Below are 170,806 nucleotides of genomic sequence, written 5' to 3' on the forward strand. Positions count from 1 at the left end.
ACAGGTGCAACGCTTTGCCTTACCCGGTTACACCGATGTGCAGGTAGGGCTGGTTAGGCCCGCTACGCTGCGCCGTTTTTGGCGTAAGCATCGACCAAACATCATCTACGTCGCCACCCAAGGTCCTCTCGGTTGGGCGGCCCGCCAAGCGGCGCGGCAGCTCAATATTCCCTTGGTAGCGGGCTGGCACACCAACTTCGACCACTACTGTGAAGATTACGGCGTCAACTGGCTGGCCTCGACCACACGCCGCTACCTACGCTACTTCCATAACGGCTGCGACCTGACCTTAGTGCCTACCCACCAGCAAGCAAAAGCGCTGCAGCGTCAGGGGATACGCGATGTCCATGTGCTGTCACGGGGGTTGGATGGTGAGCGCTTTTCACCTGCCCACCGTGATCCTGCATTACGCGAACGCTGGGGGGTGAGCGAGCATCAGCCGGTGGCGCTTTACGTTGGCCGATTAGCCGCGGAAAAAAACCTCACCCTGCTACATGAAAGCCTTCAAGCCATGCGCGAGGTACGCCCCGATATCGCCCAGATCATCGTCGGCGATGGCCCCGCACGGGCACAGCTGGAAAAGGCGCTGCCCGATGCACACTTCACCGGTTTCGTGGGGCAGGAATCGCTTGCTCGCCACTATGCCAGCGCCGATATGTTTATTTTCCCCTCGCTTTCCGAAACCTGGGGGAATGTGGTGGCTGAAGCCATGGCCAGCGGCTTGGCCGTGGTGGCTTATGATCATGCGGCCAGCGCCGAACTCATTAACAGCGGCCACAACGGAGTCACCGTACCCGCTGGCGATAGCGCCGCGTTTCAACAGGCTGCCGTGGAGCTGTGCCAGCACCCCGCCGACTACGCTCGCTTAGGTCGAGTGGCGCGCTTACGCGCACTTGAGCAGAGCTGGACGGGTATTGCCGAGCAATTTTTGCGTTATCTACACCAAGCCCAGGAGGCTCATCATGCGCCCGCGTCCGCTTGTCGTATTCGACCGTCTTGACCTGATTGAGTGGCAGTTCTGCCAGCGCATATCGCGGCTATCGATCTACCGCCCCTGGCGCATCACACTTCAGGCCGCCAGCCGCTTAGGTGATTGGCCGGTGTGGGTGCTGCTGATTCTCGCCCAGCCCTGGCTCCAGCCTAATGGCGCCTGGCGTGTCTTGCAGTACAGCGTCATCGCTCTGTTTGCCGTGGCCGTTTATCGGCTGGTGAAAACCCGCTTATGCCGTGAGCGTCCCTTTATCACTTACGGTGAAGGCATCGAGTGCTGCGAACCGGCCCGCGACCGTTACAGCTTTCCCAGTGGTCACACCATGCACGCGGTGATGTTTAGCGTATTAGTCGCCGCCCACACGCCCTGGCTACTGCCGGTGGTATTGCCGTTAACACTGCTGATAGCGATCTCACGGGTAGGGTTAGGGCTGCACTATGTAAGCGATGTACTGGCAGGGGCCGCAATGGGCTACGCTTTTGCCTTGGCCAGCCTGTATTGGATGGGGTAAACGCGCTTCGGCGGCGGACAGACGACGCAGCAGCGCCCGCGTAAGCGGGCGCTGTTTTTTTATAAAATTTAATAAAAAACAGTTTATTAAACATCTGGCGGCATATCATCACGCTCATCCATTCTAGCCATGAATGATGTCTTAAACATCATATACACGCCCACGCCTGAAAACCCTAAGAACAAAACAAACATGCATAACATCAATGCCATCGCCATAATCTTGTCCCTGGTAGTGCGCGGTCGTTACGTTGACGTTTTCTAACCGCTGCCTTTTGATTTCACCGAAGGATAGACCAAAACAACGCATTAATCTGTGGGGTTGCGACCCATGCAAATAGACGAACCAACAAACTATAAAAAAATCAACCACTTAAATAATTTCGCCCACGCGAAAAAACCACCTCATTTTCATGAGATGGTCGTTTCGCATCAGTCCACTCCTTTGTTTGATGAACAGCGCCTCCCTACGCTGCAACCAGTGAGTGGGCTGATTGTCCTTTAACGTCCTGTTAACTTATTGGCTCCCTGCCTTCCTTCTGCCCGTCAGCCCACTCACTCAGTTTTTGCTGACACTTAATCTGTACGTTTAACTCTTAACAACTGCAATACTAAACAACTGAATAGTTAATACATTTCTATGTAGCTACTCAGTACTTGCAGACGTTGCGCCAACTCATGCCAATAGCCACATAAACCATTTAAAAACAATTACTTAAAAATAAAACCGTGTGCCAAAAAGTACTCTACAGGCAACCTCTTTCATGTATAGAACTGGCACATGCGACATAAGCACACCGGTTTGGGACACAAAGCGTAGCGAATCGTCATCGCAGGGGTTATTTTGCTATCTATCCACTCACTTCTAGCCGGATGCTTTCAAGGGGACCACTATGAAACGTACTATCGCGCTTGGCATCGTCATGATGGTGACACTGCTGCTGATCAGTGGCTGTAATACCATTCGCGGTGCGGGTGAAGACCTTCAACAGGGTGGCGAAGCCATCCAGCGCGCAGCGAGCTAAACGTTATGATGACTGTGTATCTATCCCATGGCCTTGAGAGCGGCCCGGGAGCGCTAAAAACCCAGGCGCTGAAAGGCGTTGCGGAAAAGCTGGATGACTGTGAGCCGGTGGTCATGGACTACCGAGGCATTGCAGCGCCAAAGCTGCGCCTTAAGCACCTATTGGGGGTGTTAGCCGAGCGCGGTGACGACCCTGCCCGGTGTGTACTGGCAGGCTCAAGTTTGGGGGGCTGGCTAAGCGCAGCGGTTAGCGCTCAACAGCCGGTGTTGGGCTGCTTTTTGCTGGCACCCGCGCTGGGGTTAGCCGACTATCCAGAAACGTCACCGACTATCCAGGCCCGGTACACCCATATCATTCACGGCTGGCGGGACGATGTCATTGCCCCGGAACCGGTGATTGAACGTGCCCGCCTACAGCGCTTATCGCTGCGGATGGTAGACGACGATCATCGTTTGCATGCCAGCCTGGAGACTATTTTGTTCGATTTTGAGCGCTTTTTACGTCAGTGCGGCGCACCTACTCAATACGCTTAGCCAGCCTAGCTAAAACAAACATTCGACAAGAGCCTTCTAAACCTATACAAATAGTGTACACAAGCACATTGATAGCACGGAGATTGCTCATGTTAGGTATGTTTAAGCGCGACCCCAAAAAGAAGCTACAGCAAGAGTATGAACGCAAACTTCAAGCCGCAATGGAGGCTTCACGCAATGGCGATATGCGCGCCAATGCCACGCTTACCGAAGAAGCAGAAGCGCTACTTGCCGAGATCAGACGTATTGAATCGACACAATAACCGCAATAGACAACGCTTTGAACTACTCGCGGCTTTAGCGCTGGCTAGCCTGCTGCCCAACGTAGCTCTGGCGGTTTGCCCAAGCCCAGGGCAGTGGTGGCAGGAAGGACAGCCATTCACCAGTAGTGAGCTGCTGCCGACTGCAGCCCAGCAACAAGTGGTATTGCTGGGTGAACAGCACGATGAAATAGCTCACCACCGCTGGCAGCTGCATACCTTAGCGGGTCTGCATGCGCTACGTGACGATATGGTGATTGGCCTGGAGATGCTGCCGCGCAGCGTTCAGCCTGCCCTGAATGCCTGGGTGGCTGATGAGTTAGATGTGGCCACACTGCTTGAGCAAATTCAGTGGGACGAGACTTGGGGATTTGATTCAGCGCTTTATATGCCGATTTTAGAGTTTGCCCGGATGGCACAAATCCCGCTAATCGCGCTTAATATCACCCCCGACCTACGCCAGCGGCTGGTCAATGATGGCTGGAGCAGCGTACCCGCTGAAGAGCGTCATACAATTTCGCCCCCCAAGCCCGCCAGTGCCGCCTATCGCTTACGGCTCACCAAGGTGTTCAATCAGCACGCCATGGGCGATGCTCCCGATGCACTTGAGCATTTTATTCAGGCACAGCTCACCTGGGATACCGCCATGGCCCAGCGCCTGGCCGAGGCCACGGAGGGCGGCGCCCTGGCAGTGGGCTTAATGGGTCTTGGCCACGTCACGTATAACGAGGGAGTGGCCTACCAGCTAAACGCCTTGGGCGTTAACGACACCGTTAGCCTGCTGCCCTGGCAAATGAGCGACTGCACTCTGCCCGACCCTACGCTAGCTGATGCGGTGTATATACTCGCTGATGACTAACGATTACTCGTCAGCGAGTGCCGGTAACAATGTTTTCAATTTACGCGTGAGCGTATTGCGCCCCCAGCCCAGCAGCTCAGCAGCTTCACCTTTGCGCCCGCCGGTATGTTTTAGCGCGGTTTCAATCAGAATCCGCTCAAAATCGGGCACCGCTTCCTCAAGCAGATGAGTATGGCCTTCGGCCAAGGCATGATCCGCCCAATCGCGAAACGCCGTGCGCCAATCGCCGTGTGCGCTACTTTCGGAAGCACTGGTGGAACGCAGCTCCGGCGGTAAATCTTCAACCAGAATTTCACGCCCCGACGCCATCACGGTCAGCCAGCGGCAGATATTCTCTAACTGGCGCACGTTGCCGGGCCACGGCAAGCGTGTCAGATGAGCCTCCGCTTCGCTGGTCAGCACCTTGATATCGGTGGTCAGCTCTTTCGCCGCCTCGGCTAAAAAGTGCCGCGTTAAGCGGGGGATATCTTCACGCCGCTCGGCAAGCTTGGGCAGATGGATGCGGATCACGTTCAAACGGTGAAACAAATCCTCCCGGAAGCGGCCGTCGTCCACCAACACTTCTAGGTTTTGGTGGGTGGCGGCGATGATACGCACGTCTACTTTGACCGGCGTGTGCCCGCCAACGCGATAAAACTCACCATCGGCCAATACACGCAGTAAGCGCGTTTGGGTTTCAGACGGCATATCGCCTATTTCATCTAAAAACAGCGTGCCGCCATTGGCCTGTTCAAAGCGCCCTTGGCGCTGCTGGGCTGCCCCGGTAAAAGCGCCCTTCTCGTGGCCAAACAGCTCAGACTCAATTAAATCGCGGGGAATGGCCGCCATATTGAGGGCGATAAACGGCTTACCTTCCCGCGGGCTATGCTGGTGAAGCGCCTGGGCAACGCGCTCTTTACCAGTACCCGACTCGCCGTTAATCAACACCGTGATATGAGAGTGGGAAAGGCGACCAATGGCGCGAAACACTTCCTGCATGGCAGGTGCTTCGCCGATAATTTCGGCGTTCAAGCCTTCCGGCACGGTGACCGGACGCTGGCGTTCACGGGCGTGGGCCACGGCGCGGCGCACCAGCGCCAGCGCCTCGTCAACGTCGAACGGCTTGGGCAGATACTCAAATGCCCCACCCTGATAAGAGGCCACGGCGCTGTCCAGATCGGAGTGCGCGGTCATCACGATCACCGGCAGGTCGGGATGCGCCTCACGTACCCGGGACATTAGATCCAGCCCGTCAATACCCGGCATACGAATATCGGTGACCAGCACGTCGGGTGGGTTTTCCAGCAAACGGGGCAGGGCAACGTCGGCGCGCTCAATACACTCAACGTCCAGGTCGGGTTGCGCTAAGGCGCGCTCCAGCACCCAGCGGATAGCGCGGTCATCATCGACAATGACCACCCGCGCAACATCATTACGTGCAGCCTCAGTCATGACGCTTCTCCGGTGAAATTAATAACCATGGGAATCAGTAAACGAAATTCGGTGTGTCCAGGGCGTGAGTCGCATTCGATCAAGCCTTGATGTTGGTGCAAAATCGACTGGGCGATAGACAGCCCAAGACCGCTGCCTTCCGCGCGCCCCGATACCATGGGGTAAAACAGCGTTTCCTGCAGCGCAGCGGGAATACCTGGACCGTTATCGATCACGGCGACTTCACTAACCAGCCGGTGGCGTTCAGCACCCAGGGTGAACTGGCGACGGGCGCGGGTACGCAGTATTAAAGAGGGTTCCGGTGTTTGCGCATCGCTCATGGCCTGCACCGCATTGCGGGCCACGTTGAGCACCGCCTGAATCATTTGCGATTCATCGCCGGAGAGATCAGGCAAGCTGGGGTCGTAATCACGACTAATCGGCACGCAAGGGTGCTCGGCAATCAGCAGCGCCCGCACCCGTTCGAGCACTTTATGAATATTGACCGGCTCGTGCCTAAGAATACGGTTTGGGCCGAGCATGGAGTCGACTAAATCGCGCAGCCTATCCACCTCTTCCACAATGATATGGGTATATTCGCGCAGCGCCGGGTCGTCTAGATCCCGTTCTAATAGCTGCGCCGCACCGCGAATGCCGCCCAGAGGATTTTTGACCTCATGGGCAAGCCCGCGGGCGAGCACCTTGATGGTCTCCTGGCGGGTGGTTAGCGCCTCTTCACGGGAGATCTGCATCAACCGATCCCGCGGCTCCACTTCCAGCAACAGCTCATCGTCAGATAACGGCGAAACCGTGTAGTCAACCGTCAGCGGTTCACTATTCAGCGGGGTAATGCGCGCTTCACGCTGGGTATAAGGGTGAAAGGCATCCCGTGCCTTGGCCAATACATCGTCAATGCTTTCATCCCCACCGAGTAGTGTGTCCAGACTAATCCCATGAACACGGCTAAGACTGACCGCTAACAGCGCTTCAGCGGCAGGGTTCATCCAGCGCACACGCAGCTCGCCGTCTAGCAGCAATACCGCTGTGGTGAGATGTTCAAGCAAACGCTGATGCATGGAGGTGTCCTGAAAAATAGCGTCTTCCATCGCCGATACAGACCTACAGGTGGATGATCAATGAGTGAACTGCAAAAAGCGCGCCAATTACGCACTTATGCCCATTTGCACGGCTTACGGGCATCGCAAGGGGCGAGAACGAATCGTTTTAGCGCACCCATGGCAGTAAACGCCCCTAATTGCGCACCACTTTAGTGCATCCAGTTAAAGGCAGGGAATTTTCATGCCGGGTTTTGCGCATAATCCGTGTTTAAGGAACTGACTTTAAGGAACCATAATCGTCACGGCTGCCGTACGGTGTTGCAAACGCTGGCTGCTATCCAGTAGCTCTGCTTGCAGCTCATGCCGTCCTGAAGTTAGTCCCGTTAGCCAAAACACATCGCTGTGCAGCGCAGTCTGGCTAATGTTGCCATCCACCAACAAGCGGACCTGGTGGTCGTCGCGCAACGATGGCGCAATAGCCACCTCCACCGCGGTCATTCCATCTTGCACCTGTGCGCCTTGCTGGGGCAGAGCGATCGAGAAGTGGTCATAGGGCATAAAGGGCTGCCCCGGCTTGCCCCGCGGCCGCTGCGATGGGGTCGTGTTAGCGCCAGGCTTGGCGAGTGCGGCGCTCAACGCAGGCGGCAGGCTTGGCAACGGCGTCAATTCTAGGGCCTCACCACCGCGACCAGGGTTATCGGTAAAGGTAACGTTGCCGTGCTCATCGGTAACCCGATAAACCGTCTGCCCGAACGCTGAAGCGCCGACTCCCCCTAAGCTTAGAGCAGCAACCAGTACACTACTGATCGCAACTGTATGGATCTTGCTCATAGCTGCGCTCCTCAACTCCCAAGCAAAAAACCCCGCCGAAGCGGGGTTCTATTAATAATCACCGTTACCACCGCCTGACCGATAGTAACAGCCAGGGGCAAGTAACGCGGATTAGCAGCTGTACTTAACAGCTATAGTACATATCAAACTCGATGGGGTGCGTAGTCATACGAATACGCTCCACTTCTTCCATCTTGAGCTCGATGTAGGCATCGATCATTTCGTCGCTGAACACGCCGCCTTCGGTTAGGAATGCACGGTCAGTGTCGAGGGCTTCCAGGGCTTGATCCAGGCTGTGCGCCACCGTCGGGACCATTTTGCCTTCTTCTGGCGGCAGGTCGTACAGGTTTTTATCCATGGCATCGCCAGGATGGATCTTGTTCTTGATACCGTCGATACCTGCCATCAACATGGCAGAGAAGGCCAAGTAGGGGTTGGCAGTCGGATCAGGGAAACGCGCCTCAACACGCTTGCCTTTCGGGCTAGCGGTGTAAGGAATACGGATTGAAGCAGAGCGGTTGCGGGCACTGTAAGCCAGCATAACCGGCGCTTCAAAGCCCGGCACCAAACGCTTGTACGAGTTGGTAGACGCGTTAGTAAAGGCGTTCAGGGCGCGGGCATGCTTGATGATGCCGCCGATGTAGAACAGCGCCATTTCAGACAGGCCCGCATACTCGTCACCGGCGAACTGGTTGTTGCCATCTTTCCAGAACGACTGGTGCACGTGCATACCCGAACCGTTGTCACCGACCAGCGGCTTCGGCATAAAGGTGGCGGTTTTGCCATACGCATGAGCCACGTTGTGGATCACGTACTTCATTTCCTGCACTTCGTCAGCTTTCTTCACCAGCGTGTTGAATTTCACGCCGATTTCGTTCTGACCTGCGTTGGAAACTTCGTGGTGGTGAACTTCCACGGTCTGACCAATCGCTTCCAGGGTGTTACACATGGCACCACGAATATCGTGGAAGCTATCCACCGGGGGAACCGGGAAGTAGCCGCCTTTAACGCGCGGACGGTGCCCCAGATTGCCGCCTTCTACCTGGCTATCGGTCGCCCAAGCGCCTTCGTCAGAAGTGATCTTGTACATGGAACCTTGAATATCAGACTTCCAGTGCACCTCGTCAAAGATGAAGAATTCAGGCTCAGGACCAAAGAAAGCGGTGTCGCCCAGGCCGGTTGACTGCAGGTAAGCCTCGGCACGCTTGGCAATGGAACGCGGGTCACGGTCGTAGCCCTGCATGGTGGCCGGCTCGATGATATCGCAACGCAGCACCAGCGTGGCATCTTCGGTGAAGGGGTCAAGGTAACCCGTACCATCTTCCGGGCGCAGAATCATGTCGGATTCGTTGATGCCCTTCCAACCTTCAATAGAAGAGCCATCGAACATTTGGCCATTCTCGAAGAATTCTTCGTCTACATCGCGGGCAGGCACGGTCACGTGCTGCTCTTTACCGCGAGTATCGGTAAAACGAAGGTCTACCCATTTAACATCGTGTTCTTCAATTAGCGCGAGGGTCTTGGCTGACATAGTGTCCTCCGGTATGAGCGTGGCTTAAAGCTAACGACAGTAAGCTACCGATAAAAGTGTTGTTCGACAAACTGTTCGACAAACTACGTGCTAAGTAGCACGTTTGTCATTCTTGTTCGCTCAGCGTTTGCCTGGCATTTTTTTGCCTGACATCAATTAACAAATCGCTCAGCGAACATTTCAGACCGGCTATCGTTTTAGCATGCCGCAGGGCTTATGCCTACGGCCCACTAGCCGCTTCAAAACTTACTAATCAGTCAAAGCACTTTTCATGCCAACACTGCACCAATATGGCGTAAAAAAACAATAAACGATTGTTTTTCATATATTAAAAAATAAAGCTAAATGCCTCTTGATGACGCATAACAGCTAAACAAGGTGCCTCAAGTCAGCTAAAAGCTCTTCTTTGCACCAAAATAGAACAAAAATAGTGCTCAATGCGCCATTAAGGTGCGCTAAATCTACTGAACTCTCTTTTTTAGCTCGCAAGCTTTTTTACTTGCTACCTAAATAAACCAGATACTACAATAAATTACAAACTGATAGATTTACTCACACGTGGAGTCGGCAAATGGGATCGGTCTGCTTTATTGTTGATGCCATGGTGACGGGTGAGACGTTGCCACGCCATTTAAAATCCATACGTGAGTCCGGTGTTGCCGACCACTTGCTGCCCATTTTGGTGACGGCCACTCAAGCGCAAACGCGCATGAGTGTTATCGAGAAACGCTACCACACTCACTCGTTGATTACGCCAGCGCGGCCGCTAGGGGCTCGCCTAAATAAAGCCGCGTTTGCCAGTCAAGCAGAGTGGCTCATCATTGCGCTGCAGAAAAAACCTTTGCCTGCTGCACTTTGGGGCGCGCTCTATCCACAGCTCAACACTTACACCCTTGACGCCTTAATTATCGGCCTCACTCGGCCATCGCTGTCGGAACGCATTCTGCGGCGCCTGTTGGCAAGCGCGTTAATCTTGCCGCCCTACATCGCCGTTAGGCGCGTTTGGCTTGAACGCTTGGGTGGGTTTGACCCTGAACTTGATGATGACAGCGCGATAGTCGATTTTTTGCAGCGCTTACACGCCTGCCCCACTCGCTTGAAAACCTACAGCGGGCACCTGCTGAGCCAAATGGATGAACCAGACGATTCTTCGCTGTCTACCCCACCCGGTGCGGCCTGCACATCGCACTTTTAACGCGCGCTCCATCGTTACCCTCTACCGCTACCCTCACTGCTCTTTGGGCGCTTGCTAGCTGACCTTCAGCCGCTTACCAAATAGCATGGCTCCCAGTGTAGTGGTATTGGCCAGCTTATTTAGGCCCACAGACCCAGCTGCGCCCACTACCATGAGCACCAGCGCATACACCCAAACCGGTAACGACAAAGGCTCAATCGCCAAATCGGCGAGCACAAAGAACATAGGGTGAGCCAAGTAGATACCAAATGAATACGCGTTGATGTGGCGCGCCCATAAAGGCGCCGGGCGCCCAGCCAAGTAGCGCATGGCGCACAGCGTAAACAGCACGAAGAAAGGAACCACCCACACCTCTTTGGAAGAGAACGCCAGCCAGCCAGCAAAGGTCGCAGCAATAATCAGCGCCACCCACAGCACCAACCAATCAGGGCGTGCCATCTGCTGCATCCAAGCAGGCCGCGCCAGCAATACGCTCTCAGGGGCTAGCGGATAGTAACGCACCAGCACCAGCGCCAGGAAAAATACATAAATCCACCCCAGCGGGGCTATCCACAGCAGGTATCCGGGCAGGTCAACGTCAAACCAGTATGCCAGCCCCCAATACGCCATGCTGATCACACAGGCGCCCCACAGCCACGGCACCGGGTTCAAGCGCCACAGCTGCCAATGGGTAAACGACCAATAAGCCACATAAAACTGCATCGCGATGATCAAAAAATAGCCATGCCAGCCCGCGTACACATAATACTCAATGGCATTGGCCACGAACCCCACCGGCTCACCGGAAGCCCGTAACCTTGCCCATTCCGCCGTCGAATAAATAAAGCCATACACAAAGTAGGGAACCATCACATACTTCACGCGCTGGGCAAGAAAACCTTCCGGCACGGATTTATCGTAGCGAACGGCAAACACAAAGACAGCAATAAACAGGAAGATCGGCGTACCCAACACCAGCGGTATGCGCATCAAATCGGTGGCAACGTTATTGAGGCGTTGATTGACGTGATCTAATAAATGAAACAAAAAAACGGCCATACAGCCGTAAGCACGTAACCAATAGATCTCTTCAATTTTCCGCATTGGGCCTCCCGCCGCGACCTACTCCTACCCTGGCATTTTGAATGGCGATTATGAATGACTATGCTAACTGACTGTCTTATATGGCTATGATGAACAATGAGGGCCTTCACGCTGTCCGACCCTATTGAACAGTTTTAATTCCCGGAGGAAACGTGTTCATCACTAAGCTTCCGTTACTCTCGTACCGATGTAACGCCCTACTCACCGCGTTTATTGGCTGGCTAACGTTTAGCGGCCATAGCTTAGCCAGCGAGGTCGAACACCATCAGTTTTTCTCGCCCACGCTCGGTTACGACTACCCCTATAGCATTTATTTACCCGACAGTTATGACACCCAAGCGACAGACGCGTACCCGGTCGTTTATATGCTGCACGGCTCTTTCGGCACCGACCGCGACTGGGTTTCTCGCGGCAACTTGCAGCAGGTAGCGGATAGGTTAATCGCCGCCGGGCATATTCCTCCGGCGGTGTTCATTATGCCCGGCAGCCGCAGTTGGTGGGTGGATGGGCACAACGAACCTGCCCGCAGCGCCTTTTTTAACGACCTAATGCCCCACATAGAAGCGACCTACCGTGTGGGACAAGAGCGCCACCTGCGAGGCGTAGCGGGCCTCTCCGCTGGCGGCTACGGCGCGCTCAACTTTGCCCTGGAACGGCCGGAGCTGTTTGCCGCAGTGGCCGCGTTAAGCCCCGCAAGCTACGCCCCCCTTCCACCGCGCAACTCCTCCGCCTGGCGCCACCCAGCCTTTCGCAATGACCAGGGGCAATTTGATCGCGAGCTATGGAAATCCCTCAACTACATTGAGCATTTGGAAGAGTATCGCCTGCGCGTGACACCCCGCGGCACTGAAGAAGAGGGCGACCTCTCCCCCGTGCCGCTGTATATCAGCGCCGGGCGTAGCGACGTTTACGACGCTGAATTTCACGCCCGCCTCCTGCGCCAAGCCATGGAGCGCATTCAGCCCAACGATGTGCGCCTTGACCTCTACCCCGGCGGACACACATGGCAGGTATGGCGCGCCAGCCTACCGGCAGCGCTCAACTTTCTATTTCAGTACGTGGGGCAGGAAAACAGCCTAGCGTCGGTGGAGGAACAAAACACATAACGCCGCTTAAAGCACTACACTAAAGCAATACTCAGCACGGCACTTTTTAAGACACTCTTATTTCAACAAGGAAGACAGCAATGCATCAGCATATCGAATGGGACGAACCCGGCAGCGCCAGCGTAGCGGAATACTTTAAAAACGACCCTGATCACAACGCCCCCGACCCTGGCGACATTATCTCCGCCCGCTACCAAGGCGCCATGGTGCGCGTCAAAGTAGAAGCCTACCGAGAAGACGACGCCGTCAGCATCGGCGAAGTCGCCGCCATCATCGACACCAAAGGCGGCCGCCACCAAAGCCATCACAAACTCGAAGTCGGCCACATCGTCCGAGTACCCGACGATAAACGCGCCATGGAAACACCGCCGAAAGAAGATTAAAGCTTCGCGTTTTCTAAACTCACCAGACAAGCCACCAACACGGTGGCTTTTTCGCGCAAAGTTAAACAACCAAGCAGCACATTGAGTAGCGTTAGCGCACCCGCGAAAGCACCGCACAGCGGTGCCACGGGCACACACCTTAAAGCCAGCTTTAAAAATTGCCTCGGCTGAAACGCACTGCGGATGGGGAGACTCGAACTCCCACACCTTTCCTAAGCTGCCTGAGCGGAAATGCCAATTTTGCCACGTATTACGAGTCATGCACATTCCGAGTAGCGCGGCGTAAGCGTCAGCGCACCCGCGAAAGCACCGCGCAGCGGTGCCAAGTGCACATATCTTAAATCTAACCACGACTGCCTGGGCGGCAGCGAACAGTAGCGAGTTGAAAGAGCACTTTCAAAGAACTTTCTAAGCTGCCTGGGCGGCATCACATAATGCCTGTCATGTTCCCCAGCAGCGCAGTTTCAAGCTTCCTAGACGGCAATGTAAAATTGATCATCACAACACAAAGCGACAGGCAAACTATCCCAGCACTCCGCTTTAGCACCAGTAAACAGAAGATATCCCGTAAACTTATATTCACTTCAATATTGTCGCCTGCTGTCGTCGAACGTTTACACTAAACAGATACAAAGCGGTTTTAGAGGAGCATCACTATGGCCGTACATTATGAACACGATGCCTACGCCTGGGCGCTTGAACAAGCAGGGCTTCTGCGGGCGGGAAAACTGGAACAACTTGATCTTGAGCACCTCGCCGAGGAGATTGAGAGCATGGGCAAAAGCGAACGGCGCGCGCTGGTCAGCCAACTGGCCCGCCTATTAATGCACCTGCTTAAATGGGATCACCAGCCAGAACGACGCTCACGCAGTTGGCGGTTGACGATCATCGATGCCCAAGCCAAAACAACCCGCCTGCTGAACGACAATCCCAGCTTGAGAGCATCGCTACCTGAACTGATGAACGAAGCGTATGAGGATGCACGCCGCGCAGCAGCGATTGAGACCGATAGCGAGTTGCATGATTTTCCAGAGGAATGTATGTACGGTTTCGATGAAGCGGTAACGTTTCAACCTGACGAGCACTAAGCTGTATCACCCCAAACAAACCACCTTACTCGCCCAGTGCACGTTACGGGTAGCGCGTGGCAAGCCTCAGGCGCACCCGCGAAAGCACCGCACAGCGTTGCCAAGGGCACATATCTTAAATCTAACCACAACTGCCTGGGCGGCAGCGAACATCAAAGGGGCTCATCCTTGGCGGCTCCGATTTTTCTGAGCTGCCTGGGCGGCAGCGCACGTAGTTCCTTGTCGCCGATAAAGACGCATGTATTTCTGAGCTGCCTGGGCGGCAGCGCACCAGTACACCGTAGAGCGCAAGGTGATTCTGCTTTTCTGAGCTGCCTGGGCGGCAGCGCACCTGCGCTAACCGTGTCGTGCCCGGATTGTGATTTTCTGAGCTGCCTGGGCGGCAGCGCACAATACGCGTAGTCCTGCGACGGTTGAGGCGTATTTCTGAGCTGCCTGGGCGGCAGCGCACTGTGCCCCCCAAAGAGCGGGCAAGCTTGGCCTTTTCTGAGCTGCCTGGGCGGCAGCGCACACTTCCACCGCAAACACCCGCGAGCCTGAAAATTTCTGAGCTGCCTGGGCGGCAGCGCACCTGTGTTCGAGGGTCGTAGCCTTGCTCTAGCTTTTCTGAGCTGCCTGGGCGGCAGCGCACACGCCTATGTGCGGCGCTGGCGGCCTACCTTTTTTCTGAGCTGCCTGGGCGGCAGCGCACATCGCTGCGCGAAGTGCCGCAACGCCTGCATTTTTCTGAGCTGCCTGGGCGGCAGCGCACTCTCTACATAATTTATAGCGCATGCGCCTGTCTTTCTGAGCTGCCTGGGCGGCAGCGCACGAATCTTATCTGCGGCCATCGAGATGCTCTTATTTCTGAGCTGCCTGGGCGGCAGCGCACTTTGCCACCAGTTTTGAGCATAGGCTTCTGGCGTTTCTGAGCTGCCTGGGCGGCAGCGCACTCGGCAAGCTGCAAGCTGCGCGTGACGTTCTATTTCTGAGCTGCCTGGGCGGCAGCGCACGAAAAGATCTCTGATGACCCAAGCGCTTTATTTTTCTGAGCTGCCTGGGCGGCAGCGCACAAGCGCTATTGCCCCAGGGGTCGGATCACATGTTTCTGAGCTGCCTGGGCGGCAGCGCACGATGAATCGCTGCGTGAGGCTGAGCGCATCCTTTTCTGAGCTGCCTGGGCGGCAGCGCACGCCTCTCTGTTGGCTGCTGTGTTTTTCGTAGTTTTCTGAGCTGCCTGGGCGGCAGCGCACGGGTCGCCAGTGAGTCAGCGAGCAGTGCGGCAGTTTCTGAGCTGCCTGGGCGGCAGCGCACAATGCGACGATCAATATCCCAAACGGCATCAATTTCTGAGCTGCCTGGGCGGCAGCGCACTTTTCTGGCAGTAGAGCCTGCACCGTCTAAACTTTCTGAGCTGCCTGGGCGGCAGCGCACTGTCGTCGCTCATCTCGAACGCGGTAGTAATCTTTCTGAGCTGCCTGGGCGGCAGCGCACCGACAGCAACACCTCGTCAGTTTCTTCGCGCTTTTCTGAGCTGCCTGGGCGGCAGCGCACGCCAACAACGCAATGTAATGCGCTTTCATCATTTTCTGAGCTGCCTGGGCGGCAGCGCACTCATTTACTATTTGGCCGCGTTGAGCGGGTGATTTCTGAGCTGCCTGGGCGGCAGCGCACCATATCGTCATAGGACTAGGGCAGTCGTTGATTTTCTGAGCTGCCTGGGCGGCAGCGCACCTAAGAGGCGAGTATGAAAGCCTGACCATTGATTTCTGAGCTGCCTGGGCGGCAGCGCACCAGACCCCGCTAGAGTCATTTGGCACCGAATTTTTCTGAGCTGCCTGGGCGGCAGCGCACAAACCCGCTCAAAGGGCGGGTTAAGTGGGGTTTTTCTGAGCTGCCTGGGCGGCAGCGCACTCAGATACTGCCCCGCAACCACGCGGTTACGCTTTCTGAGCTGCCTGGGCGGCAGCGCACTGGCTAGTATAGACGTAAACCAGCCACGTCTATTTCTGAGCTGCCTGGGCGGCAGCGCACAGTACAGATTTCTTTATCGGCGTCACTGACGTTTTCTGAGCTGCCTGGGCGGCAGCGCACTTAAGAAAACGGCGGCCAAGAATGTCGCGATATTTCTGAGCTGCCTGGGCGGCAGCGCACGTCAAGCCGAATGCCGTATTGCCTGCCCGATTTTTCTGAGCTGCCTGGGCGGCAGCGCACCTGGGAGGTGCTAACTCGGAAGCGGAAGAGTTTTTCTGAGCTGCCTGGGCGGCAGCGCACTTTGCTACGGCGGGTGGATCTGATTATGGAGGTTTCTGAGCTGCCTGGGCGGCAGCGCACTTCTTATGCGGCGATCCCGTATTTATTCATTATTTCTGAGCTGCCTGGGCGGCAGCGCACTGGTCGACGAAAGGGCAGATCGGTGTCGTTGATTTCTGAGCTGCCTGGGCGGCAGCGCACCAATCAGCGATCAACCAGAGACGCGGCGAACATTTCTGAGCTGCCTGGGCGGCAGCGCACAAGACCCGCGATATGGGCATGTCATGGCTAACTTTCTGAGCTGCCTGGGCGGCAGCGCACGGCGGGCTACTCATCCCGTCACCACGCCGAGATTTCTGAGCTGCCTGGGCGGCAGCGCACGATGCCTCCTTAATTTAATCGGACGTTATCGCTTTCTGAGCTGCCTGGGCGGCAGCGCACTTCTTATGAGCATCGATTGAAGCCTGCACCCATTTCTGAGCTGCCTGGGCGGCAGCGCACCCATCTGCACCGGCCGAACCTGATACATTTCATTTCTGAGCTGCCTGGGCGGCAGCGCACGAGTGAGGCTATGAAAGATTTCGACAAGAAGTTTTCTGAGCTGCCTGGGCGGCAGCGCACCAGAGCGCGACATCATGGGTCTGGACAATAAATTTCTGAGCTGCCTGGGCGGCAGCGCACGAAAGACGCGCTCAATGCCGCGCTGAGGGCGGTTTCTGAGCTGCCTGGGCGGCAGCGCACGGCCTAGCTGCTCGCCAGCACCTTCAGTGCTTTTTCTGAGCTGCCTGGGCGGCAGCGCACATCGAGAGCGGATGGTCAGGGCAAGCGCCGCATTTCTGAGCTGCCTGGGCGGCAGCGCACGTCGTATGTCGAGGGGGTGGGTAGCAAGTCGTTTTCTGAGCTGCCTGGGCGGCAGCGCACGCTCTATAGATGTAGAGCTAACCTGGCGCGATTTTCTGAGCTGCCTGGGCGGCAGCGCACAGTTTTCATGGACGCGGTACGTTTTCGGGTTTTTTCTGAGCTGCCTGGGCGGCAGCGCACGTCATGGTGCGCTCCACAATTGAAGGTGAGCATTTCTGAGCTGCCTGGGCGGCAGCGCACACGGCATGTCACGCACTATTGTAAGCGCCCTATTTCTGAGCTGCCTGGGCGGCAGCGCACTTGAGCGAAATGACAGTATTGTCTTAGCACGTTTTCTGAGCTGCCTGGGCGGCAGCGCACTTAGCCAGTGATGCTAACGTTGTTAATTCTCTTTTCTGAGCTGCCTGGGCGGCAGCGCACGGCAAACACTCGAAACAGCAAAAGCGACTGACTTTCTGAGCTGCCTGGGCGGCAGCGCACTCACGCCTGTTATTAAAACAATGGCGGCTGTTTTTCTGAGCTGCCTGGGCGGCAGCGCACTAGAGCATATCAAAATTAATCTACTGATTGTTAAAGAGCTTCAGCCAAAAAAAGCGGTATCACCCTTTTTCGAGCGATACCGCTAAGTGATTGATTATTAGTCGCCTATTTTCATGCTAGAAAAAAGGGTTAAAACCAGGGCACTGTGGCGCTGGGGCTTAAACCATAGTGGCTAAACGAACCCGACACCGGCTTTTCCTGCGGCTTGCCATGTTCAATAAACAGGCTAAAGCGCTGCTGGGTTGAATGGCTGTTTATTTGCACAAAGGGAAGCTCAATACGTCGCGCCGCGACTTTGGCGTAAATTTTCCGCGCCTCTTCGTCTGAAATGTTATGCCGCTTGGCATAACGTTTAGCACGGCTTTCGCTCCCTGTATTAAACTGCTTACGCGCCACATTGATATGCTGAACATCAGCAGGCACCGCAAGCACTTCGCTCACCTGGGTATGGTCACGCATGCCCGTTAGCCAGTCAGCACTCATTAGTTGCTGCAAACGCGCTTGTGTACCGTGCAGGCGCAGGCGGTCGCCCAGCGTGCGAGCGCGGACACCATGTTTATGCTTTGGAAAACTGACTCCCACGTCTGCGGCTTCTAGATCAAACAACGCACGGTGCAACTTGTTGTAAAGCGCGCCCATGAGCATTGATTCTGGAAAATCCGGATCGGGCCTTAAGCGGATATCGATATAGTGATCCATGGTTTACCCCGCTTCGCCGAATACACCGCCGCGAATCAGGGTCGCCATAACAAAGTGCTGGTCTTCCTTCGTAGGCACTTGATCCTTGATCATCCAGTTATCCAGGAGTGAATAGAAATCCGCTTTCTGCTTGGGCTGGCGGTACGCTTTACCTTGGGTGGTCACTGAGCCATACGGCTCAACGGCAATAGGCCCAAGGTCTTCATCGTTCTCATTGGGGTACCAGGTGTCGATGGTACGAATGGCGTTGCCCAGTTTCTGAGAGTGAATACCGGCGATCTTGCTAACGTGATAAAGCGTTTTGCTCTTATCACCCCGGCCCCGGTCAAGAATCAGCTCTTGCGAAGGGAACACTTCTTGGCCACTGCCCACGCGCACATAAGCCACTACCTCTAGCAGTAAGTGCTGCTCACCGGCCAGTGCGGAGGCAATAACTCCGGCGAGCTCTTGAAGCTCGGCAGTGTCCTCGAAGGCCCGCAACGAGAGCGACAGTGCATCAAACGTCCACTCTTTGGTGGTTTTACCCTGGGCCAATTGTCGAACGCTTACCTCAACTTGCTCTGCGCCCATGCGGTTACGCCACAGAAAGCGGCCATTAGCGAGGTTATTGGCATAGCGATGCGCCAGCTCGCCGAAGCCTTGTGCTTGCTTATACTCGGCAACTGCCTGTTCCAGTTTGGCTTGGTACTCGGCGTTATTACAGGCCGAAGGCGTTCCGGCACCCGCCAATACACGCAGCGTAAATCGAGCAACTAAGGTGTCTGCATCGTGGGGCAGCGTGGCGACATCGACAGTTTGCAGGTTGGGATTTTCAATCGCCGCGTCTAGCTTAGCTGGGTCTTGGTCTTTGGCTTTCAGGCGGTTGGAAATGGTGCCGCGCACCGACTTTTCACGCACTTCTACCGGCTGCCACTGCTGATTATCTTGTCGCTTTTCCCAGCTGCTGGCGTAAAGCAGGGCATCGGAAGGATCAAGCTTGCGTTCAAAGGCGAGGACGGAAGCGGTTTTAAGGGTATCGTTTTTAGCCATGATAAAGCTCCTGGTTTACTGTGCAGTGGCGCGAAGGTGGTAATCGTTATTGAGTCGGTAAAGTCCCGCTTCTTCGTCGTTATCAACGTACCAAAGCAGGTCTTCCGGTTGCTTCATGCGGTGAGGGCTGACCCATTCGCCAATGGAGTAGAGGCTTTCAACAAAGCGAAACTGAGTCTTGGCATCACGGGCATTGGCCACTTCTCCGGGTGGGAAAAGATCAGAAATAGCGCCGTAACCTACGGGGATAGGCACCAGCCAGCCACGATAGGGGCGCTGCACCTGCCAAACGGGCTTCTCGTTGGATTCACCTTCATTTTCCAGGGTGCAATAGTGATTGAGCCGTGAAAGGTCTAGCCACGTATCCAGCAAACTGGCTTCCGGGTTTTGCTGTTGCAGCGTTTGGTGATGTTCGGTGAGGTAGTCGTCGCGCAGGGTTAGCGCAAAGCCCGGCAGCCAGCGGCGCTTTAGGCGGGCGAACTGCTTTTGCCGTTTTTCTTCATCGTCATCAAGCGTGACCCATTGTGGGCGTTGCTTGTGGCTTGGCACGGCGCGGTTAGGAATGATGCTGCCACCGGCAATACGCATACCCGCAACGATCTCACCGATTTGATGGGCAATATCTTCATGCTCACTTTCTGTAGCAGCACTATCCATTGAGAAGATCAGAGTGATATCAAGATGGACGCGCCCTTCCTCCACAATCGCTGCTGTACCACCCGATTTATCCACCGGGTTACGGGTGAGATGAAAGCCCCGAATGTAACCGCCATCAGTGGCTTGGGCTTCAAAGTCGTGGCAAATAACCCCAACACGGCCTAATGAAACGGGAAGACTCGCATCTGCTAATTTCCGCTCTAGAGCATGCATCAAGCCCACAAAAGCACTCATGGCAGGAAAGCCCCAGGTCATTGGGCTAGAAATTGCGTTGGCGTTTTGCACCCGCAGGCGCGGCAGGACTAGGAGGTTTTTCACTTCACTCATCGTCATCACCTCCTGGCAGGTTAGTTAAGTCTTCCATTAGGTTTTCCATCCAGCGACGGTCACGATCCAGCATGGCTTGATGGGCCGTATCTTTCGCTAATTCGCTTCGCCAGTAGCGATACTCCATATCGCCAAAGGGCAGCTTTCCACCTAAGGCGTCATTGAGCCATTTAGCAAAGCTGTGGCGAACGTCATCTGCCCAGTTGTTACTGTTCCTTGCTTCACGAAAGCCAATATCTTCTTCGGCGCGACCAGGGTCTAGCCAAAAAATCTCATTCTGCACTAAACGGCAATGTTCATCCTTGCTCCACCCAGCAGGTAAGCTATGCATTTGCATGGCAAAAAGCATCAGCTCGTCCATCAGCATTGCAGTGAAGTCATCGCGCAGGTCGCGAGTGTGCATAGTGGTAGAAGGGTTAGTTTCTAGGAACTGTTTTAGGTCATAGACCAACGTCCAAACTTCTCTACGGCGACCAAAGATCCCAGGATGCGTAAAAACTGAATCCACCTTCAGCGGCGGTCGGATGTCGCGCACATTCCAGCTCGGTGGCATTGAGGCCAGCAAATAGTTATTCCCGCCTCGCTCGCTATTCAGCTGCGAGATATTTTGTGGCTTAGTGCCTCCCATTTTCTGTACGGCTAAGTCAGGATAGTTGTGCACGGTTTGCTCGGCGTATTTGTCCTCCCGCTTGGCCTTGCGTGCTTCTTTGGCCTCTTCGCTAAAACGGTCATGGTTAATAGTTTGAAATACGCGGTGGGCCAGCGAGGTGGCATAGAGTGGAGCTAGCAGATGGAAGTTATCGGCGTCATTTTCTAGGTCTGCGGCATCATCACCCACCAGCCAGTAGAGCTGTTTACCCCGGGTATGCGAGGCGTGCTCACCACGCGGCTCGGTAATCGCCGCAAAGGCGCTGATCCACGCCTGAGCTTGTTCGGGGTTATCGCTTAACGCTTTTGCTAGCTCAGTGTCATTTTCCAGCGCCCGCTCAAGTAGCGATTTCCCCTCAAATTGCAGCTTTAAGAACTTATAAACATCCAAGGCTGCGGCGTTCCCCACGACATCGCCCGCAAAATCAGCGGGTAGCGTGTGGCTGCCGACAAGACAATGATTGTTTAGCGATTCAGGAGGGGCGTAAAGATTGGAGCCTTTGGCATCGGGGTGGATAGGCTTGAGAGAGTGGGTAACGACTTGCAGTTGTCCAACGCGCCTTGCCGCATCGTTGATCCAGGTATCGAATTGGAACTGCTCGACCAGGGCATGGTATTTCGGATCATCGGGAGCTAGCTTTTCCGCCTTGGTATCGAAGCGCTCTTTTAGAAAGTGCTGGATGACTAAATTGAGTTTTTGCCCCCCGTTGTCGGTTCTTTCCCGCATAACTCTACTCCCTAATCATGTTTTATACTGTAGCCTTGAACGATCTTGCGACTACCCCACTAAGGAAACGCCTGATGCTCAGCCAAAAGCCTTATGCCCATAAATTCATCCTACTAACCCACACTTATAAAATCAAAATCCTTGACTACATTCTCAGACACTCCTAACATTCATTCCTGACTACCGAGTAGGTAGCTCAGCAATACTATCGCACGCCTTATATCTTCATTTGGCAATGTTCTGCCGAACAGGCAGCAGACTCATCATTGCAGCGTGACATCCAATCAATACAGTACTATTATTAGTACTACTATTTGAGAGCGCTTATGGCAAAGCTTGATAAGCTTCTGGATAAAGCACGTCGACAGCCCAAAAGCATGAGCTTCGACGAATTGGCCTATTTATGCGATCACTACTTTGGCCCTCCTCGCCAGCAAAAAACTAGCCATCGGGTGTATAAAACACCCTGGCCCCGCGACCCTCGCGTTAATATTCAGCGGGGGAAAAATGGAGAAGCCAAGGCTTATCAGGTACGCCAAGCGCTCGCTGCCATTGATAAATTGTCGTCATCTGCATGACGATGGGAGTAGGACCATGGTGAACCATACACATTACACCTACCGTATTCGCTGGTCAGAAGAAGATAACGAATTCGTTGGTTTATGCACCGAACTACCCAGCCTCTCTTGGCTTGCAGATACCCACCAAGAAGCGTTGGAAGGTATTCTTTCTCTAGTTTCCGACGTAGTGGCCGACATGGAAGCTGAAGGTGAAACACCCCCGCTCCCACTTTCTGAACGCCACTACTCTGGCCGTTTTAATGTGCGTATTCCCCCAGAGAAACACCGCGAGCTTGCGATTAAGGCAGCAGAGGAAAATATCAGCCTCAACCGCTTAGTCAGTGATCGGCTCGCAAACGTATAGCTAGCGGCTCCGCCAAAACCCCAACACCGGATGATACCCCCACCGCTGATTTCTAGCCGAAGCTGTTACCGTGCCGAAGGTACGGGCGGCGCGATCAAGAGAGATATCCAAGTCTTCCGCCAAGTCGGCGAGCGCTGTTAAATAATCGCTGGCACCCCAGGGTTGAATCCGCTCGCCCTGCTCTTTTGCTAGATCTACCCGCACCAGCAGGCTTTCCTCCACCGGAACGTAGAGCTTTTCACCTCGCCTTGCGCCGTCGTCTACGCGGTGCAGCGTCCAGGTTTCGCCACCCTCATCGGGCAGCAGTGCTAGCGTTATTTCAGGCTCGAGCTGCTTACGAAATGGATCACGTTGAATCAATACACCGGTTAAATGCAGTTGCGGCATCACATGCCAGCTATAGGCTCCTAAGGGCGGAGGCTTGGGCGTTTTGCCGATTCGTAGCTCTTTTTTGGTTAACGGTTCGGCGGGCTGCTCAATCATCAGTTGGTGCAGCCGCTCATGCTCCAGATCGACAAGGCTGTCTTTGGCGTGCAGCGTTTCCCGCGCCAGCACGCGGGGGCGGGCATCGATCACCTGGTACTCATCCGGCGTTAACAAGGTGTTAAGTGAGTGGTTTTTGAGACGCCAGGTAGCGTTTGTTTCAAAACCTGGCTTATAAAAAGCAGGTTCGCCCGGCCGTTCAAGGTCTTTTAGATTGGTCTCTAAAAGCAAAATATTCGCCACCTCACAGGCCTGCTCGCGGTGGCGGCGTACTCGGCCCGCTAGCTGGATAATCGAGCGCATGGAAGAAGGCTCGACTATCGCCCAGCCGTAATCGTGGTCGCGGCCGACTTCCGTTACCGGCGAGCCTAGAACGATAAACAGATGGTCGTCTTCTTCACTGCTATCCAGCAGGCGGCGGATATCGGGCTGCTGAAACACGCGCTCGGGTTCGGCCCGTTGCAGTGTTTTATCTAACCGGCGCTCAATCTCCGAGCGCATCACCAGCGGATGACGGGAGTGGTAAACGCAGAGATGAATGCGCGCACCTTCCGGCGCACCCTGCTGAAACAGCGCCCTGGCCACATCCACCAAGGGGTCGATATTGGCCATTCGAATCAAGCCAAAGCTGACGCGTTTGCTGGTGTGAGGGTCAACGGAATGGTGCTGTTGGTGTAACGCCAGCGCATGCTCGCGTAGCAGCTCTGCAACCGCGGGCCTGATCTCTTCCGGGCGTTTGCCCAGCGGTGGCAGTGCTAAAATCTCGCCACGGCGGCGTACCGGACTTTTGGCTAGGCGCTCCAACCGCCGCTTGGCAAAGTTATGATGTGCGGCTTTGAAGGTCTCGCTGCTGGCGCAGTTTTCATGCTGGCGGTCGTGCTCGTCGAACCAGGCGCAGCAGATATCCACCGCCAAGCCTGGCTCGCCACGATGACGCTGAAAGGCTTCGCGGCCGCTGCGGTAGGCTTCATACAACCCTTCGACCAATGCAGGCGGCAAGGTAGCCGATGAAAGCAGCACCCGCGAGCCCAACAGTCCCGCCCAATTCACTAATCGAGTAAGCGCGGGCAGGTCGTTGATATCGAAATCGTCGATTTCATCGAGCACCAAGTCACTGCTCATCAGGCGCAGCATGGGCACAATCTGTCGACCGCCGCGGGTGCTCTCCGTGGCGGGCACCAGATGGTCAACGGTACATACCAAAATAGGCGCGGCGATGAGGGCGCGAGTGCCCGGCTCATCGCTCAAGCGACGCAGCACCGGGTGATTATCGAAATTGCCGTCAAACACCACATGGGCGTCTTCTTCGATCAACGCCTGTTGAGACGCCGAACCGCTGGCTTCGGCCTCTTGCTCATAGTGCTCAAACAGCGTTTTATTGGCGCTACCACCCACCCGCACGGCAAGTTCATCCTCACCCAGATGCAAGCGCTCGCGAAGAGCCTGACCGGTTTGCAGTGTTAACGTGCGCAGCCCAAGGGCGATGCTAAAACGCGCGCCCTGCTGAGGATCGGCCAGTGCATACATAATGCGCCCATTGGCCAGGGTTTTACCGCAGCCGGTGGAGGCCATATTGATGCCAAAAAAGCCCTGTCGTTGGCTGCGCTCCCTCAGCGATTGGGCCAGATCAAAGGCTTTATCCTGCCAGCGAAAACGCGGGTGGCTGCTGCGTTTACGAAAGCCTTTATGGCGCGCTAAGCGGGGCAGGTGGCTGTCGACGCTGGGCAGGGCACGGGCGACCGCGGCGGCATGTTTCTCAACACCCAAAATATGCTCATCCAACGGTTGATTGGGCTTGCCGGTTTTACGCACGGTATTGGCGATCAACGGATAATTGGGTTCGCCGCGTACGCGATGCTGGAGATCTTCCAGGCTTGAGTAGTGATGGTCGGCGAGCATTAGACTTAGCCGCGCCAAGTGCATGACGTAAGGACTATCCAGCCAATGGCGTTCATTCTCTAGCCGCAACTGTAACCGCGTGGCAAGTTTGGCAGCACGTTCACGCCAGCGGGAGGTACTCAACGGCAGTCCACCGCTGAATTTCCAGTACGGGGCAATACGTTTAGGGTCTTGGGTCTCAGGAATCTCGTTCCACTCGGCATTAATAGAGGCAAACAGCCCGCCTAGCTGCTCCGCCTGTAGTGGCGCCTTTCCTCTGCCCCAGCGCCTTTCAGTATTGCCATCCTGTTCCGGCGGTTTTAACGGCAGGCGGTGATGACTAAGCACCAGCCAACCCAGCGCGGCAGCCAGCGGCGGCAATTGACTAAACACTGTAGAGCTAGGAGCGTCTATTCCGTCACGCTCCAAACCTTCCAGCCAGTCTTGTTCTTGATAGTCGCCTTCGGCTAAGCGCGCCAGCCAGGTGGCGTCGTCATCACTTCCGACAAACGCTTGGAACAGGCGAAGCGATATCCACTCATGGCGGTATAAGTTGCGCCCTTCCAGTTTGCCTTTAAGCCGTTGCTGAAAGGCGTCGCAGGCTTTGCCCAGGTCGTGCAGTAACGCAGCAAAGGCGGTGAGAAGAAGAATATCCTCGCCGTTGTGCCAGTCGTTTTCATCGCGGCGGCGCAGAATATCTCGAGCGGTGGTATTGGTCGGCACCGCGCCATTGATATTAAACCGCGAGGCATCCCCCACCACCCACATCAGCTCACTATGGTCGTGGCCACGAATCCAATGGCAAGCGACAGCGGTATTCTTGCGCGCTTTCTTACGCAGCAGTTTGCGCAGTGTATCCAACCCGGCCTGGGTTATCGGTGTTTGCCAGGTACGGTCGCCGCGGCGTTCGGCAAACTGATCAAGAATGCGCCGGGTCTCCTTGAGCGCGTTCTTGTTGCACTGGGAAATCAGCAACACATTCATGCGTCACCGCTCCCTATTTCTTGCCCCAGCTCCTGGGCGACTTCCTTGAGCGTATCAATCATAAAGTCGAGGGATTCGGTGCGGGTCAGGCGCTCAATGCAGGCTTGGCGAAACTCCTGCTCTTCGTCGCCGCGCATGGCGGAAATAAACGCCTGGGGCAGAATCACCGCGTCTTTGACTAAATCCGCCACATCAAACACTAAGCCACCCCGGCGGGTTTTGCCGTGGAGTACCGCGAGCCCATGGGGTATTCCCAGCACCCAGGTGGCCGTCGCCGCCAGGCCGTAGGCTAAATAGTTGCCGTGATCGAGAAAGCGGTTGGCGGGGTCGGTTCCCGTACCCCGTTTGGCGCGGCTAAAGTCGCCGTAGTCAACGGCGTTCACCGCCAGCTTGAACAGCGTCTTGGTTAACCGCGCTTCCAGGGTGAGCAGATCAACGGTGCTGGGAGCTTTTTTGATCGCTTCGCGATGGTGGTTTAGTGCGCTGTGCAGGTGATCGGTGGAAATAGTAAAACCTGCATCTTTCATTACGCGGCTTGTCCACAGCGCTTCGATACGGGCAAGGCGGGCTTGCTGAAATGCGCGGGCAGCATCGAGGCGTTTGGCATCGTCAAACCAAAAGCGCACCCAGTATTGGAGATACTCCGTTGGCCGATATTCACTCTGCGGGGTCAACCAGGCAACATCCACATCGACTTCATTGGCAGCAAATAGCGGCGTGCCGCCACCACCGCAAAACCCGACGAGTACACCTGCTTTAGCAAGCTCGCGCATGGCCGCTTGGGTAATTGAGGTGCCAGTTCCTAGTAGTATCGAGGTGGTGTTGGCAATGGGGATATTCCAGTAGCGGGATTTGCTGCCCTCATCGGTGACGTACTCCACTCGCCCACCGTTCACTAGCACCCGGCAGTGCTGCAGGTAATAGAGGTTAGCGCGCTTGGAGTGAAGAATGGTTTTTAGGTCATTGGGCGAAAAGTCATCCATGCGGCGCTCCTAATGGTCGTTTCCTCCATCTAACCATCCTTTACCCCACCACGCCATTGGCCTTAGTCATACTTCGCTAACCCTGAATCCCCCTCGTCTGATTTGTTTTGCGTGCTACGCTTAGCGCTACCGCTCCCTGATATAGGCACTACTTCATGCATGCTTTTCGTCTTTTTGCCGCGCTGGTAACCACCCTGGTGGTCGTTCTGCCTGCCTCTCTACAGGCGCAAGCCCAGGCACCAACCGGTGGGCAGTGGAGTGAATACGATGAGGTATTTGAGAACGGCGCCAGCCACGCCAACGTTTGGCAGTGGGGCTGGACAGGCGTTTACGGCACCAGCCTGGCGGTGAATGCGTACCAGTCGAGTGAGGCAAGCGACCCGGATGACCGCTTTGATGCCCGGGTGGGCGTGGTCAAATCCGCCCTGGCCGTGGCCGGCATGCTGACGGATCGCCAGCCGCACCCGGCGGCACTGGCCGAGTATGAGCGTTTGAAAGCCAGCGGTGATTTAAGCGGCGTGCAGGCGCTCGGCTTGCAGCTCGCTCAAGCTGAGCGCGAGCGGCGTGGCTGGGGTGCCCGGGTGAGCTCGTTGGTGGTGAATGGCGTGGCGGGTGCGGTGATTGCCGCCGATGGCCGGGAAAGCGACGGCGCTATTAACTTTGCCACCGGCATGCTGGTTAACGAGCTGCAAATTTGGTCGCAGCCCAATCAGGCGTCTTCGGCGATTAATCGCTTCCAGCCCGCTAACCTCTCGCTAGGGCCAATCACGATTCCCGGTGAATATGCGTTCAACGTGGGGCCACAGCAGTTAGGTGCTACCTGGCGCTACTGATTCTCCCGGCTTATTACTCCTCTAAAGCGCTGGCGGCGATTTGCTTCCAGCGCTTTATTATTGCCAGCGCGGTATGGAGGAGTAAAATACCCAGCAATTTTTTGGCTTTGCCAAACGTTATGTTATAACCTATTCGTCATTACACGAGGCCACTTGATGAGTGAGCATACGCACCGCCATAACAAGGAGGGCCCCTGCCATTTCTCCTTGATGTCGCTATCGGCTGTTAAACGGCTGCTGTTCGTGGCCGTGCCGCTGTTGGCACTTTGGGCGCTGGTGGTTTGGGCTGGCGGGTGGTTGGGATGAGTCAGCGCTCGTTATCACGCCTACAGTTGCACAACCTGCACCTGGCCCAGGCGCGCCGCACGGTGCTGGAACACATCGAAGGCGACTTTAAGCCGGGCGCCATTACCGCGCTGATCGGCGCTAACGGCGCCGGTAAAAGCACGCTGATTCAGGCGATTATGGGTGAACTACGGCCTATTAGCGGCGAAGTGGTGTGCACCGTCGCCAAAGAGCGCCGGGCGTGGCTGCCCCAGCAGCTGGCGTTAGACCTGACCTTCCCGATGAGTGTGGAAGAGCTGGTGATGACCGGCAGCTGGCCCAGCCATGGCGCGTTAACCGGCTACTGCGCCGCGCACTACCGCAAGGGCCGCGAGATTATGGCGCGGCTGGGTATTTCCCACCTGGCCCACCGCCCGCTGGGCGAGCTTTCCGGCGGCCAGCGCCAGCGCGCACTGATTGGCCGTACGTTGATGCAGGAAGCCGAGCTGTTACTGCTTGATGAGCCGTTTGCCAATGTGGATAGCGAAACCGTGGATATTTTGATCCGCATTCTGCGCCAGATGGCGGACGATGGCGCGACGATTATTGTCGTGCTCCACGATATGGATCACCTGCGCCGCCTGGCCGATGAAGTGCTGATGCTAAACGGCGGCCATGGCCGTTGGGTGGCGCCCAGCGCGCTCAATCATCAGCATGCACCTACTCAGGTAGTGCCGCTTACTCTGCTGGGAGGACGCCATGCTGGATCTGCTTAACGCCTGGTTTGTCAGCCCGTTTGATTACGGCTTTATGCGCCGCGCGGTGGTGGGCGGCTTGGCCCTTTCCCTGGCCGCACCGCCGTTGGGGGTATTTTTGGTACTGCGCGGGATGAGCTTGATTGGCGACGCCATGGCTCACGCAATACTGCCCGGCGTGGCACTTGGCTTTTTGCTGGCAGGGTTTTCGCTGCCGATTATGAGCATTGGTGGGGTGCTGTTTGGCTTGATGGTGGCGCTGCTGGCGGGGGCGGTCTCGAAAATGGGCGGCCAGCGGGAAGATGCCGCCATGGCGAGCTTTTTTATTATCTCGCTGGCCGCTGGTGTGATGCTGATTTCGCTGGGCGGTAGCAGTGTTGATCTTACCCACGTGCTATTTGGCTCGATCTTGGCGATCAACTCGACCGCGCTGCTGCTGATCGCAGGTATCAGCACGCTGATTGTATTGACCCTGGCGGTGGTGTTCCGCGCCCTGGTGGTGGAGTGCTTGGACCCGCTGTTTTTACGCGGCCAGAGCCGCCGCAGCGGTTGGGTACACAGCGTGTTTTTGGGCCTACTGGTGCTGAATTTAACCGCTGGCTTTCAAACGTTGGGCACACTCATGGCGGTGGGCTTGATGATGCTGCCCGCCACCTCGGCGCGGTTTTGGAGTAAGCGTTTAGAGGGGCTAATCGGCATTGCGATTGCGCTGGCCATGGTGTCGAGCACTGGTGGCCTGCTGCTCTCGTTTCATCTGGATATTCCATCCGGCCCGAGCATTATTCTGCTGGCTGGCGTGGGGTATCTGTTTTCGGCCCTGTTTGGTCGTTACCACAGCTTGGCAGCCAAGCTTCGGCGTAAAACAACGCCGCTGGCTGTTGAGCACGGCTCTTAATTGTCCGTTTCATGCTTAACCGTAAGGAGTGTTGTATGTCGCTTGGCTATTTATCACCTTGGTCGTCGCGCTGGTTAGTGGGCGTTTCCGCTATGCTGGCGCTGCCTGCTGCCATGGCGAATGAGCGCGTTCAAGTGGTCACCAGTTTCTCTATCCTGGCGGATATGGTGGAAAATGTGGGCGGCGAGCATGTCGACGTGACCTCCCTGGTGGCTGCTGATGGCGACGCCCACGTTTACTCCCCCAGCCCTGGCGATGCCCGCTCTCTGGCCAACGCTGATTTAGTGGTCTTCAACGGCCTGCTGTTTGAAGGCTGGATGGAGCGCTTGATTAGCGCCAGCGACTACGCCGGCCCGTTGGTCACCGCGACCGATGGCATCGAGCCGCTCTCTTATGCTGGGCATGACGAGCATGCAGAACATGATGATCACGGACATGATGACCATGCCCATGAAGAACACGACCATGCAGAACACGAGCATGAAGAACACGAGCATGAAGAACACGATCACGCAGAACATGCGGGTGAGCACGCCGGTCATGACCATGGCAATCAAGACCCCCATGCTTGGCAGGATATGCACCAGGCCGAGGTGTATGTTGCCAACATTCGTGATGGGTTAATCGCCGCAGATGCCGACAACGCCGATGCCTACCGTGCCAATGCAGAGCAGTACTTACAGGATATGGCCAAGGTAGACGCTGAGATCCGTGCGCTGATTGACGAGATCCCTGCCTCCACCAGCGTGATTACCGGCCACGACTCTTTTGGCTACTTCTCAAGCGCCTATGGCGTGACCTTCCTCTCGCCGGTGGGACTTTCTACGGAAGCTGACCCCAGTGGCGCCAGCATGGCAGCACTGGTAGATGTGATTGAGCAGGAGAACGTGAAGGCACTGTTCCATGAGAACATGACCAATCAGTCGATCATCACCCAGCTCGCCGAAGAGACCGGCCTGCCGATTGCGGGCACGCTTTACGCCGATGCGTTAGCCTCGGAAGGCGAAGCCAGCACCTATCTGGGGATGATGCGCCACAATGCCCATGTGCTGCACGATGCGTTGGCCCAGCCTGGTGGTCATGACGATCATGAGCACAGTCACGAGCACGATGACCATGACCATGACCATGACCATGACGAGCATAGCCACTAAGCGGGCCGGATAACCAAGCGATGCTCAGACGTTAATCGCGGTGAGCAGCCACTCCCGGAAAGAGGCCATGGCGCGGGTTTCCGGGCGTGTCTGCAGGCGAGTCAACCAGTAACCTCCCAGGCTGACAGCGGTGTCGAAAGGCTGTACCAGCGCGCCGCTGCTCAGTTGGCGGGGGAACATCAGCGGTGGCGCCAGCGCCACGCCTGCCCCTTGTATCGCGGCTTCCACCATGGCGATGGAAGAGTCGAACACAATGCTGTTAGTCATCGCAAAGCTGCGCGGCAGCCCCGCCGCTAATAGCCACTCTGTCCACTCATCGGCACGGTAAGAGCGCAGCCAGGTCTCGCCTAATAGATCGGCTGGCGTGTTAAGCCGGGCAGCAATGGTCGGCGTGCACATGACCGAAAGTGACGCCGGTAGCAGAGGCTGCGCCGCGGTAGCGTGCCAGGCCCCGGTGCCAAAGCGGATAGCAAAATCGAGCCCTTCACCGGCAATATCCGCGCGGTTGTTATGGGTGGAAAGGCGCAAATCGACAAACGGGTATTGGTCCTTAAAATCCGCCAGCCTTGGCAGCAGCCAGCCGACGGCAAAGGTCCCGACCACTCCAACATTTAACACTTCCCGGTAGCTGCTCTCGCCCACCCGTTCCAGGGTGTGGGAGATCTGATCAAATGAGCTCTTCAATACCGGCAGCAGCAGCTCACCCTCCTGAGTCAGCATTAGCCCTCTAGGCAAGCGCTTGAACAGCGGCACCTTCAACTGCGTTTCGAGCAGCTTCACCTGATGGCTAACCGCGGCCTGGGTGACGTGAAGCTCTTCAGATGCTCGGGTAAAGCTTAAATGCCTGGCCGACGCTTCAAAGGCGCGCAGTGCTTTTAACGGTAGGTAGGGACGCACCACCTTGACCCCCAAATTTTTCTAATGGCTCGGGCAAAATATCGCTGTTTGTTAATCGACACAGCACGCCGTAAATTAGCCACTGTCACGCTCTTTACGGCGGGTGAGACCACCCAGCTTTCACTCAATGCTAATCACAACAGGATACTGGTATGGGTAAGATGTTAGCAGCAAACTCCGGGCTTATCATGACGGGTTCTCTTTTCATCGGCAGCTTTGCCTGGGCATCTGATGCGCCTGAAAACGCAGACATCGAGGCGCTGGTAAACGACACTATTGCGCCTTTGATGGCGGAGCACCGTATTCCAGGCATGGCGGTCGCTGTGAGTATCGGTGGCCAACAGCATTACTTTAATTATGGAGAAGCCGACCAAGAAGCGGGTACTCCGGTCACCGATGAGACACTGTTCGAACTCGGCTCGATCAGCAAGATCTTCACGGCGGCGTTAACGGGCTATGCCCAGTCCAGCGGTGCGCTTTCGCTATCCGACCCGGCCAGCCAGTACCTGCCCACCCTTGAAGGCAGTGCCTTCGATGAGATCACGCTGCTGGAACTGGGCACCTATACGGCAGGTGAGCTTCCGCTGCAGTTCCCCGATGCGGTACAAAACGAAGAGCAAATGCTCGACTACTATCGCCAGTGGCAACCTGAATCTCCCCCCGGCAGCCATCGACTCTACTCCAACCCGAGCATAGGCCTGATGGGCTATTTAACTGCCCAACGCCTTGATAAACCGTTCGAGATGCTGATGGAAGAAGCGCTGTTCGCCCCGCTGGGGCTTGAGCATAGCTATTACCAGGTACCGGAATCGCAGCAGGATCACTACGCCTACGGTTACTCAAAAGAGGATAAGCCTATACGGGTCAACCCAGGCATGCTGGATGCCCAAGCTTACGGTTTAAAATCCACAGCCGCCGACGTGCTGACGTTTGTGGAGGCGCATATGGAGGCGCCTGGGCTCGACGACGAGCCACTCCGCCAAGCCTTGGCAGCCACGCGCACAGGCTACTTTGAGTTCGGCGATATGACCCAAGGGCTGGGCTGGGAAAGCTACGCCTACCCGGTGACGCTTGAGCAGTTACTGGCGGGCAACTCCCTTGAGATGATTTTGGAGCCCAACGCCGCCAACCGCTTAACCCCGCCGCTAGCCCCCAGGCAGGAGGCGTTCTACAACAAAACCGGCGCCACCAACGGTTTTGGCGGCTACGTAGCCTTTGTGCCCAGCGAGCAGATCGGCATTGTGCTGCTGGCCAACCGCAACTATCCCAATCAGGCCCGCATTGAGGCGGCTCACCATATCCTTTCCGAGCTCACTGAAGCGCCCTAAGTAAGCGTCCAGACAACGTGACGCCGCCTTCGGGCGGCTTTTTGGTTGCATTTTTCGCTGTCGATAAGGAGACTAACACCCCTCCCCGTTACTAACCTTCACTGCGAAGAGCCCTTTCCCATGCGTTTAAACGCCGATTTTAGCCACTTTGCCTGTGTTACCCCAGAAGAGTATCAGTGGGTCGACTCCCCCAGTGCGGGGGTAGAGCGCATGATGTTTGACCGCATTGGCGATGAAGTTGCCCGCGCCACCAGCCTTGTCCGCTACGCACCCAATACGCAGTTTGAGCGGCATACCCACGGCGGTGGCGAAGAGATTCTGGTGCTGGAAGGCGTGTTCGCCGATGAACATGGGCGCTACGCGGCGGGCAGCTACCTCAGAAACCCCATCGGCACCGGCCATACGCCAAATATTGGCGAGGAAGGAGCGCTGATTTTCGTCAAACTGCATCAGTTTGACCCCAACGACACGCTCCAACTGGCGGTGCCCGCCCACCGACTGCCCTGGCAGCCAGACCGGCGCCCGCGCATCGCCTACAAAATGCTGCACACTTACAAGCAGGAACGTACCAGCCTGGAACGCTGGTCGGCGGGCACTTCCATTGCCTACCCCACGCTGCTGGGCGGTCTGGAGTTTTTGGTTCTGGAAGGCACGCTGAGCGATGGAGAGCAAAGCTACACGGCGGGCACCTGGTGCCGCTACCCTAGTGGCGCAGCCCCTGCTCTCACCGCTGGTGAAGATGGGGTCATGATGTACCTTAAACGCGGTCATCTGCCGCCTGCTTAGGCTTAGGTTCCGTTTCAGGTTTGCGACAAGCCCAAAAACGGCAAAAGTGTGAGGGCGACAATCAGCGTCACCGCTAATAGCACCAGCACCACCTGCAGCGGGTGGGCCGCTAGGCGTTTCCATAGCGTCATTTGCTCACCCCGCTCAACCGCTGCCTGATGCTCCCGTTGGACACGCTCCAGGCGCTCCGCCTGATAGGCTTCTAGCGCGGCGATGGCCGCGTCGTGTTGGTGCGGGTTGCGCAACCAAATAGCATCGACGCCCAGGCGGAAAAACCCCGCCTGGGTTTCATAGGTATCAAAGCCATGGGCGGCGAGCAGGTCACGCACTTCCATGGCTTCTTCGTCGGTAACGTGGCGCAGCCGGAACAGTAGTTCAGCCATTGGCGTGCCTCAAGCGTCGCTCTTCCCCACCATCAGGTCTGCCTGAATCACTTCGATCCAGTAGCCGTCCGGGTCTTTAACGAAGATAACATCTTTCATCTTGCCCTGATCGGCACGTTTCACAAAGGTGACATCATGCTGGTCAAACCACGCTTGAGCCGCCGCTAAATCCGGCACGTTAAAGCAGATATGCCCGAAGCCTTGGGGTTCGGCGTTACCATCGTGGTAGGCAAAGTCGTCCTTGTCTTCGGTGCCCCAATTGTGGGTCAGCTCCAGCAGCCCTCTCTGGCTAAACGTCCAGGCGGTACGCGCTTGCGCATCTTCCGGCACGCTGTCGCTGGGCTCCAAGTTAGCCAGGAAATACAGCGAGAACTGCATCTCTTCAAAATCCAGCCGCCGCATCACCTGCATGCCAAACACCTTTGAGTAGAACGCCAGCGCACGCTCAGGATCCTTCACCCGCAGCATGGTGTGATTTAAACGAAACCCTTGAGTTTGGGGTGGTGTAGCAACGACGCCAGGGTGCTGTTCGCCTTGAAAACTCATTCCGCTCTCCTGCTGCTGATATTAACCATGGAGGCTATTGCGCCTCATATACCGCTTACCATGGGGGCTTTAGGGCCATAATACCAGCCCTTACAAGCACATAGACAGCGTCGCATCACGCTACCCATAAGCGCACTGGCAATCATGAACAAAACCCCTACACTTATTATTCACAAGCTTTACAAAAAAGCAGTTCCTGCCACATGAGCGACGCTTCACATTGACGGCGTCGTCCAGGAGTTTTCCATGAGTTCGATTGATATGACGCTGGGTGACCAGCTGACGCTAAAGCAACTTTCCAATGCTCTGCACAACGGTTTTTCGCCGATTGTGGAGGTTGAATCCATGGATGGCATCTACAAAGTGCGTTTTCATCACGCCAACGGCGTGTCTGACCTGAGCGACAACAAGGGCCATGTCAGCACTTTTTTGGGCACGGGCGAGATACGCGACACCCTAGGTCAACTGGGCCTGACCCACGGCGTACTGACCTTCGCTGACCAGTGCGGCGACGAGATGATCGGGGTAGAGGGGAAAGCCATAACGCCTGATGAAATGCTTACCTACGGTACACGTATTTCGTTTCGCTAGCGGGCCATCGTCCGCATTCGGGGCTTTACAGGGCTACTCCAGGCAAGGATAGTAATCATTCGACAGGGGCGCCCTCCGTTACCAGTGGGCTGAGAAGCACCCTTTGAACCTGAACCGGATAACACCGGCGTAGGGAGTCGTGGTAACGCTTACCACCTCCCTGCCGGGAGGATGCTATGACCCTACGCCCGCTTGGCGATTACCTAGAGACGCTGCGCGCAGTGACACCTCTGGTTCACTGCATAACCAACTATGTGGCCATGAACAGCACTGCCAACCTGCTGCTAGCCACCGGCGCGTCGCCCGCCATGCTGCATGCGCCTGAAGAGGTGGCGGAGTTCACGGCTATTTCCGCGGGGCTTTCGATTAACATCGGCACGATCTCCTCCCACTGGGCCGATGCGATGCTGACCGCCACAGCGACTGCCGATCAACACGCGATTCCCTGGGTACTGGATCCCGTCGCCGTTGGCGCTACGCGCTATCGCCAAACGCTGTGCGCGAAACTGCTGGCCAATAAACCCAGCGTGATTCGTGGCAATGCGTCGGAGATTCTTGCCCTTAACGGCTTAGCCAGCCAGGGCCGCGGGGTGGACTCGACGGCCGCTACGGAGCAAGCCGTGGATGCAGCCATCGCCCTGGCGCAAAAAAATGGCTGTATCGTCGCGATGACCGGGGAAAGCGACTGGGTGACAGACGGCACACAGCACTACCGTATTAACGGTGGCCACCCCTTAATGCCCCGGGTGACAACATTAGGCTGCGGGCTAAGCGCGCTGGTGGCAGGCTTTGTGGCTGCCAACCGTGAAGCGCCGCTGGGCGCGACCGCCGCCGCCCTGGCCTGCTTTGCGGTCGCCGGTGAACGGGCAGGCAGCAACGCCCAGGGGCCTGGCAGCTTTCAAGTGGCGCTGCTGGATACGCTGTACCAACTCACCCCTGACGACCTCACCACCCATGCCCAGTTGGAGGCTATCGATGCCGTTTGATCTATCGCTTTATTTAGTCACCGATGCTGCGCTGTGCGACGCCATTGGCTTGGAGCAGACGGTTGAGGCAGCGGTACGAGGCGGCGTCACCATCGTGCAGCTGCGTGATAAGCACGCCAGCGACGAACAGATGTTGACCCAAGCCAAGCGGCTCAAAGCGGTGCTGGCGGGCACCGGTGTGCCACTGATCATTAACGACCGTTTGCAGGTGGCGCTTGAGAGCCAGGCAGATGGTCTGCACGTCGGCCAGAGCGACGCTGCCGTTCAAGAGGCGCGTAGAGTGTTAGGTGAGCAGGCGATTATTGGCCTGTCGATCAACACCCTCGCCCAGCTAGAAGCTGCACCGGTGGAGTTACTCGATTATGTGGGGATTGGCCCGGTGTTTGCCACGGTGAGCAAGCAGGATCATGCCCAGCCCATCGGCTTTGGCGGCCTGGCGTCGTTGGTCAAGGCGTGCCCGCTGCCCAGCGTGGCCATTGGCGGGCTGAAAGCCAACCATGCGATTAGCGTGCAGCGCGCGGGAGCGAACGGTTTAGCGGTGATATCGGCTATTTGTGGTCAGCCTGACCCCTACCAGGCGGCACGGACATTTCAGGTTTTCCAAGCTGTTTCGGCGTCATGAACCAGTTGGAGCACATCGTCGCTTTTGTGCGGGTAGCCGAGCTGGGTAGCTATACCCGGGCTGCCGAAGCGCTGGATATTTCGCGCACCCGCGTATCCCGCCAGGTCATGGCGCTGGAAGAGGCACTGGGGGCGCGACTCATACAGCGCACTACGCGACGACTGCATCTCACGGAAGCCGGGGAGCGCTATTTAGCCCGCGCCCAAGGCGTGCTGCAAGCGCTCGATGAAGCCGCCGCCGAAGTAGGCCAAGGCACCAGTGATGTGCGTGGACGGCTACGCGTGAATGGGCCAATGAGTTTCGGCACCCGCTACCTGGCGCCTCTCGTTGCTCAATTTATGCAGGCCCATCCAGCGCTTGAAGTTCGATTGGATCTGAACGACCGCCGCGTTGATCTGCTGGAAGAGGGGTATGATGTCGCCATTCGTATCGGCAGCCTTCCAGACTCAAGTTTAGTGGCACGCCGCCTAACCCGCTGCCGCCTGCTGTTTTGCGCATCACCAGAGTACCTTGCCACCCACGGCGAACCCAGTAGCATTAAAGCCCTTGCTGAGCACCGCTGCCTTCGCTACCGCAGCGGCCAGCACAGCGCTGACTGGCAGATTGCCACACAGTCGTTGACGGTCAATGGCCCGCTGGAAAGCAATAACGGCGATGTACTCACTCACGCCGCAGAAGCGGGCCTGGGCATCGCTCAACAGCCCAGCTTTCTGGTCACGGAGAGTATCGCCAGCGGGCGTTTAGTGCCCATTTTGACCCATGAGCCAACGGTGCGGCTCGATGTTCACGCGCTCTACCCCGCCCGGCGCTACCTGCCTGCCAAGGTGGAGCGCTTTATTGACCTGCTCACCGAGGCGTGGGGCGATCCACCGGTTTGGGAGCAGAACATCGGATTGTCGCCAATTACGCAATAGTGATGTGCAAAATATGCTGATTATCTCGATATAATCCGGCGGTAAAGTAGCGCCATCAACCATTCGATGGAAGCTACTCTTATGACAACCCTTACTCACTCCACTCCTTCTCTACAGCCCCATGCCATCTCGCTACTACGTATTGCACTAGGAGTAATGGCCCTCGCTCACGGTTTGCTCAAGGTGTTTGTGTTTACCCTGCCGGGCACCGTCGGCTATTTTGAATCACTGGGTTTACCTGGATTTCTGGCCTACTTGACCATTGCTGCCGAAATCGGCGGCGGCATCGCCCTGCTGCTTGGCGTATATACCCGCTGGGTGAGCCTGGCGCTGGTGCCCGTGCTGCTTGGCGCTGCCTGGGTGCATCTTGGCAACGGCTGGATGTTTTCAAATGCCGGCGGCGGTTGGGAATTCCCGGTGTTCTGGACGCTGGCGTTAATCGTGCAAGCGGGCCTGGGCAGCGGCCGCTGGGTGTTAAGCAATCGATTCGCCTAACCCCTAACCCACAATCCTATCGCCAGCGCTCGCCTCACCGTCAGCGCTGGCAATGCTGCTATGGAGATTCCCCCATGTTACCTAGCCTGTTTATTTCCCATGGTTCGCCCATGCTGGCGCTTAATAAAACCCCGGCTCACGCCTTTCTACGCGAACTGGGCAAACGGCTTTCACCCAAGGCGGTGGTCGTGGTGTCGGCACACTGGGAGAGCCTAGCGCTCAAGGTCAGTACCAGCGCCAAGCCAGAGACCATACACGATTTTGGCGGCTTTCCACGGGCGCTGTTCGAGTGCCAGTATCCCGCCCCCGGCGAGCCTGAACTGGCTGAACGGCTAGCCGAGTTACTAGGCGCCGAGCGGGTAGAGCGCGGCCTGGATCACGGCGCTTGGGTACCCCTCTCATTAATGTTTCCTGACGCCAAGGTGCCGGTTGTTTCGCTGTCGCTTCCGGTGCGTTGGAGCAATCAAGAACTAGTCGCGCTGGGTGAGCACCTGTCGGCACTGCGGGGAGAAGGCATTCTCATTATCGGCTCGGGTAGCCTGACCCATAATCTTTATGAAATTATGCCCCTGGAGAGCCCAATGCCTGCCTGGGTCGATGAGTTTGCCACTTGGGTCAGCGAACGCCTGATCGCCAATGATCGCGACGCACTGCTTAGCTGGGAGCGCGCGCCCAACGCCGAGAAGAACCATCCAACCCCTGAGCATTTTCAACCATTGCTGGTGGCCATGGGAGCCGGAGGCGAGGCGGCCCAGCTGCACCACAGCGTCGAGCACGGGGTGCTTGCCATGGACGTTTATCAGTTTGCTTAAGTATATTGCTAGGCAGTTGGGCGGCGTTTAAGGGTGGTTCTACGGTCGTGATACGCCACCGCTAAACCGCTGCCCATTATCAAGGCGCTGCCTACCCAGACCCAAAGATCCGGCATTTCGCCCCAGAACCACCAGCCCAACAGCACCGCCCACAGCATGGCGGTGTAATCAAATGGCGCGGCGATGGCCGCAGGGGCAAACCGAAAGGCCAAAGTGATAAAAGCGGTGGCGGCGACACCGAGCACGCCAGACGCGAAAAACCCGACCCAGTGCCACGGCTGGGGTGTTTGCCACACCCACGGCAGCGTTAATCCAGTGACGATTAATGGCACAAAGGTCATGTAAAACAGCATTGCCCATAAGTGCTCGCGGGCGCCGTAGCGGCGCGCGGTAATCATCATCAGCGCATAAAATAGCGCGGCGGCCACCAGCACTAATGCGCCCACCTGAAAGGCATCGCCGTTGGGGCGAACCACAATCAGTACCCCCGCAAACCCCACTAACGATGCGATGAGTACCGGCGGATCAATTCGCTCACCCAACAAGGGCACCGACAGTAGCGTTACGAACAGCGGTGCCACAAAAGCGATTGCCGTGGCTTCCGCCAGGGGTAACAGCGTTAAGCCCCATACGAAACAGACCATGGTGGCGGTATAGATCAATCCGCGCAGAAAATGCACGCCAGGCCGCTTAGTCCTTAGCTTACGCAAGCCACCGGCAAAATGGGCCAGCAGCGCAATCATCGGTAGCGAGACTAACGCACGGAAGAAAATAATCTGCAGCGGCGAATGCACTTCGCCTAACCATTTGGAAACGGCGTCGCCTAGGGCTAAAAACAGCACGCCCAGACACATACAGAGTATGCCTTTGAGTGACGTTGTCACCGCAACCTCCTTTTTTATTAGCCGTTAAAAAGCAAAAACCCCGCCAACTTGCCATTGGCGGGGTAATGGCCATACACCACCTTATAGGCTGGCGTTAACCACCATGCAGTCCATACCCTGGGAGTGCAGTTCACGGCACGCTTGGCGGGCACGCTGTTCATCCAATGCCATTAGCCGGGCGCGATAAACCGGATTCTGTCCTTCTACAGTGTCCACAGCAACGCGTCCGCCTAAATTCTGGGCGATGCGTTGAGCCGCCTGCTGAGCCAACTGGCGCGCTTGGGCTTCGCGACTAAAAGCGCCCACTTGCACCCCCCAGCCGCCGCCCGTTTCATTAGCGGCGGCCATCTGACGTTCACGTTCAATGAACGCTTGTAGAGGATCAGTCTGCGGCGCTTCGCTGGGGGGTGGGGGGCGCTGAATGGTAGCAATACCGGCCAACTGCTCTTCAAGATCAACAACTGGCGTGGCAGGTGTGGCGTGGGCCGATGGCGACAGTGTTGTGGTTTCGACCACCGCCAAGAGGGGCTGCTGTGGCGCAACCGGCTGGGCAGGCGGCGCAAAGGCCATGAATTCACGCGAGAAATCGGTGTCGCCCATCCAGTTTTGCTGGTCGCGCAGCGAGGCACGTAGGAAGCTGCGATCTAGCAGGTTGGCCATATGGGTATCCCGGGACTGGGAAGAAAAACCGCCCATCACAACACCCACCAAACGCCGATTACCGCGCATCGCGGTGGTCGCTACGTTAAACCCAGAAGCGCGAATAAAGCCGGTTTTTAAGCCGTCGGCCCCCGGGTAATCGCGCACCAACCGATTGTGACTGGTATGCCGGGTCCCACGGTAGGTGAACTCCTGCAGACCAAAATAGTGGTAGTACTGGGGGAAGTCCTGCATCACTCTGACCGAGAGCGTTAGCATATCCCGTGCGGTGGTAATTTGTCGCTCATCCGGCAAGCCGGAGGCATTGCGAAAGGTGGTGGCGTGCATGCCCAACTCGCGCGCCTTGGTGGTCATCATTTGCGCAAAGTGCGCTTCACTGCCACCCAGCGCTTCGGCGACCACGGCAGCAACATCATTTGCAGAACGCACCGCGAGCGCACGAATAGCGGTATCCACCGGGATAGAGCTGCCTGCAGCCAACCACAGTTTGACGGCAGGCTTGGCGGCCGCATAAGGGGAAACAGGCAGGGGCTGATCTAAACGTAGCGCCCCCTCTTCTAACGCTTCAAACGTCAGATAGAGCGTCATCATCTTAGTAAGCGACGCAGGGTAGCGCTGATCGTCAATATTCTCGGCGTAGAGCACTTCGCCATTATCCAAGTCGACAACAATACCCGCATAGCGTGGATTGTCGGCATGCGCGCTGGTCGTCATCGCCAGTACAAGCAGCACTAGCATACTCAATATCGTGGCCGCTCCTGCCGCAGCGCTGTTTAACCTTGCATACATACCTGCCCCTTGCTTGTTATCAATGCGCTAGACGATCAACGACTTAACTACCATGCCACACTCTGGGTGCAACGCAAGGCTTCCTATCGGCTCACCACAGGCCAACGCTGAATAGTTATGATGATAAGTAGAGTATATACACAGTTAAGCTTAGAAAAGAGAAGATAAATGCGCATATAAAAAAACCGACCCACTGGGGGTCGGTTTTCATTCGCTACCAAAGAGGCCTAGCGCAGAGGATTACTCTTCTGCCGCTGCTTCTTCAACAACCGGACGGTCAACTAGCTCAACGAACGCCATAGGCGCGTTGTCGCCGGTGCGGAAGCCGCACTTAAGGATACGGACGTAACCGCCCGGACGCTCGGCATAACGCGGACCTAGTTCGTTGAACAGTTTGCCGACGGCTTCTTTAGAGCGCGTGCGGGCAAACGCCAAACGACGGTTTGCAACGCTATCCTGCTTAGACAAGGTGATCAGCGGCTCGATAACGCGACGCAGCTCCTTGGCTTTCGGCAGGGTTGTCTTAATGACTTCATGTTCGACCAGCGAGACAGACATGTTCTTGAACATGGCCTGACGATGCGAGCTGGTGCGATTCAGATGACGACCACTCTTACGATGACGCATGGTTGTAATTCCTTACCAAACTGGGACTCAAGTCGACGCTCACGCGGAGGCTTTGTCGTCCTTCAGGCTTGCCGGTGGCCAATTTTCCAACCGCATGCCAAGGGACAAGCCGCGAGCCGCCAATACGTCTTTAATTTCATTCAAAGACTTTTTACCGAGGTTCGGTGTCTTCAACAGCTCAACTTCTGTGCGCTGAATCAGATCACCGATGTAGTAAATATTCTCGGCTTTTAGGCAGTTCGCGCTGCGAACGGTCAACTCAAGATCGTCTACGGGGCGCAATAGAATTGGATCGACATGATCCTCTTCCTCTTCGACTTCCTGTTCTTTATCAGCTTCCAGGTCGACGAAGGCGGCCAGCTGCTCTTGCAGGATGGTCGCACTGCGACGGATAGCCTCTTCCGGATCCAGGGTACCGTCGGTTTCCAAGTCGATAATTAGCTTATCGAGATCGGTGCGCTGCTCGACACGAGCGGCTTCAACCGAGTAGGAAACACGGCGGACAGGGCTGAAGGTGGCATCCAGCTGCAGGCGGCCAATAGCACGCGTCTCTTCATCAGAGCCACGCGCGTCAGCCGGCTCGTAGCCACGACCCAGCGCTACCTTAAGCTGAATCTTCAGCTCGGCACCTTCATTGACGTGTGCAATGATGTGGTCCGGGTTGACGATTTCGACGCTATGATCAAGCGCAATGTCGCCAGCGGTGACGACGGCTGGGCCCTGCTTGTTCAGCGTGAGCACCGCCTCATCGCGGCTGTGCATTTTGATCGCAACATCTTTCAAGTTCAGGAGGATCTCAATGACATCTTCCTGCACCCCTTCGAGCGCACTGTACTCATGCTCGACGCCGGCGATTTCAGCCTCTACCACGGCACAGCCGGGCATAGACGAAAGCAGAATGCGACGAAGTGCATTCCCCAGGGTGTGACCAAAGCCACGCTCGAACGGTTCGAGCACGATTCTGGCGTGATGTGCGCTGATTTCTTCGACCTTGATGTCGCGAGGACGGAGAAACTCTGTCACTGAACGCTGCATATGAACACCTTTCAGGCTGCCAAACGGATACTTGATACTCGGTACGACCTGGCGCTGGCGTTTTAAACCGGCACCAGATCGACAAGAAACAGAAAACTGCTTACTTGGAGTACAGCTCGACGATCAGGTTTTCGTTGATGTCGGCAGACAGGTCACCGCGTTCAGGCAGAGCCTTGAAAGTGCCTTCCATCTTCTTGGCGTCGATTTCGATCCAAGCGATATCGCCACGGTTGGCCGCAATGGACAACGCGCTTTGAATACGTGCTTGGTTTTTCGCCTTTTCGCGAATGGAAACAACGTCACCCGGCTTCACTTGGTAGGAAGCAACGTTAACGGTGCGGCCATTCACGGAAATCGCTTTGTGGCTGACCAGCTGACGCGCTTCAGAGCGAGTCGAGCCGAAGCCCATGCGGTAGACGACATTATCCAGTCGGGATTCTAGCAACTGCAACAATACTTCACCGGTCGCGCCTTTCAGGCGAGCGGCTTCTTTGTAGTAGTTACGGAACTGTTTTTCGAGTACGCCATACATGCGACGTACTTTTTGCTTCTCACGAAGCTGCAAGCCGTAGTCTGAAAGACGTTGACGACGCTGGCCGTGTACACCCGGGATCTGCTCGGATTTACACTTTTTCTCGAAGGGAGTCACACCACTCTTCAAAAAGAGGTCGGTGCCTTCACGACGAGACAGTTTGCACTTCGGTCCAATATAACGAGCCATGAATCTGTCTCCTTAAACGCGGCGTTTCTTCGGCGGACGGCAGCCATTATGGGGAATGGGCGTCGCGTCTACGATGCTTTGCACGCGGAAGCCGGCGGCATTCAGTGCGCGCACGGCGGATTCACGACCGGGACCTGGGCCTTTAACCAGTACGTCTACGTTTTTCACACCATACTCGGCTGCAGCAGTTGCTGCACGTTCGCTTGCCACTTGAGCAGCGAACGGGGTGCTCTTGCGAGAACCACGAAAACCCGAACCACCGGCAGTTGCCCAAGAAAGAGCATTGCCCTGGCGGTCTGTGATCGTCACGATCGTGTTGTTAAAAGAGGCATGGATATGTGCAATCGCATCCACTACCTGCTTTTTAACCTTTTTACGGTTACTACGCGGGTTAGCCATGTTGATGTCTATTCCTGTCTTTACGCCAGAACGTGCGTGTTATTTGCGGATCGGCTTACGCGGGCCCTTACGGGTGCGCGCGTTAGTCTTAGTCCGCTGACCACGCAGCGGAAGACTACGACGATGACGCAGACCACGGTAGCAGCCTAAGTCCATGAGACGCTTAATGTTAAGCGTAACATCACGACGAAGGTCGCCTTCTACGGTGTACTTGCCAACTTCAGAACGCAGGGTGTCGACTTCTTCAGAAGACAGGTCCTGGATCTTGGCATTCATGGCAATACCAGCTGCTGCACAGATGTGCTCAGCACGGGTACGGCCAATCCCGAAGATATAGGTCAGCGAGATCGCCGCATGCTTGTTGTCCGGGATATTGACGCCTGCAATACGGGCCATCAGCTTACTCCGAAATTTGAGCGGCTTGCTCGTTTATTCATCTACAAAAGGCGCAACAGCATACCCCATCAATTGCCCTAAGGCAAGGGGTATGCTGGCACCCGCTTAATACAACCCAGGCTATTAACCCTGGCGTTGTTTGTGCCGTGGTTCGCTGCAGATGACGCGGACAGCGCCATTGCGACGAATGATCTTACAGTTACGGCACATTTTCTTTACGGAAGCTCGAACTTTCATCGATCTTTCTCCAAAAACCGGCTCGCGGCGCGCCCCGCTAACTTAATAGGGTGGGCGGCGCCTCAGCGCATGATACCGCCGCTACCGTAGCCTTTCAGGTTGGACTTCTTCATCACTGAGTCATACTGATGCGACATGAGATGCGACTGCACCTGGGCCATGAAGTCCATGATGACCACGACTACGATTAACAACGAGGTACCGCCGAAGAAAAACGGCACGTTCCACGCCACAATCAAGAACTGGGGCATCAAGGAAACCGCAGTGATATACAAGGCACCGAACAGGGTCAGACGTGTCATGACCTTGTCGATATAGCGAGCGGTCTGCTCGCCGGGGCGAATGCCCGGCAGGAAAGCGCCTGACTTTTTAAGATTGTCAGCCACATCCTTGGGGTTGAAGACCAGCGCTGTGTAAAAGAAGCAGAAGAATACCACTGCCGCCGCGAAAAGCAAGATGTAAAGCGGTTGACCTGGACCTAATGCCTGAGATGCACGCTGCAACCACTCCATACCTTCACCGGCACCTACCCACTGGCCAATAGAGGCCGGGAAGAGCAGGATACTGGAGGCAAAAATCGCCGGGATAACGCCGGCCATATTAACCTTCAAAGGCAGGTAGCTACTTTGCCCTGCATACATCTTATTGCCCACTTGTCGCCGTGGATAATTAACCTTGAGGCGGCGTTGGCCACGCTCAATGAAAACCACAAAGGCAACTGTCGCAACACCTAACACTGACAGCGCTAACAGTGGCAGAACATTCCAGGCCCCTTCATTACGGGCAAGCTCGAACGCTTGGCCCACGGCACTGGGTAGTCCAGCAACAATACCGGCAAAAATCAGCAGCGAAATACCGTTGCCGATGCCTTTCTCGGTAATCTGCTCACCTAGCCACATCATAAACACCGCACCCGACACAAACGTAATCACGGCGGTGAAAAAGAAGCTAAAGTCTGCAGTGTACGCGATGCCTTGGCTAGCCAGACCGACGGACATGCCGACTGCCTGGACAAATGCCAGTATCACCGTGCCGTAGCGGGTGTACTGGCTAATCTTGCGGCGGCCAGCCTCACCCTCTTTCTTGAGCTGCTCAAGATGAGGGGAGACCGCAGTCATGAGCTGCATGATAATCGACGCCGAAATATAGGGCATTATACCCAGGGCGAGAACACTCATGCGCTCCAGGGCGCCACCCGAGAACATGTTAAACATGCCCAGGATGGTACCCTGTTGCTCCCTAAACAAGGCAGCAAGCTGGTCAGGATTGATACCGGGAACGGGAATGTGGGCACCAATACGGTACACCACGATGGCGAGGAGCACGAAGCGCAAACGCGCCCACAGTTCACTCAGACCGCTGCCCATCGCCGGCATGTTTCCTGACTTGGCCATTTAGTCCTCTACCTTGCCGCCAGCAGCTTCGATCGCTTCACGGGCACCTTTGGTGACCTTGATGCCGCGAACGGTAACCGCTGTTTTCAGTTCGCCAGAAAGGATAATCTTCGCGTGTAGCGTAGAATCCTTCAGCACATTGGCTTCTTTCAAAGACGCCAGGGTAACTTCACCACCGGCAACCTTGGCCAGCTCAGCCAAGCGGACTTCTTCAGAGACCAGCGACTTTGCAGACGTAAAGCCGAATTTCGGCAAACGACGCTGCAAAGGCATCTGACCGCCTTCGAAACCGGGCTTAACACTGCCGCCACTACGTGCTTTCTGACCTTTGTGACCACGGCCACCGGTCTTACCAAGACCGGAACCGATGCCACGACCAACGCGCTTTGCAGCGTGTTTGGAGCCCGGAGCCGGGCTTAGGGTATTAAGCTTCATGGATTACTCTCCCTCAACGCGCACAAGGTAAGTTACCTTGTGGATCATGCCGCGTACGGCAGGGGTGTCTTCCAGTTCAACCGTATGACCGATGCGACGCAGGCCCAAGCCTTTCATAGTAGCCTTGTGCTTGGGCATGATGCCGATGGTGCTGCGGATCTGGGTAACCTTGATCGTTGCTGCCATGGTGTCTTACCCCGTGATCGCTTCGACAGACAGACCGCGCTTGGCGGCAATGTCTTCCGGTGCTTGCATGGAGGAGAGACCTTTAACAGTCGCTCGTACCACGTTAACCGGGTTGGTGGAACCGTAGCACTTGGCCAGTACATCGTGGACACCGGCGAGCTCTAGTACAGAGCGCATGGCGCCACCGGCGATAATACCGGTACCTTCTGAAGCCGGCTGCATGTACACCTTGGAAGCACCGTGACGGGCTTTAATGGGGTACTGCAGCGTATGGCCAGCAAGGTTCACCTTGACCATGTTGCGACGAGCTTGATCCATCGCTTTCTGGATTGCGACAGGCACTTCACGCGCCTTGCCACGTCCGAAACCGACACGACCTTTACCATCACCAACGACGGTCAGTGCGGTGAAGCCGAAAATACGACCACCCTTGACCACCTTGGCGACGCGGTTAACCTGCACTAACTTCTCTTGCAGATCACCGCTTTGCTGTTCGTTCTTCGCCATCGTAAAACCCTTTAGAATTCCAGGCCGCCTTCACGTGCGGCGTCGGCCAGCGCCTTGACGCGGCCGTGATACTTAAAGCCAGCACGGTCGAAGGCCACCTGGGTGATGCCTGCTTCTTTAGCGCGTTCAGCAATCAGAGCACCTACTTTAGAGGCCGCATCTGAGTTGCCGGTCGCACCCTCGCGCAGTGCTTTGTCCAGCGTAGAAGCACTGGCTAGCACTTTGCCACCATCCGGCGAGATAATCTGCGCATAGATGTGACGCGGGGTACGGTTGACGCACAGGCGATACACGCCCAGCTCGCGGATCTTGGCGCGAGCGCGGCGGGCACGACGGAGACGAGATTCTTTCTTCGCGTTCATAACCCTGCCTTACTTCTTCTTGGCTTCTTTGCGACGCACCTGCTCGTCGGCGTACCGAACACCCTTGCCTTTATACGGCTCAGGGGGACGGAAGGCGCGGATTTCCGCGGCGCACTGACCGAGCTGCTGCTTATCCGCGCTTTTCAGCACGATAACGGTGTTCTTCGGCGTTTCCGCTGAGACACCTTTAGGCAGTTCGTAGTCGACCGGGTGCGAGAAGCCCAGTGAAAGATTGAGCGTCTGGCCCTTAGCTTGGGCACGATAACCGACGCCAACAATTTCGAGAGTTCTTGTGAAACCCTCGGATACGCCCGTTACCAGGTTCTGAACGAGGGCGCGGGTAGTACCGGCCATTGCCCAGCTCTTGGCAGATTCGCTCGGGGCGAAGGTCAGCTGGCCATCTTCTTGACCGACCACTACATCAGAGTGGATGGTCATAGATAGCGTGCCCTGGCCGCCTTTGGCGGTCAGCTGGTCGGCATCAATTTTGATCTCAACGCCGGCAGGCACTTTAACCGGATATTTCGCTATGCGGGACATTCCAGCCTCCTAGAATACGGTGCAGATGACTTCGCCACCGACACCCGCTTGGCGCGCGGCACGATCGGTCATGACACCATTTGACGTGGTGACAATCGCGATACCCAGGCCATCGGCAACCTTAGGCAAGTTGTCCTTGCCCATGTAGCGGCGCAGAGACGGCTTGGAAACCCGCTGAATGTGCTCAATGACCGGCTTACCCTCAAAGTACTTGAGAGTTACGGTTAGCTCAGGCTTAGCGCCCTCCGCTACCGCAAAGTCGGCAATGTAGCCTTCTTCCTTTAGCACTCGGGCCACTTGCACTTTCAGCTTGGAGGACGGCATGGTTGCCGTCTCCTTGGTGGCCATCTGCGCATTGCGGATACGAGTAAACATATCCGCCAGAGTGTCTTGCATGCTCATTTAATGTGCGCTCCTGATAATTCTACGTGGCGTTACCAACTGGACTTTTTGAGTCCTGGAACGTCGCCACGCATGGCGGCTTCACGCAGCTTGTTACGGCCGAGGCCGAACTTGTTGTAAAAACCGTGCGGACGACCGGTAATACGGCAGCGGTTACGCTGACGCACCGGGCTTGAGTCGCGCGGCAGTTGCTGCAGCTTCAGCGTCGCCTCGAAGCGGTCTTCCTCAGACGTGTTCACGTCTGAGATGATCTTCTTGAGTTCAGCGCGCTTGGTCGCATACTTCGCGACCAGCTGAGTACGCTTAAGCTCACGCTCTACCATACTTTTCTTAGCCATGATCTCGCCCCTATTTCTTGAACGGGAAGTTCAGCGCGGTTAATAGCGCGCGACCTTCCTCGTCGGTGTTGGCGGTCGTCGTGATGGTGACATCCAACCCCCGGATGCGATCGATCTTATCATACTCGATCTCCGGGAAGATGATCTGCTCACGCACACCCATGGAGTAATTACCACGACCGTCGAAAGACTTCGGGTTGAGACCACGGAAGTCACGCACGCGGGGAATCGCGATGTACACCAAACGGTCCAAGAAGTCCCACATGCGCTCAGCGCGCAGTGTTACCTTGATGCCGATTGGCCAACCTTCGCGCACCTTAAAGCCCGCGATGGACTTACGTGCTTTGGTCACCAACGGTTTTTGACCCGAGAGCTTCTCTAGGTCGCCGATGGCATTGTCAATCAACTTTTTATCGTTGACTGCTTCGCCGATACCCATGTTCAGAGTCACTTTCGTGATCCGGGGTACCTGCATAACGTTGGCATAGCTGAACTCTTCTTTGAGTTGAGCTGCTACCTCGTTTTGATAACGTTCTTTCAAGTTCGCCATTTTGCTACCCGACTCGCGTTAGGCGTCGATCTGCGTCTGCGTCGACTTGTAGATACGTACCTTGGTACCGTCTTCCTTCACTTGGAAGCCGACGCGATCCGCCTTACCGGTCTCCGAATTGAAGATGGCTACGTTGGACGCGTGAATCGGAGCCTCACGCTCGACGATACCGCCCTGATTACCCGCCATGGGATTTGGCTTGGTGTGACGTTTAATCATGTTCACACCGGACACCAAAAAGCGGTTTTCTAATACCCGCTTAACGGTGCCACGCTTGCCTTTATCCTTCCCGGCGATGACGATGACTTCATCGTCACGTTTGATCTTTTGCATATCCGCCTCGCTCCTTACAGCACTTCAGGCGCTAAGGAAATGATCTTCATGAACTTTTCATTACGAAGTTCACGAGTCACCGGCCCAAAAATACGGGTACCGATGGGCTGTTCGTTGGTGTTATTCAACAAAACTGCCGCATTTCCATCGAAACGGATGAGCGAACCGTCGGGACGACGGACGCCACTACGGGTCCGGACCACGACCGCTTTTAGCACCTGGCCTTTTTTGACCTTGCCACGCGGAATCGCTTCCTTAACCGTGACCTTGATGATATCACCAACGCGAGCGTAACGACGGTGTGAACCGCCTAACACCTTGATGCACTGCACCCGGCGCGCTCCGCTGTTGTCGGCGACATCCAGCATTGTCTGAGTCTGAATCATCGGTTTTCTCCAAACCTAATCTGACTGCACTGATTGACAAGCCAGGGATTAACCCTTGGCGTGTTCAACCACCTCGACCAGCGTCCAAGCTTTTTTCTTGGAAAGCGGACGGCACTCTTGAATAGAGACCGTATCGCCTGCCTTAGCCTGGTTCGCCTCATCATGGGCGTGCAGCTTGGTGGAGCGCTTAACGTATTTTCCGTAGATCGGGTGACGCTCGCGCCGCTCGATCATAACGACGATGGACTTATCCATCTTATCGCTCACCACTTTACCAGTGAGCGTACGCTTTGTGTTTTCTTCGGCCATCTCAATCACCTGCCTTCTCGTTGAGCAAAGTCTTAACACGGGCGATATCCCGGCGGACCTGCTTGAGCAGATGAGTCTGGCTCAGTTGGCCAGTGGCCTTCTGCATGCGCAGGTTAAACTGCTCGCGGAGGAGTTCGAGGAGTTGCTCCTGGAGCTCTCCTGCGGACTTTTCACGAATTTCCTGGGCTTTCATCACATCACCGTCCGTTTCGCAAAGGTGGTGGATAAGGGCATTTTCTGTGCGGCAAGCTCAAACGCTTCGCGAGCGAGCTCTTCCGACACGCCTTCAATTTCATACAGGACCCGACCCGGTTGGATCTGGGCAACCCAGTACTCAACAGAACCTTTACCTTTACCCATACGAACTTCGAGCGGCTTCTTGGAGATCGGCTTATCAGGGAAGACGCGGATCCAGATTTTACCGCCACGCTTAACGTGACGTGTGATCGCACGACGGCCTGCTTCGATCTGACGCGCAGTGATGCGGCCGCGACCGGTAGCTTTTAGGCCGTATTCCCCGAAGCTGATCTTGCTTCCGCGATGCGCCAGGCCACGGTTGCGGCCTTTCATCATCTTGCGGAATTTCATACGCTTGGGCTGTAACATCGACTCGCTCTCCCCTTACCTGGAACCTTTCTTCTTGGGCGCGTTGCCGGCAGGCTGTTGTTTAGCCTTGGCACGTACTTCCTCGATACCGCCGAGGATTTCACCCTTGAAGATCCACACTTTGACGCCGATAACGCCATAGGTGGTGTGAGCTTCGTAAGTGGCGTAGTCGATATCCGCACGCAACGTGTGCAGCGGAACGCGACCCTCGCGGTACCATTCGGTACGTGCGATTTCAGCGCCACCAAGACGACCTGACAGCTGAATCTTGATGCCACCAGCGCCAAGACGCATTGCGTTCTGTACCGCGCGCTTCATAGCACGACGGAACATGACGCGACGCTCAAGCTGACCCGCTACGTTAGCAGCGACTAGCTTGGCATCCAGCTCCGGCTTGCGAACTTCTTCGATGTTCACATGCACGGGAACACCCATCATCTGGGTAAGATCGCGACGCAAACGGTCGACATCTTCACCTTTTTTACCAATCACGATACCCGGACGGGCAGTGTGAATGGTGATGCGGGCGTTGTTCGCCGGACGCTCGATGTGGATGCGGCTAACAGAGGCGCTTTTAAGACGCTCTTCCAGGAAGCTACGCACTTCGAGATCGTTATTGAGCTTATCGGCGTAAGCGCCGCGCTCAGCATACCAGACAGAAGCATGGTCTTTGACGATGCCCAGTCGAATGCCTGTTGGATTGACTTTCTGACCCATCGGTCGACTCCTACTTCTCGGCTACCTTGACGGTGATGTGGCACGTGCGCTTCAAGATACGATCCGCACGCCCCTTGGCACGCGGCTTGATACGCTTGAGCGTCATGCCCTCATCGACGCAGATGGTCGAGACACGCAGCTCGTCAATATCCATGCCGTTATTTTCTTCCGCATTCGCAATCGCGGATTGCAGCACCTTCTTAACCAGCTTGGCAGCCTTCTTCGGTGAGAAGGTCAGCAGGTCGAGTGCCTCGGCGACAGGTTTACCGCGCACCTGGTCAGCCACCAAACGGGCCTTCTGGGCGGATAAACGAGCGCCAAGCAGCTTAGCTGTGACTTCCATCTCTCAATCCTCTCTGGCTTACCGTTTGGCTTTTTTATCCGCCGCATGCCCACGATAAGTGCGGGTAGCAGCGAATTCGCCCAATTTGTGGCCAACCATTTCCTCGGATACGTGCACCGGGACGTGTTGGCGACCATTATGGACCGCGATAGTGAGGCCTACCATATTGGGCAGGATCATAGAACGACGCGACCAGGTCTTGATCGGTTTACGGTCGTTCTTCTCCACTGCAGCCTCTACCTTCTTCAAAAGATGAAGGTCAATGAAGGGACCTTTCTTTAGTGAACGTGGCACAGCCGTTACCTCTTAATGTCTTGGCAATTTAGATCAACGCGTCTTATTACGACGACGAATGATCAGCTTGTCGGTGCGCTTGTTCTTACGCGTCTTGTGACCCTTAGTCGGCACACCCCATGGGGATACCGGGTGACGACCACCACTGGTGCGGCCTTCGCCACCACCGTGTGGGTGATCGACTGGGTTCATCGCGACACCGCGAACAGTCGGACGCACACCTCTCCAGCGCTTCGCACCGGCCTTGCCAAGTTGACGCAGGCTGTGCTCGGAGTTGCTCACTTCACCCAAGGTCGCGCGGCACTCGGCTAACACTTTACGCATTTCGCCAGAGCGAAGGCGCAGGGTGGCATAGTTACCTTCACGAGCAACCAACTGGGCGCTTGTACCGGCACTGCGAGCAATCTGCGCGCCTTTACCCGGCTTGAGTTCGATGCAGTGCACCGTAGAACCCAACGGGATGTTGCGCAGCGGCAAGGCATTGCCTTTTTTGATTGACGCGTTAACACCTGATTCCAGCACGGCACCCGCGCTGACACCTTTCGGTGCAATGATGTAACGACGCTCACCATCGGCATACTTCAGCAGCGCAATGTGTGCACTGCGATTGGGATCGTGCTCCAAACGCTCAACGGTGGCAGGAATGCCATCTTTGGTGCGCTTGAAATCGATCAACCGGTAGTGGTGACGATGACCACCGCCCACGTGGCGGGTGGTGATACGACCGTAGTTATTACGGCCGCCGGACTTGGACTGTTTTTCTAACAGCGGTGCATAGGCACGGCCTTTAAACAGTTCCTCGCCAACGATCTTGACGACGTGGCGACGACCGGCGGAAGTGGGTTTGGTCTTGACGATTGCCATTATCCGTACTCCTGCCCTTATTCGGCGCCTGTGAAGTCTTCGAGCGTTTCACCCGCAGCCAGAGTTACATACGCCTTGCGGTAACCCTTACGTAGGCCAATGCCGTTCGCAGTACGCTTTGTTTTACCCTTCATGTTCAGCACTTGAACACTACCGACCTTTTTGCCGAAAAGTGCTTCAACGGCTTTTTTGATCTCGGGCTTGGTAGCATCAGATGCCACCTTGAAAACGTACTGGTTGCGCTCGGCTGCCATCGCGGCTTTTTCGGTCACGTGTGGTCCAAGCAGAACCTTGAATACGCGTTCCTGGTTCATGCCAGCTTCTCCTCGAATTTACGCAGGGCGGAGACGGTAATCAGGACCTTATCAAAGGCTACCAGGCTTACCGGGTCAGCTGCCGCGACATCCACCACGTCAACGTGGGGAAGGTTGCGTGCGGCTAAATAGAGCTTCTCATCAATTTCTTCAGTGACGATCAACACTTTTTCAAGGTTGAGCTCTTTCAGCTTGGCAGCTACCTGCTTGGTCTTGGGCGCATCGACGACGAACTCTTCAATCGCGACTAGGCGCTCTTGACGTACCAGCTCTGACAAGATGGAGCGCATCGCTGCACGGTACATCTTGCGGTTAACCTTCTGGGTGTAGTCTTGCGGACGCGCCGCGAAGGTTACGCCGCCGCTACGCCATAGCGGAGAGCGGATGGTACCGGCACGTGCACGACCGGTGCCTTTCTGACGCCACGGCTTTTTACCACCGCCACGAACGTCGGAACGACTCTTTTGTGCGCGAGTTCCCTGACGACCAGCCGCCAAATAGGCAGTGACCACTTGGTGAACGAGCGCTTCGTTGAATTCTTTGCCAAAAGTGGCGTCGGCTACTTCAACGGTACCCGCGCCTGCAGCAAGATTCAGATTCATTGGTAATTATCCCCTTCAGCCTGCTTTCACGGCGCTGCGAACGATAACGTCACTACCGGGAGCACCCGGTACGGCGCCTTTAATCAGCAGCAGGTTACGCTCGGCGTCGACACGGACGATCTCAAGGCTCTGCACGGTGCAACGGGCGTTACCCATTTGACCGGCCATCTTTTTGCCTTTGAAAACGCGACCCGGAGTCTGACACATGCCGATAGAACCCGGCGCGCGATGCGACAGAGAGTTACCGTGAGTCATATCTTGGGTACGGAAATTCCAGCGCTTAACAGCACCCTGGAAGCCTTTACCCTTAGAGGTGCCAGTCACGTCAACCATTTGACCAGCTTCGAAGAGGGATACGGTGATTGCGCCGCCCACTTCAGGAATCTCTTCGCCTTCTGCAAGACGAAATTCCATCAGTGCACGACCAGCTTCAACACCCGCCTTGGCAAACTGACCAGCCTGCGCTTTGGTGAGGTGCTTAGCTTTACGAGAGCCAGATGTGACCTGAATCGCTGCGTAACCGTCAGATTCGACAGATTTAACGCGAGTAACACGATTAGGATCAACTTCAATAACGGTTACGGGCACAGACGCGCCGTCTTCGGTAAAGACACGGGTCATCCCGGCCTTTTTACCGACTAAACCGATAGTCATACTCAGTCTCCTATAGTGTACGGGGCTATCACCCGCTATGGCTGCCCTTTCCAGAGCATTCCACTAGCACATTGTATGGCGCCTCACGGCGCGGCGGCTGCTGCTCATGCTAGCTTGTTAGTACTTACAATTTACAACGAGCGATGAGCGCTGGGCCGCAAAGTGACTAGTGTAATTAGTTGAGTTTGATTTGCACGTCAACGCCTGCGGCGAGATCAAGCTTCATCAAAGCATCAACAGTTTTTTCGGTCGGCTCAACAATGTCGAGCACACGCTTGTGCGTACGAATCTCATACTGATCACGCGCGTCCTTGTTGACGTGTGGCGAGATCAGAATGGTGTAACGCTCGCGGTTGGTCGGCAGCGGAATCGGTCCACGAACCTGAGCACCAGTACGCTTAGCGGTTTCAACAATCTCCGCTGTAGACTGGTCGATCAGGCGATGGTCGAAAGCTTTCAACCGAATGCGAATCTTTTGGTTCTGCATTTGCCCTAAACTCCAATGGATGTCGACGGCGCGAGCCGTCTACCCACGCATTCAAAGGATGCGCATTATAGGCACGCCAAAAGCCCATGTCAAACATTTGCTGTTGGTGCGCAGAAAAGGGGGCTCATCAGAGCCCCCTTCATCATTCAAGCATGTTGCTTACTTGACGATCTTGGCCACAACGCCAGCACCGACAGTACGGCCGCCTTCACGAATAGCGAAGCGCAAGCCTTCGTCCATTGCGATCGGAGCGATCAAGGTAACAACCATTTGCACGTTGTCACCCGGCATGACCATTTCAACGCCTTCCGGCAGTTCACAAGTACCGGTTACGTCGGTGGTACGGAAGTAGAACTGCGGACGGTAGCCCTTGAAGAAAGGCGTGTGACGACCACCCTCTTCTTTGGACAGTACGTAAACTTCTGCTTCGAAGGTAGTGTGCGGGTTGATGGTGCCCGGCTTGGCCAGTACTTGGCCACGCTCGACGTCATCACGCTTAGTACCACGCAGCAGGGCGCCAACGTTCTCACCAGCACGACCTTCGTCGAGCAGTTTACGGAACATTTCAACACCGGTAACGATCGTTTTGGTGGTGTCGCGGATACCCACGATTTCCACTTCTTCGCCCGCTTTAACGATGCCGCGCTCTACACGACCAGTCACAACAGTACCGCGACCAGAGATAGAGAACACGTCTTCGATCGGCATCAGGAACGGCTGATCAATAGCACGCTCCGGCTCAGGAATGTAAGCATCCAGAGCTTTGATCAGATTAGCAACGGCGGTAGTACCCATGCCGTTCTCATCTTCACCGTTCAACGCCATCAGCGCAGAGCCAGTGATGATCGGCGTGTCGTCACCCGGGAAGTCGTACTGGTCGAGAAGTTCGCGAACTTCCATTTCTACCAGTTCAAGCAGCTCTTCGTCATCGACCATGTCCGCTTTGTTCAGGAACACAACGATGAACGGTACGCCAACCTGACGAGACAGCAGGATGTGCTCGCGCGTTTGCGGCATCGGGCCATCTGCGGCAGAACATACCAGGATCGCGCCATCCATCTGCGCAGCACCGGTGATCATGTTCTTGACGTAGTCAGCGTGCCCTGGGCAGTCAACGTGCGCGTAGTGACGATCTTCAGACTGATATTCAACGTGTGAAGTAGCGATCGTGATACCGCGCTCGCGCTCTTCAGGAGCGTTATCGATGGTATCAAACTCACGCCAGTCGCCGCCGAAAACCTCAGCAGACACGCGGGTTAGGGCCGCAGTCAGAGTCGTTTTACCGTGGTCGACGTGACCAATGGTGCCGACGTTGACGTGCGGTTTGGAACGTTCAAATTTTTCCTTAGCCACTGCTATAACCTCTTTACGTTAGCTAACGGTTAACCGTTTTGATTGATGACGGCTTCAACGACGCTGGAGGGCGCCTCGTCGTACTTCGAGAACTCCATAGAGTAGCTCGCACGGCCCTGGGTTTGTGAGCGCAGATCGGTTGCATAACCGAACATCTCGCCCAGTGGCACCGTCGCACGAATGACTTTACCAGAAGAGGAGTCATCCATACCCTGCACCAGGCCGCGACGACGGCTCAGGTCACCCATGACGTCACCCATAAATTCTTCGGGGGTCACGATTTCGACCTTCATCACCGGCTCCAGCAGCACGGCCTTGGCCTTCCTGGCACCTTCTTTTACTGCCATAGAAGAAGCAATCTTAAACGCAGTCTCGTTGGAGTCTACGTCGTGGAAGGAGCCGTCGAACAGCGACACTTTAACGTCAATCATCGGGTAACCCGCGATGACACCGTTTTTGAGCTGCTCGTAAGCACCCTTCTCAACCGCAGGGACGTATTCCTTAGGAACCGCGCCACCTACGATTTCAGAGGTAAATTTGAAGAAGATCTCTTCGTCGCCTTCACCCTTCTCTTCAGCTGTCAGCGGCTCGATACGCAGCCAAACGTGACCGTACTGACCACGACCGCCAGACTGACGTACGAACTTGCCTTCCTGCTCAATGCTGCCGCGAATCGTTTCGCGGTAGGCAACCTGAGGCTTACCGATATTGGCTTCAACTTTAAACTCGCGACGCATACGGTCAACGAGGATATCCAGGTGAAGCTCACCCATACCAGAAATAATCGTCTGGCCGGTTTCTTCGTCGGTTTTAACCTGGAAGGAAGGGTCTTCTTGAGCAAGCTTGCCCAATGCAACACCCATCTTCTCTTGGTCGGCCTTAGACTTAGGCTCTACGGCAACCGAGATAACCGGATCCGGGAACTCCATGCGCTCGAGAACAATTTTGTTATCGATATCGCACAGGGTATCACCGGTGGTGACGTCTTTCAGACCGATACAAGCAGCGATGTCGCCTGCCAGAACCTCTTTAATCTCTTCACGAGAGTTGGCGTGCATCTGAACGATACGGCCAACACGCTCTTTCTTCTGCTTAACGGAGTTATAGACGCCGTCGCCAGATTTCAGAACGCCCGAGTAGACGCGGATAAAGGTCAGCGTGCCTACGAAGGGGTCGGTAGCGATTTTAAACGCCAAGGCCGCGAACGGCTGATTGTCGTCTGCTTCACGGGTATCGATGGTGCCGTCTTTATCATCCAGCTCACCTTCGATCGCCTTAACTTCCGTCGGCGACGGCATGTACTCGATAACGCAATCAAGTACCGCTTGAACGCCCTTGTTCTTAAAGGCAGAACCGCAGGTCACCAGAACGATATCATTAGCCAAGGTGCGGGCGCGCAGGCCAGCCTTGATCTCTTCAATCGTTAGCTCAACGCCTTCAAGGTACTTTTCCATTAGCTCGTCAGAGCCTTCGGCAGCCGCTTCGACCATCTCTTCGCGGTATTTCTCGGCGGTTTCTTGTAACTCGGCCGGAATATCCACGAGGTCATAATTCATACCCAGGCTTTCCTCATCCCACAGGATAGCCTTCATCTGAATCAGGTCGATAACGCCCTTAAAGTCTTCTTCCGTACCCCAGTTAATCTGAATCGGCACGGCCTTGGCACCCAGGCGCTCTTTCAACTGCTCGACGACCATGAAGAAGTCAGCGCCGGTACGGTCCATCTTGTTGACGAAAACCATACGCGGAACTTCGTACTTGTTGGCTTGACGCCATACTGTTTCGGTCTGCGGCTGAACGCCGGAAGAGCCACACAGTACAACCACCGCACCATCGAGTACGCGCAAAGAACGCTCAACTTCGATGGTGAAGTCAACGTGCCCTGGTGTGTCGATAATATTAATGCGGTGCTCAGGAAACTGCTTGCTCATGCCCTGCCAGAAACAGGTGGTTGCAGCTGAGGTGATGGTAATACCACGCTCCTGCTCCTGCTCCATCCAGTCCATGGTCGCAGCGCCGTCGTGCACTTCGCCCACTTTGTGGGAAAGGCCGGTGTAGAACAATACACGCTCAGTCGTCGTGGTTTTACCCGCGTCGACGTGAGCGACGATACCGATATTACGGTAGCGATTTAGTGGAGTCTTGCGTGCCACGGTGAAACTCCCGTTTGTTGGCGATGCTCGTTAATTTAGCGGCGTATGCAAGCGAGGCTTATGCGGCCGCTACCACTGCATGTGCATGGTAGCGGCGGAGTGTTGCAACTATTGAATTGCAACAACGCGACTCAGCAAACACTTCACCATGCTGAACAACGTGCATATATAAACCATAAAGCCGTACTCAGAAACGCCGATCTTTGGAACGCCGATCTTAAAAACGCTGCCCTTAGAAACGCCGATCTTAAAAACGGTAGTGCGAGAAGGCCTTGTTGGCTTCTGCCATACGATGCACGTCTTCGCGCTTCTTAACGGCAGAACCTTTACCTTCAGCGGCATCCAGCATTTCGCCAGCCAGACGCTGCACCATGGTTTTCTCACCGCGACGACGCGCCGCGTCTACCAGCCAACGCATGGCTAGCGCTTGGCGGCGAGACGGACGTACTTCAACCGGCACCTGATAGGTCGCACCACCCACGCGGCGCGACTTCACTTCGACCATCGGCTGGATGGCTTCCAGCGCTTTGTCGAAGATCTCCAGCGGATCTTCTTTACTACGCTCGGCAACCTTGTCCAACGCACCGTAGACGATACGCTCAGCTATGGACTTCTTGCCGCTGACCATCAGGTGGTTCATGAACTTCGCCAGACGCTCACTTCCGAACTTGGGATCCGGCAGGATTTCGCGTTTAGCTACTACTCTTCTTCTAGGCATGATAAGCCCTCAATTAAGGATCTTTCAGGTAAACCCGGAACTCATGCGACCTGTGTACACTATTCAAGTACAACAAGCGCCGCCCGACCTTACTCTTATCAGACCGTCAAATTCGTGATAATCGTTACTCAACAAGCCCATTTAACAGGGCAGTGCTGCACAGCAATCCAATCCCTTAGGACTTAGCCCTTAGGACTTAGGACGCTTAGTACCGTATTTAGAACGACCCTGACGACGATTCTGAACGCCGGAGGTGTCAAGGGCGCCACGTACGGTGTGATAACGCACACCTGGCAAATCCTTTACACGGCCGCCGCGAATCAAAACGACAGAGTGTTCTTGAAGGTTGTGACCTTCACCACCGATGTAAGAAGACACTTCAAAGCCGTTGGTAAGGCGCACACGGCAAACCTTACGCAGGGCCGAGTTAGGCTTCTTCGGGGTGGTGGTGTAAACGCGCGTACATACGCCACGTTTTTGCGGACAGGCCTGCAGCGCTGGCACATCACTTTTGGTGACGGGGCGCTTGCGCGGCTTGCGCACTAGCTGATTAATCGTTGCCATGGTGTTTAGCTGACTCCAATGGTTGCCTTGCCTTTCAACAAGTACGGGCAGCGGATGCGGGCGCACCCACCCCACTGTTAAAGGCTGCGCATTCTAAAGGCTGACCCTAGGTCACGTCAAGCCTCGCCGGCGGTTTTACCGGCAAGACGACGCTTTTCAGGTCAGCTACTCATTTTACGTACCGCTTACTGTCGTGCCATGGGCCCGTTTACAGCTCATCGTCAGAATCGAGAGCGGTCAACTGAGCACCCAGCTCCTGCTCAACTTCGGTCGCCGAAGGATTGAACAGTTGCTCAACGTCTTCGCGCTTGCGACGACGTTCCGCGTGGTGAGTCAGACCGGTACCTGCCGGAATCAAACGACCCACTACGACGTTCTCTTTCAGGCCGCGCAGATAATCGCGCTTGCCGGTCACCGCCGCTTCGGTCAGTACCCGTGTGGTCTCCTGGAAGGAGGCCGCGGAAATGAACGATTCGGTGGCCAGACTGGCCTTGGTAATACCCAGCAACATACGCTGATACTTGGCCGGGAATTTCTTCTCTTTTTCCAGACGTTCGTTCTGTTCCAGCACGCGGACCAATTCTGCCTGATCGCCGGTGATGAAGTCAGAATCGCCCGAGTCACTAATCTCTACCTTGCGTAGCATCTGACGCACAATCACTTCGATGTGCTTGTCGTTGATGCCTACACCCTGCAGACGATAAACGTCCTGTACTTCGGCAGTGATGTACTTGGCGAGCTCCTCAACACCCAGCAACCGCAGGATATCGTGCGGATTGCTCGGGCCATCGGAGATGACTTCGCCCTTCTCGACGGTTTCGCCTTCGAAGACGGCGATTTGACGCCATTTCGGAATCAGCGCCTCAAACGGGTCACCAGATTCCGGAGTAATCGTCAGACGACGCTTACCTTTGGTCTCTTTACCGAAGCTGATCACACCGCTGATTTCCGCCAGGATAGACGACTCTTTCGGCTTACGCGCTTCGAACAAGTCAGCAACCCGCGGCAGACCACCGGTGATATCTTTGTTTGCCGACGCTTCTACCGGGATACGGGCAACCACTTCACCCACACCGATGGTGACACCATCATCGACCGAAATAATCGAGTTGCCTGGCAGCAGGTACTGAACCGGCGTGTTAGAACCCGAGACAGAGACGTACTCACCAGCGTTGTCCTGCAGCATGACCATCGGGCGCTTGTCGCGGCCGGCCATGGGACGTGCTGCTGACTCGATAACCTCAATAGAGGAGAGGCCGGTCATCTCATCGACGCTGCGGTGCATGGTGACACCTTCGTCGAGGTCGATGAACTGCGCCTTACCTTCTACTTCGGCAACGATCGGGTGAGTGTGCGGGTCCCATTTGGCAACCGTCGCACCGGCGTCGACCACGTCGCCGTCACGTACAGACAGCTCTGCACCGTAGGGCAGTTTGTAGTACTCACGCTCACGACCGTGGTCATCGGCAACAGCCAGGGCGCTTGAGCGCGAGACCACGACCAGCTTGCCATCGGCACGCTCAACGTGCTTGATATTGTGCAGACGAACCTTACCGCCGTGCTTAACCTGTACACTATCGGTCGCAGAAGAGCGCGATGCCGCACCACCGATGTGGAAGGTACGCATGGTCAGCTGGGTACCCGGCTCACCAATCGACTGAGCCGCGATAACACCAACGGCTTCACCGATGTTGACTTGATGACCACGGGCCAAGTCACGTCCGTAACAGGAGGCACACACGCCGTGTGCGGTCTCACAGGTGATCGTGGAGCGCACGATAATCTCGTCGACACCCATGGTGTCGAGCTCGGCACACCACTTCTCGTCGAGCAAGGTACCTTTCGCGATCAAGACGTCACCGCTACCAGGGTGAACTACATCCTGAGCGACAACACGACCCAGCACGCGCTGGGAGAGCGGTACGATAATGTCGCCGCCTTCGATAATCGGGTGCAGAGTCAAGCCATTTTCGGTGCCACAGTCAACTTCGGTGATGACCAGGTCTTGCGCTACGTCTACCAAGCGACGTGTCAGGTAACCGGAGTTGGCGGTTTTCAACGCCGTATCCGCTAGACCTTTACGTGCACCGTGGGTCGAGATGAAGTACTGCAGTACGTTCAGACCTTCACGGAAGTTGGCGACGATCGGTGTTTCGATGATCGAGCCATCCGGCTTGGCCATAAGGCCACGCATACCGGCCAACTGGCGGATCTGGGCAGCACTACCACGCGCACCGGAGTCGGCCATGATGAAGACGCTGTTGAACGAATCCTGCTCAACCTCGTTGCCATCACGATCGATAACGGTCTCTTTAGAGATACCGACCATCATCGCCTTGGCGACTTTGTCGTTGGCCTTAGACCAGATATCGATAACCTTGTTGTACTTCTCACCCGCTGTCACCAGGCCAGAAGAGAACTGGTCTTCGATCTCTTTTACTTCGGCTTCCGCGGCGTCAACGATCTCGGTTTTGGCTTCGGGAATAACGAAGTCATTGACACCGATAGAGGCGCCTGACCAGGTCGCCAGACGGAAGCCGGTATACATCAGTTGGTCAGCGAAGATAACGGCCGGCTTCAGACCAGCGCGACGATAGACTTCGTTGATCAGGCTGGAGATCGCCTTCTTCTTCATCGGCTGATCGATCAGCTCGAATGGCACCCCTTCCGGCAGAATGCGGAACAGCAGCGCACGGCCGACGGTGGTGTCGTAAATACGCCGGTGGAAGCTACGCTCGCCGGTCTCTTCTTCTACGTCGATCTCGTCTAAACGAACTTTAACCCGTGCGTGTAGCGCTACCGACTGCGTACCAAACGCGCGCTCTACCTCGTTGAGGTCAGAGAACACCATGCCTTCGCCTTTGGCGTTGATCTTTTCCCGGGTCATGTAGTAAAGACCCAGAACAACGTCTTGCGACGGTACGATGATCGGCTCGCCGTTAGCGGGCGACAGCACGTTATTGGTCGCCATCATCAGCGCACGGGCTTCAAGCTGCGCTTCCAGGGTCAGCGGTACGTGGACCGCCATCTGGTCACCGTCAAAGTCGGCGTTATAGGCAGCACATACCAGCGGGTGCAGCTGGATCGCTTTACCTTCGATCAGCAGCGGCTCGAACGCCTGGATACCCAGACGGTGAAGCGTGGGTGCGCGGTTAAGCAGTACCGGGTGCTCGCGGATAACATCGGCCAGGATGTCCCACACTTCCGGCAGCTCGCGCTCGACCATCTTCTTGGCGGCTTTGATCGTTGAGGCGTAGCCCAGCGACTGCAGCTTGGAGTAGATAAACGGCTTGAACAGCTCAAGGGCCATTTTCTTGGGCAGGCCACACTGATGCAGGCGCAGCGTCGGACCCACGGTAATCACCGAACGACCTGAATAGTCGACGCGCTTACCCAGCAAGTTTTGACGGAAACGACCCTGCTTACCTTTGATCATGTCGGCGAGCGATTTCAGCGGGCGCTTGTTAGAGCCTGTGATCGCACGACCGCGACGGCCGTTATCCAGCAGTGCATCGACCGCTTCCTGAAGCATACGCTTCTCGTTGCGCACGATAATGTCAGGCGCATTGAGGTCAAGCAGACGCTTCAGGCGATTGTTACGGTTGATCACACGACGGTAAAGGTCGTTGAGATCCGAGGTCGCGAAGCGGCCACCGTCCAGCGGTACCAGCGGACGCAGATCCGGCGGCAGCACGGGCAGCACTTCCATGACCATCCACGCCGGCGCGTTGCCGGAGTGGTAGAAGGCTTCAAGCAGCTTGAGGCGCTTGGAGAGCTTCTTGATCTTGGTTTCGGAGTTAGTCTGCGGAATCTCTTCGCGCAGGTGGTTAATCTCTTCTTCCAGATCGATATCTTTAAGCAGTTCTTGCACAGCTTCGGCACCCATGCGGGCATCGAAGTCGTCGCCGAACTCTTCCAGCGCTTCAAAGTACTGCTCGTCGTTCATCAGCTGACCACGCTCCAGCGTGGTCATGCCTGGGTCGATCACGACAAAGCTTTCGAAATAGAGCACGCGCTCGATATCACGCAGGGTCATATCGAGGAACATGCCGATCCGCGACGGCAGTGACTTCAGAAACCAGATGTGCGCTACCGGCGAGGCGAGCTCAATGTGCCCCATGCGCTCACGGCGCACGGCGGCTTTGGTCACTTCTACGCCACACTTTTCGCAGATGATACCGCGGTGCTTCATGCGCTTATACTTGCCGCACAGGCACTCGTAGTCTTTAACCGGGCCAAAGATCTTGGCGCAGAACAGGCCGTCCCGCTCCGGTTTAAAGGTACGGTAGTTGATGGTCTCAGGCTTCTTCACCTCGCCAAACGACCAGGAGCGAATCATGTCCGGCGACGCCAGGGTAATCTTGATCGCGTCAAACTCTTCGGACTGAGACTGCGATTTGAGTACTTTCACCAAATCTTTCATGGGACGGCTCCTAGCTCTCTAACTCGATATCGATGCCCAGCGAGCGGATTTCCTTCACGAGTACGTTGAAGGATTCCGGCATGCCTGCCTGCATGGTGTGGTCGCCATCCACGATGTTTTTATACATCTTGGTGCGGCCTTCGACGTCGTCCGACTTGACGGTGAGCATCTCTTGTAGCGTGTATGCAGCGCCGTAAGCTTCCAGCGCCCACACTTCCATCTCACCGAAGCGCTGACCACCGAATTGCGCCTTACCACCCAAGGGCTGCTGGGTAACCAGCGAGTAAGAACCGGTAGAACGCGCATGCATCTTGTCGTCTACCAAGTGGTTGAGCTTCAGCATGTACATGTAGCCAACGGTGACCGGACGATCAAAAGCATCACCGGTACGGCCATCGAACAGGGCCATCTGACCCGATTCGGGAATGTCCGCCAGTTTCAACAGATGCTTGATTTCGTGCTCTTTGGCACCGTCAAACACCGGCGTCGCCATCGGTACACCGCCTTTGAGGTTCTTCGCCAGGGCGATGATTTCATCGTCGGTCAGGGAGTCTAGATCTTCAACGCGAGTACCCTGCGTGTTGTAAATCTGCCCCAGGAAGTCACGAATTTCAGCGACTTGCTGACCGCGTGCATCGCGCAACATAGCTTCGATCTTAACGCCCAAGCCACGTGCCGCCATACCCAAGTGCGTCTCAAGGATCTGACCAACGTTCATCCGTGACGGTACGCCCAGCGGGTTAAGCACCACGTCAACCGACTCGCCCTTCTCGTCAAATGGCATGTCTTCGATGGGCATAATCGCCGAGATAACGCCTTTGTTACCGTGACGACCGGCCATCTTGTCGCCCGGCTGGATGCGACGCTTCACGGCCATGTAGACCTTGACGATCTTCAGTACGCCCGGTGCGAGGTCATCGCCCTGGGTCAACTTGCGCTTCTTATCTTCAAAGCGCTCATCCATCTCTTTACGGCGAATTTCCAGCTGTTCGTCAGCCTGAGCCAGCAGCTCGTTAAACGACTCGTCCTGCAGGCGCAGCTTGAACCACTGCTGACGCGGCAGTTCGTCGAGGTAATCCGCGTCCAGCACATCGCCTTTCTTGAGGTTCGGGCCGCCGTTAACGGCCTGACCGTCAAGGGTGCGCTTGAGACGCTCAAAGGTGGCATCTTCGGCGATACGGTAAGTCTCTTGAAGATCCTTACGTACCTCATCAAGCTGGGTGCGCTCGATCGACAGGGCGCGGGAGTCTTTCTCAACGCCGTCACGGGTAAACACCTGAACGTCGATAACCGTGCCTTTCATGCCCGTCGGAGCACGCAGCGAGGTATCTTTAACGTCAGACGCTTTCTCGCCGAAGATAGCACGTAGCAGCTTCTCTTCAGGCGTCAGCTGGGTTTCACCCTTCGGTGTCACTTTACCGACCAGAATATCGCCGGGGCCAACTTCAGCACCGATATAAACCACGCCCGCCTCATCCAGCTTGGAGAGTGCAGACTCGCCCACGTTCGGAATATCAGAAGTGATTTCTTCTGAGCCCAACTTGGTGTCGCGAGACACACAGGTCAGTTCCTGAATGTGAATCGTAGTGAAACGGTCTTCTTGAACAACCCGCTCAGAAAGCAGGATCGAGTCCTCGAAGTTGTAGCCGTTCCAGGGCATAAAGGCGATGCGCATGTTCTGGCCAAGCGCGAGATCACCCATGTCGACAGACGGGCCGTCAGCGAGAATATCGCCACGCGCCACATTGTCGCCAGGCCGCACGATGGGGCGCTGGTTCATACAGGTGTTCTGGTTCGAGCGGGTGTACTTGGTCAGGTTGTAGATATCAACCCCGGCTTCACCGCCGATAATTTCATCTTCATTAACCCGTACCACCACGCGACGTGCATCAACAGAGTCAATCACGCCACCACGATTCGCTACCGCACAGACACCGGAGTCACGTGCCACAAAGCGCTCCATGCCGGTACCTACTAGCGGCTTATCGGCACGCAGAGTGGGAACCGCCTGACGCTGCATGTTCGAGCCCATCAAGGCGCGGTTGGCGTCATCGTGCTCCAGGAACGGAATCAGTGCCGCTGCGACCGAGACGACCTGACGGGGTGATACGTCCATCAGCGTCACTTGCTCAGGACGCATAAAGGTCGTTTCACCGCGGTGACGAACCTGAACCAGGTCATCGCTTAGCTTGTTGGACTCATCTACCGCCGCTGACGCCTGGGCGATAACGAAATCGCCCTCTTCAATCGCCGAGAGGTGGACGATGTCGTCGGTCAGCTGACGATCAACCACTTTACGGTACGGCGTTTCAAGGAAACCGTAGCTGTTGGTGTGGCTGTAGGTCGCCAGCGAGTTGATCAGACCGATGTTCGGGCCTTCCGGCGTTTCGATGGGGCATAGACGCCCATAGTGCGTGGCGTGAACGTCACGTACTTCGAAGCCAGCGCGCTCACGGGTCAAACCACCGGGGCCGAGTGCAGACACACGACGCTTGTGGGTAACCTCAGAGAGCGGGTTGTTCTGATCCATAAACTGGGAAAGCTGGCTGGAACCGAAGAACTCTTTCACCGCCGCCGCAACCGGCTTGGCGTTGATCAAGTCTTGCGGCATCAGGCCTTCGCTCTCTGCCATGGAGAGACGCTCTTTGACGGCGCGCTCTACACGCACCAAGCCAACGCGGAACTGGTTTTCGGCCATTTCGCCAACACAGCGAATACGGCGGTTACCCAGGTGATCGATATCGTCAACGTCACCGAAGCCGTTACGAATATTGATCAGCTCGCGCAGCACATCCAGGATGTCTTTGCGATCCAGCACACCGGAGCCTGTGTCGGTATCACGACGTAGGCGACGGTTGAACTTCATGCGGCCAACGCCCGACAGGTCGTAGCGATCTTCAGAGAAGAACAGATTGTTAAACAGCGTCTCGGCAGACTCTTTGGTAGGCGGCTCGCCGGGGCGCATCATGCGGTAGATTTCCACCAAGGCCTCGAGCGCGGAGTTAGTCGCGTCCAGCTTCAAGGTGTCGGAAATGAATGAACCGCAGTCAAGATCGTTAGTGTAGAGCGTTTCCACCAGGGTGATGCCACCCTGAGCCATACGCTCAAGCACTTCAGGCGTGATTTCGGTATTACACGGGCAGATCAGCTCGCCGGTTTTGGAATCGATTTGATCTTTGGCCAGCGTTTTGCCGAACAGGTACTCCATCGGTACATCCAGACGCTCAAGGCCGGCTTTTTCAAGCAGACGGATGTGCTTCTGGGTAATCCGACGTCCCTCTTCAACGATCACATTGCCTTCGCCATCCTTGATATCGAAGGTGGCGGTCTCACCGCGCAGGCGCGACGGCACCAGTTCCACATAGAAACCGGATTTCTCAATGTGGAAGACGCTGGTTTCAAAGAACTCGGCGAGGATCTCTTCGGTGTTCATCCCCAGCGCACGCATGAGAACCGAGGCCGGTAGCTTGCGGCGACGGTCAATACGTACAAAGACGTTGTCTTTGGGGTCAAACTCGAAGTCTAACCAAGAACCACGATAAGGAATTACGCGAGCTGAATAGAGCAGCTTACCGGAAGAGTGGCTCTTACCTTTATCGTGATCGAAGAACACACCGGGCGAGCGGTGGAGCTGGGATACGATAACCCGCTCAGTACCGTTGATCACAAAGGTACCGTTCTCCGTCATCAAGGGGATTTCCCCCATGTAGACTTCTTGCTCTTTAATATCTTTAATGGCTTTGTTCGAGGAGTCGCGATCATAAATGATCAAGCGAACCTTGACGCGCAGCGGGGCGGAGTAAGTCACACCGCGCAGCTGGCACTCCTTAACATCGAACGCCGGCGTACCAAAACGGTAGCTGACATACTCAAGCGCTGCATTGCCGGAGAAGCTCTCAATCGGAAACACGGACTTAAATGCCGCGTGCAGACCGATCTCGTGACGCTCGTCGGGCGAACGATCTTGCTGGAGGAAGTCGTAATAGGAATCAAGCTGGATCGCCAGCAAGTAAGGCACATCCATTACTTGGGGCAGTTTGCCGAAATCCTTGCGGATGCGTTTTTTCTCAGTATATGAGTAAGCCATCTGTATTCCCCAGCTTGTTCACCATGGGTGACCGATGCGTGGTCATCTGCCCTGCGGGCGTGTCAGACGCAGACAGCAAGCCCCTAAAATCGGTAGCTCGCCGTCGAAAATCTAGTTCGATAACTCAGTCGTCGATAACACTGTCGTCGTTTACACTATCTTCAATAGCATCTTCAATAGCATCTTCAATAGCGCTTCAGTAACGCTGTTACGCTTCTGCCACTCTGCTATTTACCAACAGCGATGCTGCTATTAAACACCAGTTGCAACAGAAAAAGGCCGGCAGCGGGATATCCCGCCGCCAGCCGTGGAAGCTTACGCAGCGCGTAAAGCCGTCCGCACAAGGCTTACTTGAGCTCGACGGTTGCGCCCGCTTCTTCCAGCTTAGCTTTAGCTGCTTCAGCGTCGTCTTTAGACAGACCTTCTTTGATGGTCGCCGGAGCGCCGTCAACAGCACCTTTAGCTTCTTTCAAGCCAAGGCCAGTGATCTCACGAACTGCTTTGATCACGTTAACTTTCTTGTCGCCAGCAGCGGTCAGAACGACGTCAAATTCAGTCTGTTCTTCAGCTACTTCGCCGCCAGCAGCCGGACCAGCCATTACGGCAGCCGCTGCAGAAACGCCGAATTTCTCTTCCATTGCTTCGATTAGCTCGACAACTTCCATCACGGTCATGTCGGCTACAGCATTGATGATATCGTCTTTAGACAGTGCCATTGTTTCATTCCTAACTTTGCGGGAGTCTCGGTCAGCCGATGACTCAGGATTCATTGCTCGGTTCAGACGACATGCTGCTTATGGCTTATGGCGTCATAGCTTCACGTCGCCTGCAAGAAACGCTGCTTAGGCAGCTTCTGCTTCTTGCTTCTGGTCGCGCAGCGCGGCCAGAGTACGAACCAGCTTGCCAGCGGAGGCTTCTTTCATTACCGACATCAACTTGGCAATTGCTTCGTCGTGGGTCGGCAGGGTTGCCAGACGGTCTATGTCAGCAGCCGGAATCAGCTCACCTTCGTAGGCCAACGCTTTTACTTCGAAGTCCTTGTTCGTTTTAGCAAACTCTTTGAACAAACGAGCGGCAGCGCCCGGATGGTCAGTAGAGAAGGCCAACAACGTAGGACCCACAAAGCTATCGTTCAGACACTCCCACTGAGTGCCCTCGAGAGCGCGGCGAGCCAGCGTATTACGTACAACACGCAGCTCTACACCATTCTCACGCGCCTGCTTGCGCAGATCGGTCATTTTACCAACCGTAACGCCGCGAGAATCAGCAACTACGACGGAGAGTGCGCCCTTGGCCGCTTCACTGACCTCGGCAACAATCGCTTTCTTGCCTTCAAGTGCTAGTGGCACAGTGATCACTCCTTCGTGCCGGAACCCAGAAAGGTTCCGGTGGTTACCATCTCTCCCCGCTCTACTTGCAAAAGCGTTGCAAAGCGGGAAGCCTTGGGGATGGTGCTCACCAGAAAGCCGTTAAGCTAAACCAACTGGCGGCCACACCATCTGCGCAGGCGCTTATGGGGCAATTAAGCCGCCCTTGTCAGTACAAACAACGTACCTATCAAGAGCGGCACCTGCGGTCTTTGACGGTGCCCCGGCCAGTGATAGCCACCAAACGGGGGACCGCAAAGTTCTTGCTCAGTTCTTACTGCAAATCTAACGATCAACTGCTTTAAACGAAAGCAGAGTGATCGATGGTCAAACCCGGGCCCATGGTAGTGGACAGAGTCATCTTCTTAAAGTAAATACCTTTAGACGCACTCGGCTTGAGGCGCTTCAGGTCAGCAACCAGGGCTTCCAGGTTGCCGTTAAGTGCCGCTGCGTCAAAGTCCACTTTACCCAGGGTAGTGTGGATAATGCCGTTTTTGTCGGTGCGGAAACGTACCTGACCTGCTTTGGCATTCTTAACCGCAGTCGCCACATCAGGCGTTACGGTGCCAACTTTCGGGTTGGGCATCAGGCCACGGGGACCTAGAATCTGGCCCAGCTGGCCAACAACGCGCATGGCGTCTGGCGAAGCGATAACGACGTCAAAATCCATCACGCCTTTTTTCACTTGCTCAGCCAAGTCATCCATACCCACGATGTCGGCACCGGCTTCTTTAGCGGCATCGGCATTAGCGCCCTGGGTGAAGACCGCAACACGCACATCTTTACCGGTACCGTTAGGCATGACGGTAGCGCCACGCACAACTTGGTCAGATTTACGCGGGTCAACGCCCAGGTTGATAGCGACATCAACGGACTCTTTGAATTTAACAGTCGACAGCTCAGCAAGCAGCGCTACCGCTTCTTCAATAGAGTAGGCTTTGGTGGTGTCTACTTTTTCGCGAATGATTTTCGCACGCTTAGACAGTTTAGCCATGATCAGAGACCCTCCACGTTTAGGCCCATGCTGCGAGCACTGCCAGCAATGGTGCGTACAGCGGCATCAAGATTCGCAGCCGTCAAATCAGGCTCTTTGGCTTTAGCGATATCTTCAAGCTGCTCACGTGTCACGGTGCCGACCTTCTTCTTGTTCGGCTCACCAGAGCCGGACTTGATACCGGCAGCTTTTTTCAGCAGCACGGCAGCAGGCGGCGTCTTGGTGACGAACGTGAAGCTACGGTCAGAGTAGACAGTGATCACGACTGGCGTCGGCAGACCCGGCTCAATTTCTTGAGTCGCGGCGTTGAACGCCTTACAGAATTCCATGATATTCACGCCGTGCTGACCCAGTGCTGGGCCTACCGGCGGACTTGGATTGGCTTTACCTGCAGCAACCTGCAGTTTGATATAAGCCTGTACTTTCTTGGCCATCGTTTATGCTCCAATTGGGTAGTAGCGCCCGAAGGCTCCCCGGTACCAGTGAAACAGCTGAACCAGCCATTTTCACACGAATTAAAACTTACTGCTTGTAACTATTCACTGCTAACTATTTACTACTCACCCGTTACTCTTTCTCAACCTGAGAAAATTCTAACTCAACAGGTGTAGAGCGCCCAAAGATCAGCACGCTGACGTGCAGGCGACTCTTTTCATAATTAACTTCTTCGACGACACCGTTAAAATCGGCAAACGGCCCATCAACAACACGCACCGACTGGCCCGGCTCAAACATCGTTTTGGGCCGTGGCTTATCGGTACCGTCTTTAACGCGCAGCAGAATTGCATCTGCTTCGCGTGATGTAATCGGCGCGGGCTTCTCTTTTGTGCCACCGATGAAGCCCATAACACGCGGCGTCTCATTGACGAGGTGCCATGTTTCGTCGGCCATTTCCATCTCGACCAACACATAGCCAGGATAGAATTTGCGCTCACTCTTGCGTCGCTTGCCGTCGCGCATTTCGACGACTTCTTCAGTCGGCACCAGAATTTCGCCAAAACGATCTTCCATACCATACATCTTTACGCGCTCAAGCAATGAGCGCATAACATGCTTTTCAAAGCCAGAATAAGCGTGGACGACATACCAACGTTTGGACATGAAAGCTCCTAACCAATGACGCCGGACATCGCCCAGCCAAGAAGAGTGTCGATCAACCACAGCATTAATCCCACTACCAAAACTGCCACCAGCACAATGGCAGTGGTCTGAATGGTTTCGGGACGGGTCGGCCATACAACGCGCTGAATCTCTTTCTTGGCGCTTCTGGCAAGCTCTACTAAATCGCGGCCCTTGGTAGTGGTTAGCGCGATCAAAGCTGCAATCACACACAACACAACCACGCCAAGCACGCGGTAGAGCAGGCCAATATCGGCGAAATAGGTATTACCAACAACAGCAACGACAAGCAGCGCTACGACCGCCGCCCACTTGAGCCCGTCATGGCGCGTCTGTTGCACCTCGGCGCCATGTTTTACAGAACCAGGCTTCATAAAAACGAGACTCCTCAGGGTACGGCGAACGATAAAATAATTTCGGAAAAAAGACATACCAACCTGGGGAAGGTTGGCAGGCCAGGAGGGAATCGAACCCCCAACCTGCGGTTTTGGAGACCGCTGCTCTGCCAATTGAGCTACTGGCCTGTATCGTCGTACTGACTTTCTACATTTGCTTCTTACTTCTGCCGACAAGCGTTTTTTTCAACCGCCTATACAACAGCGGGCGCCATGGTAGCGAAGAAACCCACCACTGACAACCCCTTCTTTACGCCTAGGCGTTACAAAACACCGCCTAAACGCAGAGACAAAAAAAGCGAGCTTTGCTCGCTTATTTCGCAATATGGAGCTCATGGACGGAATTGAACCGTCGACCTCACCCTTACCAAGGGTGTGCTCTACCCCTGAGCTACATGAGCTAAACACATCAACTGGAGCGGGCGGCGGGAATCGAACCCGCACCATCAGCTTGGAAGGCTGAGGTTCTACCATTGAACTACGCCCGCAGAACCTGTCTTAGAATGACGATCCGCTGCACGAGAAACAGTAGCTAATGCCCGCTTACCGGCTTTCCATTCCCAAACACTGAACAAATCAGCGCTTGATAAATATGGTGGAGAGGGAAGGATTCGAACCTTCGAAGCTTTCGCGGCAGATTTACAGTCTGCTCCCTTTGGCCACTCGGGAACCTCTCCAACTGTGGCGGCACATTATGCCAGCCTTCAAAACAGTGTCAAGCAAGATATTTACTTAATTTATCGTAGCTTGCGATGCTTGCGCATCTGCTGACTGCCTTGGAACGCGCTGTATTTTGTCAAAGCAGCATAGAGAATGCAAGTCCTGCACGAATCTTTTCTAGCGCCACTGGCTCAGGCACCCGCGGCGCGCCCGACATTTTACCCGCCCGCTCGGCAAGGGTCATCGGAAAGCATGCCTCTAAGCCGCCGTAAACCATATCCGGCCACACCGCGTGGGGCACCTGCACCCCTCTTGAGACAACCCGCGCATCCCCCCCCGTCAATAGCATCGGCAGTGCCACACCCTCTTGGTCGCACACTTCACTATAAATACGGTTGATGGCACTGACGGCCGCCATATAAATACCGTGGTTCACGGCATCGACTGTGCGCCGCCCCGGCTCTAGCAACTCATCGGCCTCACTCTCCGGGTCGATGGCGACATTGCGAGTACCTAGCTTCAGACTCTCTTTCATTAGGCGCAGACCGGGGATAATAAAGCCGCCAAGATGACTGCCGCCCGGCAAAACAAAGTCAATGGTAATCGCGCTACCGCAATCCACCGCGCAACAGCCACCTGCTAGCTGATAGCCCGCCAGCGCCCCCATCCAACGATCAACGCCCAAGCGCCCCGGCTCTTCGTAGCCGTTAACCACGCCTAGCGCCTCATGGGTGGAGCGCGCCACGTGCACATGGCGCACCCGACGACGCAGCAAGGTGACCGTCTCTTCCAGCACGGCCGCCCTGGCGACACTGGATATACGCACCGCCTCGACGACATCAAGATCGGGGATATCGGCACCTGGACGCCACTCTTCCCGGGTCCACACCGCTCCACGGGAACGTATCTCGCTACTCTCGGCATCCTTTAGCCGCCACTTAGACAGCGTGTTGCCGATATCAAGATCCAGAATCATAAACGCCTGCGTACGCTAATCTCACCGCCAGCTAGGCGTCGCGAGTGACCATTTTCGGTAACCCATAGGTTACCACTCTCATCCACTTCCCCCGCGACGGCATCGCTGGTCTGCTGCCCCTGAATCACCCGGATAGGCAGCCCAGCATAGGCGTGGCGTTCATTCCAGGCATCACGCCAGGCGCTAAAGCCGTCCTGCTCAAAGTTAGCCAACATGGCCAACAGACCTGCTACCTCCTCTGAAGCCAACTGATTGCGCGAGATATCCGGCAGCCGCTCGAAAAGCGCCGCCACGGGCTGGTCGATGGCGGCTCGCTGCGCCTCGGGCAGCCAGAGATTCATACCAATACCAATAACCACCTCGCAGGGACCTGCCGCATCCCCGGTTACTTCGATAAGAATACCCGCCAGTTTGCCTAACTCGCCGCCTGGGACATCACCCTGTTCGGAGAGAAGGATATCGTTTGGCCACTTGAGCTTCGGCGCCACCCCATGCCGCTCAAGCACTTGGGCAATGACAACGCCCACCGCCAAACTCAAGCCTTCCAACACGGCGATACCCGACTCGAAGCGCCAACCTACCGAAAGCATTAGGCTCTGCCCCCAGGGCGTCGACCAGACACGCCCCCGGCGCCCACGCCCCGCTGTCTGCAGCTCAACCAGACACACTTCGCCGTGCCCGGCGCCCTGCTCGAAGCGTTGACGCAGATATTCGTTGCTGGAAGGTAACTGATCTTCAACAAACAGGCGGGTAAGATGGTGGCGTGCCTGAGCGGGCAACTGCGCAACGATTTTGGCGCCCTCCAAGGGCTCCAGTCGCTGCGCCAACTGGTAGCCACGACCTTTCACCGCGTTCACCTCCACCCCGAGCGCTTCCAGTTTTTTTAACTGCTTCCACACCGCCGCACGAGAAATACCCAGCGTTTCACCCAGCTGCTCGCCAGAGTGAACCTCGCCATCGCTTAACAAACGCATCAGGTTGCCGATGGTCATGCTCCTGCCCCAGTGGGAAAAGCGCTATTCTAGCGGATGAAGGTTCGCTGCGAAAACTTTCGGGACGCGACCAAGGTCGATAAGCGCTCCAGTAATATCAGCGAAGCCTTCGACATGGTAGAATGGGTCTTGGACGCAAGCCCTGAGCCAAGATGGTCGGCAAATTGCCAGCCCTTGCGACCCGCATTTTCCGACCCGTGGACAAACGGGTGTTCACAAGAGTTCTCTCTCAGCATGCAAAACCAGCAAAACTCCAGCGCGGTTAATAACCTGCGCAACGTCGCGATCATAGCCCACGTTGACCATGGTAAAACCACACTGGTCGACAAACTCCTGAGTCAGTCCGGCACGCTTGACCGTAAAGCAGAAGGTCAAGAGCGCATCATGGACTCAAACGACCAGGAAAAAGAGCGTGGCATTACCATTCTGGCCAAGAATACGGCCATTCAATGGGAAGACAGCCATGGTAACGGCTACCACATCAACATTGTGGATACGCCTGGGCACGCCGATTTCGGCGGTGAAGTTGAGCGTGTAATGTCGATGGTCGATTCGGTACTACTGCTAGTAGATGCCGTTGATGGCCCGATGCCGCAAACACGCTTCGTGACCCAAAAAGCCTTCGCCCAGGGCCTCAAGCCGATCGTGGTGGTCAATAAAATTGACCGCCCCGGCGCACGCCCTGACTGGGTTATCGACCAGATTTTTGATCTGTTCGATAACCTGGGCGCGTCTGATGAACAGCTCGATTTCCCGATCATCTACTGCTCTGCCCTAAACGGCATTGCCGGTATGGATCCTGAAGAGTTGGCTGACAACATGGATCCCATGTTCCAGGCCATCGTCGATATCGTCGAGCCGCCGAAGGTGGAATTCGACGGGCCGTTCCAGATGCAAATTTCTGCGCTGGATTACAACAGCTACGTGGGCGTTATCGGCCTTGGCCGTATTAAGCGCGGCAGCGTTAAGCCGGGCCAGCAGATCAGTGTCATCACCAAGGAAGGCGCTACCCGCAAGGGTAAAATCGGTCAGGTAATGACCCATATGGGCCTTGAGCGCGTGCAGACCAACGAAGCCACCGCGGGCGATATCGTCTGTGTTACCGGCATCGACGATCTGGCGATTTCCGATACGCTATGTGATCCAGCCAAGGTCGAAGCACTGCCGCCGCTCTCCGTAGACGAGCCGACCGTGTCGATGAGCTTCCAGGTCAACGACTCTCCGTTCGCCGGTAAAGACGGCAAGTTTGTGACCAGCCGTAATATCAAGGATCGCCTTGAGCAAGAGCTGATTCACAACGTAGCGCTGCGCGTTGAGCAGGGCGAAACCCCTGAGAAGTTCAAAGTCTCTGGCCGCGGCGAGCTGCACCTTTCGGTGTTGATCGAAACCATGCGCCGCGAAGGCTTTGAGCTGGCCGTAGGCCGCCCCGAAGTGATCATCAAAGAGATCGACGGTGAGAAGCAGGAGCCCTACGAAGAGGTCATCATCGACTGTGAAGAGCAGCACCAGGGCTCGATCATGGAAGAGCTGGGCTACCGTAAGGGCGAGATGACCAACATGCTGCCGGACGGTAAAGGCCGGGTTCGCCTGGACTTCATTATTCCTGCCCGCGGCTTGATCGGTTTCCGTGGCCAGTTTTTAACCCTGACCTCCGGCACCGGCATCCTGACCAGCCGCTTTGATCACTACGGCCCGCTGAAGCCTGAAGCCTCTATCGAGCGTCGTAACGGCGTATTGGTCTCGATGGTAGACGGCAAAGCCCTTGCCTACGCACTGTATGCGCTGCAAGAGCGCGGCAAGCTGATTATCGATCACGCCACGGAAGTCTACGAAGGCATGCTGATCGGTATCAACAACCGCGCTAACGATATGGTGGTTAATCCCACTAAAGGCAAAAAACTCGACAACATGCGCTCCACCGGTAACGATGAAAACATCGTATTGACCCCACCGGTTAAGTTCTCCCTGGAGCAGGCCATTGAGTTCCTCGACTCCGACGAGCTCGTCGAAGTCACGCCGGCACATATCCGCCTGCGTAAAAAACTGCTGAAAGAGACCGAGCGCAAGCGTTACAGCAAGAAGTAAACCGCGCTCCACGCAGTTCGCTATATAAAACCCGCGCAAGCGGGTTTTTTTTATAACGCATTGTCACATTCATTACCGCTCATTCCCTGCCAAGACGCTCCCCTAAACGCAACCTAAACGCTAATACGCTGGAAAGGTGCAGCGTTCTATCGCACAGTAGTGCGTCCAAGGCATGCTAACATCGCCATATTCATACAGGCGTTTGGATACTACCCATTCTGATACCCAAATGCGGACACTCTTACTCATGAGCGGTCATAACGTCTGGACGCATAAAGGCACTTTCTTTTCGCCGCCGTTGGCTAAAAAACACGATAAACAACCTGCGTAGGCGGCTTATTAGCCGCCTACATCGCATGGAGACACCATGACCCCACTAATTGATGTACAGCGAGTCAACAAATCGTTTGGCGGTCTACAGGTGATTAACGACTGCTCCATTCAGGTGGAAAAAGGTTCCATTACTGGCATGATTGGCCCCAACGGCGCGGGCAAATCCACCCTGTTTAATCTTATTGCCGGCACCCTGGCCCCCGATAGCGGCCGTGTCCTGCTTGAAGGTGAAAATATTACCTCGCTCAGCGCCGACCAGCGGTTCCATAGAGGATTACTGCGCACTTTTCAGATTGCCCACGAGTTCAGCCAAATGAGCGCGCTGGAGAACCTCATGATGGTGCCACCCAAGCAGGCGGGAGAAAGCCTTTTCAGCGCTTGGTTAAAGCCGAGGATGGTGCGCAAGGAAGAGGCAGAGGTACGCCGCCGCGCCCTGGAGGTGATCGACTTCGTGGGCTTACACCACGTACGCAACGAACTGGCGGGCAATCTCTCCGGCGGACAAAAGAAGCTGCTGGAACTTGGCCGCACCATGATGACGGATGCCAAGGTAGTGCTTCTTGATGAGATCGCCGCCGGGGTCAACCGAACCCTGTTAGGTGATTTGATCGGCAATATTGAGCGCCTGAACCGAGAGATGGGCTACACCTTCCTGGTCATTGAACACGATATGGAGATGATTGCTCGCCTCTGCGATCCAGTCATTGTACTGGCCCAGGGCAGCGTTATGGTGGAAGGGCATATTGACGATATCCAGAACAATCCTGAGGTCATCGAGGCCTACTTTGGTACCGATGCCGCTTAAGCGTGACGTTTTCACCCATTAGCCAATGACTATAATGATGTCGCTGCAACGCGACCCTGCTGGAATACTTTGCTTATGTCATCAACTGTCAGGCCATTAATCGACGCACGGGATGTGCACGGCGGCTATGGCGGCATGAACATCCTGAATGGGGTGAACATGACGCTGGAAGCCGATGAGGTGGGTGTTATCGTCGGCCCTAACGGGGCGGGCAAATCCACCATGCTGAAAGCAATCTTTGGCCTGCTGCATGTTAATCGGGGCGAGATACTGCTTAACTGCCAACCGATCCAAAACTTACCGCCTAACCAGCTGGTGCAGCGCGGCATGGGTTTTGTACCCCAGGAGAAGAACGTTTTCCCGAGCCTTTCGGTGCAGGAAAACCTGGAGATGGGCGCCTTTTTAAAGCCGCAAAACGTCAAGCGCATGCTCGCTCAGATCTATGAGTTTTTCCCACCGCTGTATGAGAAGCGTCGCCAGCCCGCCGGTGAGCTTTCCGGCGGACAGCGCCAGATGGTCGCCATGGGGCGCGCCTTGATGGCCGAGCCCAGCCTGCTATTGCTCGATGAGCCCACAGCGGGGCTGTCGCCCCTGTACATGAATGAGATTTTCGACCGCGTCAAACAGATCAACGCCGCTGGCGTGGGCATTTTGATGGTGGAACAGAATGCCAAGCAGGCACTCGCGATTGCCGATAAAGGCTTTGTACTGGCCGCTGGTCAGAACCGCTTTACAGACACAGGGGCCGCATTACTCGCCGATCCCGATGTGGCCAAAAGCTTTTTGGGCGGCTAGCCCTGGGGACAATAACGTGAATGAACTGGTTTTTTTCATCAATAATGTGGTGATTTCGGGCAGTGTAAGCGGCTCAATTTATGCCATCGGGGCCATTGGGGTAACGCTGATTTTCAGCATTATGCGCTTTGCCCACTTTGCCCATGCCGACATGATGACCTTTGGCGCCTTTATGGTGCTGCTGCTTACCACGCTGTTCCCGGCAGCGGGCGCCAGCATCGGCGTGCCGACAGCGGTTTTAATGCTGCCGCTGGCGATGCTGCTTACCGCCGCCTTGGCGGTAGGGATCGATAAAGCCTTCTATAAGCCGCTACGCGCCCATGGGGTAAAGCCGATAGTGTTGGTGATTGGATCACTGGGGGTCACTTTAATCCTCCAGGGCTTAATCCGCCTGTTTTCGGGTACCGGCGGGCAAAGCCTGTATGTGGATGACCGCAAAGAAATTTTCCGCCTGGCGCTGCCCTTTGAGGGCGTCCGGGCGCCTATCGTGGTGACCGAACCGCAAATTTACCTGTTTGTGATTACCATCGCTGCCGTCGTAGCGCTGCACCTTTTTCTTAACCGTTCACGGTTAGGCAAGGCAATGCGCGCTATGTCGGATAATCCTGAGCTTGCTCAGGCATCGGGGATCAATACCAACACCATTGTGGCGGTGACCTGGATCATTGCAGGTGCCCTGGCAGCCATCGCAGGAACACTGCTCTCCCTGGATGTCACTTTCAAGCCCGACTTAAGCTTCTTCCTGCTACTGCCCATTTTTGCTGCTGCCATCGTGGGCGGTGTGGGCCACCCTTATGGGGCGATTGTCGGTGGCTTTGTAGTCGGCTTTGCCGAGACACTGGCGGTGTTCAACTGGAACGTGCTGTTGCGCCCCTTCCGCGACAGTCTGCCCACCTGGTTAGAGCTACCCTCCAACCTGGCCTTTGTGGGTACCGAGTACAAAATTGTGGTGCCGTTTTTCATTCTGGTAGCCATTCTGGTGTGGCGCCCCACCGGACTCTTTAAGGGCAAGGTGATCTAATGAGCAACTCAGAAAAAACGCGTAACCCTGCCTACACCCCTGAAGACGCCACGCCTAACCGTCGCTTCCCGCTGCGTGAGCTAATCCTGTTTGCTGTGCTGCTCGCGGCCGTTTTGGCGGTTTACGCCATCATGGGGGCCGCCTACAGCACGCGCATGCTGGTAGAAGCCGCCTGCTACGCCATCCTGGCGCTGGGGCTAACTATTCAATGGGGCTACGCTGGGCAGTTTAATGCCGGTGTGATGGGTTTTGTTGCTCTGGGCGGCTTCTGTGCGATGTTTTTCAGCGTGCCGGTCAACGATGCTTTCTGGGGTACCGCGCTACCCGGCGAATTTGGCCGCGTGCTGCTATACGGTGCCGCCGCTATCCTATTGATCGTGGGCGCCAGCAAGCTGGATCGGCTGGGGGTTCCCAAGTCCCTGCGTACGTTTATCGCGGTGGCGCTGGGCATCGTGCTTTACCTAGTGGTGATTAGCCAACTGCGCGAGGTCACCGACGCGATTGAAAGCCAGGCGGGCTTTGTCGGGGGGCTAGGCTTGCCCCCCTGGATAGGCTGGATTGTCGGTGGTGCCTTGGCAGGTGGTGTTGGCTACTTTATTGGCCATATCTGTTTGGGCTTACGCAGTGATTACCTGGCCATTGCCACCCTCGGCATTGCCGAGATCATCAAGGCGTTTTTGAAAAATTCTGACTGGCTTACCCGCGGCACCGCCACGGTCTCCCCACTCCCTTGGCCAACACCGGGGCCTGCCGAACTAGGCTTCACCCTTTCACGAGCCATTTATCTCTCGTTTACCGCGGTGATCATTGCAGTGATCTTCTTTCTGCTCAATCGTGCCTACAACGCCCCCTGGGGCCGCATGATACGAGCGATTCGCGACAATGAAGTGTCTGCCGCGGCCATGGGTAAAGACATCAATAAGCGCCGCCTGGAGATCTTCGTACTGGGCTGCATTTTGATGGGTCTGGGTGGCGGCATACTGGGCACGTTCAACAGCCTCTTCGATCCTCAAGGCTACCTGCCGCTTAACCATACCTTCCTGGTGCTGGTCATGGTGATTCTGGGCGGGCCGGGCAATAACCTGGGCACCATTTTTGGCGCCGTGGCGGTGTATATCATCTGGATTATGTCCGAACCGCTGGCGCTGTTCTTAATGCAACTAGCCGTGGCGTTTGGCGAAGGCGCTTTCGGGTGGGATGCACCAGGCAATATGGATAGCCGCGCATTGCAGGCACGGGTGCTGGTGATTGGCTTGCTGATTACCATGGTGCTGCGCTTCGCACCCAAAGGGCTACTACCCGAGAAGATCAAAAGCCACAGTTGATGGGGCAGATTGGTATGACCTGAGAGCTAAGCCCGACCTACCATTGGGCACCGGCTACACACTGTAGTGGCCCAACCCGCGCCAAGTCTGGCGCTGGTTGGGCGTTCACTCATTGATGGCCTCCCAATGGCCAGACTTATCTGACCCCACTCTTTTCAACCTGCCTGCTTGCTGTAACTTGGCCATCGCACGGCCAATAGTGCGTATGTCTTTCCCTAGGGTGTCGGCTATTTGCTGGCGTGTAATCGCCGAATTGTGCTGAATTAACGCCATAATCGCTTCAGGTGTTTTTAGCCCTGAGACATTTACAGGGGCGTTTACAGGGACACTTACAGGGGCGTTTTGTACTAGTGTCTGAGCGATGACCGATAACATAAAATGAATAAAGGGCGTGCTCTCGGCTTGCTGGTCAGCTTGTTCCAGCGCTTGGTAATAGTGCTGCTGGTTGTCTTTGATAACGCTTTCTAACGGCAACGATAAAAACAGCGGATGCCATTGCGACAAAATCAGCGTTTGCCACAAGCGCCCCATACGGCCATTGCCATCGCTAAAAGGATGGATAAATTCAAACTCGTAATGAAAAACACTGCTGGTAATTAAAGGATGGTCTTTAGCCTGTTTTAGCCAATGGGTTAAATCCGCCATAAGCCCCGATACCTGATGGGCAGGTGGCGCCACATGATGCACCACATTCCCTTTGTGGATGCCCACCGCTTTATGCCGAAACTCCCCAGCATTTACCAGAATATCCGACATCATCAAGCCATGGGCAGTGAGTAAGTCATCGATGCTATCAGGTTGCAGCATGGGTAAGGCATCGTAAGCCTGAATCGCCCCTTTGACCTCGGCCAACTCGCGCGCACTCCCCATCACGTGCTGGCCATCCACAATCGCGGTGATCTGCTCTTCAGTCAGGGTATTACCTTCAATCGCCAACGTTCCGGTGATGGTTTTGATGAGGTTCTGCTTACGCAACTGAGGCGAAGCATTCAGTGCATTAGCGTTCAGTCTGCCCACCTGCTCGCTGATCTCTGCGACCAGATTGAGAATATCGGCGGTGATGGTAAACGGGGGTTTATAACTCATGGGTTTAATCATCCCCCAACACATTCAGAATTTGATTCTGATCCTATCACACGTGGAATTGCAGGGAAGATTAAGGACAATAAGGTGGGCCATGCCAAATAAAAAATGCCCGACTGAATAAGCCGAGCATTTGTAACGCTAAGGCTTAGGGTTTAAAGATCAACCTGACCTTTGCTGGTAAAGGTGCCGTCTTCTACAGCCATCTCGACCACCACGCCAGGCACGTCGCCGTTGTCATCAAACTCATGCGAACCGGAAGCGCCTTCGTAGTTGATCTCGGTGCCTGCGGCAATTAGCTCAACTGCTTTTTCCCACTCGCCGGGCAGAATAACCTCGCCAGGGGCGCTGGAAACATTGCGTAGTGCTTCGGAAAGGCCTTCACGCTCAGCGCTACCGTTCTGCTCAATCGCCAGCGCTACCAGAAAAGCCGCGTCGTAGGCTTGGGCGGCAAACACCGCACTCGGGTCTAAATCAGCGGCTTCGGCGGCTTCAATAAAAATATCGGTGCCGGGCAGATCGGGGCTACCGGGGCGCGTGGCAATCATACCGTCCAAGATATCAGCGCCTATGGCCTCGATAAGGCTGTCGCCGACCATGCCGTCAGCACCTACGTACTGGGTAAACATGCCACTTTCGTAGGCTTGACGCAGTACCGTCTGCCCCGAGGTGTCGGCGTAGGCCAGCACCACCAGCGTCTCCACGCCACTGATTGAAAGTGAGCCTAGCTCAGAGCGATAGTCGGCGCGGTTATCTTCGTGGGCAAGGTTCTCGCTAATCTCACCGCCACCGGCCTCAAACGCGGCGCTGAAGGCGTCAGAAAGGCCCTGACCGTAATCATTATTGACGTAGGTCACCGCCACTGCGTCAATGCCTTTTTCAAGCAGCAACTTAGCCAGCATTTCCCCCTGGAAGGCGTCTGACGGCACGGTACGGAACACCAGATCGTTGTCATCAAGCTCCGATACCGCAGGCGCGGTAGACGCAGGCGAAACCATCAATACGCCACCGGGAATAGCGGCGTTGTTAGCCGCGGCAATGGTCGCACCGGTACACAGCGCGCCGACGATCGCGGTGACATTTTCCGAGTTGACCATACGGTCGGCGGCGTTCGAGGCAGCCGATGCATCGGAACAGGTCGTATCGCCAGACGGCATCACCAATGTTTGGCCGTCTAAAATACCGCCCTGCTCATTAATCTGTTCAACGGCTAGCTGCGCCCCTTCAAAAATGGGTGGCGTTAAACTTTCAATTCCCCCGGTAAAGCCGCCCAAGAAGCCAACTTTGACCTCTGCCTGGGCTAAGCCGGCCATTGCCAGAGTTGAAGCCGCCACTGCGGTGGCTAATACGCGCTTGTTGATCATGTTGTTTGTCGCTCCCAGTGAGATAAAAATGTGTGCATTTTTTTAGTGTGCCCCAGCGGACAATCGTTAAGGCTGCTATTAATCTGGAACTGGAACGGCAAAAACACAAGCCTTGCTTTCTAACGCTCGTCATCTTCCTCTAGCGATCGCCTGCGTTCAGCGAGCTGCTTTTGAAGGCGTTTGTGGCGATAAAGCCGCACCAGCGCAATCGTTAACGCCGTGACCAGCATGGCGGCCAACACCACACCCTGCCAGGGGCGTGCGGCGTTTCCCATCACCGTTTCCAGGGTAATAATCAGGATTAAGCCAATCGCTTGGGAGCCGATCGCTAGTGCGCGCAGCTTATCGAAAGCGGGTGGGGGCATAACGTCTCCGTAATTTTCAGCTCACATGATATGGTCTCCCAGTGTAACTGCTTAACGCACAGCTTAAACGGGAAACCTAATTCGATACTTAACTGGAAACCCATGAACGCCATTGCTCTCGGTCCGCTACTGATTTCACTGCCTCGCCTTTACGCGGTTGCCTGCGCGCTGCTACTGCTACTCTGTGCGCGGCTTCTATTAGGCCTGCCCCGCCCGGCTCAACAGCGTTGGTTTACCGGGCTTATGATTGTTTGGCTAGTCGGTGCGCGGGTAGGCCATATTCTGCTCAACCTGGAGAGCTATAGCGCCGCCCCGCTGGAAGCACTCAAGGTCTGGCAACCCGGCTACCAGGGTCTGTGGGGAATGGCCGCAGGCCTGGTATGGACGGCCTGGACGCTGCGAGCGCGGTTATTAGCGATGGGCGGTGCAATGGCTATGCTGGTCGCCGCCTCCAGCCTGTGGCTGGTGCTGGTCACTCTGGCCCCACTGGGCAATGACTTTGCGGTTGACGCCCTACCGGAGGTCACCCTTGAGGATACAGAGGGGAATCAAGTGCCTCTGGCGTCGCTGAGCGAAGAGGCTGACCTGATTATCGTCAACCTGTGGGCCACCTGGTGCCCCCCCTGCCTGCGTGAAATGCCGCTGCTTGAAGAGGTCGCACAGCGCGACGGCGTCAGCGTAGTGGTCGCCAACCAGGGCGAGGATCTGCTACCCATGGTGCGCTATTTGGATGAGCAGCAGCTTGAGTTTCGCTATGCTCTGCGTGACCCCAGCCAGCAGCTGATGGCGCTTTTTCAAGCACCGGGATTGCCCACCACCGTGCTGTTCGACGGCCAAGGGAACACCCTAGATGTCCACGTTGGCGAGCTTACCCGTGCCCAACTGGATCGCTGGTTAGAAGATTGATGCCGATACACCTTAATCCCCCCGCTGCTTTGCGTTAGAATCCCCCGCCCTGCTGTGCCGTCGGTGCTTTCCCCGACGGCACACAACCCGTTTTTGCAGACTCTCCCGAGGCATCATGAGCGATTTTTCTCCCGGCCAACGCTGGATTAGCGACGGCGAAGCTGAGCTTGGGCTCGGCACCGTGCTTAACTGCGACGCCCGTAGCGTTACCATTTTGTTCAGTGCCAGTCAGGAAACCCGTACTTACAATACCCGCCAGGCCCCGCTTACCCGCGTTATGTTTGGCAGCGGCGACCGCGTACTCTCTGCCGACGGCTGGCAGATCGTCGTCGATGACAGCAAAGAGTCCGGTGGTCTAATCACCTATATCGGTGAAGACAAAGAGGGCAATCTGCGCGAACTGCCTGAGGCCAAACTCGCCGACACCATGCAGTTCGATCAGGCTCGCGACCGCCTGCTGACCGGCCAGGTCGATCGCAACGACTGGTTTGATTTGCGCTTTCGCACCCTGCACCACTATCAGCGTATTGAGCAGCACAGCGCGTTGGGCTTCTCCGGGCCGCGCATCGATCTCATTCCTCACCAGCTCTACATTGCCAATGAAGTCGCTAATCGCCACGCCCCACGCGTGCTGCTAGCAGATGAAGTCGGCTTGGGGAAAACCATTGAGGCTGGCCTGATCTTGCATCGCCTGCTGCTCAACGGTCGTGTTGAGCGGGCGCTGATTCTGGTACCCGACAGCCTCACTCACCAGTGGCTGGTCGAGCTACTGCGACGCTTCTCGCTTAACGTCACGCTGTTAGATGAAACCCAAAGCCAAGCCCACGGCAGCTACAACCCCTTTGAGAGCGCGCAGCTTGTGCTCGCCAGCCAAGGCTGGCTATTTGCCAACCCGCAACGCCAGGAGCAGGCGCTGGCCAGTCAGTTCGACCTGCTGATCGTCGACGAAGCACATCACCTCGACTGGAGTGAAGAAGGCAGCGGCCCCGGCTATCGCTGTGTCGAGCAGCTCTCGACAACGATCCCCGGCCTGCTGCTGCTCACCGCCACCCCCGAGCAGATGGGCATTAAGAGCCACTTTGCCCGCCTGCGGCTGCTGGATGGCGAGCGCTACCACGACCTGGAACGTTTCAAAGCCGAAGAGAGCCACTACACCGAGGTGGCCCGCGCCATTGATGCTCTAGAGGCGCTGCCCGGCGACCCTGATGCCCGCGGCCACGTTTCCGCCATTGCCGATGACCGCGACAGCCAGGCGCTACTGGCCATCCTGTGTAACGAAGAAGCAGGCAAAGCTCAGCAGGACGCCGCTCGCGCCCAATTGAGTGAAGCGCTGCTGGATCGCCACGGCACCGGCCGGGTGATGTTCCGCAACAGCCGCCGCCACGTAGGTGGCTTCCCGGAGCGACGCCTCAACCTAGTGCCCTTAGCGCTGCCTTCGGCCTACCGCCGAGTGGTGCGCCGCCTGGAGCGCGACGACGACTATCTCGACGAGCTGCTGATTGAGACCGGGATGGATCATCCCGATGTGTTGATCTATCCCGATGCGGCCTACCGCGAGCTCAGCAATGATCCGCTCAACGGCGAAGACTGGTGGCACATCGACCCCCGGGTTAACTGGCTGCTGGAAAAACTCAGCGACGACAGCGAGAGCGGTTTTGCCAACGAAAAAGTGCTGGTTATTGCCCACCACCGGGAAACCGCCGAAGGCCTGGCCGAAGGGCTGCGGGTGCTGGGCGGCTACCATGCGCCGGTGTTCCACGAAGACCTCTCGCTGATCGAGCGTGACCGCGCGGCGGCAGCCTTTGCCGATGAAGACGAAGGCGTACAGGTACTGGTGTGCTCGGAAATTGGCTCAGAGGGGCGCAACTTCCAGTTCTGCCGCCACCTGGTGATGTTCGATATGCCCCAGCACCCGGATCAACTCGAACAGCGCATCGGCCGCTTGGATCGCATCGGACAGCGCCACGCCATTGAGCTGCATATTCCCACCTTTGAAGGTAGCCCCGGCGAGCGCCTGCTGCGCTGGTACCACGAAGGTATGGATGCGTTCAGCGCCCCTCATGGGGTTGGCAACGACCTGTTTGATGCCTTTGGGGACGCCCTGGCTGACGCCCTGCTGGATGATGAGGCACTGGACGAGATCATCGCCGAAACCCGTACGATGTTTAGCGCCAAACTGGCCGAACACGATGCGGGCCGCAACCGGCTGCTGGAGCTCAACGCCTGCCGCCCCGCCCGCGCTCAGCAGGTCATCGACGGCGTAAGCGAGCTTGATGAAGACGCCGCGCTACCGCGCTACCTTGAGCGGGCGCTGGATATTTTCGGCGTAGAGAGTCAGGAGATCGGTAAAGGTTTAATGCACCTGCAGCCCAGCCAACATATGCTCGACGGCCTGCCTGGACTGGTCAAAGGCGAAGAGGGCTTTACCGCCACCTACAGCCGCTCCCAGGCGCTGGCCCGTGACGACATCCAGCGGCTCTCCTGGGAGCACCCACTGCTGCGCGAAATGATGGGCCGCGTGCTGGATGGCACCATGGGCAACTCGGCGCTCGCCCTGCTGCGCCACGACGCCATTCCCAGCGGACGCTTGATGGCCGAGCTGGTGTTCCGCACCCACTGCCCGGCGCCCAAGAAGCTGCACCTTAACCGCTTCCTGCCGCCCACCGCCGTGCGCTTGCTGCTGGATGAATCGGGCGCCAACCTGACCAGTAAGATCTCCTTTACCGGCTTGGGCAAGAACCTGCAGAAGGTTAACAAGTCGCTGGCGCGGGATTTGATTAAGAGCCGTCACGACCAGCTGCGCGAGCTGCTAACCCAGGGTGAAGGCGAAGCCGAGCGCCAGCTGCCCAGCATTGTCGAAAACGCCGAAGCGCGCATGCGCGCCCAGCTGGATGCCGAGATTGCCCGCTTAACGGCACTTGCCGAGCACAACCCGGCGGTACGCAGCGCCGAAATCGACGCGTTAAAAGATGAGCGCCAGGCGCTTAGTGAAGCGATTGAGAACACCCGCCTGCGGCTTGACTCAGTACGGGTGATTATCACCGTTGATGCTGACCGCTAAGCTATTGTTGCTTAAAGTATGGCCTCAAGCGCCTTGTCGAGAGTGGGGTATTGGAAGGTAAACCCTGCCTCTTCAAGGCGTGCGGGGCGCATATCGGCGCCGGTCAGCAGCAGCCGCGACATTTCTCCAAAGCCCGCTTTCAGTACAAAGGCGGGTACTGGGAAAATCGCTGGACGGTTAAGCTGCTTGGCCAAGGTTTTAGTAAAGGTGGCATTGGTCACCGGGTGCGGAGCGCTGCCATTGAAGGCGCCGCTCAAGCCCTCTTGATCGATGAGAAACAGGATCGCCGCGACTAAGTCATCGCGGTGAATCCAGGGCATAAACTGCTCACCGCTACCAAAACGGCCACCTAAACCCAACTTAAACGGCGGCAGCATCTTCTCCAGGCTGCCTCCCCCCGCCTCTAGCACCAAGCCAATGCGCACAATCGCCAGCCGCACGCCCATGGCCTCAATCGGCCGGGCGGCAGCCTCCCACTGCTTGCATAGCCGATGGGCGAACTCGTCGTTGGGCATTGTCTCTTCGCTCACCACCCGCTTACCCTGATCGCCGTAGTAGCCCATCGCTGAACCCGACACCATTACCTTGGGCAGCGGCTGGCCGTTGGCTTTCAGCTGCTCGCACAGCGCCACCACTTGTTCGGTCGCCGCCACCCGGGAGTTAATCAGCTTGGCTTTCTGCTCATCGCTCCAGCGCTTGGCGGCAATCGGCTCACCGGCCAGGTTAACCAAGGCATCCGGCGGCGACTCAATAAACGCCTGGGCGCTATCGCGAATGTCGCAATTGTTCGGCAAACGATCACGCACTTGGTGAGGCGAGCGGGAGACCACCTGCACCTCGTGGCCTAATTCGACTAACTGACGACATAGCCGCTGACCGACAAAGCCACTGCCTCCGGTGATTAATACGCGCATGGGAGTTGCTCCTGTTAGGTGACATCGTTGAAAGCCTTCATGGCTGTGCGAACAGCGTCGCAGCTTAATCAAGAAAACGATGACTAAATTGTACGGCATTTATACACAACTGCTACAATGCACCTCTACAACGCTTAATTCGACCTTTATTACCCGCCGCGAGGGCTCATGGCCAAACCGCTATCGTCGCTTCCCGCCCATCACTCAGTCGCTATCATCGGCGCAGGCATCGCAGGTCTTGCCTGCGGGCAGGTACTGGCAAGTAATGGCGCCAGCGTCACCCTATTTGATAAAGCCCGCGGCCCCGGTGGGCGTATGTCGAGTAAACGCAGACCCAGCGCGACGCTTGATTTAGGCGCCCAGGCATTTAGCGTGCGCGACGCGGATTTTCAACGCGCCGTCGATGAGTGGCTAACCGCAGGCTGCCTAGCGGCCTGGCCCACATGTACCTATCAGGCTAGTTCACGCGGCTGGCAGGCGCACGACGATGGCCAAAAACGCTACACCGGCGCGCCCAGAATGAGCGCTTTGACGCGGCATATGGCGGATTCGCTAACGGCCATGCCCAATGCCGAGCTGCATACCGGCACACCCATCGTGGCGCTTGAGCACTCGCCCAACGGCTGGTTGCTATTAGCTGCTGACGAGACTCGCCACGGGCCTTATGACCAGATCGTGATTAGCGCCCCGCCGCCACAGGCCCATCCGCTGGTCAAACCATGGGACGATGCGCTGGCAGCGGCGTGTCTCAGCCAAGAACAGCGGGCGTGCTGGGCGGGATGGGCGATTTTTGACGGGCCGCTTCCGGCAATACCCGGCGTTGACCCGCAATGGCAGATGGCGCGTCTAGCCGACCCGCTCCGTAATCCGGTCCTTAATATCGTATCTCGTAATCAAACCAAACCTGGCCGCAGCGCTCAGCCTGAAAGCGTCAGTCTGCTGGCCCAGCTTGATTGGAGCGAGGCCCATTTAGAGCAGTCTGCAGACGCAGTGGCTAAGCAACTCTTAAGTGCATTTAAACGCATTTTGCCTTCATCAGCAGAGCTGCCTCCATTAGTTGAAATAGGCGCGCACCGCTGGCGCTATGCGCAGCCATCAACCCGCTGCGAGCATGATTACTTATACAGTGCGAACGGGTTAGCTCTGTGCGGCGACAGCTTTCGCGACGGACGCGTTGAGGATGCCTGGTTATCCGGCCACTGTTTAGGCGAGGCACTAATAGGCCGGTCGGTTCAATAAGCACGACGCTTTAATGATTAAGAAGGATTCTTATAAAGGTTGTACCGGGTAGCGACAAGTTGTACAAATGGGCATACAGTATCATGCTAATGTTCAGCTCTTTAATCAGGCAAACCTTCACATGGAACATGAATCACCTTCGCCGCGGCGAACACTGACACGCCCCCGCAGCGCCACGCTGCCGCTAACTAATTTGCGGCTAACCGGGAGGTACTGGCGCCCATGAGTCTTAAGGCGACCCACCCACCCGATACCCCACTCTATCCGATACGCGAGGTTTCTCGCTTAACAGGAGTCAACTCGGTCACCCTGCGCGCCTGGGAGCGACGCTATGGGCTAATTCGCCCTCAGCGCACGCCGAAAGGCCATCGTTTATATGCCCAGGACGACATCACCCGCATCGAACGCATTCTGCAGTGGCTCAATCGTGGTGTGCCGGTCAGTCAAGTCGCCGACTTGCTTGACCAGCCAGAAACAGTTGAGACGCCGACGCCGGATGCCGGTGACTGGGCGAGCCAGCGCCAGCAGTTGCAGGCCATCATCGAAGCCCTGGATCTGGCCAAACTGGAGGCATTTTATCACCAGAGTTTGGCCCTCTACCCGCTGAGCATTGCTATCAACGAGCTCTGGCAGCCGGTTATCTTAACCTTAGAGGCCAAGTGGGCCGTTCAGGCGGATCAGCTAGTTCGCCGTACCTTGGAAGCGTTTCTGCGCAGCCAGGTGGGCATTCGTTTGCACTACGCCAATCAGGCTACCCGGGGCCCGCTGATTCTGCTTAATGCCATGCCCGACGACCCTGGCCCGCTGTGGGTGTTGATGTCGGCGCTGATGGCTAGCGAACAGGGCTACCGGGTGCAGATGCTTGATCACTCACTGCCGCTGGAGGATCTTCCCCAGGCAGTGGCGCGGCTGCACTCATCGATGGTGCTGCTCTCTAGCGGCCAGCGCGAGAGCGACAGCTATATTCACCAAGCGCTTCCTAAAGCAGCCGAGGCACTTAACGTGCCCATCGGCGTATGCGGCGAAGTAGCGCGCCTGCGTGAAAGCGACCTGCGCGGTGGCCCGGTGCATATGCTGGGCGATGATCTGCCCCAGGCGATTGCCCGTTTGCGTCCGCTATTACGCGAGTCGGGCGTACTCTAGCCAGCACGCTTTTATCCTGGCCGTTCGCCCATGTGGCGACCGGCCATTTTTTTGTGCCGCAGGAGCCCCCTATGACAGGTGAGCCTATGAAACGTCAGTTGATATGGCTGCGCAGTGACCTGCGTATTGACGACAACAGCGCCCTCGCCGCCGCTGCGGCTAAGGGCCCTGTGATAGCGGTGTTTTTGCGCAGCAATGCCCAGTGGCAACAACATGGCCACGGCGCTAATAAGCTGGACTTTTGGGCACGCGGCGTTGCGAGCGTAAAAGCGGCGCTCAACGGCTTGAATATCCCGCTACTGCATCGCGATATTGAACGCTATGACCAAGCGCCCGAGGTACTGCTCGACATCGCTCGTGAATATGCCGTTGAGCAGTTGCACTTCAATTATGAATACGCACTCAATGAGCGCCACCGCGACCAGACGGTGCAGGACGCCTTTAAACGCGCCGGTATTGCCGCCCATGGTTACCACGACGCCGTAGCGTTTGCCCCTGGCAGCCTGCTAACCGGCAAAGGCGACTACTACGGGGTATTTACACCGTTTTCCAGAGCGTGGCACAAGCAGGTCAGCGCCGACCAACTGGCGCTGCGCGAGACACCAAAGGTGCAAGCGGCGCTGGCTATTAAAAGCGATCCGCTGCCTGAACTGCCCCAACTTGATAGCGCCCCTATCGATGGGCGGCTGTGGCCTGCCGGTGAAAATGCCGCGGCGGATAACCTGGCCCGCTTTCTGCGTTTTCGGGGCCGCCACTACAACGCCCAGCGCGACCTACCCAAGGTGCGCGGCACCAGCGAACTATCGCCCTATCTGGCACTAGGCATGATCTCCCATCGCCAGTGTCTGCAAGCGGTGATGGCTGAAAATGGCGGCCATGTGGCGGATGGCGATATCGGCCTTACCACCTGGGTCAACGAACTGGTGTGGCGGGAGTTTTATCAACACGTAGCGGTTGGCTTTCCCCGGGTGTGCCGCTACCAACCCTTTCAGGAACACACTAAGCAATTAGCCTGGCGCGACGATGAGGAGGGTTTTCAAGCTTGGTGCGAGGGGCGAACAGGCTACCCGATTGTCGATGCCGCTATGCGCCAGCTAGTGACGACCGGCTGGATGCACAACCGGCTGCGCATGATCACGGCGATGTTTTTAAGCAAGCACCTCCTGATTGATTGGCGGCGCGGCGAGGCTTTCTTTATGAAGCATTTGGTGGATGGTGAATTCTGCGCCAACAACGGCGGCTGGCAGTGGGCAGCCTCAACGGGTACCGATGCCGCCCCTTACTTTCGTATTTTCAACCCTACCACCCAGTCCACTCGCTTTGACGCTGAGGGTGAGTTTATTGCCCACTGGATTCCTGAGCTTGCTAAGCTGCCTGCCAAGGCGCGCCATGCGCCACCACAAGACCTACTCAGCGATATCGAATACCCGGCCCCCATTGTCGACCACAAGGCGGCACGCCAGCGCGCCTTAGAAGCGTTTAAATCACTGTCTAAATAAAACGCTGGTTAGCGACTGCATTACTGGATAAAGAAAGGAGACACGTCATGGCTGAGCCTGCGGCGTTGGAGGCGTTCTGCGCCTTTTTTAATAAACTAGACAACACCTGTACAGAAAAACTATACGAGGTATATACTGAAGATATTGTCTTTAGCGATCCGCTGCATAAGATTGAAGGCCGCGAGGCGTTAGCGCGCTATTTTTCAAGCATGTATGAAAATGTTGAGCAGTGCCAATTTAGCTACCACACACGTCAGCTTCAGAATAATCAGGCGTTTGTTACCTGGACCATGGTGTTCGTGCATCCAAAGCTGGCTGGCGGCCGTAGCATAGAAGTAGAGGGGTGCAGCGCATTGACGTTTGGCGAAGATGGAAGAGTCATGCGCCATCGCGACTACTTCGATGCCGGGGCTATGCTCTACGAACATTTGCCGTTGATGGGTAGCGTCATTCGCTGGTTAAAAAAACGCCTGGCCTAGCATAGCCGCACACGCTTTGTGTGCTGGTCAGGTGCAACAGAAAAGGGCTCGAGGAGAGGCTTGATGAGCACATGGAAAACGCCCCAACGCATCTGGTTAACCGGTGCCACATCCGGCATTGGCGAAGCGCTTGCGCGTAAGCTGATCGCCCAAGGCCACCAGGTGGTGCTCAGCGCACGCAACCCTGAGGCACTCGACGCACTGTGCCAGGGGCATCCCAACGCTCACCCTCTCCCGCTGGATATTAGTGACCGCCAAGCGGTGCTCAGGGCGGGCGACTCCCTCCGCAAGCTCTTAGGTGCGTTAGATTTGGCACTGTTTAACGCGGGCACCTGCGAATACCTTAACGCCCAGCAGTTCGATATGGATTTAGTTGAGCGGGTTTTTAAACCTAATCTATTCGGCACCTTGTACGGCGTCGAAGCCGCCCTACCGCTACTGCGTGCGGCGCGCCAAGAGGGCCTCCCTGCTCGGCTAGCCGCCACCTCCAGCGCTTCGGCCTACTTACCGCTTCCCCGAGCGGAAGCCTATGGGGCATCCAAAGCGGCCATTAGCTACTTTCTAGAATCCCTGCGTCTGGATTTAGACCAAGAAGGGATAGACGTCAGCCTGATCCACCCCGGCTTTGTAAAAACGCCGCTCACTGAGCGTAACGACTTCCCGATGCCCATGCAGGTCACCGCCGAGCAAGCAGCCGATGCCATTATCGCAGGCCTGGTAAAAGGAAAATTGGATATCCATTTCCCCCGCCGTTTTACCTACCTGGTCAAATTGCTGGGTATTTTGCCACCCGTTTTGCGCCGTCAGGTGGGTCTGCGCATGACGCGTGCCCAGAAGGAGTCATCATGAGTTCCCCGCTCTCGACAAACGCTGGGGCATCGCAGCGCATTGCCATTGTCGGCAGTGGGATTAGCGGCATGGCAGCAGGCTGGTATCTCTCTGCCCAGCATGAGGTCACGCTGTTTGAAGCGGATTCACGCCTGGGTGGTCACACTGCCACCATGGATGTGAACGTTGAGGGCCGGCCTTACGCGATTGATACCGGCTTTATTGTCTTTAACGACTGGACCTACCCGCACTTTCAGCGCCTGATGGCCACCCTGGGTGTCGCCTCACAAGCCACCGAAATGAGCTTCTCGGTACATGAAACAGCGCGGGATTTTGAGTACAACGGCCATACTTTGGGGTCGCTGTTTGCTCAGCGGCGCAACCTGATTAATCCCTCGTTCTATCGCCTGCTGGGCGACATCCTGCGCTTTAATAAGCAGGCCACGAAAGCGCTCGAGAGCGAGCAACTGCCTGCCCATATGACGTTGGGCGAGTATCTCGACCAGCATCACTACAACCGTGACTTTCAGCAGCGTTACTTACTGCCCATGGGGGCCGCCATTTGGTCGGCCAGCATCAGCGATCTACGCGCCTTCCCGCTGGCGTTTTTTGTGCGCTTTTTCCGTAATCACGGCCTGCTATCGGTCAACTACCGCCCCCAGTGGTACACCCTGGTGGGCGGTTCGAAAAGCTATATTCCCAGCCTAACGGCGCCCTATGCGTCGCGCATTCACCTCAATTCGCCGGTCAACCGGATCACCCGCGAAAGCACCGGCGTTGTGATCACCACGCCCTCCGGTTCCCAGCGCTTTGACCAAGTGGTGCTAGCCTGTCACGCCGACCAGGCACTGGCTATGCTGGGCGACGCCACCAGCGCCGAGCAGGAAATTCTTGGCGCCATGCCATACCAGGATAACGAGGTGGTGCTACACACCGACACCGCCCTGCTGCCGCGGCGCAAGCGTGCCTGGGCGAGCTGGAATTACCGCCTGGATCAGCGCGATAGCGAAGCACGGGTATCGGTCACTTACGCTATGAATATCCTTCAACGGATAGAGAGCGACACCACTTTTTGTGTGACCCTGAACGACAGCGCCAGCATCGATCCCAGCAAGGTGCTGGGCCGCTACACTTACGCACACCCCCAGTTCACCCTGGCTGGCCAAGCGGCTCAGGCACGACACGCCGACATTTCGTCTACGGCCCATCGCACCCACTTTTGCGGCGCCTATTGGCGTAACGGCTTCCACGAAGACGGCGTGTGGAGCGCGCTGCGAGTGGCCCAGGCACTGGGCTGTGATGAAGCTGCCCCGCCGCCTGCACAACCTTCCGCGCTGCCTGCCCATGAGTTGCTAACGCCCCAGGGCGTTGAGGGGCTGGGTTGATGACGGCAATGATGACTGAATTAACCACCCTACCGCGGTCGCGTATCTACCGCGGCACTCTGCGCCACCGGCGCTTTACGCCTAAATCCCACGCCTTTAGCTATCAGCTATGGATGGCGTGGCTGGACTTGGATGAACTGCCCGACTTGTTCGATAAGGTGCCCGGCTTTAGCGCCCGCCGCCCTGCGCTGGCGCGTTTTCGTCGCGAAGACTATCTGGGGCCGGTTGATCGCCCGCTGAAAACCGCCGTGCGCGAAGAGCTTATTCGTCAACTTGGCAACGCGCCTAATGGTCGTATCTGCGTGCTTACCCAGCTACGCACGCTGGGCTGCATGTTTAACCCTATTTCCGTCTACTACGCTTACGACCACCTGGGGCGACTGACAGCCGTATTAAGTGAGGTCACCAATATGCCCTGGCGTGAGCGTACGCGCTATGCCACCGCGGTGGATCCCTCACGGCATAGCCACCAAGCGCATTTCGATAAAAACCTCCACGTCTCGCCGTTTAACCCCATGGAGATGACTTACCGCTGGAAGTTTAATGCCCCCGGCGAAAAGCTCTTTCTGCATATGGAAAATTGGCAGGATCAGCAGTGCCATTTTGACGCCACGTTGACCCTTGACGCCTCACCCGCCACCCGCGGCGCGTTGCTAAAAGCCTTGGCTCGCCAGCCATGGATAAGCCTGAAAACCATTGCGGGTATTCATTTTGAAGCGCTTCGCCTGTGGCTTAAGCGCGTCCCCGTTTATAACCACCCCAAGCGCAAGGAGACTTCAAAGTGACGACCCTGCGTTCCACGCCCCCTAACCTTCAACCGGTTGCCGAAAGCCGCTTAACCAAGTGGCTAAAGCCACGCCTAATGGCCCAACTGGACACCTTTCGCGGCGGACGTATCACCCTGATTGAGGGCAATCAGTGTCATCACTTGGGTCAACAAGGCCCGCTGCAGGTGACCGTGGTGATACGCCACTCCCGCGCTTGGAAACGTCTCGCCTTTGGCGGCACGGTAGGAGCTGCCGAGTCGTATATGGACGGCGATTGGGACGCCGACGATCTGGTCGCCCTGGTACGGCTGTTCGCTGCCAACCTTGAGCATGTGAATGGAAAAATGGAGAACGGCAGCGCTCGCATTGCCCGCTGGCTGCTGGGTGCCGCCTACCGCTTTCAGCGCAACAGCCTAACGGGCTCGAAACGCAATATTGCCGCCCACTACGATATCGGCAACGATCTGTTTTCGACGTTTTTAGATCGCCACCACTGGATGTATTCAAGCGCCGTGTTTCCCTATCCCGAAGCCAGCTTGGAAGAGGCCTCTACCTACAAGCTCGACTTGATGCTGGAAAAGCTCGACGTGCAGCCCGAGCATCACCTGCTAGAGATTGGCACCGGCTGGGGTGGGCTGGCGATTCATGCCGCCAAAACCCGTGGCTGCCGCGTCACTACCACCACTATTTCCGATGAGCAGCACGCCCATACAGCAAAACGCATCATAGAAGAGGGGCTGGAGGACAGAATCACCCTGCTTAAGCAGGATTACCGGGAATTGACCGGACGCTATGACCGGCTAATTTCGGTGGAGATGATTGAGGCGGTGGGGCATCAGTATCTCGATACCTACCTCAACAAGCTGGATAGCCTGCTGACCGACGACGGGCAGGCCATGCTGCAAGCCATCACCATCCGCGATCAGCGCTTTGAAGAAGCCAAACGCGAGATGGATTTTATCAAACGCTACATTTTTCCAGGCGGCTTTCTGCCCTCGCACCACGCCATGTTAACCAGCGTTATGCGTAAAACGTCGTTGAACATCGTCGCGCTGGATGAAATTGGCCCGCATTACGCGCGCACATTACGCGAGTGGCGCCACCGCTTTGAAGCCAGCCTGGAGCAGGTGAGAGCACTGGGCTACGACGAGCGCTTTATTCGTATGTGGCGCTACTACCTGTGCTACTGCGAGGGCGGCTTTATCGAGCGCTCCATTGGCACCTGCCACTTACTGCTGGCTAAGCCGGCGGCTAAGCCCACTCCGCTCACTGGCGCGCTCTAAATGGTATCACCCAAGTGGCAGGCGCTGGTATTCAATGCGCTTCGTTTCGAAGCCGGTTGGCTATTGTGTGTCTTAGGCGGTTCGTGGGTTGCTGCGGTGGCTGGCAGCAGCTTGCTAGCCTGGCACCTATGGCGCTGTGCGCGGCCCGGTGAATGGCGGTTTATCGCCGGATTTGCCCTGCTAGGGTTGGTGATTGACGGTGGCTTGCAGCTATTAGGAGGCTTCCATTTTAATGATCAAACGTTGGTACTGGGGCTTTTGCCGCTGTGGCTGTGGATGCTTTGGCCACTGTTTGCCACCCTGGTCTACCACTCGCTTGCGTGGTTGTGGCGCTATCCACTGCTAGCCGCACTGTGCGGCGCCATTAGTGGCCCACTCTCCTATTACGGCGGCGCGCTACTCGCTGAGGTGACTCTTGCTGCCTGGTTACTGCCCGTCCAGGCGCTCATTTGGGCGCTGCTCTGTGTGGGGATTAGCCGTTTTTACCACGCCTGATTTCTTTCTATGAAGCAGAGGGAGCAATGACTGGCGTGGGAACCAAACGCTTCTCCAACTCAGCGGCGGCAAGAGGCCGGGCAAAGTAGAACCCCTGTACGGACGTGCACCCGGCATTCACCAAGAACTGACACTGCTCTTTGGTCTCCACTCCTTCAGCAATCACCCCTAGCCCCATACCTTCTGCCATTGCCAAGACAGCCCTAACGATGGAGGCATCCGCCTGATCATGCGGCAACTCTTTGATAAACGCGCGATCGAGTTTGACTTTGTCCACCGGCAAGCGCTTCAAGTAGCCGAGCGACGAGTAACCGGTACCAAAGTCGTCGATGGCAATCGCAAAGCCCTGGTCGCGCAGCGCCTGCAGGCGTGGCCCCATATCTCCCGCACGCTCGTCGAGTAGCACCGACTCCGTCAATTCCAAGCCGATTTGCGAAGGCTCCAACTGATAACGCTTCAGGCAGGTGGTCAGCTGACTCTCAAGATCGCCTTGAAACAGCTGTAGGGCCGAAATATTGACCCAAATTGTCAGTTTGGGCATGGCGCTATTACGCCAGTGCGCCTGCTGGGCACAGGCTTTTTCGATCACCCAGGCGCCTAGTTGACTCATTAGACCGTGCCGCTCGGCCAAGGGAATAAAGTCGCCGGGGGAAATCATCCCGTCCTTGGGGTGGCGCCAGCGTAGTAGCGCCTCCATACCGACCAGTTCGCCGCTGTCAGGTTCATGCTGGGTTTGATAGTGCAGCTCCAACTGGTCACCGGAAATAAGCGCAGCACGGAGATCATTGACCAGCGCCAGTTGAGGGTTATCCTGCTTATCCAGCGCTGGGCGAAAGCGTTGGCTTAAGTTACGCCCCAGCCGTTTGGCGCTGTAAAGCGCCGACTCTAAGCGCTGAAACAATACGCCTGAGTCGTTGCCATCTTCGGGCACGCGACAGCTGCCAATCGTCAGCCCTAAGCGTAGCGAGTGGTCGTTGATCTCAAATGGCCGACTCATATGTTCGCGCAGAGTGTCTATCCACTGATCATGGTCGTCAAAGGTGGTGGTGCGGATGACCATAAACTCGTCACCGCCCAGCCGCCCGACTACACTTCCTGCTACGTAGCCGGTAAGCCGCTGGGCAAAGCGCGCTAACAGGCGATCACCCTGCTCAACCCCCAGGCTATCGTTAACCGATTTCAACCCATCGATATCCACCAGCGCCATATCCAGGCTCTCCCCAGCGCGTAAATGGCGCAGCCGGGAGGCCAGCAGGTCGTGCAGGCGGCGACGATTAGGCAGCCCGGTAAGGGGATCTTCATAGCCGATCCGGCGCAGATCGCGCTCACGGGCTTTTTGTGCCGAAATATCGGTAAACAGATGAATAAAATGGGTAATATTGCCACGTTTATCGGTCACGGCGCGGACTTTTAGCCACTCAGGATACTCGTCGCCGTGTTTACGGCGGCTCCACAGTTCACCCTCCCAACGGCCGGTACTTTTCAGCGTGCTCCAAAACGTTTGATAGAAGGCTTTATCGTGGCGCTGGGCGGCCAGCGTCTCTAGTTTCAGCCCCTGAATCTCTTGGCTGGCATAGCCGGTAATCTCGGTAAATGCTGGATTAATCCCTATTACGCGATTCTGGGCATCGGTTATCACCATGGCATCGCTGGCGAGCCTCAACGTCTCTTGCGAAAGCCGAAGGCGCAGCCGCTGTTGACGCACTTGGTTCCAGGCATCCCACAGCCCAAGCGCGACCAGCGTGGCAGCTACCATGCGTAGCATCGCATCGGGAATCCAGACACAGGCAGGGAGCGCCGTCAGTGCGACCCAAACTAACGGACGATTGAGAGAAACAGGAAGCCACATGGCGATTCGCTATACCCTATACAAATTAACCTAGATAAAAATTAGCGTTAGGTGCCATGCTGATCATGCCGCCTAATAAGACATTTGAATACTCTATATTACGGCAATGGAACATTTATTGTGCATAATCGGCAGTTGTTGACCTATGCTGCCCATTTTAGTGCTATCGGCCAAACCGCTAAAATCTCCAGTGATGGGCGTTAAAAAGCCAGTTACGTGCATTCAGCGGTTTCGGGAAGTAGACTAGCAGCACAACCTATTTGATATTCGGAACGATTCAGTGACCAAGCAACACTCCTTTGATCGCGAAGAACTGCTGGCCTGCTCCCGCGGCGAGCTATTCGGCCCCGGCAATGCACAGCTCCCGGCCCCCAACATGCTAATGCTTGATCGCATCAAGCACATCCATGAGGAAGGCGGTGAGCATGGCAAAGGCGAACTGATCGCCGAGCTGGATATCACGCCTGACCTGTGGTTCTTTGACTGCCATTTTCCCGGCGACCCCGTTATGCCTGGCTGTTTAGGACTAGATGCCATGTGGCAGCTAGTCGGGTTTTATTTGGGCTGGCTGGGCCATCCAGGTCGCGGACGTGCGCTTGGCTGCGGTGAAGTTAAATTCAGCGGCCAGATTCTGCCAGATGCACAAAAAGTGACCTATAGCATTAATATTAAGCGTATTATTACCCGACGTCTTATCTTGGGTATCGCCGACGGCACGGTAACCGTTGACGGGCGCGACATCTATCAGGCTAATGATCTGCGCGTTGGCCTATTTACCTCCACTGCGAATTTCTGAACAGGAGGCTCCCATGCGACGAGTGGTAGTCACCGGCCTTGGCATCGTATCGTGCCTTGGCAACGACCAACGACAGGTCCTGGACGCGCTCAAAACTGGGCGTAGCGGTATTCGTTTTAAGGAAGAGTATGCCGAGCGTGGCTTCCGTAGCCATGTGGCAGGCAGCGTCGATATTGATCTTGACGCACTCATCGACCGCAAACTGCGCCGTTTTATGGGCGATGCAGCGGCCTATGCCTATGTCTCTATGGCCCAGGCCATCGAAGACGCGGGGCTAAGCGAAGAGCAGGTATCCAACGAACGTACTGGTCTTATTGCCGGCTCCGGCGGTGCTTCAAGCGCTAACCAGGTTGAAGCTGCCGATGTACTGCGTGACAAAGGCCTGCGCCGCGTTGGCCCTTACCGCGTTACCCGGACAATGGGCAGCACCGTTTCAGCCTGCTTGGCTACGCCGTTTAAAATCAAAGGCGTCAATTACTCTATCTCTTCTGCCTGTGCGACCTCCGCACACTGTATTGGCAGCGCCATGGAGCAAATTCAGCTTAATAAGCAGGATGTGGTGTTTGCCGGTGGTGGTGAAGAGGAGCACTGGACGCTCTCCTGCCTGTTTGATGCCATGGGCGCGCTCTCTACCCACTACAACGACACCCCTGAGCAGGCTTCACGCCCTTATGACCAGGCCCGCGACGGCTTCGTTATCGCCGGTGGCGGTGGCATGCTGGTGTTAGAAGAGCTTGAACACGCTAAAGCCCGCGGCGCCAAGATCTACGGCGAACTGGTGGGTTACGGCGCCACCTCTGACGGCCATGATATGGTCGCTCCTTCGGGCGAAGGGGCGATGCGCTGCATGCGCCAAGCGATGGCCACAGTCGATGGGGCCATTGATTATATCAATACCCACGGCACCTCGACGCCCGTCGGCGATGTTGCCGAGCTGAAAGCCATACGCGAAGTGTTTGGTAATACAACGCCCGCCATGAGCTCAACCAAATCGCTCACCGGTCACTCCCTGGGCGCTACCGGCGTTCAGGAGGCGATTTATTCGCTGCTGATGATGCAACACAACTTTGTCGCCGCATCGGCGAATATCACCGACTTGGATGAGCAGGCCGACGGCTTTGATATCGTCACCGAATGTCGCGATGGCGTGACGATAGAGCGTGCCTTGTCGAATAGCTTCGGCTTTGGCGGCACCAATGCGTGTTTAGTCTTCCAGCGTTTCAACAGCTAACGCTATTACGACGACTCGCATGATAAGCATAAGAACGGCGCCCATTGGGCGCCGTTTTTATGCTCAGGCTTTTATGTAGAGGCGTGACGTATACACAAAAGACGGTTACCGAGAGGTAGGCCGTGGCACGTCTGAAATTTCCTGTAACTGTGCCTCAATCCACGCCTCGACGTCTGCGAGCACTTCATCGGGCATACGCCCGGCTGTTTCAATCGGCTTACCAATGCGCACACGCAGTACGCCTGGCCGCTTAACCCAGTGGCGCCCTGGCCAGCGCTCGCCCGCATTATGAGCCACCGGCAATACCGGCACTCCGGCGCGACACGCCACCACGCTGCCGCTTTTGTTATAGCGCTTGCGGATGCCTGGATCTACCCGCGTCCCTTCAGGAAAAATCAGTACTGAAAGCCCCGTGCCCAAACGCTCGACGCCTTGAGTAAGCACTTGCTTCATCGCCCGCGCCGGTTTCGAGCGATCCAGGCTGATCGGGCGAAGCAGACGCAACCCCCAACCAAAGATCGGTAGGCGCAGTAATTCGCGTTTCAACACGGTACACACCGGCGGCTTCATTACCTGTAAAAACACAGTTTCCCATTCACATTGATGATTAGCCTGGATCACGCAGGGGCCACTAGGCAGGTTTTCCCGCCCCTGGATGTCATAGCGTACATCACAGGCAATCCGAAACCACACCATTAAAAAATGGTTATATAAGTTCAGTAAGCGGTAGCGGCCAGACAGCGGAAGAAACGGTGCAATAGGCAAAAACAAAATGCCAATCATTAGCAAAGCAAGAAAGTAGCCGGCATAAAAAAACAAGCTGCGCACCACATTTATCAAGCCGACGCTCCTGTATCACTGATACGGTTATTTTCACGGATCATACACCACGCATCCAGCATACGCCCCGCCTCTAACCGCCAAGGCTTCTGATGAACGCCAAACACATCCAGCACACGGCGACAGTTTAAGACGCGCCGTAGCTTAGCATCATGGTGGTGTTTAAGCGGCTGAACTTCGCCGAGGGAAATCTGTTCACCGCGCCCCTCAAGGTGCGTTAACAGCTGAGTACGCACCATAGAAGTAAAGGTGAAGGCACTAACCGGTTCGGTGCCCGCAAGATGATAAGCCCCCCAGGCCTCAGCCCCGCTGACCTGCTGCTGTAGCATGCCAATCAACGCCATGGCGACGGCATCTGCAGAGGTAGGGCAAAAAATCACGTCTTCCGCGGCACGCACCGCCTGCCCAGCCACTAGACTATCGATGATTTCATTTAACCACGCATGACTGCCTTCAAGCGCAAACAGCGGACCTAGGCGCACAATCAAATGGCGCTGAAAACCCGCACGGATACGATCGCCGGTTTGTACCAGACGGCGCAAGCTATCATCTCGCGGTGCGGGCACCACATGCTCATCAATGGGAACTTCCAAGCCGTCTTCGTAAAGCTGATCAGAGACACACCATACCAACGCCACGTCTTGCGATTGACAGGCATCCAGGCAGCTATCTACCGCATCGGCATGGGCCGTCACATCCGCTGGCGCCATGTTCAGTGGGTGAGCCAACGGCGGGATAATCACGGCGTCGGGGGCTATCGCCTCAAGCCGCGCTGGCGTGATGGTCGTCCCTTGCTCTATGACTAACTCTGTATCGGCGCGGCGGCTTGCTTCCCGGGCCAGTGCCAAGCTTAAGCAGTGTCCAGCATCCAGTATTAGCAGCTTCAAGACACCTCTCCCTTATCACGCTCACTTCCATGCAGCGCTACGAATAGCACGCTCAGAACGGAATCTCGTCGTCAAAATCATCGAAGTTACCCGGATCCGGGGCGCCGTAGCTGTTGTTTTGCTGGTTAGGCGGTGGCGGTTGATTGCCCTGCTGCTGGGGCGGCGCTGGCTGCGCGGGCCGTGGCGGCTGCTGTGGACTCTGCCCGCCGGGGTAATTATTACCGCCTTGGGGCGCACCACCCTGCGGGGGATAGCCACCTTGGTGATTAGCAGCAGGGCTACTCTGAGCCGGTGCGTTTTGGGGTGCGTTCTGGGGATAGTTATTTTGCGGGGCGCCGCCGCCCTGATAATCACCGCTACGACCATCCAGCATCTGCATATCGTTGGCGACGATTTCCGTCGAGTAGCGATCCTGACCGTTCTGGTCTTGCCACTTACGGGTTTGCAGGCGCCCTTCAATATAGACCTTGGAGCCTTTCTTCAGGTACTGCTGGGCGATTTCGGCGGTTTTATTGAACATCACCACCCGGTGCCACTCGGTACGCTCCTGGCGCTGACCGCTCTGACGATCCATCCAGGTATCGGTGGTGGCCAGGTTTAGGTTGGCCACGGCGGTGCCGCTGGGGGTGAAACGCACCTCTGGATCCTGCCCGAGATTGCCAATCAAAATGACCTTGTTAATGCCGCGAGCCATAAGACGCTCCTTTAATAGCTGCCTAGTAGAGTTTATTGCCAACCGCCGTCACACTTTATCGCCACGGCTGGATTAAGATTTTGGAGGTGCCATCAGCCTGTTCAAGGCCGCCTGGTCAAGCCGCTTTCGATTGACCTTTAAATAGACCAAACGCTCTTCCGGCACCACCATGACGTCTTCGACGCCGACCACATCGGCTAAGTGCTCCATCAACAGGTCAAGCGCGTCTGCCTGGGTCTCGTGCAGCGCCACCACTTCGCTGGAGAGCGGCGGTGGTGAGGGCATCCGCCACATAGCAATCCACCAGCATAGCGCAAACCCAGCACAGCCAATAAAGACCGCGTTGAGGCCGCCATAATGCGCCAGCAAACCACCTAATGTACCGCCTAGAAAAGCGCCTAAAAACTGGCTGGTGGAGTAGACCCCCATGGCGGTACCTTTGGCCCCTGCCGGGGCCAGCTTGCTGAGCATGGAAGGTAGCGTCGCTTCCAGCAAGTTAAAGCCGGTGAAGAACACAAACAGCCATACAAACAGCCAGTAGCTTGGCGAGAGAGGCACCCCTAGCCCGGCCAGACTAATCACAATAGCGCCGATCGCCATCAGGCACATCAAGCGCATCCGCTGTCGCTTCTCGGCCACAATAATCAGCGGCACCATGGCTACAAACGATAGCGCCATAATGCCAAGATATGCTAGGCCATGATACTCAATCGCTACTCCGGCGTTTAGCAGGCGAAAAGGAACCGCAACAAATATCGCCATCAGCACTAAGTGCAAGGCAAAAATCGACACGTCCAGCCGCCATAAATCGGGGCGGGTGATGACGCTTTTAAACTGCTGACGATCCATGCCCACATCGCGGTGGCGTCGCCGCCGCGGCGCAGCAGGCACCCAGTGCCATAGCACTAACAGGCCTACTAGCGTGAGCAGTGTGGTAAACCAAAACACCCCGGCAAGCCCCGCCCAGGAAGCAAGCCATGGGCCCAGCACCATGGCAATGGCGAACGACACGCCAATAGAGAGGCCGATGGTTGCCATGGCGGCAGTACGGATTTCCTCACGGGTTTGATCCGCCAGCAGCGCCATAATGGCCGCGGCCACAGCACCGCCGCCCTGCAGCGCCCGCCCGGCAATAATGCCCATAATGGTATCTGAGAGCGCCGCGACCATGCTGCCGAGAGCAAATATCACCAGCCCCATGGCAATCACCTGCTTACGGCCAATGCGGTCAGAGAGTAACCCAAACGGAATTTGCAGCGTTGCCTGGGTTAAACCATAAATGCCCAGCGCCACGCCCACCAGTAGCGGGGTCGCGCCCGTAAGGGTGTCGGCATACAGCGCCAACACCGGCAGCACCATAAACAGGCCCAACATGCGCGATGCATAAAGCCCGGCCAGGCCACTGATCGCACGACGTTCAGAGGCCAGCAATAGTGCGGAAACCTTGCGCATAATGCCCTTTTATATGGTGGTTAAACATGGGATGAGTCAGCGTGGATTGTGACAATCCCCTATTCTAGCGGTTTGGGCTGGCGCTGGAAACGTCGCGAGATGCCGCAGGTTATCTTGGGTTATGAAAGCTGTTTTGCCGGGAGGGTGCCGACAAACGTATAATCACGCTTTTGCCGCGCGATTCGAGGTGTTGATGGACAGCATTCTGGTCAGGGGTGCCCGCACCCACAACCTCAAGCAGATCGATGTGGAGCTGCCCCGTAACAAGCTGATTGTGATTACCGGCCTCTCCGGCTCGGGCAAATCGTCGTTAGCGTTCGACACCCTTTACGCCGAGGGGCAGCGCCGCTACGTGGAATCGCTCTCCACCTATGCGCGCCAGTTTCTGTCGATGATGGAAAAGCCCGATGTGGATCACATCGAAGGGCTGTCACCTGCGATCTCTATTGAGCAGAAGTCCACCTCCCACAACCCGCGCTCGACCGTGGGCACCATCACCGAAATTTACGACTACCTGCGCCTGCTGTTTGCCCGTGCGGGCACACCCCGCTGCCCGGAACACGGCGAAGACCTGGAAGCCCAGACGATCTCACAGATGGTCGACCAGGTCATGAACCTCGCCGAAGGCACCAAGTTAATGCTGCTGGCGCCGGTGGTCAAAGGCCGCAAAGGTGAACATTTACAGTTATTAGCCGAGCTGCGTGCCCAGGGCTTCGTGCGCGCCCTGGTCGACGGTCAGGTGCTGGAGCTGGACGACATTGCCCCACTGGATAAGCGCAAAAAGCACGACATCAGCGTGGTGGTCGACCGTTTCAAGGTGCGTGATGATCTCGCCCAACGCCTGGCGGAGTCCTTTGAAACCGCACTGAACCTCGCCGATGGCACCGCCATGATTCACTTTATGGACGGTGAGCGCGAAGACATTGCCTTTTCATCGCGCTTTGCCTGCCCGGTGTGCGGCTACTCCCTGGCAGAGCTTGAGCCGCGGATGTTCTCGTTCAATAACCCGGCGGGCGCCTGCCCCACCTGCGATGGCTTGGGCGTACAACAGTACTTCGACCCCGATAAGCTGATCAGCCACCCGGAACTCTCGCTGGCCGAAGGCGTAATAAAAGGCTGGGATCGGCGCAATATTTACTACTTTACCCAGCTCCAGGCGCTGGCCAAGCACTACGGCTTTGAGCTGGAAACACCCTGGCAAGAGCTCGCCCACCACCAGCAGGAGGTTATCCTAAACGGTAGCGGTGATGAGCAGATTCCGTTTGTCTATGTGGGCGATCGGGGCCGTAAAGTGACTCGCGAGCACGCCTTCGAAGGCGTGCTGCCCAATATGCAGCGCCGCTATCGGGAAACCGAATCCAACATGGTGCGCGATGACTTGGTCAAGTACATCGCGGTGCAGCCTTGTGCCACTTGTAACGGCTCACGACTGCGTAAAGAGTCGCGCCATGTCTATGTGGACGATCACAATATCGCCGAGATTGTGCGTTTCCCGATTGGTGAAGCGTGGCGCTATTTTGCCGATCTAAGCCTGCCCGGCCGCAAGGGTGAGATCGCCGATAAAATCGTCCATGAGATCCATGCGCGGCTGGAGTTTTTGGTTAACGTCGGTTTGGACTATCTCAATCTGGAGCGCAGCGCCGATACCCTTTCCGGCGGTGAAGCCCAGCGTATCCGCTTAGCCAGCCAGATTGGCGCAGGCCTGGTTGGGGTGATGTATATTCTTGATGAGCCCTCAATTGGCTTGCACCAGCGCGACAATGACCGGCTGCTGAAAACCCTGGAGCGACTGCGCGACTTGGGCAATACCGTGATCGTGGTAGAGCACGACGAAGACGCCATTCGCGCCGCCGATCACGTGCTGGATATCGGCCCCGGTGCCGGCGTTCACGGTGGAGAGATTGTCGCTCAAGGCACGCCCCAGGACGTGATGGACAACCCCAACTCGCTGACCGGTCAATATCTTTCGGGTACCCGGGAAATTGCGGTGCCCCCCTACCGCATTCCCGGCAATCCAGAAAAACAGCTGATTGTGCGTGGGGCTACCGGCAACAACCTGCAAAACGTAACGCTGAGCCTGCCGCTGGGGCTGTTTATTGCCATTACCGGGGTTTCGGGCTCGGGTAAATCGACGCTGATCAACGGCACCTTGATGCCGATTGCCGCGCGCGAATTAAACCGCGCCACCACGCTGACCGCCGCACCCTATGAGAAGATCGAAGGGCTCGACCAACTCGATAAAGTCATCGATATTGATCAGAGCCCGATTGGTCGCACGCCGCGCTCCAACCCGGCCACCTATACGGGCATTTTCACCCCCATTCGCGAGCTGTTTGCGGGCACGCAAGAAGCCCGTTCACGGGGCTATAAGCCGGGTCGTTTCAGCTTCAACGTCAAGGGTGGGCGCTGCGAGGCGTGCCAGGGCGAAGGCATGATAAAGGTGGAGATGCACTTCCTGCCCGATATCTACGTGCCCTGCGACGTGTGTAAGGGCAAGCGCTATAACCGCGAAACCCTGGACATTCATTACAAGGGTAAAACCATCCACGAAGTGCTGGCCATGACGGTGGAAGATGCGCTGGAGTTCTTTAGCCCGGTACCGGCGATTGCCCGTCGCTTGCAAACCTTGCTCGATGTGGGGCTCTCCTATATCCGCCTGGGTCAAAGCGCAACCACCCTTTCAGGCGGGGAAGCCCAGCGGGTCAAGCTTGCTCGTGAATTGGCCAAACGCGATACCGGTAAGACGCTGTATATTCTTGATGAGCCGACCACCGGGCTGCACTTTGAGGATATCCGCCAGCTGCTGACGGTACTCCACCGTCTGCGCGATCACGGCAATACCATCGTGGTGATCGAGCACAACCTGGATGTGATCAAAACCGCCGACTGGATTGTCGATCTTGGTCCCGAAGGGGGGTCAGGTGGCGGGCAGATCATCGCCGAGGGCACGCCGGAACAGCTCGCCAAACAGGACGTTTCGCATACTGGCCGCTTCTTAGCGCCGCTGCTCGCACGTGGCAAGCGTGCAACGAAGCGTTGACGCTGGTTTTCGAGGGGTGAGCAGCGCTCACCCCAGGCTAAATAGGTACGCTAGTTAGCCTATTTGGGCGACGCAGTAGATGGCCACATCGTTTATAGTGGCAGGCAGATAATCGTTAGCAGTATTATCCAATCCTGTGCTGGAGGTAGTCGTCGTGGGTCAGGAAAACAGCTGTATTATTAAGCACTTCAATCACTACTGCTCATTAAGCGATGATGAGAAGGGATTGCTCATGGCGCTAGAGGAGAGCCCAACCCATATTAAGTCGGGCACGCTACTCTGGGAGATGGGCGATGCGGCCAATGAGTTTTGCACGCTAAAAAGTGGCTGGGCTTACTCCTACCGTCACTTAGAGAATGGTGACCGACAGATTCTCGAAGTGTTTTTGCCGGGCGATATCATCGGGTTGCGCGAGTTTGCCTTCTCGCAGCGGCTTGAAAATGTGCGCATGATTGATGATGGCGTGATTTGTCATTTCCCGCATAAACGTATGCTGGAAATATTTCGCCAGTCGCTGCCCCTCACCTCGGTCATGTTTGCCATTGGCAGCCGTCAGCAGGCGCTGCTCACTGAGCGCCTCGTCACCCTGGCCAGACGCAGTGCCCGTAAGAAAATGGCACATTTTCTGTATGAAATGTATTTAAGGCTGCGCCAAACCAACCCGGATATTAGCAACCAGTTCCGCCTGCCGCTCTCACAGGAACAGTTAGCCGATGTGCTCGGGCTAAGCCCGGTACACGTTAGCCGCACCTTTACGGCGCTTAGTGAAGACGGCCTGGTATTTCGCGACCGCCACCATGTCACCATTCCAGACTTACCAGCGCTTTGTGCTGAAGGTGAATTCGATGATTGCTATCTCACCGACAACGTCAGGCCACTGCTAGGCGATTCCGCCTAACAAACTAGCCACACTTGGACCAGCCGCAGCCGGCATAGCAGGTCGGACAGCCATCCATCATGATCAGCTCGCCGCGGCACTCGGGGCAGTTACCCACTATGGCGGGGCCACTGCCTTCAGGCTTTTTTCCCGCGGCCCCCGCTCCACCAATCGGCTCAATCGCCCCCTGTTCGACTGAATCCACTTCTGCGCTCTCTTCCGGCTGCCAGGCATGACCATGCTGCATACGGTGAGCATAGCGCTCCACCAGCTGTTCAACCGGCACTTGGTTACCGTCCCTATCCAGAAAGCCGCGGCGATAGAGAATCTGCTGAATCGACCAGGCAATCGCCGCCACTTCCGAATCGTGGAACATCGGCTTGTTCCAGCGATTCATGCCACAGCGCACCAAACCTTTGTCCCAGGCTACTTTACGTAGATCCGCCACCGCCTGGGTAACGTAACCACCACGCGCCGCCAACGACAGGCTGCGCATGGTCGCGGTGATCCACTGGTGCTCGCTGGAGAGCTGCCCTGACGGGAAAAAGAACTCTACTGGCCGCTCAATCACCACGCGCTTGCCGCCAATCACACCTTCCACCGGCATAAACGACACTAGCAGATAGACTTTCTTGCGCCCCTCCGCGCCTACGTATGAAATCTTTTCCGACACCGCCTCTAAGGTGCCTTCCGGACGGGAAGGAATACGCACCGTTAGCGGATCTTCATCCAGGAGTTCAGGAGCGGGCGCGGCCTGTTCCTGCTGCTTGATACGGTAACCAACAATTTTCGAGGTAATTTCAACAGCCATGGGAATATATCTCCGTTTAGCAAAGGTGTGCGTTAGTGAATAGATGGCGCTTAACGCGGCATCACCATTTGCCGTAGGTGCCCTCTTTTAAGCCATCAAACAAGTTGGCAGCGTTATGCTCCTCACCGTCATAAATCACCGTCTCGTTGCCATTTAGCTCTAGCGTTTCACCGTTTTCCAGCTCAAACACGTAGGTGGTGTTTTTAAGGTCATCTTCACGCACCAGCACACCCTGGAAGGCTTCAGGATTAAAGCGGAAGGTTGTGCAGCCTTTCAAGCGGCTTTCATAGGCCTGCAAATAGAGCCCCTGGAACTGCTCAAAAGCAAAATCCGTCGGCACATTGACCGTTTTCGAGATCGCCGAATCCACCCAGTACTGGGCAGCGGCCTGAACCGCCACATGCTGCTCAGGCGAGATCGCGTCAGCAGTGACAAAATAGTCAGGCAAGTCGCTTTCTACTGCGTCTGCAGCGATAAAGTGACGGTAGGCGGCCAGCTCAAACGACACTACCTCGACCTGCTCTTTGGTCTTTTTACCCGACTGGATAATATTGCGGAAGTAGCGGTGCGAGAACGACGGCTCAATGCCGTTGGAAGCATTGTTACCCATCGACAGGCTGATGGTGCCGGTCGGCGCAATCGAGCTGTGGTGGGTAAAGCGCGCGCCGTGCTCGGCCAGTTGTGCCACCAACTCCGGCTCATGCTCGGCCACTTGGGCCATATATTGGCTGTAACGGGCGTGCAGAATGCGCCCTGGCACTTGATCGCCTACTTCGTAGCCATCTTTGGCCAACTGTGGCCGTTCGCGGAGCATTTTGGGGGTAATGGTGTGCTCCTGTTCGAGCACCGGCGCCATACCCTTCTCTTGAGAAAGCTCCAGAGCCTGTTTCCAGCCCTCAATGGCTAGATGGCGGCTGACTTCATCAGTGAATACCAGCGACTGCTTAGAGCCGTAGGGGATCTTTAACATGGTGAGCGTCGACCCTAAGCCTAGAAAGCCCATTCCGTGGCGACGCTTCGCTTCGATTTCACGCTGCTGCTGGGGCAGCGGCAGGCCAGCAATTTCCACCACGTTGTCGAGCATACGGGTGAAGATCGCGACCACTTTGCGATAGCGTTCCCAATCAAAGCGCGGCTCGGCGCCAAAGGGGTCAATCACAAACTTGGTCAGGTTCACTGAACCCAGTAGACAGGCACCCTCAGGTGGCAACGGCTGCTCGCCACAGGGGTTGGTAGCGCGGATATCCTCACAGAACCAGTTGTTGTTCATGCGGTTCACTTGGTCGATCAGGATAAAACCGGGTTCAGCGTAGTCGTAGGTAGAGGACATAATGGTGTCCCACAACTCCCGTGCTTTGATCACTTCAACAATGCGGCAGGCAACGCGGCCTTCGGCATCTACCGTGTAGCCCTCTTCAACCACCGGCCAGTCGCGGTAGATCAGGTCTTGCGCTTTAACGTCGTCTTTCTCACCGGGGTGCAGCGGAAAAGCCAGCGGCCAATCTGCATTGTTCTTGACCGCCTCCATAAACTCATCGGTGATCAGCAGGCTAAGGTTAAACTGCCGCAGGCGACCGGCTTCACGCTTAGCCTGAATAAACTCGCGCACATCCGGGTGACCCACATCAAAGGTGCCCATCTGGGCGCCACGGCGGCCACCGGCAGAGGCGACGGTGAAACACATCTTGTCGTAGATATCCATAAACGCCAGCGGGCCGTTAGTGCCCGCGCCAGCGCCGAAGACGAACGCGCCTTTATGGCGCAGCGTCGAGAAGTCGTAGCCGATGCCTGCGCCGGATTTCAGCGTCATACCTGCATCAACCACCGAGTCGAGAATATCGCGCATGGAGTCGCGGATAGTGCGGGAGACGGTGCAGTTAATCAGGCTCACCGCCGGCTTGTAGGCCTCAGCGCCTGCGTTGGAGAGAATGCGCCCGGCAGGAATAGCGCCATTTTCCAGCGCCCAACGAAATTTCGGCAGCCACTCTTCGGCTTTATCGCCTTCCACCGCAGCAAGAGCGCGTGCAACCCGTTCAAACGTCGCCCCGACGTCCTGATCGACGGGCTGGCTATGACGATCCTTAAGACGGTATTTGGCATCCCAGATCTCCCGCGAGGGGGCCTGCATCGGGACGTCATTAGAGGTCTTGATAGCCTTAGCAGCGGTGCTCATGTCGCAAAACTCCTTCACAGCGGGGTGAATATAGCGCTCAATTGGAACGAATATAGATGGCAACGAGGTGAAGTATAGACACGACTTAACACCATATGAGGCGCTTTTTTTAAATTTTTCTACCATATATAGAAAAATCAGCACCTTACACTTTTGTCCCTCACCCACACGCTATAGACTGTTTTTTTCGGTTAATAGTCTAAGGATTTTGGTTAGATGGCTCAGATCATGACGGCAACTACCTTAATAACGACAGCAATGGCCGTCTCATTGCTGATCACAACGCCCATGGCTAATGCAGCCACATTTAATACCGACGACGTCACCACCCACGAGCATTGGCAGTCCATGACGCTATCGCTGGGAGACGAACACCACTATCGGGCGGTGGAAGCCCACAGCTACTCGGACGCGACGCTAAGCCTGAACGCCACGTCGGGAGTATGCGATTTACCCTGGCTGGAGATGCGCGTCACCCTTGAGCAGCAGCAGGGAGAGAGCCGGGCGGTGGACCTGGTGCCTACTCGACTACGCGTCGATGAACAGCCCGTCATCGACACGATGGCCGAATTTATCACCGAGCGCGGCGATGATGGATTTTATGCCCACTTTTATTTAAGCGACTTGGCATCCCTGATGGCCGATATGCGCCAGGGCGAACAACTGTTTCTCGGCTTTAACCAGCAAGAGCGCGAGCCGTGGACGATGACCTTTAGCCTGCAAGGCGCCGACGCCGCGATTAACCGAATGATGACGCAGTGTGAAAGCCATGGGTCAGCCACTCAATAATTCAATAAAGTATGAATTATTAAATCGACACCACGGGCTCTAGCGCCATTTCAACGCGGTTGCGTCCGCCATGCTTAGCGCGATACATAGCGTCGTCAGCCCGTGAGATAATGGTTTTGCAGTTGTCCCCAGACCGCCAAACGGCAACCCCGATACTCACCGTAATGGTTTGTTCAAGCCCTTCTATACGCAGCTCTGCGACCAGTGAGCGCAGTCGTTCGGCCAGGCCAATAGCGGCGTCAATATCAGAGTGGGTCGCCAGCACAATAAACTCTTCACCGCCCCAGCGGCCCAGGTGGTCGCAGCCACGCAGCGAGCTTTCCACTAAACGCGCCAGGGCCACCAGCACATCGTCACCCACGCTATGGCCGTGGGCATCGTTGATCTGCTTAAAGTTATCCACATCAAACAACAAGAGGGCGAAAGCGGCCGCGTAGCGCTTGGCGGCCACTAGCTCAGCGTTGATCGCCTCTTCAATGCGGTACCGGTTCCACACCTTGGTTAGGGGATCAAAATGGGCTAATTGCTCCAACCGCTGGTTGGCCTCGGCAAGGGCTTTACGCTCGTGCTCCAGGTGCATATTCAGCGAGCTAATTTCATAGGCTGAAATGGCCAGCGTCAGATCTTCACCCAGGTCAACTGCCGCTAAGCGCTCAACCCGCTGCCAGGCTTCGCTCTTACCCACCACTTCCTCATGCCAGGCAACCGACGGGGTCACGAGCGCCACAGTTTGAGGATGGGTTGCAGGCTGCATCGCCCAATACAGCGTTTCCACCTGCTCGGGGCGAAAAAATATCAGCCAGGCGCGTTGGGTTGAGCTCATTGGCAGCGGCACCGCCAGGGCTCCACACTGCTCCGGCATGGCCAGCGAACAGGTTAACGTCTCTTTGGCGATTTCGCGCGTGCACCAAGGCCCGCTATGCACGTGGGCTCTTTCCAGGCGTAGCACAAACTGGCTAATGGCTTCTGGGGTTGGCGTCACGCCTGCTTGATAAACGCCGCCATTCACCCATAGCACTACACCATGGGCGCGAAACAGCTTCATCCAGGTAGCCGCCTGCTCCTGGAGTAGCTGCTGGGGGCTTTGTGGCTCGCTACGCGCTCGGGCACTCAGTGCCAGGCTATCCTGAACCCGCTGCAGGTAGCGGGCTTCTTGGCGCGCCCGGAGCAGCAGTAAGCGCTGGGTGGCCATCTGCACCAAGGTACGAACGGCATCACGTGCCGACGGCTCAACCGAGTGCGGTGCGGCCGAGTGGCAAAATACCAGCCCCCATAAGCCGGTATCACCCTGCATTGCCAAACTAAGTGAGCCGCGTACCCCCAACCGATTTAAATAGCGCTGTCGTTCCGGGGCAGGAGCCCGTAAAAAGCTGCCGCTAAGACTAGCTGGGTAGTTGGGTATCAAGGTTTCAGGCGCTGCGTTAGCGTCTTCAATTAACCGCACGGGGTAGTGTTGGTAACTTTTGCGTAAGGCGATAGGGAAGTCACTGGCGGGAAAGCGCTGGCCCAACAGCGAGGGCAGCTGTTTTTCTAGCGCTTCGGCGATCATCAAACCATGCCAATCACTATCAAAATGGCACACAGTGACGCGGTCATGGCCGGTAAGTTGTTGAATCGCGTTAACCAAGCAGTCGAGCAGCTCTTCCTGATGGGTGGCTTCCGCTAAGCGCATCAGCCGCTCATTGACGGTGCCGAGCAAGCGGCGCTTACCCTGGGGATTCAGTGGTTCAATCTCGACGATAACCTGCTCGCCTGCCCGGTAAGCATGGAGCTGAAAACGCACGTTGCTATGCTTGGAACGAATAAACACTAGCGGGCCGGAAAGCCGCTGCTGCCCGTGCATTTCGCGACGCACCCGCTGGCTTAGCCGTTTCCCCAACACACAGCCAAGGGTGAGCTGCCCATTTTCAGGGCGCTCAACACCGGTTAAGCGGGTTAAGTTAGTGCTATTGGCTTGGATGCGTCGACAATCAGCATCTAATACCAGCAGGGTACCAAACGACTGCAATCGCGGGTGGTACATGGACACAAACGTGGCCTCGCAATCTATTCACCCTCGACCTGCTGTCTTAGCAGCAGCTCTACGCGCCGGTTGGCAGCTCGCCCATCCGCGGTTGCGTTCGGTTCCATGGGTTGGGTATCGGCATATCCGACGGCCCGCATACGAGAAATATTGAACCCTTGACGCTCTAAATGCCTCACCACGGCGATAGCCCGGGCTGATGAAAGCTCCCAGTTCGAGGGGAAGCGAGCCGTTGAAATCGGCACACTGTCGGTATGGCCCTCCACCGATATCTGGCCATCAAAATTCGTCAGCACACCGATAAGGCTTTCGACCACGCCTCGCCCTTGGGGGGTTAATACCGCTTGGCCGCTGGGGAATAGTAGGCTGGTATCAATCCGCAGCGTCACCCCTTCGCGGCCTTGCGAAACGCTGACCCCAGGAATATCAAGCCCGTCAAACTGCGGCTGTACCCCCGCATGTCGAGGCTGAATGCCGGTGGCCAGAGACGCCAGCGGCAATGATGATACCGCGCTGGCCGAGCGCATGAAAGCAGTATCAGCCGCTTCACCGCCGCCCGGCGGCGTCAGTGAAAGCAGCAGTACAAAGAGCGTGATGAGCAGCGTCAGCACATCCAAATAGCTGGTAAGCCAACCATCTTCGCCATCGCCTGGCGACGGCGTCATTTCCAGCGCATGGCGTGTATCGCGATCTAGCATCGGGCCTACCCCTTGGCCGCTGAACTCACCGACGAATCAGGCCTGGGTTTGACGCTGTTATCACGAATTTCATCGTGGTAGTTAGCCACAAAGGAGTTGAGTGTCTCTTCGATAAACGACGGTAGGCGACGCTTGGTAATCAGCGAAATACCTTCCAACACCATGTTCATGGTAATCAGCCGCTCTTCGGTGCGGCGCTCTAACTTCACCGCAATCGGTTTAAACACTAAGTTAGCGAGTAAAATGCCATAAAAGGTCGTCAGCAGGGCCACCGCCATGCGCGGTCCAATCACCTGCAAGTCGCCTGCATCCATGACTTCCAGCATATTGACCAGCCCTACCAGGGTACCGATCATGCCAAACGCGGGAGCATAGGTGGCCATGGTGCGAAATATTTGTGCCTCGGCATGCTCACGGGCTTTAAGGCGGGCGATCCGCCAGCGCAGCATGTCAAAAATTTCATCCTCTTTGGTATTGGCAATCACCAGTTGGATCCCTGTACGTAAAAACGGGTTGCGGGTATGCTCCAACTCGCGCTCAACCGCGCGCACATCGCCTTTAAACCACAGCCGTGACATATCCACCAATTCGCGGATATCGTCACGCATATAGGTATTTTCGCGCCGAAACACCAAGCCCACCAGCCGTACGACGCGGAGCACCTCTTTCAGCGGATAGCTGATAAAGGTCGCCGCCAGGGTACCGGTCACTACTATGGCCAGCCCCGGTAAGTTTATAAAACTTTCAGCGGACTCTGCGGTGAAAAACAGCACGCTCACCAGCAGCAGTATGCTGGCAAATATGCCTATCAGCGTCGAAGGGTTCATCCACGGCTCCTTGCCGGTCACAAGTGAGTAAAAAGAAGTGTTATGCCGAGTCGTGTAAGCGAGCGCGTAAACGACTTACGGCCTGGCTGTGCAGTTGAGAAACGCGTGACTCCGTTACGCCCAACACAGCGCCTACTTCCTTAAGATTGAGTTCTTCTTGGTAGTACAACGCCATGAGCAGCTTTTCACGCTCGGGCAGCGCTTCAATCGCGTCAATCAGCGTTTGCCGCTGCTGGCCATCCAGCAACTGATCGAAGGGTGAATTGCCCAGTTCATGACTAATAGGCTCGCCGCCATCGGCCACTAGCTCTTCAAACGGCAACAGTTGGCCGCTGTTGGTGTCATTGAGAAGCTGCTGATAGTCGCTCAGCGGCATCTCAAGGTGGTGAGCAATTTCGTGCTCTTCCGGTGCCCGCCCGAGCTGTTGCTCTAATTGGCGAACGGCGCGGTCAACCGCCCGCGCTGAGCGGCGTACGCTGCGCGGCAACCAGTCGCGGGTGCGCAACTCGTCCATCATTGCGCCGCGAATACGTTGACTGGCAAAGGTCGCGAAGGTGGCGCCCTGGGTGGCGTCGAAGCGCCCCAGCGCTTCCAGCAGCCCCACCATCCCGGCTTGAATAAGGTCGTCGAGCTCAATGCTAGCGGGTAAACGGACCTGAAGCGTCAAGGCCTGACGTCGCACCAGCGGCATGTATTGCGTCAACAGCTCACTCTGTTTAATTCTGCCTTGTGCTGTGTACATGCTCTCGCCTCGCGGCTATCCAGTCTTCACTGATAATTCACAATCATTTGCAATCCCTGCACCCGAACAGGCCGCTGACCTGGACGTAAGGCGAAGCGAAAATGCAACGGTGCATTGGCATCTCGCCCCGCTAGTGCGGTGGTAGAACCCCGCATACCGGTTAACGCAATGCACTGCTCAGGATGGCACAGCCAAGCGTTTAAATGCGCACCTGGGGGGTATTGAAACTGCCAATGAATGCGCCCGAGCTGCGCCGACTGCACATTGTTAGCGGTAGCGGGCGGGGTTGCGTTTTGACTAGCGCTTGCCCGATCGCTCATCGCCACCATCAATCCTGGTATCTGACTGCTCCAGCTACCGGGTGTCGCCTGGGCGTTTCCCGTTACCCCTGCTAGTAGACACCCTGCCAGCAGTACTATGCTCAGTAGCAGTTTCCCTCTTAATGGCCAGCTTAGCATGCTTGGTCTCCTTGGCAGAGTGCGTTCATCGTGCAAGTACCAGTAACTCCGTATTTAAGTAGTAATCAGCAGCCTCACGCAAGTTATCGAGTAGCCCCTGGCGCGGCAAGTGCGGTTCATGGAGCGCCAGCAAACGACGCGGCCCACCACGCTCATGCAACTGGCGCAAGGTGCGGAACATGCCAGCAAAGGCATCGGCATCGCTACTGATCCACAGCGCCCAGCGGCTGTATTGATCGCGCAGTTGAGCTAGCTCAGACGTTTCCGCCATGACGATGCGAATATCCCAGTCATCAGGGTCACCGGCCCAGTTTCGACCTAACGATGACCACTGCCCCAGTCGTGCTTTGACCTTACTCACCTGGGATGCGCCGCTACCGGGTAGCCCCACCACTATAAGCGGAATTTTGGGCCTGGGCGGCGCCACTGTCTTTGGCTCTTCCACTGCCGCTAGCGTCGGCGTTAATAGAGGTGAAGTGTGTTCGTTCACAGGCTCGGCCGCCGCAACATCCACAGCCCCCTCAGCCTGCTGCTGTTGGCGCTGCAGGTTTGCCCACTTGCGCAGTCCCGAGGCTTGATCTTGTTCGCTCACGCCACACCCTCTCGACTCACACTGCCCATTTGACGAATCGCATCCCGCGCCATAAAGGCGTAGACCAGCGCATCAAGCATACCGGTATCGCGGCGGCGCCGACTGGTGCCCAGCAGGTTAAGAAGATCGCCGCGCAGCGTCTGCGCTTCCTCGTCATCGGCCACATCAAGATGTCCGGCAACCGACGCCACACCGCTGGCCATCAAAAGCCGGACTTCGGCATTGAGATCACCGCTATCGGCCTCTTTTAACTGCTGCCACGCGCGCCGCGTCAAGGCGGCCAAGCCTTCGCTTTGCAGCTGTGTTAACAACAGCGAGAGCACTTCGGCCCCCAGCCGTGCTGGGGTTAGCCAGTAGCGACGCGCCACCACTTTGGCACTTTCCGGGTCGCGCACTTCCCCGTACCAGGCGAGCAGCGCAGTGCCACTGGCGTCCTCCACCTCGGCGTAGGCAGTCCACAGTTGCACCGCTTGGCCACGAAAGCGCACACCTACATGGTGTGTTAGCACACTGTCATTAAACAACTGACGGAGGGTCTGGCGCTCATGGTGAAAGAGTACTCTATGACTGGGGGCTACTTGGCTGACCCAGGTCAAATGCTCGGCTTCCAGCCAGACGAGTGCCTCCGGTTCGGGAAAGCGCGGCAGTAGGTGTACCGCGACACCGGTTGATTCAGTCAGCGCGGCTAAGCGCGGCTGCCATCCTGCGACGTGGCGATGCTGCAACCAGGGTAACGCCAGCCAGGCGCCATCTCTATCCAGCCCGATGTCCGGCATTGCCCAGTCGCAGCCGCGCTCATTGCGCCGCGCTGACCACGCCATACCTAAGGTGGTTTCCACCGCGGGATAGCCGGCGAGCAGTGCGTCTAAACGCTGCTCTTGCACACGGCTCGGCAACGCGGCGAGGTCCCAGGTCTCTTCTAGTTCCGCAAAACCGGTGACGCGTTGGCGCAGCCTCGCCAGTAGCGACGACAAGCGACGCCCCTGACCCAGTACATCCCGGGACCAACGTGGCATTGCCATCGGGGCTTCAGCACTGTGTGCTCGTTCACGCTGCGGCGTTGCCGTGCTAAGCGCCTGGTCGACTAAAGCGTCGGGGGCAGCTATGGCCATATCTTCAGGCACCTGCTGGCCATTTGAACCAAACAGCACACGCATCCCGTGGCGCATAATAATGTCTAATACCGGCGCCAGCCGCCCCGCCTCATCCTGCTTGGTAATAATACAGTCATCGAGCTCTGCCCCCGCTGCTCGCGCGGCTTGACGATAGCGCAGCACGACTTCTTCGAGGGTTTCCGGCTGGCTGGCGGCATTCAGCAGCAATACCAAGCGTACCCGTGAGCGTCCGCCCTGTAGGTGGGCGATCTGTTCAATCACCCGCTGGTCACGCTGACTCATACCCACGGTATCGATAATCACCCACTGTTTGCCCTGCAGGCGCCCCAGCAAGTCGTCGATGGGTTGCTCGGCATCCAGCGCGTACATCGGCGTATCCAGCAGACGCGCATAGATGCGCAACTGCTCGTGGGCGCCAATCCGGAAGCTGTCGGTGGTCACCAGCGCCACCGGGCGCGTACCGTGGCGCATCACAAAACGTGCCGCCAGCTTGGCGGTGGTGGTGGTTTTGCCCACCCCTGTCGGCCCCACCAGGGCGACAATGCCGGTTTGATCAAAGAAGCTTGGCTCATCGCTCAGCACGCAGAGCCGATCCATTAACTGCTGACGCAGCCACTGCAGCGGCGCTTCGCTATTGCTATCGACGCGGGTTAATGGTTCGGGCAACCCTGCCAGCAGTTCATCGGCGAGCTCGCTGCCAAAACCGACGTTCCATAGCAGTTGGCGCAGCCGCGCAGCCGTTCCGGTGGGCGCTGCTGGCATGGGTGAGGCGGCATGGGCTGACTGGTTGTTTGCCAGCAGCGCACGCATGTCCTGCATTTCGCGCAGTAAGCGCTCGCTCATCGCCTGCATCGGGTCTTGCGGTGGAGGTGCTGTCGGCGTTTCGAGAGGTCCGGGTTCCGGTGAAGGTTCGAAGTGGTCGATGGCTTCATCCGCCATGGCCAAAATTTCAACGCCCCCTTCGGTACGCCGATTAGCCACAATCAAGGCGTCTTCACCGAGCGTTTCGCGCACTTGGCGCATCACATCACGACTGTTGGCTCCCACGAAACGTCTAACGCTCATGATTTACCTTTTGTCTGTTCTGGAAATGGTCGACGCTAGCCTATCACGGCGGGCCATCATTAACGTCCGCCAACTATTGTGGTCACTCTTAATGTGCGGTCATCGGGAATTTCAGCCTGGGACAACACTGACATATGGCGTAAACGGCGGCGCAAAAAGCGCGACAGCACCGCGCGCAGCGAGTGCTGCACGACCAGTACCGGCGGCTCGCCGGAACTTTCGTGGCGCTCCAGTGCTTGCTGGGCCTGGGTCATCAGCGTTTCTGCCAAGCCAGGCTCCATGGCGCCGTTGCCGTTCATGGCCTGAACCAGCACTTGTTCCAGCTGGGCATCCAGCCCCATGACATTAAGCGTCTCCTGCCCCGCAAACCACTGCTGGACAATGGCACGCCCCAGCGAGACACGCACCAGCGCTGTCAGCTCGTTAGGATCTTTTTGCTGGGCGGCGTATTCCGCCAGGGTATCCAGAATAGTGCGCATATCGCGGATCGAGACATCTTCGTCAAGCAGGTTTTGCAAGATACGCTGCAACACCGTCAGCGAAATAGCTTTGGGAATCACCTCTTCAACCAACGCTTTTTGATCATCGCCCATTTTATCCAGCAGTTTCTGCACTTCCTGACGCCCCAGCATTTCGGGTGAGTGGCGGTGTAACAGATGGTTCAAATGGGTTGCGATGACGGTGCTGGCATCCACCACGGTGTAGCCATACACCTGAGCGTGTTCGCGCTGGCTGCTATCAATCCAGACGGCGGGCAGGCCAAAAGCAGGATCCTGTGTATGGGTGCCCTGCAGCTCGCCGGAGACCTGACCCGGATTGATCGCCAACCACTTGCCGGGCTGTGCCTCGGCGCGGCCAATTTCAGCGCCTTTCATGGAGAGCACATAGGCGTTAGGCGGCAGCTCGAGATTATCGCGGATATGCACCACCGGCGGCAGGAAGCCCACTTCTTGGGCAAACTTTTTACGTACACTCTTAATGCGCCCCAGCAGCTCCCCTTTTTGGCGTGAGTCGACCAGCGGGATTAAGCGATGGCCCACTTCCAGGCCCAGGGTATCGACCAGTTGCACGTCTTCCCAACTCGCTTCGGGGGTCTCTTGTGTAGGTACCGGTGCCGCGGCAATCTCCTCCTTGACCAACGCTTTTTCTTTTTGGCGCGATAACAGCCACGCTAGGCCAGCCAGCAGCGCAGTAAAGAAGAGGAAGACGAAATTGGGCATGCCGGGCACCATACCCAGCATGCCCATCACCACGGCAGCCAACACCAGTACCTGAGGATTAACGAACAGTTGGCTGAGCATTTGCTGGCCAATATCTTCGTTCGTATCCATACTGACCCGGGATACCGTGACACCCGCTGCGGTGGAGATTACCAAAGCAGGAATTTGCGCCACCAGACCGTCACCGATCGCCAGCAGCATATAGGTTTGGCCTGCCGCGCCAAAGCTCATATCGTGCTGCAGCATACCAATCATCAGCCCGCCGATGATATTGACCACCATAATCACCAAACCGGCAATGGCATCACCGCGGACAAACTTACTCGCGCCGTCCATCGAACCAAAGAAATCAGCCTCTTGTGAGACCTCTGCGCGACGCTTTTTGGCATCGTCTTCGCCGATTAAGCCGGCATTGAGGTCGGCATCGATGGCCATCTGCTTACCGGGCATCGCATCCAGGGTGAAGCGCGCACCCACTTCTGCAATACGGCCAGCACCTTTGGTGATAACCATGAAGTTGATGATGACCAGAATCAGGAAGACCACTAGACCCACAGCAAAATTACCGCCGACCAGGAACGCCCCGAATGCTTCAATGACCTTGCCCGCGGATGCACCGCCTTGGTGCCCTTCCATTAACACCACACGGGTAGAGGCGACGTTGAGCGACAGGCGCAATAGCGTGGTAAACAGCAACACAGCAGGAAATGCCGCAAAATCCAGCGGCTTCTGGGTAAACATGCTGACCATTAACACCATAATGGCCAGGGCAATATTGAAGGTGAAGAGTAAATCGAGCGCGAAAGGGGGCAAGGGCACAATCATCATGCCCAAAATCATCAGAATGAGCAGCGGTCCGACCAGCAGCTTCATGCGCACATCGCCCATCCAGTCGCGCTTACCCACTAGTTGGTTTAAGCCTTTCATGGTTGCGCCTCATTACCACCGGCGCCATGCCCGGGGTTTTCCATCTCCGGTGGTACCGGCAGGTTATCGGGGGTTGGGGGCACCTCGCCTCCTTGTTGTGCGACTTGCTTGAGTCGGTAGGCCCAGGCCATGACTTCCGCCACTGCGGTATACAGCTCAGTGGGCACCTCCGCCTCTAGATCGACGTGATGATACAGGGCGCGGGCCAATGGCGCTGCCTGTAATCGTGGCACGCCGGCCTCTTCACCGATTTCGCGAATGCGCGCAGCCACCGCATCGGCGCCTTTTGCCACCAGCCGCGGCGCGCCCATGCTACCTTCTTGGTAGACCAGCGCGATCGCGTAGTGCGTGGGGTTGGTAATGATAACGTCCGCCTCAGGCACCTTGCTCATCATCCTACCCCGCGCCATAGCCTGCTGCTGCTGGCGAATGCGTGCTTTCACATGCGGGTCACCTTCGGACTCTTTATGCTCACGCTTGACCTCTTCCTGACTCATGCGCAATTTCTTGGCATTGTCCCAGAGCTGGAAAGGCACATCGATCAAAATGACCACGATCAACACCAGCACCATGAGCCCAGCCGCCTGAGCGGCCATGCTTAGAGCGTTGGTAAGCGCTTGCTGGATAGGCTGATCCATTAGCGCCATAAATTTGCCGATGTTGTAATACAAAAACGTCGCGGCGACGCCGCCCACCAGGACTGACTTGGCGATAGCTTTGGCCAACTCAATCAGCGCCTGGGTTGATAAAATGCGTTTTACGCCCTTAATAGGGTTTAGCTTGGAAAACTTGGGCTGCATCGATTTACCCGATATCAGCCAGCCCCCCATCAGCCCGGGGGCGACTAATGCAATCACCGCTAACAGTAAAAACAGCGGTATCATGGCAAATAGCGTGCGTTGGCCAAGATCCAATGCATTGACTAGCATTGGCGTGCTTTCCATTGCTTGGCGACGCTCAAACAGAAAGGCCTGCTCCATCATCGCGCCTAACTGGTCATAGAGCATGCCGCCCATGCTATAGAGGCCAATCACCCCACCCAGCAGAAGTAAGAAGGTATTTAACTCGCGGGAACGGGGAACTTGACCCTCTTCACGGGCTTTTTCTTTCCGCCTGGGCGTGGCTTCTTCGGTTTTTTCCTGGTCGCTATCGTTATCTGCCATACGGTTATCCGGCCAGGTGGAGCGAAGCTTATCACGTATTCAGCCGTCCTTAGGGACGGCTGAATGGCGTACTTACTAACCTATAAGGCTTTTGAGGAGAGTGCTTTAAAAGCCTAACTCGTCCAATAAATCGTCTACTTGATCCTGCCCAGAGACGGTTTCAGGTACATTATCCCTCACTTGCGGCCCATTCAAAAGCTCTTCGTTACGTCGTGCACTGTCGCTTTTCCACTGATCCTCGGCCTTGCGCTGCAGCGTTTCTCGTGCATGGTCGCCCGGCGCGTTATCAATGAGTACCTGTACCAACTGATGTTCGATCTCGTGGATCACGTCCATCATTTTCTTAATCACCTGGCCGGTCAGGTCTTGAAAGTCCTGAGCCATCATGATTTCCATCAGTTCTTTATTTGTGGCTGACACCACATCGGGCACATCACTGAGATAAGTACGTGTCTCAACGACGAGTGCTTTGGCCTCATCCAGCTCTTTCGGCGCTTCAAACCACTCGGCCCAGCGCTTATCCAGCGCTTCCGCTCGGTCTGACAATTGATCCTGCAGCGGCTGCGCACGGTCAACGGCATTGAGCGCTCGATCTGCAGCCTGCTCCGTCATGGTGGCGACATAGTGCAGGCGGTCGCGTGCATCGGGGATGGCTTCAGCCGCTTTTTCGATTTCTTTATCTAGCCCCAACTCGCGCATGTTTTCGCGCAACATGCGCGTTAACTTACCGATGCGATGAATTAGGTCTTCAGCGGCTTGTTCGGATTCGGACGATTGGGCAGAATCGGACTGCTCATTCTGGCTCATAATGTTGTCTCCTCGTTAACCAAGCACATGGCTCAGTCACTCACATACCCAATTTATCGAAGATCTTATTGAGCTTCTCTTCCAGGGTAGCGGCAGTGAACGGCTTGACGACATAGCCGTTAGCGCCCGCCTGAGCGGCCGCAATAATGTTTTCTTTCTTCGCTTCTGCTGTCACCATCAGCACAGGGAGGTCTTTCAAGGCGTCATCTTGACGGATCTCCTTGAGCATCTCCAAGCCGTCCAGATTCGGCATATTCCAATCGGAAACGACGAATTCGAATTTGCCAGCACGCAGCTTATTGAGCGCATCCTGGCCATCTTCCGCTTCATCCACATTGGTAAAGCCCAGTTCCTTCAGCAGACTACGTACGATCCGACGCATGGTGGGAAAGTCGTCTACAACCAGGAAACTCATATTCTTATCTGCCATGGGTCATCCTCTAATCAATCCGTATATGGCACGGGGTGACTGAAAAATACAGTCAGGGGGTTAAAACTGTTGCTTAGCACTGTTGCTTAAAACTGTTCCTAAAACCGGTCTTCAAAATTCTTCCCACTCTTCGTGGTCGCTACGCTTAGCGACAGGGCGACTCGCTTGCTGCTGGACGCTTCTGGGCGCAGGCATAGCATGGGTAGTTGGCGATGCGGCAGGGAGCGCCTGATGCGACGCTTCCTGCATACCTAACAGTTTAAACACGGCGACGGCTTGCTCCAACCGGTTAGCTTGCTCCTCAAGCGAGGCAGCCGCCGCAGTGGCTTGCTGAACCAGCGCGGCGTTTTGCTGGGTGACTTGATCCATCTGGCCCACGGCCTGACTGACCTGCTCAATGCCGTCACTCTGCTCTTGGGAGGCAGCAGAAATTTCATCCATGATATCGGTGACTCGGCGCACCGCAGTGACCACATCTGACATTGTGGTACCCGCCTGCTCAACCAGGGTGGAGCCTTGCTGAATTTGCGTTACCGAGGCATCAATCAGAGTTTTAATCTCTTTGGCCGCATCCGCGCTACGGCTAGCCAAATTGCGCACTTCTCCTGCCACCACCGCAAAACCTCGGCCTTGTTCGCCAGCACGCGCGGCTTCTACCGAGGCGTTGAGCGCCAAGATATTGGTTTGAAAGGCAATTGAATCAATCACGCTGGTGATATCGGCAACTTTTTTCGAACTGGTGGAAATGCCGTGCATAGTCTGCACCACCTGCGCAACGACATCCCCGCCGCGCTCTGCCGTGGTGGAGGCATCTGCTGCCAGAGTGCTGGCCTGGCGGGCGTTGTCGGCGTTTTGCTTTACCGTTGCGGTCATCTCTTCCATGCTGGCCGCAGTTTGTTGGATCGACGCCGCCTGCTGCTCCGTGCGCGAGGAAAGATCCGCATTTCCGCTAGCAATTTCGCGGGTACCGTGATGAATCTCGTTACTGCCTTCGCGCACCCGCCTAACGATAGTGGTGAGGTTCTGCTGCATGGTCCCCATGGCGCCAAACAGACGACCGATTTCATTTTTACCCGCTTCCGGCAACGGATTGGTTAAATCGGCTTCGGCAATCGCGTCCAGGCGCTGAACGGCGCCTCGTAGCGGCGCTATCACCGTACGGCGTAAACCAAAGTAGATCACTAAGGTCATCAACAGGGCAAAGAGAACCACTGCGGCATTGATCATGGTAAACATTTCACCCTGCTCAACCGCATCAGCGCGAATCCCATCGACGCGCTGGAAACCGTAAGTGACAAACGCAGTTATACTGGTGGCCATGCTACTCAAGGGCTCAACCAACTCATCGCGTAGATTGTTGTAGCTGGTTAAATCCATATACTCGAAGGTTTCATGCTGCTGTTTAACCAGCTCTATGACCGTATTAAAATCTTCAATCAGGGAGTTTGCCAGTGCCTCGCCTTGCGGAGAGAATGAGTTTGACATAAAGCGCTCAAAACGTGCTTCCGCCCGCGCAATGCGATCGCCAGCGATATCGACCTGTTCATTGGATTGCCGCGTCTGGCCCACCATTAAATAGTTCGAGGCAGTTTCCATCGCCAGCATGGCCTGATTTAACAACGAATCGGCACGATTAAGCTCATTTAGCTGCGCATCGCTGATGCTGCTCAGCGTCGCTAAATTACCTTGTGAATTGCGGTCGGCCACAACGCCCAAACCCGCAATCACTAAAATTAGAGCGACAAAGCAGCTAAGCGCCGCCACTACAGCGGCGTGAATACTCAAATTGCGCAGTAAACGATTCATTACGATTTCCCTTGCGAGCTTATTAAGTTTTTATGATTAGTTCTTATGCTAACTTATGAATTGCATTACACACGCTGGGCGCGGCCGGAGGCAGCAATCAGCGCCATCATCCGCGCGGGGATATCGTCCAGAGCCACCACTTCGACTGCCCCACCCACCGCGATGGCTTCTCGCGGCATACCGAAGACCACGCAGGACTGCTCATTTTGAGCGATGGTGGGCGCGCCCGCTTGACGCATCTCAAGCAGCCCTGCCGCGCCGTCCTTACCCATACCGGTCAGAATTACGCCGATGGAATTTTTACCGGCGTGCTGCGCCGCTGAGTGAAACAGCACGTCTACCGACGGCCGATGGCGATTGACCGGCGGGCCATCATCTAATCGCGCCACGTAGTTAGCTCCACTACGCGCCAACTTGAGGTGCTGATCACCTGGGGCAATATAAGCGTGCCCCGGTAGAATCCGCTCGCCATCACTTGCTTCTTTAACGGTAATCCGACACAGCCGGTCTAAGCGCTCGGCAAACGAGCGGGTAAAACCGCCGGGCATATGCTGGGTAATCAAAATCGCTGGAGCGTTGGCGGGTAGCGGTTCCAATACCGCTCGAATCGCTTCGGTGCCACCCGTGGATGCGCCAATAATGATGAGCTTCTCACTCGATACTAACGGGGCTTTCAGGGCCTCAGGCGGCGGGGTGTTTTTATGCCGCGCCTGGCGGGGGCGTGAGCGCGCCGCAGCGCGCAGCTTTTCGGCGATCTCGTCAGCATACTCCATCATCCCATTACGGATTCCCAGACTCGGCTTGGCGACGAAATCCAGCGCGCCGAGTTCAAGAGCGCGCAGAGTGATCTCCGAGCCGCTTTGGGTGAGCGACGACACCATCAGTACGGGCATGGGGCGCAGCCGCATTAAACGCTCAAGAAAATCCAAGCCGTCCATACGCGGCATTTCCACGTCGAGCGTTAACACATCAGGATTGTGCTGCTTGATCAAATCCCTGGCGGCGATGGGGTCTGGCGCGACGGCAACGACTTCCATATCGGGCTGGGAGTTAATAATTTCTGTTAACAAATCGCGAATTAGTGCCGAATCATCGACACACAAAACTTTGATCTTGGCTGCGCTCAAAGCACGCCTCCTCTTGCTGTAGACGCCTGATGTGTGATTGCAACCGCCGGAGCCACAGCGCCTAAAGCGATCATAAAGACACGATAATTGTTCATTTCTTAGCCAGGTTGTAGACGGTCTGACCACGCAGTTTGAAGGCGTCACTGATGTACGAGAAGTTTTCTGAGTGACCTGCAAACAGCAAGCCATCGGGTTTCATCAGTGGCGCAAACCGTTTAAGAATTTTTGATTGAGTATCTTTATCAAAATAAATCATGATGTTTCGACAGAACACCGCATCAAAAGGGCCTTTAATTGACCATTGCGGCGCTAGTAAGTTAAGCGGCAGAAACTCGACCAAGGCGGATACTTCCGGGCGCACCCGTGCAAAGCCCGCATGGTTACCGGTACCTTTTTGAAAAAAGCGTTTGACCCGCGTCTCATCAAGCTTACGCACCTGCTCCAAGGGATAAACGCCAGCTCGGGCCCTGGCCAGTGCATCGGTATCAATATCGGTGGCGATCACTTTGGCTTGCGACGCTTTAGCGCCTAGCGTTTCCAGCAACGTCATGGCCAGTGAGTAAGGCTCCTCCCCAGTAGAGGCGGCCGAACACCAAATAGTGACCGGGTCTGGCTTGTTCTTTATGTGCTCTGCCAACAGCGGAAAATGGTGAGCTTCACGAAAAAAGGCTGTGAGGTTAGTGGTCAGTGCATTGGTAAATGCCTCCCACTCTTTAGCTTCTGGCTGACGCTCCAGGCGCACCAAATAATCGGTAAAGCGCGTCATGCCGTGGTGGCGTAGCCGCTTGGCTAAGCGGCTATAGACCATCTCACGCTTATGCTCAGCCAGCACGATACCGGCGCGCTGATAGATCAGCTCACGGATGCGGGTAAAATCCGCATCTGTCAGCACCAGATCGCGCTCAATCTGACTGCCCGACGTCCACTGTCCAGCATCTACAGCCCGTTCACGTTGTTCGGTCAAAACGCTTCCCACTCCTCTGTTGAGGATGTTTGCCGTTTAACGGGCGAATTTGGCGAGGTTCCGCTAGGCAGTTGAGCAGCGGGTTTAGGTGCTGATACTGCTGGGGGACGCAATGCCCCCTGACTGTTTAAGCGAAACGCTTCCACTGATAGCGCTAATAGCCCCGCCTGTTTCTCTAGCGAGACCGCCGCACGTGCGGTTTCTTGCACCCGCACGGCATTGCGCTGGGTACCTTGATCCATCTCTGCGACTGCTTGATTAACCTGAGCAATGCCATGGCTCTGCTCTTCGGAGGCGGCCGAAATCTCGTGCATGATTTGCGTCACGCTTCGCGCCGCTTCTGCCACTTCGCTAATCGCCGCTTCGGCTTTGGCCACCAAACTGGCACCCTCGCCAACCTCACGGTTGGAACCATCAATCAGGCCCCGGATTTCTTGAGCGGCGCCAGCGCTGCGGCCCGCTAGATTACGCACCTCTTCGGCCACCACGGCAAAACCACGCCCATGTTCACCTGCCCGCGCCGCTTCTACCGATGCATTCAAGGCCAGAATATTGGTCTGAAAGGCGATCGAATCGATCACATTGATAATATCGGCCATCTGATGAGAGCTTTGGGTAATCCGCTGCATATTGTCGACCAACTGTGCCATCAGCTCACCGGTATTCGTTACCTGGATAGCATTGTTATCGGCTAGACGGCGAGCTTCTTGAGCGTTTTCGCTGTTTTGCCGCACGGTAGCGGTCATTTCTTCCATGCTGGAAGCGGTTTGCTGCAAAGAGGCCGCCTGCTGCTCAGTGCGCGACGATAGCTCCTCGTTACCGCTAGCGATGTCCTGGGCAGCGGGGGTGACAACGTCAATGCCGCTTTTAACGTCGCCGATGATGCTGCTAAGGCTTTTGCGCATGGTGTTTAGCGAGTCCATCAGTTGGCCCACTTCATCACGCCGCTGGGCAGGCACTTTAGCGGCCAAATTACCGCCTGCAATTTGTAGCGTAAATCCTGCGGCACTTTTTAGCGGCCTAGTAATCGCACGCGAGGTAACCACGCCAATCAAAATAAGGAGCAGTAAACCAATCCCAAGGACGATGGCCTGAGCCCCCAGCATCGTGGTTTGACCCTGCTGCGCATCAACGGCCATGGCTTCAGCTGCCTGCTGTTTCTGGGCAATCAGCTGGTTAACCATGCCTGAAAGGACACGGCCTTCGTTGGTCATCACGCTGATCACCGCATCCAGGCCGGTAAAGGCTTGATAGGTCTCTTCGGCTTGAAGAACGCTGGCCGCTTGCCCCATACCGTTTTGCAAGAACGTCTGTAACTGCTGATCAAATTCGGCGGCAAGCTCCGTCGCGTTGACTTCCCGGGAGTAGTACTCCTGCCACACTTCGGCAACCTCAGCGGTGCTTTCTTCTATGCTTTCGCCCATTTCAAAGCGTTGATTGATCAGCTCCATACGCTCCGGCTCAATCATCGCTTGGCGGGTTTGGGCGATGGTTTGGTCGATTTGCTGCAGGCGAATAACGTCACGCAGGCCATCGTTGTTCAGTTGGCCCAAACGCTCGCCAGAGACATTCAAACCATACAGGCCTAGGCCACCGCTAATTAGCAGCAGTAGTCCTGCCACAACAATCATGCCGACCAACTTGGCACGAATGGTATCCAGACGTACCCGAGCCAAACGCTTGATTACCCCTTTCTGGCGTAACCGGCCTTTATCCAAGTAGAGTCGTTTATTGCGGCCTTCGCGTATTTCAGCGTACGCCTGCTCTGCCTGCGCTATGGCTTCGCGGCTTGCTTGCACGCGCACCGATGTATAGCCAACGACTTGGCCATCTTCAATAATCGGCGTCACACTGGCGTTAACCCAGTAATGGTCGCCATTTTTACAGCGGTTTTTAACCAGCCCGCGCCACGTCTCACCCATCTTCACGGTTTGCCAGAGGTTTTCAAAGGCTGCTGGCGGCATATCCGGGTGGCGTATCAGGTTGTGCGGCGCACCTATCAGCTCTGCGTGTTCAAAGCCGCTAATATCGATAAACGCAGGGTTAGCATAGGTGATGCGCCCCTTGGTATCGGTACGCGAGACTAGGAAGTCGTCTTCTTTTAGTTCGATTTCACGCTGAGAGACTGGCTGGTTATTACGCATGGTGTACCTTTTTTAACGTTTTATTTTTTAGCAAAAGCTTGCCCGCCCTACCAAGCAACTTAAAATGACGCCCACTCTTCTGCCTCTTCCGCAGATTGCTTGTGCCTTACTGGTAAACTCGGCGCTGCCGAAGACATTGCAGCCGCTGGTAACACAGACGGCGAGTGCGGGGTCGACACCTCAGTGACCCGAAAACGCTCTACGGCTTCACGTAAGCGGGCCGCTTCGCTTTCGAGTTCATTGGCACTGCGCGCAGCCTGCTGAACCAGCTGAGCATTTTGCTGCACCACCTGATCCATTTGCGCCACGGCTTGATTCACCTGGCCAATACCGCTGCTTTGCTGCTCAGAGGCGGCGGCGATTTCATCCATAATATCGCTGACGCGCTGAACCGCGCCCACCAGGTCTTGCATCGTTTGACCGGCTTGATTAACGCGCTGGGTGCCGGTATCCACCTTGCTGAGCGATGTATCAATCAGCGTCCGGATTTCTTTTGCAGCGGCAGCACTGCGACTGGCTAAACTGCGCACTTCCTGGGCCACCACGGCAAACCCCCTGCCATGCTCACCGGCGCGCGCCGCTTCCACCGAAGCATTCAGCGCGAGAATATTGGTCTGAAACGCAATATTATCGATAACAGTAATAATCTCAGCGACTTGATGAGAACTCGCGCTAATATCTTGCATGGTGCTGACGATTTCACCGACTTCTTCACCGCTGCGGCGGGCCGTCAGAGTCGCACTCCCGGCCAGCTGACTGGCTTGGCGCGCATTTTCAGCGTTATGGCCCACCGTGGAAGCTAGCTGCTCCATACTGGAAGCCGTCTCTTCTAACGAGGTTGCCTGCTGTTCCGTGCGCGAAGAGAGGTCGTTATTGCCACTGGCAATTTGTTGTGAGCGCTCATAAATCGACGTGCCACTGGTCCGCACAGTGCCTACCGTTTGCGAAAGAGAGCTCTGCATATGTGCCATAGCGCTATAAAGCCGCCCGATCTCATTGTTGCCCGGCGAGGTGATCGCCTGGCTTAAATCCCCTTGCGCCATGCGCTCAAAATAGCCCACCAAACGGTCTAGCGGGCGCAGCACGTTGGTCGTCACCCCCCAAATAACCACGATCACCGTGGCGATGGTCATCAACACAATGCCAAGCAGCGCCCAGCGAATCGTCGCAGCAAACGCGCTGAAAGCAGCTTGTTGAGCCTGGACATCGACAGATGCCTGTACAATAGACGCACCGTGATGCAGGGCATAAAGACCAATACCACTGGCAATTAAGACAAGTACCGAAAGCGTCGCTAATACCAAGCCCCAACTTAAGCGCACTGTCATATTATTCATTAATTGCCGCATTCGCTGTGTCACGCCCTTTTCTCCACGCACAACCGTCACTCGCAAGCGCTTTCCGTAGCGCACGAATGCATCATTAGGTGAAACGGATCTGGCACACTCCCTGTGCCACGCTTGGATGGTCTTACTAGCTGCTGGTACTTTCGACTAGCGCCATCTCGTCGCTGGTGAGCAACTTATCGATATCCACGAGCACCAACATACGGTCATCTAGACTGCCCAGTCCGCTGAGGAAGTCAGACGAGAGGGTGACGCCAAATTCCGGTGCAGGTTTAATCTGATCGGGGGTCAATGTCATCACGTCGGAAACGCCATCTACGACGATGCCCACCACCCGGTCTGCAACATTGACCACGATCACCACTGTCTGGCCACCGTATTCGACCTTATCGAAGTGAAACTTAATGCGCAGATCAATGATCGGCACGATAACGCCACGTAGATTGGTGACGCCTTTGATAAAATCTGGCGCATTGGCAATTCGCGTTACGTTTTCGTAACCACGGATCTCCTGCACTTTCAAAATATCAATGGCGTACTCTTCGTCGCCTAGTGAGAACACTAGAAATTCACGGCTTTCGGCTTCTGCGGCTAGCACCGCACCACTGTTGGCTTGACTCATGACGGCTCAGCCTCCTTAAAAGATGAAAGGTTTTGATTGTTTACTACTTTTCTGCCCGCCTCTTTTTTATATCGGCTCAGGCGGTGTAAACCGGTAATATCCAGAATCAACGCAACGCTACCGTCACCTAGAATGGTGGCGGCCGAGATTCCGGGTACTTTGCGGTAGTTGTCTTCCAAATTCTTGACCACCACCTGCTGTTGGCCGATTAACTCATCGACTAGCATGGCGTAGCGACGCCCTTCACCCTGCACAATAACGGCAATACTTTTAGTGGGGTCGGTAATCGCATTCTCGACGTTCAGCACTTCGTGAATGGCGATCACTGGCAGATATTCGTCACGCACCTTGATCACTACGTCGTCACCGGCCATCGCGTACATATCTTCTTTAGCGGGCTGAAGCGATTCAAGCACGGTGGAAAGTGGCAGGATAAACGTCTCGCCGCCAACTTTAATCGACATTCCGTCCAAAATAGCCAGCGTGAGCGGCAGTACGATACGCGTATTGGTGCCTTCGCCCAGCTTCGACTGAATTTCAACGCGACCGCCCATGCTCTGAATGTTGCGCTTCACCACATCCATGCCCACGCCACGGCCGGATACGTCGGTGACTTCGTTAGCGGTTGAGAAACCCGGGGCGAAGATAAGCTGAAAGACCTCTTCATCGGACATGGTGTCGGACACGTTAAGGCCGTTTTCACGCGCTTTGGCAAGCAGACGATCACGATCCATACCGGCACCATCATCGCGCACTTCAATCAAAATATTGCCGCCCTGATGACGCGCCGATAAGGTTAGTTTACCAATGCGCTGCTTACCGATGGCTTCGCGCACATCAGGCATCTCGACGCCGTGATCCAGGCTATTACGCACCAAGTGCGTTAACGGGTCAGTGATCCGTTCCACCAAGCTCTTATCCAGCTCGGTCGACTTGCCTTCGGTAATTAGCTCGATCTCTTTACCCAGCTTACCGGCCGTGTCACGTACCACGCGCGGGAAGCGGCTGAACACAAACTCCATGGGAATCATTCGAATAGACATGACCGCTTCTTGGAGATCGCGGGCGTTCCGCTGCAGCAGGCTCATGCCATTTTGCAATGAGGCGTTGCCAACCGACTGATCCTCTAAATCGCTCACTGTTTGATCGAGCATGGATTGAGTGATGATTAGCTCACCCACCAAGTTGATAATTTGGTCAACTTTATCGACAGATACGCGAATTGACGACGACTCAGCGGCGGCTTTTTTAGGCTTTTCTTTAGCCGCTTCTTTCGCTGGAGCTTGCTTCGCAGCCGGTTTTCCCACTTGTGTTTCTGGTCCAGATGGCGCTGGAGCCGGAGCTGCCGGCTCGGTCGTCACCTTGGTATCAACTGCACCCTCAACGGCCGTAATCTCAATCTGATCCGGCTCGATGATAAAGCACATGACGGCTTCAATATCGTCAGCACTGTCGCTGCTTTTGAGCACCACCTCGTAACGCTTTGAGTCGCCGGATTGGGACTGCACTTCACCAAGCTGCTCTAACTCTTCAACCAGCAAGATGCGGTCTTTATCTGCAACATTAAGCAGCGCCACTAGCAGATGGCCACCTGCGCCACTTTTTGCTTCGTCGCTTTTTTCTGAACTGGCGTCAGGCGCTGGTGAAGCCTTTGGCTGAGCTGCTGGGGTAGCCGGACCATCTAGCTGCTGGCCAATTTCATCCAGGGCAATTTGTTGCAGCGTTTGGCAAATACGCTCAAATGCCTCTTGGTTTGGCTCCTCTTCGCTGCGGTAGGCATCGAGTTGCTCATGCATGATGTCTTTAGCCTCTAAAAAGGTATCCACGAGATCGGCTCGCAGCGTCAGTTCGCCTTTACGTGCGTAATCGAGGAGGTTTTCCAAAATATGTGTGGTTTTCTGTAGTACGGTAAAACCAAAGGTTCCCGCTCCCCCCTTAATCGAGTGGGCGGCACGGAAAATAGCATTGAGCTGTTCACTGTCGGGATCATCAACATCCAATTCCAACAAATGCTGTTCCATATCCGACAACAGCTCTTCAGCCTCTTCAAAAAAGGTGTCAAAAAAATCCGCTATATCCATGCACCGCTCCACCTTAACGTCGCTTTTATGTGAAAGGCTATGACAGGCTCAGATCACTCTGGCGCTTGCACCTGAGGCTCGTCTTGTTGTGTTGATTCAACTTGCGCTTCTGCTGAAGCTTCTAGCGCCTCGATTGAAGCTTCCGTCGTAGCAGCTCCCGAATCCATCAATGCAGGATTGCGAATCGCATCAGCAATCTCTGGAAAGAGCACCACCAGTTCTATGCGTCGGTTGATAGGATCCGTTGGGTCAGTCTCCGGTAACAATACGCGATCCGCAAAGCCCGACACGCGCAGCAATTGACCTGGATCAAATCCTCCCGCAATAAGCTCGCGACGGGACGCGTTAGCGCGGTCATTGGAAAGCTCCCAGTTACTATAACCGCGATAGCCACCCGCATAGGGAACGCTATCGGTATGCCCACTGATACTTAGCTCATTGGGCAGCTCGTTTAACAGTGGTGCAATAGTCCGTAACAGGCTACGCATATAAGGGGCGACCTGGTCGCTACCTAACTCAAACATGGGCCGTTTATCGGTATCTAGTAACTGTATACGTAGCCCTTCGCGGGTTAAGTCAAAACGCATCTGACTGCGTAATTGGCGTAGCTCGGGATCTTGCTCAATGGCCCGTTCAATACGCTGTTGCAAATTCCGGAAGAAGTTTCGCTCCTGCATGCTTGGGCGAGTACGCTGAAAGCTATCAATTCGCGCTCGCTCCCCATCGCTATGGGTGGGGTCCGGCCCGCCACCAGGAATCGCGCTGGTACTGCCCGACCGATCCCCCCCGGTGATGGCGTTAACAAGCGGAGTGCTAAAGTACTCCGCCACACCACGCCGCTCTTCCTCACTGGCAATACTTAAAATCCATAACACTAAAAAGAAGGCCATCAAAGCGGTCATAAAATCCGCTAGGGCAATTTTCCAAGCGCCACCGTGATGGGCATGAACGACTTTTTTGCGCCGAATGACAATCGGACGCTTGTCACCACCCTTACTCATGCGTTACCGGCCTTTTTGGCATCCTTCACATACTCTTCAAGCTCTGTAAAGCTCGGGCGCTCTGCGGCAAAGAGCGCTTTGCGGCCAAACTCAACGGCTAACTGCGGCGCGTATCCGTGCAAACTTGCCAACAGGGTTATGCGAATGCACTGAAGCATTTTTTCGGCTTCTTTAGCCTGACGGTCAATGTAGCTTGCAAGGGGACTGACAAAACCATAGCCCAACAAAATACCCAGGAAAGTTCCCACCAGCGCGTGAGCGATCATTTCACCCATCTGGCTCGGTGAGGCATCGGCATAGGTGAGTGTTTTAACCACCCCCATGACTGCTGCCACAATGCCGAAGGCAGGCATTGCATCGCCAACCTTGGCGATCGCATCAATGGGTACGTGGGCTTCCTGCTCAAAGACCTCAATCTCATGCAGCATCAGCTCATCAATTTCCATAGGTTCCATGCCGCCGCTTACCATTAAGCGCAGATAATCGGTCAGGAAATTCATGATATGCGGATCAGCCAACACCGTTGGGTGCTCCTGAAACATAGGGCTCTCTTGCGGGTTATCAATATCCCGCTCAATGCCTAACATTCCCTCACGGCGAATTTTGGATAGCAATTTAAACTGTAGTGCCATCAGCTCCATATAGAGGGCTTTGTTATATTTCTTTGCGCGCTTGAGCCGGGGCAGAATTTTAAATGTTGCTTTAATCGCCTTGCCATTGTTCGCGGCAATAAATGCGCCAACGCCCGCGCCGCCGATGATCAGCAGCTCGAGGGGTTGGTACAGGGGGCCTAAGCTGCCGCCTGCCAGCACATAGCCACCAAACACAGATAGCAATACGATTACATAGCCTAGAGGTATCAGCACAAGCAGGATCCTTGCGGTATTCAGTATTAATGTAAGGGAATCAAAACTTAACCACCTATTCTGATGTTTAAGCGTTGTTCCATCCCAAGCATTACTTACGCCCATCATACTAGGGCTAAGCTATTGTCTAATTAAAAAGTATCGCTGACTTTTGCGGCTATCTACGTCGATACGCTGAAATTTTATGGCTAAGCACTCATCATTAGGTGTTATACCCTAATTTTTGCTATTAGTGGCAAAGGAGCTGAAATTGTTACATTTTTTCACTATTCTCCTGTCGTGCTTTGCGTGTTTTCCCCGCCCGTGAAGGAGGCTGACATATGCCGCAAACGTAGTGCTGGGCAGGGCTGTGCGCATGCGCCACAAACCGCCCACCACAGCGCGTACACTGATTGAGTTGAAGCAAATCACTCTCAAAAAAACGTATTAGCGTCCAGGCGCGCGTTAGCCCAAGAACCGGCTCCACCTTTTCCAGCGACATTTGCTCGTCATAGAGCCGATACGCTTTAACGAAGGCATCAATTCGATCACAACCCGCCGCCTCTTTCAGGCTTAAATAAATATTGTAAAACAGTGACGAATGAACATTGGGAAGCCAGGTAATAAACCAGTCAGTGGAAAAAGGCAGCATCCCCTTTGGCGGCGACATGCCACGCACTTTCTTATACAGCTTGATCAAACGCGTACGACTTAATTCCGTTTCTGTTTCCAGCACCTGTAAGCGCGCGCCCAGCTCAATCAATTCGATTGCCAACTGCACTTGGTGCATTTCGTCGATCAAGCTTTTCTGGCTCACTTCGCTTCCCCTGATGGCATTGGCTCAAAGGCTTCTCCGGCCAACAGCAGTGAAGCGTGCAAGCCAGCCAATCCCTGATCGCGAGGGTTATCAGTGAGTTGACCAAGGCGCTCAGCGCTCATTTGGCTAAACCGGCACAACAGCTGGCTTGTTCGCGCCAACTTTGTCAGTTGGCGAGCACTCAGTGACACAATCAGGTCGGCGACATCCCTGTCTATTTTTAAGCGAAACATAGCAGCCTCACGATCTTCATCAAGCAAGCGCTGCGCCAGGAGCAAATAAGCTAGATTTATTTCCTGAATTTCATCGAGAAAGTTGGTTTGACTCATGATGTCCCATTAAGCGACTCAGGCGCGACGTTATGACCATCGTACTGGCGCCATTAATGACTTTTTGTTACCAACCCTCATGGTTACATACAACGTCTGTAAATGGCTACTCAGTCAACTCACGATGAGTCAGCCCTTCTTCTGACAGTTCGAACACCCACACCAGGAGTTCCGCAACGATTTGATACAGGCCTGCCGGGATTTCTGCGTCCAGGTCTAATTGCATCAAAAGTGCTACCAGCTCAGGCGCGTCGTGCACATAAATACCCTGTCGCTGGGCTTCCGCCATAATGCGCTCGGCCAAGTCCCCATAGCCTTTAGCCACCACCCGGGGCGCACGGTCGTTCTCTTGATAAGCCAATGCCACCGCTTGGCGACGGCGCTCACCCGGCGTTGCCATAAGTGGCCTCCGCTTCAACATAGCGTGCGCGCAGCTGAACTTTGTGTAAGTCCAAAGCGCTTAGCCGTTTCTCTAATGCGGGCAGACCCGCGTCGATGCGCTGATAGGCCTGGGTGCTTTCAGTGGTAAAGTCGATACTCAACACGTTTCGATAGAGCCACAGCGAAGCGTTGAATGACCCTAAGTTGGGCACTTCTAACTGCATATCCGAACGCCACCCGCCATCCGGCTCGCCCTCTTGTTGCTGCCCCTCCTGCTCCTCTCCGCGAGCAGGCAGGTTGATCACTAAGGCCATAAAAATACCGGCCCAAACATCGCCCTCCCAGCGAATAGTCGGCATTACCAGCATTTCGAGTTGCTGGCGCACGAGACTCTGTAGGCTTTCGTGAACAACCTCGCGAGCGGGGCGATTAGCGATCAGCTCGGTGATCTCCCTAGCATGGCCTAACTCTGCCCGAGCCTGAACACTGTCTCGCGCCTCGCCAGGTGTGGAAAGCGGGGCAGGCTGGGCAGGATTATTCGATACCGGCGAAGCAGCCGCCTGTGCAGGAGTAGCAGCCGTCGAGCCAGTTGCTAAAAAATGGGAAGCACCCGCCAACCGAGCAGCTAAGCCTTGTTCATGAGCTACTGGCACTAGCGGGACGTTAGGCAAAATAGCCACTCCCCCCTGCCCCACTGGCGGAGCTGCCAAAGGCGCACCCGCTCCCAACTGCGTAAGCGCCTGCGCTGTCAAGGGTGCCCCAGCTGACTGCATAGGCACTCCAACTGAGCTTCCTGTAAACACCGATGAAGGCGCTGCAGCCGGGGGCGGCACACTGAGACCTGTCGGTATAAGGGGCGTAAGCGGACGAGGGCCAGATTGCATTTGCGGTTGGTTCATTAGCTGCTGGCGAGTTCCCTCACCCTGAAACCAACGCTTTAGATGCGACTCATAAAACAAACCACTATCGCGAATACTTGCCTCTAAACGCGTTGCAACTGCACTAGCTGTTGGCGTTTCTTGGCTGGTGATTAGCGGCGCTTCTGGTCGCATCACCGAGGGGGGCGCAGGAAATCGTAATAAAACATCAGCAATAGTCCTTGCGGCAGGGCTAAAGTGGGTCTGCGTTGACCCTGGCGGAGAGGGCGGCGTATCACCGCGGGGTAACGTCCTTCCCCCATCTGCAGGAAGTGGCAACCGTTTTAAATCGCTTAACGGTGACGTCGAAGCTCGCCCATCCAAATTCGCATCGCCCATCACTGCCCGCGGCCCTTGGCCTGGAGGAATAGGCTTTACGGGTTGATCCAGCGACCGCTGCAACGACAGCTCCCCTTGCCGCCCCAGCACTTGGTGCAAGAGCGTATCAATAAGCGGGGTAATACCGCTCACGACGACCTCGTGGAACCAGCATCATCTGTTTCATAAGCGACCTCTGCGCCTTGATGGGGCGCATAAGCGCGATGCAGATCTCGCTGTCGTTGCGAAACCTCAATGAGCTTACCGAGTTCATCGCGACGCGATACTAAGCGACGCCGAATATCCACATCGTGCTCAAGAATGCGCTCAAGCAGTTCTGCTTTACGCTGCTGCCCTGCGGTATCTAGTACAACGGTCGTATCCAGTTCACGCAACTGCTCAACCAGTACCACATAGCTTGTACGCTGATCGATCAGCTCTGCCCACTGCTCGGCATTAGCAAGTTCGTGTATGTATTCGACGCGACTTAATAGCGTTTCATAGCTAGTAAGCAGCGCCTGTTGAGCACTTTTATTATGAGCAGATGTAGATGACATTATTGCCTCACGCGCTCTGCTGTTGGCCAATATCACGCCACGCAGAGGCGATATCTTCGAGCAAGTGCTCGGCCTGAGTTAAGCTTTCTTCATCGTTACGCAGATTCGCCGTCAATAGCAGACGGGCAATATAGTCATAAAGCGATGCTAAGCGCTCGGCAATCTCACCGCCCTGCTCTTGATCAAGAGCAGCGGCGAGGCCGTTATTAACGATATCCAGCGCTTTCGATATCGACTTGCCTTTCTCGGCCGTATTGCCCGCTTGGATATGAATACGCGCAGCACGTATAGCGGCCTGAGCGCCCTCAAACAACATCACAATAAGCTGATGAGGGTCTGCCGACATCACCCCGCTTTCTACGCCGACACGCGCATAAGCGTTAGCTCCCCGCCCATAAGCGGCGCCACCGCGAGAGTAAGTCATAAGCGGAACTCCTTTGCGTGGCTTTATGCTCACCCTAAGCAGGGTGAAACCACGAATATTAAAAGACAAAAACAAACTGCACTATCAGTATCTATCGGCGCGATCCTAGGGGACTTTAATGGCTTACAGCGCTTTTTTTCAGCGCTAGTGATGGTATTCACTAGCGGCTTATCACGCATTAACACCCTCTCCTCAAGTAGACACGGCAATCTCGCTAACAGTTCGCCCAAGCCGTTCAGTAATATTATTGCGCACGATCACTCCCACATTGTCACGCATAGGCGGCTCTACCTGCGGCGCAAGCAGTACCTCGATAGGATTGCCTTTAGCGTCGATGCGCAACACCCAGCCCTGCTGCTGGCTGGAAAAACGCGCCAGCGAGCCCACCGGCAGGCCTTTAAAGTGCTCGATATAACGCTTAATCCAGCGCATATCAAATTGGTGTGGATTCTGTAATAAATGGCGGTAAATTTGCTGGACGGTTTTCGCTGGACGGTCAGCGCGATCGCGACGCATTGCCTCGACCACATCGACAATAGCACTGGCTTTGGCTAACTCGTTAAGATCAGCTCCACTCAAGCCTCCAGGATAACCGCTGCCATCCATACGCTCATTAATACCGCCAATCACTGCCTGAACAACACCCGCCGACAACCACTGGCAGCCATGCAAACGATCAAGCAGCAATTGAACATGCTCACTGATAGCTTGGCGATGACTCGCTTCAAAATGCGGCGCCTTAAACAGCACTTGAGGAACTAGCGCTTTGCCAAGATCATGAATGAGACCGCTAGCCACTATCGCCTTACGCAAATCCCGGGGCATGCTGGCACCCACAAAATCAAGTAAATGAACGGCAACGGCAATACCGTGGCGCACTATCAAAGGCTCTGGGGATAAGCAGCGTGATGCGAATAGCAGCGATTCACGATCCTCTTCGTGAAGCTCCAATATACGATCAGCATAGCGGGAGAGCTGACGCCCTTCGATATCGCTACCTTGCTGTAACGACAGTAGCTGTGCATCCAGGTAGGCGGCCACTTTTACCAATCGACGCGCCATGGGGGTCGCATAGCGCTTGATATCACGTCGGCCAAGTAGCTCTCCGGCACCAGAACGCTTATTGGCCAACGCAAATAGCGGTGAGGGCTGGCGCTCTCCCTGCTCTTCTTTTTTATAGCGGGCCGCTTCACGCTCTATCTCACACACGAAATACCAAATCTGCCGCTCTTGCTCCGCACTACACCCAACAAAGCTAAAGCCGACGCGCAGCAGATGGCGCTCAGCGTCAGTTTTTTGATGGCGAGCGTCCCCAAGCACTTCAAAGTAAGTGCCATCGGGGAAGGTAAATACTAACTTCAGGGAACTAGAGGTCGCTGCCAATAGGCCGCTTGCCGCCAATGGCAATTCAAGCTGGCAGCCGTCCTGGGAAAGATCCCGCAACTCACCCTCAATCTCAGTATCGCCATTATAGAGGCCTGCTGACACCACCATCCCCATGCGCAGCTCAGCACGAAAAGACTCACGGCGCTGCAGCACCTCCAGAGATTGGGGATAGTCACTGCAACACAAAAAGCGTCCACCAGCCTGACGCGTCTCAGTGAGGTGCAGTAGCGGCGTTTGCACCACTTTGCCCTGCGCCTGACCACGCAAGTAGAACGCAGCGCCGTCTTGCAAGCGGTGGAGCAAATAGTCAATAGAGGAGAGATCCATCACCAGCGTTTGACCCAGGTGCTGTTCCATCAAGACAATCGGCTCCGGACGCGCCTCAGCCGTGTCAAGGCAGAGCGACACACCCCCCGTTTCGATCAGGGTGTTCAGCAGAGACTCGATCACCGTTGTACTTGCTATTGTTTCAAACTCATCCTGCTGCACTACCATTCTCGCCTCACTTACTCTTATGCGTTAATTGGTTCACCGCAAAGCGTAGAAGCATATCAGATACCAACAGCGCGGCGTATGCACAAAAATACACTATTCTCATTCTTATTAGGCGGGCTATAGTAAAGAGTAGACGGGGATCAGAGGTTTTAGTGCCAGTGTCACCAACGATAAAAGTAACGCCACAACTGTAAGAGTAAAGTTTTGTCACATCCTGCCGATAATGACTTAGAGGTATTTGTTGATAAGTAAAAATCCGAGTTATGGCTGCCGTCCCACGCTGTTGCACCACAATTGGCTGCCAGAGCTATTTATACTTTACAAAGAGGAACGTGCCCCATGAGCTCACTACCCACCGAAGTAATACCAACGCTGTCATCGGCTCTAACCCACTTAAACCCACGTCAGCGGCTAGACAACACACTGGCTCAGCTAGCCCCAACGAACACTCAGCTTAAAAGCACAGATACCACCGAGCGGGAAACCTCTGCTAACGAGCTCGTTCAACCCATTCATCGTATTAATGAGATAATGCGCCCACATGGTTTAGAATTCGAATTAAGCGAAGCAACCTCACGCGTGATTACGCGGGTTATTGATAGAGAGTCTGGAGAGGTCATACGCCAGATACCAGCAGAAGAAATAATCGACATTGCCGAGCGACTAGAAGAAATGAACGGACGAATAATTTCCATTGAGGCTTGAGGCTTGAGGCTTGAGGCCGAAAAGTCTAAACCTGCATGTTCATAACATCACGATATGCAGAAACTAAGCGGTTGCGAACCTGAAGCCCCATTTGAAAAGCAACGCTAGCCTTCTGCATGTCGACCATCACGTCATTGAGCTGCAAATTGGGATCACCTGCCTGAAAGGCCATCGCCTGACTATTAGCCGTTTGTTGAAGCCGGTTAATACGCTGAATCGAGGCCTGAAGCTCACTCCCAAAACCTCCCTGACCGACTGCTGCTGACGCCTGGGCACCGCTAAGGGGCTGGGTGGATGCCGCCTGGGTTGCCATGCCTTGCATTTGCTGTAGCGCAGCCTGTATTGCGGGAGTACTCATACGCTCACCTCAATTAACAAAAAATATCTAATATGAAAAGCCTAACACCAAAGTAGCCCGCCTCATACGGACAAATGCGCATAAAAAGCGAAGCTTATCGTTCCTTTAGGCTCGACTAGTCACCGGATAATGGCGGTCATCACAATTCCGCCTCATCTTTTAGGCGGATAACCGCGATTGACGGATATAGCCTATGCCTTCTTTGGTGATGCGCCTGGGCCGACGCCAGCTTAGCCTGCCCCTCTGGAGGGTCGCATGAGCGAAACTGGTGCAACGGCAGGCCGTCAAAACAGTACGAATCAAGCCGCTCCCCGCAGTGGAAATATCAATAGTGGAAGCACAGGTAGTGGAAATGCTGAACGCGATACCGCCAACGGCTCGACGTTCGAGCGAACGCTGAAGCAGCTGCGTAGCAACCCTCTCGTTGCACTGCTTATCGCTGGTGCCGCCTCAATTGCTATTGTGGCGGCTCTCTTTATGTGGGCCAGCAGCCCTGAGTACCGTGTGCTTTACAGCAACCTAAGTGAAGCTGATGGTGGCAGCATTATCAATGAACTGGATACCCGCGGCATCCCTTATCAGTTCAGTGAAGGTGGCCATGCGTTAATGGTGCCTAGCAACCAAGTCCACACCCTGCGCCTACAGCTTGCTGAGCAAGGCCTCCCTCGCGGCGGTAATCTTGGTCTGGAGTTAATGGATAGCCAAGCGTTTGGGATTAGCCAGTTTGCTGAGCAGATTAATTATCAGCGGGGCTTGGAAGGTGAGCTTGCGCGCTCAATTGAATCGCTGGGACCAGTGGAAGGGGTGAGAGTTCACCTATCCATGGCCAAGCCATCGGTTTTTATTCGTGATCGTGAACCAGCCAAAGCGTCCGTTGTGCTGACTCTTTTACCTGGCCGTGTTTTGGGTGAAGGGCAGGTCAGCGCGATCGTCCATATGGTTTCGGGCAGCGTGCCTGACCTAGCCGCTGAAGATGTCACCGTGGTTAATCAGGATGGTCGACTGCTGTCTGCCGAGACAAGCAACGGCAATGACCTGGATGGCTCGCAGCTTGATTATATTGCCGAGGTTGAGCGCTCTTACCAGCAACGCATCGAGCATATTCTAACGCCCATTTTGGGTCGCGATAACGTGCGTGCCCAAGTTGCTGCACAGATCGATTTCTCGCGGCGCGAGCAAACCTCTGAGCGTTACGGGCCCAACCAGCCGCCTAACGAAGCCGCCGTACGTAGCCGCCAGCTAAGCCTTGCGTTTGACGGTGAAGACCCATTGGCCACAGGCATTCCAGGCGCGTTAAGCAATACGCCACCGGGCACGATGCCCTCTCCTATCAACCAGCCGGAAGGTGATGAAGAGGATGCTGACCAGCAAGAAGATGCGACTCCTGAAGCGTTACGCAACTTGCGTCAAGACGACGTTATCAACTACGAAGTTGACCGTAGCATCGAGCATGTGCAACACCGTCTTGGCCAGATAGAAAGGCTATCCGCTGCGGTAGTTGTGAACTACCGAACGGAAATGAACGATGAAGGCGAATGGGTTGATGTCGCTCTAACGGACAATGAAGTGGCTCAAATTGAGCGCCTCGTTCGCCAAGCAATGGGGTTCTCACAGCTGCGCGGCGATGAAGTTGAAGTCGTCAACTCTCCCTTCGCACGCAGCGCTGAGGAAACCTCGGATGTCGAGTGGTGGAAAGACCCCAGCATTCTTTCAATGGCTGCCACTGTGGGTCGCTACCTACTGGTTGCCCTGGCTATTCTCTTACTCTACCTGCTGATTTTGCGCCCGCTAATTAAGCGCTACACCCAAACACCGGTTATGGCCGCAGCCACGCCCGGTGGCACGCTGGCCGCTAGCGTCGGGGGCGATGAAGACGAGGAAGGTGAAGAAGCGGGTGACGAGAGCGATGAAACCTACGCCAAACCGAAGCGGAAACGTAAAACATCACTTTACGAACATAACCTCAACGACCTGCGTGAAATGGCTCAGGAAGACCCACGCATGGTCGCCATGATCATTCGTAGCTGGATGAATGCTAATGAGTAGTTCAATTGCTGAAATGAGCGGTGCTCGCAAGAGCGCTGTCTTATTGCTTGCACTCGATGAAGACAGTGCCGCTGAGGTGTTTAAATACCTCGGCGCCGCTGAGGTGCAAGAAATTAGTATGGAGATGGCTCGGCTGAACCAGGTCTCCCATGACGATATGAAGGCGGTGCTCGAAGCGTTCCATAAAGAGACCGAAGAGTTTGTAGCGCTGAATCTTAACTCCAGCGATCACATTCGCTCGGTGTTAACCAAAGCGCTGGGCAGCGAACGCGCGACCAGCCTGATTGAAGATATTCTCGAAACAACGGGTAATAACTCAGGTATCGATGCCCTCAACCTCATGGAAGCCTCCATGGTGTCCGAGCTCATTCGCGACGAACACCCGCAAATTATTGCGACGATCCTGGTTCACCTGGATCGTCATCAAGCGTCCGATATTCTGGAACTATTTGAAGAAAAGCTGCGTAATGATGTGGTGCTGCGCATCGCTACTTTCAGCGGCGTTCAGCCTGCCGCGCTACAAGAGTTGACCGAAGTACTGACCAGCATGCTGGACGGTCAGAACCTTAAACGCAGCAAAATGGGCGGCGTAAGAACGGCTGCCGAGATTCTCAACTTGATGAACTCCTCCCAGGAGGAAACCGCCATTGAGACCGTGCGTGCGCATAGCGAAGATTTGGCCCAGAAAATTATCGACGAAATGTTCTTGTTCGAGAATCTGCTGGACCTCGACAACCGCGCCATTCAAATGGTGCTGCAAGAAGTCGAGACCAATTCTCTGGTGGTGGCTCTCAAAGGGGCGCAGGACGCCTTGGTGGACAAGTTCCTACGCAATATGTCACAGCGTGCTGCCGATTTAGTTCGCGAAGATATGGAAGCCCGCGGCCCTATCCGTGTCTCTCAAGTTGAAACCGAGCAGAAGGCTATCTTGCAGGTTGTAAGGCGTTTAGCTGATTCAGGTGAAATCGTCTTGGCGGGTGGAGACGACGAGTATGTCTAGTACTCATCATTCACCTAAATTTGATCGCCATGGGGATTGGCGTCGCTGGCAAATGGAAGAGCTAGCAACCACGCAGAGCAGCCACGCCGCTGATGGCGAAGTATCTACGGCCCACCAGCGCAAGGTGCAGGCGGCACAAAAAGCTGCCGATCAAGCTCGCAAGCGTGAAGAGAGTGAGCGCCAGGCGCTGCACGAACGTATTCGTCAGCAAGCCGAAAAAGAGGGGTATAACGCAGGCTTTGAGCAGGGCCGCAAAGAGGGACTCGAAAAGGGTTTAGCGGAAGCTGCTGAGCAGGCAAAAACCGAGCTAGAAGCACAAATTCGCAAGACCATTGCGCCGTTGGAAACATTAGGCAAGCAGTTTTCAGATGCACTTGAACGTATTGATGACACCATCGCCTATGACCTTGTTGAGCTAGCACTAGCCACCGGCCGACAGCTTGCTAGCGATGCCTTGCAGGACACGCCTGAACAAATTTTGGTGATTGTTCGAGAACTTTTGCACACCGAGCCTCCTTTGGTGGGACAGCAGCGTCTTTGGCTCAACCCCGATGACCACACGCTGGTAGAAGAGCACTTAGGCAATGAGCTTAGAGCCGCCAACTGGAAACTGCAGCCTGATGATCAGCTTGCCCGCGGAGGCTGTCGGGTAACCAGTGCCCAGGGTGAAATTGACGCGACCTTCGAAAGCCGGTGGCATGCCATTCAAGCCCAATCACGCAAACGCGGCCTTAACTCCCCTCCCTCTTCTAACGTTCCTTCATCCTAGGCGGATACGCTATGGCAGATACCACCTGTCCTCATCGACATCGCTGGAATAAGGCATTGCGACGCACGCAGCAGCGTGTCAGCCACCTGCCGCGCTACCGCAACAGCGGCCGCGTCATTCGCGCGACGGGGATGGTCATTGAGGTGGTAGGGCTGCGCGTTGCCGTGGGTAGCGCCTGTCGAATTGAGTTACCGGGCAGCGACGGCCGCTTATCCGACGGCGGCAAACATGCCGAAGCGGAGGTCGTGGGTTTTTCTGGCGACAAATTATTTCTGATGCCCCTGGAAGAGGTCGTAGGACTCATGCCTGGTGCTCGCGTTGCACCACTGGATGAAAGCGGCAGCAACAGTGCTCGTCGCTTCCCTATGGGTGAAAGCCTGCTAGGTCGGGTGCTGGATGGCAACGGCAACCCGCTTGATGATCGTGAAAGTATTGATGAGATACCCCGGGCAACACTTAGCTCACCGCCACTTAACCCGCTTTCACGCGCGCCGATCGATTCACAAATTGACGTCGGCATTCGCGCGATTAATGCCCTGCTTTGCGTGGGGCGAGGTCAGCGAATGGGGCTGTTTGCAGGCTCAGGGGTAGGTAAATCAGTGCTGCTAGGCATGATGGCACGTTACACCAAAGCCGACGTGATTGTGGTTGGCTTAATTGGTGAGCGGGGCCGTGAAGTACAGGACTTTATCGATAACATTTTGGGCCCTGAGGGTCGACGTCGTGCTGTTGTCGTCGCTGCTCCCGCTGACACGTCACCGCTACAGCGTCTGCAGGGTGCCGCTTATGCGACACGTCTGGCGGAAGGCTTCCGTGACGAAGGTCGCGATGTCCTGCTGATTATGGACTCACTGACACGCTATGCCATGGCGCAGCGCGAAATTGCCCTAGCGATTGGTGAACCACCCGCTACAAAAGGCTATCCACCCTCGGTGTTTGCTAAACTGCCTGGCCTTGTGGAGCGAGCAGGTAACGCCGAGCGTGGCGGAGGCTCCATTACGGCGTTTTATACCGTGCTAACAGAAGGCGATGACCAACAGGATCCTATTGCCGACTCTGCTCGCGCCATTCTAGATGGGCACATCGTACTGTCGAGAACATTAGCGGAAGCCGGACATTATCCGGCCATCGATATTGAAGCCTCGATTAGCCGTGCGATGACATCCATTACCTCATCCGAGCAGCTTCAGGAAGCACGGGTCTTCAAGCAGCTGTTCTCGCGCTATCAGCGTAACCGGGACCTTATCAGCGTGGGGGCCTACAGCCCAGGTCATGACCCACAGCTTGATGAGGCAGTGAAACGCTTTCCATCGTTAGAAAACTTCCTGCAACAGAATATTGAAGAGTGTGCAACGCTTGCCGATGCTCGCCAAGCGCTGCATGCACTGGTAGGAGGACGCGCATGAGTACTTCCCAACTCGAAATGTTAACCGACTTAGCCAGAGGCGCCCGCGACCAAGCAGGTAAAGTACTGGCGCAAGAGCGACAAACGGAGCAACAAACGACTGCTCAGTTACAGTCGCTACTGAGCTATCGGGCGGAGTACGCCGAGCGCTTGCAGAAAGCGATGCGTGATGGCATTGACCCTGCCACTATGTACAACTATCAGCAGTTCTTAGCCTCTTTGGACGCGGCCCTAAGCCGAGCACGTCAAGCGCTAGCGTCTCAAAAGGCAAGCGTTGAACAGAGTAAAAAGAACTGGCAACAAGAACAGCGAAAGCTATCTTCCTACGATACACTGACATCGCGTCGCCTGTTAGAAGAACACCGCCGCAGTGAGCGTCAGGAACAAAAAACCAATGATGATCTAGTGACAAGCCGCTTGGCTCGTCAGCATAAAGACGCTCCGCGTTAGCGGTGCCAGGAAACTGAATATGAATATTCACCAGTTGCTTTCGGTAAGCCAAAGTTCACCTCAGACGCAGTCTCAAGGTGCTTTTAGCCGACAAGACTCAGCCAACGGCTTATTTCATCAAACGCTGCTACAAGCGTCTGATACTCAGCGCTTGCCCGTACCAGCGTTAAGTCAAGCTAGTGCCTCCCAGGCACCCTTGCCGCAAGCACAGTTCAATGCGCTCGGCACTCTTTTATCACACGAAGTCGACGTTGAAAATTTGAGCGCCGCCCTCGAAACACTGAGACTTGATGTCAGTGAGAGCGACTTATCTGAACTATTGGCTCAGCTGCAACTGCCGAACTCAGACATCAATGCGGACACGCCAGAACTTAATGGAGAAGAGGCCTCAACGCCTCTTGCCGAAATTGCTGGCCGTCTTGCACTTATGGCTTCCTTTTCTGATAGCAAAACGTCACTAAAAGCAGAACAGCTAACCGATTCAGATTCACTGCGGTTGATTTCGGAGCAGTTGGATATCAGAACGAACTATCCAGAGCAACCTATCGATCCAGCCGCGCTGAAAGCTATCGCTGAACAGCTAGGTATTACTCAACCAGAAGCTGCACAGCTAGTCGATACGACGGCTCTCGAGGCAATCGGCCAACAGCTAAGCGTGAATAAGAACGGGGCCACGCAGCCTATCGACTCAGGGGCACTGGAAGCTCCTGCTGGACAGCTGAATATTACCCAGCCAGAAGCCGCAAAGCTGGTCGATACGACTGCACTCAAGGCGATCGCACAACATCTAAGCATAAATCGGAGTGGGTTATTGCAACCTATCGATCCAGCCGCGCTGAAAGCTATCGCTGAACAGCTAGGTATTACTCAACCAGAAGCTGCACAGCTAGTCGATACGACGGCTCTCGAGGCAATCGGCCAACAGCTAAGCGTGAATAAGAACGGGGCCACGCAGCCTATCGACTCAGGGGCACTGGAAGCTCCTGCTGGACAGCTGAATATTACCCAGCCAGAAGCCGCAAAGCTGGTCGATACGACTGCACTCAAGGCGATCGCACAACATCTAAGCATAAATCGGAGTGGGTTATTGCAACCTATCGATCCAGCCGCGCTGAAAGCTATCGCTGAACAGCTAGGTATTACTCAACCAGAAGCTGCACAGCTAGTCGATACGACGGCTCTCGAGGCAATCGGCCAACAGCTAAGCGTGAATAAGAACGGGGCCACGCAGCCTATCGACTCAGGGGCACTGGAAGCTCCTGCTGGACAGCTGAATATTACCCAGCCAGAAGCCGCAAAGCTGGTCGATACGACTGCACTCAAGGCGATCACCCAACAGCTAAGCATGAATACGAGCGGGTCTGCGCAGCCTATCGACTCAGCAACATTGGAAGCTCTTGCTGAACAACTAAATATTGATCAAACGGAAGCAGCGCAACTTGTTTCCGCGCTCAATACCGTGGTAGTACAGCAACAGGGGGCTCAGAGTTTGCCTATTAATACGGCCAATCTAGCCAATGCCCGTTCGCCTGCCCTCGAGCTCCAGACAGCCACAAGGCCACAGCCTGACAATTTCATTGCTCAAGTTAACACCACTGCTGCAACTCCACAGATTAATCCCGTCGGAGCAGCATCACAGATTAGCAGTGAGGCACTTATCGGTGCTTTACTGACTTCAGAGGCATCTTCTAAAGGTAATCCGACCAGTGAGCACTTGATCACAGGTTTCTCGTTAAGCAACAGCGGTTCATTGACACAATCCTCACAAGGTCAAAATTTTGCTCCGACCGTCACACCGACACCAGCGACCTTATCAACGCCCTTGACAAACCCCGCCTGGCCACAACAGCTAAGCCAACAGCTGGTGCAGATTTCTCAGCGCGGTGGCGAGCAGCATGTCCAGATGCAGCTTAATCCGGCGGAGTTGGGCCCTCTCTCTATCTCATTGAAATTTGGCGAGCAAGGGGCCCAGGCTCACTTTTTGTCAGCTCATGCACAGGTGAGGCAAGTACTCGAACAAGCAATTCCCCAGCTAAGGGAAGCGCTGGCTGAGCAAGGCATATCGCTAGGTGAGACATCGGTTGGCGAACAAGGCGACCCTAATGCTCAGGCGTTTGCCCAATCAGGTGGCAAACAAGGTACTGGTAGCGGTAGTGACAACGGTGGAATCGATTCGGGTGAAGTACCAGCTCAGCGCACTGAAAGCAGCTCGCTGCTACTGGACGGAAGAGTCGACCTTTATGCTTAGCCGTGGCGCCTGAATTTGCCTGATCATTCTGGTACAACGACAGAACTCAGCAAATAAATACGCACATAAGATCGCTAAACCAAAAGATAGGCTTGCCAAATAAGCCTGTTCATTTCATCACCAGCATGCGCTTTAGGCATAATACCTTGCTAGTGATACGCATGGAGTTCACAGGAATCGCAAATGGCAGAAAAAAGTGGCGGGTCAAAAAAACTGCTCTGGATAATGATTATCCTAGTCTTGCTGTCATCAGCAGGCGCAGCGGCAGCTATTTATATGGTAATGGATCAACGTGATGACGGTTCAGAAGATGCAGAAATACAGCAGACAATGGAGCGCGAATCGCCTATTTTCATGCGAATTGAACCCTTTACTGTCAATCTTGCCGATGACAGTTATGGCTCGCGATTACTTTATACCGGCTTGACTTTACGTGTGGGAGATGAGGAAAGTAAAGCGATTCTAGAAGAGCACATGCCCCAGGTGCGCAGCCGTTTGCTGATGCTGCTATCTGGCAAGCAGGCTGATGAGCTTACCTCCTCTGAAGGTAAGCAGCAGCTTGCCCGAGCGATCGTTGATCGCCTGAGCGTACCACTGACAGAAAATCAGCCGCCACTTGATTTACGTGAAGTTTTATTCACCGAATTTATCGTGCAATAACCCCGGGAACTGGAGCCGTTCATGTCACAGGACGATCTACTGTCCCAGGAAGAAATTGATGCCCTGCTAAAGGGTGTTAGCGGAGACGATGAACCATCGGCTTCATCTTCCCAAACGTCAGAAGAAGTACGGATTCGGCCATACGATCCGTCGACACAGCATCGCGTTATTCGCGAGCGTCTTCATGCACTGGATTTTATCAACGAGCGCTTCGCACGCTATTTTCGTAATGGTCTATTCAACCTGTTACGGCGTAGCGCGGACATTACCGTCGAGTCAGTTCGCTATCAAAGCTTTAGCGAATTCTCACGGAATGTCCCCGTGCCGACAAACCTAAATATCGTGTCAATGAAGCCACTGCGTGGTTCAGCGCTCGTAGTATTTCCCCCCAATCTCGTGTTTATGGTAGTTGATAATCTTTTTGGTGGAGACGGTCGCTTTGTCACTAAATCGGACGGTCGAGAGTTCACGAATACTGAACAGCGTATTATCCAGCGCCTGCTTAATCTCGCCATTGATGCTTACCAAGAGGCCTGGAAAGTCGTTTATCCTCTGGATATTAGCTTTTTGCGCTCAGAGGTGCAGTCAAAGTTCGCCAACATCACCAATTCGCCCAATGAGATTGTGGTGAATACCAAGTTCAATATCGAGGTTGGCAACCTATCAAGCAATTTTCAGATATGCATGCCTTACGCCATGATCGAGCCGTTGCGCGATTTACTGGCTAACCCGATCAATGATAGCAACCACGATCAGGACGGCAGTTGGTCACGCCGTATGGCGAGTGAGTTGCGTCAATCAGAAGTTGAGTTAATCGCTGAATTTGCGCAAATACCTAGTCGTATCGCCCATGTCATGGGGTTAAAGAAAGGCGACGTGCTACCGTTAGACATTCCGAGCTCTATCACAGCAAGCGTTGACGGAGTGCCAGTCATGGAGTGTGAATACGGTAGTCAACGCCAGCAGCATGCACTGCGTGTGTTACACATGATTGACCATGCCGCTATGAATAACGCATCGTCCAAGGACTTTACTAAAGGGTCTACGCGACAGAAAGCAAAGGAATCCAAAGCATGACTGATCCCAACAAGCCTGATCATAACGTCAATGACGATGATTCAGCGGATGCCATGTCTGAGCAGGAAGAAACTTCTTCAAGTGCCGATGCCGCTAGTGACGAGGAAGATCCCTGGGCAGCCGCTATGGCGGAGCAAGAAGAGGCTTCTTCAGATATTGATGCTGGCGAAGAGGAAGATCCCTGGGCATCTGCTATGGCCGAGCAAGAGGCCGTTGAAGAAAGTGAACAACAAGCATCAGAGCCAGAGCGTAAGGCACCAACCGCTAAAGCGGCGAGTGACGATGTCTTCCGCCCATTAAGCCCGGACAGTGGCTCCGCGCAGGCACGCGAACTAGAAATGATTATGGATATCCCGGTGAAACTCACCGTGGAGCTAGGCCGTACAAAGCTAACCATTAAGCAGCTGCTGGAGTTAGCCCAAGGCTCCGTCATTGAGCTTGAAGGCCTCGCCGGTGAGCCGATGGATATATTAATTAATGGCTACTTGATTGCTCAAGGCGAAGTCGTCGTCATCGAAGATAAGTACGGTATTCGTATTACTGAAATCATCACACCTTCTGAACGTATTCATAAATTGAACCGATGAGCGTTGCAACCTCTTCCACGCAGAACGGTTCAATCGATGCACTAAATAACGGTGGTGAAGCATTGATAGGCATGGCCGTTTTAGGCAAAACAGCCGCGGCTTTGGCTCTCGTTGTTGCGATTATTTTAATCTGCACGGCGCTTTTAAAGCGCTGGAGCAACCATACCACTCGCCATGGCGCACACCTTCGCGTTGTGGGCAGTACTGCTGTGGGCAATCGTGAGCGTGTCGTCATTGTTGAGGTGGAAGATACCTGGTTGGTGGTTGGCGTGGGAGGCGGCCAAATTACTAAATTGCACGAGCGTCCAGCCCCCGAAAACCGCACGCCAACGACGCCCCATTCATCTCGCTTTTCCCAGCGTCTATCAAAAGCGCTGGCCGCTACCCGTCGCAGTGACTCATCCGCGCCCTCCGATCCACATCAGACGCCATGAGGCAACGGATGCACTTTTCTTGGCCCGATCATTTTAAAGCCTTTTTTGCTATGCAGCATGCTTTTCAGGTCATTTTTTTGCAAAGCAATATTTTGAATAACAAGGCTTCTAACGGAGAAGTTCGGCGCTGGCTGTGGCTATCATTGGTGCTTGGTGTTTGTTTCATATTGGCGGCCAGCCCTGCCCATGCTCAGCAGATACCCGGGATTACTTCTCAGCCGCTAGAAGATGGTGGCCAGCAGTGGTCACTCTCGCTGCAAACACTACTCTTCCTCAGCTCGCTAGCTTTTTTACCCTCCATGTTACTGATGATGACGAGCTTTACGCGCATCATCATTGTGCTTAGCCTATTGCGAACGGCAATGGGCACCCAGGCAACACCGCCCAATCAAGTACTCTTGGGAATAGCGCTTTTTCTGACTTTTTTTATTATGTCCCCGGTATTGGCACAGGTGTATGACAACGCCTGGGTGCCATTGACGAATGAGACGATTAATTTTGAAGAGTTTTTGCTACTTGCTCAGGATCCATTTCGGGAATTTATGCTCGCCCAAACCCGCGAGCCCGATCTGGCGTTGTTCGTTCGCTTGGCAGACATAGGGCCGATGCAAGGCCCGGAAGAGTTACCGATGCGAGTGTTATTGCCTGCTTACGTTACGAGCGAGCTAAAGACGGCATTTCAAATTGGCTTTACGATTTTTATTCCGTTTTTGATCATTGACCTCGTGGTGGCCAGCACCTTGATGGCACTGGGTATGATGATGGTCCCCCCCATCACGATCTCATTACCTTTTAAACTGATGCTGTTCATTCTGGTGGATGGCTGGCAGCTTATTATTGGCTCGATGGCAGAAAGCTTTTACATGATATAGCGCTTTACACAGCAGATCGTTCATACAGCACAAAGGATTCCAGCTATGACACCCGAAATGGTGATGAGCATTGCTTATCAAGGTATGCGTGTAACGCTTCTCCTTGCTGGACCCATGCTGCTGGCGGCACTGTTGACAGGCCTGATCATTAGCCTATTCCAAGCCGCCACACAAATTAACGAAATGACGCTAACATTCATTCCTAAAATTCTTGCCGTGTTCACGGTACTGGTTTTAGCGGGCCCCTGGCTGCTTGGATTGATTACCGACTTTACTCACCGCCTATTTACCAACATCCCCAGTATGGTGATGTAGCGTATGGTGGAGGTCACTTTCGCACAACTGCAGGGGTGGTTGGTGGCTTTTCTATGGCCGTTTGCGCGCATCACGGCCTTTATGGCAGCCTCTCCTCTGTGGGGTCACTCCAGCGTTCCTAACCAAGCCAAAGTGGGCCTTGCTGCCCTGATTGCCATTGTTATTGCGCCGATTCTGCCTGCCATGCCGGATATCGCCATCATGTCCTGGGCTGGGGTTGGGGTTATGATCGAACAGATCCTGATCGGCTTAGCGATGGGACTCGTTATGCATATCATGTTTGCGGTTGTTCAAGCAGCGGGGGATTTTATCGGCCTGCAAATGGGCCTAGCGTTTGCGAGCTTTTTTGATACGTCGAGCGGGACCAATATTATGGTGCTTTCACGTATCCTCTATATGATCACTCTGCTGATGTTCTTGGCGATGAATGGTCACCTGATGGTGCTTGAAACCCTGATTATGAGCTTCCAAACGCTGCCCATAGGCATCGGAACCTTTAATCCAGATGCGTTTGTACTGCTTGCTCGCTACGCAGGAACGATTTTTGCGGCGGGCATGTTATTAGCCCTGCCGCTGGTGGGCTCCCTACTCACCATTAACCTAGCTTTGGGCATACTAAACCGTTCCGCTCCGCAGCTCACGGTATTTAATATCGGCTTCCCGACCTCTCTCATTGTGGGGCTAATATTAATGATGGTGCTGATGACCGACATTAATCGGTTTTTACAGCGTTTATTTACCCAAGGGCTAGCGTTTATGCAGACGTTAATCGAAACGATGGCTCCCTTAAACTAAAAACCTATGTTTTTCATGAAAAAAGTGTTTCACAAAAAACATAGGGGTAAAATTAGAGCGGCTAGGGCTAAGTACAGCCAAGCAGTTACATATAGTTAAATAGTGATAAGCCTTTAATGTCTACGAACGCTTTCTGCGCTGCCTGCATCCCCACTTGACGCAGACTATATTCGGAAATAGCTTTATTGTAATCAAGGTCTACCAAGTCTGACAGAGTCTGCTCGTAGTTGAGCATCCTATTGCTACCCACAGCGTCAACCACGTCAAGTTCATTAAGCCGTGCACCTGCCGAAGCGCGCACTGTTAGCACATTATCCAGTGAATTATCCAAATCGCGCATAGAGGTGTTCAAGGTATTGCGCAAGTCGGCTTTCTGGGACGACGTCTCGGCTGGAGATTCCAGCACACGGATCGCTTCTTCCATGGTACGGAAAAGATCTGGCTCACGCTGATCGCTACCCGCTTGGGCAACGAGGATTTCGTCATCTGGCGCAGGTATTCCCTCAAGACCAATCGTCAAACCACCAAACACTAATGAGAGAGAGCCATCCTCATTAAGGTCATCATTCCAACTACCTGAGGGTAGTGCCGCACCTGCAGTATCCTCGGTAACCCAGTCCGTACCTTCGCGTCGCTCAATCTGATAAGTCTGATTATCATCGTCGCCATCAAACGTGACACGGTAGTCACTGCCGTAATCGTCGTCGTTGACGTCGCTTACTCGCGGCCCACTAAACGTCACATTGCCTTGATTCAGTGTGCCATTCTCACGCTTTGCTTCTGCTATGTAGCCAGCACCACTGGGAACACTCTTGAAGATGGTCGCGCCATTGTCAGCAACCCTCATCAAGCGCGAAGAATCCACTCGCTGTTCACGTACATTTTCATCGCCGTTATAAATAACATTGCCGTCGGCTGTTTTAACGAAGGGCGCGGCATTATCTTTATACCCCCCAAAGAGATAGCGGCCATTACCGTCAGTGGCATTGGCCTGACCCAGCATCGTTTCATAGACGCCTTTAAGCTCGCTAGCGATTGAATCGCGGTCAGCACTACTCAAGGTATCACTTGATGCCTGAATCAAGAGCGTTTTGGCGCTGGTTATTGCATCACTGACGCTATTTAAAATGCTTTCCGTCTGCGACAGTGAATTACGCGCAGATACCCTCGCGTCTGAATATTGTTCAGTAATCGCTTTAGCTTGCTCAACCCCTACCGCACGTGAGGCCGCCTGGGGATCGTCGGATGGGTTTACCACCCGTCGGCCACTAGCAATCTGCTGGCTAACTTTCAAGAAATCGCTTTGTTGACGATTAATAGAAGCCGTACTTTGTTCGAATACAGTAACGCTGCTAATGCGCATGAATTAGACTCCTAAAAGTTAGCTTCGCAGACTCAAAATAGTGTCAAAAATATTAGAAGCCGTGTCAATTACGCGTGCGTTCGCTTGATAAAACTGCTGAAAACGGATCAAATTAGCAGCTTCTTCATCTAAGCTAACGCCAGATTCAGACTGTTGAACTGCCTTTAATTGATCGGTTAATCCTTGCCGAGCATCTAAATTTACTTGGACAATATTGGTTCTATTACCCACATCGCTCACAATCGCTGCGTAGGCACCACTGACAGAAGCACTACCACCCACAATCGATTCAGCCTGCATATTTTGCAGTGCTAGGGCATTACGATTATCGCCCACACCTTCCGCCACCCAGTCAGCCGGATCATCATCTGGATTCGCGGGTTGACCAGCTGCAATTTTGTCTACATCAGTAATGTTGGTATCCATACCGCCAGCAGCGCGGCGAACGGGCTGTATTTCAAAACGATCTCCATTTTGAACCGTATTAAAGTCAGTAAATACGACATTGACCCCGCCAAAGCTTAGGGTGTCTGAAGCATCATCGAATTCAAAATCGACTAACGAGCCATCATCTTTACGAGTAACTTCCAGCGCTGGTGGCGTTGCTGCAGCATCAGTCACTTTAATAGAGTAATCGGTTGCTCTTAGTGCCTTGATATTATCCGTATCAAAGGTCGCTTCAACGCTAGCGCTGCCGCCATTATCAGCATTGAAATAAGCATTGGGCTTACCTAAACTGAAAAACGCTTCGCCTTGGTCTCCTTGTAAATCTACCCCTTGCTGATGCTGCTCATTAAGCGCTAATGCCAATGAGGTAGCGAGCTGGCCAATTTGATTCTGCGTTTTATCTAGCGTTTCTGAGCGAAAACTCATCAAACCGCCCAATGCCCCACCGCTAATCAAACCCTCGTCTAAAGCGACTAAATTTCCATTTCCTTGCCCCCCCTCCCGGTACCCCACGATGACTCTTTGCGGATCACTTGGCGACTCTATCGCTTCAAGCTTATAAGAAGTACCTCCGGTAACGAGCGGCTGGCCGTTAGGCAGCGTTAGGTTATAGGTTTTACCATCTTGGATATTTAGGCGAATATCCATTTTTTCATTCAGCTCAGAAATCATCTGATCACGCTGATTTAATAGGCTGTTTGGTGCTTCGCCTAATTGCGCTCTTGCTAGAGAAATTTCACGGTTGAGCGATGCGATCTGGGTCGTCGTATTGTTAATCTGAGTGATTTCATCTTTTATTTGGCCATTAACACCTGACTGCAAATCTTGGAGATAACCATCAAACGAGCGAAATTGAGATGACAAGGTATTAGCTGAACCTAAAACACCTTGTCGTGCAGCAGGGTCAGAAGGCGCGCTAGCCAAATCTTCAAGCGATGAGAAAAAATCTTGCATCAATGGTGCCAAACCAGCCTCACGATCAGCCAGCAAATTGTCAATTTGCGTGACTTGCGTGCTATAGGCACTCAAAGCGCTCGATTGCGATTTGGCATTATTCAACTGAGCCGCAACAAAAGTATTGTACTGCCGCTCAATATCGGCAACACGCACACCAGAGTTATTACTTTCGTTAAGAACCGTAATTTCTCGATTATAGCCAGGTGTATAAACGTTACTGATATTATTGCTAGTAGTATTCAGGGCATTCTGCGCGGCATTGAGGCCGCTTAAGCCGATCGAAAACATGCTCATGGTTCAATTCCTTAGGCCAATACCTATATATGATTTAAATATCGGCACTGCGCAGAAAAACTTGAGGAAAGGGTTAACGAGAATCGGCTAGTAAGCTGCCAGCTGCGTTAAGTGGCCCCATAGTATTCATCACCGCTACCAACTTATCGGCATAGCGTGGATCCGTCGCATACCCTCCACGCTGGAGTTCTTGAGCCGCCTGCTCAGCGGTTGGCGCTTGTGTCACACCCGTGTAGCGGGGATTGTTGCCAATCAGATTGGCATAATCAGTAAAGGCGTGTTCATACGAGTCATAAACGCGGAAGGTATCAACCACCTGCGTCCGCCGCCCGTTAATATACTCGTGTGTCACAATATCGGTTGTTTCGCCCTGCCAATGGTTACCCGCTTTGATGCCAAATAAATTATGGCTGTTATGACCATTTCGAGTCGCAATTTCGTGCTTGCCCCAGCCAGTTTCCAACGCGGCTTGGGCCAGGATTAACTCAGCGGGCACCCCGCTGGTAGCGCTAGCCGCCTGAGCAGGAGCCGCCAGTGTTTGCATAAATTGATCTACGTGCGGCAGCTGCCTTTCTGACTGCTCTCGGCTAGTGGCGGATTGCGCAGATACGGCTTCAGCCTCCTGGCCTTGGCGCTCAGCATCTAGCTCCGCCAAGAAACGGCTCTCTGAGGCCACTTCGGGAACTGCTTTATCACCAGGATTAAGCGGGCTGTCCAATATACGCGGTGTTCCACGCGGAATACCGGCAATCAATGCCTGAGTCTGTTGATCAGCGGTGGACGATGCGCTTTCATCTTTTGGAATCGCCCCCTCACGTTTTAGTTGCTCAATCAGCACATCCGCAAGCCCAACCCCTTTAGATGAAATGACCTGTGACCACTGTTGATCCAACATCTGTTGGTAAGTATCCGTCGCGCTGCTGTTCATCAACCCGGACGTTGGGATCGCATCGCGCATGCTTTTCATCATCATCTGTACGAACAGTGCTTCAAACTGCTGGGCTGCCGACTGCACCCCCGCTTCGGGATCAACCCGCGCGGTGTGTTGAAGCCGCTGAAAGCCCTGCATATCAAGCGCAAATTGATTGCTCATATCAGTCGCATTCATTAGATGACCTCCAGCTCAGCACGCAGCGAACCCGATGCTTTCAGCGCTTCTAGAATCGACATTAAATCCTGAGGTGTGGCGCCTAACGCATTCAAGGCATTGACCACTTCGTTGAGCTGCGCGCCCTCTACGATTTGCAGATAAGCCTCTTGCTGCTCAATATTAATATCCGCATCAGGTACCACTACCGTCTCACCCTCTCCAAAGGGATTAGGCTGACTAACACCAAACTGGGTATCAATCATGATCGATAGACTGCCGTGTGCCACCGCCGCTTCTCGCAATGTGACAGCACTGTTCATGACCACCGAGCCGGTACGTGAATTGAGCACAACCAGCGCCGGTGCTTCAGTTGGCGTTACCTGAACGTTTTCAACACGCGCCATAAAGTTGACCCGCGCATTATCATCTGTAGGGCCGTCAAGGGCGATGACTCGGCCATTACGTGCGTAGGCCACAGACTGGCCAAACTCGTTATTAATCGCCGTCACCATGCGCTGAACGGTGCCAAAGTCGGAATCATTCAGCTGTAATTCCAGCATCCCACCGTTACTGCCCAGATTAAGCGGCACCTCTTTTTCCACCAAGGCGCCGTTAGGAATACGCCCCGAAGCCTGCTGATTGATCTGTACACTGCTGCCTCCGGCTTCTGCACCCGCGCCACCCACCAACATATTGCCCTGGGCAATCGCATAGGTATCACCGTCGGCACCCTTTAAAGGTGTCATTAACAGCGTACCGCCTCGCAAACTGCGTGCGTTGGCTATCGATGAAACCACGATATCTAAACGCTGGCCCGGCCTTGAGAACGGTGGCAAATCAGCCGTCACCATCACCGCTGCGACGTTACGTAGTTGCAAGTTCGTACCTGAAGGAACAGTTACGCCCAATTGGGAGAGCATGTTGGTCAGACTTTGACTCGTGAACGGCGCTTGGGTCGTTTGGTCACCGGTACTGTCGAGGCCAACCACTAAGCCGTAGCCTACCAATTGGTTATCGCGGACACCGGCAAAGCTTGACAGTTCTCGAACGCTCTCTGCCTGTGCAGGTAACGCCAATAGGACAATCAACACTAAGGCACTCAGTTGGAAAGCCCATGTATTGCTTATTCTCAGGCTACTTATCCACAAACTACTTACACGCATCACTATTGACCGCTGTCGCTTTTTCATTGAAGGGCCTTTTGTTGCTGGGCCTGTCATTGGTGGCTCCCCATAGAGCTAGAACGGCGAGACGTTTAAGAAGAAGCGTTGTAGCCAACCCATGTGCTGCGCTTCGTTAATATATCCATCGCCCACATACTCAATTCGTGCATCTGCCACCTGAGTGGAAGGCACAGTGTTTTGTGCGGTAATCGTGCGCGGGTTAACCACACCGGAAAAACGAATAAACTCAGTACCTTGGTTGATGGCGATTTGCTTCTCGCCACGCACGCGTAAATTGCCGTTATTCATTACTTCTAATACCGATACTGTGATGGTCCCGGTAAACGAATTATTGGCCTGCGACCCACCGCTGCCGGTAAAGTCATTCTCACCGGAAATATCAAAGCCATACTCTGCGAGCGTATCAAGAACATCCGGCAATTGTGCTAGTTCCAGACTAGCGCTGCCGCTGCGCCCTGCATTGGACTGCGAGTTTTTGCTGGCACTGACCTCTTCATCCAACACAATGGTCAAAATATCGCCCATAGCACGCGGTCGGCGATCTTCAAAGAGAGGCTGATAGCCTTGCCTCGCCTGATAAATAGAGCCATTGGGAAGGGGAGGCGGGCGATCAACAATACTGATCTGCTCTTGCTCACCCACAACTGAGGCTCTGGGAATCTGAGCGCACCCGGCAACAACTAGCATTAAAAGCACCAGCCCTGCTAGCGCAATACGACGTGACATGTGGTGCAACTCCAACATAACCCAACCTATAAGTAAGCCCGATGAGCAACAGCCGTTACAGCTGGCTTAAGCGTGCCAACATTTCATCGCTGGTGGACACCGCTTTACTATTAATTTCATAGGCGCGCTGGGTCTGAATCATATTGACCATCTCTTCAACAACATTGACGTTAGAGGTTTCCACGTAGCCTTGGAATAATCGCCCAGCACCATTCATGCCAGGCATATTTTCGTTAGGTGCGCCTGAAGCCCCTGTTTCAAGATAGAGGTTTCCCCCAACACTTTCTAAACCAGCCGGGTTAATAAAGGTACTGACGGTGATTTGCCCAACTTCATTATCAATTGCAACGCCTGGCTGGCGGACACTCACCGTACCATCTTCACCTACATTCACTGACAGTGCATTGGCCGGCAAGAAAATCGCAGGTTCAACGGGGTAGCCATTGGCGGTTACCATTTGACCATTCTCATTTAGCTGAAAACTGCCGTCGCGGGTATAAGCCGTCGTACCATCGGGCATCAATACCTGGAAGAAGCCTTCGCCGTCGATCGCTAGATCACGCGAGTTTTCTGTCTGCTCTAGCCCTCCTTGTGTATGTAGTCGCTCAGTCGCTACGGCGCGCACACCGGTACCGACCTGCATGCCAGAAGGCAGGCGATCCTGAATATTATTCTGAGCGCCTGGCTGACGCATATTCTGATACAGCAGATCTTCAAAAACGGGACGTGAGCGCTTGAACCCATTGGTACTCACGTTAGCTAAATTGTTTGAAATCACGTCTAGCTTGGTTTGCTGAGATTCCAAACCGGTTTTAGCGGTCCATAAGGACTTAATCATAATTATGCTCCTTTGACCAACTGACTCATGTCAGCTCTGAATGGCCAACATCAACCTTGAATAGATAGAATCCCGTTGGCGCGCTGAGCGTTTTCGTCAGCGGTGCTGAGTACTTTCATCTGCATATCGTAACGGCGTGCAATGTCAATCATCGATACCATGGCATCGACAGCGCTAACGTTACTGCCTTCAAGCGCACCACTCACCAACTTGGAATTTTCGTCAGCAGGTAGGGCTCCCGGCTCACCTTCTTCATTAGGAGGTGCACGAAACAGGCCGTCTTCACCGCGCGTTAAGTCTCCCTCTGCAGGTGTCACCAGCTTAATGCGCCCCACCTCGACCAGTGCTTCCGGCCCTACCCCTTCAGGGATGGCACTAATCGTGCCGTCGGCACCGATGGATATCTGCGCCCCTTGCGGCACGGCAATTGGGCCGCCTTCGCCCATCACTGGTCGTCCAACGCTAAGCAGAACGCCATCATTGTCAATCTGCAGGTCACCACGGCGTGTATAGGTTTCAGTACCGTCATCGGCCTGTACCGCCATCCAAGCGTCGTCCTGCATAGTGACATCAAGCGTGCGCCCGGTATACTCAACAGGGCCCTGAGAAAAATCACTGCCGGGCGTGATAGTCATCACTGACGCCCGCGTTTCCAGTAACGCCTCACCTTGCACGGGAACAGAACGAGCCGCCTGTAGCTGGGCACGAAAACCAGTAGTGCTCACATTCGATAGGTTATTACTCACTACCGACTGCTGATCCATGCTGTTTTTGGCACCACTCATGGCGGTATAGAGCATTCGATCCACGTTACTGACTCCTTAACTAAATGACCGATTATTAAAGATTAATAATGGTCTGCAGGAGCTCGTCCTGAGTGCTAATTGATGTTGAGTTCGCCTGATAAGCACGCTGGGCAACAATGGTATCTACCAGTTGCTTTGCCAAATCAACATTAGAATTTTCGAGCACGCCAGACTCAATGGTGCCAAAAACACCGGTACCACCTGTGCCAATAATACCTATACCAGACGCATTGGTTGCACTCCACGCGTTATCACCAATAGACTGCAAACCTTCTTCGTTTGCAAAATTAGCCAACACGATTTGCCCTGCGTCACGACGTTCTTCGTTGGTATAAATACGAATAACACGACCATCGCGAGTTATTTCTAATCCAGCGAGGCTGCCAGAGGTATAGCCATCTTGCGTCAGCGTATTTTGCACAGAATTATTATTGAACTGGGTAGTTCCAGTCAGTGCAAAATCATAATTAAGCGGATCAGCGCCATCACCCACGATAAATTCTAAATTTGCAAAGGCTTTCGTTAGGCCTGCATCGTCAACCGAGTCTTGATTAAATGCCTCAGCGGCATTTTGGCCATTAGCGGATGCGCCATTTACTGCGAGTGGTACTGCCGCACCAAAATCGAGTTGATACCCTGCAGCCGCGATACCTACCACATCATCTTCATCACGAGCCCCATTGCCTGCATCGTCAAGGTCGCTATATTTAGCAAGCTGTCCATTGCTGTTAAACCTCAGCCAGAACGAATTTTCCAGATCTTGGGCACCACCACCAACGCCATCAAATGCAAGTTTTCCATCAACAGCTTGAAAAGCCTTCCAGGTATTGTCATCTACCTTTTCATAATACATCGTGATATTGCGTTCATTACCCAAGGAATCGAAGGTAGTAAAGCTATTTGAGTAGTGATAAGAGACATCAAGCTCAAGTGCATCACCAGCTGCATCATAAGCACCAGCATTATCAACCGTAATTAAATCACCATTTTCATCCACTGCTTGGACTGTTGCTTGCTGCAAGCCCTGACCGGGCACTGTACTAGCATCTAGGTTATAAGTAGCCGCTACATCAGCAGTAGCTTTAGCAGGAATGTCGGCCGATGGTATATTCAGTGCCTCAGGGGCTCCTCCTGGAACAACAGCTGAAAATGGGTCATTAGCATCAGACAGGCCATATCCCGTTAATCGCTGTCCGGATGCATTGACCAAAAAACCTTCATTATCTTGGCTAAATTGACCGTTTCGGGTATAAGCGACTTCACCGTTTGTTTGTTGAACACGGTAAAAACCTTCGCCAGCCACCGCTAGATCCAAGGTACGTCCCGACGTTTCTAAATCACCCGCAGTAAAGTCTTGTCGAACATCTGAGATTTTGACACCCAGACCCACCTGGCTGCTTGCTCCAGCAAATACGTCAGCAAATATTGCACCAGAGCTTTTAAAACCCACAGTTTGGGAGTTAGCAATATTATTACCTAAAATTTTCAGGTTTTCTGACTGTGCATTCAGACCGCTTAGTGCTTGAGAAAAACTCATTTCATTCTCCTAAAAGACAATTTATGCTACTAAATCAAAGAATTTGTTTAACATCATTCAGGCTGATTTGACCATAAATCGCCCCTAGGTCCAGCCGAACACCACCGTTAACATCGTTAGGCGTCACGCTGTTAACGATGGCATAGTTTAGTTCTGTCGATTCAATTGCTTCACCCTCAGCGTCCGTCGCCTCTAGCTGAACGGTATAGCGATTACTTGCAACCACTTCACCCTGGTCATTCTTCCCATCCCATTTGAAAGATTGCACACCCGCATCAACCGCCCCTAAATCATAGCGACGGATAACCTGACCGCCCTGACCAACAATCGTCGCTTGGACATTGGAAGCGGACTGGGCTAATTCAATACCGAAAGGTGTTGAGTAAGGTTGACCTTCGCTATCTTGCTCCAACATGATTTGACGCCCAGGCACCATGACGCCTTGGCCAATTAGGCCGCTAGCCTGCAATGCCTGATTGGCATCCATCTGACTGGTAATACCCTCTAACGTGCTATTCAGCTGCTCAATACCACTCACTGTGTTGATTTGTGCGATTTGAGACGTCATCTCCGCGCTTTCCATGGGTTTAAGCGGGTCTTGGTTTTGCAACTGAGTAATTAGTAGTGTCATAAAACTATTACGCAGCTCGTCTGATTGGCTCTGCTTTAGCTGAACACCACCACCATTGATATTCGACAAAGTGGTTGGATCAATAGTACTCATTGTTATCCCTCTCCCAAAGAAAGCGTCTGCATCAGCATCTGCTTACTGGTGTTAAATACTTCAACGTTGGCTTGATAGGAGCGCGAGGCAGAAATCATGTTGACCATTTCATGTACCGGCTCAACGTTGGGCTTTGCCACGTAGCCATCTTCATCCGCCGCCGGATGGTTAGGCATATACTCCATACGCAGCGGCGAATCGTCTTCCACCACCTCGGTGACCCGCACGCCGCCAACGCCATAGCGATTGCCCTGCGCCTGAGTCTCAAACATTACCTGCTTCGCTCGATAGGTTTCACCATCCGGGCCGGCAACACTGTCGGCATTGGCCATATTGCTGGCAGTCACGTTCATGCGCTGGGACTGGGCGCTCATTGCCGAACCGGCAATATCAAACGTAGAAAACATCGACATCGTTGATTAACTCCTCACTAATTTGGCCTGGACTATTCGGGCTGCATGGCATTTTTAAGCCCTTGAATACGACTGTTGAGCATCGTGAGTCCAACTTGATAACGCACAGCGTTATCAGCAAACTGCGTGCGCTCACGATCCATATCAACCGTATTTCCATCCAAACTAGGTTGGTCGGGAATGCGGTAAAGTAAATCGGCGTTGCCTGCTCCACGCCATGCGGGTCCTTCTCCAGCAATATGGTGTCCAGCGGTGCGCGCCAGTGTCAGACCACCGCCAGCATTACTAGATGCACTCTGAGTACCGTCTACTGCTTTTTTCAGCTCACTAGCAAAATCAATGTCACGCGCTTTGTAGTTAGGCGTATCGGCATTGGCAATATTAGCTGCCAACACTTCGTGACGTGCCTGGCGTAAACCCACGGCTTGCTGATGAAAATTAAAGGCAGATTCCAGTTGATCAATCATGCCGACCCTCGCTTTGAGGCAAAAAATAAAATGGATTTTGTTGATGATGAAGAATACGTCTGGAACTGTCAGCCTAAAGCATGGAACAGCTGGCGTTTCCACCAGCATTTCGCGTGATACGCCTGCTACCTTTTCGCTACACTAAGCAATGACTTCTCCTCGTTGTTCTCCTTTCTCCAGTTCCCAAGCAAGCGGCCTCAACATGCTACGACAGCGCTTCACTAAGCCAAGCACTCTTCGCTTTTGGCAGGTAGTCCTCTTCTTGGCAATCTTATGCGTCACTTCCTTAACCACAGCTCAGGCTAATAACGACAACCTTCTCCAGCAAGTGCACAGTTTTTTGTATGCAGAGACACAGGCACTAGGTGAGGAAGTGGTGATTAACCTACAGCCACCCTCCCCACATTTGCCTGAATGCGTTCAACCGGAGCCTTTTTTGCCCAATGCAAATCAAGCGCCCTTAGGCCGTGTTTCCGTAGGGGTACGTTGCGGTGAAAACGGTCGACAAGTCCGCTACTTGCAGGCCCAAATTGATGTCATTGGCAGCTACATGGTGGCAGCAAGGGATATTGAACGGGGCACACTAATTACGCCAAACATGCTCAGCGAGCGCGATGGTAACCTTGGTGATCTGTCAGCTCAGGCTTTGACCGATGAAGAAGATATTGTGGGTAAAATCACTCAGCGTCCCATTCGTAGTGGCAGCGCCTTTTTAGCGCACTATTTACAAGCCCCCCATTTAGTTGAACGAGGGCAGCGCGTTACTGTCATAGCTCAGGGCTCGGCCTTTCGCGTTTCACGCGAGGGCGAAGCACTTGAAAATGGCGCTCTTGGCGAGCAAATTCGGGTGCGTTTTGGTTCACGGGAAATCATGACTGCGCGTGTCACTGAGCGCGGTGTTTTGGTGGTGGATTTTTAACTCAACGCCTAAAGTTATACTGAGCACTGCCGATATATTGCTATACAGGCTACATTAAGCGCCAAGCGCATCGACGTTGACGATGAGGCAGACAACGTGAATATTGATAATATTAATCCGCTGCTACGCTCCAACCAAGCCCAGCAGCGCAATGAAACACAAAAAGCTGATAGCGTACAACCCGCAGAATCAAGCGGTACGGCTCGCGAATCAACTCAGTTAAGCCAATCAAATATCGACGAATCTCAGGATATCGATAGCGCTAGAGTTGAAGAGATTCGTGACGCCATTCGCGAGGGACGCCTTGAAATGCGTGCTGACCGTATAGCCGAGGGCTTAATTGCCAATCTCAAAGATCTATAAGGGGACATTGTAATGAGCCTTGCATCCCTGCTTACCGATCAACAACAGCGCCTTGATGCGCTTACTTCGTTGTTGTCCAGTGAGCAAAATTTATTGACGCAAGGGGACATTGACGGTGATGCGCTATCTCAAGTCGCATTAGAAAAACAGTCATTATTGGCTGAGCTAGAGCGTATTGAGGCTGTGCGACGCAATGTGCAAAAGCGTCTTGGATATGCCGAAGGTGCTAACGGCGCCAGGGCGGCAGCCCAGGATGCGGGTTGCCTGACAGCGTGGACACGCTTGCTAGAAAAGAGTGAGCGAGCTTCGCGTATGAATGAGCTAACCGGCCAAATGCTCTCAGTACGGATGAAGCATAATCAAGACATGCTCGATTATATTCGTCAAATCGCAGAAAAAACGCTTTATAAGCCAGATGGTCGTAACAGCGCCCAACCTGGCAAAATCAACGCTTCCGCCTAATCTCTCTCGACAAGTTCTTCACATGACGTTTCAATGAAAGCCTTCATTAGCAGGATTTCAAAGGCTTCTCATGTTCAATTTACTGCCTCACCATTTTACAGCGCTGGTTGTCGGTGCATCGGGAGGGATAGGCGCTGCCATCATTGAGCAACTACTATCCTCCTCTCAGGTTGGCCACGTTATTGCGGTAAGCCGCCAAACACAACAACTTGATCACCCTCACCTTACTCATCTAACACTTGATATTTCCCAAGAGCAGGATAGGCAGGCGCTTAAGAAAGAGTTGGCTGCCCAGCCGATTCACTTATTTTTCAATGCCATCGGCATCCTGCATGATGAAGCTCTACAGCTACTACCCGAGAAGCGCCTTGATCAGCTAAGCGCTGAGAATCTAGCACACACAATGAACATCAACGCCTTTGTACCGATCCTTCTGCTGGCGACACTGCAGGACTCGTTCAAAGGGACACATCCGGCAGTGATTGCCAGCCTTTCCGCCCGGGTTGGCTCAATCGAAGATAATCAGCTAGGCGGCTGGTACAGCTACCGTGCCAGCAAAGCGGCTCACAATATGCTGATGAAGACAGTATCCATTGAGTTCAAGAGGCTTAACAAGCAGTCCATCGTGCTATGCCTACACCCTGGCACCACCGATACCGCTCTCTCCAAACCCTTTCAAGCCCGAGTGCCTAGCGAAAAGCTTTTCACGCCCACATTTGTAGCAGAGCAAATGCTGGCCGTCATCGCTCAGCGAACGCCCGACGATAGCGGTACCTTCTGGGCTTGGGATGGCCAGCCTATCGAGTGGTGAGGTGTGAGGTGTGAGGTGTGAGGTGTGAGGTGTGAGGTGTGAGGTGTGAGGTGTGAGGTGTGAGGTGTGAGGTGTGAGGTGTGAGGTGTGAGGTGTGAGGTGTGAGGTGTGAGGTGTGAGGTAAATAGTAGACATAAAAAAATCCCCCAAGGCATCAGCCCTGGGGGATTTTTCA

The 170,806-nt window shown here is 55.2% G+C and carries 173 protein-coding genes, 4 tRNA genes, 1 CRISPR repeat array and 1 riboswitch (1 of these 179 cut by a window edge); of the genes, 65 read left to right on the forward strand and 112 right to left on the reverse strand.

Going from position 1 to position 170,806, the window contains the following annotated elements; all coding sequences use genetic code 11:
- From ACT3UM_RS02850 to ACT3UM_RS02875, 6 genes are all read left to right on the forward strand, one after another.
- Window positions 1-1,000: the 3' portion of a glycosyltransferase family 4 protein gene (locus ACT3UM_RS02850; protein WP_498895953.1), read on the forward strand. The gene continues 164 nt to the left of window position 1, outside the view; 1,000 of the gene's 1,164 nt are visible here — the last part of the coding sequence; its start codon lies beyond the left edge, outside the window; it ends in the stop codon at window positions 998-1,000.
- Entirely contained in the window at window positions 963-1,502 is a 540-nt protein-coding gene (locus tag ACT3UM_RS02855) for a phosphatase PAP2 family protein (RefSeq protein ID WP_035582771.1), read from the forward strand. The genes ACT3UM_RS02850 and ACT3UM_RS02855 overlap by 38 nt, the downstream gene beginning before the upstream one ends.
- Window positions 1,503-2,394: 892 nt before the next feature.
- Window positions 2,395-2,526: an entericidin A/B family lipoprotein gene (locus tag ACT3UM_RS02860; protein WP_498895955.1), complete on the forward strand. Its 132-nt coding sequence runs from the start codon at window positions 2,395-2,397 to the stop codon at window positions 2,524-2,526.
- A 5-nt stretch (window positions 2,527-2,531) separates the two neighbouring features.
- Window positions 2,532-3,059, forward strand: coding sequence for a YqiA/YcfP family alpha/beta fold hydrolase (locus tag ACT3UM_RS02865; RefSeq protein WP_498895957.1), 528 nt, complete (start codon window positions 2,532-2,534; stop codon window positions 3,057-3,059).
- A gap of 89 nt (window positions 3,060-3,148) precedes the next feature.
- Entirely contained in the window at window positions 3,149-3,322 is a 174-nt protein-coding gene (locus ACT3UM_RS02870; RefSeq protein WP_144813949.1) for a DUF6435 family protein, read from the forward strand.
- Complete coding sequence (locus ACT3UM_RS02875; protein ID WP_498895959.1) at window positions 3,306-4,178, forward strand: ChaN family lipoprotein; 873 nt, start codon at window positions 3,306-3,308, stop codon at window positions 4,176-4,178. Before ACT3UM_RS02870 ends, ACT3UM_RS02875 begins: the two co-directional genes overlap by 17 nt.
- A gap of 3 nt (window positions 4,179-4,181) precedes the next feature.
- Here ACT3UM_RS02875 and ntrC read toward each other — a convergent pair whose 3' ends face one another.
- The 4 genes from ntrC to glnA all read right to left on the reverse strand — a co-directional run bounded on the left by ntrC (window position 4,182) and on the right by glnA (window position 9,008).
- Window positions 4,182-5,609: a nitrogen regulation protein NR(I) gene (ntrC, locus tag ACT3UM_RS02880; protein WP_007111927.1), complete on the reverse strand. Its 1,428-nt coding sequence runs from the start codon at window positions 5,607-5,609 to the stop codon at window positions 4,182-4,184.
- Window positions 5,606-6,664, reverse strand: a complete 1,059-nt coding sequence (gene glnL / locus ACT3UM_RS02885; protein WP_498895962.1) for a nitrogen regulation protein NR(II) — start codon at window positions 6,662-6,664, stop codon at window positions 5,606-5,608. Before glnL ends, ntrC begins: the two co-directional genes overlap by 4 nt.
- A gap of 264 nt (window positions 6,665-6,928) precedes the next feature.
- Window positions 6,929-7,477: a DUF4124 domain-containing protein gene (locus ACT3UM_RS02890; RefSeq protein ID WP_498895964.1), complete on the reverse strand. Its 549-nt coding sequence runs from the start codon at window positions 7,475-7,477 to the stop codon at window positions 6,929-6,931.
- 124 nt (window positions 7,478-7,601) lie between these two features.
- Window positions 7,602-9,008 carry a glutamate--ammonia ligase gene (glnA, locus tag ACT3UM_RS02895; protein ID WP_498895966.1) on the reverse strand — a complete coding sequence of 469 codons (1,407 nt, stop codon included), beginning with the start codon at window positions 9,006-9,008 and terminating at the stop codon, window positions 7,602-7,604.
- Between the two features lie 571 nt (window positions 9,009-9,579).
- Between glnA and ACT3UM_RS02900 the strand changes: the two genes are divergently transcribed.
- On the forward strand, window positions 9,580-10,203 hold the full coding sequence (locus ACT3UM_RS02900) for a hypothetical protein (protein WP_498895968.1): 624 nt from the start codon (window positions 9,580-9,582) through the stop codon (window positions 10,201-10,203).
- Between the two features lie 54 nt (window positions 10,204-10,257).
- Here ACT3UM_RS02900 and ACT3UM_RS02905 read toward each other — a convergent pair whose 3' ends face one another.
- Window positions 10,258-11,286 (reverse strand): acyltransferase family protein, encoded by a 1,029-nt coding sequence (locus ACT3UM_RS02905; protein WP_498895970.1) that lies wholly within the window; start codon window positions 11,284-11,286, stop codon window positions 10,258-10,260.
- A gap of 152 nt (window positions 11,287-11,438) precedes the next feature.
- Between ACT3UM_RS02905 and ACT3UM_RS02910 the strand changes: the two genes are divergently transcribed.
- The 3 genes from ACT3UM_RS02910 (at window position 11,439) to ACT3UM_RS02920 (ending at window position 13,863) form a co-directional block, all read left to right on the forward strand.
- The gene (locus ACT3UM_RS02910; RefSeq protein ID WP_498895972.1) at window positions 11,439-12,392 is read left to right on the forward strand and encodes an alpha/beta hydrolase; all 954 of its coding nucleotides are present in this window, start codon (window positions 11,439-11,441) and stop codon (window positions 12,390-12,392) included.
- Window positions 12,393-12,472: 80 nt separating this feature from the next.
- On the forward strand, window positions 12,473-12,775 hold the full coding sequence (locus tag ACT3UM_RS02915; RefSeq protein ID WP_498895974.1) for a hypothetical protein: 303 nt from the start codon (window positions 12,473-12,475) through the stop codon (window positions 12,773-12,775).
- 656 nt (window positions 12,776-13,431) lie between these two features.
- Window positions 13,432-13,863 (forward strand): DUF29 domain-containing protein, encoded by a 432-nt coding sequence (locus ACT3UM_RS02920; protein ID WP_498895976.1) that lies wholly within the window; start codon window positions 13,432-13,434, stop codon window positions 13,861-13,863.
- Between the two features lie 183 nt (window positions 13,864-14,046).
- A CRISPR array of direct repeats spans window positions 14,047-17,496; the repeat unit is 28 nt; unit sequence TTTCTGAGCTGCCTGGGCGGCAGCGCAC.
- Window positions 17,497-17,625: 129 nt separating this feature from the next.
- Here the strand turns inward: ACT3UM_RS02920 and cas6f are convergent.
- From cas6f to csy1, 4 genes are read right to left on the reverse strand one after another with little or no spacing between them, the layout of a single operon-like run.
- On the reverse strand, window positions 17,626-18,195 hold the full coding sequence (cas6f, locus tag ACT3UM_RS02925; protein ID WP_498895978.1) for a type I-F CRISPR-associated endoribonuclease Cas6/Csy4: 570 nt from the start codon (window positions 18,193-18,195) through the stop codon (window positions 17,626-17,628).
- A gap of 3 nt (window positions 18,196-18,198) precedes the next feature.
- Window positions 18,199-19,224, reverse strand: coding sequence for a type I-F CRISPR-associated protein Csy3 (gene csy3, locus ACT3UM_RS02930; RefSeq protein WP_498895980.1), 1,026 nt, complete (start codon window positions 19,222-19,224; stop codon window positions 18,199-18,201).
- Window positions 19,225-19,239: 15 nt separating this feature from the next.
- Entirely contained in the window at window positions 19,240-20,208 is a 969-nt protein-coding gene (csy2, locus tag ACT3UM_RS02935; RefSeq protein WP_498895982.1) for a type I-F CRISPR-associated protein Csy2, read from the reverse strand.
- Window positions 20,201-21,583, reverse strand: coding sequence for a type I-F CRISPR-associated protein Csy1 (gene csy1 / locus ACT3UM_RS02940; RefSeq protein WP_498895984.1), 1,383 nt, complete (start codon window positions 21,581-21,583; stop codon window positions 20,201-20,203). Before csy1 ends, csy2 begins: the two co-directional genes overlap by 8 nt.
- Before the next feature lie 326 nt (window positions 21,584-21,909).
- Between csy1 and ACT3UM_RS02945 the strand changes: the two genes are divergently transcribed.
- Together ACT3UM_RS02945 and ACT3UM_RS02950 are read left to right on the forward strand one after the other, a co-directional pair.
- On the forward strand, window positions 21,910-22,161 hold the full coding sequence (locus tag ACT3UM_RS02945; protein ID WP_498895986.1) for a toxin HicA: 252 nt from the start codon (window positions 21,910-21,912) through the stop codon (window positions 22,159-22,161).
- 16 nt (window positions 22,162-22,177) lie between these two features.
- Complete coding sequence (locus ACT3UM_RS02950; protein WP_498895988.1) at window positions 22,178-22,507, forward strand: type II toxin-antitoxin system HicB family antitoxin; 330 nt, start codon at window positions 22,178-22,180, stop codon at window positions 22,505-22,507.
- Here the strand turns inward: ACT3UM_RS02950 and cas3f are convergent, their stop codons facing one another.
- Both cas3f and cas1f read right to left on the reverse strand, forming a co-directional pair.
- Window positions 22,508-25,852 (reverse strand): type I-F CRISPR-associated helicase Cas3f, encoded by a 3,345-nt coding sequence (gene cas3f / locus ACT3UM_RS02955; RefSeq protein ID WP_498895990.1) that lies wholly within the window; start codon window positions 25,850-25,852, stop codon window positions 22,508-22,510. It abuts the gene before it with no gap.
- The gene (cas1f, locus tag ACT3UM_RS02960; protein ID WP_498895992.1) at window positions 25,849-26,835 is read right to left on the reverse strand and encodes a type I-F CRISPR-associated endonuclease Cas1f; all 987 of its coding nucleotides are present in this window, start codon (window positions 26,833-26,835) and stop codon (window positions 25,849-25,851) included. The genes cas3f and cas1f overlap by 4 nt, the downstream gene beginning before the upstream one ends.
- Before the next feature lie 155 nt (window positions 26,836-26,990).
- Between cas1f and ACT3UM_RS02965 the strand changes: the two genes are divergently transcribed.
- The 5 genes from ACT3UM_RS02965 (at window position 26,991) to ACT3UM_RS02985 (ending at window position 30,736) form a co-directional block, all read left to right on the forward strand.
- The gene (locus ACT3UM_RS02965; protein ID WP_498895994.1) at window positions 26,991-27,668 is read left to right on the forward strand and encodes a hypothetical protein; all 678 of its coding nucleotides are present in this window, start codon (window positions 26,991-26,993) and stop codon (window positions 27,666-27,668) included.
- Between the two features lie 156 nt (window positions 27,669-27,824).
- Window positions 27,825-27,974, forward strand: coding sequence for a hypothetical protein (locus ACT3UM_RS02970; protein ID WP_240718670.1), 150 nt, complete (start codon window positions 27,825-27,827; stop codon window positions 27,972-27,974).
- Complete coding sequence (locus ACT3UM_RS02975; RefSeq protein ID WP_498895997.1) at window positions 27,971-28,708, forward strand: metal ABC transporter ATP-binding protein; 738 nt, start codon at window positions 27,971-27,973, stop codon at window positions 28,706-28,708. The genes ACT3UM_RS02970 and ACT3UM_RS02975 overlap by 4 nt, the downstream gene beginning before the upstream one ends.
- Complete coding sequence (locus ACT3UM_RS02980; protein WP_498895999.1) at window positions 28,692-29,582, forward strand: metal ABC transporter permease; 891 nt, start codon at window positions 28,692-28,694, stop codon at window positions 29,580-29,582. The genes ACT3UM_RS02975 and ACT3UM_RS02980 overlap by 17 nt, the downstream gene beginning before the upstream one ends.
- A 35-nt stretch (window positions 29,583-29,617) precedes the next feature.
- Window positions 29,618-30,736 carry a metal ABC transporter solute-binding protein, Zn/Mn family gene (locus ACT3UM_RS02985; protein WP_498896001.1) on the forward strand — a complete coding sequence of 373 codons (1,119 nt, stop codon included), beginning with the start codon at window positions 29,618-29,620 and terminating at the stop codon, window positions 30,734-30,736.
- A 24-nt stretch (window positions 30,737-30,760) separates the two neighbouring features.
- Here ACT3UM_RS02985 and ACT3UM_RS02990 read toward each other — a convergent pair whose 3' ends face one another.
- On the reverse strand, window positions 30,761-31,636 hold the full coding sequence (locus tag ACT3UM_RS02990; protein WP_498896003.1) for a LysR family transcriptional regulator: 876 nt from the start codon (window positions 31,634-31,636) through the stop codon (window positions 30,761-30,763).
- A gap of 158 nt (window positions 31,637-31,794) precedes the next feature.
- Between ACT3UM_RS02990 and ampC the strand changes: the two genes are divergently transcribed.
- Together ampC and ACT3UM_RS03000 are read left to right on the forward strand one after the other, a co-directional pair.
- Window positions 31,795-32,961, forward strand: coding sequence for a class C beta-lactamase (ampC, locus tag ACT3UM_RS02995; RefSeq protein WP_498896231.1), 1,167 nt, complete (start codon window positions 31,795-31,797; stop codon window positions 32,959-32,961).
- Window positions 32,962-33,081: 120 nt separating this feature from the next.
- Window positions 33,082-33,747 (forward strand): cupin domain-containing protein, encoded by a 666-nt coding sequence (locus tag ACT3UM_RS03000; protein WP_498896005.1) that lies wholly within the window; start codon window positions 33,082-33,084, stop codon window positions 33,745-33,747.
- Between the two features lie 14 nt (window positions 33,748-33,761).
- On the opposite strand, the gene ACT3UM_RS03005 is transcribed toward ACT3UM_RS03000, so the two are convergent.
- Together ACT3UM_RS03005 and gloA are read right to left on the reverse strand one after the other, a co-directional pair.
- Window positions 33,762-34,130, reverse strand: a complete 369-nt coding sequence (locus ACT3UM_RS03005) for a DUF6164 family protein (protein ID WP_498896007.1) — start codon at window positions 34,128-34,130, stop codon at window positions 33,762-33,764.
- A 9-nt stretch (window positions 34,131-34,139) separates the two neighbouring features.
- A complete protein-coding gene (gene gloA / locus ACT3UM_RS03010; RefSeq protein ID WP_498896009.1) occupies window positions 34,140-34,676 on the reverse strand; it encodes a lactoylglutathione lyase in 537 nt (178 codons plus the stop codon).
- A gap of 246 nt (window positions 34,677-34,922) precedes the next feature.
- Between gloA and ACT3UM_RS03015 the strand changes: the two genes are divergently transcribed.
- The 6 genes from ACT3UM_RS03015 (at window position 34,923) to ACT3UM_RS03040 (ending at window position 39,096) form a co-directional block, all read left to right on the forward strand.
- Window positions 34,923-35,267 carry a hypothetical protein gene (locus ACT3UM_RS03015; RefSeq protein ID WP_035582714.1) on the forward strand — a complete coding sequence of 115 codons (345 nt, stop codon included), beginning with the start codon at window positions 34,923-34,925 and terminating at the stop codon, window positions 35,265-35,267.
- 54 nt (window positions 35,268-35,321) lie between these two features.
- Window positions 35,322-35,420, forward strand: a riboswitch (TPP riboswitch).
- Between the two features lie 23 nt (window positions 35,421-35,443).
- Window positions 35,444-36,253, forward strand: coding sequence for a hydroxyethylthiazole kinase (thiM, locus tag ACT3UM_RS03020; protein WP_498896011.1), 810 nt, complete (start codon window positions 35,444-35,446; stop codon window positions 36,251-36,253).
- Window positions 36,243-36,875 (forward strand): thiamine phosphate synthase, encoded by a 633-nt coding sequence (gene thiE, locus ACT3UM_RS03025; RefSeq protein WP_498896013.1) that lies wholly within the window; start codon window positions 36,243-36,245, stop codon window positions 36,873-36,875. The genes thiM and thiE overlap by 11 nt, the downstream gene beginning before the upstream one ends.
- Entirely contained in the window at window positions 36,872-37,789 is a 918-nt protein-coding gene (locus ACT3UM_RS03030) for a LysR family transcriptional regulator (protein ID WP_498896015.1), read from the forward strand. The genes thiE and ACT3UM_RS03030 overlap by 4 nt, the downstream gene beginning before the upstream one ends.
- Before the next feature lie 66 nt (window positions 37,790-37,855).
- Window positions 37,856-38,284 (forward strand): DoxX family protein, encoded by a 429-nt coding sequence (locus ACT3UM_RS03035; protein ID WP_498896017.1) that lies wholly within the window; start codon window positions 37,856-37,858, stop codon window positions 38,282-38,284.
- 74 nt (window positions 38,285-38,358) lie between these two features.
- Window positions 38,359-39,096: a DODA-type extradiol aromatic ring-opening family dioxygenase gene (locus tag ACT3UM_RS03040; protein WP_498896019.1), complete on the forward strand. Its 738-nt coding sequence runs from the start codon at window positions 38,359-38,361 to the stop codon at window positions 39,094-39,096.
- A gap of 8 nt (window positions 39,097-39,104) precedes the next feature.
- Here the strand turns inward: ACT3UM_RS03040 and ACT3UM_RS03045 are convergent, their stop codons facing one another.
- The 32 genes from ACT3UM_RS03045 to fusA all read right to left on the reverse strand — a co-directional run bounded on the left by ACT3UM_RS03045 (window position 39,105) and on the right by fusA (window position 58,973).
- Window positions 39,105-39,980 (reverse strand): DMT family transporter, encoded by an 876-nt coding sequence (locus tag ACT3UM_RS03045; RefSeq protein ID WP_498896021.1) that lies wholly within the window; start codon window positions 39,978-39,980, stop codon window positions 39,105-39,107.
- A gap of 81 nt (window positions 39,981-40,061) precedes the next feature.
- Window positions 40,062-41,378: an SPOR domain-containing protein gene (locus ACT3UM_RS03050; RefSeq protein ID WP_498896233.1), complete on the reverse strand. Its 1,317-nt coding sequence runs from the start codon at window positions 41,376-41,378 to the stop codon at window positions 40,062-40,064.
- 291 nt (window positions 41,379-41,669) lie between these two features.
- Window positions 41,670-42,056, reverse strand: coding sequence for a 50S ribosomal protein L17 (gene rplQ, locus ACT3UM_RS03055; RefSeq protein ID WP_008959150.1), 387 nt, complete (start codon window positions 42,054-42,056; stop codon window positions 41,670-41,672).
- 39 nt (window positions 42,057-42,095) lie between these two features.
- Window positions 42,096-43,091 (reverse strand): DNA-directed RNA polymerase subunit alpha, encoded by a 996-nt coding sequence (locus ACT3UM_RS03060; protein ID WP_035582698.1) that lies wholly within the window; start codon window positions 43,089-43,091, stop codon window positions 42,096-42,098.
- 100 nt (window positions 43,092-43,191) lie between these two features.
- Window positions 43,192-43,812 carry a 30S ribosomal protein S4 gene (gene rpsD, locus ACT3UM_RS03065; RefSeq protein WP_008959152.1) on the reverse strand — a complete coding sequence of 207 codons (621 nt, stop codon included), beginning with the start codon at window positions 43,810-43,812 and terminating at the stop codon, window positions 43,192-43,194.
- 12 nt (window positions 43,813-43,824) lie between these two features.
- Window positions 43,825-44,211, reverse strand: coding sequence for a 30S ribosomal protein S11 (gene rpsK, locus ACT3UM_RS03070; protein ID WP_007111985.1), 387 nt, complete (start codon window positions 44,209-44,211; stop codon window positions 43,825-43,827).
- Between the two features lie 39 nt (window positions 44,212-44,250).
- The gene (gene rpsM / locus ACT3UM_RS03075; protein ID WP_007111986.1) at window positions 44,251-44,607 is read right to left on the reverse strand and encodes a 30S ribosomal protein S13; all 357 of its coding nucleotides are present in this window, start codon (window positions 44,605-44,607) and stop codon (window positions 44,251-44,253) included.
- Window positions 44,608-44,730: 123 nt separating this feature from the next.
- Window positions 44,731-44,844 (reverse strand): 50S ribosomal protein L36, encoded by a 114-nt coding sequence (gene rpmJ, locus ACT3UM_RS03080; protein WP_008959154.1) that lies wholly within the window; start codon window positions 44,842-44,844, stop codon window positions 44,731-44,733.
- A gap of 62 nt (window positions 44,845-44,906) precedes the next feature.
- Entirely contained in the window at window positions 44,907-46,238 is a 1,332-nt protein-coding gene (gene secY, locus ACT3UM_RS03085) for a preprotein translocase subunit SecY (protein WP_498896025.1), read from the reverse strand.
- Window positions 46,239-46,673 (reverse strand): 50S ribosomal protein L15, encoded by a 435-nt coding sequence (gene rplO / locus ACT3UM_RS03090; RefSeq protein ID WP_035582693.1) that lies wholly within the window; start codon window positions 46,671-46,673, stop codon window positions 46,239-46,241.
- A 3-nt stretch (window positions 46,674-46,676) separates the two neighbouring features.
- The gene (gene rpmD / locus ACT3UM_RS03095) at window positions 46,677-46,859 is read right to left on the reverse strand and encodes a 50S ribosomal protein L30 (protein ID WP_008959157.1); all 183 of its coding nucleotides are present in this window, start codon (window positions 46,857-46,859) and stop codon (window positions 46,677-46,679) included.
- A gap of 6 nt (window positions 46,860-46,865) precedes the next feature.
- Window positions 46,866-47,366 (reverse strand): 30S ribosomal protein S5, encoded by a 501-nt coding sequence (gene rpsE / locus ACT3UM_RS03100; protein WP_009723889.1) that lies wholly within the window; start codon window positions 47,364-47,366, stop codon window positions 46,866-46,868.
- 11 nt (window positions 47,367-47,377) lie between these two features.
- Window positions 47,378-47,728 (reverse strand): 50S ribosomal protein L18, encoded by a 351-nt coding sequence (gene rplR / locus ACT3UM_RS03105; RefSeq protein WP_008959159.1) that lies wholly within the window; start codon window positions 47,726-47,728, stop codon window positions 47,378-47,380.
- A 9-nt stretch (window positions 47,729-47,737) separates the two neighbouring features.
- A complete protein-coding gene (rplF, locus tag ACT3UM_RS03110) occupies window positions 47,738-48,268 on the reverse strand; it encodes a 50S ribosomal protein L6 (RefSeq protein WP_498896029.1) in 531 nt (176 codons plus the stop codon).
- Window positions 48,269-48,277: 9 nt separating this feature from the next.
- Complete coding sequence (gene rpsH, locus ACT3UM_RS03115) at window positions 48,278-48,670, reverse strand: 30S ribosomal protein S8 (RefSeq protein WP_007111993.1); 393 nt, start codon at window positions 48,668-48,670, stop codon at window positions 48,278-48,280.
- A 32-nt stretch (window positions 48,671-48,702) separates the two neighbouring features.
- The gene (rpsN, locus tag ACT3UM_RS03120; protein WP_022520866.1) at window positions 48,703-49,008 is read right to left on the reverse strand and encodes a 30S ribosomal protein S14; all 306 of its coding nucleotides are present in this window, start codon (window positions 49,006-49,008) and stop codon (window positions 48,703-48,705) included.
- Between the two features lie 10 nt (window positions 49,009-49,018).
- The gene (rplE, locus tag ACT3UM_RS03125; protein WP_035582688.1) at window positions 49,019-49,558 is read right to left on the reverse strand and encodes a 50S ribosomal protein L5; all 540 of its coding nucleotides are present in this window, start codon (window positions 49,556-49,558) and stop codon (window positions 49,019-49,021) included.
- Between the two features lie 18 nt (window positions 49,559-49,576).
- Window positions 49,577-49,891 carry a 50S ribosomal protein L24 gene (gene rplX, locus ACT3UM_RS03130; protein WP_007111996.1) on the reverse strand — a complete coding sequence of 105 codons (315 nt, stop codon included), beginning with the start codon at window positions 49,889-49,891 and terminating at the stop codon, window positions 49,577-49,579.
- A 14-nt stretch (window positions 49,892-49,905) separates the two neighbouring features.
- Window positions 49,906-50,277: a 50S ribosomal protein L14 gene (gene rplN, locus ACT3UM_RS03135; protein ID WP_008959163.1), complete on the reverse strand. Its 372-nt coding sequence runs from the start codon at window positions 50,275-50,277 to the stop codon at window positions 49,906-49,908.
- 48 nt (window positions 50,278-50,325) lie between these two features.
- Window positions 50,326-50,586 (reverse strand): 30S ribosomal protein S17, encoded by a 261-nt coding sequence (gene rpsQ, locus ACT3UM_RS03140; RefSeq protein WP_007111998.1) that lies wholly within the window; start codon window positions 50,584-50,586, stop codon window positions 50,326-50,328.
- 1 nt (window position 50,587) lies between these two features.
- The gene (gene rpmC, locus ACT3UM_RS03145; protein ID WP_007111999.1) at window positions 50,588-50,779 is read right to left on the reverse strand and encodes a 50S ribosomal protein L29; all 192 of its coding nucleotides are present in this window, start codon (window positions 50,777-50,779) and stop codon (window positions 50,588-50,590) included.
- On the reverse strand, window positions 50,779-51,192 hold the full coding sequence (gene rplP / locus ACT3UM_RS03150; protein ID WP_007112000.1) for a 50S ribosomal protein L16: 414 nt from the start codon (window positions 51,190-51,192) through the stop codon (window positions 50,779-50,781). Before rplP ends, rpmC begins: the two co-directional genes overlap by 1 nt.
- Before the next feature lie 15 nt (window positions 51,193-51,207).
- Window positions 51,208-51,909, reverse strand: coding sequence for a 30S ribosomal protein S3 (gene rpsC, locus ACT3UM_RS03155; protein WP_009288141.1), 702 nt, complete (start codon window positions 51,907-51,909; stop codon window positions 51,208-51,210).
- 10 nt (window positions 51,910-51,919) lie between these two features.
- Complete coding sequence (gene rplV / locus ACT3UM_RS03160) at window positions 51,920-52,252, reverse strand: 50S ribosomal protein L22 (protein WP_007112002.1); 333 nt, start codon at window positions 52,250-52,252, stop codon at window positions 51,920-51,922.
- An 18-nt stretch (window positions 52,253-52,270) separates the two neighbouring features.
- Window positions 52,271-52,546: a 30S ribosomal protein S19 gene (gene rpsS / locus ACT3UM_RS03165; RefSeq protein ID WP_009098993.1), complete on the reverse strand. Its 276-nt coding sequence runs from the start codon at window positions 52,544-52,546 to the stop codon at window positions 52,271-52,273.
- A gap of 33 nt (window positions 52,547-52,579) precedes the next feature.
- A complete protein-coding gene (gene rplB / locus ACT3UM_RS03170; RefSeq protein WP_007112003.1) occupies window positions 52,580-53,410 on the reverse strand; it encodes a 50S ribosomal protein L2 in 831 nt (276 codons plus the stop codon).
- 17 nt (window positions 53,411-53,427) lie between these two features.
- Window positions 53,428-53,724 (reverse strand): 50S ribosomal protein L23, encoded by a 297-nt coding sequence (gene rplW / locus ACT3UM_RS03175; protein WP_308322059.1) that lies wholly within the window; start codon window positions 53,722-53,724, stop codon window positions 53,428-53,430.
- Complete coding sequence (gene rplD, locus ACT3UM_RS03180) at window positions 53,721-54,326, reverse strand: 50S ribosomal protein L4 (RefSeq protein WP_008959168.1); 606 nt, start codon at window positions 54,324-54,326, stop codon at window positions 53,721-53,723. The genes rplW and rplD overlap by 4 nt, the downstream gene beginning before the upstream one ends.
- A gap of 15 nt (window positions 54,327-54,341) precedes the next feature.
- Window positions 54,342-54,980 (reverse strand): 50S ribosomal protein L3, encoded by a 639-nt coding sequence (gene rplC / locus ACT3UM_RS03185; RefSeq protein ID WP_498896036.1) that lies wholly within the window; start codon window positions 54,978-54,980, stop codon window positions 54,342-54,344.
- A gap of 175 nt (window positions 54,981-55,155) precedes the next feature.
- Window positions 55,156-55,467 (reverse strand): 30S ribosomal protein S10, encoded by a 312-nt coding sequence (gene rpsJ, locus ACT3UM_RS03190; RefSeq protein WP_007112007.1) that lies wholly within the window; start codon window positions 55,465-55,467, stop codon window positions 55,156-55,158.
- 159 nt (window positions 55,468-55,626) lie between these two features.
- The gene (tuf, locus tag ACT3UM_RS03195; protein WP_290699817.1) at window positions 55,627-56,820 is read right to left on the reverse strand and encodes an elongation factor Tu; all 1,194 of its coding nucleotides are present in this window, start codon (window positions 56,818-56,820) and stop codon (window positions 55,627-55,629) included.
- A 29-nt stretch (window positions 56,821-56,849) separates the two neighbouring features.
- Entirely contained in the window at window positions 56,850-58,973 is a 2,124-nt protein-coding gene (gene fusA / locus ACT3UM_RS03200; protein ID WP_498896038.1) for an elongation factor G, read from the reverse strand.
- 60 nt (window positions 58,974-59,033) lie between these two features.
- On the opposite strand from fusA, the gene ACT3UM_RS03205 reads away from it, so the two are divergent.
- Window positions 59,034-59,288: a pentapeptide repeat-containing protein gene (locus ACT3UM_RS03205; RefSeq protein ID WP_498896040.1), complete on the forward strand. Its 255-nt coding sequence runs from the start codon at window positions 59,034-59,036 to the stop codon at window positions 59,286-59,288.
- Here the strand turns inward: ACT3UM_RS03205 and rpsG are convergent.
- From rpsG to ACT3UM_RS03285, 16 genes are all read right to left on the reverse strand, one after another.
- Window positions 59,221-59,691, reverse strand: coding sequence for a 30S ribosomal protein S7 (gene rpsG / locus ACT3UM_RS03210; RefSeq protein ID WP_009288145.1), 471 nt, complete (start codon window positions 59,689-59,691; stop codon window positions 59,221-59,223). The genes ACT3UM_RS03205 and rpsG overlap by 68 nt on opposite strands.
- Window positions 59,692-59,880: 189 nt before the next feature.
- A complete protein-coding gene (gene rpsL, locus ACT3UM_RS03215; protein ID WP_008959173.1) occupies window positions 59,881-60,255 on the reverse strand; it encodes a 30S ribosomal protein S12 in 375 nt (124 codons plus the stop codon).
- Between the two features lie 208 nt (window positions 60,256-60,463).
- On the reverse strand, window positions 60,464-64,678 hold the full coding sequence (gene rpoC / locus ACT3UM_RS03220; protein WP_498896043.1) for a DNA-directed RNA polymerase subunit beta': 4,215 nt from the start codon (window positions 64,676-64,678) through the stop codon (window positions 60,464-60,466).
- 10 nt (window positions 64,679-64,688) lie between these two features.
- Window positions 64,689-68,765: a DNA-directed RNA polymerase subunit beta gene (gene rpoB, locus ACT3UM_RS03225; protein WP_498896045.1), complete on the reverse strand. Its 4,077-nt coding sequence runs from the start codon at window positions 68,763-68,765 to the stop codon at window positions 64,689-64,691.
- Window positions 68,766-69,112: 347 nt separating this feature from the next.
- Window positions 69,113-69,481, reverse strand: a complete 369-nt coding sequence (gene rplL / locus ACT3UM_RS03230) for a 50S ribosomal protein L7/L12 (protein ID WP_022520870.1) — start codon at window positions 69,479-69,481, stop codon at window positions 69,113-69,115.
- A gap of 126 nt (window positions 69,482-69,607) precedes the next feature.
- On the reverse strand, window positions 69,608-70,114 hold the full coding sequence (rplJ, locus tag ACT3UM_RS03235; protein WP_071694997.1) for a 50S ribosomal protein L10: 507 nt from the start codon (window positions 70,112-70,114) through the stop codon (window positions 69,608-69,610).
- A gap of 319 nt (window positions 70,115-70,433) precedes the next feature.
- Window positions 70,434-71,126: a 50S ribosomal protein L1 gene (rplA, locus tag ACT3UM_RS03240; protein WP_498896048.1), complete on the reverse strand. Its 693-nt coding sequence runs from the start codon at window positions 71,124-71,126 to the stop codon at window positions 70,434-70,436.
- 2 nt (window positions 71,127-71,128) lie between these two features.
- Entirely contained in the window at window positions 71,129-71,560 is a 432-nt protein-coding gene (gene rplK / locus ACT3UM_RS03245; RefSeq protein WP_498896050.1) for a 50S ribosomal protein L11, read from the reverse strand.
- A gap of 133 nt (window positions 71,561-71,693) precedes the next feature.
- Window positions 71,694-72,227, reverse strand: coding sequence for a transcription termination/antitermination protein NusG (gene nusG / locus ACT3UM_RS03250; RefSeq protein ID WP_498896052.1), 534 nt, complete (start codon window positions 72,225-72,227; stop codon window positions 71,694-71,696).
- A gap of 8 nt (window positions 72,228-72,235) precedes the next feature.
- Window positions 72,236-72,619 carry a preprotein translocase subunit SecE gene (secE, locus tag ACT3UM_RS03255; protein WP_498896054.1) on the reverse strand — a complete coding sequence of 128 codons (384 nt, stop codon included), beginning with the start codon at window positions 72,617-72,619 and terminating at the stop codon, window positions 72,236-72,238.
- A gap of 74 nt (window positions 72,620-72,693) precedes the next feature.
- Window positions 72,694-72,769 (reverse strand) — tRNA-Trp (locus ACT3UM_RS03260).
- A 197-nt stretch (window positions 72,770-72,966) separates the two neighbouring features.
- Window positions 72,967-73,041: transfer RNA gene (locus ACT3UM_RS03265), tRNA-Thr, on the reverse strand.
- Between the two features lie 13 nt (window positions 73,042-73,054).
- Window positions 73,055-73,128 (reverse strand) — tRNA-Gly (locus ACT3UM_RS03270).
- Between the two features lie 105 nt (window positions 73,129-73,233).
- Window positions 73,234-73,317 (reverse strand) — tRNA-Tyr (locus tag ACT3UM_RS03275).
- A gap of 119 nt (window positions 73,318-73,436) precedes the next feature.
- Window positions 73,437-74,276, reverse strand: coding sequence for a type III pantothenate kinase (locus ACT3UM_RS03280; RefSeq protein WP_498896056.1), 840 nt, complete (start codon window positions 74,274-74,276; stop codon window positions 73,437-73,439).
- On the reverse strand, window positions 74,273-75,268 hold the full coding sequence (locus ACT3UM_RS03285; protein WP_498896058.1) for a biotin--[acetyl-CoA-carboxylase] ligase: 996 nt from the start codon (window positions 75,266-75,268) through the stop codon (window positions 74,273-74,275). The genes ACT3UM_RS03280 and ACT3UM_RS03285 overlap by 4 nt, the downstream gene beginning before the upstream one ends.
- Before the next feature lie 234 nt (window positions 75,269-75,502).
- Between ACT3UM_RS03285 and typA the strand changes: the two genes are divergently transcribed.
- The 5 genes from typA (at window position 75,503) to ACT3UM_RS03310 (ending at window position 81,632) form a co-directional block, all read left to right on the forward strand.
- A complete protein-coding gene (gene typA, locus ACT3UM_RS03290) occupies window positions 75,503-77,353 on the forward strand; it encodes a translational GTPase TypA (protein ID WP_498896060.1) in 1,851 nt (616 codons plus the stop codon).
- A 367-nt stretch (window positions 77,354-77,720) separates the two neighbouring features.
- Window positions 77,721-78,491, forward strand: a complete 771-nt coding sequence (locus ACT3UM_RS03295; protein WP_498896062.1) for an ABC transporter ATP-binding protein — start codon at window positions 77,721-77,723, stop codon at window positions 78,489-78,491.
- Window positions 78,492-78,566: 75 nt separating this feature from the next.
- The gene (locus ACT3UM_RS03300) at window positions 78,567-79,286 is read left to right on the forward strand and encodes an ABC transporter ATP-binding protein (RefSeq protein ID WP_498896064.1); all 720 of its coding nucleotides are present in this window, start codon (window positions 78,567-78,569) and stop codon (window positions 79,284-79,286) included.
- A gap of 16 nt (window positions 79,287-79,302) precedes the next feature.
- Window positions 79,303-80,307: a branched-chain amino acid ABC transporter permease gene (locus ACT3UM_RS03305; protein WP_498896066.1), complete on the forward strand. Its 1,005-nt coding sequence runs from the start codon at window positions 79,303-79,305 to the stop codon at window positions 80,305-80,307.
- A complete protein-coding gene (locus tag ACT3UM_RS03310; protein WP_498896068.1) occupies window positions 80,307-81,632 on the forward strand; it encodes a branched-chain amino acid ABC transporter permease in 1,326 nt (441 codons plus the stop codon). The genes ACT3UM_RS03305 and ACT3UM_RS03310 overlap by 1 nt, the downstream gene beginning before the upstream one ends.
- Before the next feature lie 105 nt (window positions 81,633-81,737).
- Here ACT3UM_RS03310 and ACT3UM_RS03315 read toward each other — a convergent pair whose 3' ends face one another.
- From ACT3UM_RS03315 to ACT3UM_RS03325, 3 genes are all read right to left on the reverse strand, one after another.
- Entirely contained in the window at window positions 81,738-82,718 is a 981-nt protein-coding gene (locus tag ACT3UM_RS03315) for a Fic family protein (RefSeq protein ID WP_498896070.1), read from the reverse strand.
- A 152-nt stretch (window positions 82,719-82,870) separates the two neighbouring features.
- The gene (locus ACT3UM_RS03320; protein WP_498896072.1) at window positions 82,871-84,079 is read right to left on the reverse strand and encodes an ABC transporter substrate-binding protein; all 1,209 of its coding nucleotides are present in this window, start codon (window positions 84,077-84,079) and stop codon (window positions 82,871-82,873) included.
- A 119-nt stretch (window positions 84,080-84,198) separates the two neighbouring features.
- Window positions 84,199-84,444: a hypothetical protein gene (locus ACT3UM_RS03325; RefSeq protein ID WP_498896074.1), complete on the reverse strand. Its 246-nt coding sequence runs from the start codon at window positions 84,442-84,444 to the stop codon at window positions 84,199-84,201.
- 102 nt (window positions 84,445-84,546) lie between these two features.
- Between ACT3UM_RS03325 and ACT3UM_RS03330 the strand changes: the two genes are divergently transcribed.
- The gene (locus tag ACT3UM_RS03330) at window positions 84,547-85,350 is read left to right on the forward strand and encodes a TlpA family protein disulfide reductase (RefSeq protein ID WP_498896076.1); all 804 of its coding nucleotides are present in this window, start codon (window positions 84,547-84,549) and stop codon (window positions 85,348-85,350) included.
- A gap of 115 nt (window positions 85,351-85,465) precedes the next feature.
- Window positions 85,466-88,411, forward strand: coding sequence for an RNA polymerase-associated protein RapA (gene rapA / locus ACT3UM_RS03335; RefSeq protein WP_498896078.1), 2,946 nt, complete (start codon window positions 85,466-85,468; stop codon window positions 88,409-88,411).
- Window positions 88,412-88,422: 11 nt separating this feature from the next.
- Here the strand turns inward: rapA and ACT3UM_RS03340 are convergent, their stop codons facing one another.
- Complete coding sequence (locus tag ACT3UM_RS03340; protein ID WP_035582662.1) at window positions 88,423-89,325, reverse strand: TIGR01777 family oxidoreductase; 903 nt, start codon at window positions 89,323-89,325, stop codon at window positions 88,423-88,425.
- A 168-nt stretch (window positions 89,326-89,493) separates the two neighbouring features.
- Between ACT3UM_RS03340 and ACT3UM_RS03345 the strand changes: the two genes are divergently transcribed.
- The 9 genes from ACT3UM_RS03345 (at window position 89,494) to ACT3UM_RS03385 (ending at window position 98,443) form a co-directional block, all read left to right on the forward strand.
- Window positions 89,494-90,564 carry an NAD(P)/FAD-dependent oxidoreductase gene (locus tag ACT3UM_RS03345; protein WP_498896081.1) on the forward strand — a complete coding sequence of 357 codons (1,071 nt, stop codon included), beginning with the start codon at window positions 89,494-89,496 and terminating at the stop codon, window positions 90,562-90,564.
- A 222-nt stretch (window positions 90,565-90,786) separates the two neighbouring features.
- Window positions 90,787-91,707 (forward strand): MerR family transcriptional regulator, encoded by a 921-nt coding sequence (locus ACT3UM_RS03350; RefSeq protein WP_498896083.1) that lies wholly within the window; start codon window positions 90,787-90,789, stop codon window positions 91,705-91,707.
- Window positions 91,708-91,793: 86 nt separating this feature from the next.
- Entirely contained in the window at window positions 91,794-93,206 is a 1,413-nt protein-coding gene (phrB, locus tag ACT3UM_RS03355; RefSeq protein WP_498896235.1) for a deoxyribodipyrimidine photo-lyase, read from the forward strand.
- A 47-nt stretch (window positions 93,207-93,253) separates the two neighbouring features.
- Complete coding sequence (locus ACT3UM_RS03360) at window positions 93,254-93,685, forward strand: nuclear transport factor 2 family protein (RefSeq protein WP_498896085.1); 432 nt, start codon at window positions 93,254-93,256, stop codon at window positions 93,683-93,685.
- Window positions 93,686-93,748: 63 nt separating this feature from the next.
- On the forward strand, window positions 93,749-94,534 hold the full coding sequence (locus tag ACT3UM_RS03365) for an SDR family NAD(P)-dependent oxidoreductase (protein ID WP_498896087.1): 786 nt from the start codon (window positions 93,749-93,751) through the stop codon (window positions 94,532-94,534).
- A complete protein-coding gene (locus ACT3UM_RS03370; RefSeq protein WP_498896089.1) occupies window positions 94,531-95,898 on the forward strand; it encodes an NAD(P)/FAD-dependent oxidoreductase in 1,368 nt (455 codons plus the stop codon). The genes ACT3UM_RS03365 and ACT3UM_RS03370 overlap by 4 nt, the downstream gene beginning before the upstream one ends.
- Window positions 95,898-96,683: a DUF1365 domain-containing protein gene (locus ACT3UM_RS03375; protein WP_498896091.1), complete on the forward strand. Its 786-nt coding sequence runs from the start codon at window positions 95,898-95,900 to the stop codon at window positions 96,681-96,683. The genes ACT3UM_RS03370 and ACT3UM_RS03375 overlap by 1 nt, the downstream gene beginning before the upstream one ends.
- Window positions 96,680-97,948, forward strand: a complete 1,269-nt coding sequence (locus ACT3UM_RS03380) for a class I SAM-dependent methyltransferase (protein WP_498896092.1) — start codon at window positions 96,680-96,682, stop codon at window positions 97,946-97,948. Before ACT3UM_RS03375 ends, ACT3UM_RS03380 begins: the two co-directional genes overlap by 4 nt.
- A complete protein-coding gene (locus tag ACT3UM_RS03385; protein ID WP_498896094.1) occupies window positions 97,949-98,443 on the forward strand; it encodes a DUF2878 domain-containing protein in 495 nt (164 codons plus the stop codon).
- Window positions 98,444-98,450: 7 nt separating this feature from the next.
- On the opposite strand, the gene ACT3UM_RS03390 is transcribed toward ACT3UM_RS03385, so the two are convergent.
- A complete protein-coding gene (locus tag ACT3UM_RS03390; protein WP_498896096.1) occupies window positions 98,451-100,292 on the reverse strand; it encodes a putative bifunctional diguanylate cyclase/phosphodiesterase in 1,842 nt (613 codons plus the stop codon).
- Window positions 100,293-100,572: 280 nt separating this feature from the next.
- Here ACT3UM_RS03390 and fabA point away from each other — a divergent pair, with 280 nt between their 5' ends.
- Together fabA and fabB are read left to right on the forward strand one after the other, a co-directional pair.
- Entirely contained in the window at window positions 100,573-101,088 is a 516-nt protein-coding gene (fabA, locus tag ACT3UM_RS03395; RefSeq protein WP_022520895.1) for a 3-hydroxyacyl-[acyl-carrier-protein] dehydratase FabA, read from the forward strand.
- Between the two features lie 13 nt (window positions 101,089-101,101).
- Complete coding sequence (fabB, locus tag ACT3UM_RS03400; protein WP_498896099.1) at window positions 101,102-102,319, forward strand: beta-ketoacyl-ACP synthase I; 1,218 nt, start codon at window positions 101,102-101,104, stop codon at window positions 102,317-102,319.
- Between the two features lie 105 nt (window positions 102,320-102,424).
- Here the strand turns inward: fabB and ACT3UM_RS03405 are convergent, their stop codons facing one another.
- The 4 genes from ACT3UM_RS03405 to ACT3UM_RS03420 all read right to left on the reverse strand — a co-directional run bounded on the left by ACT3UM_RS03405 (window position 102,425) and on the right by ACT3UM_RS03420 (window position 106,192).
- Window positions 102,425-103,159, reverse strand: a complete 735-nt coding sequence (locus ACT3UM_RS03405) for a lysophospholipid acyltransferase family protein (protein ID WP_498896101.1) — start codon at window positions 103,157-103,159, stop codon at window positions 102,425-102,427.
- Window positions 103,156-104,046, reverse strand: a complete 891-nt coding sequence (locus tag ACT3UM_RS03410; RefSeq protein ID WP_498896103.1) for a sugar nucleotide-binding protein — start codon at window positions 104,044-104,046, stop codon at window positions 103,156-103,158. Before ACT3UM_RS03410 ends, ACT3UM_RS03405 begins: the two co-directional genes overlap by 4 nt.
- Before the next feature lie 52 nt (window positions 104,047-104,098).
- Entirely contained in the window at window positions 104,099-104,740 is a 642-nt protein-coding gene (locus tag ACT3UM_RS03415) for a single-stranded DNA-binding protein (RefSeq protein WP_498896105.1), read from the reverse strand.
- Between the two features lie 72 nt (window positions 104,741-104,812).
- Window positions 104,813-106,192 (reverse strand): MFS transporter, encoded by a 1,380-nt coding sequence (locus ACT3UM_RS03420; RefSeq protein ID WP_498896107.1) that lies wholly within the window; start codon window positions 106,190-106,192, stop codon window positions 104,813-104,815.
- 193 nt (window positions 106,193-106,385) lie between these two features.
- Here ACT3UM_RS03420 and uvrA point away from each other — a divergent pair, with 193 nt between their 5' ends.
- Together uvrA and ACT3UM_RS03430 are read left to right on the forward strand one after the other, a co-directional pair.
- Complete coding sequence (gene uvrA, locus ACT3UM_RS03425; protein WP_498896109.1) at window positions 106,386-109,232, forward strand: excinuclease ABC subunit UvrA; 2,847 nt, start codon at window positions 106,386-106,388, stop codon at window positions 109,230-109,232.
- Window positions 109,233-109,386: 154 nt separating this feature from the next.
- Complete coding sequence (locus ACT3UM_RS03430) at window positions 109,387-110,130, forward strand: Crp/Fnr family transcriptional regulator (RefSeq protein ID WP_498896111.1); 744 nt, start codon at window positions 109,387-109,389, stop codon at window positions 110,128-110,130.
- 4 nt (window positions 110,131-110,134) lie between these two features.
- Here the strand turns inward: ACT3UM_RS03430 and ACT3UM_RS03435 are convergent, their stop codons facing one another.
- Window positions 110,135-110,920 carry a ribonucleoside-diphosphate reductase gene (locus tag ACT3UM_RS03435; protein ID WP_498896113.1) on the reverse strand — a complete coding sequence of 262 codons (786 nt, stop codon included), beginning with the start codon at window positions 110,918-110,920 and terminating at the stop codon, window positions 110,135-110,137.
- 61 nt (window positions 110,921-110,981) lie between these two features.
- Window positions 110,982-113,093, reverse strand: a complete 2,112-nt coding sequence (locus ACT3UM_RS03440) for an adenosylcobalamin-dependent ribonucleoside-diphosphate reductase (protein ID WP_498896115.1) — start codon at window positions 113,091-113,093, stop codon at window positions 110,982-110,984.
- A 216-nt stretch (window positions 113,094-113,309) separates the two neighbouring features.
- Between ACT3UM_RS03440 and ACT3UM_RS03445 the strand changes: the two genes are divergently transcribed.
- On the forward strand, window positions 113,310-113,882 hold the full coding sequence (locus ACT3UM_RS03445; RefSeq protein ID WP_498896117.1) for a hypothetical protein: 573 nt from the start codon (window positions 113,310-113,312) through the stop codon (window positions 113,880-113,882).
- Window positions 113,883-113,901: 19 nt separating this feature from the next.
- Here the strand turns inward: ACT3UM_RS03445 and ACT3UM_RS03450 are convergent, their stop codons facing one another.
- The 27 genes from ACT3UM_RS03450 to ACT3UM_RS03580 form a co-directional block, all read right to left on the reverse strand.
- Window positions 113,902-115,905, reverse strand: a complete 2,004-nt coding sequence (locus ACT3UM_RS03450; protein ID WP_498896119.1) for a diguanylate cyclase — start codon at window positions 115,903-115,905, stop codon at window positions 113,902-113,904.
- Window positions 115,906-115,928: 23 nt separating this feature from the next.
- A complete protein-coding gene (locus tag ACT3UM_RS03455; protein ID WP_498896121.1) occupies window positions 115,929-116,603 on the reverse strand; it encodes an OmpA/MotB family protein in 675 nt (224 codons plus the stop codon).
- Between the two features lie 5 nt (window positions 116,604-116,608).
- A complete protein-coding gene (locus ACT3UM_RS03460) occupies window positions 116,609-117,430 on the reverse strand; it encodes a motility protein A (protein ID WP_498896123.1) in 822 nt (273 codons plus the stop codon).
- Window positions 117,431-117,470: 40 nt separating this feature from the next.
- The gene (locus ACT3UM_RS03465; RefSeq protein ID WP_498896125.1) at window positions 117,471-118,172 is read right to left on the reverse strand and encodes an RNA polymerase sigma factor FliA; all 702 of its coding nucleotides are present in this window, start codon (window positions 118,170-118,172) and stop codon (window positions 117,471-117,473) included.
- A 26-nt stretch (window positions 118,173-118,198) separates the two neighbouring features.
- Window positions 118,199-118,630, reverse strand: a complete 432-nt coding sequence (locus ACT3UM_RS03470) for a flagellar protein FlhE (protein WP_498896127.1) — start codon at window positions 118,628-118,630, stop codon at window positions 118,199-118,201.
- Window positions 118,631-118,655: 25 nt separating this feature from the next.
- Window positions 118,656-119,222, reverse strand: coding sequence for a hypothetical protein (locus ACT3UM_RS03475; RefSeq protein WP_498896129.1), 567 nt, complete (start codon window positions 119,220-119,222; stop codon window positions 118,656-118,658).
- A complete protein-coding gene (flhF, locus tag ACT3UM_RS03480) occupies window positions 119,219-121,402 on the reverse strand; it encodes a flagellar biosynthesis GTPase FlhF (RefSeq protein ID WP_498896131.1) in 2,184 nt (727 codons plus the stop codon). Before flhF ends, ACT3UM_RS03475 begins: the two co-directional genes overlap by 4 nt.
- A gap of 59 nt (window positions 121,403-121,461) precedes the next feature.
- Window positions 121,462-123,549, reverse strand: coding sequence for a flagellar biosynthesis protein FlhA (gene flhA, locus ACT3UM_RS03485; RefSeq protein ID WP_498896133.1), 2,088 nt, complete (start codon window positions 123,547-123,549; stop codon window positions 121,462-121,464).
- A complete protein-coding gene (flhB, locus tag ACT3UM_RS03490) occupies window positions 123,546-124,712 on the reverse strand; it encodes a flagellar biosynthesis protein FlhB (RefSeq protein WP_498896135.1) in 1,167 nt (388 codons plus the stop codon). The genes flhA and flhB overlap by 4 nt, the downstream gene beginning before the upstream one ends.
- Before the next feature lie 105 nt (window positions 124,713-124,817).
- The gene (cheZ, locus tag ACT3UM_RS03495) at window positions 124,818-125,519 is read right to left on the reverse strand and encodes a protein phosphatase CheZ (RefSeq protein ID WP_498896137.1); all 702 of its coding nucleotides are present in this window, start codon (window positions 125,517-125,519) and stop codon (window positions 124,818-124,820) included.
- A gap of 40 nt (window positions 125,520-125,559) precedes the next feature.
- Window positions 125,560-125,949: a chemotaxis response regulator CheY gene (cheY, locus tag ACT3UM_RS03500; RefSeq protein ID WP_022520923.1), complete on the reverse strand. Its 390-nt coding sequence runs from the start codon at window positions 125,947-125,949 to the stop codon at window positions 125,560-125,562.
- Between the two features lie 111 nt (window positions 125,950-126,060).
- Window positions 126,061-127,755 carry a methyl-accepting chemotaxis protein gene (locus ACT3UM_RS03505; RefSeq protein WP_498896139.1) on the reverse strand — a complete coding sequence of 565 codons (1,695 nt, stop codon included), beginning with the start codon at window positions 127,753-127,755 and terminating at the stop codon, window positions 126,061-126,063.
- A gap of 65 nt (window positions 127,756-127,820) precedes the next feature.
- Window positions 127,821-128,882: a protein-glutamate methylesterase/protein-glutamine glutaminase gene (locus ACT3UM_RS03510; RefSeq protein WP_498896141.1), complete on the reverse strand. Its 1,062-nt coding sequence runs from the start codon at window positions 128,880-128,882 to the stop codon at window positions 127,821-127,823.
- Window positions 128,883-128,973: 91 nt separating this feature from the next.
- On the reverse strand, window positions 128,974-129,846 hold the full coding sequence (locus ACT3UM_RS03515; RefSeq protein ID WP_498896143.1) for a CheR family methyltransferase: 873 nt from the start codon (window positions 129,844-129,846) through the stop codon (window positions 128,974-128,976).
- Entirely contained in the window at window positions 129,843-131,990 is a 2,148-nt protein-coding gene (locus ACT3UM_RS03520) for a methyl-accepting chemotaxis protein (protein WP_498896145.1), read from the reverse strand. Before ACT3UM_RS03520 ends, ACT3UM_RS03515 begins: the two co-directional genes overlap by 4 nt.
- 59 nt (window positions 131,991-132,049) lie before the next feature.
- On the reverse strand, window positions 132,050-133,327 hold the full coding sequence (locus tag ACT3UM_RS03525) for a methyl-accepting chemotaxis protein (protein WP_498896147.1): 1,278 nt from the start codon (window positions 133,325-133,327) through the stop codon (window positions 132,050-132,052).
- Window positions 133,328-133,463: 136 nt separating this feature from the next.
- A complete protein-coding gene (gene cheW, locus ACT3UM_RS03530) occupies window positions 133,464-133,958 on the reverse strand; it encodes a chemotaxis protein CheW (RefSeq protein ID WP_498896149.1) in 495 nt (164 codons plus the stop codon).
- A complete protein-coding gene (cheA, locus tag ACT3UM_RS03535) occupies window positions 133,955-136,039 on the reverse strand; it encodes a chemotaxis protein CheA (protein ID WP_498896151.1) in 2,085 nt (694 codons plus the stop codon). Before cheA ends, cheW begins: the two co-directional genes overlap by 4 nt.
- A gap of 53 nt (window positions 136,040-136,092) precedes the next feature.
- Window positions 136,093-137,040, reverse strand: coding sequence for a flagellar motor protein MotB (gene motB / locus ACT3UM_RS03540; protein ID WP_498896153.1), 948 nt, complete (start codon window positions 137,038-137,040; stop codon window positions 136,093-136,095).
- Window positions 137,037-137,906, reverse strand: coding sequence for a flagellar motor stator protein MotA (motA, locus tag ACT3UM_RS03545; RefSeq protein ID WP_498896237.1), 870 nt, complete (start codon window positions 137,904-137,906; stop codon window positions 137,037-137,039). The genes motB and motA overlap by 4 nt, the downstream gene beginning before the upstream one ends.
- A gap of 253 nt (window positions 137,907-138,159) precedes the next feature.
- On the reverse strand, window positions 138,160-138,702 hold the full coding sequence (flhC, locus tag ACT3UM_RS03550) for a flagellar transcriptional regulator FlhC (protein ID WP_498896155.1): 543 nt from the start codon (window positions 138,700-138,702) through the stop codon (window positions 138,160-138,162).
- A complete protein-coding gene (gene flhD, locus ACT3UM_RS03555) occupies window positions 138,699-139,031 on the reverse strand; it encodes a flagellar transcriptional regulator FlhD (RefSeq protein ID WP_498896157.1) in 333 nt (110 codons plus the stop codon). Before flhD ends, flhC begins: the two co-directional genes overlap by 4 nt.
- 106 nt (window positions 139,032-139,137) lie before the next feature.
- A complete protein-coding gene (locus ACT3UM_RS03560) occupies window positions 139,138-139,431 on the reverse strand; it encodes an EscU/YscU/HrcU family type III secretion system export apparatus switch protein (RefSeq protein ID WP_498896159.1) in 294 nt (97 codons plus the stop codon).
- Window positions 139,415-140,800, reverse strand: a complete 1,386-nt coding sequence (fliK, locus tag ACT3UM_RS03565) for a flagellar hook-length control protein FliK (protein WP_498896161.1) — start codon at window positions 140,798-140,800, stop codon at window positions 139,415-139,417. Before fliK ends, ACT3UM_RS03560 begins: the two co-directional genes overlap by 17 nt.
- Window positions 140,797-141,204, reverse strand: a complete 408-nt coding sequence (locus tag ACT3UM_RS03570; protein ID WP_498896163.1) for a flagellar protein FliT — start codon at window positions 141,202-141,204, stop codon at window positions 140,797-140,799. Before ACT3UM_RS03570 ends, fliK begins: the two co-directional genes overlap by 4 nt.
- Window positions 141,205-141,211: 7 nt before the next feature.
- On the reverse strand, window positions 141,212-141,628 hold the full coding sequence (fliS, locus tag ACT3UM_RS03575) for a flagellar export chaperone FliS (protein ID WP_498896165.1): 417 nt from the start codon (window positions 141,626-141,628) through the stop codon (window positions 141,212-141,214).
- A 192-nt stretch (window positions 141,629-141,820) separates the two neighbouring features.
- Entirely contained in the window at window positions 141,821-143,509 is a 1,689-nt protein-coding gene (locus ACT3UM_RS03580; protein WP_498896167.1) for an HD domain-containing phosphohydrolase, read from the reverse strand.
- Window positions 143,510-143,848: 339 nt separating this feature from the next.
- Between ACT3UM_RS03580 and ACT3UM_RS03585 the strand changes: the two genes are divergently transcribed.
- Window positions 143,849-144,214: a flagellar protein FlaG gene (locus ACT3UM_RS03585; RefSeq protein ID WP_498896169.1), complete on the forward strand. Its 366-nt coding sequence runs from the start codon at window positions 143,849-143,851 to the stop codon at window positions 144,212-144,214.
- A gap of 25 nt (window positions 144,215-144,239) precedes the next feature.
- On the opposite strand, the gene fliE is transcribed toward ACT3UM_RS03585, so the two are convergent.
- Entirely contained in the window at window positions 144,240-144,572 is a 333-nt protein-coding gene (gene fliE, locus ACT3UM_RS03590; protein WP_498896171.1) for a flagellar hook-basal body complex protein FliE, read from the reverse strand.
- A 255-nt stretch (window positions 144,573-144,827) separates the two neighbouring features.
- Here fliE and fliF point away from each other — a divergent pair, with 255 nt between their 5' ends.
- From fliF to fliR, 13 genes are all read left to right on the forward strand, one after another.
- A complete protein-coding gene (gene fliF / locus ACT3UM_RS03595) occupies window positions 144,828-146,618 on the forward strand; it encodes a flagellar basal-body MS-ring/collar protein FliF (RefSeq protein ID WP_498896173.1) in 1,791 nt (596 codons plus the stop codon).
- The gene (gene fliG / locus ACT3UM_RS03600; RefSeq protein WP_035582554.1) at window positions 146,611-147,618 is read left to right on the forward strand and encodes a flagellar motor switch protein FliG; all 1,008 of its coding nucleotides are present in this window, start codon (window positions 146,611-146,613) and stop codon (window positions 147,616-147,618) included. The genes fliF and fliG overlap by 8 nt, the downstream gene beginning before the upstream one ends.
- Window positions 147,611-148,387 (forward strand): flagellar assembly protein FliH, encoded by a 777-nt coding sequence (locus ACT3UM_RS03605; RefSeq protein ID WP_498896175.1) that lies wholly within the window; start codon window positions 147,611-147,613, stop codon window positions 148,385-148,387. The genes fliG and ACT3UM_RS03605 overlap by 8 nt, the downstream gene beginning before the upstream one ends.
- Window positions 148,388-148,398: 11 nt before the next feature.
- Window positions 148,399-149,793, forward strand: a complete 1,395-nt coding sequence (gene fliI, locus ACT3UM_RS03610; RefSeq protein WP_498896177.1) for a flagellar protein export ATPase FliI — start codon at window positions 148,399-148,401, stop codon at window positions 149,791-149,793.
- Window positions 149,790-150,242, forward strand: coding sequence for a flagellar export protein FliJ (gene fliJ, locus ACT3UM_RS03615; protein ID WP_498896179.1), 453 nt, complete (start codon window positions 149,790-149,792; stop codon window positions 150,240-150,242). Before fliI ends, fliJ begins: the two co-directional genes overlap by 4 nt.
- Before the next feature lie 19 nt (window positions 150,243-150,261).
- A complete protein-coding gene (locus ACT3UM_RS03620; RefSeq protein ID WP_498896181.1) occupies window positions 150,262-152,490 on the forward strand; it encodes a flagellar hook-length control protein FliK in 2,229 nt (742 codons plus the stop codon).
- 183 nt (window positions 152,491-152,673) lie between these two features.
- Window positions 152,674-153,150 (forward strand): flagellar basal body-associated protein FliL, encoded by a 477-nt coding sequence (gene fliL / locus ACT3UM_RS03625; RefSeq protein WP_498896183.1) that lies wholly within the window; start codon window positions 152,674-152,676, stop codon window positions 153,148-153,150.
- A 21-nt stretch (window positions 153,151-153,171) separates the two neighbouring features.
- Complete coding sequence (gene fliM, locus ACT3UM_RS03630; RefSeq protein ID WP_498896185.1) at window positions 153,172-154,227, forward strand: flagellar motor switch protein FliM; 1,056 nt, start codon at window positions 153,172-153,174, stop codon at window positions 154,225-154,227.
- On the forward strand, window positions 154,224-154,814 hold the full coding sequence (fliN, locus tag ACT3UM_RS03635; protein WP_498896187.1) for a flagellar motor switch protein FliN: 591 nt from the start codon (window positions 154,224-154,226) through the stop codon (window positions 154,812-154,814). Before fliM ends, fliN begins: the two co-directional genes overlap by 4 nt.
- Window positions 154,811-155,248 (forward strand): flagellar biosynthetic protein FliO, encoded by a 438-nt coding sequence (gene fliO, locus ACT3UM_RS03640; protein ID WP_498896189.1) that lies wholly within the window; start codon window positions 154,811-154,813, stop codon window positions 155,246-155,248. Before fliN ends, fliO begins: the two co-directional genes overlap by 4 nt.
- 8 nt (window positions 155,249-155,256) lie before the next feature.
- Window positions 155,257-156,120 carry a flagellar type III secretion system pore protein FliP gene (gene fliP / locus ACT3UM_RS03645; RefSeq protein ID WP_498896190.1) on the forward strand — a complete coding sequence of 288 codons (864 nt, stop codon included), beginning with the start codon at window positions 155,257-155,259 and terminating at the stop codon, window positions 156,118-156,120.
- Between the two features lie 45 nt (window positions 156,121-156,165).
- Entirely contained in the window at window positions 156,166-156,435 is a 270-nt protein-coding gene (gene fliQ / locus ACT3UM_RS03650; protein ID WP_498896192.1) for a flagellar biosynthesis protein FliQ, read from the forward strand.
- A gap of 3 nt (window positions 156,436-156,438) precedes the next feature.
- Window positions 156,439-157,230, forward strand: a complete 792-nt coding sequence (gene fliR / locus ACT3UM_RS03655) for a flagellar biosynthetic protein FliR (RefSeq protein WP_498896194.1) — start codon at window positions 156,439-156,441, stop codon at window positions 157,228-157,230.
- Between the two features lie 85 nt (window positions 157,231-157,315).
- Here fliR and flgL read toward each other — a convergent pair whose 3' ends face one another.
- The 11 genes from flgL to flgB all read right to left on the reverse strand — a co-directional run bounded on the left by flgL (window position 157,316) and on the right by flgB (window position 168,076).
- Window positions 157,316-158,593 carry a flagellar hook-associated protein FlgL gene (gene flgL / locus ACT3UM_RS03660; protein ID WP_498896196.1) on the reverse strand — a complete coding sequence of 426 codons (1,278 nt, stop codon included), beginning with the start codon at window positions 158,591-158,593 and terminating at the stop codon, window positions 157,316-157,318.
- 18 nt (window positions 158,594-158,611) lie between these two features.
- The gene (flgK, locus tag ACT3UM_RS03665) at window positions 158,612-160,291 is read right to left on the reverse strand and encodes a flagellar hook-associated protein FlgK (RefSeq protein WP_498896198.1); all 1,680 of its coding nucleotides are present in this window, start codon (window positions 160,289-160,291) and stop codon (window positions 158,612-158,614) included.
- A gap of 73 nt (window positions 160,292-160,364) precedes the next feature.
- On the reverse strand, window positions 160,365-161,399 hold the full coding sequence (gene flgJ, locus ACT3UM_RS03670; protein WP_498896200.1) for a flagellar assembly peptidoglycan hydrolase FlgJ: 1,035 nt from the start codon (window positions 161,397-161,399) through the stop codon (window positions 160,365-160,367).
- Window positions 161,399-162,472: a flagellar basal body P-ring protein FlgI gene (locus ACT3UM_RS03675; RefSeq protein ID WP_498896202.1), complete on the reverse strand. Its 1,074-nt coding sequence runs from the start codon at window positions 162,470-162,472 to the stop codon at window positions 161,399-161,401. Before ACT3UM_RS03675 ends, flgJ begins: the two co-directional genes overlap by 1 nt.
- Before the next feature lie 147 nt (window positions 162,473-162,619).
- A complete protein-coding gene (locus ACT3UM_RS03680) occupies window positions 162,620-163,309 on the reverse strand; it encodes a flagellar basal body L-ring protein FlgH (RefSeq protein WP_498896204.1) in 690 nt (229 codons plus the stop codon).
- A gap of 37 nt (window positions 163,310-163,346) precedes the next feature.
- Window positions 163,347-164,129 carry a flagellar basal-body rod protein FlgG gene (flgG, locus tag ACT3UM_RS03685; RefSeq protein ID WP_498896206.1) on the reverse strand — a complete coding sequence of 261 codons (783 nt, stop codon included), beginning with the start codon at window positions 164,127-164,129 and terminating at the stop codon, window positions 163,347-163,349.
- 50 nt (window positions 164,130-164,179) lie between these two features.
- Window positions 164,180-164,938, reverse strand: coding sequence for a flagellar basal body rod protein FlgF (locus ACT3UM_RS03690; RefSeq protein WP_498896208.1), 759 nt, complete (start codon window positions 164,936-164,938; stop codon window positions 164,180-164,182).
- Window positions 164,939-164,969: 31 nt separating this feature from the next.
- Entirely contained in the window at window positions 164,970-166,472 is a 1,503-nt protein-coding gene (gene flgE / locus ACT3UM_RS03695) for a flagellar hook protein FlgE (protein ID WP_498896210.1), read from the reverse strand.
- Between the two features lie 34 nt (window positions 166,473-166,506).
- Window positions 166,507-167,196 (reverse strand): flagellar hook assembly protein FlgD, encoded by a 690-nt coding sequence (locus tag ACT3UM_RS03700; RefSeq protein ID WP_498896212.1) that lies wholly within the window; start codon window positions 167,194-167,196, stop codon window positions 166,507-166,509.
- A 2-nt stretch (window positions 167,197-167,198) separates the two neighbouring features.
- Window positions 167,199-167,609 carry a flagellar basal body rod protein FlgC gene (gene flgC / locus ACT3UM_RS03705; RefSeq protein WP_498896214.1) on the reverse strand — a complete coding sequence of 137 codons (411 nt, stop codon included), beginning with the start codon at window positions 167,607-167,609 and terminating at the stop codon, window positions 167,199-167,201.
- Between the two features lie 32 nt (window positions 167,610-167,641).
- On the reverse strand, window positions 167,642-168,076 hold the full coding sequence (flgB, locus tag ACT3UM_RS03710) for a flagellar basal body rod protein FlgB (protein WP_498896239.1): 435 nt from the start codon (window positions 168,074-168,076) through the stop codon (window positions 167,642-167,644).
- Between the two features lie 202 nt (window positions 168,077-168,278).
- On the opposite strand from flgB, the gene flgA reads away from it, so the two are divergent.
- The 4 genes from flgA (at window position 168,279) to ACT3UM_RS03730 (ending at window position 170,631) form a co-directional block, all read left to right on the forward strand.
- On the forward strand, window positions 168,279-168,995 hold the full coding sequence (gene flgA, locus ACT3UM_RS03715) for a flagellar basal body P-ring formation chaperone FlgA (protein ID WP_498896216.1): 717 nt from the start codon (window positions 168,279-168,281) through the stop codon (window positions 168,993-168,995).
- A 96-nt stretch (window positions 168,996-169,091) separates the two neighbouring features.
- Entirely contained in the window at window positions 169,092-169,358 is a 267-nt protein-coding gene (gene flgM, locus ACT3UM_RS03720) for a flagellar biosynthesis anti-sigma factor FlgM (protein ID WP_498896218.1), read from the forward strand.
- 12 nt (window positions 169,359-169,370) lie between these two features.
- Window positions 169,371-169,820, forward strand: a complete 450-nt coding sequence (locus ACT3UM_RS03725; protein WP_498896220.1) for a flagella synthesis protein FlgN — start codon at window positions 169,371-169,373, stop codon at window positions 169,818-169,820.
- Between the two features lie 70 nt (window positions 169,821-169,890).
- The gene (locus ACT3UM_RS03730) at window positions 169,891-170,631 is read left to right on the forward strand and encodes an SDR family NAD(P)-dependent oxidoreductase (RefSeq protein WP_498896222.1); all 741 of its coding nucleotides are present in this window, start codon (window positions 169,891-169,893) and stop codon (window positions 170,629-170,631) included.
- The last annotated feature ends 175 nt before the right edge of the window (window positions 170,632-170,806 follow it).

The sequence above is a fragment of the Halomonas sp. AOP13-D3-9 genome (assembly GCF_052379125.1).
In the GTDB taxonomy this organism is placed as follows: domain Bacteria; phylum Pseudomonadota; class Gammaproteobacteria; order Pseudomonadales; family Halomonadaceae; genus Vreelandella.

Coding starts and splice junctions, on each gene's coding strand:
- ACT3UM_RS02855 (WP_035582771.1), top strand. CDS start 963: ATGCGCCCGCGTCCGCTTGTCGTATTCGACCGTCTTGACCTGATTGAG.
- ACT3UM_RS02860 (WP_498895955.1), top strand. CDS start 2,395: ATGAAACGTACTATCGCGCTTGGCATCGTCATGATGGTGACACTGCTG.
- ACT3UM_RS02865 (WP_498895957.1), top strand. CDS start 2,532: ATGATGACTGTGTATCTATCCCATGGCCTTGAGAGCGGCCCGGGAGCG.
- ACT3UM_RS02870 (WP_144813949.1), top strand. CDS start 3,149: ATGTTAGGTATGTTTAAGCGCGACCCCAAAAAGAAGCTACAGCAAGAG.
- ntrC (WP_007111927.1), bottom strand. CDS start 5,609: ATGACTGAGGCTGCACGTAATGATGTTGCGCGGGTGGTCATTGTCGAT.
- glnL (WP_498895962.1), bottom strand. CDS start 6,664: ATGCATCAGCGTTTGCTTGAACATCTCACCACAGCGGTATTGCTGCTA.
- ACT3UM_RS02890 (WP_498895964.1), bottom strand. CDS start 7,477: ATGAGCAAGATCCATACAGTTGCGATCAGTAGTGTACTGGTTGCTGCT.
- glnA (WP_498895966.1), bottom strand. CDS start 9,008: ATGTCAGCCAAGACCCTCGCGCTAATTGAAGAACACGATGTTAAATGG.
- ACT3UM_RS02900 (WP_498895968.1), top strand. CDS start 9,580: ATGGGATCGGTCTGCTTTATTGTTGATGCCATGGTGACGGGTGAGACG.
- ACT3UM_RS02905 (WP_498895970.1), bottom strand. CDS start 11,286: ATGCGGAAAATTGAAGAGATCTATTGGTTACGTGCTTACGGCTGTATG.
- ACT3UM_RS02915 (WP_498895974.1), top strand. CDS start 12,473: ATGCATCAGCATATCGAATGGGACGAACCCGGCAGCGCCAGCGTAGCG.
- ACT3UM_RS02920 (WP_498895976.1), top strand. CDS start 13,432: ATGGCCGTACATTATGAACACGATGCCTACGCCTGGGCGCTTGAACAA.
- cas6f (WP_498895978.1), bottom strand. CDS start 18,195: ATGGATCACTATATCGATATCCGCTTAAGGCCCGATCCGGATTTTCCA.
- csy3 (WP_498895980.1), bottom strand. CDS start 19,224: ATGGCTAAAAACGATACCCTTAAAACCGCTTCCGTCCTCGCCTTTGAA.
- csy2 (WP_498895982.1), bottom strand. CDS start 20,208: ATGAGTGAAGTGAAAAACCTCCTAGTCCTGCCGCGCCTGCGGGTGCAA.
- csy1 (WP_498895984.1), bottom strand. CDS start 21,583: ATGCGGGAAAGAACCGACAACGGGGGGCAAAAACTCAATTTAGTCATC.
- ACT3UM_RS02945 (WP_498895986.1), top strand. CDS start 21,910: ATGGCAAAGCTTGATAAGCTTCTGGATAAAGCACGTCGACAGCCCAAA.
- ACT3UM_RS02950 (WP_498895988.1), top strand. CDS start 22,178: ATGGTGAACCATACACATTACACCTACCGTATTCGCTGGTCAGAAGAA.
- cas3f (WP_498895990.1), bottom strand. CDS start 25,852: ATGAATGTGTTGCTGATTTCCCAGTGCAACAAGAACGCGCTCAAGGAG.
- cas1f (WP_498895992.1), bottom strand. CDS start 26,835: ATGGATGACTTTTCGCCCAATGACCTAAAAACCATTCTTCACTCCAAG.
- ACT3UM_RS02965 (WP_498895994.1), top strand. CDS start 26,991: ATGCATGCTTTTCGTCTTTTTGCCGCGCTGGTAACCACCCTGGTGGTC.
- ACT3UM_RS02970 (WP_240718670.1), top strand. CDS start 27,825: ATGAGTGAGCATACGCACCGCCATAACAAGGAGGGCCCCTGCCATTTC.
- ACT3UM_RS02975 (WP_498895997.1), top strand. CDS start 27,971: ATGAGTCAGCGCTCGTTATCACGCCTACAGTTGCACAACCTGCACCTG.
- ACT3UM_RS02980 (WP_498895999.1), top strand. CDS start 28,692: ATGCTGGATCTGCTTAACGCCTGGTTTGTCAGCCCGTTTGATTACGGC.
- ACT3UM_RS02985 (WP_498896001.1), top strand. CDS start 29,618: ATGTCGCTTGGCTATTTATCACCTTGGTCGTCGCGCTGGTTAGTGGGC.
- ampC (WP_498896231.1), top strand. CDS start 31,795: ATGTTAGCAGCAAACTCCGGGCTTATCATGACGGGTTCTCTTTTCATC.
- ACT3UM_RS03000 (WP_498896005.1), top strand. CDS start 33,082: ATGCGTTTAAACGCCGATTTTAGCCACTTTGCCTGTGTTACCCCAGAA.
- ACT3UM_RS03005 (WP_498896007.1), bottom strand. CDS start 34,130: ATGGCTGAACTACTGTTCCGGCTGCGCCACGTTACCGACGAAGAAGCC.
- gloA (WP_498896009.1), bottom strand. CDS start 34,676: ATGAGTTTTCAAGGCGAACAGCACCCTGGCGTCGTTGCTACACCACCC.
- ACT3UM_RS03015 (WP_035582714.1), top strand. CDS start 34,923: ATGAGTTCGATTGATATGACGCTGGGTGACCAGCTGACGCTAAAGCAA.
- thiM (WP_498896011.1), top strand. CDS start 35,444: ATGACCCTACGCCCGCTTGGCGATTACCTAGAGACGCTGCGCGCAGTG.
- thiE (WP_498896013.1), top strand. CDS start 36,243: ATGCCGTTTGATCTATCGCTTTATTTAGTCACCGATGCTGCGCTGTGC.
- ACT3UM_RS03030 (WP_498896015.1), top strand. CDS start 36,872: ATGAACCAGTTGGAGCACATCGTCGCTTTTGTGCGGGTAGCCGAGCTG.
- ACT3UM_RS03035 (WP_498896017.1), top strand. CDS start 37,856: ATGGAAGCTACTCTTATGACAACCCTTACTCACTCCACTCCTTCTCTA.
- ACT3UM_RS03040 (WP_498896019.1), top strand. CDS start 38,359: ATGTTACCTAGCCTGTTTATTTCCCATGGTTCGCCCATGCTGGCGCTT.
- ACT3UM_RS03050 (WP_498896233.1), bottom strand. CDS start 41,378: ATGCTAGTGCTGCTTGTACTGGCGATGACGACCAGCGCGCATGCCGAC.
- rplQ (WP_008959150.1), bottom strand. CDS start 42,056: ATGCGTCATCGTAAGAGTGGTCGTCATCTGAATCGCACCAGCTCGCAT.
- ACT3UM_RS03060 (WP_035582698.1), bottom strand. CDS start 43,091: ATGCAGCGTTCAGTGACAGAGTTTCTCCGTCCTCGCGACATCAAGGTC.
- rpsD (WP_008959152.1), bottom strand. CDS start 43,812: ATGGCTCGTTATATTGGACCGAAGTGCAAACTGTCTCGTCGTGAAGGC.
- rpsK (WP_007111985.1), bottom strand. CDS start 44,211: ATGGCTAACCCGCGTAGTAACCGTAAAAAGGTTAAAAAGCAGGTAGTG.
- rpsM (WP_007111986.1), bottom strand. CDS start 44,607: ATGGCCCGTATTGCAGGCGTCAATATCCCGGACAACAAGCATGCGGCG.
- rpmJ (WP_008959154.1), bottom strand. CDS start 44,844: ATGAAAGTTCGAGCTTCCGTAAAGAAAATGTGCCGTAACTGTAAGATC.
- secY (WP_498896025.1), bottom strand. CDS start 46,238: ATGGCCAAGTCAGGAAACATGCCGGCGATGGGCAGCGGTCTGAGTGAA.
- rplO (WP_035582693.1), bottom strand. CDS start 46,673: ATGAAGCTTAATACCCTAAGCCCGGCTCCGGGCTCCAAACACGCTGCA.
- rpmD (WP_008959157.1), bottom strand. CDS start 46,859: ATGGCAGCAACGATCAAGGTTACCCAGATCCGCAGCACCATCGGCATC.
- rpsE (WP_009723889.1), bottom strand. CDS start 47,366: ATGGCGAAGAACGAACAGCAAAGCGGTGATCTGCAAGAGAAGTTAGTG.
- rplR (WP_008959159.1), bottom strand. CDS start 47,728: ATGAACGCGAAGAAAGAATCTCGTCTCCGTCGTGCCCGCCGCGCTCGC.
- rplF (WP_498896029.1), bottom strand. CDS start 48,268: ATGTCCCGCATAGCGAAATATCCGGTTAAAGTGCCTGCCGGCGTTGAG.
- rpsH (WP_007111993.1), bottom strand. CDS start 48,670: ATGAGCATGCAAGACACTCTGGCGGATATGTTTACTCGTATCCGCAAT.
- rpsN (WP_022520866.1), bottom strand. CDS start 49,008: ATGGCTAAGAAAAGTATGGTAGAGCGTGAGCTTAAGCGTACTCAGCTG.
- rplE (WP_035582688.1), bottom strand. CDS start 49,558: ATGGCGAACTTGAAAGAACGTTATCAAAACGAGGTAGCAGCTCAACTC.
- rplX (WP_007111996.1), bottom strand. CDS start 49,891: ATGCAAAAGATCAAACGTGACGATGAAGTCATCGTCATCGCCGGGAAG.
- rplN (WP_008959163.1), bottom strand. CDS start 50,277: ATGATTCAGACTCAGACAATGCTGGATGTCGCCGACAACAGCGGAGCG.
- rpsQ (WP_007111998.1), bottom strand. CDS start 50,586: ATGGCCGAAGAAAACACAAAGCGTACGCTCACTGGTAAAGTGGTGAGC.
- rpmC (WP_007111999.1), bottom strand. CDS start 50,779: ATGAAAGCCCAGGAAATTCGTGAAAAGTCCGCAGGAGAGCTCCAGGAG.
- rplP (WP_007112000.1), bottom strand. CDS start 51,192: ATGTTACAGCCCAAGCGTATGAAATTCCGCAAGATGATGAAAGGCCGC.
- rpsC (WP_009288141.1), bottom strand. CDS start 51,909: ATGGGTCAGAAAGTCAATCCAACAGGCATTCGACTGGGCATCGTCAAA.
- rplV (WP_007112002.1), bottom strand. CDS start 52,252: ATGGAAGTCACAGCTAAGCTGCTTGGCGCTCGTTTATCCGCCCAGAAG.
- rplB (WP_007112003.1), bottom strand. CDS start 53,410: ATGGCAATCGTCAAGACCAAACCCACTTCCGCCGGTCGTCGCCACGTC.
- rplW (WP_308322059.1), bottom strand. CDS start 53,724: ATGAACCAGGAACGCGTATTCAAGGTTCTGCTTGGACCACACGTGACC.
- rplD (WP_008959168.1), bottom strand. CDS start 54,326: ATGAATCTGAATCTTGCTGCAGGCGCGGGTACCGTTGAAGTAGCCGAC.
- rplC (WP_498896036.1), bottom strand. CDS start 54,980: ATGACTATCGGTTTAGTCGGTAAAAAGGCCGGGATGACCCGTGTCTTT.
- rpsJ (WP_007112007.1), bottom strand. CDS start 55,467: ATGCAGAACCAAAAGATTCGCATTCGGTTGAAAGCTTTCGACCATCGC.
- ACT3UM_RS03205 (WP_498896040.1), top strand. CDS start 59,034: ATGCGGCCGCTACCACTGCATGTGCATGGTAGCGGCGGAGTGTTGCAA.
- rpsG (WP_009288145.1), bottom strand. CDS start 59,691: ATGCCTAGAAGAAGAGTAGTAGCTAAACGCGAAATCCTGCCGGATCCC.
- rpsL (WP_008959173.1), bottom strand. CDS start 60,255: ATGGCAACGATTAATCAGCTAGTGCGCAAGCCGCGCAAGCGCCCCGTC.
- rpoC (WP_498896043.1), bottom strand. CDS start 64,678: ATGAAAGATTTGGTGAAAGTACTCAAATCGCAGTCTCAGTCCGAAGAG.
- rpoB (WP_498896045.1), bottom strand. CDS start 68,765: ATGGCTTACTCATATACTGAGAAAAAACGCATCCGCAAGGATTTCGGC.
- rplL (WP_022520870.1), bottom strand. CDS start 69,481: ATGGCACTGTCTAAAGACGATATCATCAATGCTGTAGCCGACATGACC.
- rplA (WP_498896048.1), bottom strand. CDS start 71,126: ATGGCTAAACTGTCTAAGCGTGCGAAAATCATTCGCGAAAAAGTAGAC.
- rplK (WP_498896050.1), bottom strand. CDS start 71,560: ATGGCCAAGAAAGTACAGGCTTATATCAAACTGCAGGTTGCTGCAGGT.
- nusG (WP_498896052.1), bottom strand. CDS start 72,227: ATGTCCAAACGTTGGTATGTCGTCCACGCTTATTCTGGCTTTGAAAAG.
- secE (WP_498896054.1), bottom strand. CDS start 72,619: ATGAAGCCTGGTTCTGTAAAACATGGCGCCGAGGTGCAACAGACGCGC.
- ACT3UM_RS03280 (WP_498896056.1), bottom strand. CDS start 74,276: ATGATTCTGGATCTTGATATCGGCAACACGCTGTCTAAGTGGCGGCTA.
- ACT3UM_RS03285 (WP_498896058.1), bottom strand. CDS start 75,268: ATGACCATCGGCAACCTGATGCGTTTGTTAAGCGATGGCGAGGTTCAC.
- typA (WP_498896060.1), top strand. CDS start 75,503: ATGCAAAACCAGCAAAACTCCAGCGCGGTTAATAACCTGCGCAACGTC.
- ACT3UM_RS03295 (WP_498896062.1), top strand. CDS start 77,721: ATGACCCCACTAATTGATGTACAGCGAGTCAACAAATCGTTTGGCGGT.
- ACT3UM_RS03300 (WP_498896064.1), top strand. CDS start 78,567: ATGTCATCAACTGTCAGGCCATTAATCGACGCACGGGATGTGCACGGC.
- ACT3UM_RS03310 (WP_498896068.1), top strand. CDS start 80,307: ATGAGCAACTCAGAAAAAACGCGTAACCCTGCCTACACCCCTGAAGAC.
- ACT3UM_RS03315 (WP_498896070.1), bottom strand. CDS start 82,718: ATGAGTTATAAACCCCCGTTTACCATCACCGCCGATATTCTCAATCTG.
- ACT3UM_RS03320 (WP_498896072.1), bottom strand. CDS start 84,079: ATGATCAACAAGCGCGTATTAGCCACCGCAGTGGCGGCTTCAACTCTG.
- ACT3UM_RS03325 (WP_498896074.1), bottom strand. CDS start 84,444: ATGCCCCCACCCGCTTTCGATAAGCTGCGCGCACTAGCGATCGGCTCC.
- ACT3UM_RS03330 (WP_498896076.1), top strand. CDS start 84,547: ATGAACGCCATTGCTCTCGGTCCGCTACTGATTTCACTGCCTCGCCTT.
- rapA (WP_498896078.1), top strand. CDS start 85,466: ATGAGCGATTTTTCTCCCGGCCAACGCTGGATTAGCGACGGCGAAGCT.
- ACT3UM_RS03340 (WP_035582662.1), bottom strand. CDS start 89,325: ATGCGCGTATTAATCACCGGAGGCAGTGGCTTTGTCGGTCAGCGGCTA.
- ACT3UM_RS03345 (WP_498896081.1), top strand. CDS start 89,494: ATGGCCAAACCGCTATCGTCGCTTCCCGCCCATCACTCAGTCGCTATC.
- ACT3UM_RS03350 (WP_498896083.1), top strand. CDS start 90,787: ATGAGTCTTAAGGCGACCCACCCACCCGATACCCCACTCTATCCGATA.
- phrB (WP_498896235.1), top strand. CDS start 91,794: ATGAAACGTCAGTTGATATGGCTGCGCAGTGACCTGCGTATTGACGAC.
- ACT3UM_RS03360 (WP_498896085.1), top strand. CDS start 93,254: ATGGCTGAGCCTGCGGCGTTGGAGGCGTTCTGCGCCTTTTTTAATAAA.
- ACT3UM_RS03365 (WP_498896087.1), top strand. CDS start 93,749: ATGAGCACATGGAAAACGCCCCAACGCATCTGGTTAACCGGTGCCACA.
- ACT3UM_RS03370 (WP_498896089.1), top strand. CDS start 94,531: ATGAGTTCCCCGCTCTCGACAAACGCTGGGGCATCGCAGCGCATTGCC.
- ACT3UM_RS03375 (WP_498896091.1), top strand. CDS start 95,898: ATGACGGCAATGATGACTGAATTAACCACCCTACCGCGGTCGCGTATC.
- ACT3UM_RS03385 (WP_498896094.1), top strand. CDS start 97,949: ATGGTATCACCCAAGTGGCAGGCGCTGGTATTCAATGCGCTTCGTTTC.
- ACT3UM_RS03390 (WP_498896096.1), bottom strand. CDS start 100,292: ATGTGGCTTCCTGTTTCTCTCAATCGTCCGTTAGTTTGGGTCGCACTG.
- fabB (WP_498896099.1), top strand. CDS start 101,102: ATGCGACGAGTGGTAGTCACCGGCCTTGGCATCGTATCGTGCCTTGGC.
- ACT3UM_RS03415 (WP_498896105.1), bottom strand. CDS start 104,740: ATGGCTCGCGGCATTAACAAGGTCATTTTGATTGGCAATCTCGGGCAG.
- ACT3UM_RS03420 (WP_498896107.1), bottom strand. CDS start 106,192: ATGCGCAAGGTTTCCGCACTATTGCTGGCCTCTGAACGTCGTGCGATC.
- uvrA (WP_498896109.1), top strand. CDS start 106,386: ATGGACAGCATTCTGGTCAGGGGTGCCCGCACCCACAACCTCAAGCAG.
- ACT3UM_RS03435 (WP_498896113.1), bottom strand. CDS start 110,920: ATGGCTGTTGAAATTACCTCGAAAATTGTTGGTTACCGTATCAAGCAG.
- ACT3UM_RS03440 (WP_498896115.1), bottom strand. CDS start 113,093: ATGAGCACCGCTGCTAAGGCTATCAAGACCTCTAATGACGTCCCGATG.
- ACT3UM_RS03445 (WP_498896117.1), top strand. CDS start 113,310: ATGGCTCAGATCATGACGGCAACTACCTTAATAACGACAGCAATGGCC.
- ACT3UM_RS03450 (WP_498896119.1), bottom strand. CDS start 115,905: ATGTACCACCCGCGATTGCAGTCGTTTGGTACCCTGCTGGTATTAGAT.
- ACT3UM_RS03455 (WP_498896121.1), bottom strand. CDS start 116,603: ATGCTAGATCGCGATACACGCCATGCGCTGGAAATGACGCCGTCGCCA.
- ACT3UM_RS03460 (WP_498896123.1), bottom strand. CDS start 117,430: ATGAACCCTTCGACGCTGATAGGCATATTTGCCAGCATACTGCTGCTG.
- ACT3UM_RS03465 (WP_498896125.1), bottom strand. CDS start 118,172: ATGTACACAGCACAAGGCAGAATTAAACAGAGTGAGCTGTTGACGCAA.
- ACT3UM_RS03470 (WP_498896127.1), bottom strand. CDS start 118,630: ATGCTAAGCTGGCCATTAAGAGGGAAACTGCTACTGAGCATAGTACTG.
- flhF (WP_498896131.1), bottom strand. CDS start 121,402: ATGAGCGTTAGACGTTTCGTGGGAGCCAACAGTCGTGATGTGATGCGC.
- flhA (WP_498896133.1), bottom strand. CDS start 123,549: ATGAAAGGCTTAAACCAACTAGTGGGTAAGCGCGACTGGATGGGCGAT.
- flhB (WP_498896135.1), bottom strand. CDS start 124,712: ATGGCAGATAACGATAGCGACCAGGAAAAAACCGAAGAAGCCACGCCC.
- cheZ (WP_498896137.1), bottom strand. CDS start 125,519: ATGAGCCAGAATGAGCAGTCCGATTCTGCCCAATCGTCCGAATCCGAA.
- cheY (WP_022520923.1), bottom strand. CDS start 125,949: ATGGCAGATAAGAATATGAGTTTCCTGGTTGTAGACGACTTTCCCACC.
- ACT3UM_RS03505 (WP_498896139.1), bottom strand. CDS start 127,755: ATGAATCGTTTACTGCGCAATTTGAGTATTCACGCCGCTGTAGTGGCG.
- ACT3UM_RS03520 (WP_498896145.1), bottom strand. CDS start 131,990: ATGCGTAATAACCAGCCAGTCTCTCAGCGTGAAATCGAACTAAAAGAA.
- ACT3UM_RS03525 (WP_498896147.1), bottom strand. CDS start 133,327: ATGAATAATATGACAGTGCGCTTAAGTTGGGGCTTGGTATTAGCGACG.
- cheW (WP_498896149.1), bottom strand. CDS start 133,958: ATGAGTCAAGCCAACAGTGGTGCGGTGCTAGCCGCAGAAGCCGAAAGC.
- cheA (WP_498896151.1), bottom strand. CDS start 136,039: ATGGATATAGCGGATTTTTTTGACACCTTTTTTGAAGAGGCTGAAGAG.
- motB (WP_498896153.1), bottom strand. CDS start 137,040: ATGAGTAAGGGTGGTGACAAGCGTCCGATTGTCATTCGGCGCAAAAAA.
- flhD (WP_498896157.1), bottom strand. CDS start 139,031: ATGAGTCAAACCAACTTTCTCGATGAAATTCAGGAAATAAATCTAGCT.
- ACT3UM_RS03560 (WP_498896159.1), bottom strand. CDS start 139,431: ATGGCAACGCCGGGTGAGCGCCGTCGCCAAGCGGTGGCATTGGCTTAT.
- ACT3UM_RS03570 (WP_498896163.1), bottom strand. CDS start 141,204: ATGTCATCTACATCTGCTCATAATAAAAGTGCTCAACAGGCGCTGCTT.
- fliS (WP_498896165.1), bottom strand. CDS start 141,628: ATGACTTACTCTCGCGGTGGCGCCGCTTATGGGCGGGGAGCTAACGCT.
- ACT3UM_RS03580 (WP_498896167.1), bottom strand. CDS start 143,509: ATGGTAGTGCAGCAGGATGAGTTTGAAACAATAGCAAGTACAACGGTG.
- ACT3UM_RS03585 (WP_498896169.1), top strand. CDS start 143,849: ATGAGCTCACTACCCACCGAAGTAATACCAACGCTGTCATCGGCTCTA.
- fliE (WP_498896171.1), bottom strand. CDS start 144,572: ATGAGTACTCCCGCAATACAGGCTGCGCTACAGCAAATGCAAGGCATG.
- fliF (WP_498896173.1), top strand. CDS start 144,828: ATGAGCGAAACTGGTGCAACGGCAGGCCGTCAAAACAGTACGAATCAA.
- fliG (WP_035582554.1), top strand. CDS start 146,611: ATGAGTAGTTCAATTGCTGAAATGAGCGGTGCTCGCAAGAGCGCTGTC.
- ACT3UM_RS03605 (WP_498896175.1), top strand. CDS start 147,611: ATGTCTAGTACTCATCATTCACCTAAATTTGATCGCCATGGGGATTGG.
- fliI (WP_498896177.1), top strand. CDS start 148,399: ATGGCAGATACCACCTGTCCTCATCGACATCGCTGGAATAAGGCATTG.
- fliJ (WP_498896179.1), top strand. CDS start 149,790: ATGAGTACTTCCCAACTCGAAATGTTAACCGACTTAGCCAGAGGCGCC.
- ACT3UM_RS03620 (WP_498896181.1), top strand. CDS start 150,262: ATGAATATTCACCAGTTGCTTTCGGTAAGCCAAAGTTCACCTCAGACG.
- fliL (WP_498896183.1), top strand. CDS start 152,674: ATGGCAGAAAAAAGTGGCGGGTCAAAAAAACTGCTCTGGATAATGATT.
- fliM (WP_498896185.1), top strand. CDS start 153,172: ATGTCACAGGACGATCTACTGTCCCAGGAAGAAATTGATGCCCTGCTA.
- fliN (WP_498896187.1), top strand. CDS start 154,224: ATGACTGATCCCAACAAGCCTGATCATAACGTCAATGACGATGATTCA.
- fliO (WP_498896189.1), top strand. CDS start 154,811: ATGAGCGTTGCAACCTCTTCCACGCAGAACGGTTCAATCGATGCACTA.
- fliP (WP_498896190.1), top strand. CDS start 155,257: ATGCACTTTTCTTGGCCCGATCATTTTAAAGCCTTTTTTGCTATGCAG.
- fliQ (WP_498896192.1), top strand. CDS start 156,166: ATGACACCCGAAATGGTGATGAGCATTGCTTATCAAGGTATGCGTGTA.
- fliR (WP_498896194.1), top strand. CDS start 156,439: ATGGTGGAGGTCACTTTCGCACAACTGCAGGGGTGGTTGGTGGCTTTT.
- flgL (WP_498896196.1), bottom strand. CDS start 158,593: ATGCGCATTAGCAGCGTTACTGTATTCGAACAAAGTACGGCTTCTATT.
- flgK (WP_498896198.1), bottom strand. CDS start 160,291: ATGAGCATGTTTTCGATCGGCTTAAGCGGCCTCAATGCCGCGCAGAAT.
- flgJ (WP_498896200.1), bottom strand. CDS start 161,399: ATGAATGCGACTGATATGAGCAATCAATTTGCGCTTGATATGCAGGGC.
- ACT3UM_RS03680 (WP_498896204.1), bottom strand. CDS start 163,309: ATGTTGGAGTTGCACCACATGTCACGTCGTATTGCGCTAGCAGGGCTG.
- flgG (WP_498896206.1), bottom strand. CDS start 164,129: ATGATTAAGTCCTTATGGACCGCTAAAACCGGTTTGGAATCTCAGCAA.
- flgE (WP_498896210.1), bottom strand. CDS start 166,472: ATGAGTTTTTCTCAAGCACTAAGCGGTCTGAATGCACAGTCAGAAAAC.
- ACT3UM_RS03700 (WP_498896212.1), bottom strand. CDS start 167,196: ATGAGTACTATTGATCCAACCACTTTGTCGAATATCAATGGTGGTGGT.
- flgC (WP_498896214.1), bottom strand. CDS start 167,609: ATGTCGATGTTTTCTACGTTTGATATTGCCGGTTCGGCAATGAGCGCC.
- flgB (WP_498896239.1), bottom strand. CDS start 168,076: ATGATTGATCAACTGGAATCTGCCTTTAATTTTCATCAGCAAGCCGTG.
- flgA (WP_498896216.1), top strand. CDS start 168,279: ATGCTACGACAGCGCTTCACTAAGCCAAGCACTCTTCGCTTTTGGCAG.
- ACT3UM_RS03725 (WP_498896220.1), top strand. CDS start 169,371: ATGAGCCTTGCATCCCTGCTTACCGATCAACAACAGCGCCTTGATGCG.
- ACT3UM_RS03730 (WP_498896222.1), top strand. CDS start 169,891: ATGTTCAATTTACTGCCTCACCATTTTACAGCGCTGGTTGTCGGTGCA.